Here is a 225,659-nt window from a genome sequence, read left to right on the forward strand (position 1 = left end):
CGCGGACGGAGCCATCGTGGCGGGAAATCCGGCCCGGCTGCGCGCTGGGTAGACCAGGATGAATTTTGGTTGAATCGGCTCGCCGCGATCTCGTTTCACCTCTCCCCGCCGGGGAGAGGTCGGCGCGTATCGCCGGGTGAGGGCTCTCGCCCTCTCGATAGACCGTAACCCCTCACCCGATTTGCTGCGCAAATCGACCTCTCCCAAGGGAGAGGTGTACCGAACCCGCGGTCAGACCGATTCAATCTGGCGTCATCCCGCTCCAGGGGTCGTCCCTCGGAACAGTCCGCCGGCAATCGGGGCTTTGCGATTTCCGCCTCCGGCTGCTATGGAAACCCCATGTTTTCGCGGCGCATCATACGGATTAGCGGCCCGGCTTCCGCCTGAGCTTGAAGGCTCGGCGCAAGACCGGGACTTCGTCGTTTCACCCGCGATTGATCGCGTATCCGCGCCCGCACCTGCCAAATCAGAGCCTTCATGTCCGACAAGCCGCAAAAGACCGCTACTGCCGACTATTCAAAGACCCTTTATCTGCCGCAGACGGATTTCCCGATGCGCGCCGGCCTGCCGCAGCGCGAGCCGGAAATCCTGAACTACTGGAACGAGATCGGCCTCTACGAAAAGCTGCGCCAGAGCGCCCAGGGCCGCGCCAAGTTCGTGCTGCATGACGGCCCGCCCTATGCCAACGGCAACATCCATATCGGGCACGCGCTGAACAAGATCCTCAAGGACGTCGTGACCAAGAGCCAGCAGATGCTCGGCTTCGACTCCAACTACGTGCCGGGCTGGGACTGCCACGGCCTGCCGATCGAATGGAAGATCGAGGAGGAGAACTACCGCTCCAAGGGCAAGCAGAAGCCGGACTTCCGCGATTCCACCGCAATGGTGGCATTCCGCAAGGAGTGCCGGGCCTATGCGACGCACTGGATCAACGTGCAGCGCGAGGAGTTCAAGCGGCTCGGCATCATCGGCGACTGGGACCACCCTTACGAGACGATGAGCTATCCGGCGGAAGCCCAGATCGCCCGCGAGCTGATGAAGTTCGCCGCCAACGGCACGCTCTATCGCGGCTCCAAGCCGGTGATGTGGAGCGTGGTCGAGAAGACTGCGCTCGCCGAGGCCGAGGTCGAGTACGAGGACCACACCTCGGATACGGTGTGGGTCAAGTTCCCAATCACCTCGCCGGCGCATGGCGCGCTGGCCAATGCCTCCGTCGTGATCTGGACCACCACGCCGTGGACGCTGCCCGGCAACCGCGCCATCTCGTTCTCGCCGAAGATCGCCTACGGCCTCTACAAGGTGACGGACGCGCCGGCGGACAATTGGGCGAAGACCGGCGATCTCCTGATCCTGGCCGACGCACTCGCCGCGGACGTGTTCAAGCAGGCGCGCGTCACGGCCTATGAGAAGGTGCGCGACATCCCCGGCGATACGCTGGATGCCGTGGAATGCGCTCATCCGCTGCGCGGATTTGGCGGCGGCTACGGGTTCACCGTGCCGCTGCTCGCCGGCGAGCATGTCACCGACGACACCGGTACCGGCTTCGTGCACACCGCGCCAAGCCACGGCCGTGAAGACTTCGACGTCTGGATGGCTCACACCCGCGACCTCGACGCCCGCGGCATCCCGACCGCGATCCCCTACACGGTCGACGAGAACGGCGCCTACACCGCGCAAGCTCCCGGCTTCACCGGCAAGCGCGTGCTCAACGACAAGGGCGAAAAGGGCGACGCCAACGACGCCGTGATCAAGGCCCTGATCGAGGCCGGCAAGCTGCTCGCGCGCGGCCGGCTGAAGCACCAGTATCCGCATTCCTGGCGCTCCAAGAAGCCGGTGATCTTCCGCAACACGCCGCAGTGGTTCATCGCGATGGACAAGGACATCGCCACGAACGGTCACGCCCGGAAGGGCGACACGCTGCGCGCCCGCGCGCTGCATGCGATCTCGGTGACCCAATGGGTGCCGCCGGCCGGCGAAAACCGCATCAACGGCATGATCGCCAACCGCCCGGACTGGGTGATCTCGCGCCAGCGCGCCTGGGGCGTGCCGATCGCCGTGTTCGTGCGCGAGAAGGCCGACGGCTCCGCCGAGATTCTGCAAGACGAAGTCGTGAACCAGCGCATCATCGAGGCCTTCATGCAGGAAGGCGCCGACGCCTGGTACATGGAAGGCGCCCGCGTGCGCTTCCTCGGGCCGCGCGCGAGCGAGGACTGGAAGAAGATCGACGACATCCTCGACGTCTGGTTCGATTCCGGCTCGACGCACGCCTTCGTGCTGGAGGACCGCCAGAACTTCCCGACGCTCGGCCACATCGCGCGCAAGGTCGATGGCGGCAACGACACCGTGATGTATCTGGAGGGAAGCGACCAGCATCGCGGCTGGTTCCACTCCTCGCTGCTGGAGAGCGCCGGCACCCGCGGCCGCGCACCCTACGACATCGTGCTCACCCACGGCTTCACGCTCGACGAGAACGGCCGCAAGATGTCGAAGTCGCTCGGCAACACCGTCGAGCCGCAGAAGGTCATCAAGGATTCCGGCGCCGATATTCTGCGTCTGTGGGTCTGCGCCACCGACTACGCCGACGACCAGCGCATCGGCCCCGAGATCCTGAAGAACACCATCGAGACCTATCGCAAGCTGCGCAACACGATCCGCTGGATGCTCGGCACGCTGCACCACTTCAAGCAAGCCGAGAGGGTCGCCGATGCCGACATGCCCGAGCTCGAGCGGCTGATGCTGCACGAGCTCGCCAGCCAGGCCGAGACCGTCCGCAAGGCCTATGCCGAATTCGACTACAAGACCGTGGTCGCAAGCCTCTCAGCCTTCATGAACGCCGAGTTGTCGGCCTTCTATTTCGATATCCGCAAGGACACGCTGTATTGCGATCCGCCGTCCTCAGTGGCGCGCAAGGCCGCGCTGACCACGATCGATACGCTGTGCGATGCGATCCTGAAGTGGCTGGCCCCGGTGCTGAGCTTCACGACCGACGAAGCCTGGCGGATGTATCGCCCGAAGGCCGAGCCGTCGGTGCACCTGACCCAGTTCCCGGACGGTCTCGAGCAGTTCCGCGACGACAAGCTCGCCGCGAAGTGGGAGGCGATCCGCAACGTGCGCCGCGTCGTCACCGGCGCGCTCGAGCTCGAACGCGCGGCCAAGAAGATCGGCTCGTCGCTAGAAGCGTCGCCGGTTATCTACGTCGCCGACAGGGACATGCTGGCAACGCTGTTCGACGTCGACCTGGCCGAAGTCTGCATCACCTCGAACTATGAGGTGCGCGAAGGCGAGGCGCCGACCAGCGCGTTCCGTCTCGATGGCGTGCCCGGCGTCGCCGTGGTGGTCGAGAAGGCAGTCGGCACCAAATGCGCGCGCTCGTGGAAGATCCTGCCCGATGTCGGCGCCGATCCTGAATATCCCGATGTCTCGCCGCGCGACGCGCAGGCGCTGCGCGAGTGGAAGGCCTTGGGGGTCAGCGTCTGATATCCATCCATCGTCGTCCCTGCGAAAGCAGGGACCCATAACCACCGGCCTTCGATGTGAACCGCTATCAATGACCCCGAGCCCTTCAAACAACATCCGCCGGTGGCTATGGATCCCCGCGTTCGCGGGGACGACAGGGTGTTACGTGGCGGCGGCCTGCCAATGACCTCTCCGCTCCGCGCCGGCGTGCTCGCGGCGATCGCAACCCTGATCGCCGATCAGGCCTCGAAGCTCTGGCTGCTGCACGGGCTCGACATCGCCCACAACGGCGCCGTGTCGGTGACGCCATTCTTCGACCTGGTGCTCGCCATGAATCCCGGGATCAGCTTCGGCTGGTTCCAGAGCGAGAGCCCCACGGCCCAGATCGTCCTGATGGCGGTGAAGGCGGCGGCGGTGATCGCGCTGGCGATCTGGATGGCGCGGTCGCGAACCTGGCTTGCCACTGTGGCGCTTGGCCTCATCATCGGCGGCGCCATCGGCAACGGGATCGACCGCCTCGCCTACGGCGCCGTGGTCGATTTTGCCCTGTTTCACGTCCAGATCGGCGCGAAAACCTTCAGTTGGTACGTCTTTAACCTCGCCGATGTAGCCATCGTTGTCGGCGTGGCAGCGCTATTGTATGATTCGCTGTTGGGGGTACCCGCCGCAAAAGCGCCCTGATCCCGGCCGATAGGAGCCGGTCGGCGATAGACCAGCAGCATGCGCGGAACTGTGCCTAAGCCAGTGAACGCTTTGCCGAATTTTTCAGATGGGAAGAGCGCGATGCGCAACATCAGAGCCCGCGATTACCTGATCCAGACGTCCCGGCCGGCGCTGCTGCGCGGCCTGCATCTGGCGCTCGTCGCAGCCGGGATCGGCCTTGTCATGATGACGGGCCCGGTGCGCGCCGGTGATGGTGACGATGACGGCGACGACGGGCTGACCTTCGAGGAGCGGATCATCGACAATTTGATGACCGGTCTGGGCGCCAAGAGTGCCGCCAGCAAGGGCATCGATTATCGCGAACGCTCTCCATTGGTGGTTCCGCCGAACCTTGACCTGCCACCGCCGGCCTCCGCCGCGCAGGCCAACGCGCCGAACTGGCCGAAGGACCCCGATATCGCCAAGCGCAAGGCCATGATCGAGGCGCGCAAGAAGGAGGTCAAGAAAGAGCCGTGGCAGGAGGCTGTGCCGCTGACCCAGGCCGAGATCGAGGCCGGCCGAAAGCAGCAGACGGCGACCGACAGCAGCAAGGAACCGATCGAGCCCGGCGTGACCAAGAATCCGTCGCTGATGCCGGACCAGCTCGGCTATACCGGCGGCCTGCTCGGCATGTTCAAGGGGAACAGCAGCGAGTCCAAACCGTTCAAGGGTGAGCCGACCCGCGAGTCCTTGACCGAGCCGCCTCCGGGTTACCAGACGCCATCATCGGGCTATGCCTATGGCACAGGGCCGCAGAAGCCGATGGCGAAAGAGGGCCAGTACGACGTTATGACCGGAAAGCCGGTCCAATAATTACGTGGCCTCGGCCACTGGGCCTCACATGAGCAAAGCTTAATGCGGCGTGGCGCTTGTCTCTCCGCTTCGTGACGGACGGCACGGGCAGTCCCGTGTACGATGCCGTGCTTTCGCGCCCCGACCATATGTCCGGGCTGCCATAAGGATCATGATGCCCTCACGTAGATCGATCGCGCTTCTCGCGGCCACGCTCATTTCCACCATCTCGCTGCCGGGCGGCGGCCTCCGCGCCCAGACCACCGTCACCTCGGAACGTCCGGCCAGCTTCACGCTCGGCAACGGCCTGCAGGTCGTGGTGATCCCTGATCACCGCACGCCCGTCGTCACGCAGATGATCTGGTACAAGGTCGGCTCCGCCGACGAGACGCCGGGCAAATCCGGACTCGCGCATTTCCTCGAACACCTGATGTTCAAGGGCACCGCCAAGCACCCGGCCGGGGAGTTTTCCCAGACCGTGCTGCGGGTTGGCGGCAATGAGAACGCGTTCACCTCGTTCGACTACACCGGCTACTTCCAGCGCGTGCCGCGCGACCAGCTTCCCACCATGATGGAGTTCGAGGCCGACCGCATGACCGGCCTGATCCTCAAGGACGAGAACGTGCTGCCCGAGCGCGATGTCGTGCTGGAGGAATACAACATGCGCGTCGCCAACAATCCCGATGCGCGGTTGACCGAGCAGATCATGGCCGCGCTCTATCTCAACCATCCCTATGGTCGCCCGGTGATCGGCTGGCACCAGGAGATCGAAAAGCTCGACCGCGAGGATGCGCTCGCCTTCTACAAGCGGTTCTACGCGCCGAACAACGCGATCCTGATCATCGCCGGCGACGTCGACGTCAAGGATGTCCGCCCGCTGGTGGAAAAGAACTTCGGCCCGATCCCGGCTCAGCGCGCCATCGCCGAGAAGCGCATCCGGCCGCAGGAGCCGATACCCGCGGCGCTGCGCACCGTCACGCTGTCCGATCCGCGCGTCGAGCAGCCGAGCCTGCGCCGCTACTATCTGGTGCCGTCGGCGACGACGGCAGCGGCCGGCGAAAGCCCCGCGCTCGATGTGCTCGCGCAGCTCATGGGCGGCGGCAACAACTCCTATCTCTACCGCTCGCTGGTGATCGACCAGGGACTGGCGATCAGCACCGGGGCGGGCTACCAGGGCACGGCACTCGATCCGTCCCAGTTCTCGATCTCGGTGACGCCGAAGTCCGGTGTCGAATTCGCGCAGATCGAGGAAGCGATCGACAACGTGATCGCCGATCTTGCGCGGAACACCGCGAAGGCCGAGGACCTCGAACGGGTCAAGACCCAGCTCATCGCGGAAGCGATCTACGCCCAGGACAATCAGGCGACGCTGGCGCGCTGGTACGGCGGGGCGCTGACCACGGGGCTGAGCATCGACGACATCAGGACCTGGCCGGACCGCATCCGCGCCGTCACCGCCGAGCAGGTGCGCGCCGCCGCGGCCAAGTGGCTCGACAAGAAGCGGTCGGTCACCGGCTATTTGATCAAGGATACTGCGCCGAAACGCGAGGAGAAGCGCTCGTGACATATTCCATCACCCGACGCGCCGCTCTGATCGGCAGCGCTTGCGCTGCGATGCTGGCGCTGTCGTCCGCGCCCTCGCAGGCTGCGGCCAAGATCCAGCGCGTGGTCTCGCCCGGCGGCATCGAAGCCTGGTTCGTGCAGGACGCCACGGTGCCCCTGGTGGCGATGGAATATGCCTTCAGCGGCGGTGCAAGCCAGGATCCGTCGGCCAAGCCCGGCGTCGCCAACCTGGTCGCGGACCTGCTCGATGAAGGCTCCGGCGATCTGGATTCCAAGACCTATCATGAGCGGCTCGACCGCCGTGCCATCGAGCTCAGCTTCCAGGCGACGCGCGATCACTTCCGCGGCTCGCTCCGCATGCTCAAGGACAACAAGGACGAGGCCTACGACCTGTTGCGGATGGCGCTGACCTCACCGCACTTCGAGCCGTCCGACGTCGAACGCATCCGCGCTCAGGTGATCTCGACGCTGCGCCGTGAATCGACCAATCCGTCCTCGCTGGCCGGCCGCAAGTTCCTCGAAGTCGCGTTCGGCGATCATCCCTACGGCAAGGTCGCCACCGGCACCCTCGAGAGCGTGCCGAAGATCGAGATATCGGACCTGAAGGATTACGCGCGCCGCGTCATCGCCAAGGATACGCTGCACGTCGCCGTGGTCGGCGACGTCGATCCCGACACGCTCGGCAAGCTGCTCGACAAGACCTTCGGCGGCCTGCCGGCCAAGGCCGAGCTGACCCCTGTTCCGGATGTCATGGCGACCAAGCCGCCGCAACGCGCCTTCGTCCCGCTCGACGTGCCGCAAACGGTCGTCACCTTCGGCGGGCCCGGCATCAACAGGCACGATCCGGACTTCATGGCGGCCTATGTGGTGAACCACATCCTCGGCGGCGGCGGCCTGTCGTCGCGGCTCTACAAGGAGGTGCGCGAAAAGCGCGGCCTCGCCTATTCGATCTATGAAGCGCTGATCTGGATGGATCACTCGGCGCTGTTCATCGGCAACACCGGCACCCGTGCCGACCGCGCCGGCGAGACCGTCGACGCGCTCGAGGCCGAGGTCCGCCGGATTGCCGAGGTAGGCCCGACGCAGCAGGAGCTGGACGAGGCGAAGTCCTATCTGAAGGGCTCACAGATGCTCGCGCTCGACACCTCCTCCAAGCTGGCACAGGCGATGTTGCAGTATCAGCTCGACAAGCTGCCGATCGACTACATCGAGAAGCGCAACGCCATCGTCGATGCAGTGACGCTCGAGGATACCAAGCGGGTCGCGAAGAAGCTTTGGGGCGACGGTCTGCTCACCGTGATCGTCGGCCGCGCCCCACAGGCCGCAGCCCAGCCGGCCGCCGCGACGCCGCCATTGAAAGCGAACTGAGGCGCTTCACGGCGCGCGTCGGTTTTTCCACGCGCACTTCCTTTGTGGCCACCCCTCTCCCCAACCCTCCCCCGCAAGGGGGGAGGGAGCCCATCTGCCAGTGCGTCCCTGACTGGTCCGAGTACGAGACGCCGACTGCTGGAGGCTGGGACGAGGGGAGTCGGTGACCCGACGTGAGGTGAGCACGCGTCTCAGGCTCCCTCCCCCCTTGTGGGGGAGGGTTGGGGAGAGGGGTAAGCCACACACTCGGTCCAAACGTCGCGAACGTCACATCCACGCAGGCCAAGCACGCGCGACCCAAACCCGCTATCCTGCGCGCGCCGATTCTTCCTCACCGGATGATGCCATGCTGCGGGTGTCCCGCGACCTCTCGATCGACGAGAACGACATCGAGATTGTCTTTGTCCGCGCCTCCGGTCCGGGCGGACAGAACGTCAACAAGGTCTCGACCGCAGCCCAGCTCCGCTTCGACACGCGCAAGATCGCGCTGCCGCCGGATGCCGCGCAGCGGCTGGCACGACTCGCCGGCAGCCGCATGACCAAGGACGGCGTGATCGTGATCCAGGCCTATCGCTTCCGGACCCAGGAGCGAAATCGAGCCGATGCGATCGAGCGGCTGATCGAGATGTTGAAGGAGGCGTTGGTGCGGCCGACGCCGCGGCGCCCGACCAAGCCGACGCTCGGCTCCAAGCAGCGCCGGCTCGAAGGCAAGAAGCGGCGCAGCGACATCAAGGCGCGTCGCGGCGTCCGCGGCTTCGACGATTGAACGGCGCGCGACCGGATGCAGCGCACGCGAGGCGCGCTGCATCCAATGATCGTGCGCCAAGACGTGATGCGACCCGGATCAATCGTCATCACGTTTCGGCTTCGTGCTCAGGCAAGATCTTTTCGAAAGACCGCTAAACACCCTTGGAGCATGCTTTAGTACTTCTTGGTTCCCGGCGCCGTAGCCCCGGAACCCGTCGCCTTGTGTCCAGTGCTGCCGGCACCCACGGTGCCGCGGGTGCCGCTCTTGGCGGTGGCACCGCCCTTCGCGGTCCCCGCACCCGCCTGCGCGTTGAGATCTTCGTCGGCAGCACCAGCGCCCGATGGTGCGCCCTGCATCGCGCCGGGGCTGCGCTGCATGCCGGCGCCGGTCTGGCTCTGGGTCGACATACCCTGTGCCAGTGCCGAGCCGGCAAAAAGTGCCGACACAGCAAACGCGACCGCGAATGTCTTCGCTGATTTCATCCATTGCTCCTGGATTTTGCTCGCGCGGAATGGTTCGGCGGGTCTCGGCGCCGTCTGCTGCGCCGCACCTATCCCTTGCGCGTATTGACGATATCGCAAACGACGCGTGCGCCATGCAAACTGCGTCGTGTGGAGATCGTGCAGGATTTTCGCGGCCATTTCGCGGAATTGCGCTTCACATATGCGGCGCGATCGGCGCCGTCGCCATCTTCTTGTCGTCTCGCCGACAAGCGGGCCGCGCTTTGTTCGCGTGAAACAGCCGGCTACTACCACCGCCCATTCGCTGCGCCCTACAGTCTGCACGACGCGTGGGAACGACGGCGATGCGGCATTCGGGGCGGATCATCGGATTGGGATTTTGCAGCGCGTTGCTTGCAGTGCAGATCGCGGCTGCGCAGATGCCCCTGCCCGTGGCCAAGCCACCCGATGGACCGACGCTGTTCAAGCAGCAATGCGCAACATGCCACACCACCAACACCACTGATCCCGTCCGGCAAGGGCCGTCGCTCTACAAGGTCATCGGCCGCCACGCCGGCAAGGCTGACGGCTTCAAATATTCCGCGGGCTTCGCGCAGGCCGACTTCGTCTGGGACGACACAAGGCTTGATGCCTGGCTGACCAATCCGCAAGCGGTGGTCCCCGGCGCCGTGATGGCCTACCGGCAGGCCAAGCCCGAGATCCGCGCCATGATCATCGCCTATCTGAAGGAGCTGAACTGAATGGCGAAACCCGTGCACTCGATGATCCGCGTGTTCGACGAGGCGAAATCGCTCGACTTCTACAAGCGCGCCTTCGGCCTCGCGATCGCAGACAATCTGAGGTTTCGCGATTTCGCACTGATCTATCTGCGCCATCCTTCCTCGCCCTTCGAGGTCGAGCTCACCGTAAATTTTGATCGCAAGGAACCCTACGCGCTCGGCGACGGCTACGGCCATCTCGCCGTCGTCGTCGACGACGTCGATGCCGAGCACGCGCGCTTCGAGAAGGAGAAACTGTCGCCCGGGCCGCTGCGCGACTTCAAGCATGACGGCAACACGCTGGCGCGGTTCTTCTTCGTCTCCGATCCCGACGGCTACAAGATCGAGGTGATCCAGCGCGGCGGACGGTTCGGTTAGTGCACGACAACCACACGATAAAAATCTACGGAGGAACGCATGAGAGAAATCGATCGACGCAGCAAGTACGACCGGCGAGTGTTTCTCAAGGGCGCGGCCGCAACCGCACCGGCGGTCGCGATCGCGACCTCGACGGGGCTTGGCGTCGCCGATGCGTGGGCCGGCGACGCATCGACGCTGACGCCGGCGACGATGAAGACCTTGCTCAGGATGGCGCGCGACATCTATCCGCACGACATCCTCGCCGACAGCTACTACATCACGGCGGTCAAGCCATGGGACGGCAAGGCGGCAAAGGACCCGGCCGTGAAGTCGCTGATCAATGACGGCGTCGCCAGGCTCGACCAGGAGGCCAACGAACGTCACAAGATGCCTTATGTGCAGGTCGCCTGGGAGAACGACCGGGTCGCGCTGCTGCAGCGGATCGAGCATAGCGACTTCTTCCAGAAGATCCGCGGCGACCTCATCGTCTCGCTCTACAACCAGAAGGAGGTTTGGCCGAAATTCGGTTACGAGGGCTCCTCCGCCGAGTATGGCGGCTACATCAAGCGCGGCTTCGCCGACATCGACTGGCTGCCCAAGGCCTAGGCGCCAGCAACGAAGGGGAGGAACATCATGGCAAAATTCGATTTGAACGACAGCGGCGTGGTCGTGATCGTCGGCTCCGGTGCCGGTGGCGGAACGCTCGGCAACGAATTGGCGCAGAAAGGCGTCAAGGTCGTGATCCTGGAAGCCGGCCCGCGCATCGAGAATCAGGATTTCATCAATGACGAATGGGACAGCTTCAGCCAGCTCGCCTGGTCGGACATGCGCACGACGTCCGGAAGCTGGCGCGTCCACAAGGACTTTCCGAACATTCCGGCCTGGATCGTCAAGGCGGTCGGCGGCTCGACCATCCACTGGGCGGGCGCCTCGCTGCGCTTCGACGAGCACGAATTCAGGATCAAGTCGGCCTACGGCAACATCCCCGGCGCCAACCTGCTGGATTGGCCGATCACGCTCGCCGAGATGGAGCCGTACTACGCCAAGGCCGAAGACAAGATGGGCGTGACGCGGACCAACGGCATCCCGGGATTGCCCGGCAACAATAATTTCAAGGTGCTGGAGGCCGGCGCGAAGAGGCTCGGCTACCAGGAAGTCCATACCGGACGGATGGCGATCAACAGCCAGCCGCGCGATGGCCGCGGATCCTGCCAGCAGATCGGCTTCTGCTTCCAGGGCTGCAAGTCCGGCGCCAAATGGTCGACGCTCTACACGGAGATTCCGAAGGGCGAGGCGACCGGCAATCTCGAGGTGCGCCCGAGCAGCATGGTGATCAAGATCGAGCACGATCAATCCGGCAAGGTGACCGGCGTGGTCTATGCCGATGCCAGCGGCGCGATGCAGCGGCAGAAGGCCCGCGTGGTCGCGGTCGCCGGCAATTCGATCGAGAGCCCGCGGCTGCTGCTCAACAGCGCCTCGAACATGTTCCCGGACGGTCTCGCCAACTCATCCGGCCAGGTCGGCCGCAACTACATGCGGCACATGACTGGAAGCGTGTATGCGACCTTCGAGAAGTCGGTGCACATGTATCGCGGCACCACGATGGCCGGCATCATCCGCGACGAGGCGAAGAACGACCCGAAGCGCGGCTTTGTCGGCGGCTACGAAATGGAGACACTGTCGCTCGGCCTGCCGTTCATGGCGGCGTTCCTCAATCCCGGCGCATGGGGGCGCAGCTTCACCAGCGCGATGGAAGGCTATCCACGGATGGCCGGCATGTGGCTCGTCGGCGAGGACATGCCGCAGGAGACCAATCGCGTCACGTTGGATCCGAAGATCAAGGACAAGTTCGGCATGCCGGTTGCGAGCGTGCATTTCGACGATCATCCGAACGACATCGCGATGCGTGAGCACGCCTACAAGCAGGGTGCCGCCGTCTACGAAGCGGTCGGAGCCACCGTGACCTATCCCACTCCGCCCTATCCCTCGACCCACAACATGGGCACCAACCGGATGAGCGAGAAACCGCGGGACGGCGTGGTCAACAAGTTCGGCCAGAGCCACGACATCAAGAACCTGTTCATCTCTGACGGCAGCCAGTTCACGAGCGGCGCGGCCTGCAATCCGACGCTGACGATCGTGTCGCTGGCGATCCGCCAGGCCGACACCATCGCCGGCGCGATGCAGCGCAAGGAAATCTAAAGCGGATGAGTTTGGGTTGAATCGGTTTGCCGCGGCTTCGGTCCACCTCTCCCCGTCGGGGAGAGGTCGGATTGCGAAGCAATCCGGGTGAGGGCTTGGGCTCTCGATAGACCTTAACCCCTCACCCGATTTGCTGCGCAAATCGACCTCTCCCAAGGGAGAGGTGACCTCCGACACTGTTTTAGATCAACCTAATCCATGCGTGAGTTCCCTCTGAACTCAAGCGGCCTTGTCTTCCCTGGACAGGGCCGTCCTTTTTTGCGGGATGCGTGCGAGAACCTATTCGGCGGCGTCGAGAATAGGCTGCCCCTGAAATTCAGGAACCGTCATTGCACCCTGCGAGCGATAGATGAGACAGCAGCAGCGCAACAGCGAGGCGAAATTATTGACCTCGCCATGGTGGTTGAGGACTTCGTCGTAGAGCGTGGTGAGGAATTTCGCCAGGCTCATTCTCTCCTTCGCGGCAATCTCCTCCAGCGTGTCCCAGAACGACATTTCGAGCCGGATCGAGGTGCAATGGCCGCCGATCCGCAGCGACCGGGTCTGCGACTCATAATTGCGTTGCGGCTGGTGCGAGAACAAATGGCACATGGCTATCCTCCCAGTCGGATTATAATTTTTCTAAACGATATACCTGCGCGCCTGCCCCCACAATCGCCACGTAGGACGTACCCAACGGGACGACGAAGATCAGTGTCTTCAAGACGATAGGCCGGCTCCATCCCCAGCTAAAGGCAGGCATTCGCGTCCCACCCCATGCATTTGACGGCGCGTCCCTCTAGAATGCGCCAAGGCTCGAATCTCCCGCTGAACCCGACATCCATGCCCGTCCGCCAGCTTCCCGAACAGGTCGTCAACCGCATCGCTGCCGGCGAAGTGGTCGAACGACCCGCGAGCGTGGTCAAGGAGTTGGTGGAGAACGCGATCGATGCGGGCGCCAGCCGGATCGATATCTTCACCGATGGCGGCGGGCGGCGCCGGATCGGCATCACCGACGACGGCAGCGGCATGACGCGCAGCGATCTTGCGCTCGCGGTCGATCGTCATGCGACCTCCAAACTCGACGACGAGGATCTGCTCCGCATCCGCACGCTCGGATTCCGCGGCGAGGCGCTGCCGTCCATCGGCGCGGTCGCAAAGCTCGGCATCACTACGCGCCATGCCGGCGAGCCGCACGCCTGGTCGCTGTCGGTCGAAGGCGGCGAGAAGTCGGAGATCATGCCGGCGGCGCTCGGCCAGGGCACCCGCGTCGAGGTCAACGATCTGTTCTACGCGACGCCGGCGCGGCTGAAATTCCTCAAGACCGACCGCACCGAAGCGGAAGCGATCCGCGAGGTGGTGCGGCGCCTCGCGATGGCGCGGCCCGACGTCGCCTTTACGCTCGCGGGCGAGGAGCGTGCGCCGGTCACCTGGGCCGCAGCACTGCCGGGCGCCGCGGGTCGGCTGACGCGGCTCGGCGACATCCTTGGCGCGGACTTCCGCGGCTCTGCCATCGAGGTGCGCGCCGAGCGCGAGGGTGTCGTGGTCGAGGGCTTCGCCGCCGCGCCTTCACTCACCCGCGCCAATGCGCTCGGGCAATACCTGTTCGTCAACGGTCGCCCGGTGCGCGACAAGCTGATCCTCGGCGCGGTGCGCGCGGCCTATTCCGATTATCTCCCGCGCGACCGCCATCCGGTGGTGGCGCTGTTCGTGACCTGCAATCCGCAGGAGGTTGACGCCAATGTGCATCCGGCCAAGACCGAGGTGCGCTTCCGCAACGCTGGCCTGGTCCGCGCGCTGATCGTGCACGCCTTGAAGGATGGTCTCGCCCGCGAGGGCAAGCGCACCGCAGCCAACACCGATGGCGCGGCGCTGTCAGCATTTCGCCCTGCGTTCGCGCCGCCGCCCCGCCCGGGCAATTGGGACTGGCGCAGTTCACCGTCATTCCCGGTCAATCCGGTGCGCGCGTTCGATGGCGCGGCGACCACCTTCGCCGAGCCGGGACAGGCCGCCTTCGACGTCGGCGCGCCGACCGCCGATGTGCGCTTCGAGGCAGCGCCCGCGCCCGATCTGCTCGACCGTCCGCTCGGCGCCGCGCGGACGCAAATCCACGAGACCTACATCGTCTCGCAAACCCGCGACGGCCTCATCGTGGTGGACCAGCATGCCGCCCATGAGCGCATCGTCTATGAAAAGCTGAAGGCCTCGCTCGCGAAGAACGGCGTGCAACGGCAGATCCTGTTGATCCCCGAGATCGTCGAGCTCGATGAAGCCACCGTCGAGAAGCTGCTCGATCGCGCCGAGGAGCTTGCCTCATTCGGGCTCGCGATCGAGTCGTTCGGGCCGGGCGCCGTCGCCGTGCGCGAGACGCCCTCGCTGCTCGGCAAGACCAATGCGGCCGGCCTGTTGCGCGATCTCGCCGAGCACATGGCGGAGTGGGACGAGGCGCTGCCGCTCGAGCGGCGCCTGATGCATGTCGCCGCCACCATGGCCTGCCACGGCTCGGTCCGCGCCGGCCGGCGGCTCAAGCCGGAAGAGATGAACGCGCTGCTGCGCGAGATGGAAGACACGCCGAACTCCGGCCAGTGCAACCATGGCCGCCCGACCTATGTCGAATTGAAGCTCAGCGATATCGAGAAGCTGTTCGGGCGGAGGTAGCCGCCATACATTCCGTCGTCCCGGGCAAGCCAACGGGTCGCGCGAACGCGCGCCCGATGACAGGCTCCGCGCGACCCGGGACCCATAACCACCGATCTCTCCTTCGAGAGAGGCTGGAGCCACAGCGCGCTTCCGCAATGCACATTCGTGGTTATGGGTCCCGGCTTTCGCAGGGACGACAGCGAGTGTGTTGCACGACCGGTGAGTCAAATATCCGCATTCTCGCGACACGATTGGCGTTAGGGACGCGCCGGCTTTCGCCTCAACGAGGCCAGCGTGCATCGCGGCGAGCGCGAGATCATCGCGCGGGATTAGCTTCATCGTTCATCACGCCGCGTCCGCCGCATAATCATCTGTCGTCCCTGCGAAAGCAGGGACCCATATGCCGTGGCTTGCGTTGTTAGCGGGACTTGTCGTTCCAGCATCGTGCAACAAACAGCGTTTGTGGTTATGGGTCCCTGCTTTCGCACTAGGGCATCTACATGTCTTCCGGAGTCTTCTCAACGACTTAGCTTAGCAACGCAGAGAAACGCCGCACTTTTGCTAAGCTCTGCTCGCGAAATGGCGTCATCAGTGGCAAGCAAGTCCTTGATCGAGAGTCACTTTTCGGTCCGGAAAAGATGTGTAGATGCCCTAGTGCTTTCGCAGGGACGACAGATCAAGGCGCGATGACAGCTCGCAAAAACACGAACTCCGTGTCGTCATAGGCACGCCGCTCGAGCTCCTCAAAACCTTCGGGCGCCGCGAACGCCGCGGCCTTCGCTTCCTCCACCACCAGGAGCGCGCCCGGCATCAGCCAGCCGCCGTCGCGCAACGAGGCGAGTGCTTTCTCCGCCAGCCCCTTGCCGTAGGGCGGATCAAGGAACACCAGCGAGAACGGTTCGACCGGATGCGCCGGGCCGAGATCGGTGGCATCGCGGCGGTAGACTTTCGTGACACCGCCAAGCCCCAGCGTCTCGACGTTGTTGCGCAACAGCGCGCGCGCCTCCGCACCGTTGTCGACGAACAGCGTGAACTTTGCCCCACGGGAGACCGCCTCGATGCCGAGCGCACCGGTGCCGGCGAACAGGTCGAGCACACGCGCGTCCAGAATCGGATTGTCGTAGGCGTGGATGAGGATGTTGAACACGGACTCGCGCAACCGGTCCGCAGTCGGGCGGATCTCTCGGCCCGACGGCGCGGCCAGATTGCGGCCCTTCAGTCGTCCGCCAACAACACGCATTAGACTGCCCCGACCTCAGCCACGCGCGCGGTAGGCTCCCCTCCCCACAAGGGGCAGGGCAATCGCATATGGCGTCTGCGGAGGTTGTCCGCGGGCTCCCTTCGCCTCTCCCGCTTGCGGGGGAGGCCGACGCGTGCGCAGCGCGCGGCGGGTGGGGGCTCCCTCCACGAGACGACTCGCGGAGAGAACCCCCACCCCAGCCCTCCCCCGCAAGCGGGAGAGGGAGCCGACTGCCGATGCCGTTGCGACTCGAATCTCATATGCGATTGCCTGCCCTTTCAGGGGGAGGGAACGCAGCCTTCGGTCTAAGACCGCAGAAAGAAATGCGACGCGCATCGGACTACTCGTCGCGCGGCGTCAGATCACGCTTGCCGTGATAGCCACGCTTCGGGCGACGTGGCGGACCGTAGCCGTTGGCCTCGTCCTCGTTGCGGGCGCGCGCCTCCTCGCTGCCGGTGCGCTGCACCAGCACGCGGCGGCCCTTGCGGTCATTGATCACGGCGCGCTTGCTTGCCGGTTTGGACGGCTTCCTGCCGGCCGGCGTGCCGTCGTCTGCGTCGCGTTGCTCCGGCCGCGCGAAATCGGCGCCGGCAAGTTTGGCCACCTTCTCGCCGAGCTGCTCGCGCAGCACCCGCGTCTTGACCTCCTCGACCTGGCCCTCCTCGATCTCGCCAAGCTGGAACGGGCCGTAGGACACCCGGATCAGCCGGTTCACTTCGAGGCCGAGATGCGCCATCACGTTGCGCACCTCGCGATTCTTGCCCTCGCGAATCGCGAACACCACCCAGACATTGGCGCCCTGATCGCGCTCCAGCGTCGCATCGATCGGCCCGTATTTGACGCCGTCGACCTCGACCCCCTTCTTCAGCTCGTCGAGCTGCGCCTGCGTCACCTCGCCGTGCGCGCGCACGCGATAGCGCCGCAGCCAGCCGGTGTCGGGCAATTCCAGCGTCCGCGCCAGGCCGCCGTCATTGGTGAGCAGCAACAATCCCTCGGTGTTGAAGTCGAGCCGGCCGATCGAGATCAGCCGGGGCAGGCCCTCCGGCAGATTGTCGAACACGGTCGGCCGTCCCTCGGGGTCGGCATGCGTCGTCATCAGCCCACGCGGCTTGTGATAGAGGAACAGCCGCGTCCGCTCGCGTGGCGGCAACGGCGTTCCATCCACGGCCACGACGTCGTTGGCGGTGACATCGAGCGCCGGCGAATTGATCACGCGCCCGTTCACGGTGACGCGGCCTTGCGTCACCATCTCCTCGGCGTCGCGGCGCGAGGCAAGGCCGGCACGCGCCAGCACCTTGGCGATGCGCTCACCGGATTTCTTCGGCTTCGGCTCGGGACGGCTGCGCCGGTCGTCGAAGGAGCGCTCGCGATAGGCGCCGCGGCCACCGAAGGCCGGGCGCTTCGCGAAGATCTTGCTGTCATCCTCATTGTCGCGGCGCGGACGGTCGGAGAAGCGGCCCTCGCTGCGCGGATGCTCCTGCCAGTCCGTGCGGCCTTCGGGCCGTTCGCGACGCCGGGCGTCGCGGCGGTCACCACCTTCATCATCGCGATCCCAGCGCGGCCGGTTGAACTTCGGCCGCTCGCGGAATGGACGGTCACCCTGCTCGCGATCCTCGCGAGACCTTGAAAAACGCGGCCGCTCATCGCCGCCGCGATCGTCGCGCGGCTTGCGGTCGCGCTTCTGCCAGGGCTTTTCGTCGCTGCGGTCGCGGCCCTCGAAGTCGCGGTCGCGCTTGAAGCGTGGCCGATCGCCGAAATCACGACGCGGTGCATCGCCATCCTCGCGGCGGCGGAACGGCCGCCCTTCGCCCTTGCCGCCGAATGGGCGCTTGTCGCGATCACCCCGCGAAAACTTTCTGTCATCGAATTTGCGTTCGGCGCGCTCACCACGTGGCGTGTAGGGACGCTTCTCGCGATCGCGGTCGCCATAGGGCCGCTTCTCGCCAAACTTCTTGTCGGCGAAGCGCCCGGCCGGACGCCCCGAGCGTTCGCCGCGCGGGGCCCGGTCATCGCGATCGAAGTCGCGGCGCTCGCCGCGCGGCTTGAACGCGCGCTTCTCGCCATCGTCGCGCCCACGATCGTCGCGCTTGAAGCGCGGACGGTCACCGTAGTCGCGGCGCGGCGCATCACCGTCCTCGCGGCGGCGGAACGGGCGGCCTTCGCCCTTGCCGCCGAACGGCCGCTTGTCGCGATCGCCCTTGCCGCCGAAGCTGCGTTTGCCGGACGGCCTGTCCGATCCGCGAGCACCGCCTGAGCGACCCTTTCCGGGAACTCCACGGTCACGCCGGCCGCGCTGGGAATCGTTGTGTTTGTCGCTGTCGCGGGGCATGAAAGTCTCACTTGGGTAAAGATCAAACGGCCACGCGCCCGCTGTCGGCGGCGCACCAAAAGCCGGTATCCACGTTGGCTGAAGGCGAAGCTAGTAGCAGGTTTCTTCCGATGATACGAGGCATGTCAGCCCCTTCTTTCATGGATTTGGCGCTGAAAACGGCCGAAAATGCCGGAAAATCGGGTGAAGTTCCGATCGGATGCGTGATCGTACGCGGTTACGACGTCATCGCCACCGCCAGCAACCGCACGCTGACCGACCGCGACCCGACCGCCCATGCCGAGATTTTGGCGATCCGCCAGGCCGCCGAGGCGATCGGCACCGAGCGGCTGGTCGATTGCGATCTCTACGTCACGCTGGAGCCCTGCACCATGTGCGCCGGCGCGATCTCGTTTGCCCGGATCCGCCGGCTGTATTACGGCGCTGCCGACCCCAAGGGCGGCGCGGTCGAATCGGGTGTCCGCTTCTTTGCCCAGCCCACCTGCCACCACGTGCCGGAAATCTATGGTGCGGTGGGAGAGACCGAGGCGGCACGTATGCTGCGGGAGTTCTTCAGGGAGCGGCGGTGAGAAATCCGTAACCCGGATGAAGCTCTCAGCGCGTAAAATGCTGATCCCGTCATCCTGAGGAGCGCGTAGCGCGTCTCGAAGGATCGACGGCCGCCAGCCGGGCCGTGCATCCTTCGAGACGCGCGCGATGCGCGCTCCTCAGGATGACGGTATTGAAGCAGCATTATGCCAGGAAAAACTCCCGCAGCAGCTTCGCGGTCGCCTGCGGGGCCTCCTCGGTGAGAAAATGCCCGGAGTCCACCGGCGCACCGCTCACATTGGTCGCCCATCTCTTCCAGGTGTCGAGCGGCGTCGTTGCCGCACTGGCGACACCGGCGTCGCCCCACAGCGCCAACATCGGGATCGTAATCTTGTTGCCGGCGTCGACGTCGGCCTTGTCGATCTCGTAGTCGGCATAGGCGCCGGCGCGATAGTCCTCGCACATCGCGTGAATGCGCGCGGGATCGCGGAACGGTGCAAGATAATGCTCGAGCGCACGCGGATCGATGGCATCGAGTGTCTTGCTCTTGGTCTGGCTCGCCATCTTCTCCTTGAGGAAGAATTCGCCCTGACCCGAGATCAATGTCTCCGGCAACGGATAAGGCTGGGCCAGAAACGCCCAATGGTAGATCTTCAGCGCGGACAGCCGGTTGATGTTCTGCCAGTAATCATAGGTCGGCGCGATATCGAGCACCGCGAGCTTCGATAGCCGGCCGGGATGATCGAGGGCCAGCCGGTATGAGACGCGGCCGCCGCGGTCGTGGCCGGCGAGCGCGAAGTGCACGTGGCCGAGTTGCTCCATCACCTCGACCATCGTCTTCGCCCAGGCCCGCTTGGTGTAGGGCGTATGGTTCTTGTCGCTGTCGGGCATGTCGGACCAGCCGTAGCCCGGCAGGTCGGCGATGATCAGTGTGAACTTGTCATCGAGATCAGGCACGACCTGGTGCCACATCACATGCGTCGAGGAGAAACCGTGCAGCAACAGCAATGGCGGGCCCTTGCCGCCGACGCGGGCAAAGATGCGCCCTTGCGAGGTGTTGATCCATTCGGAGGCATAGCCGGGAAAAAGATCGGCGAGATCAGACATCGGTAGCTCCTTCCCTTCGCGGCGCTGCTTCAAACTTTGTTTGGCGTTGCCGCTGGCTCAGGCGGGGTTTATGCCATCCCGGCGCCCAAGCAACAACAAGACGAAAGCGAGGAAGTGCCATGTCGATCGATTTCGAAATTCCGGCCGAAGCCAAGGCGATCCGCGAGAAGGTGCGCAAATTCGTGCACGATGAATGCATTCCCGCGGAAAAGGAGCTGGATACCAAGCCGCTCGCCGACGTGCTTGCCCCGCTGCGGAAGAAGGCCCGCGCGCAGGGCCTGTGGTGCCCGTTCGTACCGAAGGAATATGGCGGTATGGGGCTCGGCCCGCTGGCGAATGCGCTGGTGCAGATGGAGCTCGGCGAAAGCATGCTGGGCGCGCTGGCCTTGAACACGCAGGGCCCCGATGACGCCTCGATGATGACGATCCTGGCGCACGGCACGGAGTATCAGAAGGAGAAGTTCCTCAAGCCGCTCTTGAACGGTGAGAAGCGCATCTGCTTCTCGATGACCGAGAAGGCCGCCGGCGCCGATGCCACCGGCATGCAGACCACCGCCGTGAAAGACGGCAACGAGAACTACATCCTCAACGGCGAGAAATGGTTCTCCTCATCGGCGAGCGTCGCCGACCTGGCGCTGGTGATGGCGAAGACCGATCCGAACGCGCCGCGCCACAAGCAATATTCGACCTTCATCGTCGAGCTGCCAAACCCGGGCTACCGCATCAAGCGCAACGTGCCGAACATGGCAATCGAGGGACCGCATGACGACGTGATCCACGGCGGCCACTCCGAGATCGAGATCAAGAACCTCAAGGTGCCCGCGGACAACCTGCTCGGCGGCGAAGGCAACGGCTTCAACATGGGCCAGCACCGTCTCGCCTACGGCCGGCTGCGCCACGGCATGCACAACGTCGCCAAGGCGCAGCGCGCCCTCGACATGGCGGTCGCCCACGTCACCAAGCGCTCGACGTTCGGATCGCCATTGGCCGACCGGCAGGCGGTGCAGTTCATGCTCGCGGACTGCGCGAGCGAGCTCTATATCGGCCGGCTGATGCTGCTGCACATCGCCTACAAGGCCGAGAAGGGCCTCGATATCAGGCAGGAAAACTCGATCGCGAAGATCTTCCATGCCCACATGGTGCACAAGGTGATCGACACCGCGATCCAGCTCCACGGCGCGCTCGGCTACAGCCAGGATACGCCGCTCGCGAAATGGTATACGCAGGTGCGCTCGCAGCGGCTGGTCGACGGTCCCGACGAGGTGCACAAGTGGAAGATCGGCAAGAACGTCATCAAGGCGTTCCGCGAGCACGGCACCACGGCGTCCGCGGCGGGCGGGGATTTGCTTTAGCTGCGCCCCTGTGATCACTGCGTAGGGTGGGCATAAGGCGCGTTTGCGCCGTGCCCACCGTCCACTCCGCGCTCGTAATGGTGGGCACGCTTCGCTTTGCCCACCCTACGCGCTTCGCTCCTCGCAATGGCGAGGCGCCCTAACCCCTCGTCTTCTCCGCCTCGACCGCCTGCGAGGCGATGTCGCGCCGGCAGAAGCCGTCGGGCCACTTGATGCGATCGACGGCCTGATAGGCGCGGTCGCGCGCCTCGGTGACGGTCTTGCCCATCGCGCAGACGTTCAGCACGCGGCCGCCATTGGCGAGAACAGCGCCGTCCTTCGCAACCGTGCCGGCGTGGAAGATCTCGACGCCCTCGACTTTGGCGGCGTCATCGAGCCCGTCGATCCGCGTACCCTTGGCATAGTCGCCGGGATAGCCCTTCGCCGCCATCACCACGGTGAGCGCTGGCTCGGGATACCAGCGCAGGTCGAAATTCTTCAATTGCCCGTCGATTGCGGCGAGCAGCGCCGGAACGATGTCCGACATCATCCGCAGCATCAGCACCTGGCACTCGGGATCGCCGAAGCGGACATTGTATTCGAACAGCTTTGGGCCCTGCGCGGTCAGCATCACGCCGGCATAGAGCACGCCCTTGAACGGCGTGCCGCGGCTCTTCATCCCGGCTATCGTCGGCAGGATGATCCGCGCCATGATCTGGTCGTGGACCTCTGGCGTCACGAACGGCGTTGGCGAATAGGCGCCCATGCCGCCGGTGTTCGGCCCTTCGTCGTGATCGAAGGCCCGCTTGTGGTCTTGGGCCGAAGCCAGCGGGATCGCGGTCTCGCCGTCGCACAGCGCGAAAAAGCTGATCTCGCGGCCCGACAAGAACTCCTCGATCACCACCTCGGTGCCGGCCGCGCCGAACGCACCCTCAAACATCATGGCGATTGCAGCCTCGGCGTCAGCCAGCGTCTTCGCGACCACGACGCCCTTGCCGGCGGCAAGGCCGTCGGCCTTGACCACGATCGGCGCGCCCTGCGCTCGAACGTAGGCCAGCGCATCGTTCGCATTGTCGAAGCGGCGATAGGCACCGGTCGGAATGTTGAACTCGCTGCAGAGATCCTTGGTGAATCCCTTCGAGCCTTCGAGCTGGGCGGCCTGCTTGCGCGGCCCGAAGGCCTTGATCCCCACGGCCGCGAGATCGTCGACGATGCCGGCGGCGAGCGGCGTCTCCGGGCCGACCACGACCAGATCCACGGCGTTGCGTTTGCAGAATTCGATCACCGCCGCGTGGTCGGCAACATTGAGCGCGACGCATTCGGCCTCGCGCGCCATTCCGGCATTGCCCGGCGCACACCAGAGTTTCGTCACCAGCGGAGACGCTGCGATCTTCCACGCCAGCGCATGCTCGCGGCCGCCGGAACCGAGCAGGAGGATGTTCATATCTCTCGCCAATTGAGGGGTTGTAACGCCATTTTGTTCGGTTTAGCACGACCCTGGATCGCAGCAATGCACGGTTCGATCCGATGTGGATATGTGATTCGAAACTCGAAATAGGACGTTCGGACCTTGCGCACGAGGTCGAAAACCCCGATTCTATGCGCTAAATGACCGCTGCTCCGAATCTCCTCAACGCGCCTGAATTCACCGTCTCGGAACTCTCCTCCGCGCTGAAACGGACGGTGGAGGACCGATTCGGCCATGTCCGCGTCCGCGGCGAGATCTCCGGTTTCCGCGGCCCGCATTCCTCCGGGCACTGCTATTTCGCGCTGAAGGACGAGACCGCCAAGATCGAGGCGGTGATCTGGAAGTTCGCCCATGCCCGGATGCGCTTCAAGCCGCAGGAAGGGCTCGAGGTCATCGCGACCGGCAAGCTGACGACCTATCCGAACTCCTCGAAATACCAGATCGTCATCGAATCGCTGGAGCCGGCCGGCGTCGGCGCGCTGATGGCGCTGATGGAGGAACGCAAGAAGAAGCTCGCGGCCGAAGGTCTGTTCGACGAGGCGCGCAAGCAGCTCCTGCCCTGGCTGCCGGAGGTGATCGGCGTCGTCACCTCGCCGACCGGCGCCGTGATTCGCGACATCCTGCACCGGCTGGAGGACCGCTTTCCTCGCCGCGTGCTGGTCTGGCCGGTCAAAGTGCAGGGCGACGGCTCCGCCGAGCAGGTCGCCGCCGCGATCCGCGGCTTCAACGCGCTACCCGAGGGCGGCCGCCTGCCGCGACCCGACCTGCTGATCGTCGCGCGCGGCGGCGGATCGCTGGAGGACCTCTGGTCATTCAACGAGGAGATCGTGGTCCGCGCCGCGGCCGAGAGCCATATCCCGCTGATCTCGGCGGTCGGCCACGAGACCGATATCACGCTGATCGACTTCGTCGCCGACAAGCGCGCGCCGACGCCGACGGCGGCCGCCGAAATGGCGGTGCCGGTGCGGAGCGAGCTGTTCGTCGAGATCACCGCGCTCGCCCGCCGCGTCATGGTGTGCTGGCAGCGCGGCCAGGAGGCGCGCCGCAACGAGCTGCGTGCCGCGGCGCGTGCATTGCCGGCGGCGAGCGAATTGCTGGCGATTCCGAGGCAGCGGCTCGATCACCTCGGCGCGGCGCTGCCGCGCGGGCTGAAGGCCAACACCCATGCGCATTTCCGCCGCTTCGCCACCAGCAGCGCGCGGCTGACCATCGGCGTGCTGCGCGGCCAAGTCGCGCACGCACGGCAGCGGCTGACCGTCTGCGGCGAACGCATCGACCTGTCGGCGCGCTCGCTGCTGCGCAGCCGGCGCGAGCGGTTTGCCGGGCTCGAGATCCGGCTGAAGGCCTCGAAGCTCGCCAATGCGCAGGCCCAGCGCAACGCGATCGCGCGTGACCTCGAGCGCACCCACCGCCTCGCCGAGCGCGCCCGGCGTGCGCTGACAACCGTGATGCAGCGGCTCGAGGCGCGGGTTGTCCATAGCGGGCAGTTGCTGTCGGCGCTGTCCTATCGCGGCGTGCTGGAGCGCGGCTTTGCGCTGGTGCGCGACGAACGCGGCCATGCGGTTCACTCGGCCGCCGCCGTGGGCCCAGGCGCCAATCTCTCGATCGAGTTCGCCGACGGCCGCGTCGCCGCCACCGCCGATGCGGATCGGGCTCCGGCGACGGCGGTGCCCGCCAGCGAGCCGAAAGCGCCACGCGAGACCAAGCCCGCGGCACCCAAGCGCACCGCAAAGCCGGTCGATCAGGGCAGCCTCTTCTAGACGCGTTTTCTTCACGCGAGGCGGTGCCTACCTCGCTCGAAAACGCTCACGTCTAGCGCGATAGCCATTCGGCGACGCGCTTTTGCGCGTCCTCGCGCGCGCTCGCGTCGGTTCCGACGTGGCCGTGCTCGATGGTCGCCGCATCGGATGAGACGCCGATCGCGCGCAGCGGCACGTTGGCGCGATCGAAGCCGTGATAGGCCTCGGGATAGACCACGATCCTGGCAAGCGCGCTGCGCCCGCGCGCGCCGTCGACCATCTGATGGCAGGCCGACGCCGAGGAGACATCGTCGCGCCCGCCGATCAGGAGCAGCGTCGGCACCCGTGCGCTCCAGCCGAGGCCGGACGAGGTGCGGCAATCCGGATAGAAGGCGACCGCCGAACGGAAATCCGGATCGATGGTGCGCGACCACATTTGCGGCCGCACCGCCCACAGCAAGGCGCCGGCACCGTTGCCCCAGCCCACCAGGCTGATGCGGTTGCGAGCCACCCATTTCTGCTGCACCAGCCACTGCCGCGCTGCGTTGATGTCGGCGACCCGCTGGCGCCGGATCTGGACCTGATGTTCCTTGACGCGGCATTGCGGGCCGAGCTGGTGCGAGCCATAGCTGTCGGGCATCAGCACCGCGTGGCCGGTCGTCAGCAGTTGCTCGGCCCAGTCGCGGTAGCGCGGCAGCACCGGCTCGGTCCGGCTGGTGAGGCCGGCGCAGCCATGTAGCGCGATCACGGTCGGAAACGGTCCGTCCCCGGCGGGCCGGTAGAGCTGTGCATGCAGCGTGCCGCTGCCTTCCGGGATCTCGACCTGATGAGGGGCTGGAAGCGGCGTGGCGGCCGCGACCGGCGCGGCGATCATCGCCAGGAACATGAAAACCGACTTGAAGTGCATCCGATCCGGCCGGCCCGTTATAGTGCTGAAAACACAGCGAACCATACGCGCAAGGCTACCATGCGCGTCTGCCGCCAAATCATCACAAGTCGGTGGTTTAACGGACGGACGCGCCGCCCTATCTATGGTAGACGGTTTCATGACCATCCAGTAAGCCTCATGTGAGGCAAGGCGGAGAGCTCAATCGTGCTGAACAAGTTCGGTCCCTCGGGACACGGCGAAGCGCAGGTGCAATATCTGGACGGCGATTTCCGCGTGATCTCGCCCGGGACCTTTGTGCGCTGCGCGGTATCCGATGCGCGGATCCCGCTCGATGAGCTGAAGTACTGGAGCGTCGACTTGCAGGAAGCCTACGCCACTCCGAGCGCCGTGCTGCAGCGGCATTTTCCCGATGCGCTGAAACCGCAGGGCTAGGGCTCACCGGCTTACTCTCCTCTGTCTCGCCTTAAAGAGAAGATCGGTCACCAAGCGCCGCAGCGCTGATGCGTCCGCGAACCGCAGGGTCACCGCAAACGGCGTGATCGCCTGCGCCCAAGCCGGCATTCCGCCCGCGGTGCGCAAGCGCGCCAGATCCTTTTCCGTCGTCACCAGCGTCAGGCCATCACAGCGAGCATCCGCGACAAGCCCGTCGATCTCGCCCTTGGTAAAGGCGTGATGATCCGCGAAGGCGCGGCTCCGCACCACCTCGACACCGCTCGACCGCAGCGTGTTGAAGAAGCGCGCGGGATCGCCGATGCCGGCAAAGGCGAGCGCGCGTTTGCCGCGCAGCGCTGCGAGCGAAGCCTCATCCGGTTTCAGCTCCGCCTGCAGCAGAGGCTTGCCGCGCGACGAAATCTCGGCCGCGACCTTTTGCGCAGCACTCCCCTCGCCGACCACGATCAGCGCGTCGGTGCGCGCCAGTTGCGGCGGCAGCGGCGCGCGCAAGGGACCGGCCGGGAACACGCAACCATTGCCGAGCCCGCGATGGCCGTCGATGACGATGAATGAGGCATCCTTGACTACGGACGGATTCTGGAAGCCGTCGTCCATCAGGATCACGCTGGCGTCCTGCGCCCGCGCCAGCGCCAGGCCTTCGGCGCGCTCGCGCGAAACCACGACCGGCAAGGTCGCCGCCATCATCAGCGGCTCGTCGCCGACATCGGCCGCGATGTGACGGCCGGGATCGACCTTGACCGGACCACGCAGCCGGCCGCCATAGCCGCGGCTGAGCACCACCGGCCGCTCGTCGAGCTCGCGCAAGAGCTTCGCGAGCGCAAGCACGGTCGGCGTCTTGCCGGCGCCGCCGACGTGATAGTTGCCGATGCAAAAAACCGGAATGCCGGCATCGACGCCGCCGCGCTGCATGCGCCGGGCGGCCACCGCGCCGTAAAGCGCGGCGAGCGGTCTCAACAGATGCGATATCCAAGACGAAGGCCGGTACCAGAAGGCCGGCTCACGCATTGGCGGCTCCCATCTCGAGCCGCAACTGCAGCAGATAGGGCTCGAGCGCCGTCAGCGTGCGCTCCAGCGCGCCGCCAAGCTGCTCGACGACGCGCTCGGACGCCCCGAGCGAAGCGTCGCGCGCCGCGGGGTCGGCCAGGAACTGGCCGAGCTGCTTGACCAGCGCTTCCCGATCATCGGTGCGCCTTGCGCCGCCGGACCGATCGAGCGCCTCATAGACGTCGGTGAAGTTGAACACATGTGGACCATGCACGATCACTGCACCGAGCTTGATGGCCTCGATCGGATTCTGGCCGCCATGTGGAACCAGTGAGCCGCCCATGAATACGATCGGCGCCAGCCGATAGAACAGGCCGAGCTCGCCCATCGTATCGGCGACATAGATGTCGGTGGTGGCGACCGGCAGGTCCTCATGCGAGCGCAGGCCGGGGCGCAGGCCCGCGGCGTTGACGAGCTGCCCGACCACCTCGCCGCGATGGGCGTGGCGCGGCACGATCACCGTGAGCAACCCGGGGAAGAATCCCGACAGCGCCTTGTGCGTGTCGATCAGGATCTCTTCCTCGCCCGGATGGGTGGAGGCCGCCACCACGATCGGGCGGCCGCGCGTCACCGACATCAGCCGTTCCAGCTTGGCAGGATCGGCCGGCGGCGCCGGAACATCCAGCTTGAGATTGCCGGTGGTGACGACACGGCGACTGCCGAGCGCGGCGAAGCGTTCCGCATCGGTATCCGATTGGGCGAGGCAGATGTCGAACCGGCCGAGCAAAGCGGAGATGGTGTTGGAGAGCCGGCGCCAGCGCGGGAACGAGCGCTGCGACATCCGCCCGTTGATCAGCACCATCGGCAGCCGTCGGGCGGCGCTCGACAGGATCAGGTTCGGCCACAAATCCGATTCGATGAACAGCGCCAGCGACGGTCGCCAGTGATCGAGGAAACGCCCGACATAACGCGGCGAATCATACGGCACGTATTGGTGGATCACATCGGGCGGGAAACGTTTTGTCACGATCGCCGCCGACGTCACCGTGCCCGAGGTGAGGAGGATGCGCAGGTTGAAGGCGCGCAGTCGCTCGATCAGCGCCGCCGCCGCCAGCACCTCACCGACGCTTGCGCCGTGGATCCAGACCAGCGGGCCGTGCGGCCGGACGTCGTCACTCAGGCCGCGCCGCTCGCCGACCCGTGCGGGATCTTCCTTGCCGAGGCTCAGACGTCGTTTGATCAGAGCAGGCGCGAGCGGCACCATCGCAGACGACAGCTTGCGATACACACGCAACGTCATCGGGAGCGAGCTAGCCAAGCGCTGCCTCCGGCCGCCCGACCTCGGCATAGGCGCGTCGGGTCGCTTCGTTCAGAAGAAACTCCACGTGCTGCCGAAGCTTTTCCATGGTCGCGGCATCGGCATCGGGCGGCACGTAAACCGGCTCAATACCTACCACTGCGCCTCGCCCAAATGGCAAATTGATGGTGGTGGAATCCCAGTTTTTCAACCGGATGAAGCGGCTGGTCACCATCGCGAAGGCGAGGATCGGCCGGCCCGTCTCCCGAGCCAGCATGATGGGGCCGAGCCCGGCGACCCGCGCCCGCTTCGGCACATCCGCCGTGGTCGCGACGTTCCAGCCCTCTTCCAGCGTCCGTCCCATCTCCTTGAAGGCGCCGACCCCGCCCTTGCGATTGAAGGCGCCGGAATGATCGCCGGAACCGCGGATGGTGCCGATCCCGAGCCGTTCGACCGCAAGCGCGTTGAACTCGCCGTCAGGATGCCGGGAGATCAGCACCTTGGTGCGATAGCTCTCCTTGATCTTGATGAACGGCGTCATCAGGTGCTGGCCGTGCCAGAACACGAAGATTCCCGGCATCATCGGCTCGACCTGCTCATAGATGTCGGGCGGGTCGTAGCTGAAGCGGTTGGTAAGCCAGACCAGCCGCAAATATTCGGCCGCAAGCACACCCAGCGCGCGCTGCACGAAGGCGCTGCGCAGCAAATCGCGAAAAAGGCGTTTCAATGGGAGTGCTTTGCGTCCTGCTCAGGGTCGAGCAACCGGTGGAGGTGAACAACGAAATAGCGCATGTGGGCGTTGTCCACCGTCTGCTGCGCCTTCGCCTTCCAGGCGGCGTAAGCGGTCGCATAGTTCGGGTACACCCCGACGATGTCGACTTCGTCCAGGTTCTTGAAGGTGTTGTGTTCGAGATCAGTCAACTCGCCACCGATGACGAGGTGGAGCAGTTGCGGCTGGGCATTGTCTGACATGATGGCCTTTTTCCTAACGGGATGCCCGGCAAGCAAGTTGGGTCGTGGTCGTCACGGTTCTGGTCGTCACAGGACTGGTCGTGCTCATCGAATGCGCGGTGCTGACCGATGGAGCTTCAGGGCAATGGACGGTTGCGAAAATGCTCGACAATGCGTGCATGACGATCACGTCCGGCTGCTACCAGCACCCCATGCGATACCTCCGGGCGATTGTACTCAATCGCATCCCCCGAGAGCGCGGTCATCTTACCATCCGCTTCCTGCACGATCAAATTCGCCGCGGCAAGATCCCAGTCGCGGCTTTGCCCACCCGCGAAGGCCGCGTCAAGTCGACCTTGTGCTACACGGCACAGCCTCAGTGCCAGCGAACCGATCCGCGGATACAGCGTGATCTCGTCCGGCGTGGGACTGAGTCGCTGCACCAGCGGCTTCGGCCCCGCCATGCGCCGAAAGTCGAAATCGATGCCGGCGGTAGCATGCACGGCGCTGTCATTCAGTGTGGCACCCTGCCCGCGCGCGGCAAAAAAGGATTCATCGGTGGCCGGTGCATACACCGCAGCGAGCACCGGCGATGCATCTTCAACCAGCGCCACGCTGACGCACCAGTCCTCACGACCGGCGAGGTAGGCGCGGGTGCCGTCGATCGGGTCGACGATCCAGGTCAGACGCTTGCCGAGCCTCGTCTTGTCATCGGCGCTTTCCTCCGACAACCAGCCGTAATCCGGCGTTGCTGCGCGCAGCCGTTCCTCCAGCAGCTCGTTCACCGCAATGTCGGCTTCGGAGACCGGCGAGGAGGCGCCCTTGATCCAGTTCTTCAGCTCGGTCCGGAACAGCGACAGCGCGAGCCGCCCCGCCTCGTGCACCGTCCTGGTCAGCAGCGCCGCATCGCGGGCCTTGATCCAGTCGTCCGTATCAGCGTCCGCCAAGCGTCAGACCCTCGATGCGCAGCGTCGGCGAATTGACGCCATAGCGGAATTCCAAATCGTTGGCCGCAACCAGCGACTTGAACATCGGCAGCAGATGGCCTGCGATGGTCACCTCGCTGACCGGATAGGTGATCTCGCCGTTCTCGATCCAGAAGCCGGACGCGCCGCGGCTGTAGTCGCCCGTCACGCCGTTGACACCGGATCCGATCAGATCCGTCACATAGAAGCCCTGGCGGATGTCCGAGATCAGCTCCTGCGGCGTCACCGTGCCGGGCTCGAGATGCAAATTGTACGATCCCGGCGAGGGCGAGGACGATACCCCGCGATGGGCATGGCCGGTGGTGGCGAGGCCAAGCTCGCGCGCGGTGGCGGAGTCCAGGATCCATGTCGTCAGCACGCCGTCATCGATCAGCGCCGTTTTCTTCACCTTGACGCCCTCGGCATCGAAGGTCTGCGAGCGCAGGCCGCGCACCCGCAACGGATCGTCGATGATGCGGATGTTCTTCGAGAACAACTGCTCGCCGAGCCGGTCCTTCAGGAAGCTCGTCTTGCGCGCGATCGAGGCGCCGTTGATGGCGCCGACGAGATGACCGACCATCGAGCCCGCAACGCGCGGGTCATAGACCACCGGCACCTTGCAGGTTTCGACCTTGCGCGGATTGGACCGCGCCACCGCGCGCTCGCCGGCCTTGCGGCCGACCACAGCGGGCGCATCGAGATCGGATGCATGCAGCGCGCTGGTGAAATCGTAGTCGCGCTCCATGCCGGTGCCTTCACCCGAAATCGCCGTCGTCGAGATGCTCTGGCTGGAACGCAAATAGGAGCCGTGGAAGCCGGTCGACGTCACCAGCACCATGCCACCGATTCCGGTCGAGGCCGACGCACCGCCTGATTTGGTGACGCCCTTGACCGCGAGCGCCGCAGCCTCCGCCTCCATCGCGCGGCGCTCCAGCTCGGCGGTGGAAGGAACCTTGCGGTCGAGCAGATCAAGATCGGGAAAATCATGCGCAAGCAGCGCCGGATCGGCCAGCCCGACATATTTGTCGTCGGGCGCCACGCGTGCCATCGCGACCGCGCGCTCGGCGAGCTTCGCGATGCCGTCACCAGTGACGTCATTGGTCGACACCACCGCCTGGCGCTGGCCGACGAATACGCGCAATCCGACGTCGTCGCCTTCAGAGCGCTCGGTTTCCTCGACCCGGCCGTCGCGCACCTCGACGCCCTGCGAAATGCCGCGCACTGCGACCGCGTCGGCGGCATCGGCGCCGGCACGCCTGGCAGCGTCGACCAGACGCTGTGCGAGCTCGCTCAAGCCCGACTGGTCAAACAGATCGGAGGTATCACCGTGTCGCGACGATGCAGATGGTGAAGGGTTCACGAACAAATTCCTGCGGATTGGACGGGGTCGGAACGAGGTCGACGAACCCACCAGATGTGCCGGATTCACAGGGATTTCAAGCGCTTTACCCCGATAACGGCAAAGATTCTCAAGATCGCGGCAAGGCTTCGTCAATCATGCGGGCCAACCTCTTGTCAATCATGGTGGGAGAAGCAGCGCTGGTGACATCGGGTTAACCAGGCTTTTTAAGCTGAAACGGAAATCGCTCGGCTAAGGTCTCACGCATCGACCGGGAACATAATCCCGGCGGGGAGATAAAGCCGTGAGGCGTCAAACACCAACAGGCGGAATCAACTCCGCCGGGTCGAGCCGTGCACTGCGGCTCGACCCTCTTTCCCTTCCGCTCAGCTTCCACGCGCACGACGTGCGCGCGGACGGCGGCACGCGGCAGGTCGAGCTTCATCGCGAACACGTCGTGCTGCGCCGTGCCGTCAAAGGCATGCGGATGGCGGTCAACGTTCGCGTCAGTGATTTTCTCGGTGTCGCGGTGCGCGGCATCGACGACGCGCAGATGCTGGTGCTGGTTCATCGCGATCCTTCGCTCGCGATTCCACTCGGCACCAGTTCGGACGCCGACGAGATCGCCTCCGCCTGGCAGATGTGGAGCGAGATCTTCGGTCTTCCGCAACTGACCGAGCCGGCGCCACGCGATCCCGCTCCGCGCCGCCGTCGCCGCAATGCGATCCGCAGCCGCCGGCCGAAATTCCTGGTCCGCCGCCGCGCGGGGATTCGCTTCGACGAACCGCGCGTACATCGCGGCGAACGCGAGATCATCGCGCGGGATTAGCTTCATCGTTTCATCACGCCGCGTTCGCCGCATAGTCATCTGTCGTCCCCGCGAAAGCAGGGACCCATACGCCGTGGCTGGCGTTGTTGGCGGGACTCGTCGTTCCAGCATCGCGCAACAAACAGCGTCTGTGTGTTATGGGTCCCTGCTTTCGCACTAGGGCATCTACACATCTTTTCCGGACCGAAAAGTGACTCTCGATCAAGGACTTGCTTGCCACTCGATGACGCCATTTCGCGAGCAGAGCTTAGCAAAAGTGCGGCGTTTCTCTGCGTTGCTAAGCTAAGTCGTTGAGAAGACTCCGGAAGACATGTAGATGCCCTAGTGCTTTCGCAGGGACGACAGCGAGTGTGTTGCACGGCCGGTGAGTCAGATATCCGCATTCTCGCGACATGCTTGAGCGTTAGGGACGCACCGGCTTTCGCTTCAACGACGCCAGCGTGCATCGCGGCGAGCGTGAGATCATCGCACGGGATTAGCTGCACCGTTTCATCGCGCCGCGTTCGCCGCATAATCCGTGTCGTCCCTGCGAAAGCAGGGACCCATACGCCGTGGCTGGCGTTTTTGGCGGGACTCGTCGTTCCAGCATCGCGCAACAAACAGCGTTTGTGGCTATGGGTCCCTGCTTTCGCAGGGACGACAGCGAGTGTGTTGCACGGCCGGTGAGTCAGATATCCGCATTCTCCCGACATGATTGGCGTTAGGGACGCACCGGCTTTCGCTTCAACGACGCCAGCGTGCATCGCGGCGAGCGTGAGATCATCGCACGGGATTAGCTGCACCGTTTCATCGCGCCGCGTTCGCCGCACAATCATCTGTCGTCCCTGCGAAAGCAGGGACCCATGCGCCGCGGCTGGCGTTGTTGGCGGGACTCGTCATTCCAGCATCGCGCAACAAACAGCGTTTGTGTGTTATGGGTCCCTGCTTTCGCAGGGACGACAGCGAGCGTGTTGCTCGGCCGGTGAGTCAGATATCGCATTCTCGCGACATGATTGGCGTTAGGGACGCACCGGCTTTCGCTTCAACGACGCCAGCGTGCATCGCGGCGAACGCGAGATCATCGCGCGGGATTAGCATCATCGTTTCATCACGCCGCGTTCGCCGCATAGTCATCTGTCGTCCCTGCGAAAGCAGGGACCCATACGCCGCGGCTTGCGTTGCCGGCGGGACTCGTTGTTCCAGCATCGTGCAACAAACAGCGTTTGTGGTTATGGGTCCCTGCTTTCGCAGGACGACAGCGAGTGTGTTGCTCGGCCGGTGAGTCAGATATCAGCATTCTCGCGACATGAATGAGCGTTAGGGACGCACCGGCTCTCGCTTCAACGACGCCAGCGTGCATCGCGGCGAGCGTGAGATCATCGCAGGGGATTAGCTGCACCGTTTCATCGCGCCGCGTTCGCCGCATAATCCGTGTCGTCCCTGCGAAAGCAGGGACCCATACGCCGTGGCTTGCGTTGCCGGCGGGACTCGTCGTTCCAGCATCGTGCAACAAACAGCGTTTGTGGTTATGGGTCCCTGCTTTCGCAGGGACGACAGCGAGTGTGTGCTCGGCCGGTGAGTCAGATATCCGCATTCTCGCGACATGATTGAGCGTTAGGGACGCACCGGCAAACAGGTTCCCTCCCCCCTTGCGGGGGAGGGTTAGGGAGAGGGGTGCCACACGACGTGGTCTCTCCGCATCGCTACGCGCAAACGACGTTGCGGGCACATCGGCCACATCGAACATCTCGCCCGGGGCCACCCCTCTCCCCAGCCCTCCCCCGCAAGGGGGGAGGGAGCCTCAGTTGCGTGCTCACCTAACATATGAAGATGTCGCGTCACGCACATCAACAGGTCGCGCCAGGCGCGTCATACCGCGCGCAGCACTGCGTCGACGACGAGGCCGGCGAACAGCAGCAGGCCGGCGTCGCGGTTGGACTTGAAGATGCGCAGGCAGAGCGCGGGATTGCCGGTGTCGAGCCGGCTGATCTGCCAGGCGAGGTGAAGCGCAAAGGCGGCAAGCCCGGCCCACGCCGGCCAGTGCACGCCGGCGAGCCAGAGCGCGGCGCCGATCAAGATCACGGCAAGGCCGTAAAACAGCACGAGCGCGCGATGGGTGCGCGCGCCGAACAGCCGCGCGGTGGATTTGACGCCGATCAGCGCATCATCCTCGGCATCCTGATGAGCGTAGATGGTGTCGTAGGCAATCACCCAGGCGATCGATCCGGCATAGAGCGCGAGCGCGGCCGGATCGATCCGCGCAAACGTCACCGCGAATCCCATCAGCGCACCGTAAGAGAAGGCGAGGCCCAGCACGACCTGCGGCCACCAGGTGATGCGCTTCATGAATGGATAAATCGCAACGATCACGAGCGAGGCGATACCGGTCAACACCGCGAAGCGGTTGAATTGCAGCAGCACCGCGAGCCCGACCAGCGCCTGCAGGACCATGAAGACCGCGGCCTGGGTCACAGTCACCTGCCCGGCCGGGATCGGCCGCGACCGCGTGCGCTCGACCATTGCATCGAGATCGCGATCGGTGATGTCGTTCCAGGTGCAACCGGCGCCGCGCATCACGAAGGCACCGATGAAGAACAGGACGACCACGAGCGGCAACGACCTGACGTCATGCGCGACGCCGGCGGCAAGCGCCGCCGACCACCAGCACGGCATCAACAGCAGCCACGACCCGATTGGCCGGTCGTACCGGGCAAGCCGCAGATACGGCCGCGACCATGCCGGCGCATGCGTATCCACCCAGTTGCCTGTGGAGTCGGCAACGCGGGCGGAGACGTCGCTCATGTCAATTCGCTCGTGGGCGATCGGTCATCGGGTGAGAACATTGCCGTTCAGCGTATCGAAGGTGCTGCCGCCTCGCTTGGTCGGCGTCGCCTCCGGCACCGAGGCGGAGGAGCCCAGCACGTCGCTCAAGGTCGGGCCCGCGGGTCCGCGCGCCTGCGCCTGCTGCGCGGCGTTGCAGACCTTGGTCAGCAGGCCTTCGGTGTTCTTGTGGCCGGACTTGAGCTGATCGGCGATCTGCGGCGGAATTCCGCACTTGGCGGCGTTGGTCTCGACATATTTGATCATCTTGACCTCGGCCTGGCTGTAATTGCGGATCAGCTTGCAGGCCTCGTCGGGCCCGGCGTGCCGGTCGCTCGCCGCCTTGATCATCTTGCCGCGCTTTTCAGCTTCCTCGCGCAGCGGAACGAAGTTCTTCATGCAGGCGTCGCTCGGACCGCCCGCCGCGGCACCCGGCGGAGGCGGCGACGAGAGCCCGCCGCCGGCGATCGGCGCCGCGCCGTTGCTCGGAAACGCCGACGGTGCCGCGCCCACCCTGGCGGCCGGCGCGCCGTTGACCGGCGGAAACGCGGGATCGGAAGCGGTGCCGGCACGCCCGCCATTGACCGGCGGAAACGCCGGGTCGGAGGCGGTGCCAGCCTGGTTGGGCAAGGGAGCCGGAAAGGCGCCTTGGGCCGCGGCCTGGCCTGCGGACAGGGCGGTCGCGGCAACGGTCAGCACGATCAGGCGGCGGATCATCGAGGGTGTTTCTCCGGCAAGGTCCAGGCAACCCCAGCGCATCAAAATGAAGCAACGAAATTCGGGGGCGTTTTACGATTCCTGACTTGCCTTAACAACCCGTGGATTTGGGCGACAGCGCGGCGTAGGGCCGCGCCCGCTGCATTAAATTGTTCCCGGATTCTAAGCCTTTAGGCTACAAGCGCAGCCGGAGCGGACCATCAAATATGCCTGAACTCGATTTTCGCAGCCCGCGGCTGTTCGTCGACGCGCCATTGCGTGCCGGCCAGACGGTCGAACTGGATCGCAACCAGAGCAACTATCTCGGCAACGTGCTGCGGCTTGCCGCCGGCGATACCGTGCTGGTGTTCAACGGCCGCGACGGCGAATGGCGCGCCGCGATCTCCGGCCGCAAGCGGGCCGATACCTTGACCATCGACACCCAGACCCGCGCGCAGGACCGCCTGCCCGACATCGCCTGCGTATTCGCGCCGCTGAAGCATGCGCGGCTCGACTACATGGTGCAGAAGGCGGTCGAGATGGGCGCCGCGCGGCTGCAACCGGTGCTGACGCGCTTCACCCAGGTCTCGCGGGTCAATGGCGAACGGATGCGCGCCAATGTGGTCGAGGCCGCCGAGCAATGCGGGATCATCTCGCTCGCCGAAGTGGCCGATCCCGTTGCGCTCGATCGGTTCCTGGCCGAACGCGAGCAGGCCCGTCTGCTGGTGTTCTGCGACGAGGCCGCAGAGGTGGCCGATCCCGTGCGGGCGCTGCAAACGGTCACGGCCGCAAACGCCGGGATCGACGTCCTGATCGGGCCGGAGGGCGGATTTGCCGAGGAGGAGCGTGCCCTGCTGCTGCGCCAGCCCAGCATCCTCCGCCTGGCGCTCGGACCGCGCATCCTGCGTGCGGACACCGCCGCCGTGGCGGCGTTGACGCTGGTGCAGGCGGCGCTGGGGGATTGGCGGTCTTCCCCTTCCCCCTAAAAGGGGGAAGGTCGGGATGGGGGTCGGCCGCAGGCGACGCTGCGTGGAGAGACATGATCCCCACCCGCTTTGCCCTGACGGGCAAAGCGACCTCCCCTTTCCAAGGGGAGGTCGAGACCCCCGGGGCATAACCGCCTCTAGCCAAGCTGTCGTAAAATCGTTAACGCACCCAATCATTAAGCCGCTTGATCATTAAGCCACTTGGCCGATCCCAGTCGAAACCGTAACTGGGCCATGGTAAGGGCGGCACCAAAGCAACCCGGAACTGCGAGCTGGAACCCAGATTCTAGCCGTTTTGGATATTGAGATGACCGAAGCTGCTGCAACACGATCCGCTTCCGGATCCGCCGCGGGGTCCGCCTCCTGGGCGGATGCGCTGCTGGCCTCGTTTGCGCAAGCCGGCTATCTCAGGGCCGAGCCCGCGATCCTGCAACCAGCCGAGCCGTTCCTCGACCTGTCCGGCGAGGACATCCGCAAGAGCCTTTATCTGACCACTGACGCAACCGGCGAAGAGCTGTGTCTGCGCCCCGACCTCACCATCCCGGTGGCGCGCGACTACCTCGCCTCGCCGCGCGCCGGCCAGCCGGCGGGCTTCAGCTATCTCGGCGCCGTGTTCCGCTATCGCTGGGGCCGGCCCGGCGAGTTCCTGCAGGCCGGCATCGAATCGTTCGGCCGGCAGGACCGCGCCGCGGCCGACGCCGAGATGCTGGCGCTGGCGCTGGAAGCGACCACGGCGTTCGGGCTCACCGATGTCGAAATCCGCACCGGCGACGTCGCGCTGTTCAACGCGCTGCTCGAGGCGCTCGACCTTTACCCGGTGTGGCGGCGGCGGCTGATCAAGGACTTCAACCGCAAGGTCTCGCTGATCGACGACATCGAGCGGCTGACGCTCAAGACCACGCCCGGCCGCAATGAATATGAAGGCGTGCTCGCCGCGCTCGCCGGCTCCGACCGCAAGGCGGCGCTGGCGCTGGTCACCGATCTGATGTCGATCGCCGGCACCACCAATGTCGGCGGCCGCACGGTGGCCGAGATCGCCGACCGCTTCCTCGAGCAATCGACGCTGAAGGGCGGCGCGCTGCCGCGCGATGCGGTCGATATCATCAAGCGCTTCCTGTCGATCGCGGGCGATCCCGACGATGCCATCGCGCAGCTCCGCGCGCTCGCCAACGACGCCAGGCTCGATCTCGCCACGGCGATCGATCAGTTCGAGAGCCGCGTCGGATTCATGGCGGCGCGCGGTATCGACACCCACAACACGCGGTTCTCGACCTCGTTCGGCCGCGGCCTCGACTACTACACCGGCTTCGAGTTCGAGCTGCATGCCAAGGGCAACGGCGCCGAGCCGCTGATCGCCGGCGGCCGCTATGACGGGCTGATGACGCAGCTCGGTTCGGCGAACCCGATTCCCGCCGTCGGCTTCTCGGTCTGGATCGAGGCGATGACCAAGCACGGCAAGGCCGCCGCCCACGGAGGCGCCGCATGAGCACGCCCTTTGTCGTTGCCGTCCCCTCCAAGGGACGCTTGCAGGAAAACGCGGAGAACTTCTTCGCCCGTGCCGGGCTGAGCCTGTCGAAGCCCGGCGGCGCGCGCGATTATCGCGGCACCATCGCCGGCCTCGACAACGTCGAGATCGCCTACCTTTCGGCGAGCGAGATCGCGGCCAACCTGGCGCGCGGCACGGTGCATCTCGGCGTCACCGGCGAGGACCTGGTGCGCGAGAGCATCGCGGACGCCGACCGCCGCGTGCTCCTGATCGACGGCCTCGGCTTTGGCAGCGCCAATGTCGTGGTCGCGGTGCCGCAGGCCTGGATCGACGTCCGCACCATGGCCGACCTCGACGACGTCGCCTCGGGCTTCCGCGAGCAGCACAATCATCGGATGCGCGTGGCGACCAAATACATCAACCTGACGCGCGGCTTCTTCGCCAGGCACGGCGTCGGTGACTATCGCATCGTCGAAAGCGCCGGCGCGACCGAAGGTGCGCCGGTGGCGGGATCCGCCGAACTGATCGTCGACATCACCACGACAGGCGCGACGCTCGCCGCCAACGGACTGAAGGTGCTCGACGACGGCGTGATCCTGCGCAGCCAGGCCAATCTGGTGGCCTCGAAGGATGCCGACTGGTCGAACGGTGCGCGCGAGACCGCGCGCATCATCCTCGACCACATCGCCGCGCGCACCCGCGCCAACAGGTATCGCGAGGTCCGCACCCGCTTCGCCGGCTGCAACGACGCGCTGCTCTCCGAGGCGCACAACCGCTTCGGCGTGGTCGCCCCGTTCGGCGGGCCGACCTCGTCCGGCATGCTCACGCTGCACTGCCCACCCGGCAAGCTCTACGCGCTCGGCAGCTTCCTCCGCGACCACGGCGCCGACACGGTGTCGGTGGTGTCGCTGGATTATGTGTTCGACCGCGAGAACCCACTGTTCGCCAAGCTTGAGGCGTTCCTGCGACAATGAGCAGGCAAGGCTGTTCATGTTGGCGACAGCCGGGCGCCGGTACCATATTCTGTCAAAGGGAACTGTTGTTTTGACGCGTTTTCTTCGCGCGAACCGGACGTCCATTTCGCTCGAAAACGCCCTAGTTCTGGAACCTGATCGATGATGCTGGGCTCTGACGTTTCCAGCCTGACCACGACCGCCAAGACCGCCGCAGCGCAGGGATTGTCGATCGTCGTGCCGGCCTACAACGAGGCCGCGGGACTTTCCGCGCTGCATCAGCGGCTGGTCGCGCTCGCCAAGACGTTGCGGGCCCGCTACGGCCTCTCCTGCGAAGTGGTCTATGTCGACGACGGCAGCAAGGACTCGACGCTCGCGGTCGCGCGCGGCCTGCCGGCCGATTCGCTCGACGTGCAGGTGGTGTCGCTGTCGCGCAATTTCGGCAAGGAGGCGGCGCTGATGGCCGGCCTCGACCACGCCCGCCGCGGCGCGGTGCTGTTCATGGACGGCGACGGCCAGCATTCGCCTGATCTGGTGGAGCGACTGGTCGCACACTGGATCGATGACGGCTACGACGTCGTCTACACCGCGAAGGCCAATCGCGACAATGAATCGGCGGCGCGGCGGTTTGCCGTGCGCGGCTTCTATGCGCTGATCAACTGGGGCGCGCGGCAGAAGATCCCGGAGGATGCCGGCGACTTTCGCCTGCTGTCGCCGCGCGCGGCCGCGGCATTGCGGCAATTGCCGGAGCGCAACCGCTTCTTCAAGGGCCTGGCGAGCTGGATCGGCTTTCGGCAGATCCGCGTCGACTACGAACCGGCGCCGCGCGCGCATGGCGTCACCACATTTAACGCCGGCCGGCTGATCGGCCTCTCGATCGAGGGCCTGACCTCGTTCTCGGTGGCGCCGCTGCGCTTCGCGAGCCTGCTCGGCGCGCTGCTCGCCTTCGGCGCATTCCTGTTCGGCCTCTCGATCGTGTGGGAGGTGTGGACCACCGGCAAGCAGGTGCCCGGCTATCCCTCGCTCGTGGTCGGCCTGATGACGATCGGCGGCGTGCAGTTGATCATGATCGGCATCGTCGGCGAGTATATCGGCAAGATCCTGTCTGAATTGAAGGCGCGGCCGATCTACTTCGTCGCCGAGCACACCGAGAAGCTTGCCGACGGCACGGCGGCCCAAAGCACCACGACGCGGACCGCGGCCGAATGAGCGATGCTCTGCGTCGCATCTGGCTGTGTGCCGACGACTACGGACTGAGCGACGGCGTCAACCGCGCCATCCGCGAGCTGATCGAGCGCGGCCGCCTCAACGCAACATCGGTGATGACGGTGACGCCCGCGATCGGCCGCGAAGCGGCGGCTGCGCTGCAGGCATCCGTTGCAAAGAGTCCGCGCTGCGCGATCGGCCTGCATGTGACGCTGACCGCGCCGTTCCGGCCGCTGACGCTGCATTTTCGTCCGCTCGACGGCGACATGTTCCTGCCCTTTGCCAAGCTGCTGCGCGGCGGGCTGTTGCGGCGGCTGGACGCCGAGTTGATCCATGCCGAAGTGCTGGCGCAGCTCGATGCTTTCCACGAGCTGTTCGGCCGCGCGCCCGACTTCGTCGACGGCCATCAGCACGCGCAGCTCTTCCCGCAGGTGCGCGACGGATTCCTGAGCGCGGTGAAGGAGCGCGCCCCGGATGCCTGGGTGCGGCAGGGTGGACGCAACGCTCCGCTGGCGCAGCGACTCGCCGCGCCGAAAGCGCTGGTGCTGGATACGCTCAGCGCGCAGTTCCGGAAGAAAGCGGCAAAGCTCGGCCTGCGCTTCAACCCGGCCTTCGATGGCGCGTATGATTTCGCGCACGCCCCCGATTTCGGCACGCTGATGCGCGGCTTTCTCGACGGCCTGCCGGAGGGCGGCCTCGTGATGTGCCATCCCGGCTTCGTCGACGAGACGCTGAAAAGCCTCGATCCGCTGACCACGCAGCGCGAGAAGGAGCATGCCTATCTCGCCGGCGATGAATTCCCCGGCCTGCTCGCCCTGAATAAAGTTACACTGGCCTGACAAGGTTCAGGCCTTTTGTCGCATACGTAAATTTAATCCGGCCCCCTACTCCTTGCGCCACAAAACCCGCCTACATCTCGGGCGCGCTTCGAAGTCTTTCGACGCGATGGAGAACCGCCATGACACCGCAAGAACGCCAACTGATCGACGACCTCTTCGACCGGCTTGCCAAGCTGGAGAACGCCCCGCGCGACAACGAAGCCATGTCCGCGATCATGCAGGGCCTGCGCACCGCGCCGAACGCGGTCTACGCGCTGGTGCAGACGGCGCTGGTGCAGGACGAGGCGCTCAAGCGCGCCCACGACCGCATCCAGGAACTGGAGGCTGCGGTCGGTCAGCAGCAGGGCGGCCAGCCGCAATCCGGCGGCTTTCTCGATTCGATGCGTGACGCGATCTTCGGCCAGAACCAGCCGCACGGCTCGGTGCCGCCGGTGCGCGCGCCCGACATGGGTGGCCCGGATCCGGGCAGCCGCCCGGTCTGGAACTCGGGCCAGGCGATGCGCGAGGCGCAGGCCGGCGGCGGCTATGGTCAGCCTTACGGCCAGGGCCAGCCCTACGGCCAGCCGCAACCCTATGGCGCGCCGCAGCAGCCGCCGTTCGGCGGTGGCGGCTCGTTCCTCGGCACCGCGGCGGCAGCCGCGGCCGGCGTGGTCGGCGGCTCGCTGTTGATGAGCAGCATCCGCGGCTTGATGGGCGGCCACCAGGCCTTTGCCGACGCAGGCGGCCTCGGCAGCGGCGCGCGGCCGTGGGGCGGCGACCAGTCGTCGAGCGATCTCGCGCGCGACGCCGGCATCAACGACATCGGCGCGTCCGGCCGCGACAATGACAATTCGCGCGCCGGCCTGTTCGACCAAGCGTCGAACAACAACAATGACGACGACAACTACGCCGACAACGATCACGATTCCGACGACTACGATGACGACGGCGGATTCGACGATGGCGGCGACAACGGCAGCGACTACGCCTGATTGATTTCTTGAACAGAAAAACGGCCGCTCGCATCGAGCGGCCGTTTTGATTTGATCAATCGTAGCCCGGATGGAGCGAAGCGCAATCCGGGAAGATCGAGCCGCGAGTGAGGCGGCTCCCGGATTTCGCTTCGCTCCATCCGGGCTACTTTCTCACATCACCACGACCTTGGCGCCGACATTGACACGGCCGTAGAGGTCGATCACATCCTCGTTGCGCATCCGGATGCAACCGGAAGAGACGTTGGTGCCGATGGTCCAGGGCTCGTTGGAGCCGTGGATGCGATAGAGCGAGGAGCCGAGATACATCGCGCGCGCGCCGAGCGGATTCTCCGGCCCGCCCTCCATGTGCCGCGGCAGGTCGGGACGGCGCGCCAGCATTTCCGCCGGCGGAGTCCAGTCCGGCCATTCCCGCTTCGCCGAGATCGTCTTGACGCCAGCCCAGGTGAAGCCGGGACGGCCGACGCCGATGCCATAGCGCAGCGCCTTGCCGTCGCCCTGCACCAAATAGAGGAACTTGTTCGGGGTATCGACGACGATGGTGCCGGCGCGCTCGGTGCCGTGATAGTCGACCAGTTGCTTCTCGTATTTCGGATCGAACGGACGGAGCCTCGGATCGCCGGCCGCGTCCTGCTGCTGGTAGATCATCTGCTGCTGCGGATCCATCGGCGGCAGCGGCTCGCGGCTACCGTAATAGGCCGGCTGCTGCTGATAGACCTGCTCCTGGTAGGACTGCGCCGCCGGTCCGTCGCCGAACAGGAATTCGATGAAGCCCCCGCCCAGGTTGGAGCGTTGCGGCTGCACGTAGGCGGTGCGCATCTGCGGCTGCGGCGCCCGCCGACTGGCGTAGATCACCGAGGGCTCGGGAAGCGGCGCGGCATCGATCGCCATGGCCTGATGCGGAGCTGCAATAAGCGAAGAGGCGCCGGCGAGCAGCGCAAGACTGATTTTCTTCAACATCGACGTACTCTGTACTGTTTCGTCGTGACGCGTTGCAGGCTGGCGCCTGCACACCTGCGCCGCTGCACGTGGTCAATAAGCAATGAAAACCGCATCGGTCTGGTAAACGTCACGGGCGTTTGGATTCACCACGTCATCACGCGCACTGGGTTTTGTCCGGTAGCGTTTATTTTGCGTGAATGCGCGAGCCGCATGGTTAACCGGCGGTTTGAAACCGCGTCGCGGCACGCTCGGCAAATTGTTCCGGCGTGAACCTCACGTTAAATCGCCGCTGTCTAGAACGAGCGCAGTCATTGGGGCGGGAATGAAATCATGTCGGTGAAGCGCAAGCGTTTTCGTGTCGAGCAGGCCATGATCGGCGATGTGGCAATGCCGGAGCCGGAGGCTGCCGGCGGCGCCGATATCAGCCCGATGCATCGCGAGATCATGGACGAGCTTCGCTCGATCCGCGCGCAGATGGCCGCGCCGCGCGCCGCCGGCAACGAGACCGCCGAGGCGATCGTGGCGCGCGAAATCGCCGAAGCGCATGCGCTGCTCGAGACCTATCGCGCCCAGGTCGAACAGTGTGAGAAGCTCAAGGTCGAGCTCGATCTGATCCACGACGCGATCAGCCGCACCAAGCGCGAGATCGCCGTGCTGCACGGCAAGAGCTTCAACGGCGAGGAAATGGCCAAGGTCAATGGCGAGCTCGGCGCGGTCGTCGGCGGTACCGAGCAGGCCACCCAGCAGATCCTCGAGGCCACCGAAGCGATCGACCAGGCCGCGACCGCGCTGTCGAAGAATATCACGCCGGATCAGCAGAAGCTGCTCAGCGAAGATATCCAGGAGCGCGTGATCGCGATCTTCGAGGCCTGCAACTTCCAGGACCTCACCGGCCAGCGCATCAGCAAGGTGATGCAGACGATGAAGTTCATCGAGCAGCACATCAACGAGATGATGGACATCTGGGGCGGCGTCGACGCGATCAAGGCGCACGTGCCGCCGATCGTCGACACCCGCGAAGGCGATGCCCGCCTGCTCAACGGTCCGAAGCTCGACGGCGACGCCGGTCACGCCTCGCAGGACGACATCGACGCGCTGTTCGATTGAGAAGCGGTCAGATCAGAACAAAAAACGCCGGCCCAAAGGCCGGCGTTTTTATTTTCATTTGGACCGTCATTCCGGGTTCGACGCTTGGCGTCGCCCCGGAATGACGTGCGAGCGGCTTTACGCCCTCGGTGCGCAGCGGACATAGACCATGTTGCCGTAGCGGACGGCGGCGTCCTTGTCGACGAAGCGGGTGATCAACACGCGGCCGTCGAAAGAGATAATCTCGCGGTCCTGCTCGCCGGGCGTCGGACCGGGCGGGCCGATATAGTTCTTGCCGCTCGGAGACCCCTTCAGCCGCAATTCCTGCGGGGTGGCCTGGTCGGCCAGATGCATGATGACGCCGCCATTCTGACCGGCACCGATCACGTAGGGCTGCTTGCACTGGGCGCGCGCGGCGGCCTCGGTGCGGGCGCGGTCGGCGGGATTCTGGTACGAAGCGAGCCCCCAGCGGCCGACGATCTCGTCGGGCCTGATCGAGGCCGGCATTTCCGGAGCAAGGCCCGGCCCGGGCCCCGGCTCGGGGTTCGACGATAGTGACGGCAAGTTCGTGCTGCTGCATGCCCCCAGGGTTATCGTCAGCGCCGAGACAGCCGCGAACCGTGCGACCAATCGCGCGTTGAGTGACCTGATCATCTGTATCATCCCCCCGACAATGTCCCAGCCGCACCCATCCCGGCAGCCAAGCGTAAAACTTAAGACCGAGCAATGACGTCCGACGAAATTGCGGCATCGCTACGATTTGGTTTCCGTCTCACCATCCTATATTGGCCTCACCAAGGCCTTAACCCCGGTTTGCTTGACAGAAACAGCGCCAGGCCATATTTCCCGGCGCGCAATTAGCACTCTGGCACCACGATTGCTAAATGGTGGCCGGGCGTCCCGCCCGGCGCCGACCCGGGCCGGCATCCAACGCCGGGCTCGATGAACCAGACCTGAAACCAGCCTCCAAGAGGGAACGTCATGGCTAAATCCAAATTCCGCCCGCTGCACGACCGCGTCGTGGTCAAGCGTATCGATGCCGAGGAGAAATCCAAGGGCGGCATCATCATTCCGGACACGGCCAAGGAAAAGCCTTCCCAGGGCGAAATCGTCGCCGTCGGCCCCGGTGGCCGCGACGAGGCCGGCAAGCTGATCCCGATCGACCTCAAGACCGGTGACCGCGTGCTGTTCGGCAAGTGGTCGGGCACCGAGGTCAAGATCGACGGCGAAGAGCTCCTGATCATGAAGGAGTCCGACATCATGGGCGTGCTGGTCTGATCGTCATTCAACTGCGCGGCCGCTACACCCATTCGTCGTCATGCCCGGGCTTGACCCGGGCATCCATCGTTCTTCGAAAGATGGATCGCCGGGTCAAGCCCGGCGATGACAGGTGCGGGAGCAGCAAGCGCATCTCTCAAAGCTGACAGGAGTTCAAGATATGGCTGCCAAGGACGTAAAATTCGCCGGAGACGCCCGCGAGCGCATGCTGCGCGGCGTGGACGTGCTCGCCAATGCGGTGAAGGTGACGCTCGGGCCGAAGGGCCGCAACGTCGTGATCGAGAAGAGCGTCGGCGCACCGCGCATCACCAAGGACGGCGTCACCGTCGCCAAGGAGATCGAGCTCGAGGACAAGTTCGAGAACATGGGCGCGCAGATGCTGCGCGAGGTCGCCTCCAAGACCAACGACACCGCCGGTGACGGCACCACCACCGCGACCGTGCTGGCGCAGGCGATCGTCCGCGAAGGCGGCAAGTCGGTCGCCGCCGGCATGAACCCGATGGACCTCAAGCGCGGCATCGACATCGCGGTCGCAGCCGTGGTCAAGGACCTCGAGAAGCGCGCCAAGCCGGTTGCTGCCTCCTCCGAGGTTGCCCAGGTCGGCACCATCTCGGCCAATGGCGATGCCGCGATCGGCAAGATGATCGCGCAGGCGATGCAGAAGGTCGGCAATGAGGGCGTGATCACGGTCGAGGAGAACAAGTCGCTCGAGACCGAGGTCGACATCGTCGAGGGCATGAAGTTCGACCGCGGCTACCTCAGCCCCTACTTCATCACCAACGCCGAGAAGATGACCGCCGAGCTCGAGGACGCCTACATCCTCCTGCACGAGAAGAAGCTCTCCGGCCTGCAGGCGATGTTGCCGGTGCTGGAAGCCGTGGTGCAGTCCGGCCGTCCGCTGCTGATCATCGCCGAGGATGTCGAGGGCGAGGCGCTGGCGACGCTGGTGGTCAACCGCCTGCGCGGCGGACTGAAGGTCGCCGCCGTCAAGGCGCCGGGCTTCGGCGATCGCCGCAAGGCGATGCTGGAGGACATCGCGATCCTGACCGGCGGTCAGTTGATCTCCGATGAGCTCGGCATGAAGCTCGAAAGCGTCACGGTGAACATGCTCGGCCGTGCCGGCAAGGTCGTGATCGACAAGGAGAACACCACGATCGTCAAGGGCGCCGGCAAGAAGAAGGACATCGATTCCCGCGTCACGCAGATCAAGGCGCAGATCGAGGAGACCACTTCCGACTACGACCGCGAGAAGCTGCAGGAGCGTCTGGCCAAGCTCGCCGGCGGCGTCGCCGTCATCAAGGTCGGCGGTGCGACCGAGATCGAGGTCAAGGAGAAGAAGGACCGTGTCGAGGACGCGCTGAACGCGACCCGCGCCGCGGTGCAGGAAGGCATCGTGCCGGGCGGCGGCGTGGCGCTGCTGCGCGCCAAGAAGGCGGTCGGCCGGATCAACAACGACAATGCCGACGTGCAGGCCGGCATCAACATCGTGCTCAAGGCGCTGGAAGCTCCGATCCGCCAGATCTCGGAGAATGCCGGCGTCGAGGGCTCGATCGTTGTGGGCAAGATCCTCGAGAACAAGTCGGAGACCTTCGGCTTCGACGCCCAGACCGAGGACTATGTCGACATGGTCGACAAGGGCATCATCGACCCCGCCAAGGTGGTGCGCACCGCGCTGCAGGACGCCTCTTCCGTGGCCGGCCTGCTGGTGACCACCGAAGCCATGGTCGCCGAACTGCCCAAGGACGCGGCGCCGGCGATGCCGGGCGGCGGCATGGGTGGAATGGGCGGCATGGGCGGCTTCTAAGCCTCCCGCTCCCATCTGCATCGAGATCGAAGGCCGCCTCCGGGCGGCCTTCTTTTTTGCAAGAGCTGAAGCCTGATGAAGTTCGGTTGAGCTGGCGGCCGCGGAAGTTCACCTCTCCCGTTGGGAGAGGTCGGCGCGTAGCGCCGGGTGAGGGGTTACGGTCCTTCATGAGAGCCGCAGCCCCTCACCGATTTGCTGCGCAAATCGACCTCTCCCCGTCGTCGGGGAGAGGTAAACCGAATCCGTGGCCGGCCCGGCTTCGATCCGTATTCATCGCGCTACGCGACGCAGACGCCCGGGATCGCGACCTTCTGGAACAGATGCGGGGACGCCACGGCTGACGAGGGATACGCCGACAGCTTCGCCCTGAACTCGGGATTTGCGAAGGCGGCCCGGAAGGCGGCGGTCGATTCCCAGACCGCGTAATTCAGATAGGCCGGGCTGTCGCCGATCGCGCGGTGAAGCTGGGTCGAGATGAAGCCCGGTTGCCGCTTCATGATCGCGGCGTCGTCCTGCCAGGCCTTGAGGAAGCTATCCTCATCGGCCTTGTCGAGCGTGAAGAGGTTCACGAGCACGACGGACGTGGCATCGAGGGCGAGCTGACGCTCGATCGGGAATGCGGGATCCAAAGGACGCATCTGGGGCATGGCTGGCTCCATCCAATTTGGTGCTATGGTGTCATTCCGGTACAATAGATCAGACCATATTGACATTATGATGTCAATATACTCTTATGGTGACAAATGCCCCAGACCAAGCGAACCCCGGCCGGCGAAGGCCTGACCAATCTCATCCCCGACCTGTTCCGGCTCAACAGCCTGCTGTTCACGGCCGGCGACCGGATGGTGGCGCGGCTTGGACTGACCAGTGCCCGCTGGCAGATTCTCGGCGCGATCATCGCAGCCGAGCGTGCGCAGCCGGTGGCATGGCTCGCCCGCGATCTCGGTGCTGCCCGGCAGAACGTGCAGCGGATCGTCAACGACCTGGAACGGGATGGGCTGGTCACCTTCGAGACCAACCCGCATCACCGCCGGGCGCAACTCGTGGTTCTCACCGACAAAGGACGCCAGGCTTTCGACGCGGCCATGCGCTTGCAGCTTCCCTGGGTCAACGGCCTCGCCGACGGACTTTCGGTGAAGGACATCGAGACCACGAGTCGTGTCATGAGCACGTTGCGCGCGAAACTGACGAGCAATAACGACCGTGAAACGAGCGCCTGACGCCACGGAAGCGCTCCACATCATCAGGAATTCGAACCAGGGCCGCCTCCGGGCGGCCTTCTTTTTTGGCCAATGACACAGAGGTTTGCTAGTTACGGCGGAACCGATTCCGCCCTTCGAGGACTCATCGTATGCGCGCGCTCCCGCTCCTGCTGCTCGGTCTTGTCGCCGCCTCGGCACCCGCCGTTGCCCAGATGAAGCTGCAACCCAGGGCCGGGACCGGTGGGCCTGAGACGCGCTATTTTACCGCGCTCGACGGCCTGATGGAGGGCAATGCCGACGTGATCCTGAAGGAAACCCGTCAAGGCAAGACCGTCACCGCAGCCGTGCTCGACGTCTGCTATCCCGCCCAAAAGGGTTCCGATCGCAAGGACCGCTTCATCGCCAACCTCACCGTCAACGGCCAGACTCTTTCGGGCAGCACGCAGAGCGTCGCCGACAAGCAGCCGGTCGCCGTCAAGCTGACCCGCAAACAGACCGGCGACACGTTCGAGTTCCGCGGCCAGATCACCATCGGCCAAAACGTGACCGAGGTCGCCTCGTCGGACAATTCCGATCTCAGCGAAAGGGAATTCCAGGACAACCAGGCGACCGATGATGCCATCACGGCACAGCCGAAGGATTTCACCGACGTCTCGCCGGAATCGGTCGGCGTCCGCGTCAAGCTCGAATCCGCGGCGGATTTCCTCAAGAGCCTGAAGGGTGACGCCGTCGAGGTCAGCACCTCGAGCCTTGCGGTGACCTGCGACGCGATGCGCGCCGGCGAGCAGACCATCAACCTCACCGTCGATCCCGAACATGCTGCCACGCTGCTCACGAAGGCGAAATCCGCACCCGGCGTGACCGCAGCAGGTTGGACCAGCGGCGTGATCGAGATGGATCGCACCATTCGCTTCCCCGCCGCCGACTGGCGCGACGGCGACAAGATCAACCGGGACAAGATCGCGACCACAATCTCCAGCGTGCTGGCAAAAACCCTGTCGGCCAAGCCGGCGTCGGCGTCATGGAATGCCAACACCGGCAAGCTCAAGCTGATCCTGAAGCGTCCGAGCCCGATCTACCCGTCGCTCGGCCTCACCGAAAATCTCGAGATCACCGCGCTGGTGTCGCCGGAGAAGCCCGGCAGCTCCGACCGACTGATCCTGTGGGTCTCGAGCCCCGTGACCACGACCACGGATGACAGTGCCGGCGCGAAGCTGACCCTGACCGAAGACACCGGCAGCGACGAGGAAGGCGGCGAGCCGAAGGACGACAACGGCTCGATCGACGCGCTGATCAAGGAATTCAAGGGCCAGCGTTGGGACGCCGACAAGTCGCTGTGGCGGTAAAGCCGGCGCAGCCCCCGCGGGAAGCTCACGCCTGATCAGCGACACGACGTTCTCGCGTGCCTGCACGGCAGCGGCATCCGGACCGGACTGAAGCATCCCGCCGCCGCGCAGCGCGGCGACTGCATCGACGTTGCGCATGATGTGGTTCGAGGCACGACCAGGCGGCGCCGATCCACGGACCACCCGATTTCAGATCGCGCGACGGTGGCCACCACACTGCGCTAAGCGCAGCAGCGGCCACGCAAAATCTCATCCGCATCTCACGTTGCGCCTGGTCCGGAATCGGGTGGAGGGAAGCAGGTCTCCGAATGCCTACTGCGCGCATTGAAGCAACGCCGATCGCGATGATCGCGACACCGGCACAGCGCGAATGGAGACGATGCGATGTCAGAGAATAACAAGAGCGTAGTGGCCCGATGGTTCAAGGAGTTTTGGGGAAATCCCTGGAATCCGCAAGTCATCGACGAGCTCGCCACCGCCGACATTGTCGTGCACTACCCGATGCATGAGCCGAAACGAGGACGCGCGGAGGTCATGAACTTCATGACGGAATTTCGCGAAGCCTTTCCCGATCTCAACTTCTGGGGCGTCGGCGATCTCATCGCAGACGGCGACTACGTTGTCGGTCGCTGGGAAGGCGGCGGCACGCACACGGGCCCGGCATTCAGCGACTTTCGGCTGGGCTCGATCCCCGCGGCTTCGGGACGCAAGATGAGATTCGCCGGCACGACGGTGCTGCGTGTGCAGCAAGGACGGATCGCCGAGGAATTGGGACAGGAGGACGCACTGACCGCGATGCTTCAGCTCGGTCTCATTCGTTTACCTGGTCACGATGCCGCGATGCAGCGGTCGGCAGAGAGCGCCCGCTGAAGTCCGTGGAGGGGCGCAGCGCTGCCGCGGAGCTCAGCCGCCAGCGCTGCGCCGCCATGCCGGTATCGCCGGCGCAGCGGTCAGGACGGGAAGATCAGGCAGGTCGTGGTGCCGTGCGCGAGCAAGCGCCCCTTGCCGTCGGTCACCTTGCCTTCGGCGGTGCCGACGCGGCGGCCGCAATTGAGAACCTGCCCTTCCGCCCGGATCGGACCGGTGTCCGGCGTGATCGGGCGGACCAGCGAAATCTTGAATTCGAGCGTGGTCTGGCTGATCCCGGCGTCGAGCGTCGACTGCACTGCGAGCCCCATGCAACTGTCAAGCAACGTGGCGGTGAGGCCGCCATGCACCGTCCCCGCCGGATTGAGATGCGCCTCGCTCGGGACCAGCGTGACGACGACGCGGCCCTTCTCGGCTTCCGCAACGTCATAGCCCAGGGTACGTGCGATCGTGTTGAGCGGCAGCGCGCCGCTGGCGAGCCCCTGCACGAATTCGAGCCCGCTCATCTGCTTCTTTTGTTCCGCGCTGACAGTGCCGTAGGTCTTGGTCATTGACGATCTCTATCGGAGGTTACGGTTGGGTGAGGGTACGGAAAGCGGCTCCGTCGCAGCGCCGAGGGAGGCCGGCCGTAGAGCCTGGTGAAGGCGGCGTTCATGCGCCGGGCGCTGGAAAAGCCCGCGCGCTCGGCGACCACACGGATCGGAATGTCGCCGCCGTCGATCAGGCGCTTGGCGCGCTGCACGCGGAGCGACAGCGCGACTTGCAGCGGCGAGGCATCGAGATGCTCGGCGAACAGGCGCGACAGATGCCGTGCGCCGACGCCGAGCCGAGCCGCCAGCGCATCAACGCCGCCGTGGTCGAGTGCGCCCTGCTCGATCAGCGCCAGCGCGCGCTCCACGGTGGTCCTGGTGCCCTTCCAGGCCGGACAAAACGGCGCCGCCTCCGGGCGGCACCGCAGGCAGGGCCGGAAGCCGGCTCGCTCAGCCGACGCGGCGCTACGGTAGAACGTCACGTTACGTGCGAGCGGCGTGCGTGCGCGGCATACAGGGCGGCAGTACACGCCGGTCGTCTTGACCGCGACGAACACGATGCCGTCCCAGGCGGCATCGCGGCGTTGAAAGGCTTCATACTGTGCGGCGAAATCGAGCATGTCACCGCTATAGCGACCGGCCGCCATAGTGACGACCCGCTTCCCGGAGACGACGTCCGGAATCGACCACTGCGCGGCAGCCGTCACGGCGGCCTGCGATCAGGCCCCGAGGCGCTTGGTCATGAACAAGCTGAGCGGATCGGCCGAATAGCCGCCGAACGGCGGGCATTCGCGGTAGCCGAACGCGCGATAGAGCCCGATCGCCTCCGGCTGCCGGATCCCCGTCTCCAGGCTGATGCGGCCGATATGCCGCCGGCGGGCGGTGTCCTCTAGGGCTTCGAGCAGGCGCCGGCCGAGCCCGGCCCCCCTCGCCTCGACCCGCACGAACATCCGCTTCATCTCGGCATGACGGGGTGCGATGATGCGGAAGGCGATCGATCCGAGCACCTCCTTGCCGCCGCGCGCGACGAGGAAGACCGCGTCCGGCGCGGCCAGCGCATCGGCCTCGACGAGGTGATTGCTCTCGGCCGGATACAGCGCCTGCATGGTGGCGTCGGACAGGGCGATCAGCCGCCGGACCTCCGGCTGCCTTGGGTCTTCGGCTGCGATCGTAATCTCGGGTGTGCGCATCTCGGCGAAGTCCATACGCCGCATGATCAGGATCGGCCGCAACGGGACGACATGTCGCAACTGTCGGCGGTCACGATAGCCCCGTCAATCCAAGGGAGGCCGTGCATTCGCTCATCGTTTGCCGCAGTTCGGTCACCAAGCATTAAGGCTCGATTCAGTTTCGAGGATCATCATTGCGCAGCCGAACATAGGTCACGCCATGCAAGACCGCGCGCCGAGTCCTCTTGGAAGCATCTGGCCAGCAGATCTGGCTGACGGTCGGTTGCCGGAGCGGTCCGCCGACCTGTGGGACGTCTCCGGCGAGAATCACGATGCCGCCGTGCTGCTGCGCGAGCCCCTTCGCGATCGCATCCGCACCTTAACCGCGGCAGCGGTCGCACTGGCGGCGACCTTTGCACTCGGGTGGACCGGCGGCCTGAGCTGGCACCAGCTTGCAGGGACCTCCCACGTCGGCCCGACGGCCCAGCGGGACATTGCCGCGCCGCGTGTCGCCGAACTCAAGCCTCGAAGCGAAGGCCCGCGGCGATCCGCCGTGGCGTCCGAGCCATCAGTCACCGGCAGCATCCCCAAGACCAATGCACGCCTGCCGGCGCTTGCAGCGGCCACCACCCCCGTGAACACGCCGCCGGTGGCGCTGGCGATGAAGCAGCCGCTGGCGCCGGCGCCGGAAACGCGGCCGACCACCATTCCCGGATGGTCCGTGGTCGAGGTCCGTGACGGCACCGCGGTTCTCGAAGGGCCAGAAGGCGTGCGAATGGCCGCGCGCGGCGACATCATTCCCGGACTCGGGCGGGTCGACTCCATCGTGCGCTGGGGTAACCGCTGGATCGTCGCCACCGCAAGCGGATTGATCGCGACGCCGTAACCCGCCGACGCGACGTCTCAATTGGTGTTGATCTGGAAGCGCAGCGGCTTGCTGCCGATCAGCGTGACGAAGTCGCCCTGCCGTTGCCACGTCGTCGCTTCCTTGAGCGCTGCGAGCAGATCGCTGTCGGCCTGAGCCCGGTCCGGCGAGCAGGTGCGATTCTCCATCGCGCCGGGAACGAAGATGATGGTGTTGCCGGCGATCGAGAACTGGCCCTTGCCGCCATCGCACCAGAGCTCGAGCGACACTTCGCCGTTGTCGCCGACCTCGATCGAGGGAATTCGCTTCGAGCCCGGCATGCGTGCGGCGTCCAGCGTCATCACGAAGCCGAACGGAAATTCCTCCTGCGCCCTCGCCGGGATCGCGCTCAACACCGTGCCTGCCAGCGCGAGCAGCGCAACGCCCCGCAACCATCGTCCGACTGAAATCATGCCATTCCCTGTCATCGTGCGCTTATAGTGAGCCTTGTTCCGTCACGCCGGTTCCGACCGCGCCGTTCGGCCGACGTCATGGTCCGATGCGCGCCCTTGTATGGGACGCGCATGCGCTTGGCCAGCTTGCCCGCGATCGAAAAAATTACCCCGACAAACAAAAATCCCGCGGGCATTCGCCCGCGGGGTTTCGTGGTCAACGATGGCGGCTATTTCAGGACCAGCTCGGTGAAAGGATACACATAGGCCTGCAGGGTCACGAACAGGCCGACCAAGCAGGCCAGCACGATCGAGTGCAGGAAGACGTAGCGCAGGATCGAGCCTTCGTGGCCGTACCAGTTGGTCGCGGTGGAGGCGACCACGATCGATTGCGCGTCGATCATCTTGCCCATCACGCCGCCCGACGAGTTCGCCGCCGCCATCAGCACCGGCGACAGGCCGAGTTGCTGGGACGTGATCTTCTGCAGATTGCCGAACAGGATGTTGGAGGCGGTGTCCGATCCGGTCAGCGCCACGCCCAACCAGCCGAGCAGCGTGCCGAAGAAGGGATAGAGCACGCCGGTCGCCGCAAAGGCGAGGCCGAGGGTGGCGTCGACGCCGGAGAGCCGGGTCAGCGTGCCGATCGCCAGCATCGCCGAGATCGTGATCAGCGAGATCGCGCACAGCCTGATCGTGCGGCCATATTCCTTGACGAGACCGACCGGCGAGACGCCCATCAGAAGCCCGGAAATGACCCCGGCGATCAGCATGCCCGTGCCGGTGAACGACAGGTAGGTGAACGCGAAGACGGCGCTCTCGGGCGTCGGCTTCGCCGCCACCGGCGGCACCTTGTTGATCATGTTGTGCAGATCGGGAACGGCGTAGTTCCAGGTGAAGATGGAGTTCGCCCAAGTCTTGAACGCGCCGTTGCCCCAGATCAGCATCAGGATGCAGACGATGATCCACGGCAGCAAAGCACTCCACAGCTCGCCCTGCGTCAGTGGCGTCTTGTCGAGCGGTTTCGTTGCCTTCATCGTCGCGGCCGATTCATCGTGGCCGCGCAACGCCGGCGACAGCCAGAGTTCGCGCGGCTGCCAGACCTTGAGGAACAGGATCAGCGAGCCCATCGAGATCAGCGAGGCGCCGATGTCGACGATCCAGGGATTGATGTAGTTCGAGATCACATATTGCGGGACCGCAAACGACACGCCGGTGACGAGGATGGCCGGCCACACCTGCATCATGCCGCGCCAGCCGGCGAATGCGCACACCACCCAGAACGGCACGATCAGCGAGAACAGCGGCAACTGGCGGCCGACCATCGCGCCGAGGATGTAGGGATCGAGTCCGGTCACCGAGGCGAGGCCCTGGATCGGCGTGCCGAGCGCACCATAAGCAACCGGCGCGGTGTTGGCGATCAGCGACAGGCCGGAGGCCGCCAGCGGCGAGAAGCCGAGACCGATCAGCACCGCGCCGGTGATCGCGACCGGCGTGCCGAACCCCGAGGCGCCCTCGAAAAAGGCGCCGAAGGAGAACGCGATCAGCAGCAGTTGCAGGCGACGATCCTCGGTGACGCCGCCGATGGCGCGCTTGAGGAGCTCGAACTTCCCGCATCGCACGGTGACCTGATAGAGGAAGATGACGTTGAGCACGATCCAGCCGATCGGGAAGAAGCCCGAGACCACGCCGAGCAGCGAGGCGCGGATCGACATCCCGGCCGGCATCGTGAAGATGAAGATCGCGATCAGGTTGGTCACGATCACGGCGATGATGGCGGCGATGTGCGCCTTCACCCGGCCGCTGGCGATCAGGACCAGCAGCGTGACCACGGGAACAGCGGCCGCGATCGTCGACAGCGCCGCATTCCCCAGCGGATTGTAGATTTGATTCCAGGTGCCGTTCATCTCGGGATCCTCCCACCGTTCTTGTGCGCGCCGGTCTGCTCGAGGCAGGAAGCACCGGGCACGATCGCGGGAGGCCGTCTGAAATGCTCAAGCCCCGGCTCGCGAATGAACGATTGGTAAGGATCGCTCACATCCTCGCGAATAACTGAAGGTCCCCCGCCCCTCGCCGTTGTCAGGCATGCTAGAGTTGACTCCAACACCGGGACAAGCCAACGCTTGCATGCCAGTTCTACGACTTTCGTCTAGAAGCCTGCCGATTGTCCCGATTTTTCAAGCCGTTGCGGCCCATCTCCCGGAGACGATAATCTGTGAACAACATTCGCTCGACGCTCGCGTCCGTGTGGCGCATCGCTGCGCCCTATTTCAGTTCCGAGGACAAATGGGCCGGCCGGGTGCTTCTTGCCGCGGTCATCTCGATTGAGCTGCTGCTCGTCACAAACGACGTGCTGGTCAACCAGTGGCGCAATCGGTTCTACAACGCGTTGCAGAACAAGGACTGGGACACCTTCAAGCGCGAGATGCTGGTGTTCTGCGCGCTGGCCACCGTCTCGGTGGTTCTCGGGGTCTACCAGCTCTATCTCAACCAGTGGCTCCAGATCCGCTGGCGGAACTGGATGACCGGCAAATATCTCCGCGAGTGGGTGCATGGCGCCAATCACTACCGCATGCAGCTCGCCGGCGATGCGGCCGACAACCCCGACCAGCGCATCACCGACGACGTCAAGCTGTTCGTCGCCCAGACGCTGGCGATCGGCGTCGGACTCCTGAGTTCGATCGTCTCGCTCGCCTCCTTCGTGGTGATCCTGTGGGGCCTGTCGGAAGTGCTGCCGCTGTTGCTGTTCGGCAGCGACGTCTCGTTTCCGGGCTACCTGGTCTGGGGCGCCGTGGTCTACGCCATCTTCGGCACGCTGCTGACGCAGTGGATCGGCTCGCCGCTGGTCAATCTCGACTTCCACCAGCAGCGTCTGGAAGCGGATTTCCGCTTCAACCTGGTGCGCGTCCGCGAAAACTCCGAACAGATCGCACTGCTCAAGGGCGAGGGTGCCGAGCGTGAGCGACTGTCGGAACGGTTCAGCCGCGTCGTCTCCAACTGGTACGGCATCATGAGCCGGACCAAGCGGCTCACCGCCTTCACGCAAAGCTATGCACAGGCGTCGGTGGTGTTCCCCTTCGCGCTGGCCGGCCCGGCCTATTTCGTCAGCAAGTCGGTCCAGCTCGGCGCCTTGATCCAGATCGCCGAGGCCTTCGGCAAGGTGCAGGACGCGCTCTCGTTCTTCGTGTCGGCATATCGCACCATGGCCGAGTGGCGCGCGGTGGTTGCCCGTCTCGACGGCTTCGAGACCTCGATCGCGAGCGCCGAGAAGCTCGCCGCCGACCCCGCCTCGATTCACGCCAGGCCCGCCGCCGGCCGCGAGATCGCGCTGCCGCAGCTCCTGGTCAAACTGCCGAACGGCGCGCCGCTGGTTTCGGTCGATCATGTCAGCTTCCGTCCCGGCGAGCGCACGCTGGTCACCGGTCCGTCCGGCGCCGGCAAGTCGACGCTGTTCCGCGCGGTCGCCGGCATCTGGCCGTTCGGCAATGGCGCGATCGAGATTCCGGCCAATGCGACGCTGATGATGCTGCCGCAGCGCCCGTATCTGCCGATCGGATCGCTGCATGACGCGGTCGTCTATCCGGGCGAAGCCGCGCAGTTCGATGCGGCGCGGGTCCGCGACGTCCTCAGCGCGGTCGGGCTGCCGCAGCTCGCCGTGCGGCTGAACGAGGAGGCGCACTGGAACCGGATGCTGTCGCTTGGCGAGCAGCAGCGGCTCGGCATCGCGCGGGCGCTGCTGCACGCTCCGCAATTCCTGTTCCTGGACGAGGCGACGGCCTCGCTCGACGAGCCGTCGGAAGCCGCACTCTACAAGCTCATCGGCGAGAAGCTGCCGGCGACCACCGTCGTCTCGATCGGGCACCGCTCGACGCTGGACGAGCTCCATCAGCGCAATATCGCGCTGGTGCGCGACGGCGACCGCTTCACGCTGCGCGAGGCCGTCAAGGTCGCAGTGTCATAGGCCGGCCGACAAAAAAGGCGGCGGATTGCTCCGCCGCCCTTTCGTCTCCGCAACGCAGAGGTTTACTTCAGGTTGGTCGCCGCCGTCAGGTCGACCGAGAGCTTGGCGATGCCGGCCGCGCCGCACCAGTTGGAGCCGACGCCCGACGGGTTGATCGGGGTCACGTTGGTCGTGCCGCCCGCGGTGAAGTCGCTGGTGAAGGCGTTGCAATTACCCTTCGAGAGGTCGGTGTCGGAATAACGCAGGTCGAGCGTGAACACCTTGTAGGTGAAGCCGATGCCGATATTCCAGGTGTTGTAATCGGCATATTTGATGCCGTTCGGAAACGCCGGGACGCCGTAGAAGCTGTCGGAGGTGCCAAGCCACTGCCGGCCGAACTCACCCGACACATACATGCCGACGCCGCTCGAGCCGAAGACGGTGCTGGGCGCGGTGTACTTGCCGATGATCGAGGAGTAGTTGCCCCAGGCGCCGGTGTTGAGGAAGTTCGGCGAGTAGTACTCGTTCAGGGTGAACGCCCAGTTGTCGTTGATGGTGTAGGTCACCTTGCCGTAGACTTCGAAGAAGCTGACGTCCCGCTTCATCACGTTGCCGTTGGCCAGAAAGTTGGTGGCGCACTCGGCGCTGAGCGGATTGCCGGCGAGGTCAACCGGAGCACCGAACTGGCAGGTGCCGCCCGGATACAGATAACCCCAGACGCCGATGTCAAAGGCGAAAGCGCCGAAGGTCGGGCGGATACCACCGTAGACGTCGACCTCGGCCGCGGCGCGGTTGGCGAAGGAGATGCTCTCGCCGGACACGCCGACATAGAGCTGCAAGTCCTTGGTGACGTTGTAGCGCGGCTCGAAATAGGCAGAGACCGAAGGATTGTGGTTGGACTGGGTGACGCCGCGGAAGATGTAGTCGCTCGAGAGCGAGCTGCCGAAGGCGACGTCCCAGGGATCGAACGGGGCCGGCGGCGGTGCCTTGACGGCCTTCACGGCCATATCTGCTGCCATAGCCGAGCTCGAAATCATTGCTAGCGCCGTTGCTAGCAAAGCCAATTTCTTCATGACGATCCCCATAATACTTTCCAAAACAGCCCAGCTCAGATGGCCCCCCGGGGCGAGCGATAAGCGACTGCAACCAAATCGCGTGTGTTCAATCTGAAACGCGTGGTCATGCCGGAGAAGCAAAAAAGACATGCATGTGCCGCCTTTTTAGGCGTTCTGGCCACTCCAGCGAATCTTGCTCGACGCGTGTTGCATTTGCACCACAAGCCGAACCGCTTCCACCTCGGCTAAGCGACCGCGATGGGGACAACGGAATGCCAGGCTGGGACAGCGCCGGATGCATCGGCGACGGCATCGCGATCGCGACATGAAAAGAGCCGCAGCGGCAGACCGCTGCGGCTCTTCAATTCATTCGGCTGCGCGCTCTAGTGGTGCTCGCCTCCATCGGAGGTGCCGGCGACCCAGCCCGGCGCCGGTTCATGGCTCGGCGTGGCCCAGCTCGGGGCCGGCTGCGGTTCGGGTGTGGGGGCCGGCTGTGCAACGGGCGGAGCCGGCTTCGGTGCGGCGGCTTTCTTCGGCGCGCTCTTCTTGGCGGCTTTCTTTGGCGCGGCCTTCTTGGAGGCGGCCTTCTTGGGCGCTGCCTTCTTGGCAGCGGCTCTCTTGGACGACTTCTTGGCGGCTTTCTTTGCCGACTTCTTCGCAGCCTTCTTGGCGGCCTTCTTCACCGATTTCCTGGCGGACTTCTTCGCAGATTTCCGCTTCGCCGCTACCGCCTTCTTGGCCTTTTTGGCCTTTTTGCTTTTCTTCGCCTTCTTCGATTTCGCCATCGTGGTCCTCCTGTTGCCGCTGATGAGGAGCCGCCGCACGCAGTGAAGTGACCGCTTGCCGGGAACGGGACTGCGGCTGGCAAGAAGCACCAGCCCGTTCGCTTATCGGGCATGGTCCTGTCGGAGCGCCGGTCTTAATGCTGCGCCAACGCAGAGCTCCAGGTCCGGATCATGCTCGAGTGGCAGTCGATCAATTCAATCCTGGCCGGGGACCTCCTGTCGCCCAATCGAGAAGCTCAATCGTGTGCACCACAGGAACTGACGTACCGCCGGCAATCTGAACCATGCAGCCAATATTGCCCGCAGCGATCATGTCCGGTTTGACCATCGCAATATTGGCGACCTTGCGATCGCGCAATCTGATCGCAATGTCGGGCTGGAGAATGTTGTAGGTCCCCGCCGAACCGCAACACAAATGGCTCTCGGGCACATCTTTCACCACGAATCCATTCTTGGAAAGCAATTCTTTCGGAAGTTGAGTGATTTTCTGTCCATGCTGCAGCGAACAGGCTGAATGATAGGCGACGGTGACGTCGCCTTTTTGCGTCGAGGGCGTGAGCTCGATGCCGGCAAGATACTCGCTGATATCCTTTGCCAGCGCGGAGATTCGCGCGGCAGGACCCGCGAACGCGCGGTCTTCGCGCAGCAGATAGCCATAGTCCTTGATGACGGTGCCGCAGCCCGAGGTCGTGACCAGGATGGCGTCGAGCCCGCTCTGGTCCGCTTCCCTTTGCCACACCGTGATGTTGGCGCGCGCACGCGCCAGCGCGTCCTCGTCCTGCCCCATGTGATGGGTGAGCGCGCCGCAGCATTGCTCGTCCTTGACCAGCACCACCTCGATGCCGTGCCGGGTCAGCACGTTGATCGCGGCCTGGTTGATTCGCGGCGCCAGCACCTGCTGGGCGCAGCCCTGCAACAGCGCCACCCGGCCACGCCGCCGGCCGACCGGCGCGAACACGGTTCCCGCTGATGGTCCCGGCTGCGGCAGGCCGTGCGGCGCCAGCTCCAGCATTGCCTTGATTCGCCGCAGCAGGCCTGGAGACGACGCGCCGACCGCCGGCGTCGGCAACAGGGCGGTCAAGGGCCGGACGAGCCCGGCCAGGATCATGCTGACGCGGAATGCTCCCGGCCGCGGCAGCACGAAGGCCAGCACCGACCGCAACAGCCGCTCGGCGAGCGGTCGCCTATAGTCGCGCTCGATTCTGACGCGGGCCTGGTCGACGAGGTGCATGTAGTTCACCCCCGACGGGCAGGTGGTCATGCAGGCCAGACACGACAGGCAGCGGTCGATATGCTTGACCACATCCGACGTCGGCGGCTTGTCCTTCTCCAGCATCTCCTTGATCAGGTAGATGCGGCCGCGCGGGCTATCGAGCTCATCGCCAAGCAGCACATAGGTCGGGCAGGTCGCGGTGCAGAAGCCGCAATGCACACAGGCACGCAGGATCTTGTCGGCTTCCTTGATGTCGGGGTCGGCGAGTTGCGTCAGCGAGAATTCGGTCTTCATGCGGCGCCACCTCGCCTCATTCGGCCGCGGTTGAGGATGGATTTCGGATCAAAGCTTTTGCGCACCCGTTCACCGAGCGCGGCAAGCCCCACCGCCTGCGGCTGGAAGACATCGATGGTGCGACGCACCTCCTCGGGGGCGCGAATCAAAGTGGTGTGTCCGCCGGCGGCCTCGACCCGGCCGCGCACCAGCGCGGCCTGGGCGTCGGGCTTCGCATTTTCGCTGGGCGGCACCGCGAGCCAGATCAGCCCGCCGCCCCAATCGTAGATCACCTCGCCGCCGCTATCCTGCGCCAGCGCCTGGCCAAGCGCGCCACCCGAGGCGGGCGGACAAACGATGCGCCAGACCGGCCATACCCCGCGCGCGCCATTCGCCGCAAACGGGGCCACGTCGCGCAAGCCGGCCCAGATCGCAAGCGAGGCGTCGTCTGCGAGTTGCTCGACCGTTCCGTAGGGAGATAAGGCCTGGCTCAACGAGGTTGCCCGGTGCGCCGCCGACGCAGCGATACCCTCCAGGCGCACCAGCGTCGTCGCCTGCCCGGAGGCGCCGAGCGCTGCGAGCGGCCGCGTTCCGGCCTGGACCACCTGAGACGGCAGGTGCGCCGCGCCCGAAACGTCGAACGGTGACCCCAGCGCCGCCGTCATCGCCTTGTTGGCGGTGACGTCGTCGAGCCCGCGGAGCACCAGGGTGCGCTCGCTTTCCGGCTTCGGCATCACCTTCAGCGTCACCTCGGTCATCACCGCAAGGGTGCCCCAGGACCCGGTGAGCAGCTTGCAGAGGTCGTAGCCGGTGACGTTCTTCACCACCCGCCCGCCGGTCTTGAAGCTGTCCCCGAACCCGGACACGGCATGCGCGCCGAGCAGATGGTCCCGCGCGCCGCCGGCCTTGATGCGGCGCGGACCGGCCAGCCCGGCACCGATCATGCCGCCGATGGTGCCGGCCTCGGGCGTTCCGAGCAGCACCGACAGATCCATCGGCTCGAAGGCGAATTGCTGGTTCTTGGCGTCGATCAGCGATTGCACGTCGGCGAGCGGCGCGCCGGCCTGCACCGTGATGATCAGCTCGTTCGGTTCATAGGCGGTGACGGCGTTCAGCGCCGACAGATCGAGCACGGCATTGGTCGCCATCGGATGGCCGATGGCGCGCTTCGAGCCATGACCGATGATCTCGAGCGGCTGCTCGCTGGCGACAGCCGCGCGCACCGCGTCTTCGACGTCTTTGGCGTCTCTTACTTTGAGCGTATCCACGGCGTTAGCGGGTAGCCAAATTTGGCTCCGAAATCAAATGCGCGCTCCGAACAGCGTCCTGAACGCCGCAAGCCCGGTGGTGGTAATCTCGACCGACCGGCCCTGCGGCCGACGGCGGATCCAGTCCCGCTGGAACGCCAGCTCGGCGAGCGCGGCCCCTGCCCGTCCGGCGAGGTGCGGACGCCGCTCGCTCCAGTCGAGGCAGGGCCGGCACAGCACGCGCCGGCACCTGGGCTGCGACCGAAGGTCGATGCCGAGCCTGCCGAGAAAGGCCGTGCCCGCAGCGGTCAGTTCACCGGCCTCCCGGTCCAGCTCGAGATAGCCCCGTTCCAGCATCGCCTCGGTGACGGCGACGCCAAGCTCGCCGGCAAGGTGATCGTAGCAGGTCCGGGCGCGGCGCATCTGTGCGTCGATCCGAGGCTGCGGCCGGGACGGACCCGGATCGATCGCGGCGACCGTCATCATGCCCTCGAGCATCTGCGCGACCAGCGGGGTGGCGAGCCGGTAGAGCCGGCGCGGACCGCGCCGCTCGACCTTGAGCAGCGCGCGCTCGACCAGCCTCGCCAGATGCCAGCTCGCGGTTTGCGGCGTGACGCCGGCGACCCGCGCCAGCTCGCTCGCGGTCTGCGCGCGCCCATCCATCAGCCGGGTCAGGATGCCGGCCCGCCCGCGATCGGCGACCAATGCGGCGAGATCGGCAAGCTCCGGTGCAATGGTCTGCATGGCAGGCTCCTCCGCTTGGCAACCACGATGCTTATCGCACCGCTGCCTACCATAACGTTTCGATTGTGATCGAACTGTTCACGACATCGACAATTCGATCGTTGCCGAACTGAATACGCGCCCCGGTCGACTATCTCCAGCACTGCGGTTCGGCGCCGCAAGACAGTTGGAGACGATCATGAAGCGTTCGGAAATCGCAACCACCACGGCGAGGTTCTCCCGACGATCCGCCATCGGCGCGTTCGCGGCGACCATGGCGATCGCCAACATCTCGCCCTGGGCCGTTTCGCAAACTCGATCCGAGCAACCCAAAGGAGGAATGCAGATGAAGCACTATGCGATGAGCACCAGAACCATCAGCGATGCCATCAACACCGGCGGCCTGCTGGTCGTGGCGACGTGGGAAGCCAAACCCGGCGAAGCCGACAAGGTCGCCGCGATCCTCGACCAATTCCTGCCGGAGGCACAGCGCGAGGACGGCGTCAAGCTGTTCCTGATCTCGCGGGCCAAGGACGACCCGGCGCAATTCCTGTTCTACGAATTGTTCCGCGACGAAGCCGCCTTCAAGGCGCACCAGGACAGCGCGCATTTCAAGACCTACATCGCCGGGCAAGCACTGCCGCTGCTCGCCAAGCGCGAGCGGATGCAATACGAGCTGCTGTGACCGGGGCCGCCGCGGGGAGGATGTAAGTCCTTCCCGCGACTGCGGCTCAGAGTGATGCGCTGCTGTTGCCGAGCCTTGCTTGCAAGCTGGCCCGCTCTTGCGATCGGCGCCAGAAGCCGATGATCGACATCCGCGACAGCACCGCAGCCTCGAGCTGCTCGACCCGGCCTCGCAGCCCGAGCGCATGTTTCTCGACCAGATGCCAGGACGCGACGGCGACGCCGAAGGCAATCGGCAGGCTGATCGAAAGGTTCAGATACCAGTGCTGAACCGGCGCGCCGAACGTGGCGACGCATTGCTGGATGACGAAGCCATAGAGATAAAGCCCGTAGGAGTAATCGCCCGACGACACGATCCAGCTCCGCCGCGGGTTCATCAGGCCGAGATAGCACGCGACATAGGCGGCCGGTACGGGCGCCAGCGCGTCGCCGCGTCCGGTGGCCATGGCAGCGGCGCACAGCACCAGCGCCAGGAGGCAGGCGGTCCGATTGAACGGCACCCTGTCGCGCCAGAGATAGAAGCCGACGCCGGCGAGGAAGCAGAACACCAGAAGGTGCGGCCGAAGCTGGATCGGCACCTCGTCCCAGCGGTAGATGTCGTAACCGACCAGGCCGATCTGGGCGATCACCAGGAAGACAAGATACGCCACCCTGTTGAAGCAGATCGTGGTCACCGCGAGCAGCGCCAGGATGACGTAGCACCACAGCTCATACGGCACTGTCCAGAGCTGGGCGTTCACTAGGTCCGGCAGCGGATTGCGCAGGAATACGCCCGGCAACTCGTAATGGATGTCGCCGACGATATTGAGGAAATAGGCGTGGAATTTCGGATCGGCGACGTATTGCGCCAGCGGCAGCTCAGTGAAGAGCGAACCGATGATGACGGCCGATAGCGTCGTCTCGACCGCGAGCGCCGGGACGATCCGCAGCACGCGCTGGCCGAGGAAGGAGATCAGGCTCCCGCATCTCAGCAGGCTCGCGGTCACCAGGAAGCCGCTGAGGGCAAAGAACAGCGCCAGGATCATCGCGACGCCGATGCGCACCGTGCTCGAGATTTCCAGCGCCCGGCCAAGCCCAAGCGTCACGTTGAGGCTGTGCAGGCCGATGATCGACGCCGCCAGCGCAATCCGCATGTAGTCGAAACCTGCGGGCCGATTGCGCGAAAGAGCGAGCTGGTCAGCCAGGCTGAGCATGGGTTGCGTTTCCGGGGACACCTCTGTCATCCCGAAGCTATCGAGCAATCAGCTAAGGTCGTGTAAACGCTGGATGTTGTCGATCCGACTGCCGTGCGTGATCGACGCGATGCTTTTATCCGTGCCGGTTAGCGTTAGCAGCCGGCTAGCACAACCCATCGATTTGTATCGAACGTGCTAGAACCGCGGAATGTCCGGGAATGCCAGCTTGCCACCATGAACATGGACGCGGCCGAGCTCGGCGCAGCGATGCAAGGTGGGGAAGACCTTGCCGGGATTGAGCAGCCCCTCCGCGTCGAAGGCGCATTTCAGGCGTTGCTGCTGGTTGAGATCGATCTCGGAGAACATCTCGCCCATCAGATCGCGCTTCTCGATGCCGACGCCATGCTCGCCGGTGAGCACGCCGCCGAGCTCGACGCAACAGCGCAGGATGTCGGCGCCGAACGCTTCCGCCCGCTCGATCTCGCCGGCCTTGTTGGCGTCGTAGAGGATCAGCGGATGCAGATTGCCGTCACCGGCGTGAAACACGTTGGCGACGCCGAGCTGATACTTTTCCGAGAGCTCGCGGATCCGCGCCAGCGCCTTCGGCAGCGCGCCGCGCGGGATCGTACCGTCCATGCAGAGATAGTCCGGCGAGATGCGCCCGACCGCGGGGAACGCCGCCTTGCGGCCGGCCCAGAACAGATTGCGTTCGGCCTCGGAGGTCGAGATCTGGCAGGAGGTCGAGCCGCAGCCCTGGGCAATCGCCTCCACCCGCTTGATCAGTTCGTCGACCTCGATCGACGGACCGTCGAGCTCGATGATCAGGAGCGCCTCGACGTCGAGCGGGTAGCCGGCATGGACGAAGGCCTCCGCGGCGTGGATCGCCGGCTTGTCCATCATCTCCATGCCGCCCGGGATGATGCCGGCACCGATGATCCGCGCCACGCATTCGCCGGCCGCCTCGACCTCGGCGAAGCCGACCATCAGCGCACGCGCCGTCTCCGGCTTCTGCAGGATGCGCACCGTGATCTCGGTGATGACGCCGAGCAGCCCTTCCGAGCCTGTGATGATGCCCATCAGGTCGTAGCCGGAATTTTCCGCCGACTTGCCGCCGATGCGCAGGATCTCGCCGTTCATCAGCACGATCTCGCAGCCCAACACGTTGTTGGTGGTCATGCCGTATTTCAGGCAATGCACGCCGCCGGAATTCTCGGCGACATTGCCGCCGATCGAACAGGCGATCTGCGACGACGGATCTGGCGCGTAATAGAATCCGGCATGGGCGACTGCCTGGCTGATCGCGAGATTGGTAACGCCGGGCTCGGTGACGACCACGCGGTTGTCGAAATCGATTTCGCGGATGCGCTTGAACTTGCCCAAGCCCAGCAGCACGGCGTCAGCGAGCGGCAGCGCGCCGCCGGACAGCGACGTGCCGGAGCCGCGCGGCACCACCTTGATGCCCTGCGCGTGACAATATTTGAGGACGCGCGCGACCTGCTCGGTGGTATCGGGCAACACCACGACCATCGGCGGCTGCCGGTAGGCGGTCAGCCCGTCCGATTCGTAGACCAGCATTTCTGCAGCGTTGTCGATCACGCCCTCGCCCGGGACGATTGCGCGCAGCGCCGCCACGATTTCACCGCGGCGATCGAGGGTGGCCTGGTCGGCGGCCGGCATCATGATGGACATCGAGATTCCTCCGGGCATCGCCCTTTGCCGATTTGTTACGACAAATCAAGCATGTCTGCACCTGTTTCGAAGGCCCGGCCGAAGGTCGGATTGCCCTCCCCCGCAATCGCGAGTTCTCTCTGGGACAAGCGGACGGTCAGGAAACCTGTCAAAGTTTCGTGGCTTGTCCGACATCAGGCGGCCATGCCACAAACGATTCACTAGCCCCCCCGGGACGAAACGAAGAGCACCCCATGAAGATACTGACCTTGAGCGCGCTGGCGGTCGTCACATCGCTGGCTTTCGCATCCTCGGCGCTCGCGCAGGATGCCGCTGCTGGCAAGACCTCGTTCAATAAATGCCTGGCCTGCCACGCGATCGGCGAAGGCGCCAAGAACAAGGTCGGCCCCGAGCTCAACGGCCTGGACGGCCGCCATTCCGGCTCCGCGCCGGACTACAACTATTCGGACGCCAACAAGAATTCCGGCATCACCTGGAACAAGGAGCAGTTCCTCGAATACATCAAGGACCCGAAGGCCAAGATCCCCGGCACCAAGATGGCCTTCGCCGGCATCAAGAACGAGACCGAGGCGAACAACCTCTGGGCCTACATTTCGTCGTTCGACAAGGACGGCAAGCAGAAGAAATAATCGTCGCCATCGGTCGCGGTCCGCCCTGAGCAGTGCCAGGGCGGACGTCACCGCATCAATCAGCGCGGCAGCAGATTGGTCTTGGCGAGATCGACCACCTCGTCGCCGCGGCCGCTCATCACCGCGCGCAGAACCCACAGGCTGAAGCCCTTGACCTGCTCCAGCGTGATGGTCGGCGGCATCGACAATTCCTGCGTCGCGGTCACGACATCGAGCACTGCCGGACCATCGTGCGCCAGCATGTCGCGGATCGCCCCTTCGAGCTCGCCGGGATCCTGCACCCTGACACCGTGAATCCCCATGGCGCGGGCCATCGCCGCAAAATCCGGATTCTGCAAATCGACGCCGGTCTCGATGAAGCCGGCGGCCTTCATCTCCAGCGCCACGAAGCCGAGCACACTGTTGTTGAAGATCACGACTTTCACCGGCAGCTTCATCTGCGTCAGCGTGATGAGGTCGCCCATCAGCATCGCGAAGCCCCCATCGCCGGACATCGACACCACCTGCCGGCCGGGTTGCGCCGCCTGCGCGCCGATCGCCTGCGCCATCGCATTGGCCATCGAGCCATGCACCCAGGAGCCGATCAGGCGCCGGCGCCCGTTCATCTTGAGGTACCGCGCGGCCCAGATCGTCGGCGTGCCGACATCGGCGGTGAACACCGCGTCCTCGGCGGCCTGCTCACTGAGCAGGCGCGCGAGATACTGCGGGTGGATCGGGCTCGAGCCCGGCTTGCCACGAGCGAGATCGTCGAGCCCGGCGCGCGCGTCCTTGTAGTGCGCAAGGCAGGCGTCGAGATGCTTGCGGTCGGTCTTCACGTTGAGCTTCGGCAACAGCGCGGCGATGGTCTCGCCGACATCGCCGACGATGCCGAGATCGAGCTTGCAGCGACGGCCGAGGTTTTCGGGGCGGATATCGACCTGCGCGATGTTGATGCCGGTCGGGAAGAACTGCTTGTAGGGAAAATCGGTTCCCAGCATCAGCAGCACGTCGCAGGCATGCATGGCGGCATAGCCGGAGGAGAAGCCGATGAAGCCGGTCATGCCGACATCATAGGGATTGTCGTATTCGACGTGATCCTTGCCGCCGAGCGCATGGACGATCGGGCTCTTGAGCGTCTCCGCGAGCTTCAGCAGGCCGTCACGCGAGCCGGCGCAGCCGCGTCCGCAGAACAGCGTGACGCGCCGAGCACCGTTGAGCAGATCGGCCAGCGCCTTCAGCTCGGTGTCTGCGGGCCGCACGATCGGCGCCGACGGCAGCAGCCCGGCATTGGGCGAGACGTCGCGCTTCGGCGCGGAGCGCAACGCAACGTCGCCCGGCAACACCAGCACGGCGACGCCACGCTTGCCGACCGCGGCGCGGATCGCGTTTTCCAGCATGTAGGGAAGTTGCGCAGGATCGGACACCAATTCGCAATAGTGACTGCACTCGCGGAATAGATCCTGCGGATGGGTTTCCTGGAAATAGCCGCCGCCGATCTCGGCGGAGGGAATCTGCGCCGCCAGCGCCAGCACCGGCGTGCGGCTACGATGCGCGTCGAACAGGCCGTTGATCAAATGCAGATTGCCCGGGCCGCATGATCCGGCGCAGACCGCGAGCGTGCCGGTGATCTGGGCCTCAGCCGCGGCCGCGAAAGCGGCCACTTCCTCATGCCGCACATGCAGCCACTCGACCGAGCCGCGCCTGCGCAGCGCCTCGGTCAGACCATTGAGGCTGTCGCCGACGATGCCGTAAACGCGCTTCACGCCGGCCTGGGCGAGTGTTTCGGCGATGAGGTCGGCGACGTTGTCGATCCGCATGAGACGTGTCCTTTGATGAGATCCGAAACCGCGCAAGCAACATGATGTTCGGCGCCATGCGGACGTGCAAGCCTTGCCGGATCACATTCGCGCGGTGCGAAGGCGCGGCCGGCAGCGGCTATTGTGCCGCCACCGCATGCCGCACCATCCGGCCGGCGATTGCTTCGATCTCGGACGCGACGAGATCGGGCGCTGCATGCTGCACCATGTGGCCGATGCCGGGCAGCACGATCAGCCTCGCGTCGGCTACCGTCGCGGCGAGCGGGCGCGAGTGGATGTGCGTCCAGACCGTCTTGTCGGCATCGCCGGCGATGATGGTGAGTGGCGCAGTGATCTCCGCGTAGCGCGGCGCTTGCGCGACGACGGCCGCCTTCAGCGTCACGAGGTCCCACGCATTGGCGATGAATTCGCTCGGACGCAGCAACAACGGCGTCGCGCTGTCGCGGATGAAATGATCGGGCATGGCCTGCGGCGCGAACACCCCGCGCGCGCTGGCTTCGGTCACCAGCCAACCGAGCGGCATCGTGATCGTATGCGCGAGCAGCGGTCCGATCAGCGGCGTCGAGATCATTTTGTTGTAGCGCCCGACGCCGCCGCGCCAGGGATAGGCGACGGGGGCCAGCAGCACGAGACCCGCGATCCGGTCCGGGTCATCCAGCGCGATGCGCAGGCCGAGCGCGCCGGCCCAGGAATGCGCCACGATGATCGCCCGATCGACGCCCAGCTTCGCCAGCGCGTCCATGATCATCGGGCCCTGGATCGCGGGCGTCGAATCCGCGACGCGCTCGCGCGTGCTCCAGCCGTGGCCCGGCCGGTCGATCACGATCACCCGGCGGGTCCTGGCAAGCCTGTCGCCCAGCGGATGCTGCATCACGCAAAGGTTGGAGCTTGCGCCGTGCAGCATCACGACCGGCGGTCCAGGTGCATCACGCGGACCGAGCTCGACGACATGCAGCGCTGCGCCGGCAACCTCGATGATGCGGCCCCGCGGCGGAAAGGCGCGCTGGATCAGCAGCCGACCAGCCTCCGTCGCCAGCGCTAGGGCGAGCCCAGCCACCGCCAGCGCGACGACCACAGTCAACATTGAGATGATCCGGATGACCCGGCGCAGGGCGGATTTGTGGCGAGGCCGAGACCTCGTAGCGCGCAGCGACGGGTTCTAGTTTGGTCCGCACATGATCTTGTTCGGAAAGCCAATTGTCACTTTCTCATGACCTTGCCGCGCATGGTTTTCCACAACGCGCCCAGCCTGTGGATAGCGGGTTCATACCAGCGTCATTAGCAATTTCATAGATTGATGGTGGCAATTTCGCCATCAGACGCGAGGCTTCATCGAAAGCGGATGCTTCCTGGCTTGTGCACGACATTCACAGGAACTGGCGTCCACACAACAAGTTCAACGGGAATAATCGGAGGAGTACCATGATTTCCGACCCTAGCGATGCGGCCATCGACCAGATCGTGGCAAGCTGCAATGGCGACCTGCGCGGAGCCTTGAAGGCGTTACTGCTCGTCAATGAGCACCTGGAAGCTGAGCTGCAGCAATTCTATGCTGCCGCAGCCCAGGACAGCGCGCCCCGCGGCAAGTTCCTGCACTAGCGCCTCTGGGCGCGTCACGGTGCTCGCGAACCTGGTCGGGATCAGCGGACGACAAAGGTCGTCAATCGCGCGCCGTCAAATATCGCGGCCTTCGACCTTCTCGGAGAGCTGCTTGACCGCCTCCGGTATCTTCTCGAGATAGGGGTCGACCGCCAGCGCCTTGCGGAAGGCGTCGAGCGCACGCTTGTCGTCGCCGATATCCTGCATGATGGTGCCGAGACCGACCAGCGCGCCGAAATGGCGGGGCTCGCGGACCAGCACTTGCTGGAAGTCTTCCAGCGAACGGACGTAGTCGCTCTTCAGGTAATAGAGTGTCGCGCGCCGATTCCAGGCCTCGACGTAATCCGGCCTGATCTTGATGACGGCATCCAGAAGCTTCATCGCGACATCGATGTTCTGGGCATCGATCGCCGCCTTGGCCCGCACCATCAGCAGCGCGGCGGTGTCGCTCGGGGTTTGCAGCCACAGCGCCCAGATCCGCGCCTCGACGTGGCGGGCGCTGTCTTCATCGGGCGCGGCCTTCAACGCGCCGAACAGGAAATCCAACCCACGTGCGCGGTCGGCCGGCACTTTCGGCAGCTTGCTCGGGGCTTCGGGCAATTTCTTCTGGGCCTTGGGCGGCGGAATGACCCGGGGATCACCCTGCGCCGAGGCCGCGACGGGCACCGCCATCAGCGCTGCGAGCAGAAGCGCCAGCCGGCCATGATTGGACCCAAGAAGTCTTGATCGCATAGATCAAATGTAGACGCGCAAAACCGCGCCGCAAAGCAGCGCGGTGTCAAACAGCTGTGAAAGAGTCGGGTTCCGGGGTCGGGAACAGCCAGCCGCCGGCCGTAATTAACCCTGGCGTGCCTTGAAGCGGCGCTGGACCTTGTTGATCACGTAGACGCGACCCTTGCGGCGAACCAGGCGGTTGTTGCGGTGACGGCCGCGCAGCGACTTCAGCGAGTTACGGACCTTCATGGGACAATCCTGTTACTTCGAAAGGCCCGTGTTGGAGGCCGTACCTGATCAATGCCATAGACTGGCAAAATGGGATTTTTCCCGCAGAGCGGCCTTGCCGCCCGGGACGAGGCGGTTTCTAAGCCATCGGACCGCCGAATGTCAACCAAGCCGCGCCCCGATTTTCAACCGGTCCATCCGGCCGAGACGGGCTCCGGGCATTGAAATCGCTCATGAAACGGGCGGCCGCGAGGCCAACTCACCCTGCGTCTTCGCGCTGCCACGACCCGCTGCGACGTCGCGGCGGCGTCCGGAACGCCACGAATCGAGCGGACCTCGCCGGACATGGCGGGCCGCTTGCGAAAATTATTATGTTGTATAATCATTTTTTGAACCCAACAATGAAGGCCGCCGAGGAAGCCAGATGCCCAAGCTCAAACTGCCCGACATCGAGAAGGTCGTCGCAATCGACATCCACACCCATGCCGAGGAGCCGTGCGGCCTGCATGGCGACGACGGTTACGATGATTTCCAGGCGCAGATGGCTGACTATTTCAAGTCACCGCACAAGCATCCGCCGACGGTGCCGGAGACGGCGGCCTATTACCGCGCCAAGAACATTGCCGCGGTGATCTTCCCGGTCGACGCCGAGCGCGAGACCGGCTTTCGCCGCTACAACAATTACGAGATGCTGGAGGTCGCCTCCGATCATCTCGACGTCCTGATCCCGTTCGTCTCGATCGACCCGCACAAGGGCAAGCTCGGCGTGCGCGAGGCGCGGAAGCTGATCGAGGACTACGGCGTCCGCGGCTTCAAATTCCATCCGACCATGCAGGGCTTCTATGCCAACGATCGGCTGGCCTATCCGCTCTATGAAGCGATCAACGACGGCGGCGCGATCGCGCTATTCCACACCGGCCAGACCGGCGTCGGCAGCGGCATGCCGGGCGGCATGGGGATGCGGCTGAAATATTCCAACCCGATGTACATGGACGACGTCGCGGCGGACTTTCCCGACCTCAAGATCATCCTCGCGCACCCGTCCTTCCCCTGGCAGGAAGAGGCGCTGTCGGTCGCGACCCACAAGCCGAACGTCTATATCGACCTCTCCGGCTGGTCGCCGAAATATTTCCCGCCGATCCTGGTGCGCTACATCAACTCGATCCTGCAGGACAAGATGCTGTTCGGCTCCGACTGGCCGGTGATCACGCCGGACCGCTGGCTCGCCGATTTCGCCAAGCTCGACATCCGCGAGGAGATCCGGCCGAAAGTGTTGAAGTCTAACGCGCGGAAGATTTTGGGCGTCTGAAGGAGTAGTATCGGCGGCAAGCTTCCGAGGTGGTTCATGATGAACTCCGCCGGACCTGCCGCACTCCTCGCCGCGCTCCTGATCGGAAGCGCGGGGCCGGCCCGCGCCGCGGATACTGAGCAGCCGCCCGCCTTCGTCGAATTCGAGAGCCCGCTTGCGAGCGCGCAACCGCTGCAAGGCTACCTGCGATTGCCCGACGGGCCGGGCCCTGCGCCCGCCGTGGTGCTGCTGCACGGCTGCGCCGGCTACTTCAAGCAGCTCGACGAGCGCTGGGGGAAGCGGCTGGCGGCGTGGGGCTATGTCACGCTCACGGTCGACCGGTTCGGACCGCGTGGGATCACCAGCACCTGCGCCAGCGGCGTGCCGCCCGCAACCGTGCACGACGCCTATCGCGCATTGCATTTCCTCACGCGGCATCCGGCGGTCGATCCTGCCCGCGTCGCGGTGGTGGGCTTCTCGCAAGGCGCCTGGCTTGCGCTGTTTTCCGTCGAGCGCGGCGCGATCGAGCGCAACGCAAGCGAGAAATTCCGCGCCGCCGTCGCCTTCTATCCGCCCTGCCTGGGCATCCAGGGCAACATGACGGTGCCGACCCTGATCCTGATCGGCGAACTCGACGACTGGACGCCGGCCAGCGAATGCCGGAATCTCGCCGACGGCCGCGACGATTGGGGGATCTCGCGCGAGAAGGGCAAGGGCGACCGGATCGAATTGATCGTCTATCCTGGCGCCTATCACGATTTCGACGTGCCGCACTACAGCACGCCGGCGCGGCTGTTCGGTCATCACCTCGAATTCAACGCGGTAGCGCGGGATCAATCCGTCGACGCGCTGAGGAAATTCCTGTATGCGACGATCGGCGGGCAAGAGAGATCACAATGACCATCAAAGCCGTTGTCTTCGACGCCTATGGCACGCTCTACGATGTCCAGTCGGTGGCCGACGTCACCGAGGACGCCTTTCCGGGCTATGGCGACATCATCACCCAGGTCTGGCGCATCAAGCAGCTCGAATACTCCTGGCTGCGCACGCTGATGCAGCGCTATCAGGATTTCTCCGTCGCCACGCGTGACTCGCTTGCCTACACGCTGCGCTGCCTCGGCCTGCAACATGACGAAGCGATCTTCGCCCGCATCATCGACAAGTACCGCCACCTCGCGCTCTATCCGGACGCTGTTCCGGCGCTGGAGGCGATGAAAGACAGGAAGCTCGCGATCCTCTCCAACGGCAGCCCCGACATGCTGAACGCGCTGGTGCGCAATTCAGGGCTCGACCGCCTGCTCGATGCGACCGTCAGCGTCGATGCCCACAAGGTGTTCAAGCCGGCGCCCGAGGCCTACACGCTGATCGAGGAGGTTTTGAAGGTGCCGCCTGCGGAGGTGCTGTTCATCTCCTCCAATCCGTGGGACGCCTGCGGCGCCAAGGCGTTCGGCCTCAATGTCGCATGGATCGAGCGGGTGACGCCCGAAGCCATGGCGCTCGCCTGCGTCGAGAGCGAGACCGTCGCCCCATTGACGATGTTCAAGGCGCTGCGTACCCAGATGGACGAACTCGGCGTCGTGCCCGATCACCGGATCCACGGTCTGTCCGAGCTTCCCGCACTGGTGTCTGCAAGGTCCTGAACATTATGAGTCTCGCCTCCGTCCGCGCCTTCTTTGCCGAGAAGGCGCCCGAAATCTCCGTGATCGAATCCGACGTGAGCTCCGCGACTGTCGTGCTGGCGGCCGAGGCCTATGGCGTCGAACCGGCGCGCATCGCCAAGACGCTGAGTCTTCGCGTCGGCGACCGCGTGGTGCTGATCGTCGCTAGCGGCACGTCGCGGATGGACAACAAGAAGGTCAAGGCGGTGTTCGGCGGCAAGCCGAAGATGCTCGGCCTCGACGAGGTCGCCGAGATCACCGGCCATGAGGTGGGCGGCGTGTGCCCGTTCGGCCTGAAGTCGCCGCTGCCGATCTATTGCGACGTCTCGCTGAAGGCGTTCGACGTCGTGGTGCCCGCCGCGGGCTCGACCCACAGCGCGGTACGCATCACACCCGACAGGATGGCGGAGCTGACATCGGCCGAATGGGTCGACGTCTGCGAGGCTAGACCCTAGGCGCTAGTCATCGTCGTCGTATGACGGCCGCGGCGGCGCGACTGGAGCAGGTTGCGTGGCACGCGGCCGCTGCTGCATCTGCGGCTGTTGCAGCGTGCGCCCCTGCGTTTGCGGCTGTTGCGCCTTTGCATTTGATTCGAACACCGCACGACAACTGCTGGAGAGTTGCGGCGTGTTCTGTCGCAGGCAGGCCACGATGCGCTGGGTGTCAGGTATCTGGTCGCTACACAAACGCCACACATCCGGCGTGCACGCCATCTGCTGTTCCCAGGTTCCCCGATATTCCTGGGCAAACGCGGCAGTGGTGGCGGCAACTCCCCCGACCGCTATGGCAAGGCTCAGGACGATCCGCGGCGATCGCATGTCCGGCTCCCGTGATCTCAAATGTTGGCGGGCGCGCGCGGTTGTCCGCGGCGATGAGCGCCAGACTGGCCAATGAATGCGGCCAAGGATCGTTCGGGCGGACAACTAAATGTGAAGGCAACCGGCGAGTTCCCTACTCAACCGTTGGCAGCGAATTTGCAGAATTCGGGACTAATCCATGCGGGATTTGTAGGGTGGGCAAAGCGAAGCGTGCCCACCTTCATTCGCCGAACCTTCCTTGGATCTCCTTCATGTCACCGCCCCAATCCGCTTCAAGCAATCCGCGCTCGACAAATCGATGGAAGCTACTGTGTGGCCAATCTACGACGCGCGTGACATGGCCATGCTTGACGGGATTGAAATGGATGTAGTCGACGTGTCGCGCTAGATCTCTATCGTCGCGAATGGCGTGCTCCCAGAAACGCCGTCGCCAAATCCCTTTCTCTCGCTTGAGAATCTTGCTCGGAGAACGCGGTCTTTCCTCCAGGCCGCGCGAGAGCCCGCTTTTAATCAAGCTCCAGCGACTGGAAAAATCCGCATCCCCTTGAGGCAAGGCCCACATTGCGTGGATGTGGTCCGGCAGGACACAGATCGCGATGGTCTCGAAGGGACGGCGCTCGCGGACGATCCGATAGACCCTCCTCAAACGATCCACCTCCTCAACCAGCAACGTGCTCGATCGATCCGCAAGGACGACCGTAAAGAAGAAGATGCTGCCTTCGATCCTTACGCGTCGATATTGCGGCATGACGTCGGGTCTCTCTCAAGATTGGTGGGCACGCTTCGCTTTGCCCACCCTACGAGGGGCACTTCTTCTACCGCTTCTTTCCCTTCGCAAAATGCTTGGCGAGAAAATCCGCGAGCACCTCGACGCGGGCGGGGCGCGGGCCGCCGGGCGGGGTGACGAGATGCACTGCGCCCTCGGGCTGCTTCCAGCCCTTGAGGATCACCTCGACCTCGCCGCGCGCAATCGCGTCGCCGACGATGAAGTCGGGGAGATCGGCGATGCCGAGGCCGGCGAGCAGCGCCGGCATCACGGCTTCACCATTGTTGACGCGGAGCTGGCCCGCCGGGCGCACGCTCGCCTGCTCGCCTGACGCATTGGTGTAGTGCCAGACGCCCTGCGTCGAGAGGTAGGCGTAGCCGAAGCATTTGTGTTCGGCGAGGTGCATCGGATGTGTCGGCCGGCCGTAGCGCTTGAGATAGGACGGCGCCGCCACCGTGTAGCGCGGCATCGCGCAGAGTCGCCGCGCGATCAGCGAGGAGTCCGGCAGCCGCGCGATGCGCAACCCCGCATCAAACCCCTCGCCGATCAAGTCCACCGTCGCGTCGCTGAGGTGCAGGTCGATCGAGACCTCCGGATAGGCCTCCATGAATTCCGGCAGCAGCGGCGCCACCGTCTTGATGCCGAAGCTCATCGGGACGGCGAGACGCACCAGCCCGCGCGGCGTGGTCGATTGCGCCAACGCCTCGTTCTCGGCGGCCTCGCCGTCGGCGAGCAGCCGCGCCGCGCGCTCCGACAGTTTCTGGCCCGCATCGGTCAGAGCCAGCCGGCGCGACGTGCGATTGAACAGCCGTGCGCCGAGCCGCTCCTCGAGCCGGCTGACCGCCTTGGACACGGTGGCCTTGGACAGCGAAAGCTCGCTCGCGGCCGCCGCAAACGACCGCAATTCCACGACTTTTGCGAAAATCGCGAGCGCCTCGAAGTCCGGCAGTTTCGACATGGCGGGCGACTCCCAGTGACCTAAATTGGAAACAATGAGTTTCGATAGTTTCTATTTTCTATACCACAGCCGACGACATATCCAAGGGCCATCGGAATGCCTCAACGGAGAAATCCAATGACCAAGAAGCTCTCAGGCAAGGTTGCCCTCGTCACCGGCGGTTCGCGCGGCATCGGCGCGGCGAGCGCCCGTGCACTCGCCGAGCAAGGCGCCAACGTCGCGATCAGCTATGTCGCGTCGCCCGACAAGGCGGAAGCCGTGGTCGCCGAGTTGAAGGCCAAGGGCGTGAGTGCCCGCGCTTACAAGGCCGACCAGGCTTCATCCGCCGAGGTCGATGAGCTCGTGACGCGCGTCGCCAAGGATTTCGGCCGGCTCGACATCCTCGTCAACAACGCTGGCGTCGCGACCGGCGGCGCGGTCGACGATCCCAAGACCGATACTGCCACCCTCGCCCGCCAGGAAGCGATCAACATCGATGGCGTGATCACTGCGATCCGCGCCGCATCGAAGTTGATGGGTGACGGCGGTCGTATCGTCACCGTCGGCTCGATGCTTGCCGACCGCGCCTCGTTCCCGGGTCTTGCCGACTACGTCGCCACCAAGGCTGCCGTCGTCGGCTACACCAAGGGCGCGGCGCGCGACCTCGGGCCGCGCGGCATCACTGTCAATGTCGTGCAGCCGGGCTCGATCGATACCGATATGAACCCGAAAGACGGCGGTGCGTTTGCAGAAACGCAACGCTTGCAGCACGCGCTGCAGCGCTTCGGCAGACCGGAGGAAGTCGCGGCCGGCGTCGTGTTCCTGGCGAGCCCGGACGCCTCGTTCGTGACGGGCACGGTGCTGAGCGTCGATGGCGGATTCGGCGCCTGATTGAGATTTCGACCGGGGCCGGGTGCGCAACACCCGGCGCCCACCATTCAAATTAAGCGGAGTATTCCCATGATCGAACTGAGACCATTCGCAAAGCTCGGCGGCGCCGACCACGGTTGGCTGAAGGCGAAGCATCATTTCTCCTTCGCGAGCTACTACGATCCCAACAACGTCAGCCACGGCGCGTTGCGGGTGTGGAACGATGACGAGATCGCGCCGAACTCGGGCTTTCCCGCGCACCCCCACGCCAACATGGAGATCATCACCTATGTCCGCGAAGGCGCGATCACGCACCAGGACTCGCTTGGCAACAAGGGACGCACCGAAGCCGGCGATGTGCAGGTGATGAGTGCAGGCAGCGGCATCCGCCACTCCGAGTACAATCTGGAACCGTCGAAGACCAAGATCTTCCAGATCTGGATCGAACCGACGACGACGGGAGGTCACCCGACTTGGGGCTCGAAGCCGTTTCCCAAGGCCAACCGCTCCGGCAAGCTCGTCACCATCGCTTCGGGCATCGAGGGCGACGAGGATGCGCTGCCGATCCGCGCCGATGCGCGGGTGCTCGCCACCACGCTGAAGGCCGGCGAGAGCGCCGAGTACGCGGCCGACAAGACTCGTCACCTCTATCTGGTGCCGGCTGCCGGCAGCGTCGAGGTCAACGGTGTGCGCGTCAACGCGCGCGACGGCGCCGCGATCCGCGACGAGACCAAGCTGAAGATCACCGCGCTCGAAGATGCCGAGCTCGTGCTCGTCGACGCGGCCTGACACCCGCTCCAACACATGCGCGGACGAAGGTCCGCGCATGCTCTCCCCGAAACATCAACCTTCTGCAAACCCAAAGGAGGCCACCATGGCCAAGGTTCTCGTGCTCTATTATTCCGCTTACGGTCACATCGAAGCGATGGCGAATGCGGTCGCGCAAGGCGCACGCGAGGCCGGCGCCACCGTCGACATCAAGCGCGTGCCCGAATTGGTGCCGGCCGAGGTCGCAAAGGCCTCGCATTACAAGCTCGACCAGGTCGCGCCGATCGCGAAGATCGACGACCTCGCCAATTACGACGCAATCATCGTCGGCACCGGCACCCGCTTCGGCCGGATGTCGTCGCAGATGGCGAACTTCCTCGACCAGGCCGGCGGCCTGTGGGCCAAGGGCGCGCTGCACGGCAAGGTCGGCGGCGCCTTCACTTCGAGCGCGACCCAGCACGGCGGCCAAGAGACCACGCTGTTCTCGATCATCACCAACCTCCTGCATTTCGGCATGACCGTCGTCGGCCTCAACTACGGCTTCGCCGGCCAGATGAAGCTCGACGAGATCACCGGCGGCGCGCCCTACGGCGCGACCACGATCACCGGCGGCGACGGTAGCCGCCAGCCGAGCGAGAACGAGCTCGCCGGCGCGCGCTATCAGGGACGCGTGATCGCTGAAACGGCCAACAAGCTACATGGCTGATGCAAGACAAGCGGTAATTCTTCCCGCAATTGCCGCTCTAAAACGTGATGGGATGAGGTTGGCAACGGAGATTCACCTCTCCCTTGGGAGAGGTGGCGGACCGCCTTTGCGGTCGGGCTGAGTCCATCCTAACTCATCTTGCTCGAGAGCGCGATCAATGATCGCGCTCTCGGGTAGCGCGTGGTCGAGGGTTCGCTTAGAGCACCGATACGATTGCCTTGGCCAGGTCATCCAGCCGGTCCTCGGGCAGGCCAGCCACGTTGATGCGGCTGTCGCCGACCATGTAGACCGCGTGCTCGCTGCGCAGCCGATCAATCTGCTCCCCCGTCAAGCCGAGACGAGAGAACATGCCGCGATGCTCGGCAATGAAGTCGAAGCGATCGGAGTTGGATTGACGGCGGAGCGCGTCGGCAAAGGCGACGCGCAGCCGAAGCATGCGCTGACGCATCTCTTCGAGCTCGGCCTGCCAGTCGGAACGCAGCTCCGGATCCTCCAGCACAATGCGGACCGCCGCAGCGCCATGATCGGGCGGCATGGAATAGAGCGCGCGGGCGGCGGCGAGCATGTGACTCATGGCGATGTCGGCCTGCGCCGCATTCCTGGCCAGCACCATCGCGGCGCCGACCCGGTCGCGATAGACCGCGAAGTTCTTCGAGCAGCTCGACGCCGCGACCATCTCCGGTACGTTGGCGGCAACGATGCGAAGGCCTTCCGCGTCCGCCTCGAGCCCGTCGCCGAACCCTTGATAGGCGATATCGATGAAAGGCAGCAGGCCTCGTTCGGCCAGCAGCGCGGCAACCCGTTGCCACTGCGCAATCGTCAGGTTCGCGCCGGTCGGGTTATGGCAGCATCCATGCAGCAGAACGATGTCGCCTGCCTTGGCCTTGGCGAGATCGGCGAGCATGCCTTCGAAATTGACCGTTCCGCTTGCCGCATCGAAATACTCATACTCGGCGATTTGCAGTCCGGCGCCGCGCATGGTCGGCACATGGTTGGGCCAGGTCGGACGCGAGACCCAGATGGTGCCGTCCGGCCTGGTCCGGCGAAGCAGCTCGGCGAGCAGCCGCAGGGCGCCCGAGCCACCCGGCGCCTGCGCGACCCGAACCCGCGACGTCTCCACAGCGTTGCCGAACACCAGCCTGGACATCGCGCCGTTGAAAGCCACGTCGCCGGCCAGACCCAGATAAGTCTTGGTGTCCTGCGCGCGCAGCAAGCGCTCTTCCGCCTTCCGCACGGCGCGCATGACCGGCGTCTTGCCGTCGCGGTCCTTGTAGACGCCGACGCCGAGATCAACTTTGTTGGCGCGCGTGTCGGCCCGGTAGAGGTCGATCAGGGCGAGGATCTTGTCGGGCGGCGCAATGTCGAGCTGTTCGAACATCTCTTCAATTCCAAACATCTGAGATGCGGCAGTCATAGGCAAATGGCGCGGCCAACACCAGCGCTTTCAACCTCGACAACGCATTCCCTTCCACTCAGCGGAACCACCCCTGCGAGCAGCCGGAAGGATCGGTTTCGTGCTAGGCTTGAGCTACTGTCCGGCAGCTTGAGAGGTTTGGCATGAACCACGCTCCGAAGTCCCGTTGGCCGGAACTGCCGATCGCGGCATGGCGCGACACCGCCGCCACGCTTCAGCTCTGGACCCAGATCGTCGGCAAGATCCGGCTGGTGAAATCACCCTGGCTCAACCATTCCTGGCACGTCACGCTCTATGTCACGCCGCGCGGGCTGACGACCTCGCCGATCCCGGACGGCGACCGGACGTTCGAGATCGACTTCGACTTCATCGATCACGTCCTCCTGATGTCGACCAGCGACGGCCCCGCGCGACAATTCGCGCTGGCCGGGCAATCGGTCGCGAGCTTCTACACCACAATCATGGCCAACTTGCAGGACCTCGGCATCGACGTGACCATCGACGAGATGCCAAACGAACTGCCCGACCCTGTCAGGTTCTCGCAAGACACGCAGCATGCGTCCTACGACGCGGACGCCGTGCGCCGCTTTCACCAGATCCTTGTGAACTGCGATCGCGTGTTCAAGCAATTCCGCACGGCGTTTCTCGGCAAGGCAAGCCCGGTGCATTTCTTCTGGGGCAGCTTCGATCTCGCCGTCACGCGCTTCTCCGGCCGGGCGGCGCCGCAACATCCCGGCGGTGTGCCGCATTTGCCCGACGCGGTGGCGCACGAAGCCTATTCGCACGAAGTCAGCAGCGCCGGCTTCTGGCCGGGCGGCGGCGCGATCGACTATCCGGCGTTCTATTCCTACGCCTATCCGGAGCCCGCGGGATATCGCAGCACGCAGGTTCGCCCCGAGGCCGCGTTCTTCAGCGAGGCGCTCGGCGAGTTCGTGCTGCCCTACGATGCCGTGCGCGCCGCTTCCGACCCTGACAGGGCCTTGCTCGATTTCCTGCAATCGAGCTACGAGGCCGCGGCCATCAATGCCAACTGGAACCGCGACGCGCTCGAATGCGCGCCGGGCCAGCCGGGAGTGGTCAGAACGATCTAGTGCCGGCGCGGTCCACACCGGATATTTCAACCGCGGTCGTCATCCGATGTCCCGTTCCGGGATGACTGGCGGCACTCAATAAAGACCAGAACGGTGCCGCGCCCCAGATCGCATCCTGTCCGCGTAACCACGGGTTAACTATGAACATTTACGTTGGACTGGGCCGACACGTGCTGCTGGCCGGGTCAAGTTCAACGCGTATGACGAATCGTAACCAAGTAACCCGGTCGGCTACCGACCACGTGGGAGCCGCAACCTCATGGGAAGCGCCTCGCCATACGCCGTCGTCGCGACGTGGCGGCGAGCAGACTGAACTTCTCAGAGCCAGACTCACGCTTCCCGGCGTTATCGCATTCTTTCGCAGCAACGGGCTGCGCGTTGCGCTGCTGTCGCTTGCCCTGTTCGCGGCGGGCGTCGGCATCTTGATGATGCTCCCGCTGCACTATGCCGCAACTGCACTCGTTGTCGTCGATCCGCGTGAGCAACGTGTCACCAACGACCAGGACGTCCTGCCGGGCATTGGCCAGGATGCCGCTGCGCTGCAAAGCCTGATTGAGATCGCAAAGTCCGATGGCTTCCTGCGGCTCGTGATCGAGCAGCTCAATATCCGGAACGATCCCGAGATCGCAGGTTCGGAGACCGACCCAGCCCGCATCCTCGATCGGTTTCGCAAGCACCTCGACATCTCGCGCCGTGGCTTGACCTACGTCATCGCCATGACATTCGTTTCCGGCTCGCCGGAGAAGTCCGCGCGCTATGCCAACGCGATCGCCGAGGCGTTCGTCGCCAGTCAGGCCAAGGATCGCACGATCGCGACCGATGATGCCGCCGACTGGCTCGGCGATCGCCTCAAATCGCTGAGCGATCGCCTGCGTGCGTCCGAGGATGCGGTGGCGCAATTCAAGCGCGACCACGTGATCGTCGATGCCGGCAAGGAAGGCACGACCCAGCAACTCCGGATCGTCGAGCTGAACCAGCAGGTGTCCGCGGCACGACTGAAGACTGAGGAAGCGAAGACCCGCTACGAGCAGACGCAGCGCGATCTGAAGTCCAATGTCGAAGCCCCGGTCAAGCAGGACCTGCTCACCGCGCTCCGCGCCCAGCGTGCTGCGCTCAACGACCAGATCGCACAGAAGCGCGCGGTGCTGGGCGACAGACATCCCGAGCTCGTCATCGCGCTCGGCCAGCTCGCCGAACTGAACAAGCAGATCGAGATCGAGCGGCAACGCAACATCGCCACCGCGAAATCGGAATATGAGACGCTGCAGGAGCAGCAGAAAACGCTCGAAGGCCAGCTCAAAGCCGCGGAAGCGAAGGCCCTGACGGATGCGCAGTCCCAGGTCAAGCTGCAGGAGCTGCAACGGAGCGCCGACGCCAACAAGAACATCTACGAGCAGTTCCTGGCGCGCTACAAGACGACCAACGAGCAGCGGCTGCTGCAGAGCTCGCAGACCAAGATCGTCTCGGCTGCAAGCCCGCCGACCCGCCCGACCCGCCCGCCGCTCGCCCTCCTGCTCGTCGCAATCGGCGTCGCCTCGACACTGACAGCGACGGCTGCGGTTGCCATGCTGGACGCGCGGAAGACCTCGCCGCTGCAAAGAGCACCTGAGCCGCCAGCCGCGGAACCCACAGCAGCGGCACGCGTGGTGCCGCAGAACCTGCCGGTCTGGGCTCGCATTCCGGCCGCCGCGCCGCGGGACGGCCGAATGACGATCTGGCAGACGCCGATTAGTGGTCCCACTGAGGCCGACCTCCGCCCGCATATGCAGCAATTGCTCGAACGGGTTGCCGCGCTGCCCGGGCGGCATGGCAAGGTCGTCCTTGTGACCTCGCGCCAAGCGGGCACCGGTGCCGAAGTGATCGCACGCTCACTGAACCTGAATGCCGTCAACAACGGACTGTTGAGCGCGCTGATTCAGGTTCAGAGTGATACGGGTCTGACGCGTAGCGCCGACGTGACGGTGCAAAGCACCGCTCCGACCGGCGCACGTGCCGCGCGTGCAGCGCTGCACTCGGTCGGGTTGCTGCTTGGCGCCGGCCGCGACTCGATGCAGGAGGACGAGGATATCCGCACCGAGTTCGCCCTGATCGTGGTCGACGCGCCCTCGCTTGCCGAGCAGCCAGAGGTGGCCTCGCTGGCCGTCCATGCCGACTTGATCGTGCTGGTCGAGCGCGACGACATTAGCGACGGAGCGGCCGTCGATGGCGCCATCGCGTCGCTTTCGAAGCGAACATCGGCCGCGATCGGCGTGGTGATCAACCAGGCCGCCGCGCTTCGCGTTTCCGCAGCAGCCATTGCGAGCTGATCGCACGATGGCCCGGCGGTCGATCCTCGCCATCACGGCCGCCGCGGCCATGATCTTGTCCATCGCCGCGCAAGCGTGTCCTACCTTGCTCGAAGGCGTTCCCGCCGATCGGATCAGAGCGCTGTCACGTGGCGTCAGTGCCGACGGCTGGATCACTGATCCGCGATCGGCGCCGCCCCGCGGCCTGCTGCTCCAATTGCGCAAGGCTGGCATGACTCACATCCGCCTGCCGGTGCCCGCCGACGATGTCATGCCGCGGTTTGCCTCGAACGCGGATCGCGACCGGCGCCTGCGCACGGTCGATGCCGCGCTCAAGACCCTGCTCGCGCTCGGCTATGCGGTATCGGTCGACCTGCATTCCGGCGCGCAATTCAATGCGCTGCATAAGGCCGATCCTTCCGCTGCAATGACCGAGATGAAGGCCGCCTGGACCGGGCTCGCGCAAGTCATCCAGCGCTATCCGGCCGATCGGGTTTTCGCCGAGCTGCTGAACGAGCCAGAGGTCGACGCCGCGCAGTGGCAGAGTGAGGCCGAAGAGCTGGCCCGGTTCGTCCGGCGCCTGCTGCCGCGAACCACGCTGATCACCGGCCCGGTCAACTGGCAGCGCGCGGACGCGTTGCCGGACTTCAAGCCGCTCGACGATCCGAACGTCGTCTATGCCATTCACTTCTATGACCCGATGGTCTTCACCCATCAGGCCCATTGGGATCCGGCCGAGCCGCTTCACGACATCACCGGCCTGCCCTATCCGATGCGCGCCGACGATCCGCAGGTTCAGCAATTGCGCGAGCAACTCGCCGCTTTGAACCAGCACAAGGCGCTGGCGATGCTGGACAGAGCCATCCCCGACCGCGGCATCGACACATGGCTCGCGCCCGCTGCCGCCTGGCAGCAGCACTATTCACGCCCGCTCATCATCAACGAGTTCGGTGTGCTCAAGGCCGGAGCCCCGCGCGACAGCCGGCTGCGCTGGCTCGCCGGGGTCACGGCCTATGCCCGGCAGCACTGCTGGGGCTGGACTCACTGGGAAATGATGCAGGGCTTTGGCTTGGCCGATGCCATCTCGGGCAGGGCCGATCCCGATGTGCTGAAGGCGCTGTTCGGAGCGAACTAAAGCATGATGGGATTAGCTTGATCTGAAACTGCGGCGGAGGTCACCTCTCCCTTGGGAGAGGTCGACCGAAGCCGCCGCGAGTAGATTCAACCCAAACTCATCCCGCTTTAGGCTGCTTGGTTAACCGATTCTTACACAATCAGCGGATAGATCGACCACGCGGGTGTGGCGCGCCACATCTCGGATCATTTTAGGTCAGCGCTCGTGCGAGCAGACATAGCCCCGCGGCCGCTGATGGCCGGCGATCTCGTTCCGGCGCTCGGCATCGCCGTGGCATCGATCGCATTCGCCCCGATCCTGCAAGCGGCCAACGCCGGGATCGCGATCGTCGTCGAGAGCCTGATCGGCTGCGCGATCGTTCTCGTGGCCCCCGCCTACGCGCCTTCGATCGCGGTCTTCATCATCTTCTTCCAGAACCTCTTCGTCTCGATCCTGTCGTCCTACATGACGACGGAGTCGGAGATGGAATTCGTCAAGGGCTACAACTTCCTGGTTTGCGCGATGATGTGGCTGGTCACGCTGGCGCTGTATGCGCTGCGTGAGCGAAGCCGTTCTGCGGACGTCGACCGGATCATGAAATGGGGCCTGATCACGCTGGCGACGGTGATCGCCTATTTCCTGCTCGGCGCCGCGCAGGACTCGCGCGCGGCGCTGGTCTATCTGCGCAACATTGCGTTGCCGATATTTCTTTTCCAGCTATCGCTGCTGACCGCCGCAACGTTCGAAATCCGCGTCACGCCCTTCCTGGTCGCGGTTGCTGCGCTGTTGATCGTCTGCGGATATACGGAGCTTCTGTTCCGTGATTTCTGGCTCCACATCACCAACGGCTACACGTTCTGGGGCTTCGACGAGCTCAAGGCCTCCCGCACCGGCGCCTGGGAAGCGGAGATGCGGGCCACCGGCAATGTCCCGGTGGACCTGCTGGACCGCTTCCGCTTCAACTTCTTCAACACCCCGCTGCTGGAGGATCTCGGACTGTCGAAGCTGCTGCGCATCTTCGGACCGAACATGAGCCCGATCAGCTTCGCTTACGGCGTCGGCTTCTCGATCCTGTTCCTGTTCGCGGTCGGATACCGCTGGCTGGCCCTGGCCGCGGTGCCGCTGCTGATCTTCTGCAGCGTGAAGGGCGCGCTGATCGTGGTCGTCTTCGTGGCGCTGGCCTGGACCTCGACCTGGCTGCTCGGCCCTATCGTCACCCTCGCCGGCGCACTCGTTGCGCTGATGCTGTACGCCATCGTGGCCATCCATGTCGGGCTACAGATCGGCGACTTTCACGTGATCGGCTTCATGGGTGGCTGGAACGGCTTCTTGCAGAACCCGATCGGCCGCGGGCTCGGCGTCGGCGGCAATCTGTCCGAAGGTTACTTCTCGATCGACTGGAGCGCTGCGCAACAGGCCGGCAGTATCGAGGGCGCAGCGGAAAGCGCCGTCGGCGTGTTGCTCTATCAGATGGGCATCGCCTCCCTGGTGCCGCTCGGCTTCTTCATGGCGGTGGCGCTCAAGGCCTGGCGCCTCTACGCGTCCTCCGGAATTCTCATTCAGGGGCTCGCCGGCTTCGGCACGATGGTCGTGCTGGCCAACGGCATCTTTCAGGAGGAGGCCCTGTTCGCGCCGCCGGCGCTCGGGCTGTTGCTGTGCTTGACCGGGCTTGTGATCGGCCATCACCTGCGCACGGAAGGCGGCGGCCGGAACGCCTAGACCATGATGGGATGATCTGAAATAGCGGCGGAGGTCCCCTCTCCCTTGGGAGAGGTCGATTTGCGCAGCAAATCGGGTGAGGGGTTACGGTCCATCGAGAGCGCAGGGCCCTCACCCGGATTGCATCTGACGATGCAATCCGACCTCTCCCCGACGGGGAGGGGTAAACCGAAGCCGCCGCGAGTGGGTTCAACTCAAACTTATTCCGCTTAGGATCGATTGTGCCGCAACACGCGGCCGAAGGAGCACGGGCCCGGCCGGCAATCACGACCGGGCCAATACACTTCCAAGGACGAGCATCAGAGCGGCTTGATCTGCACCTTGCGGAACTTGACCACGCCCGAGCCGTACTGGAGCGCGACATAGCCGCTCGCATGCTTGGAGTCCTGCGCATCGACCGTCTTCTGGCCGTTGAGCGTCACCACGAAGTGCGGCCCCTGCGCCGTGATCTCATAGACATTCCATTTGCCCGCGGCCTTCGGCATCGGATCGACCTTGGCGACATCGACGATGGCACCGGTGCCATAGGTCGGATCCGGCCGCTTGTCGAAGATGTTGACCTCGTAGCAACTCTTGCCGTCGACGGCCTTGTTGGTCTGGCAGCGGATGAAGATGCCGCTGTTGGCGTCCTCATCGACCCAGAACTCCGCCCTGATCTGGAAATCCTTGTAAGGCGTCTTGGTGACGAGATAGGCGAGCTCCTTGCCATCGAGCTTGTCGGCCACCAGCGCGCCATCCTTCATCGTCCAGTTGGCCTTGCCGACCTCGTCCCAATCGCCCTTCTTGGAGCTGTCGAGCAGCGTGACCCAGCCGTCGCTCTGGCCCGACGCGGTGGTGGAGAATTGCAGCGCGGCGGCGGCGACCAAAAGACCGGTCGCAAGTGCAGGCAAATACTTCATCAGAGACGTCCTCCCGTTTGTTTTGGTTGGCGCGCAACCTAGCATCGCGGCGCGCGGCGTAAATGCTGTATCTCATGCTGCATCTGCGTTGTGCAATGGCTTGTTGTCGCAACCGGGGCAGGCGTGTGCCGCTGCGTTCACTGCCGCTGCACCGCCCGCCCTGGCTCTGCTTCGCCGTCGGTCATGGCCTCGCAGGCCAGCGCAGGTTGCAGCGGCGGCGAGTCCGGTACCGGCGAGGATTCCAGCAACTCGGCGAGATCGCGTGGCGACAGCGGCCTGGAGAACAGGAAGCCTTGCATCTCGTCGCAGGAATGCGCCCGCAGGAATTCCTGCTGTTCGGCGGTCTCGACCCCTTCGGCGACGATGGTCATGCCGAGCGCCTTGCCCATGCTGATGATGGCCTGCGCGATCGCCACGTCCTCGGAATCGTCCGGCAGGTCGCGCACGAAGGAGCGATCGATCTTGATGGTGTCGATCGGGAACTGCTTCATCAGCGACATCGACGAATAGCCGGTGCCGAAATCGTCGATCGCAAGGCGAATGCCGCGGCTCTGGATCGCGTCGAGCACGTGGATCGCCCGCGAGACGTTGCGCATCACCATGCTTTCGGTGACCTCGAGTTGCAGCAGCGCCGGCGGCATGCCGCTCGCAGCGAGCGCCTCGTCGATATCGTTGAGCAGATGCGGATCGGTGAACTGCCGCGGCGAGAGGTTGACCGCCATGGTCACCGGCCTGAGACCGTGGCGCTGCCACGCCATATTCTGTGCGCAAGCCTGCTTGAGCACCCAGCGGCCGATCGGCACGATCAGCCCGATCTCCTCGGCGAGCGGAATGAACTGCCCCGGCGCGACTCGGCCGAGTTCGGGATGCGCCCAGCGCAACAGCGCTTCCACGCCACTGATCTGCCCGCTCGCCATGTCGACCTTGGGCTGATAGTCCAACGAGAACTGATCGCGCTCCAGCGCGCGGCGCAGCGCGCTCTCCATCGTCAGGCGCTCGATCGACTGCGCCTTGATCTCGTTCGAGAAGAAGCGGAAGCCGTTCTTGCCGTCCTCCTTGGCGAGATACATCGCCATATCGGCATTCTTGGTCAGTGTCTGCACATCGTCGCCGTCGGCCGGGTACATCGCGATCCCGATCGAGGCCGTGGTGTGGCACTCATGTCCGCTGAGCTGCACCGGCTGGCTGAGCGCCGCCAGGAGGTCGCCGGCTATGCGCTCCACGTCGTGACGTTCGGCGGCTTCCTCGAGGATGACGACGAATTCGTCGCCGCCGAGCCGCGCTACCACGTCGCTCGCCCGCAGGGATCCGCGCAACCGCTCCGAGATTGCCACCAGCAGCGTATCGCCGGCGTCGTGACCGAGCGAGTCATTGATCACCTTGAAGCGGTCGAGGTCGATGAACAGGACCGCAAACTGCCGCCGGTGGCGGTCCGCCGCCAAGATCGCCTGATGCAGCAGCTCGTTGAACGTCTCGCGGTTGGGCAGGTTGGTGAGGCTGTCATGCGAAGCGAGATACTCGATGCGCTCGTCGGCCTTGTTCTTCTCGTCGGCGCGGTCAAAGCCTTCGAGCGCAAATGCCAGATTGTCGGCGAGCCGCTGCAGGAGCTCGGCGAATTCCGGCGTGAAGGTGTCCTTCTCGCTCGCGACGAAGATCATGACGCCGACCGCCTCGCCGTTGACGATCAGCGGAAACGAGGCGCTGGATTTCGTTCCGTCGAGACGGGCTCGTTCATGGAACGCAGCCGTGTCCGTCTCCGCGCAATAGTCGTTGATGATGCTGGGCTTGCGCGACCGGAAAGCCCTGCCACAGGTGCCGCGCCCTTCCGGATGCGCCTCGTTGGTCGAGAGCGTCACCTGTTGTGCGCCCTCGGCGGCCGGTCCCGCGGTCGCGACAATCTCGAGATAGTCGCTGCCCGGCCGCACCAGCGCGATGGTGGTGGAGGTGAACTTGCCGCCGGTCGCGGCCGCCTCGCACACCAGCCGATGCAGCTCGCCGCGGGACTTCGCCCGCATGATCGCCTCGTTGGTCGCGCTCAGCGCCGCGAACATGCGCGACAGCCGCTCCCGCTGCTCATCGGCCCGGGCCTTCTCGTCGACCCGGTCGAAATTGTCGAGCGCAAACGATACGTTCTCGGCCATTCGCTGCAACAGCGCCATCATCTCCGGGCTGAAGGTGCCGAGCTCGGCGGACAGAAACACCAGCGCGCCGATCGCCTCGCCGTCCTTGAGCAGCGGCAGGGCCGCGCCGGATTTGCTGCCGCTGTCGCGAATGACCTGGTAGAGATGCGACTCGGTTCCGAAGTCGCTGAGATAGTCGTTGCTGATGCACGGCCTGCGGGTGCGGATCGCAACACCGGTCAGGGTCTGTCCTTCCGGACGCGAAGCGTCGGCCGACAACTGAACCTGCCCGGCGCGCACGCGGTCGGGCCCCGAGGCCGCGACGCTTTCCAGGAAGGGCGCGCCCGGCCGCACCAGCCTGATCGTGGTCGAGACGAACTGGTCGCCGACCGCCGCCGCATCGCAGACCAGCTCGAACAATTCGCGGCGGGATTTCGCCCGCATGATCGCCTCGTTGGTTGCGCTCAGCGTGGCGAACATCCGCGTCAGTCGGGCCTTCTGCTCCTCGGTCCGCGCCTTCTCGTCGGCGCGATCGAAGCTGCCGAGCGCAAACGAAACATTGTCGGCGAGCCGCTGCAAGAGTTCGGCGAATTCCGGCGAGAATGTGTTGCGCTTGGCCGAGATGAACAGCATCACGCCGACCGGTTGCTCGTTGACGACAAGCGGAAATGCCGCCCCCGAGCGGGCGTCCTCGCGGTCGATGACCTCGCGGAATGCGCTGTTGGCCAAGTCGCCCAGGAAGTCGTTGTTGATGCAGGCCTGCCGCGTACGAAACGCGCGGCCGCAGACGCCGCGCCCTTCCGGCAGCGCTTCGTTGCGCGCGACGGTGAGGCGGCGCGCATTCTCGGCCGTAGGCCCTGCGACCGCCATCATCTCCAGGAAGTCGTCGCCGGGCTTCGCCATCAGGATGCTGGTCGAGTTGAAGCCGCCGCCATGCGCTGCCGCGGCACAGACCAACTCGAACATTTCGAGCCGCGATCTGGCGCGCATGATCGCCTCGTTGGTCGCGCTGAGCGCGGCGAACATTCGGGACAGTCGCTCCCGCTCGGCATCGGCCCTGGCCTTTTCGGTGGCACGGCCAAATGTATCCAGCGCAACCGACACGTTCTCCGCGATCCCTTCGAGCAGCGCGATGATCTCGTCGTCCGCCGCCCAGGAATTGCCGATGAAGAAGATCAGAACGCCGATGCTCGCGCCGAACCGGGTCAACGGCAGCGCGACGCAGGCCATCAGGCCGCTGCCGCGGACCTGAGCCTGCGACGGGTTTGCCGATTTCGGAATGTCGCGCTCGATGCAGGGCCGCTGGGTGCGGAATGCTTCGCCGCAGATGCCCTTGCCGTAGACATTGTACGGATCGGTCGAGAAGCGCGTCTGTGTGATCAGATCGAGGACCTCGCCGGTACCGGCCACGGGCTCGAGCCAATGCGTGTCGGGCTCGGCCAGCAGCACCACGGTGGCGAAGGATTTTCCGCTGAACACGGCGGCATCGCAAACCCGCTGGTAGAGGTCATGCTCGGTCTTGGCGCGGAGGATGGCCTCGTTGGTCGCGCTGATCGCCCCGAACATGCGGTTGAGCCGGCGCATCGCGCGCTCGCCGCTCTTGCGCGAGGCCTCATGGTTGAAATTGTCCAGCGCGAAGGACACGTTGGCCGCCATGCGCTCCAGCAGCGCCACGACCTCCTCGCCGAGCGAATGCGGCTCGCGCCGCGTCACCATGAAGACGCCGACGCTGGCGCCATTGCAGACCAGCGGCATCGCTGCCGCGGCACCAACGCCGCTTCTAGCCGCGCCGCTGCGCCAGGCCGCCGAACGGGGATCGTTGATGTAGTCGTTGCTGACACAGGCCGCCTGGTCGCGGAACGCGCGCCCGGCAACGCCTTCGCCTTCCGGCGTGTTGCTGATGATGGAAATATCGATGCTGCGCAGCCGAGCGACGTCGTCACCGAAGCCCGCCGCGAATTTCAAGCGGCCGGTATCGGGCTCCAGCAGAAACACGGTGACGGCAAGGAAGTCGCCACCGGAAAACGCGGCTTCGCAGACCTTTCCGTACAGCTCCTCGGGCGATTTCGCGTAAAGGATCGCTTCGTTGGTGGCACTCAACGCCGCGAATGTCCGTCCGATGGTCGACTGCACGATCCTTGAGGCCCCGGGGGCCGCCCCCTTCACTTTGGCTGGAAACACTGCACACCGGACACCTAAGTGATGGTTAGGGCCGCCGACATGTCGCGAGTCAGAGTAAACACCTGACCAACGAGACGAGCCGTGGTCCGGGGAATTACGGACGCTGCTGTGCCACGCTGAGGCGGTGCCGTCTCCCGCCGCATATCGCCCCCGCTTCGCGCCGGCACAACAGCCAAATTCCGCATCGCGACTGCGCCGTTCCGCGTTGTGAAATCGACGCGTCGAGCACCCAATTCCCGGTATAGCGGACCGGATTTTCTGCGCTTGCTTGCCCCCCGGCGCTTTGAGACCATGAGGGCAAGCAAGACCCGCGCAGGGCGGGCCGACCACGAGGAAATCCCATGCCGATCGTCCAGGCCGACCGTCTCACGCGCATCGGCGCGGCGCTCTTGAAAGCCGCCGGTGCATCGGATGAGGAGGCGAACGCCGTCGCCTCCGGCTGCGTCAACGCCAACCTCGCCGGCCACGATTCCCACGGCGTGATCGCAATCCCGACCTATATCGACCGCATCAAGGCGGGCCACATCGTCCCCGGCGCGAAGTGGACCATCGTGCAGGAAAGCCCGACCACGACCGTGATCGACGGCCACTGGGGGTTTGGCTTCCACGTCAACGCCAAGGCGATGGAGATGACCATCAACAAGGCGAAGACCGCCAATGTCGCGGCCTGCACCGTGTTCCGGCAGAGCCATGTCGGGCGTCTCGCGCACTACCCGATGATGGCGATGAGCGAGGGCATGATCGGGATTGCAGCCGCTGATTCCGGCCGGTCGCCGAAGCATGTCGCCCCGTTCGGCGGACGCGAGGCGCGGCTCGGCACCAACCCGATCTCGATCGCGGTGCCCTCCGATCTCGAGGCGCCGTTCTATCTGGACATGGCGACCTCCGCTGTCGCCGCCGGCAAGATCCAGCTCGCGGTGGCGCGCGGCGAGCAGATCCCCAAGGGTTGGATCATCGATTCCGAGGGGCGCGACACCACCGATCCGAAGGACTATCGCAAGGGCGGCGCGCTGCTGCCGCTCGGCGGCACCGAAGGCTACAAGGGATCCGGGCTTGCCGCGATGGTCGAGGTGCTGTGCGGATTGCTGACCGGCCTCGGCTTCGGCGTCGAGCCGACCGGCCGGCACAACGACGGCTGCTTCATGGCGGTGTTCAACGTCGCTGCCTTCCGCCCGCTCAAGGATTTCCGGAAGGAGGTCGGCGACTTCGCCCGCTACCTGAAATCGACGCCGCCCTCGGAAGGAAGCCGCGGCGTGTTCTATCCGGGCGAAGTCGAATATCTGCGCGAAGTCGAGCGGCGCAAGAACGGCATCGAGATCGAGGATGCGACCTGGGAGAAGCTGAAGGCACTCGCCGCCGACTACGAGCTGGCCCAGGACCTCGAGCTTCGCTGAAATAGCGCCGGACACAGGAGGACGACATGACACGGCAAATGGCGCTGGTTGGCTTTTTGCAGGCGCAGAACTGCACCAATCTGCCAAGCTCCTGGCGCCACCCGGAATCGCGCGACGATTCGATGTCGGCGGATTACTACCAGGAGATTGCGCGCATCCTGGAGCGCGGCAAGTTCCACATGGCGTTCTTCGACGACCGCCTGGCGATGCCCGACCGCTACGGCAACGATCATGCCCACACCGTCGAATACGGCATCCGCTGCGTGAAGATGGACCCTATCGTGGTGCTAACCACGATGGGCATGGTCACCGAGAAGCTCGGCCTCGCCTCGACCTGCTCGACCACCTATTTCGAGCCGTTCGACGTCGCCCGCCGCTTCGCCACGCTCGACCTGATGACCAATGGCCGCGCCGCCTGGAACGTGGTCACCTCGGTCAACGACGGCGAAGCGCTCAACATGGGGAAGGAACATCATCTCGAGCACGATCTGCGCTACGACCGCGCCGACGAATTCATGGAGGTGGTGCTCGGCCACTGGGATTCCTGGGAAGACGGTTCGCTGATCATCGACAGGACAAGCGGCCGCTTCGCCGATCCGACCAAGGTGAAGCGGCTCGACCACAAGGGCGCGTTCTTCACCTCACGCGGCCCGTTCACCGTGCCGCGTTCACCGCAGGGCCATCCAGTCGTGATCCAGGCTGGCGCGTCCGGCCGCGGCCAGCGCTTTGCCGGACGCTGGGGCGAGGTGATCTTCACCGCGTCGCGCAATCTCGCCAACGCCAAGCAGGGCTATGATGCGATCCGGGGCGAAGCCGCCAAGGCCGGCCGCGATCCCGACCAGATGTTTCTCTGCAACCTGATCACGCCGGTTACCGGCGCCACCAAGGCCGAGGCCGAGGACCGGATGGCCGTGATCCAGAAGCTGCCGCTCGAAATCGACGCACTGTCGCTGCTCGCCGAGGGTCTCAACTTCGATTTCGGCGCCAAGCCGATCGACGAGCCGCTGACGACCGAGGAACTGCAGGGCATGCAAGGCATGCTCGGCATCCGCGACGGCGTGCTGCGCACATCCGGCAAGACCAATCCCTCGACCCGCGACTTCATCACCTTCTCGGGCCGCGGCCAGGTGCAGGACGCAATCGTCGGCGGACCGAAGGAGATCGCCGACCGGCTGGAAGAGATGTTCGTTGGCCGCGGCTGCGACGGCTTCGTCGTCGCGGCGAGCTATGTGCCCGGCTCCTATGCCGATTTCGTCAATCATGTGGTGCCCGAACTGCAGAAGCGCGGCCTGTTTCACAAGGACTATGCCGGCAAGACTCTGCGCGAAAATCTCGGCCTCAAGCGTCCCGCCGCCGGCGCCTGGAAGACCCGCCCGCAGGTCGCCGCGGAATAGAAGGACACCATCATGCGCTGGCTCAAATTCACCGCCGCAGGCAAGACATCCTGGGGCCTCCTCGAGGGCGACAAGGTCGTCACCGTCAACGGCGATCCGCTCAGCGAGTGGAGCAGGACCTCGCAAACCCATGCACTGAAGGACGTGAAGATCGAGCTGCCGCTGATCCCGCGCACCTTCTACTGCGTCGGACTGAACTATTTGAAGCACCTCAAGGAAGCCGCCGACAAGGCCGGCACCGTGCCCAACATCCCCGACCGCCCCGAGATCGGCTATCGCGCGCAGAACGCGCTGATCGCCCATGACGAGGACGTCGTGATCCCGGCAAGTGCGACCGAGAAGATCCATTACGAGGGCGAACTCGTCGTCGTGATCGGCAAGAAGGCCAAGCATCTCACTGAAGCCAATGCGATGGATTGTGTGTTCGGCTACACCATCGGCAACGACGTCTCCGAGCGCACCTGGCAGAAGGCCGATCGCGGCCTGTGGCGCGCCAAGAACGCCGACACCTTCAAGCCGATGGGCCCGTGGATCGAGACCGATGTCGATCTCGACCGGATGGAGACCGCAATCCGGGTCAACGGCAAGGAGACCGGCCGCTTCCGCACCAACGAGATGATCTTCGGCATCGTGCCGTTTATTGTTGAGCTAACCAAATACTTCACGCTGTGGCCTGGAGACGTGATCTGGATGGGCACCGACGGCGCCTCGCCCGACTTGAAAGATGGCGACGTGGTCGAGATCGACATCACCGGCATCGGCACCCTGCGCAACAGGTTCGTGAAGGAGAGGGTGTGAGGCGCGGCACTGCGGTCTCCGCCACGGGATGAAGGTGCACATCTGTCGCCCCGGCGAAGGCCGGGACTGATGTCGCAACCTGTCCACCACCGTCGTCCCGGCGAAAGCCGGGACCCATAACCACCGCAGTTGCCGATGAACGGGATCGTGGCCGCAGCGCCGCGCGGCAACTGACATCTGGGGTAATGGGTCCCGGCCCCCGTGCGCAATTGCGCACTAGGCCGGGACGACGCGGAATAGCTCTGGCTCGATGTCTCCCGCCGTCATTGCTGTCGGCCAGAGGGGCGCGCCCCAAGAGGCAACGCATTCGGACTAGCGCGCTGCCTCCAGGCCGCCCTTCACGTGATCGATGAAGGCGCGCAGCTTCGGCATGATCTGCCGGTGGCTGGGATAGTAGAGGAACACGCCCGGCGTCATCGGCGCAAACTGCGCCAGCACCTGAACGAGCTTTCCCGCCTTCACGGCGCCGGCCGCCAGCGGTGCAGGCACTTGCGCAAGGCCAATGCCTTCCACCGCTGCGCCGAGCATGGTGGGAAAGTCGTAGGCGATGAAGGGTCCCGATACGGCAATCTCGATCGAACGACCGCCGTCGTTGAGCAGCCATGGCGCAAGCCCGCCGTTCGATCGTCGCAATCTCAAGCAGGCGTGCTGGCGCAGATCGTCGGGAGATTCGGGCCGGCCGCGGCGGTCGAGATAGGCCGGGCTGCCGACGATGGCGAAAGGCAGCGGCTTGGTCAGGCGCACCGCGATCATGTCGGGAGCAATGAACTGGCCCATTCTGATGCCGGCGTCGAAACCTTCGGCGGCGATGTCGACCAGCTCCTCGCTTGCGGCAAGTTCGAGCTCAATCTCCGGATAGGCCTTGCAGAACGAAGCGATCAACGGCTCCAGCAGGATCGGCACCACCGAGCGCGGGACGGTGAGACGCAACAGCCCGGCCGGTCGCTGCCCGAGTTCACGCGCCGCCCCGCTGGCGGCGATCAGCTCCTCGAACGCCGGCCGTGCGCGCGCCAGAAACCGTTCGCCGGCGTCGGTCAGGCCGACGCTGCGGGTGGTGCGGATGAAGAGCACGGCGCCGACCCGCGCCTCGAGCGCGCGCACCGCCTGGCTGATGGCCGATGGCGTGACCCCGAGTTCGGCAGCCGCGCGGCGAAAACTGCGATGCTGGGCGACACTGAGGAATGCCTCCACTCCGTCGAGCGCGCCCTGCCGGACTGTGAAGTTCTGCTTCATGGCCCGTCAACATTATCGCGAATAGTCGCTCGCGCAAAGCTGTCCTACATCCGAGCTGCAAATGGACCGTACCGCTTGGTGCGCTGCCATTTGCAACGACGACCGTCGTGAACGGAGGAGACCCATGAAAGCCATCCGTCACACCGTCTTGGCACTCACCCTCACCCTGACAGGCGCCATCTCCATGACCGCTTCATCCTTTGCCCAAACACAAGCCACGTCCCCGACAACCACCGGCGTGATGGTCATCCTGACCGTCAAGGCGGGGGTCACACGCGACCAGGTGATGGCGGTGATGCCGGACGAGATCCGGCAGACCGTGCAGCTCTATCTCAATGGCAAGCTTCGTGAATGGTATTCGCGTTCCGACGGGCGCGGCGCCGTCTTCCTGCTCGATGCCAAGGATGCCGCCGAGGCACACGCGATCATGGAAGACCTGCCGCTCGCCAAGCAAGACCTGATGGACCACGACTACATCGCGGTCGGTCCGCTGTTGCCGCTCCGCTTGCTCGTCGCGAGACCCTGAACGTCCGCCAAGGTCGAACCCGATCGACGGGTTCGACCTCCCCGACCGACAATCACAAGGACAGCCGACCGTGCCACCGACCTTCAATCTTCCATTCGTCCTCAGCGTCGCCGGCGCCTTCCTGACAAGTGCGGTGGTGGCCATCACCTATGTCTGGCCCGCGATCAGCGCGATGCCGTATTACGAGGCCCTGAGACTTCTTGCCGCTTTCCATGCATTCAGATTCCTCGGCATGAACTTCATGGTCGCCGGGTTTGTGTCGCCAAAATTGAGCTCGGATTTCGCCAGCAAGATCGGATGGGGAGACCTTATCGCGGCTGTGCTTGCGCTGCTTTCGATGGCGGCCCTGTCCTGGCGCTGGCCGATCGCCATTCCGCTGGTCTGGATCTTCAACGTCTGGGGCACGCTGGATCTTCTGAATGCCTACTACATGGGCGTGAAGCTCGGAGACCCCGGGCAGTTCGGCGCAGGCATCTACATTCCGGCACTCTACGTGCCGCTGCTGCTCGTCAGCCACGTCCTTATCTTCATGATCCTGTTGAAGCCCGGGCCATGAGCGTGGGACGGCTCGAGCGAAGCGATACTCGCCAATTCATATCCGCGGCACGATGATGGGTATCGCTTCGCTCCACCCATCCTACTGTCCCTCCGTCGTCCCGGCGAAAGCCGGGACCCATACGCCGCGGCGGATGTCGGCGAAGGGACTCGTCGCTCTTGCATCGGGCAACAATTAGCATTTGTGGTGATGGGTCCCGGTCCCGTGCGCAAGTGCGCACTAGGCCGGGACGACATCGTGCATGTCGCGACATCGCAACAGCCAATCTCATCAAAACGGCAGCGCTACGCCGGTCTTGATCTCCTTCAGGATCACGTTGGTGCGGACAGTGCGGATGCCGGGGATGCGGAACATGAATTCGTCGAGGAATTGGTTGTAGGCGTCCATGTCGCGCACGACGACACGGAGGTGATAGTCGGCATCACCGGTGGTCGCGAAACATTCCAGCACCTCGCGGCGCTTGGTGACGCGGGCGACGAATTCGTCGACGAATTTCACGTCGTGCCGCTCCAGCGAGACGTGCAGGATCGCCGAGGTCGCAAAGCCCGCCTGCTCGCGCTTAACCAGCGCCGCGTAGCCTTCGATCACGCCGGACTCTTCAAGTGCGCGCACGCGGCGCCAGCAGGCCGAGGTCGACATGCCGACGGTTTCGGCAAGCTGCTGATTGGTGGCACGGCCATCCTTTTGCAGTTCGGCGAGAATCTTCTCGTCCTGCTCTTCAACCATGACCAGGCTCCAATCTGGTAGATCTTGTCGAAATCTGGCGATTGTCGCAATCTTCTACCTGAATCGGCTTTAGATCGGAACAGATAGGTAAGACCTACCAGGCCCTCAGGCGTAGCGTGTCCGCTGAGATCACATCGCGATTCCCAAGGGGTCAGTCATGGGCCAGATGCCGCAGCTTGACGCCTATCAGCTCTCCGACCGCTACACCCGCCAGCAGGGCCGCGTCTTCCTCACCGGCACGCAGGCGATCGTTCGCATCGCGCTCGACCAGGCACGGCGCGATCGCGCCGCCGGCTTGAACACCGCTGGCTTCATTTCCGGCTATCGCGGCTCGCCGCTCGGCGGCGTTGATCTCGAGCTCTGGAAGATCACACAGCAGTTGAAGGACAACCGCATCGAATTCCTGCCCGCGGTCAACGAGGACCTCGCCGCGACCGCCGTGCTCGGCTCGCAGCAGGTGGAGACGCAGACAGACCGCGAAGTCGATGGCGTGTTCGGGCTCTGGTACGGCAAAGGGCCCGGCGTCGATCGTTCAGGCGATGCCCTGAAGCACGGCAATGCCTACGGCTCGTCGCCGCATGGCGGCGTGCTTGTCGTCGCCGGCGACGATCATGGCTGCGTATCGTCGTCGATGCCGCATCAGTCCGATGTCGCCTTCATGAGCTGGTTCATGCCGACACTGCATCCGGCCGATGTCGGCGAGTATCTCGCCTTCGGCGAGTACGGCTACGCGCTGAGCCGCTTCTCCGGGATGTGGGTCGGCTTCAAGGCGATCTCCGAGATCGTGGAATCCGGCGCTTCCGTCGAGCTGCGGCCGCCGCGCGTCTTTACGCCGCCGGAGTTCGTGCCGCCGCCCGGCGGCTTGCACTATCGCTGGCCGGATCTGCCGGGGCCGCAGATCGAGGAGCGGCTGGAGGCGAAGAAGCACGCGGTCTATGCCTTCGCCAAGACCAATCCGATCGACCGCCACATCTACGACATCAAGCACGCGACCTACGGCATCGTCACCACAGGCAAGGCGCATCTCGACCTGATGGAGGCGTTGCGGCTGGTCGGCCTCGATGAAGCCAGTTGCCGCCGCATCGGCATCGACATCTACAAAGTCGGCATGGTGTGGCCGCTGGCGCTGCACGACGCGATGGAGTTCGTGAAGGGCAAGCGCGAGATCCTCGTGGTCGAGGAGAAGCGCGGCATCATCGAAAGCCAGTTCAAGGAATATTTCTACGATTATCCCGGCGCCAAGCCGGAGCGGATGGTCGGCAAACACGACGAGCAAGGGGCCCGGCTGATCTCGTGGACCGGCGAATTGTCGCCGCGCATGCTGGCCGGCGTGCTGGCACGCCGGCTCGATCCGATGTTTCCGGAGTTGCAGCTCGCCCGCCGCGTTGCCGCACTGACGCCCGAGCAGGATCGCATCATCACTGTATCAGGCGCGACACGGACGCCGTATTTCTGCTCGGGCTGCCCGCACAACACCTCGACAAAGGTGCCCGAGGGCTCCAAGGCGCTGGCCGGGATCGGCTGCCACTTCATGGCGAGCTGGATGGACCGCGAGACTTCCTCGCTGATTCAGATGGGCGGCGAAGGCGTCAACTGGGCGGCGTCATCGAAATTCACCGGCAACCGACATGTCTTCCAGAATCTCGGCGAAGGCACCTACTATCACTCCGGCTCGATGGCGATCCGGCAGGCGATCGCGGCGAAGGCCAACATCACCTACAAGATCCTGTTCAACGATGCGGTGGCGATGACCGGCGGCCAGCCGGTCGACGGCCCGGTCAGCGTGCAGGCCATCGCCCACAGTGTCCGCGCCGAAGGCGTGTCGCGGATCGCGCTGGTGTCCGACGAGCCCGCGCATGTCTCGCCGGCCGATCTGCCCGCCGGCGTCACCATCCATTCCCGCGACGAGCTGGATGCCGTGCAACGCGAGCTGCGCGCAATTCCCGGCGTCACCGTGCTGATCTACCAGCAGGCCTGCGCCACCGAAAAGCGACGGCGGCGCAAGCGCGGCCAGATCGCCGATCCCCCGCGCTTCGCCTACATCAACGACCTCGTTTGCGAAGGCTGCGGCGACTGCTCGGTGGAATCGAACTGTCTCAGCGTCGAGCCGAAAGAGACGCCGTTCGGCCGCAAGCGCAAGATCAATCTCTCGACCTGCAACAAGGATTTCTCCTGCCTCAACGGCTTCTGCCCGAGCTTCGTCACCATCGAGGGCGGTAAGCGGCGGACAAAGACGGCAAGCACGATCGATCCGCTGCCGCGCGCGGCCGCGCTGCCCGTGCCGGAGCTTGCGGCGTTGGAGCGGCCCTATGACCTTCTCGTCACCGGCGTCGGCGGCACCGGCGTCATCACGGTCGGCGCACTCGTCGCGATGGCCGCGCATCTCGAAGGGTGCGGCATCTCGGTGCTCGACTTCACCGGCTTTGCGCAGAAGTTCGGCCCCGTGTTGAGCTATCTCAGGCTCGCGGCGACGCCGGACGCGCTGCATCAGGTCCGGATCGACCAGGGCGCAGCGGATGCGCTGATCGGCTGCGATCTCGTGGTGAGCTCCTCGGCCAAGGCCTCCGGCACCTATCGCAAGGGCATGCGCGCCGCCGTCAACATCGCGGAGATGCCGACCGGCGACGTGGTCCGTTTTCGTGATGCCGACCTCGCCTCGCCGGCGCGGCTGCGCGCCATAGGGCGGACGATCGGCTCGGGCAATCTCTCCACGTTCGACGCCAACGCATTGGCCGAGCGGCTGCTCGGCGACAGCGTCTATGCCAACATCATGATGCTGGGATTTGCCTGGCAGCAGGGGCTGGTGCCAGTGTCGCTTGCGGCGCTGACGCGTGCGATCGAGCTCAACGGCGTCACCGTCGAGCGCAACAAGATGGCGTTGGCCTGGGGCCGCATCGCCTTCGCCGATCCGGAGTTTCTGCCGAAGGCTGAGAATACCACCGGCGACGCGCCCGAGACGCTCGAGCAGGTCATCGCGCGGCGCGCCGATTTTCTCGTGAGCTATCAGGACGAGGCCTACGCCGCACGCTACCGCGCCACCGTCGACCGCGTCCGCCGCGCCGAGGCGGCGCTGGGCGTCTCACAGAGTTTTGAGGCAATCGCCAACCACGACGGCACTACGTCCCCTCTCCCGCTTGCGGGGGAGGGCTGGGGTGGGGGTATCTCCACGAGTCCCGTCGTGGAGAAAGCCCCCACCCGCATCGCATCTCTCGATGCGATGCGACCTCCGCCGCAAGCGGGAGAGGTGCAGCAAGCCCGTGGCGAGGCCGAGTCAATCAAGCAGGACCTCCCTCTCACCGAGGCCGTCGCCCGCGCTCTTTTCAAGCTGATGGCCTACAAGGATGAGTATGAGGTGGCGCGGCTGCATATGCAGACGGGCTTCCTCGAGGAGATCGGCCGCGAATTCGATGGCGACTTCACAGTGCGGTATCATCTCGCACCGCCCTTGCTGCCGGCGCGGCGCGATGCGCGGGGCCGGCCGCGCAAGCGCGCGTTCGGCCAATGGATCCAGACGCCGCTGCGATTGCTGGCAAAGCTCAAGGGACTGCGCGGCACCGCGTTCGACGTGTTCGGCTATGCGGCGGAGCGCCGCGCCGAGCGCGCGTTGATCACCTGGTACGAGACGCTGATCGACACCATGCTCGGCAAGCTCGACGTGATGCACTTGCCCGAACTCGTCGCGCTGGCAAAGGCGCCGCTCGAGATCAGAGGCTATGGCCCGGTGAAGGACGCCGCCATCGCCAGGACCAAGGCGGAGGTCGCGCGGCTGACCGCGCGGCTCGCCTCAGACCCGGCGCATCATGACGGCGGTTCAGGACTCGACCAGCGCGCCGCGGTTGGCGGGTGACAGCCAGCCGATCACGATGGTTGCGAGCACAGCCACGACGACGTTGAGCAGCAGCGCGCCGAGGCCGACATAGAAGGAGTAGCTGGCATCCCCGAGTGAGATGCTGGCGAGCGGTTTCAGTCCGTTGTGCCATGCCGTCCACGTGCCCCAGCCGATGCCGACTGCCCAGCCGAGCAGCAGCGCCAAGCCGCGGAACCAGGTGGTGAACAGGCCGAACACCAGGGCCGGCAGCGTCTGCACGATCCAGAGCCCGCCGAGCAGTTGCAGGTCGAGCGCGTATTGCGTCGGCAAGAACAGGATGAAGGCGAGCGCGCCGATCTTCACCACCAGCGAGGTGATCTTGGCGACGGCAGCCTCGCCGGCATCGGAAATGCGCGGATTGACGTAGGATTTCCAGACATTGCGGGTGAACAGGTTGGCGGCGCCGATGCTCATCACCGCCGCCGGCACCAGCGCGCCGATCGCGATCGCGGAGAAGGCGAAGCCGGCGAACCATTCCGGAAACAGCACCTTGAACAGCATCGGCACCACGTCGTTTGGCGAAGCCACCTTGATGTTGGCGGCGTAGGCCATGTAGCCGAGCAGCGCGATCAGGCCGAGCAGCAGCGTATAGGCCGGCAGCAGGATCGCGTTCTTGCGGATGGTGTCCGCCGACTTCGAGGCGAACACGCCGGTCAGCGTGTGCGGATACATGAAGGCGGCGAGCGCCGATCCCAGCGCCAGGGTCGCATACGGCAGATACTGCCCGGGCTTCAGCGTCAGCCCGGTGGTGCCGCCCTTCGCCGCGAAGGCGTCGTTGGCGGCCGAGAACACCGCGCCATAGCCACCGAGCTTCGCCGGCACCACGATCACGGCTGTCAGCACCACGATGTAGATCATGATGTCCTTGACGAAGGCGATCAGCGCGGGCGCGCGCAGGCCGGAGCTATAGGTGTAGAGCGCGAGGATCACGAAAGCGGCGATGATCGGCAGCTCGCCGGAGAGCCCCATCGCCTTGATCACGACCTCCATGCCGATCAGTTGCAACGCGATATAGGGCATGGTCGCGACCATTCCGGTCAGCGCCACCGCGAGCTCGAGGCCGCGCGAGCCATAGGCGGCATGGACGACATCGGCGGCAGTGACGTGGCCGCCGGCGTGCGCCTTCTTCCACAACAGCGGCATCACGGCGAAGACGAACGGATACACGATGATGGTGTAGGGCAGCGCGAAGAAACCGTAGGCGCCGACCGCATAGACCAGCGCGGGCACCGCGATCACAGTGTACGCGGTGTAGAAATCGCCGCCGACCAGGAACCAGGTGATCCAGGTGCCGAACTGGCGGCCGCCGAGCCCCCATTCGTCGAGATGCTCACTGATCGTGCCGGATTTCCAGCGCGCGGCGACAAAACCCATCACGGTGACGAGCGCGAAGAAGAAAGCGAAGACGGCGAGCGCGACCCACGCGATCTGATCGGTCATAGCATCCCTCACCGCGTCTCGTCAGGTGTGCGGCTGCGATAGACCAGCCAGATCAGCAGCGAGGTGATCGGTACCCAGGCGAACTGATACCAATAGAAGAAGGGGAAGCCGAACAGCGACGGCTCGGTGAAATTGTAGAACGGCACCCAGAGCAGGCCCGCGAACGGCAGCAGCAACAAGATCCACATGACGGACTCTTCGACGACGCACAGCATGATCCCTACAATCAACGATTCAGGAACCCGTTCGTTGCGTCCGGAATCAGCGTTCCAACGTTGCGACGCAAAAAATGTGATCGTCATTTTCGCGCATGCGGCCTAGCTCCCCTTGATGCCCGCATCCTCGATCACCTTGTGCCAGAGCGGCTCTCGCCGGCGGCGTGGCGACGCGCCATGCAAGGGATGCCGAGCCGGCATGACGCGGCATCCGCATGCGCACCATCGGACCATCGACTAGCATGCGCGGCGACGTAGCCGGATGTGGGAGGATCGCATGAGGCACTGGCTCGCCGGATTGATGCTGCTGCTCGCGCCGCAGGCGTTCGCACAGCAGGCCGTTCCCACCATCGCCTTCGAGTCGGTGCCTCATCCGCTGAAGCTGCCGCCGAACGTGTATTTCGGCGAGGCCTCGGGCGTCTCGGTCAATTCCAAGGGGCACGTCTTCGTGCTGTCGCGCGGCAACACCAGCGGCCCGGCCTACGCGGCCGCCGCGGCGCAACTGCTCGAATTCGACGCGCAGGGCAAGTACCTCAGGGAGATCGGCAAGAACCTCTACGCCTGGTCGTTTGCTCATGCCGTGAAGGTCGATCCCGAGGACAATGTCTGGGTGACCGACAAGGGCTCGGACATGGTGATCAAGTTCGACCCCGAAGGCCGCGTTGCCATGGTGTTCGGCCGCAAGCAGGAGGCATCCGACGAGGAAACCGGACCGCTGAAACACCCGAAGCCGCCGCTGCCGGCCGAGGATGGCCGCTTCCGTCAGGTCACCGATGTCACGTGGGACAACGCCGGCAACACCTTCATCAGCGACGGCTACATCAATTCGCGCGTCGCCAAGATCGACAAGGACGGCAACTGGCTGAAGTCATGGGGCGAGCGCGGCAAGGAGCCAGGCCAGTTCAACACGCCGCATTCGATTGCGACCGATGCCAACGGCAACGTCTACGTCGCCGACCGCGGCAACCACCGCATCCAGGTGTTCGACGGCGACGGCAAGTTCCTGCGCCAGATCGTGATCGACGTGCCGGTGCCATCCGACGCCAAGCCCGCGATCGGCAAGATACCCGACGAGGCGATGATGGCGGGCGGCACATTCGCGCCGGGTTCGCCCTGGGCGATCTGCATCACCCCGCCGCCGCATCAGGTGCTGTACAGCTCCGACCCGTGGCCGGGCCGCATCTACAAGCTCTCGCTCGACGGCAAGGTGCTCGGCATGCTCGGCCAGTCCGGCAAGCAGCTCAAGCAATTCGGTTGGGTCCACGAGATCGCCTGTCCATCCGAGAACGTGCTGTACGTTGCGGAGCTGTTGAACTGGCGAGTGCAGAAGCTGTTGCTGAAACCGTAGAGCCGCAGAGTGGGCAAAGCGCAGCGTGCCCACTCCCGCGAGCACGACACGTGATGGCGGGCACACTGCTAACGCGCCATTGCCCACCCGACTGCCGCCGGACCCGTCATCCTGAGGTGCGAGCCTTGCGGCGCGCTTGCGCCCTGGGCGAGCCTCGAAGGATGAATCGGCCACAGCGGGACCGTCGACCCTTCGAGACGCGCTCCTCAGGGTAACGGTGAGTGCGTTGTGCGCGCGGCTCTCCCTCCAATCCGTCACGAATACGGGTTGATCAGCTTCTGCTGCTCGGTGGCGTGGTGCACGAGGAGATCGATGAAGGTCCGCACCTTCGCCGACAGATGATGGCGATGCGGATAGACCGCGTTCATCGTGAACTCGACCGGCCGGTATTCCGGCAACAGACGAACGAGCTGTCCCGATTCGAGCTCGTCACGGACGAGAAAGCCCGCCGCGAGGAAAACGCCGACGCCGGCCAGCGCAGCCAGCTTCAGCGTCTCGCCGCTGTTGGCGACGAGATTGCCGGAGACCCGTACCGACGCCGGCGTGCCCTTGCGATCGACGAAGTGCCAGTCGTCGCCATAGGGATAATTGGCGTGGCGGATGCAGTTGCGCGCCGCCAGATCAGCGAGTTGCTCGGGCTTGCCGTGCTGCTCGATATAGCCGTGCGAGCAGCACAGAACGTGACGCCAGGTGGCGATGCTGCGCACGATCAGGCTGGAATCGGGCGGCGGGATCATGCGCACCGCGAGATCGTAGTTCTCGTCGATCAGGTCGACGTTGCGCTCGCCGATCGCCAGGTCGACCTTGACCTCCGGGTAGGTCGCCAGAAATTCGGCGACCGCGGGCGACAGGAACTGGACGACGTGGGTGTTGGTGTAGATGCGCAGCGTGCCGCGCGGCACCGATTGCAGCGCGCCCGCGATGTCGTCGGCCTGCTCGATGTCGGCGAGAATCTGGACACAGCGGTCGTAGTAGGCCTGGCCGACCTCGGTCAGGCTGACCTTGCGCGTGGTGCGGTTGAGCAACCGCACGCCGAGCCGGTCCTCCAGCGACTGGATGTGGTTGCTGACCATGGTCGTGGACATGTTGAGCTTGCGGCCGGCCGCGGAAAACCCGCCGGCGTCCACGACCCGGACAAAGGCGGTCAGACTGGTCAGGCGATCCATTCGGCAAGGCCCGAATTATTCGTGCTGGCTTGATAATGCTTCCAGTTTTATCGGGATTATCACAGCGGGGAGAACATTGCATCTAGAGGCTGGAATCGGCGCACTTAGGCAAGAGGACGCGCGCATCGATCCGGAGGATGCCATGTCAGCAACCAGCTATGTCTCTGACGACACTACAAAAATCGGCCTACGCCCGTCGCGGAGGGCGATCAAGCGCGCAGCGCTCGGACTAGCGGCGGCGCTGGGCGTCGCTGCCGCCGGCGATTTCGGCTACAGCTACATCACCACCGGCCGCTACCTCGAATCGACTGATGACGCCTATGTGAAGGCGGACTCCACGATCATCGCGCCGAAGGTGTCGGGCTACATCGCGCAGGTGCTGGTCACCGACAACCAGCCGGTGAAGGCCGGGCAGTTGCTGGCCCGGATCGACCACCGCGATTACCGCGCCGCGCTCAACCAGGCCAAGGCCGATGTTGCTGCGGCCGAAGCGTCGGTGCGCAACATCGATGCGCAACTCGCCTTGCAGCAACCGGTGATCGAGCAAGGCAAGGCCGACGTCACCGCCGCCGAAGCCAATCTGAAATTCGCCCAGGAAGAGCGTGCTCGCTACGACGACTTGATGAAGACGGGCTCTGGCACGGTGCAGCGCGCACAACAGACCGACGCCGCGCTACGCTCCAGCACCGCGCAACTGCAAGGTGCGAAGTCCGGCCTCGCGGCCGCCGAGCGCAAGGTCGACGTGTTGTCCACGCAGCGCGCCCAGGCCACGGCGCAGGTTGAGCGTGCCCGCGCAGTCGAGCAGCAGGCCGAATTGAACCTGTCATACACTGCGATCACCGCGCCGGTCGACGGCACGGTCGGCGCCCGCACGCTGCGCGTCGGCCAGTATGTGCAGGCCGGCACGCAGCTCATGGCGGTGGTGCCGCTCGATGCGGTCTATGTGGTTGCCAATTTCAAGGAGACCCAGCTCACCCATGTGCGCAACGGCCAGCCGGTCGAACTCACCATCGACAGCTTCCGCAACACCACGCTGAAGGGCCATGTCGACAGCCTGTCGCCGGCAAGCGGGCTGGAGTTCGCGCTGCTGCCGCCCGACAACGCCACCGGCAACTTCACCAAGATCGTGCAGCGCGTGCCGGTCAAGATCATGCTCGACGACAACAAGCTCGCCGGCCTGCTGCGCCCCGGCATGTCGGCGATCCCGACCGTCAACACCAAAGCAACCGTGCTCGCCGAGCGCGAGGCCCGCAAGCATCTTGCGGCGGATGCGGCGACAGGCCGTGGCAACGGTGGCAGCTAAGGCGCTGACGGATCAAGCGCTGTCAATCTTCATCGGTCGCCGATCCCGCAACGCATCCTTTCTTCGCGCCAAACAACCGGTGGCAGGGCTCCCTCCCCCCTTGCGGGGGAGGGTTGGGGAGAGGGGTGTTACTTGCGCTGACGTTCGACGGATCGCGAGAACGCGGCTGTCCGGCTGTGCAGAACTTGGAGCGATCGCGCTCCTCTGAGGTCAGCGCCCGCGGCGCACCCCTCTCCCCGCCCTCCCCCGCAAGGGGGGAGGGAGCCTGAAAGGTGTGCTCGCCTTACGCGCTCATTGAGACAGCGAGCGGCGCGACTGCCGAATTATCAATCTCGATCGGACAATGCTTCCAGCATTTCCTCGATTATCGAAACCAGCCGCCTAATGCATGCTTCGTCGTAAGCAACGGACGACCCCAATGACCGCGCTCCAGCCCACACTCAATGCAGCCAATGCCGCCGATCTCAATGGCCCGCAGGCAGCTCCTACGGCGCCCGCGATCCCCGCCAGGACCTGGATCGCCGTGGTCGGCGCCACCCTCGGCGCCTTCATGGCGGTGCTCAACATCCAGATCGTCAACGCCTCGCTTGCCGACGTGCAAGGCGCGATCGGCGCCGGCATCGATGACGGCGGCTGGATCTCGACCTCCTATCTGATCGCCGAGATCATCGTGATCCCCTTGAGCGGCTGGCTCGCGCAGGTGTTCTCGGTGCGCAAATATCTGCTGGTCAACGCGTTCCTGTTCCTGGTGTTCTCGGCGGCGTGCGCGCTGGCGCAGGACCTGCCGCAGATGATCGCGCTGCGCGCCGTGCAGGGCTTCACCGGCGGCGTGCTGATCCCGATGGCGTTCACCTTGATCATCACGCTGCTGCCGAAGGCGAAGCAGCCGATCGGGCTCGCGCTGTTCGCGCTGTCGGCGACGTTTGCGCCGGCGATCGGCCCGACCATCGGGGGTTACCTGACCGAGAACTGGGGCTGGCAGTACATCTTCTATGTCAACCTGGTGCCGGGCGCGATCATGATCGGCATGCTTTATGTCTCGCTCGACGCGAGCCCGATGAAGCTGTCGCTGCTCCGCCAAGGCGACTGGCTTGGCATCATCACCATGGCAATCGGCCTTGCCGCATTGCAGACCGTGCTCGAGGAAGGCAACAAGGACGACTGGTTCGGCTCGCCCTTCATCGTCCGCCTGTCGGTGATCGCAGCCGTCGCGCTGACCGCCTTTCTGGTGATCGAGCTCACCGTCGAGAAGCCGCTGCTCAATCTGCGCCTGCTCATCCGCCGCAATTTCGGCTTCGGCATGCTCGCGAATTTCCTGCTCGGCATCGCGCTGTACGGCTCGGTCTTCATCCTGCCGCAGTATCTGTCGCGCATCCAGGGCTACAACGCCGAGCAGATCGGCATGGTGCTGGCGTGGACCGGGTTGCCGCAGCTCGTGCTGATCCCGCTGGTGCCGCGGCTGATGCAGCGCTTCGACCCCCGCATCCTGATCACGATCGGCTTCGCGCTGTTCGCAGGCTCCAACTTCATGAACATTTATATGACGAACGACTACGCCACCGACCAACTATTCTGGCCCAACATCGTTCGCGCGGTCGGCCAGGCGCTGGTGATGGCTCCGTTATCGGCGGTGGCAACCGCAGGGATCGAGCCGGAGAACGCCGGCTCCGCCTCCGGCCTGTTCAACATGATGCGCAATCTCGGCGGCGCCGTCGGCATCGCGGTGTTGCAGACCGTGCTGACCAAGCGCGAGCAGTTTCATTCCAACGTGCTGAGCGAGTCGGTCTCGCTGTTCGAGCAGGCCACCCGCACACGGATCGCGCAGCTCACGCAGTACTTCATGAGCCACGGCATCGCCAACCAGGCGGATGCCACCAGCCGCGCGATCGTCGCCATCGGCAAGATCGTGCAGAAACAGTCGTTCATTCTCGCCTTCAGCGACACCTTCTATCTGCTCGGCGCCGCCCTGATCGTCGCGCTGATCGCGGCACTGTTCCTGAAGAAACCCGGCCATCTTGCCGGCGGCGGAGCCCACTAGACATCAACCCCCAACCGAAACGGAGAACGACCATGAAGCCCCGCATGAACTTCTACCAGGCCGCACCGGAGACCATCAAAGCGCTGGTCGCGGTAGAGAACCAGATCTGTGCAAGCGGACTCGAGCAGTCGCTGATCGAGCTGGTCAAGACCCGCGCGTCCCAGATCAACGGCTGCGCCTACTGCATCAACATGCACACCGAGGACGCGCGCAAGCATGGCGAGACCGAGCAGCGGCTCTATCTGCTCAACGCCTGGCGGGAGTCGCCGCTCTACAGCGAGCGCGAGCGCGCGGCCCTGGCCTGGACCGAAGCACTGACTTTGATCTCTGAAACGCACGCCCCCGACGCCGACTACGAGGCGGTGCGCGCCCAGTTCTCCGACGCCGAGCTGGTCAACCTGACCACGCTGATCGGCGCGATCAACGCCTGGAACCGGATCGCGATCGGCTTCCGTGCCGTGCATCCGGTAAAGGCGAAGGCGGCGTGAGGAGTAGCTTGCTTCGCTCCCTGACCGTCACCCTGAGGAGCGCGGAACGCGCGTCTCGAAGGGCGACGGCCCAACTCGGGCCGTGCATCCTTCGAGGCTCGCTCCGCTCGCGCCTCAGGATGACGGGTCTAATTTCGTCGAAGCGAGATGGATTCCCCGGTCAAGCCGGGCGATGACACCACATGTGGAAAGATCAAACCGCCGTCGCCCTGGCAAACTCGACGTAGATCTCGCGCAGGCGGTCGGTCATCGGGCCGACCTTGCCGCCGCCGACTTTCTTGCCGTCGATCGCGACCACGCCCTGCACGAACACCGACGCGCTGGTGATGAAGGCTTCCTTGGCGGCAAGTGCCTCCTCGACTGTGAAGGCGCGCTCCTCGATGCGAAGCTGGCGCTCCTCGGCGAGCTTGACCACCGCCTTGCGCGTGCAACCGGGCAGAATCTCGTTGCCGTTCTGCCGCGTCACGATGACGTCGTCCTTGGTGACGATGAAGGCGGACGACGAGCCGCCCTCGGTGACCTTGCCGTCCTCGATCATCCAGGCCTCGCCGGCGCCGGCTTCGGCCGCGGCCTGCTTGGCCAGCACCTGCGCCAGCAGTGCCACGCTCTTGATGTCGCGCCGCGTCCAGCGGATGTCGGGCACGGTGATGACGTTGATGCCGGTCTTCGCCGACGGCGCGTTGATGATGTCCTTCTCGGACGTAAACATGATCAGGGTCGGCTTGACGTCCGCCTTCGGGAAGGCGAAATCGCGGCCCTTGTCGGCCCCGCGGGTGACCTCGAGATAGACCATGCCGTTGACGAGGTTGTTGCGCGTGACCAGTTCCTTCTGGATCTCCTCGATCCGCGCCAGGCTCTCCGGCAGCGCCAGCTTGATCTCGCCGACCGAACGCTCCAGCCGCGCCAGGTGCGAGGCGTTGTCGATCAGCTTGCCCTCGAGCACCGCAGCCACCTCGTAGATGCCGTCGGCGAACAGGAATCCGCGGTCGAACACCGAGACCTTGGCCTCGGAATGCGGCACGAACGAGCCGTTGACGTAAGCGATCTTTTCCACGCGAGTTCTCCTGCGGACGAAGGGCGGTTTTCAGGCCTTCGTATACGCAAATTGTTAACGCGGATAAACCCCGTCGCCGATCATTCGTCATTGCGAGGAGCAGCAGCGACGAAGCAATCCATCCCTCCACGTCCGTGGACAGTTGGATGCTTCGCGGAGCCTGTCATCGGGCGCGCATTCGCGCGACCCGTTGGCTCGCAATGACGACAGGCAGGCCTCGCCGCAACCCTAGTGCGACAAGATCTTCGACAGGAATTTCTGTGCCCGGTCGCTGCGCGGCTTGCCGAAGAAATCGGTCTTCTTGGCATCTTCCACGATCTCGCCGCGATCCATGAAGATCACGCGATCGGCGACCTTGTTGGCAAAGCCCATCTCGTGGGTGACCACCATCATGGTCATGCCGTCGCGGGCGAGATCCACCATCACGTCGAGCACCTCGCTGATCATCTCGGGATCGAGCGCCGAGGTCGGCTCGTCGAACAGCATGGCGATCGGGTCCATCGCCAGCGCGCGGGCGATCGCGACGCGCTGCTGCTGGCCGCCCGAGAGCTGGGCCGGATACTTGGCCGCATGCTCCGTCAGCCCGACGCGATCGAGCAGCTTCTTGCCCTTGGCGACGGCATCGTCATGCTTGCGGCCCAGCACCTTCTCTTGCGCAAGGCAGAGATTGTCGATGATCCGCAGGTGCGGAAACAGCTCGAAATGCTGGAACACCATGCCGACCCGCGAGCGCAGCTTGGGCAGGTCGGTCTTGGGATCGTTGACCTTGACGCCGTCGAGGATGATCTCGCCGCCCTGGATCGGCTCCAGCGCGTTGACGCATTTGATCAGGGTCGACTTGCCCGAACCGGACGGGCCGCAGACCACCACCACCTCGCCCTTGGCGACGCTGGTGGTGCAGTCCTTCAGCGCCTGGAAGCTCGGCCCGTACCATTTGTTGACGTGCTTGATCTCGATCATGCCTGACTCAAGGTTGCAGCGAATACGGCTTTGACACCTCTCCCTTGGGGAGAGGTCGGATCGCGTCAGCGATCCGGGTGAGGGGTTTAGCTCCATCGATGGACCGGCTCCCCTCACCCGGCGCTACGCGCCGACCTCTCCAGGCGGGAGAGGTGAAGGAGTTCGTGCCTCGAATCAAAAGCAACATGGCGGAGCCTATCTGACGATAGCGATCCGCGCCTGCAGGCGGCGGACGGCGATGGATGCGACAGAGGAGATGACGAAGTAGACCAGCGCCGCGAACAGATACATCTCGACCAGGCGGCCGTCGCGCTGGGCGACCTTGCTGGCGGCGCCGAGGAAATCGGTGATCGACAGCACGTAGACCAGCGAGGTGTCCTGGAACAAGACGATCGTCTGCGTCAGCAGCACCGGCAACATGTTGCGGAAGGCCTGCGGCAGCACGACGTAGCGCATGGTCTGGCCGTAGGTCAGACCGAGCGCGCTGGCCGCGGCCGGCTGGCCCTTCGAGATCGACTGGATGCCGGCGCGCATGATCTCGGAGAAATACGCCGCCTCGAATACAATGAAGGTGATCAGCGAGGAGGCGAAGGCGCCGACCGTGATCGGCCGCGACGCGCCGGTCAGCCACTGCCCGATATACGGGACCAGGAAGTAGAACCAGAAGATCACCAGCACCAGCGGCAGCGAACGTATGAAGTCGACATAAAGGCCGGCGATGCGCCCGAGCAGCTTGTAGCCGGACAGCCGCATCAGGGCGATCAGCGTGCCGAACACAAGGCCGCCGAACGCGGCAAGCGCCGTTAAGGTCAGCGTGAACCGCATGCCCTCCAGGAACAGATAGGGCAGCGCGCGGCGGATGACGTCGAAATCGAAACTGCCGATCATCGTCATTTCCCCGCGATATAGCCAGGGATCGCCACGCGGCGCTCGAGAAAGCGCATCGCGGTCACCACGACGAAATTGAGCAGCAGGTAGAGCACGGTCGCCGCGGTGAACGCCTCGAACACCTGGAACGAGAACTCCTGCATCGAGCGGGCCTCGCCGGTCAGCTCCAACAGGCCGATGGTGATGGCGACCGCGCTGTTCTTGATGGTGTTGAGGAATTCGGAGGTCAGCGGCGGCAGGATGATGCGGAACGCCATCGGCAGCAGCACGTAGCGATAGGTCTGCACCGTGGTGAGGCCGAGCGCGGTCGAGGCCTGACTCTGTCCGCGCGGCAATGAGGCAATGCCGGCCTGCAACTGGACGGCGACGCGCGCCGACATGAACAGGCCGACACCGACCGCGGCGGTCCAGAACGGCGCGTTGGGCAGTTGCTTCAGCCACAGCCCGGCGGATTTCGGCAGCAACTCGGGCAGCACGAAGAACCACAGGAAGAGCTGCACGAGCAGCGGCATGTTGCGAAAGAATTCGACGTAAGCGAAGCCGATCGCCGAGGCCGTCCGCGACGGCAGCGTGCGCATCACCCCGATCACGGAGCCGGTGATCAGCGCGATGATCCAGGCGAGCAGCGACACCTCGACGGTGACCACCAATCCCGCCAGCAACAGGTCGAGATAGGTGCCGGTCCCCATCGGGTTCGGCTCAAGAAAGATATGCCAGTTCCAATTGTAGTTCACGGGTCCCCCGCGCAATCGCGCCGATCACGCATTACGTCAACTGCGAGCATGACGTCTATGCAAATGTCCGGCCATTCTCCTCCAAAAATGGCCGGACTTGCGCATCTCTTTCTCGTTGCCTCGCCCCGCTTGCGGGGAGAGGCAACGAAAGCAGCTCTTGTGCCTCGAAGCTTACACGATTCCTCTTCGTCAGCTTACTTGTACGAAGCTGGATCGGGCGAGTCGGACGGCTTGGCGAATTCGTGCTCCAGCTCCGGCCCCAGCGGCACGTTGAGGTTCAGGCCCTTCGGCGGAATCTTCTGGGTGAACCACTTGTCGTAGATCTTCTTGCCCTCGCCGCTGGTGTAGAGCGCCGCGGTCGCGGCGTCGACGACCTTCTTGAAGGGCGCGTCGTCCTTGCGCAGCATGATGCCGTAGGGCTCCGGCTTCGAGAACGCATCCTTGGAGATCACGTAGTCGCCGGGCGACTTCGAGCCGGCGACCAGGCTCGCCAGCAGGATGTCGTCCATCACGAACGCCGCCGCGCGGTCGGTCTCCACCATCAGGAAGGCTTCGGCGTGATCCTTGGCCGGGATGATATTGGCGCCGAGCTTGCGCTCGACATTGGCTTCGGTGAGCTGCTTGATGTTGGTGGTGCCGGCGGTCGAGACCACCGTCTTGCCCTTCAGGTCGTCAATCGAGTTGATCTTGCTTGCCTTCTTGGTGACGTAGCGGCTTGCGGTCAGGAAGTGGGTGTTGGTGAACCAAACCTGCTTCTGGCGCTCGGCATTGTTGGTGGTCGAGCCGCATTCGAGATCGACGGTGCCGTTGGCCATCAGCGGGATGCGCGTGGCCGAGGTCACCGGGGTGAGCTTGACCTCGAGCTTGTCGAGCTTCAGCTCTTTCTTCACGGCATCGACGATCTTGTAGCAGATGTCCATGGCGTAGCCGATGGGCTTCTGGTTGTCGTCGAGATAGGAGAAGGGAATCGAGGAATCGCGGTAGCCGAGCGTGATGGCACCGGTCTCCTTGATGTTCTTCAGCGTGCCGGTCAGCTCCTCGGCCTGCGCCTGGCCCGCGCAGAGCGCGGCGGCGAGCGCGAAGCCGAACAGGTAATTGCGTGTCATACGTTTACTCCTTGCATGGAAACGGTCGGTGAATGCGCGAGGATCTCGGCGAGGACGGGTGCGATATAGCGGCGAAACTGGTCGGGATTCTCGCTCATCGGGAAATGACCGAGCTTCTCCATGATCGTGACGTTGGCGCCCCCTATTGCCGCTGCCGTCCGCCTGGTGTCCTCAGGCGTGCAGGAGAAATCATACTCGCCCGTGAGCAGATAGAGCTTGCATACTTTAGTATCGATTGACCCGACCCGGCCCCGCAGGTCGCCGTCCACCCGATAGAAGTAGAGGTCGCCCTTGAACACGCCGGGACCACCCTGCTTGTAGGCCCACAGCGTCTCCATTCGCGCCGCCTCGGAGCTCTGCGGGGCGATCAGGCCCGACACCAGCGCGGCGCAAACTTCGCCGCCATGGACGTCGGGACGGTTCAGCCAGCTCGTGTCGTACCACGGCGCCTGGAAGTCGGCGGCCTCCAATCCGATCAGCGCCCGGAACTCGGCTGCATGTTCGATCGCAAGGTTGAGTACGATGCGGCCGCCGATCGAGCAGCCCATCACCACCGGCTTTTCCAGCTTGAGCGCGCGGCAGAAGGCGCGGATGGTCTCGGTGTAGCGAGCGGTGGTGAGCTGGTATTCATCGCCGGTCCAGCTTGTCGGCGGATTCGACTTGCCATGCCAGGGCATATCGAAGGCAATGATGCGGAAATTTTCGGCAAACTCGGCGTCAGCAAGCAGATGCCGCCACTGCCGCGCGTCGGAGCCTGCCGTGTGCAGGCAAACGAGCGGAATGCCCGAGCCGTTTTCCTCGAAATAGATGCGGTGCAGCTCGCCGCCGATCTCGACGTGAACGTAGCGGCCGACCATCGGCTCGATATCGCCGTTCATGATGCGGCCGCCTCGGCCTTGGCCCGCGGTAGCGCGAGCAGGTCCTTGAAATACTGCAGATGCGTCATGAAAGGATGCAGGTCGCCTTCCAGCACCGCCTCGCCGCGCTTGGTCAGCGCCAGCAAGTCGTGCCAGCCGGGCTTCGGCTCGGCCTGCCAATAGGCCATCCAGGCGACGGCCGTCGCGCGATAGGAGAAGCGCCAGGAGCGCATCAGGACGGGAGCCGGCGTGAGCTCGACGATGCGCCCGCCGCGGATCGTCGCGTAGCAAGGATGATCCATCGGGCCAAGGCGGCAGTCGCAATCGAGCAGCCGGCCGCGGGCGATCAGCGCCGGGGCCCGGTCGAGCAGCGCTGGCAAGCCGGCAAATGCACGGATCACCGCGTCGTCGGTGGCATCAGGCGATGGCGTCATCTGTCAAGCAGGGTTCCGGCGGCGGGCGGGCGCGCATGATGACCGGAAGCGCCGGATGTCGCAAGCCGCCGAGCCCCTTGAGTTCCCATCATTATCCACTTGACCAAACGCGGCGCGCGCGCATCGGCGCGGGCAGTCAAGCGTGCGGGGCTGCTGCCAAACGCCGCCAGTCTCGGCAAATCAGCGGCGAGCGAATTCCGCCTCTCGGCAGGTTGCGGCAGGCCAATTGTCGCATGCGGGACATTGGCTCTTCCGTTGCGTGCTCCGTTCTGTCCAATGCGGTTTCACGTCCCCGCCATGACGAGGACGATCGAAGTCAACGCAAGACTCGGCCACGAAATGCAACGCGGCCGCAAGGGAGAGAGATCGAGATGTCCCATTGCAATCGCTTGATGGTCCTGCTCGCCGCCGCCGGCATGCTCGTGTCGGCCGCAGCGCACGCCCAGGATTATCCGACCAAGCCGATCACGCTGATCGTGCCCTGGCCGGCGGGCGGCTCGACCGACATCTCGATGCGCGCGATCGCCGAGAGCGCCTCGAAGGTGCTGGGCCAGCCGATCGCGGTCGACAACAAGGCGGGCGGCGGCGGCACCGTGGGTCCGGCCACGATGGCCGCGACCGCCAAGCCCGACGGCTACACCATCGCGCAGGTCCCGATCACCGTGTTCCGGCTACCCCTGATGCAGGAAGTGTCCTGGGATCCGGCGAAGGACTTCTCCTACATCATCCATCTCACCGGCTATACCTTCGGCATCACCACCAATGCCGAGTCGCAGTTCAAGACCTGGCAGGACGTGGTCGACTTCGCCAAGAAAAATCCCGGCAAGGTGACCTATGCGACGCCGGGGACGGGGACCTCGCTGCATGTCGGCATGGAGCAGATCGCGGCCAAGGCCGGCATCAAGCTGACGCAGGTGCCGTTCAAGGGCGGCGCCGAGACCAACGCCGCGGTGCTCGGCCAGCACACCATGCTGCAGGCCGATTCCACCGGCTGGCGGCCGCTGGTCGATGCCGGCAAGCTCAGGCTGTTGATGGTGTGGACCGGCGCGCGTTCGCCGAACTATCCCGACGTGCCGACGCTGAACGAGCTCGGCTACTCGATGGTCTACGATTCGCCGTTCGGCATCGCCGGACCGAAGGGCATGGATCCGAAGATCGTGGCCAAGCTGCACGACGCCTTCAAGAAGGCGATCGAGGATCCCGCCGTGATCGCAACGCTCGCCAGATACGACATGGTGCCGAACTACAAGAACACCGAGGACTACAAGAAATTCGTGGTCGAGGTCACCGAGTCCGAGCGCAAGGTGATCGACACGCTCGGGCTGGGGAAGAAGTAGAGAAACGGATTCAAGGCCACCTCGCGCGCTGACGTCATCCTGAGGTGCGAGCCGCACTTGCGGCTCGCCTCGAAGGATAGCTCCGGGCACCGTCGCCCTTCGAGGGCTACGCTGCGCTTCGCCGCCTCAGGGTGACGGTGGTCCAAAGGTGCTTTCAAATGAACGACCAAACCAACGTCAAATTCCGCCTCGACAACTCCGAGCTCTGGGGCGGCCTGATCGGGCTTGCGCTCGGCGGCTTCGTGATCTGGTCGGGGCTGAAGCTGAAGCTCGGCACCATCAACGATCCCGGCTCCGGCTATGTGCTGTTCTACACCGGCATCCTGATGTGCGCGTTCGCGGTCTCGATCATCGTCGCGGCCATCACCGAAGGCGGCGCGACCTTCGCCTCGCGCTGGCAGAACGTGCGCTGGGGCAAGCCGGTTGTCGTCATCGTCTGCCTGACCGCGTTCGCCTTCGCGCTGGAGCCGCTCGGCTTCCTGCTCTCCGCGATCCCGCTGATGCTGTTGCTGCTGCGCCTGATCGATCCGGTGCGCTGGTCGCTGGCGATCCCGATCGCGATCCTTGCGCCACTCGGCATGTGGTGGGTGCTGAAGCATCTGCTCGCGATCCAGTTGCCGAGCGGCATGTTCGAGATCGGTTGAGGGCTGCCCATGGATACTCTGCTCAATGTCGCCCACGGTCTCGGCGTCGCGCTGCAGCCAGTCAACCTGATCTACTGCTTCATCGGCGTCTTCATCGGCACGCTGGTCGGCGTGCTGCCTGGCATCGGCCCGATCTCGGCGATGTCGCTGTTGCTGCCGGTCACGCTATCCGGCACGCCGGAGTCCGGCATCATCATGATGGCCGGCATCTATTACGGGTCGATGTATGGCGGCTCGACCACCTCGATCCTGGTCAACATCCCGGGCGAAGCCGCCTCGGTCGTCACCTGCATCGACGGCCACCAGATGGCCAAGCAGGGCCGCGCCGGGCCGGCGCTCGGCATTTCCGCGTTCGGCTCGTTCATCGCCGGTACCTTCGCGCTGATCGCCTTGATGCTGGTGGCGCCCTCGCTCGCCAGCGTCGCCGTGGCGTTCGGGCCGGCCGAGTATTTCAGCCTGATGGTGCTTGGCCTCGTCGTGCTCACCTTCCTGACCCAGGGCTCGATGGCCAAGGCGCTGCTGATGGCCTGCATCGGCGTGGTGCTCGGCCTCGTCGGGCTCGACAGCATCACGGCGCAGCCGCGGCTGACCTTCGGCCGCCTCGAGCTGATCGACGGCATCGGGCTGGTGCCGGTCGTGATGGGCCTGTTCGGCGTCGCCGAAGTGCTGCTCAACACCGAGCAGGCGATCAAGCGCGACATCATCAAGACCAAGATCAGCCAGTTGCTGCCGAGCAAGGAAGACTGGAAGGCCAGCGCCGGGCCGGTGTCGCGCGGCACCGTGCTCGGCTTCTTCCTGGGCATCCTGCCGGGCGGCGGCGCGGTGGTGGCATCGTTCGCCTCCTATGCGCTGGAGAAGCGGCTGTCGAAGCATCCGGAGCGCTTCGGCCATGGCGCGATCGAGGGCGTAGCGGGACCGGAATCGGCCAACAACTCCGCGGCCGGCGGCGCCTTCATTCCGCTGATGACGCTCGGCATTCCGCCGAACGTGGTGATGGCGCTACTGCTCGGCGCCTTCGTGATCCACGGCCTGCAGCCGGGACCGCTCCTGATCTCGCAGAACCCCACCCTGTTCTGGGGCATCGTCGCCAGCATGTATATCGGCAATCTGATGCTGCTCGTGCTCAACCTGCCGATGATCGGCATGTGGGTGCAATTGCTCAGGCTGCCCTACAACGTGCTGTTCCCGCTGATCATCCTGTTCACGATCATCGGCGTCTATTGCTCCAGCAACAACGTGTTCGACGTCTACGTGATGATCGCCTTCGGCGTGATCGGCTATTTCATGCGCAAGCTCGGCTACGAGCCAGCGCCGCTGGTGCTCGCCTTCGTGCTCGGACCGATGCTGGAGAACAACCTGCGCAAGTCGCTGATCCTGTCGCAGGGTGACCTGACGACGTTCGTGGAGCGGCCGATCTCGGCGGTCTGTCTTGCGCTCGCGGTGGTGTTGCTGGTCGGGCCGCTGCTGCCGTCGCTACGGCGGAAGCGCGAACTGGTGGCACTGGATGAAGGGGCGTAGCGGAGTCGCGTCGTAACCGCGTCAGAACTGCACTGCCTCTTCCACTTGCGGGAGAGGTGAAGGGAGACATCTAGCTAGCCTTCACGCCCCGCCCGTTCTTCGGCGCCTGGGCCATCGCGCGCGCCAGCACCTGGGCTTCCTTCTTCAGCATGTCGGCAAGCTCCGCCTCGCGACGGCGAATGCGGTCGGAGGCCGCGCCGATCGAGAGCGCGGCCACCACCTCGCCGGCATCGTCGCGGACGGGAACGCCGACGCCGCCCATGCCGGGAAACGCGGCGTCGATCAGCACGGTGTGACCAACCTTGCGCGCCTGCGCGATGCGCTCGCGCAGGAATTTTGGCGTGATGCGCGGCGACTTCGCCAGCCGCGGCACGATCACCTCGATGACGGCCTCGATCTCGGCGTCCGGCAGCCAGACCAGCAGCGCGAGCGCGCCGGCGCCGACGCCGAGCGGACGGCGGCTGCCGATCTGCAGGTAGTTCGGTTGCAGCGGATGGCTGCCGACCGAGCGCGCCAGATAAAGCGCCTCGACGCCGGAGCGAACCGACAGCAGCGCCGTGTCGGCGGAGCGCTCGGACAGCCGCAACAGGCTCGGTTGCGCCAGCTCGGCGATGTCGACCGAGCGCCGCGCGCCGACCGCCATCACCCGCGCCTCCTGGCCGAGCTCATAGGTCTTGGCGCCGGCGACGCGGCTGACGAAGCCCTCCTCGATCAGCGAGTTGAGGATGCGCAGCGCGGTCGCCTTGTTCAGCGAGGTGGTGTCGGCGATGTCGGTCAGCCGCAGCGGCGAGCGCTGCGCCAGCACGCGCAGGATCGCGCAGACCTTCTGAATCGCATTGAACTTGTCGGGCTGCCCCGGCTCCGGCCGCGGCCTCTTCCGGCCGGCCCGTGCGGTCGCAGTCGTGGAAGCGTTCATGCCCTGCCCTCAATCGCAAACAGTGATCCGGACACGACATCCGTGATGGGACGAGGCCTCCGCGCGGGCCGCATCCTAAATCGGATAACGCGCGCGGGACACCGTATACTTTCGTCAGGTGAAACTTCGATTTCGGCAATTTTACGCTGCTGTGCAGCAACGTAGGTCCGTTGAATTTCGTGATACGAAATCTAAGGATGGGGCTAGGCCAGCCGCATCCGGCGGATCGTGACCAGCGCGCAAAGGCTGAGGATGCAGACGGCAGTGAGATAATAGCCCGGCGCGAGTTCGCCGATCAGCGCGAAGCCGCCCATCCAGGTCATGATCGCAGGCCCCATGCCGCCGAACACGGTGACGCCGATATTGTAGCTGAGGCCAAGGCCGGTCGCGCGCGTCTGTGGCGGAAACAGCTCCGACATCAGCGCGGCGAGCGGCCCGTAATACAGCGACTTGAGAACACCAAGCCACAGCACGCCGAGCAGGATGATTCCCGGCGTCGGCCTGCCGGTGAGCAGCAGGAAGGCGGGAAAGATCGAGACCAGCAGCAGCAGCGCGAACAGGATCATGTGCGTGGTCCGTCCGATCCTGTCGGAGACCATCCCGGCGATCGGCGCCAACAGCGCGACAGCCGTCTGCGCGGCAAACGAGGCGATGAAGCCGACCGACGGCGCCAGGTTGAGCGTCTTCACCACATAGGTCGGCATGTACACGATCAGATAGTTCACCGCGGTCGAGACCGCGAGCGCGCCGATGGCGAGGATCGTGGCGAGCTTCTGCCGCGCGAACACTTCTTTGACCGGCGACTTGAGCTGAGCCGCCGGCGGCGGGGTCGCATCGTCGACATGATTGCGGATGTAGATGCCGACGGGACCGATCAGGACGCCAAACAGGAACGGCAGCCGCCAGCCCCAGGAGTGCAGGTCCTCCGGGCTCAGCAGCGAGGTCAGCAGCGCACCGAAGCCCGCTCCCAACAAGCCGCTGACGCCCTGGCTTGCGAACTGCCAGCTCGCAACGAAGCCGCGCCGCTCCGGCATGTGCTCGACCAGGAAGGCGGTCGAGGAGCCGAATTCGCCGCCTGCGGAAAACCCCTGCACCAGCCGCGCCAGAATCACCGCGACCGGCGCCACAATACCGATCGTCTGATAGGTCGGCATCAGCGCGAGCGCCAGCGTACCCAGTGTCATCAGCACGATCGACAGCATCAGCGAGGCCTTGCGGCCGTGACGGTCGGCATAGGCACCGAGCATGATGCCGCCGATCGGGCGGACCAGGAACGACAGTCCGAAGCTGCCGAAGGTCAGCAGCAGCGAGGTGGTCGGATCATTCGCCGGAAAGAATGCCTTCGACAGGTAAACCGCGAAATAGGCATAGACCGAGATGTCGTACCATTCGAGCGCATTGCCGACCGAGGTCGCGACAATCAGGCGGGTGATGTTCTTTTTCGCGGCAACGTCGATTTGGGTATTGAGGGGCGTTGTTAGGGTCATCTACCTTCCTTGGCCATCTCAGGCTTACAAATCGCTATGCCCAGCCATGTGCCGGCCACAGCGGAATACTGGTAATGACGAGTTACAAGCTCGACGTGTTCTCTCACCTCTCCCCGCAAGAGCGGGGCGAGGGAGCCATCCAGTCTTTGCTTTGCGCAACGGCGTGCATCACTTCCGCGGCGTCTCGCCGAGATCCCAGAACAGGCCGGCCATGATGGTGAGCGCCTCTTCGGTGACCGGCAGCAGGATGTGCTCGTCGGGCGCGTGCTGCGAGCAGCCGGGATAGGAATGCGGCACCCAGATCGTGGGCAGGCCGAGGCCTTCCGAGAACACGTCGTTCGGCAACGAGCCGCCGAAGTTTGGCAGCACCGCGGGTGCCTTGCCGGTGGTCTTGCGGATCGAATCCGCAGCCCAGTCGATCCATGGGCTGTCCATGTCGGTGCGCGACGCTGCGAAGCGCTGCGCGCCCGACACCTCCACCATCGGGAAGCCGTTCTTGTGCAGATGGTCCCGCACCGCGTCGATCACCTCGAGATATCGGGTGCCGACGACGAAGCGGAGCTGCAGCACGGCGCTGGCCTTGCCGGGAATCGCGTTGGCCGGCTTGTCGATATTGCCCGACGACATCGCCAGCACTTCGAGCGTGTTCCAGGCGTAGAGCCGCTCCGCCGGCGACAGCCCCTCCTCGCCCCAGTCCGGCGACAGCGCGGGCTCGTCCGCCGTCGGCTCGACCTTGACATCGGCAAGCGCGGCACGGACGCGATTGGAGATCGGCGGGGGTTTTAGGATCTCGAGCTTCATGCGGCCTTTGCCGTCGACAAGGCTGGCGATCGCATTGGCCAGGATCGTGGCGGGGTTGGCAAGCACGCCGCCCCAGTTGCCGGAATGATTGCCGCCCTCGCGCAGATTGACGTCGAGATGGATGCGGTTGCCGCCGCGGCAGCCGAGGAAGATGGTCGGCCGCTCCGCCGACAGCCGCGGCCCGTCGGAAGCCACGAACAGGTCAGCCTTCAACTCCTCGCGATGCGCCTCGCAGACCTCGCGCAGATCGGGCGAGCCGATCTCCTCGCCGGTCTCGATGATGAACTTCGCGTTGAAGCCGAGCTTGCCGCCGCGGGCCTGCCGCACGGCACGCAGCGCGGCCATGTTGATCGAATGCTGGCCCTTGTTGTCGGCGGTGCCGCGGCCATAGGCGCGCTCGCCCTTGACCGTGATCTGCCAGGGGTTGAGCCCGTCGCGCCACTCGCCGACCATGCCGTCGACGACGTCGCCATGGCCGTAGGTCAAGACGGTCGGCCGCGAGGCGTCCTCCTGATACGCGGCGATCAGGTATGGACCGCGACCGGTCGGCGACTCGATCAGCCGGGTCTTGAAATCAAGCTCGGCGAAGGCCGGTTGCAGGTTCTCGACCAGATAGGCGCGAAGGGCATCAGCCTTGTCGGCATTCAGGCTCTCGGTCTGGTAGCCGACCCTGCGGTCCAGTTCCTTCATAAACTGTCCCGATTGAAAATGCTCTCGCGCGATTGCGATTGCGTCGGCCCGTGTCGCCATCATTGTTCCTTCGTCCGCTCAGGTCTCAGCGAGATCGCATCGCAAAATCGCTTCGCAATGCTGGATCAGGCTCTGGATGCAGGCAACCTATCGGGATCGGAACGCGGGAGGAAGTGCCGCGATTGCGAATGGGCCTTGCCAAAACATGGGAAGTCGCAACAAGTTCGGACCGGCAACCCGGCCTCCGACCGGGCATGACTCGAAACGACCCAGGTTTCAACGATGACAAAGCAAATCCGGCTCAATGCCTTTGCCATGAATTGCGTGGCGCATCAGTCGCCGGGGCTGTGGACCCACCCGCGCGACCGCACCAAGGACTACAACAAGCTGGCCTACTGGATCGATCTCGCCAAGACGCTGGAGCGCGGCCGGTTCGATGGCCTGTTCCTCGCCGACGTGCTCGGCGTCTACGACGTCTATGCCAACGGTCCGGATGCGGCGCTGCGCAACGCGGCGCAGACCCCGGCCAACGAACCCTTGATGCTGATCCCGGCGATGGCCGCGGTGACCGAGAATCTCGGCTTCGGCGTCACCTCTAACCTCTCCTTCGAGCCGCCCTATCCGTTCGCGCGGCGGATGTCGACGCTCGATCATCTGACCAATGGCCGAGTGGGCTGGAACGTGGTGACAGGCTATCTGGACAGCGCAGCGCGCGGCGCCGGCAAGGACAAGCAGACCGCGCATGACGACCGCTATGAGCTCGCCGACGAATATATGGAGCTGGTCTACAAGCTCTGGGAAGGGAGTTGGGAAGACGGTGCCGCGATCCGCGACGTCGCGCGCGGCATCTTCACCGACCCAAACAAGGTGCACCCCGTGCATCACGAGGGCAAGAACTACCGGCTCAACGCGATCCATCTCTCGGAGCCGTCGCCGCAGCGCACGCCGGTGCTGTACCAGGCTGGGACCTCGCCGCGCGGGCGGCAGTTTGCGGCCGAGCACGCCGAATGCGTCTTCATGTCGGGCCCGTCATCCAAGGTGATTGGCCCGCGGGTGTCGGCGATCCGCGAGCTTGCCGCCGCGAAAGGCCGCAACCCCGCCGAGATCCTGATGTTCTCGATGATGTGTATCGTCGTCGCTCCCACCGAAGCGGAGGCGAAGGCGAAATACGCTGAGTACCGCAGCCACATCAGCCACGAGGGCGCGCTGGCACTGATGTCGGGCTGGACCGGTGTCGACTTCTCGACCTATGCGCTCGACCAGGAGGTGCGGCACGTGCAGAACGACGCCGGCCGCTCCGCGATGGACAATGTCACCCGCGCCGATCCGGATCGGGTCTGGACCGTGCGCGAGGTCGCCGAACATGTCGGCATCGGCGGCGCCGGTCCCGTCGTGGTCGGCTCGCCCGAGCAGGTCGCCGACAAGATCGAGCAATGGTTCGAGGAGACCGATGTCGACGGCCTCAACGTCGCGTTCGCGATCTCGCCCGGCGATTTCGAGGATATCGCCGACATGCTGGTGCCGGAACTAACCAGGCGCGGCCGCTACAAGCACGACTACGCCAAGGGCACGCTGCGGGAGAAGCTGTTCGGCGCGGGGCGCGCGAAGCTGAACGACACGCATCCGGCGAGCCGGTATCGGGTCAAGCCGCGCGCGGCGGCGGTCCCGTCATCCTGAGGAGCGCGGAACGCGCGTCTCGAAGGATCGACGGCCCACCGGCCGGCCGTCCATCTTTCGCGACGCGCGCAAGAGCGCGCCCCTCAGGATGACGGGAGAGATTGAGCACGCTGGCGCTCAATTCACCGCATTGCTCACCACCACCTCGATCAGCTTCGCGCCGGGGCGGCTGAATGCGGATGTCATCACGCCCTTCAGCTCCTGCGGATCTGATATCTTGATCGCCTCGAGCCCGAGCGAGCGCGCGACGCCGGTGAAATCGACCGGCGGGTCGATGAAATCCATGCCGACATAGTGATCGTCGCCGTGGAAGGCGAGCAGGCGCTGCTTGATGATGCGGTAGCCGCCATTGTTGACGATGACGAAGGTCAGCGGCAGCTTGTGGTTGGCCGCGGTCCACAACGACTGGATCGAATACATCGAAGAGCCGTCACCGGAATAGCAAACCACCGGACGCGTCGGATTGGCAAGGCTGACGCCGACCGCCGCCGGCAGGCCCCAGCCGATGCCGCCCGAGGCGAGCGCGTGATAGCCGTAGCGGTCGCGATGCGGTCTCAGCCCGATGATCTGGCGCGATGAGGTCAGGCCCTCGTCGACCAAGATCGCGTTGTCGGGCATCGCCTCGACGACTTGCAGCGCGAGCCAATCCGGGTCGATCGGCGAGGTGTGGCTGGCCTTCGAGATCTGCTCGACCAGCGCCTTGCGCTTCGCCGTCCAGTTCTTCGTCGCAAGTGCTGCAAGCCCCTGCTTGGCGCGCGCGTCAAGCGCGCCGCCGCCCGCCTGCTTCAACGCCGGCACTAGCGCGCGCAGCGTCTCCCTGACGTCGGCCTTGACCGCGATCTCGGCGCCGTAATTCCTGGCAAGATCGCCGTCGACCAGACCGACCTGCACGATCGACACGCCATCCGGCAACGGCTCGACTTCGCTATAGACAGACATCCGCAAGGGATCGCCGCCGAGCGCGATCAGGAGATCATGGGGCGCCAGCACGTCGCGGGCGACCTTCTGCAGCCGCGCGATCGCGCCCATGAAGCACGGACTTTCCGAGAGGAAATGCGCGCCGTAGGGCGTCGAGGATTGCCAGGCCGGGCAACCCAGCGTCTCCGCAAGGTCGGCGGCCTCGCGCAGCGCGTCGCTCTTGACGATCTCGTCACCGACGACGATCACCGGCCGCTCTGCTTTCAGGATGCGCGCGACCAGCGCCTTCAGCGAATCGTCCGACGGTCGCACGCGCGTATCGACGCGGGTAGAGCGGCCGAGCTCGATGCCGGCCTCGGAATTGAGGATGTCGCCGGGCAGCGAGATGAACACCGGCCCAGTCGGCGGCGTGGTTGCAATTTTGGCGGCGCGGCGCACGATTCGCGGCAGGTCTTCCAGACGCGTCACCTCGACCGCCCATTTGACGAGCGGCGCCGCCATCTGCACCAGCGGGCCATAGAGCACCGGCTCTGTCAGCCCATGGCCCTGCTCCTGCTGGCCGGCAGTGAGGATCAGCGGCGTGCCGGTGAAGCTCGCATTGTAGAGCGAGCCCATCGCGTTGCCGAGGCCCGGCGCGACATGGACGTTGCAGGCGACGAGCTTGCCGGAGGCACGGCTGAAGCCGTCGGCCATCGCCACCACCAGGCTCTCCTGCATCGCCATCACATAGGTGAGATCCGGATGGTCCTTCAGCGCGTGCATGATCGGCAGTTCGGTGGTGCCGGGATTGCCGAACAGATGCGTGACGCCCTCGTCCTTCAACAGCGCCAAAAATGCCGAGCGGCCGGTAATGCGATTTTTCATGTTCCCTCCAGGCCTGTCAGCGCGTTGGCCGACGGGATCCAAGGAGATGACCAAACTTGCGCGGCCGGAGCAATCGAGCGGCCGGTCATGGCTGCATTCCACAGGCGCGCGCCTTTTCACGCGAGGCGACGTCGACTTCGCTCGGACGCGCTTCAGAACATCCCTTCCCGATCGCTGCGCTTCTTCTTTTTCGAGCGCTGCCAGACCACGCCGGGATAGCCTTTCAATGGCACCAGCGGCTCGCCGGTGTAGGCCCATTCCTGCAGTTCCTCGATCGCGATGTGATAGAGCGGCTGGCGGCCGGTGCGCCCCGAGAACAGCGCACGCGGGATGTTGACCATGTGCGGAGCGCGCACCCGCTCGTAGATGATCGGCGTGCCGCAATTGGCGCAGAAAGAGCGCGCGGTCTTGGTCGCGGGATCCTCATAGCGGGAGAGCTCGCTTGCGCCTTGCGTGATGCGGAACCGCTTGCGCCAGCTTCCGACATAGGTCGCGTAGGCCGCACCATGCGCGCGGCGGCTGGCCTGCGTATGGTCATGCCACGCCCAGCGCGCCGGCACATCGATCTCGAAGCGCACCTTGCCGCACAGGCACTGGCCCGCGGCAGGCTTGGCCAGCGCCACCGGCTTCGGCTTTTTCGTCGGCGCGAATTCGTCGTCTTCCGGAAACATCGGGGTCTCCCCGGTTGGCTCGTAGTATCGTCATTGCGAGCGAAGCGAAATCCGGGAACGGTCGATCCGCAGATGCGAGACCCCGGATTGCGCTGCGCTCCATCCGGGCCACGAAGCTACAGGATCACGCCTGCGCCATCTCGTCATGAACGGGATAATCCGTGTAGCCCTTCTCCTCACCGCTATAGAAGGTGGCGCGGTTGTAGGGCGTCAGCGGATAACCGCGCTGCAGGCGGCGCGGCAGGTCCGGATTGGAGATGAAGTAGCGGCCAAACGCAATTGCATCGGCATGGCCTTCGGCGACCGCGCTCTGCGCGCTCTCGCCGCTGAAGTTGCCGGCCGTCATCAGCACGCCGCTCCACATCGGACGGTACAGCACCATCGCCGACGGCACGTTCTGCCGGTCGACCTCCGCACGCCCGGTGCCGGAGGCGCGGGGCTCGATGAAATGCAGATAAGCAAGCCCGAGCTTGTCCAGCGCCTTGATGGCGTGACTGTAGAGCGGCATCGGATCGGCCTCGCCGCTGCCGTTGGCGATGCCGTAGGGCGACAGCCGCACGCCGACGCGGTCGGCGCCCCAGACATCGATCGCGGCCTGCGTCACCTCGAGCAGGAAGCGCACGCGGTTCTCGATCGAGCCGCCATATTGATCGGTGCGGAGGTTGCTGCGCGACTGCAGGAACTGCTCGATCAGATAACCGTTGGCGCCGTGGATCTCGACGCCGTCGAAGCCGGCGACGAGCGCGTTCCTGGCCGCCTGGCGATAGGCCTCGACCATCAGCGGGATCTCGCGGGTCTCGAGTGCGCGCGGCGTCTCGTATTCGACCACCTTGCCATCAGCCGTCATCGTCTTGAGCTCGGCGATCGCCACCGCCGACGGCGCAACCGGCAGCGCTCCATCAGGCTGATATGAGGAGTGCGAGACGCGGCCGACGTGCCAGAGCTGCAGGAAGATGAACCCGCCCCTGGCATGCACGGCGTCCACCACCTTGCGCCAGCCCGCGATCTGCGCCTCGGTGTAGATGCCGGGGACGCCGGGATTGCCGAAGCCGGTCGCGGCCACCGGCGAGGCCTCGGCGATGATCAAGCCGCCGGGTGTGGCGCGCTGCGCGTAGTATTCGGCGTTGAGCGGTCGCGGCGCAAGGCTCGGCTTTGCCGCCCGCATCCGCGTCAGCGGCGCCATCACGACGCGGTGCTTGAGCTGATAGGGACCGATCTTGAGCGGAGAGAACAGCGACGGAGGATTCATGCCTGCCCCGAATATGTGGTTTTCCGTTATGTAACGGGTTCATCTTGTTCGCAAATGCCACTAGTGGCAATCTGGTTGCCAAGGCGAGAAAGCAGACACTCCATGCCGAAATCGAGCGCCACATCGCTGCCCTCCCTTAGCCTCCGCATCGATCTCGATGCCGAGGACCGGATCGGGCCGGGCAAGATTCAGCTCTTGGAAAACATCCGGGAGTGCGGCTCGATCTCCGCCGCCGGTCGCGCCATGGAGATGAGCTACAAGCGTGCCTGGGACCTCGTCGACGAGATCAACCGCATCTGCCGGCAAGCCGCGGTGGAACGGCAGACCGGCGGCAAGAATGGCGGCGGCGCGATGCTGACGCCATTCGGCCTCTCGCTGGTGGCACGCTACCGGAAGATCGAACGCGATGCGGCGCTCGCCGTGCGCAAGGACCTCGAGGCGCTGCGTAGCGACATCGGCAAGCCGAAGAAGGCCGCGGGACGGTAGACGCAAGAACGGCGGCCGTCGCAGGGGCGCGTTGTGAAAATATCGAAAACAACCCCATGCAAAGGAGCCGGCGGCGGCCGGCGTTCGACAGAGCAGCTTGACGCGTCGGGCAAATCAGCGATATATTTCTAATATTCCGAAACCATGCATTCATTGGCGTGACGGGCTTCCCTCCGCGAGCGCGCCGAACGTTCAGACCTATACCCCCTCACCCGGATTGCATCTTGCGATGCAATCCGACCTCTCCCCGCAAGCGGGGAGAGGTAAGAAGCACCGCCTAACCCGTCTTGATCCAGACCGCCTTGACGTTGAGATACTCCTCGACGTGCTGCTTGCCGGACTCGCGGCCGTAGCCGCTCATCTTGTAGCCGCCGAACGGCACCGCGGGGTCCATCGCCTGGTAGCAATTGACCCAGACCGAGCCGGCGCGCAGCGCTTTTGCGACCTGGTGCGCCTTGCTGACATTGGTGGTCCACACCCCCGAGCCGAGCCCGAAGGTCGTGGCATTGGCGCGCTTGATCAGTTCGTCCGGATCCTTGAACGAGATCGCCGAGATCACCGGCCCGAAGATCTCCTCCTGCGCAATGCGCATGTTGTCCTGCACATTGGCAAACACCGTCGGCTGCACGAAATAGCCCTTCGACAGCGCGCCCTCGGTGAGGCGACCGCCGCCAGCGACGGCCCGGGCACCTTCCTTCTGGCCGATCTCGAGATAGCCGGACACGCGCTCCATCTGCTGCTGCGACACCAGTGGACCGATCTGGGTGTTGGGATCGAGGCCATTGCCGACCTGAAGCTTCTTGCCGAACTCGGCGACGCGGCCGACGAATTCGTCATAGACCTTCTGCTCGACAAACAGCCGCGTGCCGGCGCTGCAGATCTGGCCGGAATTGGCGAACACGGCCATCGCCGCACCCGGCACTGCCGCATCGAGATCGGCATCCGCGAACACGATGTCCGGCGACTTGCCGCCGAGCTCGAGCGAGACGCGCTTGAGGTTGCCGGCCGACGCGCGGATGATCGACTGGCCCGTGAGGTGCGAGCCGGTGAAGGCGACCTTGTCGACATCGGGGTGCGATGCGAGCGCCGCGCCCGCAGTCTCGCCATAGCCCGGCACGACGTTGACGACGCCCGGCGGAATGCCGGCTTCCATGCAGAGCTCGGCGATGCGCAGCGAGGTCAGCGGCGATTCCTCGGCCGGCTTCAGCACCACGGTGCAGCCGGTCGCGATAGCAGGACCGATCTTCCAGATCGTCGCGGTCAACGGCCCGTTCCACGGGATGATTGCGCCGACCACGCCGATCGGCTCCTTCAGCGTGTAGGAGAAGATCTCGCCGGGCAGCGAGTTCTCGATGGTCTCACCGTGGATCGCGGTGGCCTGGCCCGCGTAATAGCGCAGCATGCCGAGCGCGCGCAGCTTGTTGCCGCGGGTGCGGCTGATCGGCGCGCCCATGTCGAGCGTATCGAGCTGGGACAATTCCTCGAAATTGGCCTCGACGAGATCGGCGAGCTTAAGCAGCAGGTTCTGCCGCTCATAGGGCTTGACCTTGCTCCATGGACCTTCGAAGGCGCGGCGCGCCGCGGCAACCGCGCGGTTGATGTCTTCGGCGTCGCCCTCGGCGACGGTCGCCAGCAATTCACCGGTGGCGGGGTTGTGCGTCTCGAACCGCTTGCCGGAGGCGGCGTCGATCCATTTGCCGTCGATCAGCATCTTCTTGTAGGAGCCATCGGCATATGGATGGCGCGTGATCGGAACAGCCTGCGAAACAGCCATGTTTGCACTCCCTGTCAATGTCGGCTGAGATCGTTTGAAAGCGTTATATCCTGCACTCTACAGCGCAGGCTGGAAACCGTAAAGCCGAGCCGGCGTTGAAGGGGACAGCGCGCATGAAAACCTCCCATGCGCCCACGCGCATCGTGCATGCGTTATGCTAGCGTTGCGAATGTCAGCCACATATGTGTCCGGAGACTGCCGATGCCCCATCCCGTGATATCGTCCAATCATGTTGCCGTGATCACCGGCGGCGCCTCCGGCATCGGGCTTGCGGCCGCGCTGCGCTTTGCGAAGGCCGGAGTGAAGGTGTGCATCGCCGATCTCGGCGACGACCGGCTGGCAGACGCTGCGACAAAACTGTCATCTGCGGCACCGGGCGGTACATCGAGCATCATGACGGCGGCAGTCGACGTCAGCCGCGCCGATGAGGTCGCGAACCTCGAGGCGACCGTGGCAAAGCGGTTCGGCGGCACCGACATTCTGATGAACAATGCCGGCATCCAGCCCGGCAGCACGATGTTCGGACCATCAGACCAATGGCAGCGCGTCCTCGCCGTCAATCTGTGGGGCGTGATCAACGGTACGCAGGCGTTTGCGCCCAACATGATCAAGCGCGGCAAGCCGGGGCTGATCATCAACACCGGCTCCAAGCAAGGCATCACCACGCCGCCCGGCGATCCCGCCTACAACGTCTCCAAGGCAGGGGTGAAGGCGTTCACCGAGGCGCTGCAGCACGAGCTGCGCAACACCGATGGCTGCAAGATATCAGCGCATCTGTTGATTCCGGGCTTCGTGTTCACCGGATTGACGGCGCGCGGCCGCGCCGAGAAGCCTGCCGGTGCCTGGACCGCCGAGCAGACCGTCGACTTCATGATCGAACGGCTCGAGGCCGGCGATTTCTACATCCTGTGCCCCGACAACGACGTGCCGCGCGCGCTCGACGAACGCCGCATCCTGTGGGCGGCCGGAGATATCGTCGAGAACCGTCCGGCGCTGTCGCGCTGGCATCCGGATTATGCGGATGCATTCGCTGCGTTCGTGAAGTCGAAGTAGGCAGTTTTGTAGGCCCTCGCATAGGATGGACAAAGCACAGCGTGCCCACTTTCACGAGTACGCCGGCAATGGTGGGCACGCTTCGCTTTGCCCACCCTACGCTCCTGCAAGGACAGGGGCAGTTCCAAGTTCACGTTTGCGCAGTGTCATCACTCGCGCATGCGGGTGGTCCAGTATTGAAGAAAGTGGATGAGTGCCAGGTCAAGTTCGGTCCAGTGCGCTCACCCACTTTCACTTTCGTTCAACGCGGGTCGGCGGCTTCACGCCGGTCCGAACTCGCAATGATGGCAGCCTACAATGTTTCCTGCTTGTGGCCGCACTGCTTGCAGGCGAATTTGACGCGGGACTGGCCTCTGTCCGCCTGCACGCGGTTCGGCGCGCCGCATTTGCCGCAGACGGCCTCGATCCGGGTCATGCCCTGCTTGACGACGAGGTTCCGCTTTTCCATGGTTTCGCGGATCAGGCGCTCGGCCTCCTCACGCATCGACTGCTTCGACATCAATCCACACCGGTCGTTGGTTCGCGCGCGGGGTCATAGCACGATCGCATGAAGCTTTGACAGCGGAGATGTCGCGCGAGGCGGCTCAGATTGTCAGCCGATCAATCGACCGCGGGATGCCAAGGCTGAGCCACTATGCAGAGCGATCCGGCGATGCCATCGCGGATCTCGCGTCACTTGGCCTCGGGCGTCAGCGCCAACAGCCGTCGCACCACGCCAGCGCTCCTCGCAGCGAAGGATGGATTCACAAGCGCCTCAGAGCAACCTGGTGACAATGGATTGCTTCGCAGAGCCCGTCATCGGGCGCGCATTCGCGCGACCCGGTGGACGCAATTCGATCGAGGTTGGCATCATCGCCGACCCGCCATCGCAAAAGCGGCGAATGAATCGCCCGCCGCTTCCGGCTCGCGGCACCTCGGATATCTCCCATCAGCAGGCGCCCGGGCATCGCGTCCTCGATAATGTTTACGAGCTTGCCGCTCTCCTCTGCTGCGGTGACGGCGCCGCAAATCAGCGCAAAACGGCTTTGAACATTTGGTCGCGTCCTGTTATGAGCATTGCTCATGTTGACGTTATACCAATCCTTGAACATTGCTCAAGATATATTGAGCAATGCTCATGCGCGATTAACGGCGAGCGGATCATGTCCAAGGCCATGGAAAGACGCGCTAAATTGCGCGAGGCCCTGATCGAGGCGGCGGAACGCGCGATCGCGGCGAAGGGTCTCGGCGGCCTGAAGACACGCGAGCTGGCGCAGGAAATCGGCATCGCCAATGGCGGCGTCTACAATCTGGTCGGGGACGTCGACGAGCTGATCCTGCGGGTAGGCTCGCGCACCCTGGCGCGCCTCGATGCCTCGCTATCGCTCGCCGAGATCGGCGGCGGTGCGGCGCCGCGCGAGATGCTGGTGCGGATTGCGGTCGCCTATTGCGATTTCGCCGCCGACAATCTCGAGCAGTGGCGTGCACTGTTCGAGCACCGCATGCAGCCCGGCAAGCCGGTGCCGGAATGGGCTGTGACCGAGCAGATGGATTTGTTCCGGCACATCTACAAGCCGCTTGCCGCGCTCTTCCCGCATCGCTCGCCAGCGCAGATCGGCGTCACCGCGCGCAGCCTGTTCTCCGCCGTGCACGGCATGGTCGCGCTCGGACTGGAGCAGAAGCTGGTCGCGCTGCCGACCGGCGCGCTGCGTAGCGAGATCGCGACGTTGACGCGCGCGATGATCGACGGCCTGATGACGAAGAAGTAATCGCGCCGGCGTTCGGCTTTTAGAGCGGGATGAGTTTGGGTTGAATCCACTCGCGGCGGCTTCCGTCGACCTCTCCCTGTCGAGGACAGGGCTATCGCATATGCCGCCTCGGGCGGCTGCGCACGTCCTCGGCCTCGTGGTTCGAGACGCGCCGCAAGCGGCGCTCCTCACCATGAGGGTTTACTAGTGTGCCGCAAAACAGGACCTCATCCTGAGGAGCCCGCCAAAGGCGGGCGTCTCGAAGGATAGGCCACAGGGCATTTTTCTCCCAAATGCAATTGCCCTACCGTCAGGGAGAGGTGGCGTCCGCCGCGATTTCAGATCAAGCTAATCCCATCATGCCTCGCGGCGCCTGGCCCTGCCCTCATGGCTCCAGGGTGTAGGAGCGCCCCGGTTCGAGCGCGTAGATGGTCAGAAAGCGCAGCGGGCGCTCCGGATCACAATTGCGAAAATGCGTGTGTGGAAGGTCGGCACGATCCTGCAAGGTCTCGCCGGCGCGATATTGTCGCGGAGCGTCGCTGCCATAGGCGGACTCGGCGACACCTTCGACGATGAAGACCACGCCTCCGACGGGATGCCGGTGAAGCGGAGCGACGCCACCGGGCGGATACGTCACCTCGGCCACGACAAGCTCGCGATCGTCGCCGGGCAATGCGAGGCGCTCGAGAATCTTGCGCGTGACACCCGCAAAACCGGATTGTTGGACGCGTGCCTGATCGTTGCTGTTTTCACCCATTGCCCATTTCCTCTCGTCTCCATGACCCCGCCGAACCTCGATCGGATCGCGGTGCTGCTGACTATGGCGACGCCTCATCGGGGCAACAAGATGCCACCTCGATGACCGCGCATGAAACACGAACCGTCTGCAATGTCGTTGCACGTGGGAGATGGCCGGCGCGGCGGCTGAAGCTCTTGCCTCCCGTGCATCCGCGTTGCAAGATTTCGCGCGGACTGCCCGCCGGATTGACATAGCTGCTATTGCCGCCGCCCAAACCCTGCTTCAGCGAGTTCTGCATGAGAATGAGGATGTCGACGACACGATTGCCGAAGCTTGCCTCGGTCGCACTCGTCATCGAAGCAGCAAGCGTCATGCCGGCGTCTCCGGCACCGGCCCCTTCCGAATGTTCGATGTCGGTCACGCTGGCAAATTGGGGTGAAAATTCGAGCGGCGACATCGACGTGACGTCGGGAGAAAGCTGCCTGTTTCCCATCGGGATTCGCGGCACGATCACCGCCTCGGCCATTTCGCAGAAGCCGTCGCACGGCAAGTTGAAGAAGCTCAACGCCTCGACGTTCGAATACAAGCCGAAGGCCAAGTACAAGGGAAGCGACACGTTTGCCATCAAGGCAACGGGCCAGGGGCCGACGGCTTCGGGCACATCGGTCATCACCGTGCGTGCGACGATCAAATAGCCGTCGCGATCCACTCGACAGCGCGCACTTCAGCTTCGCCAGTTCAGCGGCATTTGCTTTCGCGGAGCAGCCGCGCCTGCTTCCCGTGGCGCAGCAGGGCACGGATTCGAAATGGCTGAACACCGTCACAAACTTGACCGTTGGTCGGCGCAATCTTGCCAAACATCGTCGTCCGGGCCTCTCGCGAACGTGATGATTGGCCGACATCATGGAATTGAAACCTCGGCGCTTCGCCACCGTTTCCGATGGGACGGAGAGCGTCCGGGATGGAGACGAGGTGAGAGGTTATTGGCGCGCGACATTGGCTGGGTTCACCGCGATCATTGCGGTGCCGATGTGCGCGATCCATCCGGCGCACGCCCATGATCATCGGCACCCCGAATTGAATGGCTGGTATGAAAGCCTGCACAGCGGCAAGGGACCATGCTGCGACGGCAGCGATGCGAAACGCCTCGACGATGTCGATTGGGACGTCAAGGACGGGCATTACCGCGTGCGCATCGACGGCGAGTGGGTGGACGTTCCCGATGAGGCCGTCGTAGACGGACCAAACCGCGCCGGTCATACCATCGTCTGGCCCTATTACCTGAATGGTCATCCGAAGGCGCGCTGCTTCATGCCGGGAAGCATGGGCTGATCGCGCATGGCGATCGGCAAGATCCAGACCTCCAAGATCCAAAGCGTGATGAGATTAGCTTGAGCTGGAACGGCGGCGGTGCTTCACCTCTCCTTTGGGAGAGGTGAACCGAACGCGTGGCCAAAACCGATTCAATCTACATTCATCGCGCTTTAGACTTCGACGATGACGTAGTTGTCTTCGATGTGCACCGGAAACGTTTCGGCGACATACGGCCCCTTCTGCAATTCCTCTCCGCTCTCGACCGCCACCGGATAGGAGCGGATTCTGAAGCGGGCCGGATCGAACCAGGACTGGCCGTTGCGCATGTCGAATTCCCAGCCATGCCACGGGCAGCGCAACATCTCGCCGACGCGGTCGCGCTGGTAGATGCCGGGTTCAGGCGAGGTCAGGCGCGCGACGCAGGCCGCTTTCTGGAGCGGCGCGCCCTCATGCGGACAGCGATTGAGCAGCGCGAAGAATTCGCCATTGACGTGGAACACGACGATGTCGCGGCCTTCGAGGCCGAAGACCTTGTTGCCGCCTGCGGGGATATCGCTGGTACGGGCGACGATGTGACGGGCCATCTCGATCCTCAAAGCGTTTTCAAGCGAAGTGGATTCCGGTTCGCGTAAAGAAAACGCGTCAAAAAACTAGAACTTGTAAACGGCGCGGGCGTTGCTGTTGAAGATCTTGCGCCGCTCGGCTTCCGTGAGCGGCGTCTTGAACGCGTAGCGCGCGTCGTCATAGTCCCAGTGCGGATAGTCCGACGAGAACAGCAGGCGATCGATCCCGACCCATTCGATCAACTGGCGCAGGTGTTTTGCCTCATCGGGCTCGTCGATCGGTTGTGTCGTGAACCAGAAATGCTGCTTCACATAGTCGCTCGGCCGGCGCTTGAGATGCGGCACCTCGCTGCGGAAACGCTCGAAATGCTGATCCATCCGCCACATCGCCGACGGAATCCAGCCGAAGCCGCCCTCAATGAACACGATCTTCAGCTTGGGGAAGCGCTCGGGGATGCCCTCGAGCACGAGGCTCGTGAGCTGCGAGGCCACGGTATGTGCGTTCGATTGATGCTCCTCGCAGTAGTAGGACGGCCAGCCGCCGCCGGTCGGCGCATGCCCGCCATAGCCGCCGACATGGATGCCGAGCGGCAGGTCGAGCTCCTGCGCGCGGGCGTAGATCGGCCAGTAGCGGCGGCGTCCGAGCGGCTCGTTGGCGCGCGGCGAGACGTTGATCTGGATATATTCGCCTGATTTGGCGCAGCGGTCGATCTCGGCAATACCGAGATCGTCGCCGTCCTGCCCGACCAGGATCGAGGCCTTCAGCCGCGGATCGCGGTGCGACCAGAAGGCAAGCTGCCAGTCGTTGATGGCGCGCTGGATCGCGGCACCGAATTCCAGGTTCTGTTGCGAGAAGATGAAGAGGTCGAGCACCTGCAAAATGCCGAACTCGACGTCGAACGGATCGAGATGCTGCCTGCGCATGAAATCGAGATCGGAGCCCGGCACGCCACCGGTCGGCGGCCACGCATCGCGGCGCGCGATCAGCGGCGAGGAGCGCGGATAGGGCGTGGTGCCGATATAGGGCGTCCGCAGATGACTGCCGTAGTCCTTCAGATGCTGCTGCCAGCGCTTCGGCAGGAATTCGTTGAGGTCGCTGTGCGCGTGAATGCTCGGATGGATGTCGCAATCGATGATCTTCAGCCGTGTTGCGGCGGTCTTCTCTTCCTCGAGCATCGGGCGGTCGATGACGTCACTCATGCGATCCTCCTGTCATGTGAAATGGTGCAACCTTCACCTCTCCGCCGGGGAGAGGTGGAGCACACCACCGACGTCGCGAGCGTTCGTTCCACCATCATCATGGCTCTACGCATTCAGTTTCAGCCGCGGGAAGGTTTCCAGCGGATTGTCTTCGCACATCCGCGCAACGATGCTGGCAGGCAGATGCGGCGGGATCGGGTCGTCGCCGTCGAACTGCCAGTGCGGATAATCGGACGCGAACAGGAACATCTTGTCGGAGCCGATCTGGTCGATGACGTCGGCCACACCGGTCGCATCGGGCGGGCCGTCGAACGGCTGCATGGTGACGCGGAAATGGTCGCGGATGATCGAGGCGGGCTCGCGCTCGACCCAGGGCACCTCGACGCGCACGCCGCGCCAGGTCTTGTTGGCGCGCCACATGAACGCCGGCAGCCAGCTCACGCCCGACTCCATCAGCACGACCTTCAGCCCCGGAAACTTCCCGAACACGCCCTCATAGATCAGGCTCAGCGTCTGCGCCTGGAATGCCTGCGCTTCCGCCAGATAATATTCGTAGCGGTAGGACGGCCAGCCGATCGAGCTCGGGGCGGTGCGGTAGGCGCTGCCGGCGTGGATCGCGATCGGTAGCTGGTATTTCTCCGCGGCCTGATAGATCGGCCAGTAATGCCGCCGCCCGAGCAGCGTCTCGCCTTGCGACAGCACCAGCACGGACACGAAGCGGTGGTCGCCTGCCCTGCGCTCGATCTCCTCGACCGCGAGATCCGGTGCCTGGATCGGCACCACGATCGAGGCGCGCAGCCGCTTGTCCTTGGTAAGCCACTCGGCCGCGATCCAGTCATTGATCGCCTTGCAGAAGCCGGCCGCCATATAGGGATCGAACACCGCCTGCGCGCCATAGACGACGTTGCAGATCGCGTGGCTGGCTCCAAGCTGGTCGAACGCGCCGCGCTGCACCATAGCGAGGTCGCTGCCGGGCTTGCGGCCGTCCGTTGGCCGCCAATCGGCGCGACCGCTCAAGGGCATCGACGGCGGATAGGAGTTGAGGTCGAGCCCGTCGATCGCGCGGCTGACCACCTGTTCCTTCCAATGATCGTCGAGATAGGGCAGCAGCGTGGTGCGCGTTCCTCCCACCGCGGGATGGATGTCGCAGTCGATGCGCGTGGCCGCCATGGCGTTCCTCGAACCTTGATTTTCTTCCTCTTGATTGTTGGCGGCATCGCTGCCGCAGCCTGCGACTGTGGCCCCAATGGACCGATCCTGCAAGCCGATCGGCGCGGAGCCGGTCTGTGATATCCGCGCAGCCGCCGTCGCACGCGAAGTTTTCGGATCGTGTGAATGGCGTCACGATGTCGGCGCATGAACCATGGTAGCGGGTTCCGCGTCGCGGAAAGCGCATTTGTCACAGGAGACCAGGATGAAGTTTGGAAGACCGATGATCCTCGCATGCGCATTGTCGCTGGCCTCCGTCTCCGCCGCATCGGCGGCAAGCTCGGCCGCCTCGGGCTCGGTGGCGCTGGCGCTCGCCGGAGTGGTTGCGCCCTATTCCTCCTTGCCGATTGCGCAGAAGAAAGCGGTCGCCGCGCTCTTCAACGGCGACAGCAAGGTTGCCCATGCGAAGGCAATCACCGTGACCGCGGACAAGATCGCCTGCCGCGCCAGCAATGTCGACATCACCTCGCGCTCCTGCGAGCTGACCTTTGGTCCTCGCACGCGCAGCATAAAGGGCCGCGCGGCGAACGAGATCTTCGCCACCGAGGCGCTCGCCGGCGTGCCCTCCGACGGCGCCGCCGGTACGATCTACGAGAGCCTGACCAAGCTGTCCTGCGCGCTCGATCCAAAGGTGATCAAGCAAAACGGCGGCGGCGGCGCCGACTGCACGTTCCAGCCGGGGAACTAGCCGGCGGTCCGAGGCGCCTGGCGCTCGGCTATCCCTCGACCAGGCCCAGCCTGGCAGCGATGCGTCGCGCGGTATCCTCTCGCTGGGCCGTGATCGCCTGTACGGCCTGCCGGGCCTGCTGAAGGATTGCCGGCGGCGCCGTCTCAGGCGTGCCGCTGTCGAAGGGCGGCTCCGGCGCGTACGCCATGTAGAGCTGGATCGCCCGCGCGGCATCCTCGCCGCGCAATTCGGCCGCAAGCCGCAGAGCGCCGTCGATGCCGGCCGTCACTCCGGCGGCGAAGATATAGCCACCATCCACCACCACGCGTTCGTTGACCGGTATCGCGCCAAATAGCGGCAACAGGTGAAACGATGCCCAATGGGTCGTCGCCCTGCGTCCCCTCAACAAACCGGCGGCTCCGCACAGCAACGCGCCGGTACATACCGAAAAGATGCTGCATGCACCGGCAGCCTGCCGCCGGATCCAGTCGACCACCTCGGCATCCTCCATCAGCGCTTCCTGGCCGAACCCGCCCGGCACGTGCAACACATCGAGCGGCGGCGCTTCAGCGAGTGTGGCGTCAGGCGTCAGGCGCAACCCCTTGATATCGCGCACCGGCGCCATGGTCTTCGCGTAGATGCGATAGGTCGAATTCGGGATCCGCGACAGCACCTCGAACGGGCCCGTCAGGTCGATTTGATCGACCGCCTCGAACAGCAGCGAACCGATTTGCAGATGAACGTCATGAGGAATCATCGGGCCTCCCGCTCGGCTATGGACAAAGCGAGCCTATCGCGGCACGCTTCCGTGATGCCGCCAAACTCCCCTCGCTTCTCGCCAAACGGGAGCCGTCTGGTCGAAGTGCTCGCCTATCCGGCAGTGCAGTTGCTTGACGTCACCGGACCGCTGCAGGTGTTCGCGTCCGCCAATGCATTGCTGGCGAAGGCCGGCAACGCCGAGCCTTACACGGTGCGGGTTGTCGCCAAAGATGGTCCCACGATCGAGGCATCGGCCGGCGTCGGTCTTGCCGTGCACTCTCTTCCATCCAGCGATGTTGCCGTCGATACACTGATCGTTCCCGGTGGCGACGGCGTCGACGCCGCGGCCGCCGATCGCGTCCTGCTTGACTGGATCCGCAACCGCGCCGGACAGGCGCGCCGCACCGCGTCGGTCTGCACCGGCGCCTTCTTGCTCGCCGCATCAGGCGTGCTCGATGGACGGCGCGCCGTGACCCATTGGGGATTCTGCGCCGAGCTCGCCCGCCGGTTTCCCGCGGTCCGTGTCGAGCCCGATCCCATCTTCCTGCGCGACGGACCGTTCTGGACCTCGGCCGGCGTCACCTCGGGCATCGATCTGGCGCTGGCGCTGGTCGAAGAGGATCTCGGCCGCGACGCGGCGCTTGCCATCGCCCGTTATCTGGTGGTCTTTTTCAAGCGTCCGGGTGGCCAGGCGCAGTTCAGTGAAATCCTGTCGCTGCAAGCAACCGGCGACAAGTTCGGCGCATTGCACGACTGGATCAGCAACCATCTGGCCGACGACCTGTCGCTTCCGACGCTTGCGAAGCAGGCCGGCATGAGCGAACGCAGCTTCAGCCGGCGTTACGCCGAAACCACCGGGCTGACCCCCGCCCGCGCGATCGAGCGGCTGCGGGTGGAAGGGGCGCGGCATCTGCTGTCGGAAACGCGCCTGCCGATCAAGCGGATCTCGCAGCGCTGCGGCTTCGGCTCCGAGGAAACGATGCGCCGCAGCTTCCTGCGCTTGCTCGCGACCACGCCGCAGGACTACCGGGCAAGGTTCGCCGGTTAGTCGGAGCTCCCAATTCAGACATGAAAAAACACGCCGGCTCCGCAGCCGGCGCGTTTTCGCCCGCCGTCATGCATCAGCCGTTCCACGCATGCGGCTGCCACGCCGCCTCCAGCGGCGGATTGGTCACGCTGCCGGTGTAGTTGGTGATGGTCGACGCCGCCACGATGGTGATCACTTCGAGCAGCAGCTCCTTGCTGAAGCCGGCCGCGAGGAAACGCTCGATGTCCCCTTCGTTGAGCCGCCCGCGCTTTTCGATCAGCGTCCGCGCCAATGTCGAGAGCGCGCCGAGCCCTTTGTCGGCCGGCGAACGGCCGGCGCGCATCGCCGCGACGTCGGCCGGATCGAGGCCCGCCTGCAGCCCGAGCGCCGAATGCAGCGCGACCGCCCAGGCGCAGCCGTTGGTCACAGCGTCCGTGAGCAGCACGGTCTGGATTTGCGGCTCGCTGAAGCTGCCGGCATGAACCTTGTCGAAGATGCCGATGAAGCTTTGAAGGAGCACGGGCGACGTTGCCATGGCGCCGGCGAGATTGGGGATCATCCCGAATCTTGCCTCGACCTCGCGCAAGGACGCCTTGGAGGCTTGAGGGGCGGAGTCGAGCGTGTGCACGGGAAAACGTGTCATCGGAATGGCCTTTCGCTGATGCTGACCCGAAGCGCCGGATGCTGGGCACCGTGTTCGGTAGAGGCTATCTAGAGGCATCACGGCGCGAGCGTTCGCCAAAGTCCCCACATTCCGCGCCATCACGCGCCGGCCCGATCCTTCACGCGCCGCGCGACGATGCCGAGCAGGCGGCCCAGCGTCCCGCTCGGCGGTCCCTTCTTGCGCGCCAGCGCAAGCGGGGCGACGAGACCGGCGGCGCGGTCGAGACGCAGATAAGCAACACCCGCGGTCTCGAGCCGCGCCATCGATTCAGGGACGATCGAGAGCCCGAGCCCCGCCGCGACGAGGCTCAGCGTCGACACCATCCGCGTCGCCTCCTGCGCCACCTTCGGGCTGAACCCGGCGGCACGGCAGGCGGCGATGATGCTGTCATAGAGGCCCGGCCCGGTCGGCCGGCGATAGAGGATCAGCGGCTCGTCGGCGAGCGCGCACAGCGGAATCCGGCGGCGCGAAGCCTTGCGCGCCCGCGGATGATGGTCCGGCAGCGCCACCAGCATCTCTTCGTTCAGGAGGTGAGTGATGGTGAGGCCCTCCAGCCGCTCGATCGGCGAGCGCACAAATGCGGCATCGAGGCGGTCGGCCTCGACCGCTTCGATCAGCTCGGTGGTGCTGGCCTCTTCCAGCGAGAGCGTGATCGCCGGCGCGCGCTCGCGCATTTCGCGCATCACGCCGGTGACGAAGGGATTGAAGGCGGCAGAACTGGTGCAGCCGATGGCGAGCTGGCCTTCCTGGCCCCGGCTGGCGCGGCGCGCGGCCTCGACCGCAAGGTCGACGTCGCGCAGGATCAAGCGCGCCTTGTCCACGAATGCACGGCCAGCGGCGGTCGGCTCGACCCCGCGCGGCTGCCGGCGAAACAACGGCGTCCCGATCGCGGCCTCGAGCGCGCGGATCTGCTGGCTCAGCGGCGGCTGCTGGATGCCGAGCCTTGCGGCAGCGCGGGTGATATGGCCCTCCTCGGCCACGGCAACCGCATAGCGAAGATGGCGCAGCTCGATCGTTCGGTCCGTCATATCCAAAGCATATGTATTTTGCGCTTTCCATATATTGGAAATTTGGCGCGTCGCAAATTAGGGTCGATTCGCAATCGATCGAACCGGAGCCGATCTACCCATGGATGCCGCCCCCACCGCCGAGGCGATCAAGCACGACTCGCCCAGTGTCGCCGACCTGTTCACGGGCTTCTTCGTCCTCGGACTGACCGGCTTCGGCGGCGTGCTGCCGCTGGCGCGCCGCATGATGGTCGAGAAGCGCGGTTGGCTGACCGGCGCGGAGTTCACCGACCTGCTCGGCCTCTGCCAGTTCCTGCCCGGCGGCAACATCATCAACATGTCGGTCGCGGTGGGGCTGAAGTTCCGCGGCATCCCCGGCGCGTTTGCCGCGATCCTCGGCCTGATCGCCGTACCGACGGCCGTCGTGATCGCGCTTGGCGTGGTCTATGACCGCTTCGAGAACGAGCCGATGGTCCGTCACCTGTTCGGCGGGCTGGCGGCCGCTGCGGCCGGATTGCTGATCTCGATGGCGATCAAGATCGCCTGGCCGCTGCGACGGGACATCGTCGGCTGGCTGATCGGCGCGCTCTGCGTGCTGGCGATCGCGGTGTTCAGATTGCCGCTGCTGCCGACCCTGCTGACGCTGGCGCCGCTCAGCATCCTCCTGAAGTCGAGACAGTCGTGATGAGTGGCACCCTGATCGCGCTGGCGCTGATCTTCGCCGAACTCTCGCTGCTCGCCTTCGGCGGCGGCAACACCATTCTGCCGGAGATGCAGCGTCAGGTGGTCGATGTCCATCACTGGATGACGGCGACCGAGTTCAGCGCGCTGTTCGCGCTGGCTCAGGCGGCGCCGGGACCGAACATGATGGTCGTGCCGCTGGTCGGCTGGCATGTCGCCGGCTTCGCGGGCGTAGTGGTGACATCGCTTGCGAAGTTCGGGCCGTCGTCGCTGGTGACGGGCATCGCGCTGCAACTCTGGGAGCGCTTCAAGGACCGGCCGTGGCGGCGCAAGGTGCAGGCAGGTCTCGTACCCGTCACCGCCGGCCTGGTGATCGCCAGCGCCATCGTCATCACCCACGCCTCGACCTCGAGCTGGAGCCTCGTGCTGATCGCAGCCGGCGTCGCGATCGCCACCACCGCGACCCGCATCCATCCGCTGCTCGCGCTTGCCGCAGGTGCAGTGCTCGGCCTCACCGGCATCGGTCAGCCGTGATGGCGTCGGCTCGCGGCCGTCACCAAGGCGGCCAGTGCATGCGCGCTTTCGCCGCAATGGCCACGCGGCCGCCAGGGGCTATGTTGGCCTTGCCATGATCTACACGTTGAGCACCGACACACGCATCGCGCGCCTCGTCCTGCGCGCCGGACGTCTGCACGCAGGCAATTAGCCGGGCGGCCATCGCGCGCGCCGTCCGGAGTCTCAACGTCATCAAAAATCGTTCGGTTTGGAGCTTTTTGCGGCGCGGGACGTTGGTGTTCCGCCCGCGGCACACATGGATCCGCGGCGACCCGCCGCGGACGAGCGGCAGTTCCGACAATCTTTGATCACACCGGGTTCCGACGACGACGTTCGGAGCCTTCAATCACGTCATTGCAGGGGAACAGACATGACCCGAAGCTTCAACTTGCCCGCTGCTTCCTTGCCTCCGATCACGATCGCGGCGAGCGAAGCGCAGCGTCTCAGTGCACTGGCCGATACCAGCATGATGGTGTTTCCGCGCGTGGCCCAGTTCCTCGCGCGCGAGACCGAGCGCGCCAAGATCGTCGCCGACGATGCCGATCTGCACGACGTGGTCCGCATGGGCTCACGGGTGCGCTATCGCGACGACGACACCGGCGACGTCAGGGAAGTGGTGCTGGTGTATCCGCACGAAGCCGATATCGCCTTGAAGCGCGTCTCGGTCCTGACGCCGGTCGGCGCCGCCTTGATCGGATTGTCGGTCGGGCAGGCGATCGCGTTCGAGACGCCGAGCCACCAGACGCGGTCGGTGACGATTCTCGGCGTCACGGATCAGGGCTAGGCGGGACGAGATTAGATCGAACCGGAACGGCGTCGGAGGTTCACCTCACCCCGATGGCAGGGCAATCGCATTTGCCGCGTTGGGCGGCTGCGCACATACTCGGCCTCATGGTTCGAGACGCGCCGCAAGCGGCGCTCCTCACCATGACGGTCTACTATTGTGCCGCAAAAACGAGACCTCATCCTGAGGAGCCCGCCAAAGGCGGGCGTCTCGAAGGATGGCCGGAGGCGCTCTTCTCCCAAATGCGATTGCCCTGTCCCCGATGGGAGAGGTGAACCACGTTTGTAGCCGGCCGATCAGCCCGCGACCCGCAGGGCCGTCACCGCGACGCAGGCATTGCCGAACGGAATCAGCATCACCTGCGCGCCGTTCGGCAGCGCGATGGTGGCGAGATCGCCGAGCGCGCCGTTCTGGCCGTTGAGCCTGGCGAGCTCGGCGGCAACGGTCGGGCAGCTCTCGGCGCGCGGCGTCACCCGCACCAGATTGCCTTCGCAGGATGATCCGACCGGCGCGGCGAACACGATGCCGGCGGCGCGCTGCGGCGCGGTGTTCTGAGGATTTTCGGTCGGCGTGAGCGCCACCAGGGACTGCACCGAGTGCGAATTGCCCGCCTTCGGGTCCCACTGCGACTGCGCGGTGTAGTTCGAGTTTGTCGCAAGGCCGCGCCCGAGGGTCCCGAACACGTTTGCGCAGGTGACGATGTTGCCCTGCCTTGCATGCTCGTCGAACACCGTCGGCTGTGGCTGCGCGGCCTGTTGCGGCTGAGCCGCGGCTGCGGGAGCTTGCTGCGTCTGCGCTTTCTGATGCGGCTTTGCGGCCGGCTTCTTGGCCGGCGCCGTCGCGCCCTGCGGCTGCAATGGCACCGGCTGCGTCGCGGTCTGGGCATAGCCGACGACGCCGACGGCGCTGAGCGCGGCCATCGCGACCGCCGCAAATATCAATGTAAGAGTCCGAATCCGTCGCATCGGCCGTTCATCCTGTTCAAGTGGCGGCCTCGTCTCACGGATATCCGTGCGCTCGAGCCGGATATCGGAACTCCAGATCCGCATACTGCTCCTCGTTACTTCAGTTTCGACAACACGCCCGACAACCCCTCGAGCGGCGCTTCCAGCACGACCGACCCGGCCTGCGGGATCTGGTAGGACACCCGGCACGGCGTCGCCGCACGAATGTGCCGCTTGAGCACGTTGCCGATCGCGACCGTGGCGAAGCAGAAGCTGGCATCGCAATGATCGGTCTGCGCGACGATGCGATCGGGCGTGTTACCCATGGCAAGCTCGATCGGCTGCCCGGTGCCGGCGCCGGCGGGAATACGCATCACCATCAGCGGCTTGCCGTCGGCGGTGGCGATCAGCGACCAGTTGAAGGCGACCGCGCCCTGCGCGTTGACGATCGACTGCGTGACATTGCAGACGCGCCGCTTCGACTTGAGGCTCTCGTCGCAAATCAATGTCCAGTTTTTGAACGGCTGGATCATCCGCCTGAATTCGCCGAGCGTTTCGCCTTCCGGCACCACCACGTCCGACGGCTTCACGGCGTAGCCGGATGGCGGCGCGGGCTGTGCGCCCGCGCTCGCTAGTCCGGGCAGCCAGATCGCCAGAGCCAGGCATGCCAGCCGTCTCGTCGCCCGCAACGTCAATTGAGGGTCAGGCTCAGGCCGGCGCTGACGCCCCAGTCGCCGCCGGCGGTGGTGGCCGATGCGTTGCTGCGCAGGCGGCCGTTCTCGCTGGTGTAGCCGAGGCCGAAGGCGAGCGCGCCCTGGCTGCGCCAGACGCCGCCGCCGGCCGATGCGCTCAGCTTGCCCGGCCGGTCGTCATAGCGCAGCGATGCTGCCGCCATGCCGATCGCCGCGGCGCGCCAGGCATCCTGCCGCACCTCGCCGATCTGACCGTTGAGCTGCGCGAACGCACTGTTGAGCTGATTGACGTTGACCGCGTCGGTGCCGGCGACGCCGGGTGCCACGTTGCTGATGGTCACCGGCGCGCCGTTGCCGCTGTTCAGCGTGAGCTTGTTGGTGGTGCCGCCGGAGCCGTCGCTATCGTAGTGGATCGTGCTCGAGGCGAGCGTCTGGAGCTGGCTCACATTGACCGCATCGGTCGGCGCGGCGCCCGCGGCGACATTGGTGACGCGGCGCTCGGCGCCGGACGAGCCGACCGACACTTCGCCGGTCGCCACGCCCGCGACGCTCTTGCCGACAACCGGCGTATAGGCGGCATCGCTCAGATTGGCCGTCGTGGTGGCGTTGGCGCCGAGCGCCAGCGAATTGGCCTGCGTCGCCTTGGCGCCGGCGCCGATCGCGACCGAATTGTCGGCCGATGCGGCCGAGCCGTTGCCCATCGAAATCGCGTTGGCGCCGCTCGCGACCGACTGCGGTCCGATCGCGACGCTCTCCGCACCGGTCGCGATGGAATCCGCCGCGGTCGAATTGGCGTGGAAGTATTTCACGCCGCCACCGCCGGTCGAGATGTTGTTGACGGTGGTGTAGAGACTGTCGAGCGCCGTGTTGGTGGCCCAGAGCTGGGAGCCGTTGATCGCATCCGTCGAGGTCGATGTGATCTGGCCCGCGGCGAGGTTGGTGATGGTGCGCTCCGCACCGGCGCTGCCGACGCTGACGGTCGAGGTCGGCGCGATGCCGGCGAAGTCGTAGGTGGTGCCGCCGATCGTGGTGCTCTTGGTCGCGACCACCGTCTGCGTGGTCGAGTTGGCGCCGAGCGCCACGTCGCCGGCCTGCGCCGTCGCCTTGGCGTTCGGACCGAGCGCAACGCTGGTCGGGTTCGTCGTCTGAGACCCTGCGCCGATCGACACCGACTGAATGCCGCTGGCCTGCGCATTGGTTCCGAACGCGATCGAATCGGCAAAGTTGGAGACCGAATTCTGGCCGATGGCGATGCCGCCGGGCGCCGTCTGCTGCACGGTGGCGCCAAAGCCCATGCCGATGCCGTTATCGCCGTTGACCACAGTGGCCGGCCCGACCGCGACGGAGTTGTTGCCGATCGCCAGCGAGTCCGCCAGCGTCGAGTTGGCGTGGAAGTATTTCGTTGTCGTGGTCGCAAATGACGACAGCGCGCCGGTGAGCTGCCGGATGGTGACGGCGTCGCTTGCCTCGGTGCCGTCGGCGACATTGGTGATCTGGCGATAGCCGGTCGCGTTGCCGACCGACACCGCGCCGAGCAATGTAAGATCGGTGGTGTTGTAGTCGACGATGGAGCCGCCGACCTTGCCGGAGCCGGGCGCAAGCGTGCGGTTCGACACCGAGCCGGAGCCGAGCGCGACGCCATCGGCGACCGTCGCCTGGGTATTGTAGCCGAGCGCGGTGGCATTCGCCGCGGTCGCCGATGCGGCCACGCCGGCCGCCATCGAGTTCACGCCGGTCGCGCCGTTGTTGTTGTAATTGGCCCGCTGGGTGCCGCCGTCGTTGACAGCATAATAATGCGTCAGGCCGTTGCTGACGACGGTCGAGAGGCTGTCGATCGCCGAGGTGGCGGCGAACAGTTGCGAGCCGTTGACCGCGTCGGTCGAGCCGTTGCTGATGCGTCCCGCAGCAACGTTGGTAATGGTGCGCTCGTTGCCGACCGAGCCGACGCTGACCGTCGAGAGCGGGTTGGTGCCAGCGAAGGTATAGGCGTTACCGGCAATGGTGATGCCGCCTGTGCCGACCGCCGTCGTGGTCTGGCTGCCCGAGCCGAGCGCGATATCGTTGGCATTGGCGGCGGTCGCGCCGTTGCCGATCGACACCGAGCCGCTGCCGGTCGCGGTCGACACCGGCCCGATCGCAACCGAGTCCGTTCCCACCGCCGAGGAGTCGGCCAGCGTCGAATTGGCATGGAAATACTTGATGCCGCCGCCGGTGGTGATGTTGTTGACGGTGGTGCCAATGGCATCGACCGCCTGGTTGGTGGCCCAGAGCTGCGAGCCGTTGATCGCATCCGTCGAAGAGTTGCTGATCCGTCCCGCGGCGACATTGGTGATGGTGCGCTCGGCGCCGAGCGCGCCGACGCTGACCGTCGAGGTCGGCGTGCCGCCGGCGAACGTATAGGTGTTGCCGTTGACAACCCCGCTTCCCGTACCGACCGCCGTGGCGGTGACGCTGCCGGAGCCGAGCGCGACGGCGCCGGCATTGCCGACGCTCGCACCGGCACCGAGCGCAATGGCGTTCGCGGCCGAGGCGTTGGCCTGGCTGCCCATGGCGATCGCACTGGCACCATTGGCGACATTGCGGTCGCCGATCGCCACCGCGCCCTGGCCGGTGACCGTGTTCTGATAGCCGATGCCGACCGCACCCTGCGCCGGCGTGCCGGCGGCGCCGACCGCCTGACCGCCGCCGCCCACCATGTTGGTGTTGCCCATCGCAACCGTGCCGTCGCCGGTCGCGGTGTTGTTGAGGCCGCTGGCGATGGCACCGTTACCTGTCGCGGTGTTGGGATCGCCGATCGAGACCGCGCCGTTGCCGCTGGCAACGTTGCCTGTGCCGACGGCGACCGCCTGGCCGCCGGTTGCCAAAGTGTTGGTGCCGATCGCGACGGCGTTGGCGGAATTCGCGACGGCGGTGTTGCCGATCGCAATCGCGCTGGCGGCGCTCGCAGCCGACTGGAAGCCGACGGCAAGCGAGTTGGCGCCGCTCGCATTGGCACTCACGCCTGTGGCGACCGAATTGGCACCACCGGAGTTCGCATTGTTGCCGAGCGCGACACCACCGGTCGCCGCGTTGCCAACGATAGCGCCCGACCCGATCGCGACCGAGCCGCCGGTGCTCAGCGCCTGCGCCTGATTGCCCAGGGCTACAGCGAAATCCCCGGATGCGGCCGCGGAGCTGCCTCCGGCAAATGAGTTGATCCCCGACGCGACCGCCTGCTTGCCAAGCGCGGTCGCGCTGTCCGCCGAGGCAACTGACGACCAGCCTCCGGTCCAAGCATAAGGGCCACTGGCCGTCGAGCTGACGCCGACCGCGGTGGAGTTTCCTCCGTTGGCAACGGCAAAGGTACCCAGCGCACTATCGCCGGCCTTGATGGCATTGGCGTCGACGCCGAGCGCGACGGAATTGCTGCCGCTCGAGACCGTGCCGGCGCCCAGCGCCATCGCGCCGCCGGGGCCTGACGCGTTGGCTCTCAACCCGAGAGCCACCGAATACTGCGTCGCCGAAATCGATTGACGTCCAATCGCGATGGCATCGACCTGGGATGCGGTCACATCCGTGCCGATGCCGATGGCACTCTGCGCAAGAGCACCCGTTCCAGCAGCCGTGCGCGAGCCAAGATAAAGCGAGTTCAATTGGGACGCGATCGACCCGAAGCCGATCGCGACGGCGTTCTGGGCGCCCGCGTTCGCGCTGCTACCTTGGGCGATGGAATCGCTTCCGGACGCCGTTGCTGCACTTCCAATCGCGATACCGCGCACCCCGCTTGCAGATGAACTCGTGTCGATCGCCACGGAATCGGTGCCGGTGGCACTCCCACCGCCGAGCGCCACGCTCCCGGCGGTTGCGTTCGAGGCGGCGACGACGACGGCGGCGAAGGCGCCGAGCATCGTCGCGACGGCCGACCCGCCGATGCCTAGCGTCCCGAGCCCCAATCGCTCACGCTTCACGCCGAGCGCCCGATGCGCCTGGCGCAACACCGCCAGCAGCCGGCGTCGCAGCGAGCGGCTGTCTCCATCACCATGCGCGAGCCAGCTCCGGACGAAGCCGACGCGTTGTGGCTTCACTGGTGCGATTGAGGTCCGCGCGACGGCCATGGTGAGTCCCCTTTGTGAGATCTTGTCCGCACGTCGGGAACGCTGCGCCATGGACCGAATGCGGGCCCGCCGGCCGCGCATATGGAGAGATCAAGACGGCGCGACGCGCGCACGCCTTCCGGTCCTGGCCTACGATGTGTCGAATTCAGCGAGCGCATCTTGCCACCCAGCGCTCGCCCGACTGCCCCACCAAAGTGCCCCGAGTCGTCATGGCGGACAACGATAGACACAATTTCGCCGCCGTCACTCCGCACGCCGTCCAAATAGATGGCAAATCGTCTCACAACTTGAACGATCCGCACGGCACACGGCAGGGCATGACGCCAGAATACAACTTACAATTGATCAGCGGCGCGCGCGTTCGCGCGCCTCGCGCGGGCTGACGCCGAACTCGCGGCGGAATGCGCGGGTGAAATCAGAGGCCAGCTTGAAACCGTGCCGGTGGGCGATCTCCTGGATCCGCCGACCGGGACTGCCGACCAGCTCGGCCTGCGCGGCGTGCAGCCGCTTGCGCATGATGTAGCCGGCGACGCCGCCGACGCTCTCAAATGCCCGGTACAGGTTGGAGCGCGAGATCCGCAATTGCTGCGCGACGCGATCCGGCGTGAGATCGAACTCGCCGAGGTGACTCTCTATATATAGGCGCGCGCGCTCGAACAGGACCGACTCGACGGAGCTGCGCGCCTCGCCCGGCCGGTCGGCCGCCGGCTGGAGGCACGCAGCGATCATCTCCGCGGTCGCCCGCCCGGCCTGCCGCAGCTCGTCCGGCGACATCTCGACCAGACGTACCACGAGCGTGTCGAGATAATCGGCCAGCAGCTCGATCAGATTGCCGGAGAGAATGCGGTTGCAGGCGCGATCGAACTGCTCGGCGACGCTCGCGAACGCGCTGCGCGGCAGCGTGAGCAGCAGGCCATCATAATCGGTGATGCGGCCGCGAAGATCATTGTTGAGCGGGATCAGAAAGATCGCGCCCGGCTCGGCGTGAATCGTCTGCCCGCCGGTCTCCAGCCAGACTTCGCCGGAGCGCACGCGGAACAGCGCCCAGGCGTCCACTGGAGCGCGGCGCGAGGCTGCGCGCGTGCGCGTGAATGTTTGTGCGGCGAAGTGCCCTGATGACAGCACCAGGTTGCCCAGATTGCAGGCAATGTATTCAACCTCGAAGCCTTGCGCGGGGCTGCGGCCTTCCGGCAGCGCGACATCGAGCCACGGAGCCATCCGTGCCTTCCAGACATCGAACTGCTCCGCCGGCGGATAAGGCCGGGTCGAGACCAGTCGCGGCGGCGCCGGGGTTCGATCGCTTATGTCACGGGGCGCGCGCGGAAGCGGCACCTGTTGCAGGAGCTTCGCCGCGCGTGCGAGTCTGTCACCGTTACGTTGCATGCATTTTCAACCGCCGCTGTCGCAAACGACGAACGTTGGCGCAGCGGAAGCGCAGTCCTATAAATTGGCGTCGCCGGCCCCCGACAGCACGGCGAACGTCAGATCGACGAAGAGAGCAGTATGTGAGAATGCGGGCCATCGCCCCGACTATGCCGGCCGCTCCTGATAAGGCCGACGCAGGTTCCTGCGATAGTCGTGCTCGTGCATGACATTCTTCATTGTTGTTCTCATCGCCGCGCGCGGCTCAGGAGCTCTGTCGCAGAGCCCGCTGGTCTGATGTAGAGGACAATCTGTGCGAGAACCAGAGGGAGCGATGATGCGCGCGCGAAGAAATCCGAAGTGTGTTCCCGCTGCGTCTGATCGAACGATCTGTCACGGAGACTTTCAGAAAATTTTTTGGAAACGCACACTAGCGATTTGCAAGCACAATGTGTGAGCACGGCACATGACATATCAATCATCACACGTAGCCGATTCATCGCGCGCGCATGCTGCAACATTGATGCAGCGCGGATGTGACACATGGCCGCGCGCCGATCGCCCGTCCGCCGCGAGCTCACCGCATTGGTTTGCGACGTGCGTGACGCAAAGTTTTTTCGCGTAAGCCATTGTCGTGCAAATTGGTTCTAGAGCGATCTGTTCCCTGATCGGAACTCGCGGAGACTCCGACATCGAGATTGTTGCGAGATGAGCAAAGCAGAACTGATCGCATATCGATCAGTTTCCTCGCGGAGCTCGCGCTGATCGCCTCCGCCTTCCATGTGAGGAGGCACCGACGGACGAGCTCCCTCCCCATTGCGGCAATCGCATTTGAAAAAGCGCCCTGTGGCCCATCCTTCGAGACGCCCGCCTTTGGCGGGCTCCTCAGGATGACGTCTTGTTTTGCGGCACAATTGTAGACCCTCATGGTGAGGAGCGCCGCTTGCGGCGCGTCTCGAACCACGAGGCCGAGTACGTGCACAGCCGCTCAAGCCAGCATGCACGATCGCCCTGCTTTGCGGGGCACTGGGGAGAGGTAGCCACACGGCGTGCGTTCTTCGCATTCATCGCAACGACACGCGAACGCAAGTTGCGAGGACGATGCTCAGATCGATCATCTCGCCCGGGACCACCCCTCTCCCCAACCCTCCCCCGCAAGGGGGGAGGGAGCCTGAAGAGAGTGCTCACCTCACGTGCCGATGTCCGATCATCGCGCGCATTCGCTGCGGGATGACCCTGCCCTCGCGACGAACGCGCGCGTCGTCACTGCGCGCCGGAACCGCCTTGCACGATCTTCTCGTTGAGCTTCTGGTCGACGGTGTCGACCGTGCGGTCGATCTCCGCGTTCGGCGTGCCGAGCTGGTGCGAGATCAGCTTCACCAACAGATCGACGCGCTCGATGAACGGCGCGCCGGCGGCGACTGCGCGGGCCGCCGATGACGGCTTGAGCAGGCTTTCCGCCGCCTTGGCATATTTCGCGAACGGGACCTGGTCGGCAGGGTCGGCGCCGAGCTGCCGCGCGATGGCGTCGACGTGGTCATAGATCGCCTGCGAGCGCTTGAGATCGCCGTGCACCGCGTCGCGGATCGATTGCGGCTCGGTCGGCGTGATGCAGCGGTAGTTGCCGGTGAGCAGCATCGACCACTTCGCCAGCGGCACGAACAGCGACGAGAACACTTTCAGCTTCACCGGAACGTCGTGGCCGTCCAGCGTCACCGCGTCGATGTCGGCTTCCAGCTCGCGCAGCACCTTGTTGTGCTTGTCGTCGGCAAAGACCGCGGCCTTGAAGTTGGTCGGCAGGCCGACGTGCAGCACGTTGGCGGCTTCCTCCGGCGGACGGAAGGCCTGCGGATCCGGCGAGCACAGCGTGACCAGCCCCGGCTCGAAGCGCTCCCACACCTGCGCATTGGTGTAGGCCTCCTCCAGGTCCATGCCGGCGAGCGCGGGGATCCGCTTCAGATACGGCAACGGCGGCATGTTCATGATCGACAAGCACGGCAGCTTCGCCGCCGCGATCTTGATCATGAGAACGCGCACAGTGTGGTTGGTGTATTGCGGCTCCTGCATCGCAAGACCGACCATGTCGTAGCGCGACAGATCGACATCGGCGGGCGTCACCGCATCCAGCTTGCCCGGCAGATCGCGCGAGAGGATCGAGCGGTGGTTCGGCTCGTCGCGCAGCTTGATGCGCACGTCGGTGCCGTCGCGATTGATCAGCTCCGCCGTGTTCTTCCGGCACACCAGGGTCACGTTGTGACCCGCCATCAGAAGCTTGGTCCCCAGCAGGGAGCCATAAGAGGCTCCCAGGATCAGAATGTTGCGCGCCATGCTCTCTCTTTCAAAGCCGATGCCGTGTTGTCGTCAACGCCTGGGCCAGGCTTGGTCGGCAATGTCCGCGTCGGCGGACATCGGGCCCAGCTCTGGTATACCACGAGAGCAGCCCCATACCGCAAGGCCCGGCGGGTCCGGCGCGGAGCGACTGCCACGGCGCATGACCCGATTGGCGAAATCGTTGGGGAACAGCGGCTTACGTCAAACTTGTGGGCCGCCTGGCTGACGTGGCGCGGGCCTTATCCCGCGCCACGGGATGAGGCTATCCCGTGGCAAGCGTTTACCGAGCGCTTGCTCACTTTTGCCGCATGGTCGGGGACGAGCCATGCCCGAACCAGACTTGTCAATGACAGGTCCTTCGCAGTATCGACCCCTGATGTTGCGCTGCATGATCGGCGGGACACCTTACAACCAAAGTCAATCTTCAACGAGGAAACGACAAGACATGCGTTATCTTCCCTTCGCCATGGCTGCGGCCGTCCTGATGCTCGGTGGCGCGGCGTCCGCGCAGGAAACCTTGAAGATCGGCTACATCGATCCGCTCTCCGGCGGCGGCGCCAGCGTCGGCGAAGGCGGCCTGAAGACGTTCCAGTACCTCGCCGACGAGCTGAACGCGAAGGGCGGCATTCTCGGCCACAAGATCGAGATCGTCCCGCTCGACAACAAGACCAATCCGCAGGAAAGCCTGATCCAGGCGCAGAAGGCGGTCGATGCCGGCATCCATTACATCACCCAGGGCAACGGCTCCTCGGTCGGCGCAGCGCTCGAGGATTTCGTCACCAAGAACAACTCGCGCAACCCCGGCAAGGAAGTGCTCTACTTCAACTATGCCGCGGTCGATCCGAGCATGACCAACGAGAAGTGCAGCTACTGGCATTTCCGCTGGGACGCGAGCTCGGACATCAAGATGGAAGCGCTGACCAACTACATGAAGGATCAGCCGTCCATCAAGAAAGTCTACCTGATCAACCAGGACTATTCGTTCGGCCAGTCGGTGCGCACTGAGGCCCGCAAGATGCTCGCGGCCAAGCGGTCCGACGTGCAGATCGTCGGCGATGAGCTGCATCCGCTGCTCAAGATCACCGACTTCTCGCCCTATATCGCCAAGATCAAGGCCTCGGGCGCCGACAGCGTCGTCACCGGCAACTGGGGCCAGGACATCGCGCTGCTGTTGAAGGCCGCGGCCGACGCCGGCCTCAAGGTCAACTGGTACACCTACTACGCCGGCGGCGCCGGCGGGCCGACCGCGATCAAGCAGACCGGCCTCGATCACCAGGTGTTCCAGATCACCGAGGGCTTCGCCAACTCCGGCAACAAGGCGGCGATGGATTTCGAGAAGGATTTCCGCGCCAAGGCTAACATGTCGCTGTGGTATCCGCGCGCCGTCAACGAGATGCGGATGTTCAAGGCGGCGGCCGAGAAGGCCAACTCGATCGATCCGGTGAAGGTCGCGGCGGCCCTCGAGGACATGAAGTTCGAGGTGCTCGACGGCGGCGAAGGCATCATGCGCAAGGACGATCACCAGTTCTTCCAGCCGATCTACATCTCCTCGTTCGGTTCGCTGGCCGACAAGGCCAAGGAGCCGTTCGACGAGGAGAACACCGGCTGGGGCTGGCACCTCGTCTCCAAGATCGACACCGCGCATGCGATGGTCCCGACCACCTGCAAGATGAAGCGGCCCTGATCGGGGCCTGTCATTCCGGGATGGTCCGCAAGCACCAGACCCGGAATCTCGAGATTCTCAGGTGCGCAAATGCGCACCTTCGTTCGCGCGCTGAGGCGCGCGCCCCGGAATGACATGCAGTTCCTTTCGTTCGCACATCCCAATCGTTCTTTTCTTCCGCGAGTGTGCCTTGGCTGAGTTGATCGTCATTTCAACGCTCAACGGCGTCCTGTTCGGGATGCTGTTGTTCCTGTTGTCGAGCGGGCTCACCGTCATCTTCAGCATGATGGGCGTGCTCAACTTCGCGCATGCCAGCTTCTACATGCTGGGCGCGTTTTTCGGCTACCAGCTCACCCGCTGGATCGGCTTCTGGCCGGCGCTGGTGCTGGCGCCGCTGCTGGTCGGCGCGGTCGGCATGGCGGTCGAGCGCTACGGCTTGCGCAACACCCACAAGCACGGCCATGTCGCCGAATTGCTGCTGACCTTCGGTCTTGCCTTCGCGATCGAGGAAATCGTCTCGATGATCTGGGGCAAGAGCCCGATGGATTACCGGATTCCCGCGGCGCTCGACTTTCCCGCCTTCACCGTGTTCTCCACCAATTATCCGGCGTACAAGATCTTCATGCTCGTGGTCTCGGTCGTGATCTTCGTGGCGCTGCTGGTCACGCTGAAGCGGACCCGGGTCGGCCTCATCGTGCAGGCCGCGCTGACGCATCCGAGCATGGTCGGCCATCTCGGCCATAATGTCGGGCGCGTCTTCATGCTGGTGTTCGGGGTCGGCAGCGCGCTCGCCGGGCTTGCCGGCGTGATCGCCGGTCCGTCGCTGGTGACGCAGTCCGACATGGCGGCGCTGCTCGGACCGATCCTGTTCGTCGTCATCGTGTTCGGCGGCCTCGGCTCATTGCCCGGCGCCTTCATCGCATCGCTTCTGATCGGGCTGATCCAGACCTTCGCGGTCGCGCTCAACGGGTCGCTCGCCAGCGTGTTCGGTCCGCTCGATCCGAGCCTCGGCCCCTCGCCGCTCACCGACATCTGGAACGTCACGATCGCGCAAGTCGCGCCGATCCTGCCCTACGTGCTGCTGGTGCTGGTCCTGATCTTCCGCCCGATGGGCCTGTTGGGAACGCGCGAGTCATGACCAAACCCGTCACCCCCGCCAGCGCCGCGACCAAGCATGAGTCGGGCGGCGCCCTGAGCTTCTACGGCGTCTGGCTGATCGCGGCGATCGTGCTCGTCGTGCTGCCGCTCGTCTTCTCCTCCGGCGGCTCGCTGACCTCGTTCAGCCTGATCGGCATCGCGATCATCTTTGCGCTGTCCTACAACATCCTGCTCGGCCAGACCGGGCTGTTGTCGTTCGGCCACGCGGTTCAGTACGGGCTCGGCGGCTTCCTTTCGGTCCACGTCATGAACGCGGTGGCGAGCTACGACTGGCCGGTCCCGCTGCCCTTCATTCCGCTGATCGGCGGCATCGGTGGCCTTGCCTTCGCGACGCTGGTCGGCTGGGTGATGACCAAGCGCGCCGGCACCGTGTTTGCGATGATCTCGCTCGGCATCGGCGAACTCGTCGCCTCGTCGTCGCTGATCCTGCGCAGCGTGTTCGGCGGCGAATCCGGCATCACCACCGACCGCACCGCCCTGCCGCACATGTTCGGCTGGAGCTTCGGGCCGCAGCTTCAGGTCTATTACCTGATCGCCTTCTGGGTGATGATCTCGGCGATCGCGATGTACGCGCTGACCCGGACGCCGCTCGGCCGCATCTGCAACGCGGTGCGCGACAATCCCGAGCGCGTCCAGTTCATCGGCTATGATCCGCATGTGGTGCGCTATCTCGCCTACATGTTCGCCGGCTTCTTTGCCGGCATCGCCGGCGGCCTCACCGCGATCAATTTCGAGATCGCCAATTCCGCCTATCTCGGCGCGACGCAATCCGGCATCGTGCTGTTCGCCGCGTTCATCGGCGGCACCGCCTATTTCTTCGGCCCGATCCTCGGCGCCATCCTGGTGACCTATCTGCAACTCGGGCTGACCAACGTCACCACGGTCTGGCAGCTCTATTTCGGCATCATCTTCATCGGCATCGTGATGTTCGCGCCGGGCGGCATCGCCGGCATCCTGATGAAGCACCGTCCGTTGATCCGCGCGCGCACGCTGCACACCGTGATCCCCTCCTATCTCGTCGCCGCCGTCCCGACGCTCGCGTTCGCGCTCGGCATCATCCTCACAATCGAAACCGTCGCGCGCTACACGGCGAGCGAAGGCGAAGGCAACACCATCAATCTCGCCGGCATCCCGTTCGTCGCGACGGCGCCGACCACCTGGGCGGCCGCCGCGGTGCTGCTCGTCGGCGGCTTCCTGGTCGCCCGCATCACCTGGCGGCGCGTGGCGGAAGCCTGGGATCGCGCCGCGACGGTGGCCCGTGATCGGGGGTATCTCGCATGACCGCCGCCATTGAAGTCAAAGCCGTCGAGAAGCGCTTCGGCAATGTGGGCATCATCCGCGACCTCAATCTGAGCGTCGCGCAGGGCGAGCGCCATGCCGTGATCGGGCCGAACGGCGCCGGCAAGTCGACGACGTTCAACCTGATCAGCGGCCACATCAAGCCGACCTCGGGCGAGATTCGCCTCAACGGCGAGGTCATCTCCGGCCTGCGGCCGTTCGAGATCAACCGGCGCGGCCTGTCGCGCTCGTTCCAGGTCACCAACGTGTTCGCCCGCATGACGGTGTGGGAGAACGTCCGCTGCGCGGTGCTGTGGGCGACCGGGCACCGCTATGCGTTCTGGAAGAACGTCGACCATCTGCCCGAGGTGAAGCAGCGCACCGCGCAGATCCTCGACGACATCCATCTCAGCCACCGCCGCGACGTGCCGGCCGGGCTTCTGACCTATGCCGAGCAGCGCGAGCTCGAGATCGGCATCACGATCGCGAGCGGCGCCAGCGTCATCATGCTGGACGAGCCGACCGCGGGCATGAGCCACGCGGAGACCGAGCGCGCCGTCGCGCTGATCCGCCGCCTCACCGAGGGCCGCACGCTCGTGATCGTCGAGCACGACATGAGCGTGGTGTTCGGCCTCGCCGACCGCATCTCGGTGCTGGTGTACGGCAACATCATCGCCTCAGGCACGCCGGACGAGATCCGCGGCAATCCCAAGGTCAAGGAAGCCTATCTCGGCGAGGAGATCGACTGATGCTCGAGGTCAGGAATCTTCATGCCTATTACGGCAAGAGCCACATCCTGCAGGGCGTCGACCTCGACATCGCCGCCGGCGAGGTGGTGAGCCTCTTGGGACGCAACGGCGTCGGCCGCTCCACCACGGTCAAGGCGATCATGGGCGAGGTGCCGCCACAGGGCACCATCCGCTTCAAGGGCCAGGATATCGCCGGCCTGCCGAGCTACAAGATCGCGCGCCTCGGCCTCGGCTACGTGCCGGAACACCGCGACATTTTCCCGGGCCTGACGGTTCGCCAGAATCTCATCCTCGGCATCAAAGATCCGCGCCGCCCCGGCAAGTGGCGGCTCGAGGAGATGCTCGACATGTTCCCCAATCTCGCCCGCCGCGCCGACACGCCGGCCGGCGTGCTGTCGGGCGGCGAGAAGCAGATGCTGACCACCTGCCGCACGCTGCTCGGCGACCCCGAATTGATGATGATCGACGAGCCGACCGAAGGGCTGGCACCGCTGATCGTGCAGCAGGTCGGCGACCTCATCGCGCGGATCGCGAAGGCCGGCGTCGCCATTCTCCTGGTCGAGCAGAAGCTGTCGATCGCGATGAAGATCTCGAACCGGGTCTACATCATGGGCCACGGCCGCGTCGTGTTCGAAGGCACGCCCGATCAGCTCAAGTCCAACGCCGCGGTCCGCGAGGAGTGGCTGGAAGTGTGAGCCGCGCCGATCGGCTGCTTGCGTTCGCGCATTGAGCGAGAGATCGGCCGCACCGTCTCAAGAACAGAGCCCCAGAAAAAGAGAGCCCCGCTTTGCAGCGGGGCCCTTATTCAACAGCCTATTTCCGATTGGAGTTATGCTCCGGCATCTGCGCGCCCTGCCCTGAGCCTGACGACGGCGGAGAGCTGTTCTGGCTCGGCTGATTGGACGGCATGTTCTGATTCTGACTTCCGCCCGGCCGGCTGCCGCCCTGACCGACAGTGGACTCGTTCTGCGGAGCGGCTCCCGTCGTATTCTGCTGCGGGGCCTGGGTCCCGGTCTGGCCGGGTGCCGACCGGTTCTGTGGCGAGTTCGCCTGGCCAGTTGTTTGGCCCGGCTCGTTCTGCTGGGTGCCGCTCTGGCCGGTCGTATTCTGCCTTGCGCCACCCTGGCCGACCGTCGATGCCCCTTGTCCCGCGCCCTGACCGATCCTGTCCGACAGACCCAGCGCGGTGACCGTGCGCGTATCAACGCTGCCGCTCGTCGCGATGCCCTGCCGGCGCTGGAACGTGATCAGCGCCTCGCGGGTCCGGGACCCGAGCACGCCATCGGCCTCGCCGACCAGCAGGCCGCGATCGATCAGCACCTGCTGCACCTCGCGGATCTGCTGCGGGTTCAGGTCCATCGCCGCAACGTTACTCCTGCTGCTGCCGCCACGATGGCTGAACCGCGTCCGCGGTCCGACCGGCACCACGTCGACAACCCTGCGGTCCCTATCGACGAATACGACTTCATCCTCGACGATGAAGAAGCTGTCGTCCCGATAAAATGGGAACGCATCGATCAGCGCCGGGAAGGCGGCCACCGATACGGCGTTGAACCTCGAAGGCACCACCACGCCGCGATTGACCGAGAAGTTGATCGAGTTGACGTTCACGCGCGGCGCGTTACGTGCTGACAACACCGAACGCTGGATCGTGCTTTGCTGTTGCGCCGTCACGGTGCGCCCGGCCTCGGTCTGGACCGTTGCGTTCGATTGGGTCTGAGCGGCTGTGCCGGCTTGCCCGGTGGTCTGCCCGGCGTTCATCCGGCCTTGCGTCGTTCCAGGCTGCTGCGTGGCCGCGCCCGTCGTGCCCTGGCCGGCTCTCGTGCTCTGACCGGTCGTAGTCGTGCTCTGGTTTGTCGCCGCGCCCTTGCTCTGGCCCGTCGTGGTGCCCTGAGTTCGGTTCGTGCGGTTCTCCGGCTGCTGCTGGCTTTGCCGGGTTGCGCCGCTACCACGCTGGCGGGTTTCGGACTGGCCAGTCTGCTCGCGCTGGTTCCGGCCCTGTCCTGTGGTCTGTTGTTGCCGGCCCTGATTGCGCTGGCTTTGCGTTTCGCTTCGACCGCGCTCTTCTGCGCCGCGGGCTTGCCCGGTGGTCTGACCCTGCATGCGTCCGCCGCGCTCGGTTGCGCCACGGCCCATCTGGGTTTGACCTTCTGCTCGTCCGCCTTCTCTCATGCCCTGTCCGCTGCCCTGTCCGCGGCCTACGGTCATGCCTTCGCTATGCCCCGCGCCCGAAGGACTTCCCTGCATGGCGCCACCGGAGCGGCCGCCCGAAGGGCTCGCTGACATTCCGTGCCCGCCGCCGCCAGTTCCAGCGCCGACGCCGCCGCCCCCACTCATACCGCCACCGCCGCCTTCCCGCATGCCTTGCGCCGATGCGAGACTGACGCCGGCCAACAGCACGGCCGTCGTCAACAGAAACCTACTCTTCATCCTGTTCTGCATTGCCGATCCCTCCTGAAATTGGCGGCTGCTCCGTTTGCGAACGCTGACGCCAAAGACTGGCGCTGCCGTCGCTGCGCAGCCGCGCTCCAACAAGGCCCGACGAGATACGCGGCACAGGCGTGCACACGGCTCGCCGGTGAACTGCCTTGCTAGAAAACAGCGGTGCTATCGGCCTCGTTCCAAAACGGAGCCGTAGCGCGACATTTGGTGCACCCCCGGGGGGAACACCTGCGGGATCAATGGAGACGCGGCGTTGGCTCCGTCCCAGGAACCATTTGCTCGTTTTCCGTTTGGGGACCTGACGTCACAACGATCCCGCTCGACGCGTCCGCGCGTATCGTTTCCGACGCAGCCGAGGATGTCGGAACAAGTTGCGTTCCGATGCGAGCCGTTGTGCTCGCCACCGGGTACATCGTCAGCGGGTAGGCAGGTACGCCCAGTGCTCGCCTTGCAAGCGCGATCCGACGAGCGCGCGTCCTGTCTCCGCTATCGATGCGCTGCGATTCGCAACCAATGCCATTCCGCCTCGTTGAGGGGGTTGGGCAACCACGACTCAGGAGAAGCTTATGAAGAAGACAGCCCTTGTCCTTACAACTGTCGGCGGACTCGCCATGAGCACAATGGCGGCTCCGGCGCCCGCCGAAGCACGCGACGGGTGGGGAGCCGCGCTCGCAGGCGGACTGGTCGCCGGCGCTGTCGTCGGAGGGCTCGCCTCATCAGCCTATGGCTGGGGTCCGGGATATGGCTATTACGGCTACGATGGCTATGCGCCTGGGTACTACTCACCCGCTTATTACGGCAGCTACGGTTACGGCGGGTACGGTTACGGCGACTATGCGTACGACGATGTCGCGCCATATCGTTGGGGCGCAACCACCACGACATACTATTCCGGCGCAAGGCCGGCTTATTACGGCGGCTACGGCTATCGTCGGGCTTATTATGGCACCGGCTATCGTTCGTATGGCACCGGCTATCGTTCGGCGTCTTACGGCTACCGCTATCGTCACGCGGTCAGACCGGCATTCGCCTACTACAGGGGCAGCTACCCGGGCCGGTATCGTCACTGGTAAAGTCGAACGAGAAGCCCGCGTGCCTACGCGGGCTTCTCGCTTGAGGTTTTGGAATCGCGCTCTTCGCTCGTACGGGACGCTACGCTGGTGCCGCCGCAATGCTGCGTTCGGTTCCGATTGATCTTCGCTTGTCGGCACCCGCCAATCATCTCCGCGCTCAACCACGCTCACCCAAATGCGCCGGCGGCAGTCTCGGCGTCCGCTGTGAAAGACGGCCTCGCGCCGGCGACGCGCGGGCCAGGTCGGCAACGTTCCCCGGCGATGACGGTCGACACACTTGGCGAGGCCAGTGTCTGAGGGTGTGTGCCATCCGCCACCACCGAGGAATGTTCAACTTGAGACGAATTGGGTGAGCCGGCAACGCGCGTTGCTGTTTTGGTTGTGTATCAGTTGTGGTGCAATCGCGACGAGGATCGGCCGTTGGAGATTGCAACTCGGGTGTGCGATTGGCACGATCTGCACTTCCATCGCACATGGGTTGTGCTTTGATGGAACGCTACCTCGTCGGATCGGCACGGCCCCACAGCCGCGATCCCGGTCAATCCGACAAGCGGCAAAGGCGGCCCCGGCGCATTTCCCCTTTCCACACGTCGGGGCCGCCGCAAGCTTCGGACGGCACTAAGATGATGAAGGAACGAACAAGCACCGATTGGGTCATTATCGCCGCAAATTGCTGGCTCGCATTGCTGGCGGTGGCAATCTTGCTGGTCGCATTGCATCCGGAGGTGTAGGCCCAGAAAGCTGCCCGTTCGCTTTTGGCAGGATCTGCACTTGCGCCACGCACCGGCCGTGCTCTCCTAAACCACTACCTATCCGTTCCAACGGACTGATCATGGGTAGCAACTTCGGCCCCGACGACATCCTCTTTCGAACCTCCACGTCGGGGCCGTTCTTGTGACACCCGCGGGTGCGGCACGCGCAACGCTGTAAGAGTGTGCAGCGCTTTCCGAAAAGATCAGCTCGAGTCTGCCGCTTGGTACCCGAGCGCCATCGTCGAAAAGCAGATCACTGAGTTACCCGGTCGGCGCAGGCCCTCTCAGCCGTCATGCCCGCGAAGGCGGGCATCCAGTACGCTGCGGCCTCTCGCTTCAAGTCCTGACGTCTCTGGAATACTGGATCACCGGCATGCGCGCATGATGACGCCGCGCTGTTTGACAGGTTGAAGCCAGATTACCTTCAGCCGGCGTGGCTGCGCTACGCGAAGCATCTGGTGGATCGGGAAAATGTGGCTTGCCGAGCCGAAGCTCGCGGCAGCGGCCCGCCTGCGCCCAGCGTCATCGTCCGTCTTCGCTTTCACTGCGTTCAAGCTACGCCGGACACGCTTCGATGACGGTCTTCGGCGTGGCCGCGCCACGCGAAGCCCGTCAGGGCGAAGCGTGGTGGGTGCGACAGGGATCGAACCTGTGACCCCTACCATGTCAAGGTAGTGCTCTCCCGCTGAGCTACGCACCCCAAAGTCGTCTTCGTCGTCTTGGGTCGGGTCCCTATAACGGACCCCGGCGGGGCAGGCAAGGATACAAAATGCGAGATTTCGTCTGAATCAGGCCGCCAGCAACTTGTTCACCTCGCTGACCAATTCCCGCAGGTGAACAGGCTTGGCCAGGACCTTGGCGTTTTTCGGCGCTTCCGAATCGGAATTCAGGGCCACCGCGGCAAAGCCGGTGATGAACATGATCTTGATGTCGGGGTCGAGTTCCGAGGCGCGGCGCGCCAGCTCGATGCCGTCCATCTCCGGCATCACGATGTCGGTGAGCAGCATCTCGAACGGCTCCTCGCGCAGCCGCTGATAGGCCGACAAGCCGTTGTCGTGCGGCGAGACCTTGAATCCGGCGTTTTCCAGCGCCTTGACCAGGAAGCGGCGCATATCATTGTCGTCTTCGGCGAGAAGGATTTTCGGCATGGCGGGAAACGTCGAATCCGGCTGGAGGTTCAGTTCGAACACTAAGCCCGACAGACGGTAAATTTCGGGTGAAATTTGCGCCTGCCAGTCGGCGGAGACCACAGTCTATTTGTGGACCGATCCACGCATCGAATCAACCTGCTGCGGCATTTTCTGCGCTCAGATCCATTCCAACACGCGCCACACTCTTTTCACTTGGCAGAATGATCGTGATTACGGACAATATGCGCCCAGAAATCTCCGCTTTTCCGGCAGAATCGATTTGGCTCGGAGAGGCGGACGCAAGGGACGGCGCCAAGGGAATGACCGAGTCTGCTGGCGAGTTGTCGCCCCCGTTCGAGATCGTCGAGCCCGACGTCTGGCGCGCGCCGATCATCTTCAATTCCCCGCACTCCGGCTCGGTCTATCCGGCCGCATTCCTGGAGGCGTCGCGGATCGATCTCGCGTCGCTGCGCCGTTCCGAAGATTCTTTCATGGACGAATTGATCGCGGGCTTGAGCGAGCGCGGCTTCCCGACCGTGCGCGTCAACTTCCCGCGCTCCTACGTCGATGTGAACCGTGAGCCCTATGAGCTCGACCCGCGCATGTTCACCGGGCGACTGCCGAGCTTCGCCAATACGCGCTCGATGCGGGTGGCCGGCGGACTTGGCACCATCCCGCGCGTGGTCGGCGACGGCCAGGAGATCTACCGCGAGCGGCTCGACGTCGACGAGGCGCTGACCCGGATCGAGGTGCTCTACAAGCCCTATCACCGCGCGCTGCGCCGGCTCATCAACAAAGCCCACCAGGCGTTCGGCGCGGTGGTGGTGGTCGACTGCCATTCGATGCCGTCGATCGGAGTGTCGCGCGACGAACCACGGCGGCCCGACGTCGTGATCGGCGATCGCTACGGCACGAGTTGCGCATCGCTGCTGCCCGATCTCGTCGAGGAGATCATGAGTTCGCTCGGCTACTCGATCGGACGCAACAAACCCTATGCCGGCGGCTTCATCACCGAGCACTACGGCAACCCGGCGAGCGGACTGCACACCGTCCAGGTCGAGCTCAACCGCGCGGTCTATATGGATGAGCGGCGCCGCGAGCGCGGCTCGCGCTTCGCCCAGGTGGCGGCGGACTTCGCGACACTCGCCGACGCGCTCGCCAAGATCCCGTTCAGCGATCTCGGGCCGTTCCAGGCCGCCGCCGAGTAGGATGACATCATCCTTTCGTCACTCGCACGGCGAAGTCCTGAACCAAGAATCCATCTGCGGGCGGTCGCCTGCGGCGAAATGAATCTTCGCAGTGCTGGCCTGGGATCAGCGGAAAAGGCGCTGGATAAGAAAAAAGGGCCGCTTGAATGAACAAGCGGCCCAAGTCTAGGGAGGAAACGCCCAAGGAGGGCAGCGATAGCGCGAGGCGCTACCGCACCGCAACAATATGCGGCCGCGCTGCACAAAACGCAAGACTTTTCGAAACATTTCCTGCGCTATCTAGCGGAGGATGGCGAATATGCAACAGCCACCGTCCAGAGCATTTAGCTATTTGAAATCAATAGCTTGCGAAAGATCGATCTTTCTGTTCAGCGTTCCGCGCATAGCTTGTATACCAGAACTCGCAACTTCGTGATCGGCGCTCGGGCCGGATAGCTTTCGAAAGTGAAGCCGATTCGAAAGTCCGGAACCCGCGATCAGGATGGGAAAAACGCTCCGTTCATCGTGCGCGCCACGCTGGATTGAGCTAGGCAAGACCAGCATCGATTTCCACCCAGCGCCGTGCGCTTTGCCAAGGATCTGCCGTGACGGTCATCGACTTTACAGCCTTCATCGGGCGCCTCGCGACCGCATCCGGCGAAACCATCCTGCCGTTCTTCCGGACGTCGCTCTCGATCGACAACAAGAGCGCCAGCGATTTCGATCCCGTTACCGAAGCCGACCGCGCCGCGGAGGCCGTGATGCGGCGGCTGATCAAGTCCAATTTCCCCCAGCATGGCATCGTCGGCGAGGAGTTCGGCAACGAGCGCGAGGACGCCGATTACGTCTGGGTGCTCGACCCGATCGACGGCACCAAATCCTTCATCGCGGGCTTTCCGATCTGGGGCACGCTGATCGCGTTGCTACACAAAGGTATGCCGGTGTTCGGGATGATGCACCAGCCCTATATCGGCGAGCGCTTCTCCGGCGACAACGGCTCGGCGCACTATTCCGGCCCGTCGGGCGAAAGAAGGCTCTCGGTGCGGCGCTGCGCCTCGCTCAAGGAGGCGACCGCCTACACTACGAGCCCGCTGCTGATGAACGAGGCCGACCGCGCCCGCTTCGGCCGCATCGAGGCGATGGCGCGGCTGACGCGCTATGGCGGCGACTGCTACTCCTATTGCATGCTCGCTGCCGGCCATCTCGACCTCGTGGTCGAGACCGAGCTGAAGCCCTACGACATCGCCGGACTGATCCCGATCGTCACCGGCGCCGGCGGCATCGTCACCACCTGGGAAGGCAAGCCCGCGCAGGCCGGCGGCCGCATCATCGCTGCCGGCGACCCGCGCGTGCACGAAGCGGCGATGAAAGTGCTCAATGCCTGAGGTCTTGAGTTGCGACGCCACCGATCTGCGCCCATCCCGACCGAGTAGCTAATAGTCGAGCCGGCCGCGCAACTCCTCGAACGGAATCATGACGTGGGTGCGAAAGGCCGGACGCTGCTGCAGCCGGCGATACCACTGTTCGACCGCCGGCAGCGACGGCCGCGGAATCTCCAGCTCGAAGTAGCGGTAGAGCGACGTGCCGGCCGTGATGTCTGCGAGCGACAGCGCGTCGCCGAGCAGGAACGGCCGGTCCGCAACGAGGCGCTCGAGCTTGGCAAAGTGGCGTTCGCAGCGCGCCAGCGCGGCGCGGATCGCCGGCCAGTCGCGTTGATCCTCGGGCGTGCGGAAGAAACCCCAGAACACGCCGCCGAGAAAATCCGGCTGCAGCGCCGTCTGCGACCAGTCCATCCAGCCGTCGACCTGCGCGCGGTCCGCGGGATCCTCGGACCAGAAGCGCCCGGCACCGTGACGGGCGCCGAGGTAACGCAGGATGGCGTGGGATTCCCAGACGATCGCCTCGTTGTCCCTGATCACGGGCACGCGGCCGTGCGGGTTCATCGCGAGGAACGCCGGCGCATCGAGCCCGCCAAACGAGCCGCCGGCATCAATGTGCTCATGCGCCAGATCGAGCTCGCCGACCAGCCACATCACCTTCTGGACGTTGAACGAGCTGCGCCGTCCCCACACCTTGAGCATCACGATCTCCCCGCTCGGTCAGCGTTGCACTTCGGCCCGCAGATAGTCCACGAGCTGCTTGGCCGGTCGCGGCAACGCCCTGAAGCTGCGCGCGCAGATCGTCAGCCGGCGGTTGGCCCAGGCGTCGCGAATCCGGATGGTGACGATCGGCATCGCCGCCGCGCAGCGCCGCGCGGCGGTTTCCGGAACCACGGCGACGCCGACGTCGGCGGCCACCATCTGGCAGATGGCGTCGAAATCGCGCAGCCGGGCGCGGAAGCGCAGCCGCGCGCCAAGCTTGGCCGCATGCTTGGACACGTGCAGTTGCAGCGCGGTCGTTGCCGTCAGGCCGACGAAGTCGCGGTCGACCACCTCGTGGAAATCGATCTGGCGGCGGTTGCCGAGATCGCTGCGCCGCGCGGCCACCAGCATCAGCCGGTCCTCGCTGAACAAAAAGCGCTCGACGCTGTCGGGCAGGGCGTGTTCGGCGGCGAAGCCGAGATCGGCGGCGCCGCTCGCGATCGCGGTCGCGATATCGGTGCTCTCGCGCTCCTCGACATCGACATTGATGTCGGGATGTTCGTGCAGGAAGTGGGCCAGCGCCCGCGGCAGATGCTCCGACAGCCCCGAGGTGTTGGCGAGCAGTAGCACGCTGGCACGGACGCCGCTGGCATAGGCGGCGAGATCACCCTGCAACGCCTCGACATTGTGAATCACGATGCGGGCATGGTCGAGCAGGCTCTCGCCGGCCGCGGTCAGCTCGACGCCGCGGCGGCCGCGCTTGAGCAGCGCGACACCCAACGCTTGCTCCAGGCCCTTGATCCGTTCGCTGGCCGAGGCCAGCGCAAGGTTGGCCCGCGTCGCGCCCTGCGTGATGCTGCGCGCATCGGCCACGGCGATGAACAATTGCAAGTCGATCAGGTCGAAGCGCATGACGTTTCCCGCCCCGTCCTTCGGGTCATCCGAAGGCTAACTCCGTAACCTCCAGATTGTGCCGATCGTGCCCGTCGGTCAATGTCCCGCCATGCTCGACCATCTCCTGATCTTCATCGCCTTCGCCTTCCTGCTTGCGGGCTTCGTCAAGGGCACGCTCGGCCTCGGCCTGCCGACGGTTGCGATGGGGCTGCTCGCGGTGACGATGCCGCCGGGCCAGGCGATCGCGATCGTGATCGTGCCGGCAATCGTCACCAACATCTGGCAGACCTTTGTCGGTCCCTATCTCCGCGACATCCTCAAGCGGCTGTGGCCGCTGATGGTCGGCACGGTGGTCGGCATCTGGCTCAATGCCGGGCTCCTCACCGGACCTTACGCGGCCTATGGCACGGTCATCCTCGGATTGCTGCTGGTGATCTACGCGATCGTCGGCCTGAGCAAGTTCCGCTTCAAGGTTGCGCGGCGTGACGAGAAGTGGATCGGCGGCATTGTCGGCGTCATGACCGGATTGATCTCGGCCGCAACGGGCGTCCAGGTCATTCCCTCGATGCCGTTCATGCAGGCGATCGGGATGGAGAGAGACGAGTTGGTGCAGGCGCTCGGCGTTTTTTTCACCACCGCAACTGTTGCGTTGGCCTTCAACCTCACCGCCGCGGGCCTGTTGACCGCGGCCACCGCACTGCCCGGCGCGGTGGCCATGGCCGCATCCTTTGTCGGGATGTTCATCGGCCAGGCCGTCCGCTCGCGGATGGAGCCGGACGTATTCCGCCGCTGGTTCCTGATCTCGATGATCCTGCTCGGCATCTATCTCGCCGGCAGCGCGCTGCTGAAGCTGCACGGGTAACTGCGCCTTGCTCTTCGGACGAGCCGAACGCCGTGCTAGCGCGCTTCCAGCATGGCGACGCGGAAGCCCAGATAGATGAAAAGGCCGCCGAGCGAACGGTTGATCCAGGTAATGACGCCGGCGGATTGCCGGATACGACCGGCGGCTCGCGATGCAAACGCCGCGACGCCGAGGCACCACAGCGTGCCGTTGACGATGAAGATCAGCCCCAGCACCAGGAAGGCGAGCGGCTTGTGCTGCGAGTCCGTCGCCACGAATTGCGGCAGGAAGGCCAGGAAGAACAGCGCCACCTTGGGGTTGAGGATGTTGGTCAGCGCTCCCTGCCAGAACACCCGGGAGATCGAGGTCTCGCCGCCCGGCGTCGCGATCTCCGCGATCGGCTTGGCGCGGGACAGCAGCATCTGCAGGCCGGTCAACACCAGATAGGCCGCACCGACCAGCTTCACGACCAGGAACGCGGCCGACGACGCCATCAGCAGCGCCGATAGTCCGATCGCCGCGCCCAGCACGTGAACCAGGCAGCCGCAGCTAATGCCGATCGCGGCAGCGGCCCCGCCGCGCCATCCGAGTTGGATGCTGCGGCCGATAATGTAGGCGGTATCCGGCCCCGGGGTGATGTTGAGCACCAGGCCGGAGAAAATAAACAGCCAGAGTTCGTGAATTCCGAGCATCTCAGCGACACTAACCTATGGCGGTAAGAAAGCGGAAAGGATCGCGCCATCCGAACGACACACGAATCCGGTAGAGAACTGGACCATCGCGTCGGTTCGTAGCATGCCATTCCTGCTACAATGCATTATAGCTGCCTGTAAACCGAACTTCCGCCAGGCCCGGCATGTCTTGTAAGTATTGGATTCGGTCACGTCGGCTGAGTGGCCATCCAGGGCACAGGAGACATGGAGAGACGGCTCGCTGCCATTCTTTGCGCTGATATCGCCGGTTATTCCCGCATGATGGGTGCCGACGAGGCGGGCACGCACGCCTCCTTCAAGGCCCATCGCAGCGCGATCTATCCCATCATCCTCAACCATGGCGGCCGGATCGTCAAAAATACGGGCGACGGCTTCCTGCTGGAATTTCCGAGCATCATTGGCGCCATCGAGGCCGCGGTCGCGATGCAGACCCTGATGGCCGAACGCAACGAGCACCTGCCGGCCGATCGCGCCATGCATTTCCGGATGGGCGTCCACATGGGCGACGTCATGGCCGACGAGGACGAAGTGTTCGGCGACGACGTCAACATCGCTGTCCGCCTCGAGACGGTCGCGGCCCCCGGCGGCATCGCGGTGTCGGAGAAGGCCCGCACCGAGGCGGGGCGGCGGCTTGCCGTCACCCTGATCGACGCCGGCCCGCACCGCTTCAAGAACATCGTCGAGCCGATCAATGTCTGGACCTGGTCGCCGGCGGGATCGGACGTCCAGGAGATGCCTCCGCAGGAGGGGCCGCACCTGCCGGGCCAGTACCGGACCGCGATCGTCGGCGTGCTGCCATTCGACAATCTCAGCGGCAGCGCCGACGAATATTTCTCCGACGGCCTGACCGAGGATCTGATCCACGCGCTGTCGCTGCAATCCTTCTATCGCGTGCTGAGCCGGAACTCGACCTTCGCCTACAAGGGCAAGAACGTCAGCACCCGCCTGATCGCGCGCGAGATCGACGCGACCTATCTGATCCAGGGCTCGGTGCGGCGCGCCGGCAACAAGATCCGCGTCACCGCCGAATTGATCGCGCCGGAGAAGGGCGAGCAGCTATGGACCGGGCGCTACGACCGCGACATGGGCGACCTGTTCGCGATGCAGGACGAGATCACGGCCAACCTCTCCGCCGCGGTCGCGCAGGAAATCTATCGCGCCGAAGCCTCCGCGCCGGCACGCTCGCCGAATTCCGAGTTGACGGCGTGGGATCGCTTCCTCAAGGGCCTGTCGCACTATTATCACCAGACCAAGGATGATTTCGAAACCGCAATCGCCCTGTTCAGGGAAGCGATCGAGCTCGATCCCGGCCTTTCGATCGCGCGCGCCTATCTCGCGCTGATCCAGATCCAGGGCGTCCAGTTCGGCTGGATTCAAAGCACGCGCGAGCTGTGGGCATCATCGGTCAGCCTGGCCGAGAGCAGCGTCCGGCTCGACCCACGTTCGTCGTTTGCGTTTTCGCTGCTGGCCTATCTGCACGCCATGCAGGGCCATTACGAAGCTGCGATGGACGCGATCAAGCGGGCAATCGAGCTCAATCCCTACGACATGGGCGCGCGCGGCGTGCTCGGGATCTGCCACATGGTGATCGGTGACCATCGCAGGGCGGTCGAGTTGTTTTCGGCGGCAGTCCAGCGCGGCAACAGCGACCCGCGCTATCAATGGGCGGCGCTGAACGCGTTCAGCCATTACCTGCTCGGGCAATATGACGCATCGCTGTCGTGGTCGCGCGAGGCGCTCTATCTCAACCCGAACCACCTGCAGGGGCTCGCAATACGCGCCGCAGCGCTGGCTCAACTCGGACGTTCGAGCGAGGCCAAAGAGGCGGCCCAGGCGTTGCTGGACAATTATCCGAAGCTGACGGTCGAACGGCACTTGCGCAATTTCCACTGGAAGAACCCGGCGGATATCGCCCATTATCGCGAGGGGCTCTTGAAAGCCGGCGTCCCCTTCGGCAAGCTCGCCTTGGTTGCATCTGCGTCAAAATTCGCCGCAGATTCCTGAGCCAATTCATCGCTTGGCAACTGGTGGTTTTTGGCAACTGGTGGTTTTTGGACTGAAGACGTTTCAGGATGTGGTTTCATGCCCGATCTGGCCGCGCGCGAGGCGCCCGCCCCGCAGGTTTCACCCGATAATCCCTGCCCGTTTCTGCGCGCGCTGGTCGCCGGCAACCATGTCGGCAGCCATGTCGTGCCGCTGCCCGAGTTGACGCGGACGATCGACCGCACCACCGGCAAGACCGGGCTGCCGGCGCTGATCGCGGGTGTGCAGATCTTCCTGGTCGCGCAGATCGCAAACGGACTCGGTCCGTTGAGCCAACTGCGCAGCCTGATCAAGGGCGCCATCCTCGACGAGTTGCGCAACGGCCCGCTCGACAAGCACGGCGCCGGCTCGCGCATCCTCGACCAGCACGCCGTGGTGCATGAGGACGAGATCACGCGCCTCGCCACGTTCGGCAAGGACTACAAGAGCCCCGACGGAAGCGTCGAACGCGGGCTGTCGGCGTCCGACATCAAGGCCTTCATGGCCGCCAATTTCCAGCGCTCCAAGGATGAGCATTCCTGGACCTACGCAATCCGGCGCTGCTATTACCCGCTGCTGATGCTCGGCGAGTGGCCGGTGCTGCTCGACATCATGGGCAAGGGCGAAGGCCGTGATCGCTATCTCAGCGTCGCCGAGGTCAGGACGTTGTTTGTCGAGCGGCGCTTTCCCGACCGGATCGTCGCGCTGCTCAATCGCTGAGCCGTCGACTTCGCAAGATCGATCTTCTGGCCGTTCACTTGAACAGCGGCGTGCCCGGCACGAAGGCGTCGAACGCCGCCCAGAATTGCGCGCGGTAGCGATCCTGCTCCTGCAGGATCTCGTGCTTGCAGCCGGCGATCACGAGATGCGAGCCGGCGCGCAGATGATAGGCGAACTCCTCGATCGCCGGCGTCGAGACCACCTCGTCATTGCTCGCCGCGATCATCAGGATCGGCTGGCGGATGTCCGACGGATAGGACAGGCCGCGGAAGGTGCGCATCGCGGTGAATGCGGTGTCGGCCCAGGCGACCGTCGGCGCCGCGATGCCGAGCGTCGCGTCTTCCTCCAGGATCGCCGCGTTGCGGGCGTACCGCACGGGATCGCTGGTCAGGGGATTGCCGGCGAACTCGGACAGGCCGACGAGCTTGTCGCTGCCGCCCGGAACATAATTGCCGCCCTGCCCGGTCCATCGCATCAGCCGCAACAGCGCGCTCGGGAAGAAGGACACGCGGCGGCCCGGCAGATCGATCATCGGAGCCGAGAGCACCATGCGGTCGAACCAGCGCTTGCCCGCATGCGCGAGCCGCAACATCACCGCTCCGCCCATCGAATGCGCCAGCGCGAAATAGGGCGGCGGACAATCCGGCAGCACCACCTGCTGCACGAAGGCCTCGACGTCGATCTCGTAGTCGGCGAAGTCACGCACATAGCCCTTGCGCCGATCGCGCAGCCGCCGCGACGAGTGACCCTGCCCGCGCCAGTCGATCATCGCCACCGCAAAACCGCGGTCGCGCAAGTCGCGCACGGTTTCGAAGTACTTTTCGATCATCTCGCCGCGCCCGGTGAACACGCAGACCGTGCCCTTGCGGCCGGGCGGCGGCGCCCAGCGCGCGAAGCGCAACTCCGCTCCGTCCGGGGTCTTGATCATGCCGCTGACGACGTCTTCCGGAACCGGATTGGCGGGAATCGAGACCAGTGTCATGCAGGGAACCTGGAGAAGCGGGGATCAAGGGCGCCGGCGCCAAAAAGCGACGCGCTTTCCGCCTCTTGAATGCGACATAGCCCCTCCCATATCACTCAAGTGCAGGCCGCTACCAGTGTTTCGGAACCGGAACATCAGGCTGCACACATCTAAGCCCGGCCCGATGGCGGGCGGGTAACTGAAGCAGTCGCTCAATGGAGGACTACCCTATGCGTAGCTATGATCTCACCCCGTTCTATCGTTCCACCGTCGGCTTCGACCGCCTCTTCAACCTGCTCGACCAGGTGACCTCGGACGGCAGCCCCGGCTATCCCCCCTACAACATCGAGCGCACCGGCGAGAACGCCTACCGGATCAGCGTTGCGGTCTCCGGCTTCTCGCAGGCCGAGCTTTCGATCGTTGCGAAGGAAAACACGCTGACGATCAAGGGCGAGAAAACCGCCAACGAGAACTCCGGCAATGGCTCGGAAGTGCTCTATCGCGGCATCGCCTCGCGCGCCTTCGAGCGCGTCTTCCAGCTTGCCGACTTCGTGCAGGTGAAGAACGCTTCGCTCGAGAACGGCCTGCTCCACGTCGATCTCGTCCGCGAGATCCCCGAGGCCAAGAAGCCCCGCAGCATTCCGATCGGCGGCGGCGAGAAGGCCCCGCAGGTCGTCGACGGCTCGGCTGACAAGGTCGCCGCCTAATCAACCTCCAGCGTCGGCAGATATTGGCCGCACGCGAAAACGCCCCGGGACACCGGGGCGTTTTTTGTTGGCTGCATCCGGAGTACGCACGCTCTCTTCTCCTTCCCGGATGGGGGTCAGCCGCACGCGACGCTGGTCATGGAGAGAGTTGATCCCCACCCGCTTTGCTCTGGCGAGCAAGGCGACCTCCCCTTTTCAAGGGGAGGTTGAGATGCTGCCGGATTTCGCTTCCACGACCTCGTCAGCGCACAATACAGTTCTTGCCCAGTCTCTCCGCTCCATCCGGGCTTCGCATTCTATTCAAACCCTTGCACCTTCGGCATCTCCTGCGTCGGCAGGATCGCGGGCGCGGCCGCCGCTGCGGGAGGGGCGGACTGGCCGATCGTCGGTGCCGCGGCCTGCGCAGGCGCAGCCTCGGGTGCAGCAGCCTGGGCTTCCGCGGGCTTTGGCGCGGCGGCAACAGCCTGAGGGCTCGGCGCGGGTGCCGCCGCCTGCGGAGGAGCAGATGGCGCAACGGCGGCCTGGGCCGGAGCTGGCGCCGGCGCGGGCTTGGCTGCGAGCGGGCTCCGCTTCGGCACCGCGCGGCGCGCAACATGCGGGATCGGTAGCGGCGGCCGCGGCACCCGGGCCTGGATCGGGCGCAGCATCGGGCCGATCGGCCCGTAGGCGGCGGTCGGCTCGTTGTCGTAATCGTCGTCCACCCGATCGGCAGGCGTAAAGCTGACGATCCGGCCGTTGCGGGCATCGATCACCAGCCGTCCGTCGGCGCCGTCGCGGTCGATCACCGAGATGGTGTAGACGAAGCCGCGCTGCCGCGGAGCGCCGAGCGGCAGGTACCCGTTCTCGCGCAGCACCGTGTAGACCTCCATCGGCGGGAGCAGGGTCGGAACCCGGCCATAGCGGGGTGGCGGCGGGACGTCCGGCGGCGGCACGGCAGCATAGGGCCCGTCCAGATCGGACACCCTGACCAGGGACGGACTGCCAAACCGAGCGGGGGTCAGCAACTGCGCCTGCGCCGACACGGCGCTGAGCGCCAGACCGGCCGCCGCAATCCAACCTGTGTACAACTTCATCGCCGTAGCTCCTGTCTGCCCCCGCCTGTGGAGCGTTCGCGCTCTCTTGCCGGTTGCCCTGCCCGAAATTTCATGATGAATTCCGGCGGTCCTTGGTCGGTCCCTGGGCCACATCACGGCGCGTTTGCTTCAAATCAGGGGCGGTTCGCGCCTGCCGAGACGTCCGATTCGAGCATGCGGGCGAGGACTTTCGCGCGCTTGTGTGATAGACAAAAATTTGGCAAGGTCGGAGTTAGGACAGCAAAGCTGTCTCAATTTCGGGGCCATCCCGGCATAGGGATTGCTACGGAACCTCGGCGCCCCGGGCTCCGAGAATGCTGCAGGCAGGGCCGTTCCTCAGGGACGTTGAACGCCCCTCGCCTGAATTAAAGAAATTGCGGCTCGCGGCGGACGAGCGGTGGCCCCGGTGGGTGCCGCAACGCCCAAGGTGCGCCAATGACAGTGAGGCCCCTTTACGAAAGGGAGAGGACACATGAGCGGGTCGGAATTCGAGCGCGAAACCATCGTGGCAGGAACGCTGTCGGCGACCGCGGACTCGAAAGCCGCCGGGCCTGCCCGTGAACTCCACCCGCTTGAGCTCCATACCTGGCGCCCGAAAGCCGAAGGCCTGTTCGACCCGAGCCTGGAAAAGGACTCCTGCGGCGTCGGCTTCATCGCCAACATCAAGGGCCAGAAGTCGCACCAGATCGTCTCCGACGCGCTGAGCATCCTCTGCAATCTCGAGCACCGCGGCGCCGTCGGCGCCGACCCGCGCGCCGGTGATGGCGCCGGCATTCTGGTGCAGATCCCGCACGCTTTCTTCGCGCGCAAGGCCGCCGAGCTCGGCTTCAAGCTGCCGAAGCCCGGTGATTACGCCATCGGCGCGCTGTTCATGCCGCGCGATTCGGCGTGGCGCAACGTGATCAAGAGCATCATCGCCGACGAGATCAAGAACGAGGGCTTCAAGCTGCTCGGCTGGCGCGACGTGCCGTCAGACAATTCCTCGCTCGGCGTCACCGTGAAGCCGACCGAACCCTACCACATGCAGGTCTTCATCGGCCGCAACGGCGCCGCGAGCAGCGACGACGACTTCGAGCGCCGGCTCTACATCCTGCGCAAGTCGATCTCGCAGGCGATCTACCAGCGCCGCGACCGCGGCATGTCCGGCTACTACGTGTGCTCGATGTCGTGCCGCACCGTGATCTACAAGGGCATGTTCCTCGCCGACCAGCTCGGCAAGTACTATCCCGATCTGCACGAGGCGGACTTCGAGAGCGCGCTCGCGCTGGTGCATCAGCGCTTCTCGACCAACACCTTCCCGACCTGGTCGCTGGCGCATCCCTACCGGATGATCGCCCATAACGGCGAGATCAATACGCTGCGCGGCAACGTCAACTGGATGGCGGCGCGCCAGGCCTCCGTGCATTCGGAGCTCTACGGCAAGGATATCAGCCGTCTGTGGCCGATCTCCTACGAAGGCCAGAGCGACACCGCCTGCTTCGACAACGCGCTCGAATTCCTCGTGCAGGGCGGCTACTCGCTGCCGCACGCGGTGATGATGATGATTCCGGAAGCCTGGGCCGGCAATCCCCTGATGGATGAGCAGCGCCGCGCCTTCTACGAATATCACGCCGCGCTGATGGAGCCGTGGGACGGACCGGCCGCGATCGCCTTCACCGACGGCCGCAAGATCGGCGCCACACTCGACCGCAACGGCCTGCGCCCGGCGCGCTATCTCGTGACCAAGGACGACCGCATCGTGATGGCGTCCGAGATGGGCGTGCTGACCATTCCGGAGGAGCAGATCGTCACCAAGTGGCGGCTGCAACCCGGCAAGATGCTGCTCGTCGACCTCGAGCAGGGCCGCCTGATTCCGGACGACGAGATCAAGGCCGACCTCGCCAAGAGCCACCCCTACAGCGACTGGCTGCAGCGCACCCAGATGCAGCTCGAGGAGCTGCCGGATGCACGGACCAAGGGCGTGCGCTCGAATCTGCCACTGCTCGACCGGCAGCAGGCGTTCGGCTACAGCCAGGAAGACATCACCATCCTGATGACGCCGATGGCGGCCATTGGGGAGGAAGCCGCGGGCTCGATGGGCAACGACACGCCGATCTCGGCGCTGTCTGACAGGCCGAAGCAGCTCTTCACCTATTTCAAGCAGAACTTCGCGCAGGTCACCAACCCGCCGATCGATCCGATCCGCGAGGAGCTGGTGATGAGTCTCGTCTCGATCATCGGGCCGCGGCCGAACCTGTTCGACCTGCAAGGACTGGCCTCGACCAAGCGCCTCGAAGTGCGCCAGCCGATCCTCACCGACGCCGACCTCGAGAAGATCCGTTCGATCTCCGACGTCGCCGAGACCCACTTCAAGTCACGCACGCTCGACACCACCTTCCACGCCGGCTTCGGCGCGGCGGGCATGGAGCAGGTGCTCGACGAGCTCTGTGCGCGCGCCGAGGGCGCGGTGCGCGAGGGCATCAACATCATCATCCTGTCCGACCGCATGACCGGCACCGACCGGATTCCGATCCCGTCGCTGCTCGCCTGCGCCGCCGTGCATCATCATCTGATCCGCACCGGCTTGCGCACCTCGGTCGGCCTCGTGGTCGAATCCGGCGAGCCACGCGAGGTACATCACTTCGCCTGTCTCGCAGGCTACGGTGCCGAGGCGATCAATCCCTATCTCGCGTTCGAAACCATCCTCGCGATGAAGGACAAGCTGCCCGGCGGGCTCGACGACTACGAGATCGTCAAGCGCTACATCAAGTCGATCGGCAAGGGCTTGCTCAAGGTGATGTCCAAGATGGGCATCTCGACCTACCAGTCCTATTGCGGCGCGCAGATCTTCGACGCGGTCGGCCTGAAGGCCGATTTCGTCGCCAAGTACTTTGCCGGCACCCACACCCGTATCGAGGGCGTCGGCCTCGCCGAGATCGCCGAGGAGACCGTGCGGCGTCACACCGACGCGTTCGGTGACGCGCAGGTCTACAAGAGCGCGCTCGACGTCGGCGGCGAATATGCCTTCCGCACGCGCGGCGAGGACCACGCCTGGACCGCGGAATCGGTCTCGACGCTGCAGCATGCCGTCCGCGGCAACTCGCAGGAGCGCTACCGGGCCTTTGCCAAGATCCTCAACGAGCAGTCCGAGCGGCTGTTGACGTTGCGCGGCCTGTTCCGGATCAAGACCGCCGAGGACGACAAGCGCAAGCCGGTCAAGCTCGACGAGGTCGAACCGGCCAAGGAGATCGTCAAGCGCTTCTCGACCGGTGCGATGTCGTTCGGCTCGATCTCGCGCGAGGCGCACACCACGCTGGCGATCGCCATGAACCGGATCGGCGGCAAGTCGAACACCGGCGAAGGCGGCGAGGAAGCCGATCGCTTCAAGCCGCTGCCGAACGGGGATTCGATGCGCTCGGCGATCAAGCAGGTCGCCTCGGGCCGGTTCGGCGTAACCACGGAGTATCTCGTCAACTCCGACATGATGCAGATCAAGATGGCGCAGGGCGCTAAGCCCGGCGAAGGCGGCCAGTTGCCCGGCCACAAGGTCGACGCGACGATCGCCAAGGTCCGGCATTCGACGCCGGGCGTCGGCCTGATCTCGCCGCCGCCGCATCACGACATCTACTCGATCGAGGACCTCGCCCAACTGATCTACGACCTGAAGAACGTCAATCCGGACGGTCAGGTCTCGGTCAAGCTCGTCTCCGAGGTCGGCGTCGGCACGGTTGCCGCCGGCGTCGCCAAGGCGCGCGCCGACCATGTGACGATCGCGGGCTTCGAGGGCGGCACCGGCGCCTCGCCGCTGACCTCGATCAAGCATGCCGGCTCGCCGTGGGAGATCGGCCTTGCCGAAACCCACCAGACCCTGGTGCGCCAGCGGCTGCGCAGCCGCATCGCGGTGCAGGTCGACGGCGGCTTCCGCACCGGCCGTGACGTCGTGATCGGCGCGCTGCTCGGCGCCGACGAGTTCGGCTTCGCAACCGCACCGCTGATCGCGGCCGGCTGCATCATGATGCGCAAGTGCCATCTCAACACCTGCCCGGTCGGCGTCGCGACCCAGGATCCGGTACTGCGCAAGCGCTTCACCGGCCAACCCGAGCACGTCATCAACTACTTCTTCTTCGTCGCCGAGGAAGTGCGCGAGATCATGGCGCAGCTTGGCTACCGCAAGTTCGACGAGATGGTCGGCCAGGTCCAGATGCTGGATCAGACCGCGCTGGTCTCGCACTGGAAGGCCAAGGGTCTCGATTTCTCCAAGCTGTTCGTGCGGCAACCGGAGGAGAAGGGCCAGACCATCTATCACTCGGAAGTGCAGAACCATCATCTGGAAGCCGTGCTCGACCGCCGGCTGATCGAGAAGGCGCAGGCCGCGCTCGATCGCGGCGCGCCGGTCAGGATCGAGGAAGAGATCAACAACACCGACCGTTCCGCCGGCGCGATGCTGTCGGGCGCGGTGGCCAAGATCTACGGCCATGAGGGCCTTCCGCTCGACACCATCCATGTCGCTCTGAAGGGCACGGCGGGACAGGCGTTCGGCGCGTGGCTCGCCAAGGGCGTCACCTTCGAGCTCGAGGGTGAGGGCAACGACTATGTCGGCAAGGGCCTTTCCGGCGGCCGCATCATCATCAAGCCGCCGAAGGGCTCCGGCATCGTTCCGGAGGAGTCGATTATCGTCGGCAACACCGTGATGTATGGCGCGATCGAGGGCGAGTGCTACTTCCGCGGCATCGCCGGCGAACGCTTCGCGGTGCGCAACTCCGGCGCGGTCGCGGTGGTCGAAGGCTCCGGCGACCATTGCTGCGAATACATGACCGGCGGCATCGTGGTCGTGCTCGGCAAGACCGGACGCAACTTCGCGGCCGGCATGTCCGGCGGCATCGCCTATGTGCTGGACGAGGCCGGCGACTTCGCCAAGCTCTGCAATCTCGCGATGGTCGAGCTCGAGCCGGTGCTGTCGGAGGAGATGATCAACGCCGGCACCTACCATCACTCCGGCGATCTCGAGGCGCATGGCCGGGTCGACGTGTTCCAGAACCTGCTCGACTCCGACGTCGAGCGGCTGCACGTCCTGATCACGCGTCACGCCAAGCTGACCGGCTCGAAGAAGGCCGCCGAGATCCTCGCGAACTGGACGACGTGGCTGCCGAAATTCCGCAAGGTGATGCCGGTGGAGTACCGCCGCGCGCTGAAGGAAATGAAGGCGAACGCCGACGCCGAGCCGAAAATCGCGATCGGAGCGTAGGCCTTAGAGACCCTCATGGTGAGAAGGCGCGAAGCGCCGTCTCGAACCATGAGGCCGCGACACGGGCCTCCATCCTTCGAGACGCGGCGCACGCGCCGCTCCTCAGGATGAGGGTCGAAGGGAACAGACACATGATGCAGGGGCATCGGGTTTAATGGGCAAGATTACAGGTTTTCTCGAGATCGACCGTAACGAGCGCAAGTACACGCCGGTCGCCGAGCGATTGAAGAACTTCAGCGAGTTCGTCATTCCCCTGAGCGAGAAGGACACGCGCGACCAGGCCGCGCGCTGCATGAACTGCGGCATCCCCTATTGCCACGGCACCGGCTCGGCCGAGCCGGGCACCCCGGGCTGTCCGGTCAACAACCAGATCCCCGACTTCAACGACCTCGTCTATCAGGGCAACTGGGAAGAGGCCTCGCGCAACCTGCACTCGACCAACAACTTTCCGGAGTTCACCGGGCGCATCTGCCCGGCGCCGTGCGAGGCATCCTGCACGCTCAACATCGACGACAACCCGGTCACCATCAAGACCATCGAATGCGCGATCGTCGACCGCGCCTGGGACAATGGCTGGCTGAAGCCGGAGATCGCACCCGACAAGACCGGCAAGAAGGTCGCCGTGATCGGCTCCGGCCCCGCAGGCCTCGCTTGCGCGCAACAGCTCGCGCGCGCCGGCCACGAGGTGCATGTCTACGAGAAGTACGCCAAGGCCGGCGGCCTGCTGCGCTACGGCATCCCCGACTTCAAGATGGAAAAGAACATCATCGACCGCCGCGTGACGCAGATGGAAGCCGAGGGCGTCACCTTCCACTACGGCAATCCGGTCGGCGGCTCCGCTCCCGGCGCGATCGATCCGCAGGAGCTGGCCAGGCAATATGACGCCGTGGCGCTGACCGGCGGCGCGGAGGCCCCGCGCGACCTGCCGATTCCCGGCCGCGATCTCGCCGGCATCCACTTCGCGATGGACTTCCTGCCGCAGCAGAACCGCCGCGTCTCCGGCGAGCCGCTGAATGGCGTGGCCGAGATCCTCGCCGGCGGCAAGCATGTCGTCGTGATCGGCGGCGGCGACACCGGCTCCGACTGCATCGGCACCTCGTTCCGGCAAGGCGCCAAGTCGGTGACCCAGCTCGAGATCATGCCGGCGCCGCCCGAGCACGAGAACAAGGGCGTGACCTGGCCGAACTGGCCGCTGAAGATGCGCACGTCGTCGAGCCAGGCCGAGGGCGCGGTGCGCGAATTCGCGGTGCTGACCCAGAGGTTCGAGGGCACCGACGGCAAGGTCACCAAGCTGCATTGCATCAAGGTCGACGACAAGTTCAAGCCGCTGCCCGGCACCGAGTTCACGCTTCAAGCCGAGCTCGTGCTGCTGGCGATGGGCTTCGTGCATCCGGTGCACGAGGGCCTGCTCAAGACGCTCGGCGTCGATCTCGACCAGCGCGGCAACGTCCGTGCCAACCTGCAGGACTACAAGACCTCGCAGGCCAAGGTGTTCTCCGCCGGCGACATGCGCCGCGGCCAGTCGCTCGTGGTCTGGGCGATCCGCGAAGGCCGCCTCTGCGCGCGCTCGATCGACACGTTCCTGATGGGGAAGACGGACCTGCCCCGGTAACGCCGCGGCGGTTGCGCTGGACTGCTTTCCGCAAACTCAACTGTCATCGCCCGCGAAAGCGGGCGATGACAGTATTCCAGAGACGTCAGAGCGTAAACGAAAGGCCACGGCGTACTGGGTGCCCCGCCTTCGCGGGGCACGACATCTTAGTTGAATGCGTCTGACACACCTCGCCGCTAGTTCTGCACCCGCACGCCCAGCATCACCACCGTCGAGGCCGAGCTCTGTCCGGGCTGGTTGGAGTCCAGCCAGTCGCGACGCACGGTGCCCTTGACCCAGAGGCTGCGGGTCATCTTGTAGATCAGGTCGGTCGATACCGAGTAGATCGAGTCGGTGCGGTTGTCGCCCTTGTACTCGAGGGTGCCGTAGGTGAACTTGCCGATCGCGGTGAGCCAGCGGCGGAAGTCGTGATCGACCTCGACGGTGTAGGTGCGCGACAGCACGCCCGAGGTACCGGGCAGCGTGGTCTCGCCGAGCTGGGTGTCGGAATAGAATTTCGCTGTCGTCAGCGGCGTCGCGGTCCAGGTCAACGATGCCGTCGTGAGCAGGCCCTCGAGCCGGCCGAGCCGCGTGTCGGCATAGTCGCGCATCGCGTAGCCGATCGAGACCTCGCCGAACAAGAGCCGCGTGAACTCGAACGACGTGCCGGCCTTGGCGTAGCCACCGTTCGAATCGCGCGCGTAGCCGGCGCGGTCGAGATAGAGATCATGGACGCGGCTGTCGCCTTCCACCTCGAGGAACGGCTTGACGGCCGGCGTCAGCTCATAGCTGACGCGGCCGACGCCGCCATACTGGGTGAAGTTGCGATCGTCGTTCGACGAGGTGGTGCCGTCGGTGAGCTTGGACCACTGGTAATCGGTGCGGTCGATGGTGGCGCCGGCGGCGACATTCAAGCGGTTGAAATTCTGGTCGACGCCGAAGGTGCCGCCGACCGTGCTGTAGAGCGGATATCTGGCAAGACCGGCCTGGATGTTCGGGCTGCCCGGATTGTCGGTCGAGACCAGCAGGCGCGCCTGCGCGGTGAGGTGCGTGTCTCGCGAGACGTCGAAGCGGCCGTCGACATGGCCGACAAAATTGGGACGGTCGATGTCGAGCGGCGCCGACAGCGGCGTGCCGTCGGCGTTCGGCGTCAGGTCAGAGCCGTAGCCGGTGAAGGAGCCGCGCAGGTCCGCCACGACAGCATGCCGCTCCCAGTCGGACACCGCGAGGAATTCCGGCGAGACCATGTAGAACGCTCGTCCCTGCGGCGAATACAGCCGGCCCGGATTGGTATCGTAGCCGGCCATGACCTCGACGGCGGTCTTGATCAGGAACGAGCCGGCATAGTCGCCGACCGCACCGAACGGATCGTCGTCGAGCCTCAGCCGCCTGCGCGGCGGTTGGCCAGGAATGGTGCCGGCCATCGCCGGCGGGACCGGCGGCTTGTTGGCCGTGGCCGACGGCGGGATCGACAGCCGCAACTGCCCGGCGGCATCGAGCGGCGGCGATGGAGGCGGCGGCGTGCCGGGGCCGGGCGACGGCTTCGGCCTCGCCTGGCCTGGATAGTATTTCGGCCTCTGTCGCTTGCGGTTGAGCGAATCGTAGCCGGAGGTCGAGGCACCATTGGCAGCCGGCAGGCCGTAGATCGGGAGCTGGCCGGTGCCGAGTTGAGCAGTGCCGGCACGCGATGGCGTGCGTCGGTTGCGATCGCGGTCAGGCAAGCCTGAACCATTGAGCGGATCGCTCGCATCGGCCGTGATCGGGCGCAGCGGCGAGTTCGGATCGATGAACTGGCTCTGGCGCGTCGGGCTGAACAGATCGGGCGTGACGGTCTGAGCCTCCGCGAACCCCGCTGTCGCAGTCAGCGCAAGACACGGCAAGGCAATGCGAACGAGACGCCCGCGCCCAGCCCGGCCCCTTGCTGGCCCCCGCACCACGACAGAAATACCTCAACAAATCCATGCACTTGACGAACGCATTCCGGCTGCTGCCGGAAATCGTCGTTAATGGAGTTAAAACAATTATGGTTAATGAGCCGTTGAGGGCCGCGCGCCCCGCGTCGCGTCGCGGAATGGACCGTGCTAAGGGAGACGCCCGGGCGTAAAGCCCCTCCCTGGAATCCATTATGGCCAAACCGAAACCGCTGATGACCAAATCATCCGGCCCCGATGACGGCGCCGTTCAATCGGCGCTCCGCACCCTTGATGCCGAGGCGAGCGGCGTCGCCGCGATCGCGGCGGCGCTCAAGTCCGACCTCGGCGTGTGCTTCACCGCGGCGGCTGACCTGATCCGCAACGCGAAGGGGCGGCTGATCGTCACCGGGCTCGGCAAGTCGGGTCATATCGGACGCAAGATCGCGGCAACCTTCGCTTCGACAGGCACGCCGGCGTTCTTCGTGCACGCCGCCGAAGCGAGCCACGGCGACCTCGGCATGATTACCGCCGACGATGTGATCCTGGCGCTGTCATGGTCCGGCGAGCAGCCGGAGATGCGCAACCTGATCGCCTACGCCGCGCGCTTCGGCATTCCCTTGATCGCGATGACGGCGGACAAGGAATCAACCTTGAGCAAGGCCGCCGACGTCCAACTGACGCTGCCGAAGGCGCGCGAGGCCTGCCCGCACAATCTGGCACCGACCACGTCCTCGCTAATGATGCTGGCGCTCGGCGACGCGCTGGCGATCGCGCTGCTCGAAGGCCGCGGCTTCACCTCGACCGATTTCAGCGTGCTGCATCCCGGCGGCAAGCTCGGCGCGATGCTGAAATATGCGCGCGACCTGATGCATACCGGCGACGCGGTGCCGTTGAAGCCACAGGGCACCAAAATGTCGGATGCGCTGGTCGAAATGACCTCGAAAGGCTTCGGCTGCGTCGGCATCCTCGATGCGCAGGGTTACATCATCGGCATCGTGACCGACGGCGATCTCCGCCGCCACATGGGCCCCGATTTGATGACCGCGACTGTCGACGAGGTGATGACGAAGACTCCCAAGACGATCAGCCGCGACACGCTCGCCGGCGAGGCGCTGGAATTGCTCAACGCGTCGAAGATCACCACGCTGATCGTGACCGACGCGAAGAAGCCGGTCGGCATCATCCACCTGCACGACCTGTTGCGCGCCGGCGTGGCGTAGACCAACGCGGTCTCTCACCTCGTCATTGCGAGCGAAGGACGTGTAGGGTGGGCAAAGGCGCGCATGCGCCGTGCCCACCATCAGGTAGCGTGCCCGCGATGGTGGGCACGCCGTCGCTTTGCCCACCTTACGGTCGCGCAATGACGGCTACGTCGGAAACCGCGCCGCCGTCGCCTCCAGCGGCATCGCCAGCGCATTGGTGAGATAGGAGACCGTGCGGTAGAAGCCGCACAGCAGGATGATCTCCAGGATCTGATCGTCGTCGTAGTGCGCTTTCAGCGCGGCGAACTCGGCATCGCTCAAGGTCGCCCGCGCATGCAGCGCGTCGACCGCGACTAACATCGCCTGTTCGGCCGGCGACCAGCAATCCGCGTCGGCCGGGCCGTCCACGGTGGCGCGGACCTGCACCTCCGAAAGCTGGGCGGCGGCGCCGAACGCTGCGACGTGGACGCCCCACTCATATTCGCAGCCGTTCAGCGCGCAGGTGCGGTCGATCACGATCTCGCGTTGCCGCAAGGGCAGCGGCCCGCGGTCCAGCAGGCCGCCGCCGCGAAATTTCTCCCAGGCGCGCGGATGGCCGGCCATGACGCGGAACAGCACGAGCGGCGGCTTGCCGCGCATGATGCGGTCGAAATCCTGTTGAACGTCCGCCGGGTAAGGCGGATCGAGCGGCGCGATGCGTGACATGGCCCGATATCCTCGCTACATTTATTGTAGCACAACGCTACAATATCTGTAGCGACACGCAAGAGGGATTCGTGCTCATGACGAAGCAGGACAAGTCCGCCAAATCGGGCGTCCGCGGCTCGCGCAGCGGGCGTCCGATCATGGCGCTGCTCGACCTCTTGGGCCGCCGCTGGACGTTGCGGATCATCTGGGAGCTGCGGGAGAGCACGCTGACCTCGCGCGCGCTGCGCACCGCCTGCGATGAGGCCTCGCCCACCATCCTGCAGACGCGCCTGACCGAGTTGCGCGTCGCCGGCTTCGTCGAGCTGACCGATGACGGCTATCGCCTCACCGAGTTGGGCAGGGAATTGTTGGAGACCTTCGCGCCGCTCAACCGCTTCGCCGAGCGCTGGAGCAGGCAGCGCGGCGGCTAGGCCACAACCACCGTCAGGCTGGCACCGTCGGCGCGGATGACCTTCACCCGGCTGCCGGCGGGGGTGTCGGGGCCGGCGATGCGCCAGACCGTATCGTCGATCCGCACCGTGCCGGCGCCGTCGATGATCGGCTTCTCCAGGGTGAATTCGCGGCCGATCAGGGCCTGGTTGCGGCGGTTGAGGAACGGGTTGCTCTGGCTTGCCGCTGTCGCGCTCCTGGCGAAATGCCGCCACGCCGGCACGGCGGCGGCGGCGAACACCGCGAACATCAGGAGCTGCGTCTGCCAGGACGGAGTGATCGCGAACGACAGCAAGCCGACCAAGAGCGCCGCAAGCCCGAGCCAGAACAGGAACACGCCGGGCGCCGCCAGCTCCAGCGCCATCAGGATGAAGCCGAAGATCAGCCAGTTCCAGGTGCCCAACGTCGAAAACATCTCGGCCATTGTCACGACCTCTCTGATTGCGGGCGCGATGCCATCACGCCCTCACCTCTGCGGCGGCACCGGCGGCGGCGTCGGCCCGGCCTGTGGCACCGAACCGCGGCGCGCCGCCGCGGTGGCGGACGCGGCGCTCTCGCCGAACGTGGCGCGTGCGATCTCGCCGATGCCGGCAAGCGAGCCCAGCACGCTCGACGTCTCGATCGGCAGCATCAGCACCTTCTGGTTCGGCGATTCCGCAAGCAGACCGAACGCCTTGATGTACTTGTCGGCGATGAAATAGTTCAGTGCAGCGACGTCGCCCTTGGCAATCGAATCCGAGACCATCTGCGTCGCCTTGGCCTCGGCTTCAGCAAGACGCTCGCGCGCCTCGGCGTCGCGGAAGGCGGCTTCGCGGCGGCCCTCGGCCTGCAGGATCTGGCCCTGCTTGGCGCCCTCGGCGCGCAGAATTTCGGACTGCCGCTGGCCTTCCGCCTGCAGGATGTCGGCGCGCTTGACGCGCTCGGCCTTCATCTGCCGACCCATCGCCTCGACGAGGTCGGCCGGCGGCACGATGTCCTTGATCTCGATGCGGTTGACCTTGACGCCCCAGGGCGACACCGCGGCGTCGACCACGCGCAACAGCCGCTCGTTGATCTCGTCGCGATGCGACAGCACCTGGTCGAGATCCATCGAGCCCATCACCGAACGGATGTTGGTCATGGTCAGCACCGTAATCGCCTGCGTCAGGTTGGCGACCTCGTAGCTCGCCTTCGCCGCATCGAACACCTGGAAGAAGGCGACGCCGTCCACCGTCACGGTGGCGTTGTCCTTGGTGATCACCTCCTGCTCGGGGATGTCGATCACCTGCTCCATCATGTTGATCTTGCGGCCGACGCGATCGAAATACGGCACGATCAGATTGAGCCCCGGTGTCAACGTGCGGGTGTATTTGCCGAAACGTTCGATGGTCCAGTCGAAGCCTTGTGGGACGGTCTTGACCCCGGCGAACAACGTGACGATGACAAGAAGAACAAGCGCGATCGCGAAAACATCGAAACCAGTCATAAAGTCCTCCAGGGCCGGCCGGACTGCCCGCCGGGCGCGGTCGCCCATTGGTCGGCAGGACCGCTACGCCGGTTCAGCCGGCCGTTCTTTTGAGCATTACGTAGGGAGTGGTGTTGCGGGCTGCCAGATGCATGAAGGCTGAACCGACGCGGTGTGTCCAGCGTCATCGATCGTTAACGATCAGATCGAGTCGTTGACGATCAAATCCAACCCTGCAGCTCGCGCAGCACGAGCTGGCGGATCACGTTCATCCCGCCGTCGCTGTCGTTGAGGCAGGGGATCGCCGCGAACTGTTCGCCGCCATTGTGCCGGAAGATCTCGGCGTTCTCCTGTGCGATCTCCTCCAGCGTCTCCAGGCAGTCGGCCGAGAAGCCGGGCGTGACCACGGCGATCCGCCGCACGCCATCCTTCGCCAGCTTCTCGACCGTCTTGTCGGTATAGGGCTGCAGCCACTCGGCGTTGCCGAAACGCGACTGGAAGGTGAGGATCAGCCTCGACGCGTCGAGCCCGAGGCGTTTGCGCAAGGCGTCGGTCGTCGCGATGCACTGCGCCTGATAGGGATCGCCCTTCTCGACATACTCCTTCGGCATGCCGTGGAAGGACGCGAGGATGATCTCGGGCTGGAACGGCATGTCAGCCAGATGCGCAGTGATCGATTGCGCCAGCGCCTCGATATAGGCGGGGTCATCGTAGTAGGGCGGCGTCACCCGCAGGATCGGCTGCGCGCGCATCCCAGCCAGCACACGAAACGCCTCGTCGCAGACCGTGGCCGAGGTTGCGGCGGAATATTGCGGGTAGAGCGGCACGACCAGGAGCCGGCTGCAGCCACGGGCAGCGAGCGCCTCGATGCGTGACTGCATCGACGGGTTGCCGTAGCGCATCGCCCAGTCGACCGTGACATGTCCATGACCGGCGATATCGGCCGCGAGCTTGTCGGCCTGCGAGCGCGTGATCGTCTTCAGCGGCGACTCGTTCTTTTCGACATTCCAGATCTTCAGGTAGTCGCGCGCCTTGCTGCGCGGACGCACGCGCAGGATGATGCCGTTGAGAATCAGCTTCCAGAGCAGGCCCTGATCCTCGATCACCCGCGGATCGGACAGGAATTCCTTCAGATACACCCGCACGCCCGCGGCGTCCGCCGTATCCGGCGTGCCGAGATTGACCAGCAGCACGCCGACGCGCTCAGCCGTCGCGTCCGCGGCCCGCTTCGCAGTTTCGAACGGAATGACCGTGCTCATGATGACCTTGGGCTTCGCGCGTTGCTCCAACCTTGTCAAGCCGAGCGCGGGTTGGCTACCTTCCGCTCCGAAATGGGGGAGGAACCATGACGGTCGCCGAATGGTGCGTCTTCGGGACGCTGATGCTCTCGCTCCTGACGATCGCATCCGTGAAATGGATCGGCTTCCGCGGTTTCGACAATTCCCGGCCGCGCGATCCGCACTTCTACGACGACCCGATCCGGTCGCGGGCGCTCGGCGCCCACCAGAACGGCCTCGAGGCCTTTCCGTTCTTCGCCGTCGCGGTGCTGCTCGCCGAGTTTCGGCTCGGCCCTTTGCGGCTGATCGACGAGCTGGCGGTGCTGTTCCTGATCGTACGCATCGCCTACGTCTTCACCTATATCGGCAACCGGCCGACACTACGCTCGATCCTGTGGAGCATCGGTTTCGCGATCAACATCGCGATCTTCTTCCTGCCGGCGATCAGAGGGTATTTGACGAGCTGATGCGGATTCTTCCCACTCTCCCCGTTCTTACGGGGAGAGGGCTGGGGGGTGAGGGGCCGTCTCCGCAAAGCGACGGTCCGCAACTCGTGGAGAGTCCCCCTCACCCGGATCGCTTCGCGATCCGACCTCTCCCCGCAAGCGGGGCGAGGTGACTTAGAGGCACGTCACACGTTCGGCGGCGACGTAGCCGAACAGCAGGCCCAGGCCGAACAGCAGCACGAACGCGGCGGCGACGAATTCCAGGCCGCGCATGATCAACATGCCGCCGCCGTCGCGCGCGGCGCTGAGCTTCTCGGCCACCCCGCGCGCCGAGACCGCCACGATGGCGATCGCCGCTACCGTGATCGCGGTGCCGAGCCCCATCACGAAGGTCGCCGCGATGCCGGCCCAGAACAGCCCCTGCGCCAGCGCGAACACCAGCACCAGGATTGCGCCCGAGCACGGCCGGATCCCAACCGCGACAATCGCGCTCAGGCCGCGCTGCCAGCCGCCGGGACCGGCGAGCTCGGCCGGCGTCGGTCCGTGCGAATGGCCGCAATGCTCGTCATGGACGTGGTGCGGATCATCGCCGGGCTGATGACCGTGGTCATGTCCGTGCCCGTGATGATAATCGTGATGCGCGTGGGCGTGGTGATGCTCGTGGCCGCCAGAACCATGTTGCTGGGCGCCAGCTACCGCCAGCGCCGGGCGCGGCATCTGTAGCCCCCGGATCAGGCCCCTGCCCTTGACCCACAGCAGCCGGGCGCCGAAAGCGGCGATCAACGCGTAGCTCGCGATCTCGATTGCCTTCTCCGCCCCGCACATGGTCTTGGCCGTCGCATTGAGCAGCCAGGCGCAGATCCCGACAATGACGACGGCGACCAGCGACTGCAGCAGCGCGGAGGCAAACGACAGCACAATGCCGCGGCGCGCGGTCTCGCGATTGGCGACCAGATAGGACGAGATCACCGCCTTGCCGTGGCCGGGCCCCGCGGCGTGGAAGATCCCGTAGGCAAAGGAGATCGCCAGCAGCGTCCACATCGCAGAGCCGTCGGATTTGGCGGCGCGGATGGTGGCAGACATCTCGCGGTAGAACTCCGACTGCTTTGCCAACAGCCAGCCAACGAGGCCACCCTGCGGCTCCGCCGCGCGCGGCGCGCCGAACGGATTTTGCGCCAGCAAGGCGTGGCTCGCGCCATCGAGCACGGCCATCACGCCCAGCACCGCGCCGGAAATGGCGAGGCCGCGCATCATGCGGAACGCCATCGTCGTCATGGACAATCCACCAGGATCTTGTTGGCGAACATCATGCCGAAATTGCTGTTGCTGCCATCCAGGAAGTTCTGCTCGCCGAGCTTCTGCGCGGCGGCAGAGCCGTCATTCGGCCGCTCGAACTGCATCTTGCACCCGGCCGAAGCGCCGGTCAGCTTGACCGGCTCCTGGTCGGCATATTGGAAATCGATGAAGTAGGTGGGATCGAACACCTCGAGCGCGAGCTGCCGAGCCTTGAACGGCGTCTTCACCGGCAGCGTGAAGTGCAGGGTCAGTGCCATGTCCTTGTATTCGAGGAAATAGTCCACCGGCTCGGTGAACTTCTGCTTCTTGCCGTCGGCCTTGGCGAAGGTGAAATAGGCGTATTCCTTCAGCGACTCGACATTGGTCTGGGCCAGCGGCGCCAGCTCCTCGCGGCTGTAGCTGCCCTTGGTCTTGGCCTCGATGCCCTGCAGCGCATAGGTCGAGAACATGTCGTCGAAGGTCCAGGCGTGGCGGACCCCGGTGATGGTGCCGTCGGGGGCATAGATCAGCTCGCTCCTCGCGGTGATCCAGACGTGCGGATGAGCAGACGCGGCGGCCGTGCCGAGCAGGACGGCGCCGACGAGCACGAGCCAGCCGGCAAGGCGGCGCAGGACCGGTGCCATCTCAGGCCGCCTCCGGCGTCTCGAGCAGGCCGCGCCGGCGCAGCAGTGCGTCCGGCTCCGGCTCGCGGCCGCGGAAGGCGACATAGGCTTCCTCCGGATCGCGCGAGCCGCCCGACGAATAGATGTCGTCATGCAGCCGCTTGGCGGTGGCGGGATCGAAGATGTCGCCGGCTTCCTCGAAGGCGCCGAACGCGTCGGCGTCCATCACCTCCGACCACATGTAGCTGTAATAGCCCGAGGCATAGTGGTCGCCGGAGAAGATGTGGCCGAACTGGGTCGGCCGGTGCCGCAGCGAGATTTCGGCGGGCATGCCGATCTTCTCCAGCTCCTGCTTCTCGAATGCCCGGACGTCGCGGCTCGCCGCGGCCGGCTGGGTGTGGAATTCGAGGTCGACCAGCGCCGAGGAGACGAACTCCACGGTGGCAAAGCCCTGGTTGAACCTGCGTGCGGCGAGGAAGCGCTGCAACAGGTCGTCGGGCAGCGATTCGCCGGTCTGGTAGTGCCGGGCGAAGCGCTGCAGCACCTCGGGCCGCTCCTGCCAGTGCTCGTAGAGTTGCGAGGGCAGCTCGACGAAATCGGTGAATACGGAGGTTCCCGACAGCGAGGGATAAGTCACGTCCGAGAGCATGCCGTGCAGGGCGTGGCCGAACTCGTGGAACAGGGTCCGCGCGTCGTCCGGCGACAGCAGCGACGGCGCGCCGTCCGCCCCCTTCGCGAAGTTGCAGACGTTGATGACCAGCGGGGCGACGTCGCCGTCGAGCCGCTGCTGGTCGCGCAGCGAGGTCATCCAGGCGCCGGAGCGCTTCGAGGACCGGGCGAAGTAGTCGCCGTAGAACAGCGCCTTGTGCTGGCCGTTGCGATCCTTGACCTCCCAGACCCGCACATCGGGGTGCCAAACCGGGATATCCTTGCGCTCCTCGAAGGTGATGCCGAACAGGCGGGTGGCGCAGTCGAAGGCAGCCTCGATCATGTGGCCGAGCACCAGATAGGGCTTGATCGCGGCATCGTCGAAATTGGCCCGCCGCTGCCGGAGCTTCTCGGCGTAATAGCGCCAGTCCCACGGCGCGAGGGCGAAATTGCCGCCCTCCTCCGCAATCAGCTCCTGCAGCGCGTCGCGGTCAGCAAGCGCCCGCTCCCGCGCCGGCTTCCACACCCGCTCCAGCAGGCCCCGGACGGCCTCCGGCGTCTTGGCCATGGAATCCTCGAGCCGGTAGGCGGCGTAGGTCGGGTAGCCCAGAATCCCGGCGCTCTCCTCACGGAGCTTCAGGATCTCGACGATGGTTTCGTTGTTGTCGTTGGCGTTGCCGTTGTCGCCGCGGGCGACGAAGGCCTTGTAGACCTTCTCGCGCAGGTCGCGGCGAGCGGAGCTCTGCAGGAACGGCTCGACCGAGGAACGCGACAGCGTCACGATCGCCTTGCCGGGCTTGCCGCGCTCTGCTGCCGCGGCCCTGGCGGCCGCCACAAATGTGTCGGAGAGGCCGGCGAGGTCGCCGTCGCCGAGCTCCAGCGTCCACTCCTGCTCGTCGCCGAGCAGATGGTGACTGAAGGAGGTGCCGAGATGGGCGACACGCTCGTTGATCTCGGCCATCCGCGCCTTGGCGGCGTCGTCGAGGCCGGCGCCGGCGCGGCGGAAGCGGGTGTAGGTGCGTTCCAGCAGCCGCATCTGCTCGCCGGTCAGGCCGAGCGAGGCGCGCTTCTCGTGCAGCATGGCGATGCGGCCAAACAGCACAGCGTTCATCATGATCGGATTCCAGTGCCGCGCCATCCGCAGCGAGACCTCCTTGTCGATCTCGAGGATCGCGGGGTTCGAATGCGCCGAGACCAGATCGTAGAACACGGCCGAAACCTTCGACAGCAGCTTGCCGGAGCGTTCCAGCGCAGTGATGGTGTTGGCAAAGTCGGGCAGCGCCGGATCATGGGTGATCGCGGCGATTTCCGCCGAATGATCGGCAAAGGCCTGCTCGAAGGCAGGCAGGAAATGCTCTGGCTGGATCTCGGCGAAGGGCGGCGTTTCGAACGGCGTCTGCCACGCCTTCAGGAGCGGATTGGCGAAATTCCGAGCCTCGGCCTGCGCGCTGGTTTCTGACATCGAATGTTCCGTTTTTCGTCTTGAAAATGCGGCGAGTCTATATCACGTGATACGGCGATTTTGGGCCTTTTGCGCTTGATAGATGGGCACTTTTCGGAGAGATTGCGCCCCCTGAACAGGACCTATTCCATGACCATGCAGCCCTCTACCTCAGGCAACCGCACCATCGTCTGGCCGAGCGTCGTCACCGTGATCTCGGCGGCGATCCTGATCGGCGCAGAAGTGTTCGGCGCGGCGTTCGCCGGCGGATGGGCGCTCGCGATCCTGTTCGGGCTCAACGATGTCGGCGCACACATCCTGCAAGCCGTGCTGTTCGGCATCGGCGTCCTGATCATGATCGCCTTCATCCGCGCCGCTCAGCGCGTCGAGCCGTTCACGCGTCGCGCGTGACATCGGCGATTCAAGAAAGCACTGCGGCACAAGGCTGAAACGCACACGCTTGGTTAGTCATTCTTAACAGCCGTTCATCTTCCACACGCTGAAGCGAACACCACGCGCGCGATTGCAAGCGCGCGTTAGGGAAATTTGTCGCTGTCGCAAAAAAAATCTTGCGCGACAAAGTCAAAAGACTTATTTCCTCGCTTGCCCAATTTCGCACGTGCCTGTGGTCGTGTGTCAGTCGGTAGGTATCCGGACAAGAGGCCGGACAGCCGCCAAGGGGTGGAAGAACCGAGGGTCGCTTACGTCCATCAGGACACGAGGCGGCCAGCATCTCTCTCCAGGGATGCCGTTGAAGGTCTCGCCACTTTTTGCAACCGTGACTGGCAGCCGGAGGCGAACCGGCGCACCCCGCTCTCCACGGGGGACGCGACTTAAAGCAACGACGGATCGGGCTTTTTTGGTCTCTACCGGCAGTCCAACGCCGGCGCGGGCTACTGAAAAGGCTTGTCCTTCATTGCCAGGTGAGCGGGCGGGAGACTCTCCCAACCAATCCACGGCAGCACAGTCTGGTTTGAGTTTTTTGGCTTCGTTGCGCCTCCATCGCGCAATGTGGCCAGAGCGCTCTTATCCGACGTCACGTTGAGCGGATCCCCGTCGCTGGGGCCGTTGGAGAGTGCCATGACTGAACGCATCCAGGAATTCCTGCGCAACCGCCGCAGCGAGGGCCTCGACACCGAGCCATGCCTCGTCGTCGACCTCGAAGTCGTGCGCGACAACTACCAGACCTTCGCGAAGGCGCTGCCGGACAGCCGCGTGTTCTACGCGGTGAAGGCGAATCCGGCGCCCGAGGTGCTGTCGCTGCTCGCCTCGCTCGGCTCCTGCTTCGACACCGCGACGGTGGCGGAGATCGAGATGGCGCTGGCCGCCGGCGCGACGCCGGACCGCATCTCCTTTGGCAACACCATCAAGAAGGAGCGCGACATCGCGCGCGCCTTCGCGCTCGGCATTCGGCTGTTCGCGGTCGACTGCGTCGCCGAGGTCGAGAAGATCGCCCGCGCCGCTCCCGGCGCCCGAGTGTTTTGCCGCATCCTCTATGATTGCGCCGGCGCCGAGTGGCCGCTGTCGCGCAAGTTCGGCTGCGACCCGGAGATGGCGGTCGAGGTGCTCGACCTCGCCAAGCGCCTGGGGCTGGAGCCGTGCGGCATTTCGTTCCATGTCGGCTCACAGCAGCGCAAGGTGAAGGCGTGGGACCGCGCGCTCGCGATGGCGTCGACCGTGTTCCGCGATTGCGCCGAGCGCGGCATCAACCTGACCATGGTCAACATGGGCGGCGGCTTCCCGACCAAGTACCTCAAGGACGTCCCGCCGGTCGTGCAGTATGGCCGGTCGATCTTCCGCGCGCTGCGCAAGCACTTCGGCAACCAGATTCCGGAGACGATCATCGAACCTGGTCGCGGCATGGTCGGCAATGCGGGCATCATCGAGACCGAGGTGGTGCTGATCTCGCGGAAGAGTGACGAGGACGAGGTGCGCTGGGTCTATCTCGACATCGGCAAGTTCGGCGGTCTCGCCGAGACCATGGACGAGTCGATCCGCTACGCCATCCGCACCCCGCATGACGGAGCGGAGATGACGCCGTGCGTGCTCGCAGGTCCGACCTGCGATAGCGCCGACGTGCTGTACGAGAAGCTGCCGTATCCGCTCCCGGTGACGCTCGAGATCGGCGACAAGCTGCTGATCGAAGGCACCGGCGCCTATACGTCGACCTACTCGTCGGTGGCGTTCAACGGCATTCCGCCGCTGAAGACCTACCACATCTGATCCGCCTCCTGTTCGAGGCCTGACGAACCGGGAGCCGGCCCGCCGGCTCCCTCCCTGACCATTTTCGAAGCTTGAACGACGCTTGCCGCGGCGTGCCACATGCCGTTGCGAGCGGGGACTGACGTGCCATGACTGCAAGACGGAACACCCCCGTTGCCCTCATCCGGAATGCCGCTCCGTTCGCGATCCGTGCGGAGCGGGCATCGGACGTCGTCGCGCGCGAAGCGCTGCTGGATGCCTGCTTTGGCGGCGACCGCCATGCGCGCACCTGCCAGCGCCTGCGCGACGGACGCGCGCCCGCCGCAGGCCTCAGCCTGTCGGCGGTGCGCCAGGACGGCCGGCTGGCTGGAACCGTGCGGCTGTGGCACGTCAGCGCGGGGGGCCGCAGCGCGCTGATGCTGGGGCCGCTGGTAGTCGATGACGACTGCCGCGGCCTCGGCGTCGGCGCCGCGCTGATGCAGCGCGCGCTCACGGTCGCCAAAGCGCGCGGCCATGGCGCGGTGATCCTGCTCGGCGATGCGCCCTATTACGCCCGTTTCGGCTTCTCCGCCGCCAAGACCGGCGCGCTCTCCCTGCCCGGCGCTTTCGAGCGCGAGCGGCTGCTCGCTGTCGAGCTCGTCGAGGGTGCTCTCGACGACGCCTCCGGCATGATCACGCCGACCGGCGCATGGCTGCCCAAAGCGAAGGCATCCCGCGCCCGCAACCGAAAGGCACCGCTCGCCGTGCCGCACGCGGCATAAGGAGCGCGGTCGCCATGGCAGACAACCTTCCCGCAACCGATGTCGCGCGCCCGCGCCTGCGCGGCTTCGTCACCACGGTCATGCTGGCCCTGATTTCAGTCATGATCGTCAGGGACATCCTGGTGCGGCGCTGGGCCGCCACGCCGCCGTCGCCGCCCGACACCACGCAGCAATCCCGCTGAGCCCACCGGCGGGGTTGCGCGGGCGCGCAAATTGCCCGTAAACCCCGCGCCAAGCCCCCTTCAGTCGAGGTCCGAACATGCCCCGTCGCCTGATTTCCACCGGCTCGCCCTTTGAGAAGACCGCCGGCTACAGCCGCGCCGTGATCGACGGCGACTTCGCCTTCGTCGCCGGAACCACCGGCTACGACTACACCACGATGACCATGCCCGATGATGTCACGAGCCAGTCACGCAACTGCTTCAAGACCATCGAGGCCGCCCTCAAGGAGGGCGGCTTCGCGATGGCCGACATCGTCCGCGCGACCTACTACCTGACCGACGCCAACGATGCGGACGCCCATTTCGCGGTCTGCGGCGAGGTTCTCGGCGAGATCCGCCCGGCGGCGACGCTGCTGATCGTCGCGGGGCTTTACCGGCCCGAGATGAAAGTCGAGATCGAAGTCACCGCGAAGCGACGCAACCCCTGATCCACTCCTGACGATTTGTCTGCCAGCACTTTCCGGAGAAACCATCCCATGAGCCCCGCCTCGCAGATCTACGCGAAGATTACCGGTCCTATCGTCATGGTCGGCTTCGGCTCCATCGGCAAAGGCACGTTGCCGTTGATCGAGCGCCATTTCGACTATGACAAGTCGCGCGTCACCGTGATCGATCCCAAGGACGAGGGCCGCAAGGCACATTGCGAGAAGCACAATGTAAGGTTCATCCAGCGTGCCGTGACCAAGGACAATTATCGCGACTTGCTGACCCCGCTTCTCACTGAAGGCGGCGGCCAGGGCTTTTGCGTCAATCTCTCGGTCGATACCGGCTCCACCGACATCATGGAGCTCTGCAACGAACTTGGCGCGCTTTACATCGACACCGTCAACGAGCCCTGGCTCGGCTTCTATTTCGATTCCTCGAAGGGCCCGGAAGCCCGCTCCAACTACGCTCTTCGCGAAGTGACGCTGGCCGCCAAGAAGGCGCGCCCCGCGGGCTCGACGACGGCCGTCTCCTGCTGTGGTGCCAATCCCGGCATGGTCTCTTTTTTCGTCAAGCAGGCGCTGCTCAATGTCGCCGCGGATCTGAAGCTCAATGCCCCCAAGCCGAAGACCAAGGCCGAATGGGCGGACTTGATGCGGCAGGCCGGCGTCAAGGGCATCCACATCGCCGAACGCGACACCCAGCGCTCCAAGTCGCCGAAAGAGCCGGACGTCTTTGTCAACACCTGGTCGGTGGAGGGTTTCCTGTCGGAAGGCGTGCAGCCGTCCGAACTCGGTTGGGGCACCCATGAAAAGTGGATGCCCGAGAATGCGCGTACCCACGAAGCTGGCTGCGGCGCAGCCATCTATCTGATGCAGCCCGGCGCCAACACGCGCGTGCGCACCTGGTGCCCGACCCGCGGCGCGCAGTATGGCTTCCTCGTCACCCACAACGAGTCGATTTCGATCGCCGACTACTTCACGGTGCGTGACGCATCGGGCACGGCGATCTATCGGCCGACCTGCCACTATGCCTATCATCCGGCTGATGATGCCGTGCTGTCATTGCATGAAATGTTCGGCCGCGCCGCGAAGATGCAGGAAAAGCACCACATCCTCGACGAGAACGAAATCGTCGATGGGATCGACGAACTCGGCGTGCTGCTGTTCGGCCATGACCACAATGCCTACTGGTACGGCTCGCAGCTCTCCATCGAAGAGACCCGCAAACTCGCGCCCTATCAGAACGCCACCGGCCTGCAAGTGACCTCCGCCGTGCTCGCCGGCATGGTATGGGCGCTGGAAAACCCGAACGAAGGCATCGTCGAAGCCGACGAGATGGATTTCGATCGTCTGCTGGAAATCCAGATGCCCTATCTCGGGCCGGTCAAGGGTTACTATACCGACTGGACCCCGCTGACGGATCGTCCGGGTCTGTTTCCGGAAGATATCGATACGAGCGATCCCTGGCAGTTCCGCAACGTTCTGGTGCGCTGACCGCCGGCTGTCGTTACCCGCGAAGGCGGGTGACCCAGTAACCATAGGCCTGTCGATCCCAATATCTGTCTCGGCTATCTGTCTCGGCGTACTGTCATGCCCCGCCTGCGCGGGGCATGACAGTTCGGGGATCACCGCGCCATGTAGTCGAACGCCACCGTCCCCAGCCCCAGCGTCAGATCCGCCTTGTAGTGCAGCGCCGAGACCACCTCGCGCACCGGCAGGCGGGCGACGTCGCAGAGCGCGTGCGGAAACAGGCCGAGCGCGGCGGGACCGGTCCAGGCCTCCTTCAGCGTGATGTCTTCGAGGTGGAAGCGCACCAGTTCGCAGATCCGCGGACTGCCGTCGACATGCGGGATGATCTTCAGGATGAAGTTCGGGACCTTCATCGCGTTCAGCAACGTGTCGTGGTCGATCTTGCGATGCTTGTAGCCCATGGTCGCCGAAGCGCACAGCACCGAACCGTAGTGCAGCGAGCCGACCAGCACGTCGCTCTCGACCTCGATCTTGGGCTTCGCGAGCTTCTTCGGGAATCCCCACAGCTCACGCCCGCCGGCGATCGGGCCTTCGTCGTCGAGATACATCGCGTGGGTATACGCGCCCTCTTCGCCCCTGAAGCGGACCGGAATGACCTGCCCGGTTTCGGTGTAGTCGCCGAAGCCGGTCGAATCGGGCATGCGGATGAATTCGTACTTCACCACCGGCTCGGCGACCTCGAGCGGCTCGGGCACGATGGCCGCGAGCGCTTCCGGATCGGTCTTATAGGTGATGATGAAGTATTCGCGGTCGAAGAACCGATAGGGCCCTGGTGGGAACGACGGATTGGTGAGCGGCATCGAATAGGCGTTGCGCCTGACGTCCTCGATCTTCATGGCATGCCCCATCTGGCGTTGCAGTGAGGTCCGATTATGGGGCGGGCGCGCGGCCGAGGCGAGACTGGATAATCGGCATCGATCGTCAAATGCGCGTCACAATGCGCAGGGCTTACGGCCGGCTATTTCTGCTTGATCGGCGGCGCGGTCTTCTCGGCGGGCGCCGGTGGCAGCACCGGTTTGGCACCCTCCTTCTGCGCGTTGGTGTCCGGATGCGCCGGCTCCGGTGCCGGCGTGGTCGGACGATCGCCACCGGGCTTGGACTCCGCCGGCGGCGCGGTCTTCTCCGGCTCCGGCGTTGGCTTCAGCGGCTGTGTCGCCTGCGCCATCTGCTCGGGAGCGGTCGCGTAGATGTCGCGCAGCGAAAGGCCCGCAATCGCGACGCCGGCCGCCACCAGCGCAGCGGCGATCAGCATGTGTTTGCGATACGTTTGCTTGGTATGATCCGCAGCCATTTCGTCCCACTCGCGACGTTTCCGCGACGTCAACGATTCCGCTCCGGCATGGTTCCTTGCCGCGAAGCCACTGGAACTCAGTCCGCGGTGTTGCTTTCCCAGGTCGCATGACGCACGCCGGGCTGCCGTTTGAGGTCGGCGACGACGGCATTCAGCTCGGTGGGATCAATCGCGGTCGAGACCAGCGTCGCCACGATCTCCGGTAGTCCGTCGCCGACCTCAACCACGGCGACATCGGCGACCGGATAGCTCGCCGCTTCGAGCTTCTCCACCAGGCGGTCGCGCATCGCGGGCAGGCCATCTGCGGTCACCGCGAGCTTGACGTAGTAGGTCGCCTCCGAGGCTTTCTCGTCGAACGGAATGCGGTTGATGGCGTTGACCAGCGGACGCAGCAGCGTGTTGCCGGCGATCACGAACACGGTCAGCGCCACCGCCTGCGCCACCAGGTCGGCGCCGGCGCAGGAGCCGACCGCGGCCGAGGCCCACAGCGTTGCCGCGGTGTTGAGACCGCGCACGTCCATGCCCTGCTTCATGATGACGCCGGCGCCGAGGAAGCCGATGCCGGACACGACATAGGCGATCACGCGCACCGCGCCGTCTGCGCCTGCCAGATGCATCGCGAGGTCGACGAAGGCGGCCGCGCCGACAGCGACCAGCACGTTGGTGCGCAAGCCCGCGGTGCGCTGCCGGTACTGCCGCTCGGCGCCGATCAAGGTGCCGAGCACGAAGGCAGAAGTCAGACTGATCAGCGTGTCGATGAAGTCGGCGGTCTGAAACGTCGCAAGAAATCGCATGGCACCTGCCCGGCTGGATGCCGCGATCTCTTACATTTCCAGAATGCCCGCGTCACCATCTTCCGCGCCGAAGGCGAGCAGCGTGCCCTTGGCATTCCACGCCAGTCCCGAGACCGCTGCGCCGCCGTTCCGCCGCACCAGGATCTCGGCGCCGTCCTCGAGCCGCACCATCAGCACCGCGCCGTCGCTGTAGCCGACCGCCATGATGTCGTTCTTCGGATGGCATGCGACCACGGCAACCCGCGCCGGCATCGGCGCCAGCATCGCCGGCTCCTTGCCCATCGGACCGTCCTTGCTCGCAAACGGCCAGACGATCACGCTATCGGCGCCCGAGGTCGCGAGCCCCTTGCCGCCGGCCGTCCATGACATCGAGCGCACCCGGCCGGGATAGCCGCTCATCCGCATATGCCTGTTGTCGGCGAGCCGCCAGCCATGCATCGCGGGCTCATGCATCGCGGTGACAAGAAATTTGTTGTCCGGGCTGAAGGTGACGGCGAGATGCGAGCCGGCCCATTCCAGGAATTCCGGATTGGCCGCCATGTTGGGAAACCACAATGTCACGCCGCCGTAATGCGCGATCGCAAGCCGCAGCCCTTTGGGGGCGAAGGCGAGCCCGCCGACGGTCGACGGCACTTCAAAGCTCTTGTCCTCGCCCTTCGAGCTGCGGACGAAAGCGGTCTTGCCCGCCGACCACGCCACTGTGCCGTCGCTGTGCAGCGCCACGTTGTCGATCCAGCGCCGCTTGCCGTCGGTCGCGAGCGTCGAGCTCTCGCCCTTCGCGTCCGTTGCGATCAGCTTGCCGTCGTCACCGCCGGTGACGAGCCGCTTGCCGTCGGAGGCCGCGCACAGGATGGCGCCGAAATGCGTCGGCACGCGGCTGATCTCGCCATCGGCGGTCGCGATCGCCACGCTCTCTTCCGCGCCGACGAAGAAGGCGCGGTCGCCGAGGAAATGCACCGAACCTATGGCCGCGCCGAGCGCGAGCTGCTTGACGCGGTCGGTGATCGAAACGATGGAGGGCCCGTCGGGCGCGTCGAAATCGCTCATCACGTGGTGATGCACTGCTCGAAGCCGTCGCGGATCGCCTGCTCGGGCAGATCGCGACCGATGAACACGACCCGGCTTTCGCGCTTCTCGCCGTCCTTCCACTTCCGCTGGTGATCGCCCTCCAGCATCATATGGACGCCCTGGAAGACGTAGCGATCGTCGTCGCCGGTGAAGGCAAGGATGCCCTTGGAGCGCAGGATCTTCTGGCCCTCGGTGGCGACGAGCTGCTGCAGCCACGGCATGAACTTGGTCGGGTCGAGCGGCTTCTCGGAGCGCAACGACAGCGACTGCATATCCTCGTCGTGATAGTGCTTCAGGCCGTGATCGTGATCATGGTGGTGATGATCATGGTCATGGTGATGATCGTGGTCATGATCGTGATCGTCGCCGGCCTCGAGGAAATCCGGCTCGATCTCCAGGATGCGGTCGAGATCGAACGCGCCGCGCTCCAGCACGTCGGTCAGCCCCACCTGGCAACGCTCGGTGCGATGCAGCTTGGCATAGGGGTTGATGCCGCGGATGCGGGCCTCGACCTCGGCAAGCTCGGGCTTCGAGACCAGGTCGGTCTTGTTCAGCACGATGACGTCGGCGAAGGCGATCTGGTTCTTCGCCTCGGGCGCGTCCTTGAGGCGGTCGCTCAGCCACTTGGCGTCGGCCACCGTCACGACGGCATCGAGCCGGGCATTCTTCTGCACATCCTCGTCGACGAAGAAGGTCTGCGCGACCGGCGCCGGATCGGCGAGGCCGGTGGTCTCGACGATGATGGCGTCGAACTTACCCTTGCGCTTCATCAACCCGTCCATGATGCGGACGAGGTCGCCGCGCACGGTGCAGCAGACGCAGCCATTGTTCATCTCGAACACTTCTTCGTCGGCGCCGATGATCAGGTCGTTGTCGATGCCGATCTCGCCGAATTCGTTGACGATCACGGCGTATTTCTTGCCGTGGTTCTCCGACAGGATACGGTTCAAAAGCGTGGTCTTGCCGGCGCCGAGATAGCCCGTCAGCACGGTCACAGGAATCTTTTGCGATGCTTCAGCCATAACAACTCCGAGGAACTTGAAAGGCGCTCAACCGGGCAGGGAGGCCCCTGCCCTAATCGGCGAGCGCGCTGGTCAGGGCCTTTATATTGTGCCTGACCATATCAATGTAAGTGGGCGCATCGCCGTTTTCGCCTGTCAGACTGTCGGAGTAAAGGGTCCCGCCGACCCTCGCGCCGGTCTCGGACGCAATCTGCCGGATCAGGCGCGGATCGCTGATATTTTCGAGAAAAACTGCCGGAATTTTCGCAACCTTGATCTGGGCGATGATGGCGGCGATGTCGCGTGCGCTGGGCTCGGCATCCGTGGAGACGCTGAGCGGCGAGAAAAAGGTGACGCCGTAGGTGTCGGCGAAATAGCCGAAGGCGCCGTGAGTGGAGATCACCTTGCGTCGCACCTCGGGTATCTTCGCCACCGCCTCGCGCACCTCGCGGTCGAGTGCCTCCAGCTTGGCCAGATAGGCGTCGGCATTGGCCTTGAAGACGTCGGCATGGTCGGGGGCCACGGCAATCAGCCCGTCACGGATATTGATGACGTAGATCTTTGCATTAGCCACCGATTGCCAGGCATGCGGATCGTCATGGCCGCCCATCTTCCGCGGCATGATGCCCTTGGTCGCCACCGTGACCGGGGCCTTGTTGCCGGAAGCCTGCAGCAGCCGCGGCAGCCAGCCCTCGAAGCCGAGACCGTTGACGACCACAAGGCGGGCGGCGGCGACCTTCTTCGCGTCCGCGGGCGTCGGCGCATAGACATGCGGGTCGCCATCCGGACCGACGAGCGCAATCACGTTGACGCGGTCGCCGCCGACGTTCCGCACCATATCGGCAAGGATCGAGAAGCTCGCGACGACGTTGACGCGTCCCTCGGCGCGCGCCGCGCCACTCGCCAATATCAGCGCCAGACCGATCAGCCCGATCAATTTGCGCATCGCCGTCACGCCTCGAGATGCCGGCCCGGGAAGAGCTGCCGCAGTAGCCCACTGACATTGCCGAGCAGCAGCGAGGCGACATAGACCCCCGCCGCCACCAGGATGATCGCCGGGCCGGACGGAATCCGGGTCTGATACGATAGCACGAGGCCCGCATAGCCTGAGAGCATCGCGCTTGCGACCGCGATGCAGATCATCGTGGTGATGTCGCGCGACCAGAACCGTGCAATGCCGGCGGGCAGGATCATCAGCCCGACGCCGAGCAACGTGCCGAGCGCGTGAAAGCCGTTGACGAGATTGATCACGACCAGCGCGAGGAAGGCCAGATGCGCCGGCGCCCCGGCCGTGCTCACCGTGCGCAGGAATACCGGATCGACGCATTCGATCACCAGCGGACGGTAGATCACCGCGAGCACCAGCAGCGTGAGGGTGGCGTTGAAGGCGATCACCAGCAGCGTCTGGTCGTCCATCGCCAGGATGTTGCCGAACAGCACGTGCAGCAGGTCGATATTGGTGCCCTTGATCGAGACAATGGTGACGCCGAGCGCGAGCGAGACCAGATAGAAGGTCGCAAGCGAAGCGTCTTCCTTCAGCTCGGTGGTGCGGGCGACGAGGCCAGCGAGCAGCGCAACCGTAAAGCCCGCGATCAGGCCGCCGGTCGTCATCGCGAACAGATTGAGCCCGGACAGCAGGAAGCCGATCGCCGCCCCGGGCAGGATCGCATGCGCCATGGCGTCGCCGACCAGGCTCATCCGCCGCAGCATCAGGAACACGCCGATCGGCGCACCGCCGAGCGACAGCGCGATCACCGCCGCGAGCGCGCGGCGCATGAACTCGAATTCGGTGAACGGGCCAATCAGCGCATCGTAGATCATGGCGATCAGGCGGCCCTCGATCGCGGATCGGCCGCGCAGGCGGCGGCAGAGTCGTCGAAGGCCTCGCACATCCGCATCGCGACTGTCAGGTTGTCCGGCGTCAGCGCTTGCGCAGTCGGGCCCCATTCCACCGGGCCACGCGCCAGCAGCAGCGTTTCCGGAAAGTTGTTGCGCACCATGTCGAGGTCGTGCAGCGCCGCCAGCACCGTGCGCCCTTCGGCGTTCCAGCGCTTGACCAGCGCCAGCAGGTCGGCGGTGGTCTTGGCATCGATCGCGTTGAACGGCTCGTCGAGCACGATCAGTCGCGCATCCTGCAACAGCACGCGCGCAAACAGCATGCGCTGCATCTGCCCGCCAGAGAGCGTGCCGATCGGACGGTTCTCGAAGCCGTTGAGACCGACAGCGGCAATCGCGATGAGGATTTTTTCGCGCGCAGCCTTGCTGATCCCGCCGAAGAAGCCGGTGGCGCGCCACAGACCGGTGCCGACGAAGTCGAACACCGAGATCGGGAAGCTGCGGTCGATGTCGGCGGTCTGCGGCAGATAGGCGATATCCCTATGCCCGAGCCCGTCGAGATCGATCACGCCGGAGAGCGGCTTGAGCACGCCGGCGATGCCGCGCAACAGCGTCGACTTGCCGGCTCCGTTCGGACCGATCACGGCGAGCAACGCACCAGGCGCGATCTCGCCGCTGAGGTGATGCACCGCCGGGTGACGGTCATAGCCCAGTGTGACGTCGCGGAATGTAACGAGCGGAGCCACGGATCACCTCATCGCCAGCCAGACCACGGCCCACAGACAGGCACTGACGGCAATTGCCGCGGACAGCCGGGCCGGCACGGTCATCCGCAGGATCGACCAATGCATGCCCTGCGCCGGATGCGGTGATGCCGGGCCGTGGCTGTGCCCATGGGAATGGGCGTGGCCGTGGTGGGCGTGATCGTGGGAATGCGCGTGCGTCATGACAAACTGTTATATTATAACATAACGCGAGTCCACAAAGCGGGAACCATCATGGCTGGCAGGCAAAATCGCAGGAGATTCGAGCTGCGGCGCCGGGGCGACGACGTGGTCTACACGTTCGTGCGGTAGGTCCGGCCGGATGGAACTGTTGGATACCAACGCCAGGATCAGGACCTTTGGATCGCGCACCGGCCGGACTGGGGCTGGGTGGCCTGCGACGCGGTGATCCAGTATTCCAGAGACGCCAGATGCCGAACCGAGGGGGCCCGCGGCGTACTGGATCGCCCGCCTTCGCGGGCGATGACAGATGATGAGGATACAACTTCCCATTCTCGCGACATGATTTGTCCGAGTTCTGCATCTCGTTTCACCTCTCCTTGATCGGAGGGCTCAGGAAAAGCCGGGTGCCGATCGCACCTGGGCCCGGTGCAACAGCACCGGGGTATTTGCAGTTCTGATAAATCGAAATATTCGCCATGAAGGCCTTGCGCCGTCGGACAACTCAGCGATTGAGCGTCAGGGACGCACGGACAGACAGGTTCCCTCCCCCCTTGCGGGGGAGGGCTAGGGAGAGGGGTGCCACACGACGTGGTCTCTCCGTATGCTACGCGACACGCGACGGACGATTGAAAGGACACCGCGCCCATCGATCATCTCGCCCGCGGCTTACCCCTCTCCCCAACCCTCCCCCGCAAGGGGGGAGGGAGCCTGAACCGCGTGCTCACCTCACCGTCATTTCCGGGCTTGTGCTTCGCATCCCTGCATGACGGTGAGTTCCGCTCACGCCTCGCGCGCGTAGCTCTTCAATCTTGATTCGAGCACGCCGAGTACGCGATCGCGGATTGGATCGCGCGAGCCTTTCAACCACGCGGCGGCGAGCGGGAGACGGCCGGTGCTGCTGCGGCGCTTCAGCCTGAGCGGCACAAAGCGGACCCCTGATATCGCCATCCGCGAGGTCCAGCGCGGCACGATGGCGACGCCGAGCCGGGCCGCGACCATGTTGACGATGGTCTGCTTCTCGTCAGCGATCTGGTGGATGCGCGGCGTCAATCCGGCCTCGTCGAACAGCTTGACGGTGAGATCGTGACTGTGCGGACGCGAGCGCCGCGCCGGCACGATCAGGGGCTGGTCCGCGATATCGGCCAGCGAAATCACGCTGCGCCGCGCCAGCGGATGCTTTCGCGACACCGCGACCACCGCGGTCTCCCGCAACAGCGACACGAACTCGATGCGGCTATCGGGGCGTTCCGGCGGACGGACGAAGGCGAGATCGAGCGCGCCGGAGAGCAGCTTCGGCAGCAGCCGGATGGTCTTCTCCTCGAGAAGCTGCACGGCGATGTCGGAATGCGCGCGGCGGATATCGCGCAAGAGCGGCGGCAGCAGACCGGCGGCGGCGCTGTCGATCGCCCCGATCCGGAACCGTCGCGTCGACGGCTTGCGCAGGCCCGTGCGGAAGCCGTCCTCGATCGCTTCCGCGCGGTTCAACAGCGCCCGCCCCTCGCGCAGCAGTACGGCGCCGTCCTCGGTCAGCGACACCGCGCGCGTGGTCCGCGCGAACAGGCGCGTGCCGAGATCTTCCTCCAGCAGCTTGATGTGACGGCCGAGCGCCGAGGGCAGCATCTGCAGGCGCTGCGCGGCACGGCCGAAATGCAGCTCCTCGGCGGCGGCCACGAAGCAGCGGAGCTGATGCAGTTCCAAGACGCGTTCCTTCAATCCGTTGCCATCGCAGACGAGGAGGGATGGATGCTTCGTCGCGGAGCCTGTCATTGAGCGCGCGTTCGCGCGACCCGATGGCTCCTCGCAATGGCGGCTCCGCGATTATATCGTTTTTTTGTATAAACTCGCGCGGATTGAATGGGAAGGGCGCGCCCTTCTAGGCTTCCTGCTGGCGCGGCGAGAGCGCGCTGTCCCAACAAGAACACCAACCCGAGGGAGGCTCATGGCCGGCGAGCTTCAGACGCGCGTGTTGCGCAAGATTTCACTGCGCATCGTTCCATTCATCATGCTGCTGTACTTCGTGGCCTTCATCGACCGCGTCAACATCGGCTTCGCGTCGCTGACCATGAACAAGGACATCGGCCTGTCGCCGACGGTGTATGGATTCGGCGCCGGTATCTTCTTCTGGGGCTACTTCCTGTTCGAGGTGCCTTCCAACATCATCCTGCACAGGATCGGCGCGCGGATCTGGATCGCGCGGGTGATGATCACCTGGGGCCTCGTCTCCGCCGCGATGGCGTTGGTGCAGGGCGCGACCAGCTTCTACGTGCTGCGCTTTCTGCTCGGCGCCGCGGAGGCCGGCTTCTTCCCCGGCATCATCCTGTATCTGTCCTACTGGTTTCCGGCGCGCCAGCGCGCGGCCGTCACTGCGCTATTCATGGCAGCGGCGCCGCTATCGACCGTGCTTGGCTCGCCGGTATCTGGCGCGCTGCTCGAGATGGACGGCCTGCTCGGCTTCAAGGGCTGGCAGTGGCTGTTCGTGCTGGAAGCGGTGCCGGCCATCGTGCTCGGCTTCGTCGTGCTCGGCTTCCTGACTGATCGGCCGGAGCAGGCCAAGTGGCTTGCCGACGACGAGCGCGACTGGCTGGTCAAGACCATGAAGGCGGAGAACGACGGCAAGGCCGCGGCCGCAAGCCACAGCATCTGGCGCGGGCTCGCCGATCCGCGCGTGCTCGCGCTGGCGCTGGTCTATTTCGGCACTTCGGCCGGGCTCTATACCCTCGGCGTCTGGGCGCCGCAGATCATCAAGCAGTTCGGCCTGTCGTCGCTTGCGGTCGGCTTCCTCAACGCGGTGCCCGCGACCATTGCCGTGATCGCCATGATCCTGTGGGCGCGGCATTCGGACCGCACCGGCGAGCGCACCTGGCACGTGGTGATCGCCTGCCTGATCGCCGCTGCCGGGCTCGCGCTTGCGGGGCTATGGACTGGGCTCGCCGCCGTGATCGCGGCGCTGACGCTGGTCAATATCGGCATCTCCTCGTCGAAGCCGCCGCTGTGGAGCATGCCGACCATGTTCCTGTCGGGCTCGGCCGCCGCGGCCGGCATCGCCACCATCAACTCGATCGGCAATCTCGGGGGCTTTGTCGGGCCGGCCATGATCGGCTGGATCAAGGAGCGGACCGGCAGCTTCGACGGCGGTCTCTACTTCGTCGCCGGCCTGCTGGTGCTCTCGGCCGTGCTCACGCTGCTGCTGTCGCGGGCGAACCCCAAAGCGAACACCGCTCCTCAACCCTCACCAGCCCGGTCCCACTGATCCCACCCTCATTCAGGAGATTGTCATGCGCACCCATTCCATCGCCGCCATTCCCGCCGACGGCATCGGCCCCGAAGTGATCTCGGCCGGCGTCCGCGTGCTGGAGGCTCTGGCCAATCGCACCGGCGACATCAGCTTCAACGTCAAGACGTTCGATTGGGGCTCGGACTATTACAAGAAGCACGGCGTGATGATGCCGGCCGACGGCCTCACCGAGCTGAAAAAGTTCGACGCGATCTATTTCGGCGCGGTCGGCGCGCCCGACGTGCCCGATCACATCACGCTGTGGGGCCTGCGCCTGCCGATCTGCCAGGGCTTCGACCAATACGCCAATGTGCGGCCGACCAAGATCCTGCCCGGCGTCGCCTCGCCGCTGCGCAATGCCGGCGTCGGCGATCTCGACTGGGTGATCGTGCGCGAGAATTCCGAAGGCGAGTATGCCGGCATGGGCGGCCGCGCGCACAAGGGCCTGCCGGAAGAGGTCGGCACTGAAGTCGCCGTGTTCACCCGCGTCGGCGTGACGCGGATCATGCGCTACGCATTCCAACTCGCGCAGTCGCGGCCGCGCAAGCTGCTTACCGTGGTGACCAAATCGAACGCACAGCGCCACGGCATGGTGATGTGGGACGAGATCGCGGCGGAGGTCGCCGGCGAATTCCCCGACGTGACGTGGGACAAGATGCTGGTCGACGCCATGACGGTGCGCATGACGCTCAATCCGAAGACCCTCGACACCATCGTCGCCACCAACCTGCACGCCGATATCCTGTCCGATCTCGCCGGCGCGCTGGCCGGCAGCCTCGGCGTCGCGCCGACCGGCAACATCGATCCACAGCGCCGCTTTCCCTCGATGTTCGAGCCGATCCACGGCTCGGCCTTCGACATCACCGGCAAGGGCATCGCCAATCCGGTCGCCACCTTCTGGACCGGCGCGCAGATGCTCGAGCATCTCGGTGAGAAGGACGCCGCCGCGCGGCTGATGGCCGCAGTCGAGAAAGTATGCGCAGCCGGCGTGCTGACGCCCGACGTCGGCGGCAAGGCCACGACGAAGGACGTGACGGACGCGGTGATCGACGCGATCCATGGATCGAATGTGTAGGGTACACTCCGTCCTACTTACGTTAAGGACGATGACTCTCTCTGTCCCCTCCCCCCTTGCGGGGGAGGGTTAGGGAGAGGGGTACCGCTTGCTCCGCTGCAGCTTTTAGTGCGGGATCAATACTCTCAGAACTGCCGCGCGTGATGCTGGTTGTTGCAGCACCCAAACCTCTCAGATCACGCCCGCGGCCACCCCTCTCCCCAGCCCTCCCCCCGCAAGGGGGGAGGGAGCCTGACCAGACTGCTCACCTAACAGCACGACCATCTCCCACAACGCAAACCGCCCGCTTGCGTGGGGGCAAGCGGGCGGCTCGCGGCCGTTCAGGTGCTATGGGGGCACATCGCCTGAAGGCTCAGCTCCTTCGCGTGACGCTCAACCCTGCGGCGGCTGCGGCGGTTGATCGTTCGGCGGAGTCGGACGGGTGCGGTGCTGCGCCATGAAGGCGTCGAACTCTTCCTTGTCCTTGGCGTGACGCAGACGGCTCAGGAAATCCTTGAACTCCTTCTGCTCCTCTTCCAGGCGGCGCAGCGTCTCGGCGCGATATTCGTCGAAGGCGCGATTGCCGCTGGTGGGCGGACCGAAGCCCCAGCCGAAGCCACGGCGCTCCATGCGGTCGCGCATGCGGTCCATCTTGTACTGCATCCGCTCCATCTTGTTCTGCCAGCGATCCTGGTCGTAGTGACTCCAACAGGCCATTTTTCTGCTCCCGAGTGTGAAAAAGAGAAGGGCGAGACCGATCGGCCACCAGATCATGAAGCCGAGAATGATCAGGGCGATCTTCAGGGGATGCCACGGCGCCCAATGCATATGCATGTGCGGGGGATACGATTCATCGACGGGGCCGCGCCAGCGATTGACATCAGCGGTGTAGGCCATTGACCTTCTCCATCACGGCATCACGCCGTTGTGAATGTAAATAACATTTACATAGGTAGCCGATCCCTTCGGAAAGTCAAGCAGCGCGGGTGACGCACCCTTCAGATTATTTTTGGAACTTTATTTCGGCTTACCCCAGGGCCCCGACGACTTTTGTTCGCTCGCCGCGGCATCAGGCCTGCGATCGGTCGGGAAGCCGAGGCCGCGCAGATAGATCAGCACTTCAGCTTCCAGCAGTTCCTCCGGCGACATCGGCAGCTTGCGCCGCGCCGCATCGCCGCGACCGAACAGCGAGGCGACGCCGTGGGACATCGCCCAGATGTGCAGCGCCATCATCATCGCCGGCGGCCGCGGCATGCCGGGCGGCGCCAGCGCGGCAAGCCGCTCGGCGGCGGCGCGGATGATCGCGAAGGCGCGCTCGCTTGCAGCCATCAGCGTTGGATTCGCATCGGGCGGCAGACCGGATTCGAACATCGCCGAGTAGAACGCGGGCTCCTCGCGCGCAAAGGTGAGATAGGCCCTGCCGACGCGCTCGAACGCCGTGACGGTGTCGGGCCGCCCGTCGTCCCAGGCCGCCGTCAGCACCGCCTCGAACTGCTCGAAGCCGCGCTGCGCGATGCTGGCGAGCAATTCCTCACGGTCGCGGAAATGCCGATAGGGCGCCGCGGGGCTGACGCCGGCCATGCGCGCGGCATCGGCGAAGGTGAAGCCGGCCGGCCCCTTCTTCGAGATCAGGTCGAGCGCGGCCTGCAGCAACGCTTCCTTGAGGTTGCCGTGATGATAGCCGCGCTCGCTGCGGCTTTGGTCCTTGCTCCAGCTCATGTGAATAACTTTTACATGAGCCGGCCGCAAAGGTCACTAGCGGCGGACGCGGGGCTGCATCGGGATTAACCGACAGCCCCACCCTCCGACGTCGAATTAACGGCCCGGAATCGGCAGCACCGGCATGATCTCGACTGCTTCGCCGGGGAAGATCGTGAAGTGCGGGTGGTGCTCGAACAGCTTTGCGGCGGCCTCGTGCGAGGCGGCGCGCACCACGGTAAAGCCCGTCATCGTGTTGGTGATGTCGGCGATCGCGTTGGCGTCGACCTTCTTGGTCTTGCCGAGCGGACCGCCCATCTCGACGATCACATCGTGATGCTTCTCGACCCAGGCGCCCCAGGCCGCCATGCCCTGCTGCTCCTTGGCCCGCCGCTCGGCCTCCGGCATCTTGTTCCAGGCCTCCATGCGCGGACCGCCCTTGCTGCCGAGATAGACGGCGAGGAACGTGTTGGTCGTGCTCATCTGCTGCTCCGTTGCTGTTGGTTGGATTGACGATCAGTGATTCAGCGCAGTGCCTTGCCCCAGCCGCCCTGCGGATGCTCGAAGGTGGCGGCGGCCTGTTGCACCTCCTCGGAGAAATCCGCCATCTCCTGCACCTGGCGAATCTCGATGATCTCGTTGCCGGTGGCCGGGCACTGCTTGGCCCATTCGATCGCCTCGGCGCGCGAGGCGACCTCGATCATCCAGAAGCCGCCGATCACCTCCTTGGACTCGGTGAACGGACCGTCGGTGACCACGGGCTTGCCGGTCGCGAACGAGACGCGCGCCCCAGTGGCGGGCGGATGCAGGCCTTCGAGCGTGATCAGCACGCCGGCATCCTTCAGCGCCTGATTGTATTTCATCATCGCGGCGACGCGCTCGGGGTCGAGGTCGAGCTCCGCCGGAGCGCTCTCATAGCCGAGCGGGATCATCAACATCATGAAACGCATTTGAATGGCATCCTTTGATTTGCGGCCGGTCCGGTTCAGACCTGGACCGGCTCTCGGATGTAAGACGGCCGGGGTTTTGCACAACCGACACGTGGCGGGAAATAATTTCAGAGGTCATTGACTTTGGCCTGCACGGTCGGCACTGCGCGCCGCTTTCAGCGCTCCTGTCTGACGAGCGCACCGTCCTGGTGCGACGAGCCAAAATAGACGTCGATGCGCTTGACCTTGTCGCCGTCGAACACCAAGAACTCGGTGTTGCGAAAACTCTTGCCGTCCTTGGCGACGCAGCGATAGGTGACGAAGGCCTCACTCCCCTCGACCATGATCCGCTCGATCTCGTGGCGGCCGATCCAGTCGCTGCTGCGCCAGCACTCGGCGAAATAGGTCGGCTTGTCGATGTTTTCGCCGTAGGGAGTATTGAAGCGGAAGTCGTCCGCGAACGCCGCTTCGACCGTCCGGCGGTCGTCGGCCAAATAGGCGGCGAAGATCGCGCGGACGATCTCCGCTCTGTTGCCATCTGCAGCCATGTCACCTCCACATGCTCGGGCGTCACGTGGAAGACGAGCGGAACCGGCAGATCGAGACATCGCAGCCGCAATTATTTTCGGGCCGGATAAGAGCTCAGCTCACACGACCTCAGGTCTCCTTGGGGAACATGCCGAAATAGGGCTCGGCCTCGCGGAGGACGCGTGCGAAGGACGGCCGCGCTGTCAGCCGTTCCAGATAGGCGGCCAGATGCCGGTGACCATCCGCGAACGGCTCGACCTTGTTGCCGTAGAACAGGGTCGGCGCGGCCGAGCAGTCGGCCAGGGTGAAGCCGTCGCCCATCATCCAGCCGCCGTGGGCGAGCTGGTCGTTCAGCATCGCATAAGAGGCGCGGATCTGCGCCCGCGCTTCGGCCACGCCATGCGGGTCCTTCTTGTCGGCCGGACGGAGCCGGTCGCCGACGACCTTCTGCATCGGCAGATGGACGTAGAGATCGAGGACGCGGTCGCGCAGCCGGGTGTTGAGCGCGAGGTCGGGATCCTGCGGGATCAATCGCGTGGCAGCGGGGTAATGCCGGTCGAGATATTCGATGATGATGGTGGATTCTGGTACCGTCTCGCCCCTCGCCTCGTCGCTCAGCACGGGGAAGCGGCCGATCGGCGAGATCCGCAGCAGCGCCGCGCGCTGCTCGGGATCACCGAGATTGAGCAGGTTCGGTGTGAACGGGACCCCGTTCTCGTAAAGCGCGATCAGCGCCTTCCAGCAGAACGAGGACAGCGGGTGGTAATGCAGTGTCAGCGACATCGGAACTCCATCATCTGATTTACGGCCACAGGACGAACGCGAGGCCGCCGCGCCGACATCTCGGATAATTATTTTGCGGCGGAATACCGGGCGAGAGAGCAAATCGGCCGCTGATTGGAGACGGTATCGTACGGTTGACACCGCGCGCTAAAGGTCGCAGACGCTGCCCTAGTTGCGCGCAGACGCCGCTCGCCCGAACAATGTGGACCGCATCATGACCTCGTCTCCTTCCAAAGTCGCACTCGTCACCGGCGCCGCGCGCGGCATTGGGCTCGCCGCGGCCAAGCGCTTTCTCGCCGAGGGCTGGCGCGTCGCGCTGCTCGACATCGAGGGCGCGTTGCTGGACGGCGCGGTCGCGGCACTGAACAGGACCGCGGATACGCTGGCACTGACGTGTGATGTTTCCGACGCCGACGGCGTGGCAGCGGCGATCGCTGCGATCAACCGCCGCTTCGGCCGGCTCGACGCGCTCGTGAACAACGCGGGCGTTGCCGTGTTCGCGCCGGTGCTGGAAACCTCCGACGCCGACTGGAGCCGGATCATGGCGGTCAACCTCACCGGCCCGTTCCTCTGCACCAAGGCCGCCGCGCCGCTGATGCGCGAGCACGGCGGCGGCGCGATCGTCAACATCACCTCGATCTCGGCGGTGCGCGCCTCGACCCTGCGCTCGGCCTACGGCACCAGCAAGGCGGGGCTTGCACATCTCACCAAGCAGCTCGCGGTCGAACTCGCCTCGCTCGGCATCCGCGTCAATGGCGTAGCGCCGGGCCCGGTCGAGACCGCGATGGCCAAGGCCGTGCACACGCCGGAGATCCGCGCCGACTATCACGACGCGATCCCGCTCAACCGCTACGGCCTGGAAGAGGAGCTCGCGGACGCGATCTTCTTCCTGTGCTCGGATCGCGCCAGCTACATCACCGGGCAGATCCTCGCCGTCGACGGCGGCTTCGACGCCGCCGGCATCGGCCTGCCGACGCTGCGTGGCCAGCGGCGGAACGGATAGCACTTCGGCTTTGATCGCTCCGCTCGCGCCTCAGGATGATGGGTTGACAGCAGCGGAATTGGCTAGCGCCCATTCACCGCGACCACACGCCACGCATCTGCCAGCCGATCGATCCGCGTCAATGACAGCGGATCGATCACGAAGCGCAGCGCAGTCTCGGGCGCAAGGTCGAGCGCGATCGCAAGGATCGCGCGGATGGTCCCGGAATGCACGACGAGCACAGCGTCGCCTGCGGGAAGGCGCGCAAGCCCTGCCCGCGCGCGCGTGATCTGATCGGCAAAGCTTTCGCCGCCCGGCGGCCGGTTGCTGCCCGGCGCATTCCAGAACCCGCGATAGGCAGCACCAAGCTCGGCCTCGAGCTCGCTGTGCCGCCGTCCGGTCCAGTCGCCGAAATCCTGCTCGCGGAAGGCCTCGTCCTCGACCGCGTCAAGGCCGAGCCGCGCCGCGGTCTCGCGGGTGCGCCGCGCCGGGCTGCAAACAGCGAAGGCGCCGGCCGGCAGCCGCGCCCGCAGCGCCGCGAATGCCGCGGCGTCGCCGAGATCGGCCGGCGCATCGGCTGCATGGATCACACCGCGCGGCCCCTCGACCGGCGCGTGGCGGATCAGCCAGAGCTGCGTTTCGGCCTGCATGCGCTCACCCGAGCCGCGCCGCGAGCAGCACCAGGATCGCGGTCTCCGCAACCTGCTCCGCTGCGCCGAGCACGTCGCCAGTCTGACCGCCGATCTGCCGCATTGCCAGCAGCGCGATGAGACATGCACCGGCGCCTGCCACGATCGCCGCCAGCAGCGCATCGGAGAAGCGCAACGACAGCAGCGCGATCGCGAGTGCAATACCGGCCGCGACCACCGCCATCACACCATCAGGCCGGCCGGCATTGGCCGCGAGCCCATCCTTGCGCGCGTAAGGCAGGCTGATCGACAGCCATGGCAGCACGCCGCGGCTGAGCGCGTGCGCCACGATCAGGCTCTGCACGACGGCACCATCCGGGATCGCCGCCACCGCTGTGAGCTTGGCGGCAAAACTCACCAGCAGCGCCAGCGCGCCATACGTGCCGAGCCGGCTGTCGCGCATGATCTCGAGCTTCGCGGCGGCGTCGCGGCCGCCGCCAAAACCGTCTGCGACATCGGCGAGCCCGTCCTCGTGCAGTGCGCCGGTCAAGAGCGCGCCGCCGCCGAGCGCCAGCGCCGCGGCCGCCAGATCCGGCACGCCGATCGCACGCAGGAGCAGGCAGGCGAGCCCGATAGCCGCCCCGATGAAGGCGCCGACCAGCGAAAAGACCCGTTGCGCCCGCGCGAAATTCTGCGGCCGCGCGCCGTCGGGATGTGGCATCGGCAGGCGGGTCAGAAAGCCGGTGGCTATCCTGAGATCCTCGAGCCATTGATTCATGGTAGCGGCCTGCAAATTGAACTAGCTTGCGGCCCCGCTTAACGAGGGAATCGCATGCAGTTCAATACTCTAGACGACATCCGCAGCTTTTGTCGCGATCTCCCGGGAGGCGACGATGAATGCGCGGAGGCGGCCGCACGGCGCCAGCAGAACCTGACCAAGCCGCCGGGCAGCCTCGGGCGTCTGGAGGATCTCGCGATCTGGCTTGCGCGCTGGCAGCGGCGGGAGCTGCCGCGGCTCGACCGCGTTACCATTGCCGTGTTCGCCGGCAATCACGGCATCGCCGAACGCGGCGTCTCCGCCTATCCGTCGGAGGTCACCGCGCAGATGGTTGCGAATTTCGCGGGCGGCGGTGCCGCGATCAACCAGATCGCCAAGCTTGCCGGCGCCGAGCTGCGCGTCGAGCCGATCGAGCTCGGGCGGCCGACGCGCGATTTCACGATAGCGCCGGCGATGGACGCGGCGGATTTCCTCATGGCGCTCGACACCGGCTGGCGCACTGTGCCCGAGGCATGCGACCTGCTCGTGCTGGGCGAGATGGGCATCGCCAACACGACGGTCGCCGCGACACTCTGCGCGGCGTTGATGGGCGGGCGCGGCGCGCGCTGGGCCGGCCGCGGCACCGGCGTCGATGATGCAGGCTTATTGCGCAAGCGCGTCGCGATCGACGCGGCGCTGAAATTCCATCGCGGCCTGCTCGACGATCCGCTGGCGGTTGCGATGTCGCTCGGCGGCCGCGAGCTCGCGGCAATCGCGGGCGCCGTGCTGGCGGCGCGAGCTAGATGCATTCCGGTGCTGCTCGACGGCTTCGTGGCGACTTCGGCAACGTTGCCACTGGCGCGGCTTGCGCCGGATATGCTTGCGCATTGCCGTGCGGGACATGTCTCGGCCGAGCTTGGTCACCGCGAATTGCTGCGCGAGCTCCAACTTGTCCCCCTGCTCGATCTCGACATGCGGCTCGGCGAGGCTTCCGGCGCCGCCGTTGCGGTTCTGGTCCTGCGCGCCGCGCTGGCCTGTCATGGCGGCATGGCGACGTTTGCCGAAGCCGGCGTCTCCGGCGCCAATTGAGGGTCCCGCCGGCCATTTTCCCGGTGCATAGCGGCCATATTCGCGCGCAATCTTCGCGTGTGCAGCATGACCTTTACGCCCGAACAGCCTAACCTTCGGGGGTGGGCGCCAGCGCGGCGCCACACCGTGCTGAAACCAGGGACCGGGGAGAATCACGTCATGTCGGGAGTTCTCATCAATCTGATCATCCAGATCATCAGCGGAGCGATCGGCGGCAATGTCGCGGCGGGGGCGGCCAAGAACATCGATCTCGGCACGCTCGGAAACACCATTGCAGGCGCCATCGGCGGCGGCGCCGGCGGGCAGCTTCTCGGCATGCTGATCCCGCTGCTCGCCAACTCCGGTGCGACGCCGGACATCGGCAGCATCGTTGGCCAGGTCGCCGGTGGTGGCGTGGCCGGCGCCATCCTCACCGCGATCGTCGGCGCGATCAAGAACCGGTCGGTGGCCTGATCGATTTTTGACCGGGACGGGGCATCGGTCTTGATGATGCCCCGATCCGCGCGCATGTCTTCCTGCAACGGATGCGGTGCGACCCCGATCGCACCGGCGGGGAGGATTGCGCCGATGAAGATGCTTCTCGCTGCGGCCAGCCTCTGTGCAACCATTGCCTCCGCGCAAGCCGAGGTGCGGATCCTCGAGAGCCCCGGCGGACAGGTCGGGCCCTTCATCGAATTGTTCGACAAGGTTCGCGAATCCGGCGAGCGCGTGGTGATCGACGGCCCGTGTCTGTCGGCCTGCACGCTGGTGCTCTCGATGGTGCCGCACGACCGCATCTGCGTGACGCGACGCGCAGTGCTCGGCTTCCACGCCGCGCGCTCGATCGACGGACGCGGCCGGATCTATGCGGAGCCGGAAGCCTCCGAGGCGGTGCTGGAGGCCTACCCCGCGCCGGTGCGCGTCTGGATCATCCGCCGCGGCGGACTGAACTCGCGACTGCTCCTGCTACGCGGGCGCGAGTTGGCGGCAATCTATCCGCGGTGCAGGTAAGGCTATTGATCCGTCATCAGCCCTGTAGGGTGGGCAAAGCGAAGCGTGCCCACCAATTCATCCAGGAGCGGATGGTGGGCACGGCGCATGTGCGCCTTTGCCCACCCTACGGTTTTATTCACCTCGAAGGATGCACGGCCACCGGCCGGGCCGTCGCCTTCGAGACGGCCGCGTTGCGGCCTCCTCACGGTGACGGGGCGCACTGCTCCACCCCGTCATAGCGAGCGAAGCGAAGCAATCCATCGTACGGCATACGCGGATGCATGGATTGCTTCGTCGCTATCGCTCCTCGCAATGACGACCACGTAGATTCACAGAGTGACGGTGAGTGTGCCCCAACACTCGCTAGCCTACATCTGCGCCGGGCAGTTCACCATCCAGGGAATGCCGAACTGATCGACGCACATGCCAAAGCCGTTGGAGAAAAAGGTCTTGCCGAACGGCATGGTGACGGTGCCGCCCTCGGCAAGGGCCTTGAACCGGCGTTCGGCGTCAGCGGGATCCTCGACCTGCAGCGCGACATGAAACCCCTGCGGCTTCTGGAAATGCCCGGGAGGTGCGTCGGACGCCATGATGATCTCGCCATCGATGCTGACTCGGGCGTGCATGATCTTGTCCTTCCAGCCGGGCGGCGTCTGCATCTCCGCATTGCCCTCTCCGTAGGGGAAGGATTCCTCGATCCGCGCACCCAGCACCTTCTGGTAATGCTTCAACGCGGCATCGCAATTGCCGTCGAAGGAAAGATAGGGATTGACCTGCATCGCGTGCTCCTTGGCGTGGTTATTTTTCGGCGAGCGTCTTCAGATTGGCGAGACCGACCTCGAAATCCTTGCCGATCATGTGATCCAGGTTCATGAACACCTGCATCAGCTTCGACATGAAGGCCGCCGGACCATACATGGTCCATGTGACGTTGGTCGCATCACCCTGCGGCAGCATTGTGAACTCGGCGGTGTTGTGGCCCTCGAACGGCGTGAAGAAGTCGAGCTTGATCACGAGCTTGGACGGCGCCTGCGCATCGAGGATCTCCATCCGGCCGGAGCCGACATTCTTGTTGCCGTTCCAGGCGTAGACCGCGCCCTTGCCGTTCGCGGCGCCGTCATAGGTTCGCTTCATCGCGGGGTCCCTGGTCTCGTAGGGCGACCACGTCGTCCACCGGTGGAAGTCGTTGATCAGCGGAAAGATGCGCTCCGCCGGCGCCTCGATGCTGGCCGCACGCGTGACCCGGAACGTATCCGGCTTGGTCGCCGCCAGGATGAGGACGACCGCAATCGCGATCGCCAGGATGACGGCAACGATGATAATGACTTCGAGCATGACGGTCTCCGCAAGGATGGATTGAAGAACAGCTTAGCGACGAAACGGAAGCAGCGCGCGCAGATTGCCATCGCGCAGATACAGCCCGCCCCACACCATCAGACCGAGATAAAGTCCGAACAGCGTGTGCGTGAACAGCGGGCTGCCGATCCGCACATGGGATGCGATCGCGCCGCCGAGATAGCCGGTGAGGAGGATTGCGCCGAGGATCGAGGTCGGCGGCACGGAATAGAGCAGCGTGCAGATGATGGTGATGAGGCCGAGGCTGCGCGCCAGCGTCTCGCTCGCGCCAAAGCCCATCTTGTCCATCGAGTCGGTGACGACCGGCCACGGCACCAGCTTGATCGCGCCGTCGAACAGCAGGAAGACGATGACAAGACCGCTCATGATGCGGCCGGTGATGCGCGCAGGCCTTGAGATTTCGATCTCCGCATTCGTCGGCATGGCTGGCTCCGCAGGGATTGGTGATGCTCTGCCTCTATGACGAACGGAGGAATGCGCGGCCGACAGGGTCGGCGAAGATTTTTCCGGGGCCGCGACGGGGCAGCGCCCGCTCTCCCGCTCGCACGGTTGAACGGCATACGACTGGCGTTGCGGGAGTGATGCACATGTCGATCACCTCGCCCGGGGCTTACCCCTCTCCCCCGCCCTCCCCCGCAAGGGGGGAGGGAGCCCAACCGCCGTGCTCACCTGACGTGATCGGTTACCGATGACTGCTCGGTAGTGCGCACACGCCATCTGCATCACGTGAGGGAGGCATCGGCAGTCGGCTCCCTCTCCCGCTTGCGGGGGAGGGTTGGGGTGGGGGTTCTCTCCGCGAGTCGTCTCGTGAAAAGAGCCCCCACCCGCCGCGCGCTGCGCACGCGTCGGCCTCCCCCGCAAGCGGGAGAGGCGAAGGGAGCTCGCGGACTCCTTCGCAGACGTCATGTGCGATTGTCCCCCCTTGCGATGGTTAGGGAGAGGGGTGCCACGTGGGAAGCATCTCACCTTGCACGCGAACAACGCACAGTCGACCCTACTTCGCCTTGGCGTTGCGCGGCTGGCTGTCGCGCATCAGGCGATCGATATGCATGCGGATGTGGGCGGCTTCCGCGGTGGTATTGGCGAGCGCGATGGCGCGGTCGAAGGCGACACGTGCCTCGTCGTTGCGGCCGAGCTGCATCAGGAAGGCGCCGCGCACGCCGAAATAGTGGAAGTAGTTGGAGAGCCGCGGCGCCAACGGCTCGATCATCTCGAGCGCCGCTTCGGCTCCCCTGACCTTGGAGACCGCCACCGCGCGATTGAGCGTCACCACCGGAGAGGGCTGCATGACCTCGAGCGCGCCGTAAAGCAGATCGATCTGCGCCCAGTCGGTCTCCTCGGGCGTGCTTGCGCGGGCGTGAAGTGCCGCGATCGCCGCCTGCACCTGATACGGCCCACTCCGGCGGTGCCGCATCGCCTTGTCGATCAGCGCCAACCCTTCGGCGATCAGTTCCCGATTCCACAGGCTGCGGTCCTGATCGTCGAGCAGGATCACCTGGCCGTCGGCATCGAAACGCGCCGCCGCGCGGGCATGCTGCAACAGCAACAACGCCGTCAGCCCCATGATTTCAGGCTCGCTCTGGAACAGGCGAAGCAGCAGGCGGGCGAGCCGGATCGCCTCCTCGCACAGCGGCGCGCGGATGTCGGCCGTGTCGCCGCCGGCGGAATAACCCTCGTTGAAGATCAGGTAGATCATTGCGGCCACGGAGGCGAGCCGCTCGCTGCGCTCGACCGCACCAGGGGTCTCGAACGGCACCTTGGCATCCGCGACGCGGGCCTTCGCTCGCGTGATGCGCTGCTCCATCGCGGCCTCACTGACCAGGAAGGCACGCGCGATCTGCTTCACGGTGAGACCGGACACGATGCGCAAAGCGAGTGCGATCTGCTGCGTCGCCGGCAGGTCCTTGTGGCAACAGATGAACAGCAGCCGCAGGATATCGTCGCGATAATGCGAGCCGTCGAGCCGCTCGGCGATCTCGTCCTCGGCATCGTCGAGGTCGGAGATCGCCTGGTCATCCTCGGGCAGCGGCTCCTGCTTCCGGTTGCGCCTGACTTCGTCGATCGCGACGTTACGGCCGACCATGATCAGCCACGCCGCGGGATCGCGCGGCGGGCCGTTCTGCGGCCAGCTCTTCAGCGCCCGCAGGCAGGCGTTCTGATAGGCCTCCTCGGCGGTGTCGAGATTGCGAAAATAGCGCAGCAGCGCGCCGACCGCCTGGGGACGCGCAGACGTCAGCGCGGCATCGATCCAGGCGGTATCGGTCACGACTTGACACTCCCCGGCTTGAACACGCCGACCGGGCGGATCTCATAGGTGCCGCCGGGATTGGCCGCGCCGAGATCTCGGGCGACGTCGAGCGCCTCGTCGAGGTTCTTGCAGTCGACGACGTAGAAGCCGAGCAACTGCTCCTTGGTCTCGGCGAACGGGCCATCCAGCACCAACGGCGGATCGTCCTTACGCAGCGTGGTCGCGGCCGTGGTCGGCAGCAGGCGCGCCACCGGGCCGAGCCGACCCTGCTTGGCGAGCTTGTCCTGCACCACGGACAGTTTCTGCATGACGGCGGCGTCGTGCTCCTTGCTCCAGGAACCGACCATGTCCTCGTCGTGATAGCAGAGGATGGCATACAGCATCGAAAGGCATCTCCGTTCATTCCAAGAACGAACGATTATGCCCGCGCCCGACAGGGACGCGAAAGAAATTTTGCTTGCGGGTTCCGATGGCTACGGCCCGACATTGACCGATACAAAGCCGACCTCAGGAATTGCTTGGGCATGGATGTTCTCCCCTATTGATGGCAGGACACCGGGGGCGGGCCCGACCCGTCCCGCGCGAGAGAGGTTGGAGGTATCTGGATGAGCAAGGGCGCACTCGCGCTGCTGGTCAACGGCGGCACGGAAAACTGGTCGCCGGCGCGCTGGGAGGCGCGGTTCGAGGCAGTCTGTCCCGACCGCCGGGTCGTGTTGCTGCCGGATCCGGCGCTCGATCCGGCCGAGGTGCACTATGCCGCCGTGTGGAAGCCAAAGCCCGGTGAGCTGGCCGCCTTCAGCAATCTGCGCGTCATCTTCAATCTCGGCGCCGGCGTCGATGCGCTGATGGCCGACCGTTCGCTGCCAGACGTTCCGCTGGTGCGGGTCGCGGTCGGCGACCTCACCGACCGCATGACCGAGTACGTCGTGCTGCACGTGCTGATGCACCACCGGCAGGAGCCGTACCTGCGCGAGTCACAGCGGCTGAAGCGCTGGGCGCCGAAGTACCAGTGGGCGGCGGGTGCGCTCACCGTCGGCGTCATGGGGTTGGGCACGCTGGGCGCCGCCTCGGCGCGCGCGCTCCGCGCCCTGGGCTTCCGCGTGGTCGGCTGGAGCCGCAGCGAGAAGCGGATCGACGGCATCCCCTGTTTCCACGGCACTGACGGCCTCGATGCATTCCTGCGCCAGACCAACATCCTGGTCTGCCTGCTGCCGCTGACACCGGCGACACGGCACGTGCTCGACCGCGAGGTGTTCGCGAAGCTGAACCGGGATAGCCCGCTCGGTGCGCCCGTGATCATCAATGCCGGCCGCGGCAGCCTGCAGAACGAGGCCGACATCCTGCGTTCGCTCGACGACGGCACGCTCGGTGCAGCCTCGCTCGACGTCTACGAGACCGAGCCGTTGCCCGAGGCGAGCCCGTTCTGGAGCCATCCGAAGGTGGTGCTGACGCCGCACAATGCCGCCGACACTGACGCCGACGAGATCTCGAAATATGTCGCCCAGCAGATCGCGCGGTTCGAGACCGGCCAGACGCTGGAAAACGTGGTCGATCGCAAGCGGGGGTATTGAGGCCCACCGGCGCAGCGCAGGTCGCCGACCTAGGCCGACCTACGCGCGATGGTGACGTGCGTGGCGTGCGGGCTCGCGACATGCCCGACGACGGCATAGCCGAGCGCAGGCAGATCGATGCCCGCGAACAGGCTCTCGCCGGCGCCGAGCAGCACCGGCGGCAGCGCCAGTTGCAGCTCGTCGAGCAGACGCGCTTGCAGGAATTGCCGCACGACCGACACGCCGCCGCCGACGCGGATGTCCTTGTCCCCGGCAACCGCGCGCGCCTGCTCCAGCGCCGCGGCAATTCCATCGGTCACGAAATGGAAGGTGGTTCCGCCTTCCATTTCGATGTCGGGCCGCGCGTGATGGGTCAGCACGAACGTCGGCGTGTGATATGGCGGATTGTCGCCCCACCAGCCTTTCCAGGAATGATCCGGCCACGGCCCACGGATCGGGCCGAACATGTTTCGCCCGAGGATCCAACCGCCGATATTGTCCATCGCCTTGCGCGCGATCTCGTCGTCGAGATCGGTCGTCCCGCCATCCTGGCCGATCATCTGGCGGAAGGTCCGGGTCTGGAAGTACCAGCTAGCCGGCAGCGCCAGGCCGCCCTCGCCGAATGGATTGTCGAGGCTCTGACGCGGCGCGGCTCCAAAGCCGTCGATCGAGACCATGAACACTGACGTCCTGACTTTTCCCATGATGTTCCGCTTCCATGAATGAGAGCACCTTACGGAAGACGGTCAGGAAGGCCAGCACCCGACATTAGCCGCGCGCGAATTTTCGCGGCGGCTATTTGGCCGCGCACATCACGTCGATGG

214 protein-coding genes and 1 tRNA gene (2 of these 215 only partly in view) are annotated in these 225,659 nt (G+C 65.1%); 99 read left to right on the forward strand and 116 right to left on the reverse strand.

Annotated elements, in window-relative coordinates:
- The 7 genes from P6U30_RS31735 to arfB all read left to right on the forward strand — a co-directional run.
- A protein-coding gene (locus P6U30_RS31735; protein ID WP_407166689.1) for a sugar O-acetyltransferase crosses the window boundary here: on the forward strand, positions 1 to 52 show its end. 500 nt of this gene lie to the left of the window's left edge; only the last 52 of its 552 coding nucleotides appear in the window; the start codon falls outside the window, past its left edge; its stop codon occupies positions 50 to 52.
- Between the two features lie 425 nt (positions 53 to 477).
- Entirely contained in the window at positions 478 to 3,477 is a 3,000-nt protein-coding gene (gene ileS, locus P6U30_RS31740) for an isoleucine--tRNA ligase (RefSeq protein WP_407166690.1), read from the forward strand.
- Between the two features lie 162 nt (positions 3,478 to 3,639).
- The gene (lspA, locus tag P6U30_RS31745) at positions 3,640 to 4,137 is read left to right on the forward strand and encodes a signal peptidase II (protein ID WP_407166691.1); all 498 of its coding nucleotides are present in this window, start codon (positions 3,640 to 3,642) and stop codon (positions 4,135 to 4,137) included.
- A gap of 102 nt (positions 4,138 to 4,239) precedes the next feature.
- Complete coding sequence (locus P6U30_RS31750; protein ID WP_407166692.1) at positions 4,240 to 4,971, forward strand: hypothetical protein; 732 nt, start codon at positions 4,240 to 4,242, stop codon at positions 4,969 to 4,971.
- Positions 4,972 to 5,122: 151 nt separating this feature from the next.
- Positions 5,123 to 6,514 (forward strand): M16 family metallopeptidase, encoded by a 1,392-nt coding sequence (locus P6U30_RS31755; RefSeq protein WP_407166693.1) that lies wholly within the window; start codon positions 5,123 to 5,125, stop codon positions 6,512 to 6,514.
- Positions 6,511 to 7,881, forward strand: a complete 1,371-nt coding sequence (locus P6U30_RS31760) for a M16 family metallopeptidase (RefSeq protein ID WP_407166694.1) — start codon at positions 6,511 to 6,513, stop codon at positions 7,879 to 7,881. The genes P6U30_RS31755 and P6U30_RS31760 overlap by 4 nt, the downstream gene beginning before the upstream one ends.
- Before the next feature lie 346 nt (positions 7,882 to 8,227).
- A complete protein-coding gene (gene arfB, locus P6U30_RS31765) occupies positions 8,228 to 8,647 on the forward strand; it encodes an alternative ribosome rescue aminoacyl-tRNA hydrolase ArfB (protein WP_407166695.1) in 420 nt (139 codons plus the stop codon).
- 155 nt (positions 8,648 to 8,802) lie between these two features.
- On the opposite strand, the gene P6U30_RS31770 is transcribed toward arfB, so the two are convergent.
- Positions 8,803 to 9,111 carry a hypothetical protein gene (locus P6U30_RS31770; protein ID WP_407166696.1) on the reverse strand — a complete coding sequence of 103 codons (309 nt, stop codon included), beginning with the start codon at positions 9,109 to 9,111 and terminating at the stop codon, positions 8,803 to 8,805.
- Between the two features lie 398 nt (positions 9,112 to 9,509).
- Here P6U30_RS31770 and P6U30_RS31775 point away from each other — a divergent pair, with 398 nt between their 5' ends.
- From P6U30_RS31775 to P6U30_RS31790, 4 genes are read left to right on the forward strand one after another with little or no spacing between them, the layout of a single operon-like run.
- Complete coding sequence (locus P6U30_RS31775; RefSeq protein ID WP_407170588.1) at positions 9,510 to 9,830, forward strand: c-type cytochrome; 321 nt, start codon at positions 9,510 to 9,512, stop codon at positions 9,828 to 9,830.
- Complete coding sequence (locus tag P6U30_RS31780; RefSeq protein WP_407166697.1) at positions 9,831 to 10,226, forward strand: VOC family protein; 396 nt, start codon at positions 9,831 to 9,833, stop codon at positions 10,224 to 10,226.
- A 39-nt stretch (positions 10,227 to 10,265) separates the two neighbouring features.
- Positions 10,266 to 10,814, forward strand: coding sequence for a gluconate 2-dehydrogenase subunit 3 family protein (locus tag P6U30_RS31785; RefSeq protein WP_407166698.1), 549 nt, complete (start codon positions 10,266 to 10,268; stop codon positions 10,812 to 10,814).
- Between the two features lie 27 nt (positions 10,815 to 10,841).
- Complete coding sequence (locus P6U30_RS31790) at positions 10,842 to 12,410, forward strand: GMC family oxidoreductase (protein WP_407166699.1); 1,569 nt, start codon at positions 10,842 to 10,844, stop codon at positions 12,408 to 12,410.
- Positions 12,411 to 12,689: 279 nt separating this feature from the next.
- Here the strand turns inward: P6U30_RS31790 and P6U30_RS31795 are convergent, their stop codons facing one another.
- The gene (locus P6U30_RS31795; RefSeq protein WP_407166700.1) at positions 12,690 to 13,001 is read right to left on the reverse strand and encodes a ribbon-helix-helix domain-containing protein; all 312 of its coding nucleotides are present in this window, start codon (positions 12,999 to 13,001) and stop codon (positions 12,690 to 12,692) included.
- Positions 13,002 to 13,232: 231 nt separating this feature from the next.
- Between P6U30_RS31795 and mutL the strand changes: the two genes are divergently transcribed.
- Positions 13,233 to 15,047, forward strand: coding sequence for a DNA mismatch repair endonuclease MutL (gene mutL, locus P6U30_RS31800; protein WP_407170589.1), 1,815 nt, complete (start codon positions 13,233 to 13,235; stop codon positions 15,045 to 15,047).
- Positions 15,048 to 15,705: 658 nt separating this feature from the next.
- Here mutL and rsmD read toward each other — a convergent pair.
- On the reverse strand, positions 15,706 to 16,269 hold the full coding sequence (gene rsmD / locus P6U30_RS31805; RefSeq protein WP_407166701.1) for a 16S rRNA (guanine(966)-N(2))-methyltransferase RsmD: 564 nt from the start codon (positions 16,267 to 16,269) through the stop codon (positions 15,706 to 15,708).
- A 340-nt stretch (positions 16,270 to 16,609) separates the two neighbouring features.
- Positions 16,610 to 18,598 (reverse strand): pseudouridine synthase, encoded by a 1,989-nt coding sequence (locus P6U30_RS31810; RefSeq protein ID WP_407166702.1) that lies wholly within the window; start codon positions 18,596 to 18,598, stop codon positions 16,610 to 16,612.
- Between the two features lie 110 nt (positions 18,599 to 18,708).
- On the opposite strand from P6U30_RS31810, the gene P6U30_RS31815 reads away from it, so the two are divergent.
- A complete protein-coding gene (locus P6U30_RS31815; RefSeq protein WP_407170590.1) occupies positions 18,709 to 19,167 on the forward strand; it encodes a nucleoside deaminase in 459 nt (152 codons plus the stop codon).
- Between the two features lie 163 nt (positions 19,168 to 19,330).
- Here P6U30_RS31815 and P6U30_RS31820 read toward each other — a convergent pair whose 3' ends face one another.
- Positions 19,331 to 20,233, reverse strand: coding sequence for an alpha/beta fold hydrolase (locus P6U30_RS31820; RefSeq protein ID WP_407166703.1), 903 nt, complete (start codon positions 20,231 to 20,233; stop codon positions 19,331 to 19,333).
- Between the two features lie 119 nt (positions 20,234 to 20,352).
- Between P6U30_RS31820 and P6U30_RS31825 the strand changes: the two genes are divergently transcribed.
- Positions 20,353 to 21,585 carry an acyl-CoA dehydrogenase family protein gene (locus tag P6U30_RS31825; RefSeq protein WP_407166704.1) on the forward strand — a complete coding sequence of 411 codons (1,233 nt, stop codon included), beginning with the start codon at positions 20,353 to 20,355 and terminating at the stop codon, positions 21,583 to 21,585.
- A 139-nt stretch (positions 21,586 to 21,724) separates the two neighbouring features.
- Here P6U30_RS31825 and purD read toward each other — a convergent pair whose 3' ends face one another.
- On the reverse strand, positions 21,725 to 23,008 hold the full coding sequence (gene purD / locus P6U30_RS31830) for a phosphoribosylamine--glycine ligase (protein ID WP_407166705.1): 1,284 nt from the start codon (positions 23,006 to 23,008) through the stop codon (positions 21,725 to 21,727).
- A gap of 164 nt (positions 23,009 to 23,172) precedes the next feature.
- Here purD and xseA point away from each other — a divergent pair, with 164 nt between their 5' ends.
- Entirely contained in the window at positions 23,173 to 24,792 is a 1,620-nt protein-coding gene (gene xseA / locus P6U30_RS31835; RefSeq protein ID WP_407166706.1) for an exodeoxyribonuclease VII large subunit, read from the forward strand.
- 52 nt (positions 24,793 to 24,844) lie between these two features.
- On the opposite strand, the gene P6U30_RS31840 is transcribed toward xseA, so the two are convergent.
- A complete protein-coding gene (locus tag P6U30_RS31840) occupies positions 24,845 to 25,678 on the reverse strand; it encodes a dienelactone hydrolase family protein (protein ID WP_407166707.1) in 834 nt (277 codons plus the stop codon).
- A gap of 186 nt (positions 25,679 to 25,864) precedes the next feature.
- Here P6U30_RS31840 and P6U30_RS31845 point away from each other — a divergent pair, with 186 nt between their 5' ends.
- A complete protein-coding gene (locus P6U30_RS31845; protein ID WP_407166708.1) occupies positions 25,865 to 26,092 on the forward strand; it encodes a DUF2093 domain-containing protein in 228 nt (75 codons plus the stop codon).
- Between the two features lie 3 nt (positions 26,093 to 26,095).
- Here the strand turns inward: P6U30_RS31845 and lpxK are convergent, their stop codons facing one another.
- The 6 genes from lpxK to P6U30_RS31875 form a co-directional block, all read right to left on the reverse strand.
- Positions 26,096 to 27,118 (reverse strand): tetraacyldisaccharide 4'-kinase, encoded by a 1,023-nt coding sequence (gene lpxK / locus P6U30_RS31850; protein WP_407166709.1) that lies wholly within the window; start codon positions 27,116 to 27,118, stop codon positions 26,096 to 26,098.
- Positions 27,111 to 28,445, reverse strand: coding sequence for a 3-deoxy-D-manno-octulosonic acid transferase (locus P6U30_RS31855; RefSeq protein ID WP_407166710.1), 1,335 nt, complete (start codon positions 28,443 to 28,445; stop codon positions 27,111 to 27,113). The genes lpxK and P6U30_RS31855 overlap by 8 nt, the downstream gene beginning before the upstream one ends.
- On the reverse strand, positions 28,408 to 29,121 hold the full coding sequence (locus tag P6U30_RS31860) for a lysophospholipid acyltransferase family protein (RefSeq protein WP_407166711.1): 714 nt from the start codon (positions 29,119 to 29,121) through the stop codon (positions 28,408 to 28,410). Before P6U30_RS31860 ends, P6U30_RS31855 begins: the two co-directional genes overlap by 38 nt.
- Positions 29,118 to 29,366: a DUF4170 domain-containing protein gene (locus P6U30_RS31865; protein WP_407148450.1), complete on the reverse strand. Its 249-nt coding sequence runs from the start codon at positions 29,364 to 29,366 to the stop codon at positions 29,118 to 29,120. Before P6U30_RS31865 ends, P6U30_RS31860 begins: the two co-directional genes overlap by 4 nt.
- 116 nt (positions 29,367 to 29,482) lie before the next feature.
- A complete protein-coding gene (locus P6U30_RS31870; protein WP_407166712.1) occupies positions 29,483 to 30,292 on the reverse strand; it encodes a 3'(2'),5'-bisphosphate nucleotidase CysQ in 810 nt (269 codons plus the stop codon).
- A complete protein-coding gene (locus tag P6U30_RS31875) occupies positions 30,279 to 31,670 on the reverse strand; it encodes a TldD/PmbA family protein (protein ID WP_407166713.1) in 1,392 nt (463 codons plus the stop codon). Before P6U30_RS31875 ends, P6U30_RS31870 begins: the two co-directional genes overlap by 14 nt.
- Positions 31,671 to 31,953: 283 nt before the next feature.
- On the opposite strand from P6U30_RS31875, the gene P6U30_RS31880 reads away from it, so the two are divergent.
- A complete protein-coding gene (locus P6U30_RS31880; RefSeq protein ID WP_407166714.1) occupies positions 31,954 to 32,478 on the forward strand; it encodes a DUF6101 family protein in 525 nt (174 codons plus the stop codon).
- Between the two features lie 1,848 nt (positions 32,479 to 34,326).
- On the opposite strand, the gene ubiA is transcribed toward P6U30_RS31880, so the two are convergent.
- Together ubiA and P6U30_RS31890 are read right to left on the reverse strand one after the other, a co-directional pair.
- Complete coding sequence (gene ubiA, locus P6U30_RS31885; protein ID WP_407166715.1) at positions 34,327 to 35,259, reverse strand: 4-hydroxybenzoate octaprenyltransferase; 933 nt, start codon at positions 35,257 to 35,259, stop codon at positions 34,327 to 34,329.
- A 24-nt stretch (positions 35,260 to 35,283) separates the two neighbouring features.
- Positions 35,284 to 35,994, reverse strand: a complete 711-nt coding sequence (locus P6U30_RS31890; RefSeq protein WP_407166716.1) for a hypothetical protein — start codon at positions 35,992 to 35,994, stop codon at positions 35,284 to 35,286.
- A 206-nt stretch (positions 35,995 to 36,200) separates the two neighbouring features.
- Between P6U30_RS31890 and P6U30_RS31895 the strand changes: the two genes are divergently transcribed.
- From P6U30_RS31895 to P6U30_RS31920, 6 genes are all read left to right on the forward strand, one after another.
- Positions 36,201 to 36,959 carry a 16S rRNA (uracil(1498)-N(3))-methyltransferase gene (locus P6U30_RS31895; protein ID WP_407166717.1) on the forward strand — a complete coding sequence of 253 codons (759 nt, stop codon included), beginning with the start codon at positions 36,201 to 36,203 and terminating at the stop codon, positions 36,957 to 36,959.
- Between the two features lie 307 nt (positions 36,960 to 37,266).
- Positions 37,267 to 38,445 (forward strand): ATP phosphoribosyltransferase regulatory subunit, encoded by a 1,179-nt coding sequence (locus P6U30_RS31900; RefSeq protein WP_407166718.1) that lies wholly within the window; start codon positions 37,267 to 37,269, stop codon positions 38,443 to 38,445.
- Positions 38,442 to 39,419, forward strand: a complete 978-nt coding sequence (gene hisG, locus P6U30_RS31905) for an ATP phosphoribosyltransferase (RefSeq protein WP_407166719.1) — start codon at positions 38,442 to 38,444, stop codon at positions 39,417 to 39,419. Before P6U30_RS31900 ends, hisG begins: the two co-directional genes overlap by 4 nt.
- A 141-nt stretch (positions 39,420 to 39,560) precedes the next feature.
- Complete coding sequence (locus P6U30_RS31910) at positions 39,561 to 40,607, forward strand: glycosyltransferase family 2 protein (protein WP_407166720.1); 1,047 nt, start codon at positions 39,561 to 39,563, stop codon at positions 40,605 to 40,607.
- A complete protein-coding gene (locus P6U30_RS31915) occupies positions 40,604 to 41,443 on the forward strand; it encodes a ChbG/HpnK family deacetylase (protein WP_407166721.1) in 840 nt (279 codons plus the stop codon). Before P6U30_RS31910 ends, P6U30_RS31915 begins: the two co-directional genes overlap by 4 nt.
- Positions 41,444 to 41,562: 119 nt before the next feature.
- A complete protein-coding gene (locus P6U30_RS31920) occupies positions 41,563 to 42,414 on the forward strand; it encodes a DUF2076 domain-containing protein (RefSeq protein ID WP_407166722.1) in 852 nt (283 codons plus the stop codon).
- A gap of 153 nt (positions 42,415 to 42,567) precedes the next feature.
- On the opposite strand, the gene P6U30_RS31925 is transcribed toward P6U30_RS31920, so the two are convergent.
- Positions 42,568 to 43,374 carry a L,D-transpeptidase gene (locus P6U30_RS31925; RefSeq protein ID WP_407166723.1) on the reverse strand — a complete coding sequence of 269 codons (807 nt, stop codon included), beginning with the start codon at positions 43,372 to 43,374 and terminating at the stop codon, positions 42,568 to 42,570.
- Positions 43,375 to 43,686: 312 nt separating this feature from the next.
- Between P6U30_RS31925 and P6U30_RS31930 the strand changes: the two genes are divergently transcribed.
- Positions 43,687 to 44,463: a protein phosphatase CheZ gene (locus P6U30_RS31930; RefSeq protein WP_407166724.1), complete on the forward strand. Its 777-nt coding sequence runs from the start codon at positions 43,687 to 43,689 to the stop codon at positions 44,461 to 44,463.
- 117 nt (positions 44,464 to 44,580) lie between these two features.
- Here the strand turns inward: P6U30_RS31930 and P6U30_RS31935 are convergent, their stop codons facing one another.
- Positions 44,581 to 45,096 carry a hypothetical protein gene (locus tag P6U30_RS31935; protein WP_407166725.1) on the reverse strand — a complete coding sequence of 172 codons (516 nt, stop codon included), beginning with the start codon at positions 45,094 to 45,096 and terminating at the stop codon, positions 44,581 to 44,583.
- Between the two features lie 327 nt (positions 45,097 to 45,423).
- Here P6U30_RS31935 and groES point away from each other — a divergent pair, with 327 nt between their 5' ends.
- Complete coding sequence (gene groES, locus P6U30_RS31940) at positions 45,424 to 45,720, forward strand: co-chaperone GroES (protein WP_407148465.1); 297 nt, start codon at positions 45,424 to 45,426, stop codon at positions 45,718 to 45,720.
- Between the two features lie 160 nt (positions 45,721 to 45,880).
- Positions 45,881 to 47,524 carry a chaperonin GroEL gene (gene groL / locus P6U30_RS31945; RefSeq protein ID WP_407166726.1) on the forward strand — a complete coding sequence of 548 codons (1,644 nt, stop codon included), beginning with the start codon at positions 45,881 to 45,883 and terminating at the stop codon, positions 47,522 to 47,524.
- Between the two features lie 278 nt (positions 47,525 to 47,802).
- On the opposite strand, the gene P6U30_RS31950 is transcribed toward groL, so the two are convergent.
- Positions 47,803 to 48,171 carry an antibiotic biosynthesis monooxygenase family protein gene (locus P6U30_RS31950; protein WP_407166727.1) on the reverse strand — a complete coding sequence of 123 codons (369 nt, stop codon included), beginning with the start codon at positions 48,169 to 48,171 and terminating at the stop codon, positions 47,803 to 47,805.
- 96 nt (positions 48,172 to 48,267) lie between these two features.
- Between P6U30_RS31950 and P6U30_RS31955 the strand changes: the two genes are divergently transcribed.
- The 3 genes from P6U30_RS31955 to P6U30_RS31965 all read left to right on the forward strand — a co-directional run bounded on the left by P6U30_RS31955 (position 48,268) and on the right by P6U30_RS31965 (position 50,942).
- A complete protein-coding gene (locus P6U30_RS31955) occupies positions 48,268 to 48,744 on the forward strand; it encodes a MarR family winged helix-turn-helix transcriptional regulator (protein WP_407166728.1) in 477 nt (158 codons plus the stop codon).
- A 131-nt stretch (positions 48,745 to 48,875) separates the two neighbouring features.
- Positions 48,876 to 50,072, forward strand: coding sequence for a hypothetical protein (locus tag P6U30_RS31960; protein WP_407166729.1), 1,197 nt, complete (start codon positions 48,876 to 48,878; stop codon positions 50,070 to 50,072).
- 384 nt (positions 50,073 to 50,456) lie between these two features.
- Complete coding sequence (locus P6U30_RS31965) at positions 50,457 to 50,942, forward strand: ester cyclase (protein ID WP_407166730.1); 486 nt, start codon at positions 50,457 to 50,459, stop codon at positions 50,940 to 50,942.
- A gap of 80 nt (positions 50,943 to 51,022) precedes the next feature.
- Here the strand turns inward: P6U30_RS31965 and P6U30_RS31970 are convergent, their stop codons facing one another.
- From P6U30_RS31970 to P6U30_RS31980, 3 genes are all read right to left on the reverse strand, one after another.
- On the reverse strand, positions 51,023 to 51,490 hold the full coding sequence (locus P6U30_RS31970; protein WP_407166731.1) for a PaaI family thioesterase: 468 nt from the start codon (positions 51,488 to 51,490) through the stop codon (positions 51,023 to 51,025).
- A complete protein-coding gene (locus tag P6U30_RS31975; RefSeq protein WP_407170591.1) occupies positions 51,487 to 52,089 on the reverse strand; it encodes a bifunctional transcriptional activator/DNA repair enzyme AdaA in 603 nt (200 codons plus the stop codon). The genes P6U30_RS31970 and P6U30_RS31975 overlap by 4 nt, the downstream gene beginning before the upstream one ends.
- A 99-nt stretch (positions 52,090 to 52,188) precedes the next feature.
- Entirely contained in the window at positions 52,189 to 52,683 is a 495-nt protein-coding gene (locus P6U30_RS31980) for a GNAT family N-acetyltransferase (protein ID WP_407166732.1), read from the reverse strand.
- Positions 52,684 to 52,921: 238 nt separating this feature from the next.
- On the opposite strand from P6U30_RS31980, the gene P6U30_RS31985 reads away from it, so the two are divergent.
- Positions 52,922 to 53,524: a hypothetical protein gene (locus P6U30_RS31985; RefSeq protein WP_407166733.1), complete on the forward strand. Its 603-nt coding sequence runs from the start codon at positions 52,922 to 52,924 to the stop codon at positions 53,522 to 53,524.
- Positions 53,525 to 53,541: 17 nt separating this feature from the next.
- On the opposite strand, the gene P6U30_RS31990 is transcribed toward P6U30_RS31985, so the two are convergent.
- Together P6U30_RS31990 and P6U30_RS31995 are read right to left on the reverse strand one after the other, a co-directional pair.
- Positions 53,542 to 53,955 (reverse strand): META domain-containing protein, encoded by a 414-nt coding sequence (locus tag P6U30_RS31990; protein ID WP_407166734.1) that lies wholly within the window; start codon positions 53,953 to 53,955, stop codon positions 53,542 to 53,544.
- 209 nt (positions 53,956 to 54,164) lie between these two features.
- Positions 54,165 to 55,838: an L-lactate permease gene (locus tag P6U30_RS31995; protein ID WP_407148476.1), complete on the reverse strand. Its 1,674-nt coding sequence runs from the start codon at positions 55,836 to 55,838 to the stop codon at positions 54,165 to 54,167.
- A gap of 308 nt (positions 55,839 to 56,146) precedes the next feature.
- Here P6U30_RS31995 and P6U30_RS32000 point away from each other — a divergent pair, with 308 nt between their 5' ends.
- Positions 56,147 to 57,892, forward strand: coding sequence for an ABC transporter ATP-binding protein/permease (locus P6U30_RS32000; RefSeq protein WP_407166735.1), 1,746 nt, complete (start codon positions 56,147 to 56,149; stop codon positions 57,890 to 57,892).
- Between the two features lie 62 nt (positions 57,893 to 57,954).
- Here P6U30_RS32000 and P6U30_RS32005 read toward each other — a convergent pair whose 3' ends face one another.
- The 6 genes from P6U30_RS32005 to P6U30_RS32030 all read right to left on the reverse strand — a co-directional run bounded on the left by P6U30_RS32005 (position 57,955) and on the right by P6U30_RS32030 (position 63,455).
- Positions 57,955 to 58,944, reverse strand: coding sequence for a TorF family putative porin (locus P6U30_RS32005; RefSeq protein ID WP_407148478.1), 990 nt, complete (start codon positions 58,942 to 58,944; stop codon positions 57,955 to 57,957).
- A 365-nt stretch (positions 58,945 to 59,309) separates the two neighbouring features.
- Positions 59,310 to 59,711 (reverse strand): histone, encoded by a 402-nt coding sequence (locus P6U30_RS32010; protein ID WP_407166736.1) that lies wholly within the window; start codon positions 59,709 to 59,711, stop codon positions 59,310 to 59,312.
- A 190-nt stretch (positions 59,712 to 59,901) separates the two neighbouring features.
- A complete protein-coding gene (gene glcF, locus P6U30_RS32015) occupies positions 59,902 to 61,218 on the reverse strand; it encodes a glycolate oxidase subunit GlcF (RefSeq protein WP_407166737.1) in 1,317 nt (438 codons plus the stop codon).
- Entirely contained in the window at positions 61,215 to 62,465 is a 1,251-nt protein-coding gene (locus P6U30_RS32020) for an FAD-binding protein (protein ID WP_407166738.1), read from the reverse strand. The genes glcF and P6U30_RS32020 overlap by 4 nt, the downstream gene beginning before the upstream one ends.
- A gap of 33 nt (positions 62,466 to 62,498) precedes the next feature.
- Positions 62,499 to 63,188: an ArsR/SmtB family transcription factor gene (locus P6U30_RS32025; protein WP_407166739.1), complete on the reverse strand. Its 690-nt coding sequence runs from the start codon at positions 63,186 to 63,188 to the stop codon at positions 62,499 to 62,501.
- A gap of 78 nt (positions 63,189 to 63,266) precedes the next feature.
- The gene (locus P6U30_RS32030; protein ID WP_407166740.1) at positions 63,267 to 63,455 is read right to left on the reverse strand and encodes a hypothetical protein; all 189 of its coding nucleotides are present in this window, start codon (positions 63,453 to 63,455) and stop codon (positions 63,267 to 63,269) included.
- A 58-nt stretch (positions 63,456 to 63,513) separates the two neighbouring features.
- Here P6U30_RS32030 and P6U30_RS32035 point away from each other — a divergent pair, with 58 nt between their 5' ends.
- A complete protein-coding gene (locus P6U30_RS32035) occupies positions 63,514 to 63,852 on the forward strand; it encodes a putative quinol monooxygenase (RefSeq protein WP_407148484.1) in 339 nt (112 codons plus the stop codon).
- A gap of 46 nt (positions 63,853 to 63,898) precedes the next feature.
- On the opposite strand, the gene P6U30_RS32040 is transcribed toward P6U30_RS32035, so the two are convergent.
- Together P6U30_RS32040 and P6U30_RS32045 are read right to left on the reverse strand one after the other, a co-directional pair.
- The gene (locus P6U30_RS32040; protein ID WP_407166741.1) at positions 63,899 to 65,044 is read right to left on the reverse strand and encodes an acyltransferase family protein; all 1,146 of its coding nucleotides are present in this window, start codon (positions 65,042 to 65,044) and stop codon (positions 63,899 to 63,901) included.
- Positions 65,045 to 65,221: 177 nt separating this feature from the next.
- Positions 65,222 to 66,715 carry an FAD-linked oxidase C-terminal domain-containing protein gene (locus P6U30_RS32045; protein WP_407148486.1) on the reverse strand — a complete coding sequence of 498 codons (1,494 nt, stop codon included), beginning with the start codon at positions 66,713 to 66,715 and terminating at the stop codon, positions 65,222 to 65,224.
- Positions 66,716 to 66,948: 233 nt separating this feature from the next.
- Here P6U30_RS32045 and cycA point away from each other — a divergent pair, with 233 nt between their 5' ends.
- A complete protein-coding gene (gene cycA / locus P6U30_RS32050) occupies positions 66,949 to 67,344 on the forward strand; it encodes a cytochrome c-550 CycA (RefSeq protein ID WP_407166742.1) in 396 nt (131 codons plus the stop codon).
- A 59-nt stretch (positions 67,345 to 67,403) separates the two neighbouring features.
- On the opposite strand, the gene poxB is transcribed toward cycA, so the two are convergent.
- A complete protein-coding gene (poxB, locus tag P6U30_RS32055; protein WP_407166743.1) occupies positions 67,404 to 69,140 on the reverse strand; it encodes a ubiquinone-dependent pyruvate dehydrogenase in 1,737 nt (578 codons plus the stop codon).
- A gap of 118 nt (positions 69,141 to 69,258) precedes the next feature.
- Positions 69,259 to 70,224: an alpha/beta fold hydrolase gene (locus P6U30_RS32060; protein ID WP_407166744.1), complete on the reverse strand. Its 966-nt coding sequence runs from the start codon at positions 70,222 to 70,224 to the stop codon at positions 69,259 to 69,261.
- 338 nt (positions 70,225 to 70,562) lie between these two features.
- Here P6U30_RS32060 and P6U30_RS32065 point away from each other — a divergent pair, with 338 nt between their 5' ends.
- Positions 70,563 to 70,739, forward strand: coding sequence for a hypothetical protein (locus P6U30_RS32065; protein WP_172626676.1), 177 nt, complete (start codon positions 70,563 to 70,565; stop codon positions 70,737 to 70,739).
- A 75-nt stretch (positions 70,740 to 70,814) separates the two neighbouring features.
- Here P6U30_RS32065 and P6U30_RS32070 read toward each other — a convergent pair whose 3' ends face one another.
- Positions 70,815 to 71,411 (reverse strand): tetratricopeptide repeat protein, encoded by a 597-nt coding sequence (locus P6U30_RS32070; RefSeq protein ID WP_407166745.1) that lies wholly within the window; start codon positions 71,409 to 71,411, stop codon positions 70,815 to 70,817.
- Between the two features lie 165 nt (positions 71,412 to 71,576).
- Positions 71,577 to 71,702 carry a type B 50S ribosomal protein L36 gene (ykgO, locus tag P6U30_RS32075; RefSeq protein WP_002718645.1) on the reverse strand — a complete coding sequence of 42 codons (126 nt, stop codon included), beginning with the start codon at positions 71,700 to 71,702 and terminating at the stop codon, positions 71,577 to 71,579.
- A gap of 403 nt (positions 71,703 to 72,105) precedes the next feature.
- Between ykgO and P6U30_RS32080 the strand changes: the two genes are divergently transcribed.
- Genes P6U30_RS32080 through P6U30_RS32095 form a run of 4 tightly spaced genes read left to right on the forward strand, consistent with a single transcriptional unit; the run spans position 72,106 to position 75,082 of the window.
- Positions 72,106 to 72,990 carry an amidohydrolase family protein gene (locus P6U30_RS32080; RefSeq protein WP_407166746.1) on the forward strand — a complete coding sequence of 295 codons (885 nt, stop codon included), beginning with the start codon at positions 72,106 to 72,108 and terminating at the stop codon, positions 72,988 to 72,990.
- Positions 72,991 to 73,026: 36 nt separating this feature from the next.
- Positions 73,027 to 73,869, forward strand: a complete 843-nt coding sequence (locus P6U30_RS32085; protein ID WP_407166747.1) for a dienelactone hydrolase family protein — start codon at positions 73,027 to 73,029, stop codon at positions 73,867 to 73,869.
- The gene (locus tag P6U30_RS32090; RefSeq protein WP_407166748.1) at positions 73,866 to 74,609 is read left to right on the forward strand and encodes a haloacid dehalogenase type II; all 744 of its coding nucleotides are present in this window, start codon (positions 73,866 to 73,868) and stop codon (positions 74,607 to 74,609) included. The genes P6U30_RS32085 and P6U30_RS32090 overlap by 4 nt, the downstream gene beginning before the upstream one ends.
- A gap of 5 nt (positions 74,610 to 74,614) precedes the next feature.
- Positions 74,615 to 75,082 (forward strand): YbaK/EbsC family protein, encoded by a 468-nt coding sequence (locus P6U30_RS32095; RefSeq protein ID WP_407166749.1) that lies wholly within the window; start codon positions 74,615 to 74,617, stop codon positions 75,080 to 75,082.
- A 3-nt stretch (positions 75,083 to 75,085) separates the two neighbouring features.
- On the opposite strand, the gene P6U30_RS32100 is transcribed toward P6U30_RS32095, so the two are convergent.
- From P6U30_RS32100 to P6U30_RS32110, 3 genes are all read right to left on the reverse strand, one after another.
- Entirely contained in the window at positions 75,086 to 75,445 is a 360-nt protein-coding gene (locus P6U30_RS32100; RefSeq protein ID WP_407166750.1) for a hypothetical protein, read from the reverse strand.
- Positions 75,446 to 75,665: 220 nt separating this feature from the next.
- Entirely contained in the window at positions 75,666 to 76,193 is a 528-nt protein-coding gene (locus tag P6U30_RS32105) for an REP-associated tyrosine transposase (protein WP_407166751.1), read from the reverse strand.
- Between the two features lie 67 nt (positions 76,194 to 76,260).
- Positions 76,261 to 77,169 carry a LysR family transcriptional regulator gene (locus P6U30_RS32110; protein ID WP_407166752.1) on the reverse strand — a complete coding sequence of 303 codons (909 nt, stop codon included), beginning with the start codon at positions 77,167 to 77,169 and terminating at the stop codon, positions 76,261 to 76,263.
- Between the two features lie 117 nt (positions 77,170 to 77,286).
- On the opposite strand from P6U30_RS32110, the gene P6U30_RS32115 reads away from it, so the two are divergent.
- The 3 genes from P6U30_RS32115 (at position 77,287) to wrbA (ending at position 79,492) form a co-directional block, all read left to right on the forward strand.
- Positions 77,287 to 78,039 carry an SDR family NAD(P)-dependent oxidoreductase gene (locus P6U30_RS32115; protein WP_407166753.1) on the forward strand — a complete coding sequence of 251 codons (753 nt, stop codon included), beginning with the start codon at positions 77,287 to 77,289 and terminating at the stop codon, positions 78,037 to 78,039.
- Between the two features lie 69 nt (positions 78,040 to 78,108).
- The gene (locus tag P6U30_RS32120; RefSeq protein ID WP_407166754.1) at positions 78,109 to 78,807 is read left to right on the forward strand and encodes a pirin family protein; all 699 of its coding nucleotides are present in this window, start codon (positions 78,109 to 78,111) and stop codon (positions 78,805 to 78,807) included.
- 85 nt (positions 78,808 to 78,892) lie between these two features.
- The gene (gene wrbA / locus P6U30_RS32125) at positions 78,893 to 79,492 is read left to right on the forward strand and encodes an NAD(P)H:quinone oxidoreductase (RefSeq protein ID WP_407148499.1); all 600 of its coding nucleotides are present in this window, start codon (positions 78,893 to 78,895) and stop codon (positions 79,490 to 79,492) included.
- 196 nt (positions 79,493 to 79,688) lie between these two features.
- On the opposite strand, the gene P6U30_RS32130 is transcribed toward wrbA, so the two are convergent.
- On the reverse strand, positions 79,689 to 80,870 hold the full coding sequence (locus P6U30_RS32130) for an aromatic amino acid transaminase (RefSeq protein ID WP_407166755.1): 1,182 nt from the start codon (positions 80,868 to 80,870) through the stop codon (positions 79,689 to 79,691).
- Between the two features lie 179 nt (positions 80,871 to 81,049).
- On the opposite strand from P6U30_RS32130, the gene P6U30_RS32135 reads away from it, so the two are divergent.
- From P6U30_RS32135 to P6U30_RS32150, 4 genes are all read left to right on the forward strand, one after another.
- Positions 81,050 to 81,997, forward strand: coding sequence for a DUF5996 family protein (locus tag P6U30_RS32135; protein ID WP_407166756.1), 948 nt, complete (start codon positions 81,050 to 81,052; stop codon positions 81,995 to 81,997).
- A gap of 200 nt (positions 81,998 to 82,197) precedes the next feature.
- Positions 82,198 to 84,303: a GumC family protein gene (locus P6U30_RS32140; protein ID WP_407166757.1), complete on the forward strand. Its 2,106-nt coding sequence runs from the start codon at positions 82,198 to 82,200 to the stop codon at positions 84,301 to 84,303.
- A gap of 49 nt (positions 84,304 to 84,352) precedes the next feature.
- Positions 84,353 to 85,417 carry a glycoside hydrolase family 5 protein gene (locus P6U30_RS32145; protein WP_407170592.1) on the forward strand — a complete coding sequence of 355 codons (1,065 nt, stop codon included), beginning with the start codon at positions 84,353 to 84,355 and terminating at the stop codon, positions 85,415 to 85,417.
- A gap of 234 nt (positions 85,418 to 85,651) precedes the next feature.
- On the forward strand, positions 85,652 to 87,115 hold the full coding sequence (locus tag P6U30_RS32150; RefSeq protein ID WP_407166758.1) for a hypothetical protein: 1,464 nt from the start codon (positions 85,652 to 85,654) through the stop codon (positions 87,113 to 87,115).
- Positions 87,116 to 87,414: 299 nt separating this feature from the next.
- Here the strand turns inward: P6U30_RS32150 and P6U30_RS32155 are convergent, their stop codons facing one another.
- Together P6U30_RS32155 and P6U30_RS32160 are read right to left on the reverse strand one after the other, a co-directional pair.
- Positions 87,415 to 88,014: a DUF1080 domain-containing protein gene (locus tag P6U30_RS32155; RefSeq protein ID WP_407166759.1), complete on the reverse strand. Its 600-nt coding sequence runs from the start codon at positions 88,012 to 88,014 to the stop codon at positions 87,415 to 87,417.
- Between the two features lie 137 nt (positions 88,015 to 88,151).
- Entirely contained in the window at positions 88,152 to 92,267 is a 4,116-nt protein-coding gene (locus P6U30_RS32160) for a GAF domain-containing protein (protein WP_407166760.1), read from the reverse strand.
- Positions 92,268 to 92,656: 389 nt separating this feature from the next.
- Here P6U30_RS32160 and P6U30_RS32165 point away from each other — a divergent pair, with 389 nt between their 5' ends.
- From P6U30_RS32165 to P6U30_RS32175, 3 genes are read left to right on the forward strand one after another with little or no spacing between them, the layout of a single operon-like run.
- Positions 92,657 to 93,709, forward strand: coding sequence for an Ldh family oxidoreductase (locus P6U30_RS32165; protein ID WP_407166761.1), 1,053 nt, complete (start codon positions 92,657 to 92,659; stop codon positions 93,707 to 93,709).
- A gap of 26 nt (positions 93,710 to 93,735) precedes the next feature.
- Entirely contained in the window at positions 93,736 to 95,103 is a 1,368-nt protein-coding gene (locus P6U30_RS32170; RefSeq protein WP_407166762.1) for an LLM class flavin-dependent oxidoreductase, read from the forward strand.
- A gap of 12 nt (positions 95,104 to 95,115) precedes the next feature.
- On the forward strand, positions 95,116 to 95,901 hold the full coding sequence (locus P6U30_RS32175) for a fumarylacetoacetate hydrolase family protein (protein WP_407166763.1): 786 nt from the start codon (positions 95,116 to 95,118) through the stop codon (positions 95,899 to 95,901).
- Positions 95,902 to 96,213: 312 nt separating this feature from the next.
- On the opposite strand, the gene P6U30_RS32180 is transcribed toward P6U30_RS32175, so the two are convergent.
- Positions 96,214 to 97,134, reverse strand: a complete 921-nt coding sequence (locus tag P6U30_RS32180; protein ID WP_407166764.1) for a LysR family transcriptional regulator — start codon at positions 97,132 to 97,134, stop codon at positions 96,214 to 96,216.
- A 61-nt stretch (positions 97,135 to 97,195) separates the two neighbouring features.
- On the opposite strand from P6U30_RS32180, the gene P6U30_RS32185 reads away from it, so the two are divergent.
- The gene (locus P6U30_RS32185) at positions 97,196 to 97,660 is read left to right on the forward strand and encodes a hypothetical protein (RefSeq protein ID WP_407166765.1); all 465 of its coding nucleotides are present in this window, start codon (positions 97,196 to 97,198) and stop codon (positions 97,658 to 97,660) included.
- 70 nt (positions 97,661 to 97,730) lie between these two features.
- Positions 97,731 to 98,216, forward strand: coding sequence for a hypothetical protein (locus P6U30_RS32190; protein WP_407166766.1), 486 nt, complete (start codon positions 97,731 to 97,733; stop codon positions 98,214 to 98,216).
- Positions 98,217 to 98,486: 270 nt separating this feature from the next.
- On the opposite strand, the gene P6U30_RS32195 is transcribed toward P6U30_RS32190, so the two are convergent.
- Positions 98,487 to 98,942: an Lrp/AsnC family transcriptional regulator gene (locus P6U30_RS32195; RefSeq protein ID WP_407166767.1), complete on the reverse strand. Its 456-nt coding sequence runs from the start codon at positions 98,940 to 98,942 to the stop codon at positions 98,487 to 98,489.
- A 157-nt stretch (positions 98,943 to 99,099) separates the two neighbouring features.
- Between P6U30_RS32195 and P6U30_RS32200 the strand changes: the two genes are divergently transcribed.
- Entirely contained in the window at positions 99,100 to 102,789 is a 3,690-nt protein-coding gene (locus P6U30_RS32200) for an indolepyruvate ferredoxin oxidoreductase family protein (protein WP_407166768.1), read from the forward strand.
- On the opposite strand, the gene mctP is transcribed toward P6U30_RS32200, so the two are convergent.
- Positions 102,754 to 104,250 carry a monocarboxylate uptake permease MctP gene (gene mctP / locus P6U30_RS32205; RefSeq protein ID WP_407166769.1) on the reverse strand — a complete coding sequence of 499 codons (1,497 nt, stop codon included), beginning with the start codon at positions 104,248 to 104,250 and terminating at the stop codon, positions 102,754 to 102,756. The two genes, P6U30_RS32200 and mctP, sit on opposite strands and share 36 nt — an antisense overlap.
- A gap of 8 nt (positions 104,251 to 104,258) precedes the next feature.
- Positions 104,259 to 104,438, reverse strand: a complete 180-nt coding sequence (locus P6U30_RS32210) for a DUF3311 domain-containing protein (RefSeq protein ID WP_407148516.1) — start codon at positions 104,436 to 104,438, stop codon at positions 104,259 to 104,261.
- Between the two features lie 304 nt (positions 104,439 to 104,742).
- Here P6U30_RS32210 and P6U30_RS32215 point away from each other — a divergent pair, with 304 nt between their 5' ends.
- The gene (locus tag P6U30_RS32215) at positions 104,743 to 105,813 is read left to right on the forward strand and encodes a peptidyl-alpha-hydroxyglycine alpha-amidating lyase family protein (protein ID WP_407166770.1); all 1,071 of its coding nucleotides are present in this window, start codon (positions 104,743 to 104,745) and stop codon (positions 105,811 to 105,813) included.
- Between the two features lie 254 nt (positions 105,814 to 106,067).
- Here P6U30_RS32215 and P6U30_RS32220 read toward each other — a convergent pair whose 3' ends face one another.
- Positions 106,068 to 106,979, reverse strand: a complete 912-nt coding sequence (locus tag P6U30_RS32220; protein WP_407166771.1) for a LysR family transcriptional regulator — start codon at positions 106,977 to 106,979, stop codon at positions 106,068 to 106,070.
- A 142-nt stretch (positions 106,980 to 107,121) separates the two neighbouring features.
- Here P6U30_RS32220 and P6U30_RS32225 point away from each other — a divergent pair, with 142 nt between their 5' ends.
- From P6U30_RS32225 to P6U30_RS32235, 3 genes are all read left to right on the forward strand, one after another.
- Positions 107,122 to 108,282 carry an HlyD family secretion protein gene (locus P6U30_RS32225; RefSeq protein ID WP_407166772.1) on the forward strand — a complete coding sequence of 387 codons (1,161 nt, stop codon included), beginning with the start codon at positions 107,122 to 107,124 and terminating at the stop codon, positions 108,280 to 108,282.
- 418 nt (positions 108,283 to 108,700) lie between these two features.
- Positions 108,701 to 110,320, forward strand: a complete 1,620-nt coding sequence (locus P6U30_RS32230) for an MDR family MFS transporter (protein WP_407166773.1) — start codon at positions 108,701 to 108,703, stop codon at positions 110,318 to 110,320.
- A 32-nt stretch (positions 110,321 to 110,352) separates the two neighbouring features.
- Positions 110,353 to 110,808: a carboxymuconolactone decarboxylase family protein gene (locus tag P6U30_RS32235; protein WP_407166774.1), complete on the forward strand. Its 456-nt coding sequence runs from the start codon at positions 110,353 to 110,355 to the stop codon at positions 110,806 to 110,808.
- A 193-nt stretch (positions 110,809 to 111,001) separates the two neighbouring features.
- On the opposite strand, the gene P6U30_RS32240 is transcribed toward P6U30_RS32235, so the two are convergent.
- The 7 genes from P6U30_RS32240 to P6U30_RS32270 all read right to left on the reverse strand — a co-directional run bounded on the left by P6U30_RS32240 (position 111,002) and on the right by P6U30_RS32270 (position 116,841).
- Complete coding sequence (locus P6U30_RS32240; RefSeq protein WP_407166775.1) at positions 111,002 to 111,862, reverse strand: D-amino-acid transaminase; 861 nt, start codon at positions 111,860 to 111,862, stop codon at positions 111,002 to 111,004.
- A 228-nt stretch (positions 111,863 to 112,090) separates the two neighbouring features.
- Complete coding sequence (locus P6U30_RS32245) at positions 112,091 to 112,822, reverse strand: amino acid ABC transporter ATP-binding protein (RefSeq protein ID WP_407166776.1); 732 nt, start codon at positions 112,820 to 112,822, stop codon at positions 112,091 to 112,093.
- A gap of 195 nt (positions 112,823 to 113,017) precedes the next feature.
- Positions 113,018 to 113,710, reverse strand: a complete 693-nt coding sequence (locus P6U30_RS32250; protein ID WP_407166777.1) for an amino acid ABC transporter permease — start codon at positions 113,708 to 113,710, stop codon at positions 113,018 to 113,020.
- A 2-nt stretch (positions 113,711 to 113,712) separates the two neighbouring features.
- Positions 113,713 to 114,444, reverse strand: a complete 732-nt coding sequence (locus tag P6U30_RS32255) for an amino acid ABC transporter permease (RefSeq protein ID WP_407166778.1) — start codon at positions 114,442 to 114,444, stop codon at positions 113,713 to 113,715.
- Positions 114,445 to 114,638: 194 nt separating this feature from the next.
- On the reverse strand, positions 114,639 to 115,550 hold the full coding sequence (locus P6U30_RS32260) for an amino acid ABC transporter substrate-binding protein (RefSeq protein WP_407166779.1): 912 nt from the start codon (positions 115,548 to 115,550) through the stop codon (positions 114,639 to 114,641).
- Positions 115,547 to 116,428, reverse strand: a complete 882-nt coding sequence (locus P6U30_RS32265; protein ID WP_407166780.1) for an alpha/beta fold hydrolase — start codon at positions 116,426 to 116,428, stop codon at positions 115,547 to 115,549. The genes P6U30_RS32260 and P6U30_RS32265 overlap by 4 nt, the downstream gene beginning before the upstream one ends.
- Positions 116,425 to 116,841 (reverse strand): hypothetical protein, encoded by a 417-nt coding sequence (locus P6U30_RS32270; protein WP_407166781.1) that lies wholly within the window; start codon positions 116,839 to 116,841, stop codon positions 116,425 to 116,427. The genes P6U30_RS32265 and P6U30_RS32270 overlap by 4 nt, the downstream gene beginning before the upstream one ends.
- A gap of 371 nt (positions 116,842 to 117,212) precedes the next feature.
- On the opposite strand from P6U30_RS32270, the gene P6U30_RS32275 reads away from it, so the two are divergent.
- The 3 genes from P6U30_RS32275 (at position 117,213) to P6U30_RS32285 (ending at position 120,340) form a co-directional block, all read left to right on the forward strand.
- Positions 117,213 to 118,178, forward strand: coding sequence for a Bug family tripartite tricarboxylate transporter substrate binding protein (locus tag P6U30_RS32275; protein ID WP_407166782.1), 966 nt, complete (start codon positions 117,213 to 117,215; stop codon positions 118,176 to 118,178).
- A gap of 158 nt (positions 118,179 to 118,336) precedes the next feature.
- A complete protein-coding gene (locus P6U30_RS32280) occupies positions 118,337 to 118,822 on the forward strand; it encodes a tripartite tricarboxylate transporter TctB family protein (protein WP_407166783.1) in 486 nt (161 codons plus the stop codon).
- A gap of 9 nt (positions 118,823 to 118,831) precedes the next feature.
- Complete coding sequence (locus P6U30_RS32285) at positions 118,832 to 120,340, forward strand: tripartite tricarboxylate transporter permease (RefSeq protein WP_407166784.1); 1,509 nt, start codon at positions 118,832 to 118,834, stop codon at positions 120,338 to 120,340.
- 70 nt (positions 120,341 to 120,410) lie between these two features.
- On the opposite strand, the gene P6U30_RS32290 is transcribed toward P6U30_RS32285, so the two are convergent.
- The 3 genes from P6U30_RS32290 to P6U30_RS32300 all read right to left on the reverse strand — a co-directional run bounded on the left by P6U30_RS32290 (position 120,411) and on the right by P6U30_RS32300 (position 124,294).
- Positions 120,411 to 121,256: an IclR family transcriptional regulator gene (locus tag P6U30_RS32290; protein WP_407166785.1), complete on the reverse strand. Its 846-nt coding sequence runs from the start codon at positions 121,254 to 121,256 to the stop codon at positions 120,411 to 120,413.
- A gap of 203 nt (positions 121,257 to 121,459) precedes the next feature.
- On the reverse strand, positions 121,460 to 122,743 hold the full coding sequence (locus tag P6U30_RS32295) for an MFS transporter (protein ID WP_407166786.1): 1,284 nt from the start codon (positions 122,741 to 122,743) through the stop codon (positions 121,460 to 121,462).
- A 168-nt stretch (positions 122,744 to 122,911) separates the two neighbouring features.
- Positions 122,912 to 124,294, reverse strand: coding sequence for a M20 family metallopeptidase (locus tag P6U30_RS32300; RefSeq protein WP_407170593.1), 1,383 nt, complete (start codon positions 124,292 to 124,294; stop codon positions 122,912 to 122,914).
- A 222-nt stretch (positions 124,295 to 124,516) separates the two neighbouring features.
- Here P6U30_RS32300 and P6U30_RS32305 point away from each other — a divergent pair, with 222 nt between their 5' ends.
- On the forward strand, positions 124,517 to 125,911 hold the full coding sequence (locus P6U30_RS32305) for an LLM class flavin-dependent oxidoreductase (protein ID WP_407166787.1): 1,395 nt from the start codon (positions 124,517 to 124,519) through the stop codon (positions 125,909 to 125,911).
- A 117-nt stretch (positions 125,912 to 126,028) separates the two neighbouring features.
- On the opposite strand, the gene P6U30_RS32310 is transcribed toward P6U30_RS32305, so the two are convergent.
- The 3 genes from P6U30_RS32310 to P6U30_RS32320 form a co-directional block, all read right to left on the reverse strand.
- The gene (locus tag P6U30_RS32310; RefSeq protein WP_407166788.1) at positions 126,029 to 127,693 is read right to left on the reverse strand and encodes a thiamine pyrophosphate-binding protein; all 1,665 of its coding nucleotides are present in this window, start codon (positions 127,691 to 127,693) and stop codon (positions 126,029 to 126,031) included.
- Between the two features lie 152 nt (positions 127,694 to 127,845).
- Positions 127,846 to 128,364, reverse strand: a complete 519-nt coding sequence (locus tag P6U30_RS32315; protein ID WP_407166789.1) for a GFA family protein — start codon at positions 128,362 to 128,364, stop codon at positions 127,846 to 127,848.
- A gap of 124 nt (positions 128,365 to 128,488) precedes the next feature.
- Positions 128,489 to 129,613 carry an alkene reductase gene (locus P6U30_RS32320; protein WP_407166790.1) on the reverse strand — a complete coding sequence of 375 codons (1,125 nt, stop codon included), beginning with the start codon at positions 129,611 to 129,613 and terminating at the stop codon, positions 128,489 to 128,491.
- A 102-nt stretch (positions 129,614 to 129,715) separates the two neighbouring features.
- On the opposite strand from P6U30_RS32320, the gene P6U30_RS32325 reads away from it, so the two are divergent.
- Positions 129,716 to 130,099: a winged helix-turn-helix domain-containing protein gene (locus P6U30_RS32325; RefSeq protein WP_407148536.1), complete on the forward strand. Its 384-nt coding sequence runs from the start codon at positions 129,716 to 129,718 to the stop codon at positions 130,097 to 130,099.
- A gap of 277 nt (positions 130,100 to 130,376) precedes the next feature.
- Here the strand turns inward: P6U30_RS32325 and P6U30_RS32330 are convergent, their stop codons facing one another.
- Positions 130,377 to 131,873 (reverse strand): aldehyde dehydrogenase family protein, encoded by a 1,497-nt coding sequence (locus P6U30_RS32330; protein WP_407166791.1) that lies wholly within the window; start codon positions 131,871 to 131,873, stop codon positions 130,377 to 130,379.
- Between the two features lie 201 nt (positions 131,874 to 132,074).
- Between P6U30_RS32330 and P6U30_RS32335 the strand changes: the two genes are divergently transcribed.
- Positions 132,075 to 132,926, forward strand: a complete 852-nt coding sequence (locus P6U30_RS32335) for an SDR family NAD(P)-dependent oxidoreductase (protein WP_407166792.1) — start codon at positions 132,075 to 132,077, stop codon at positions 132,924 to 132,926.
- A gap of 292 nt (positions 132,927 to 133,218) precedes the next feature.
- Here the strand turns inward: P6U30_RS32335 and P6U30_RS32340 are convergent, their stop codons facing one another.
- Both P6U30_RS32340 and P6U30_RS32345 read right to left on the reverse strand, forming a co-directional pair.
- The gene (locus P6U30_RS32340) at positions 133,219 to 133,425 is read right to left on the reverse strand and encodes a hypothetical protein (protein ID WP_407166793.1); all 207 of its coding nucleotides are present in this window, start codon (positions 133,423 to 133,425) and stop codon (positions 133,219 to 133,221) included.
- A gap of 244 nt (positions 133,426 to 133,669) precedes the next feature.
- A complete protein-coding gene (locus P6U30_RS32345) occupies positions 133,670 to 134,017 on the reverse strand; it encodes a hypothetical protein (RefSeq protein ID WP_407166794.1) in 348 nt (115 codons plus the stop codon).
- 51 nt (positions 134,018 to 134,068) lie between these two features.
- Here P6U30_RS32345 and P6U30_RS32350 point away from each other — a divergent pair, with 51 nt between their 5' ends.
- Positions 134,069 to 134,674: a TetR/AcrR family transcriptional regulator gene (locus P6U30_RS32350; RefSeq protein ID WP_407166795.1), complete on the forward strand. Its 606-nt coding sequence runs from the start codon at positions 134,069 to 134,071 to the stop codon at positions 134,672 to 134,674.
- A 364-nt stretch (positions 134,675 to 135,038) separates the two neighbouring features.
- On the opposite strand, the gene P6U30_RS32355 is transcribed toward P6U30_RS32350, so the two are convergent.
- Positions 135,039 to 135,410 (reverse strand): cupin domain-containing protein, encoded by a 372-nt coding sequence (locus P6U30_RS32355; RefSeq protein WP_407166796.1) that lies wholly within the window; start codon positions 135,408 to 135,410, stop codon positions 135,039 to 135,041.
- A 61-nt stretch (positions 135,411 to 135,471) separates the two neighbouring features.
- The gene (locus tag P6U30_RS32360; RefSeq protein ID WP_407166797.1) at positions 135,472 to 136,101 is read right to left on the reverse strand and encodes a hypothetical protein; all 630 of its coding nucleotides are present in this window, start codon (positions 136,099 to 136,101) and stop codon (positions 135,472 to 135,474) included.
- A gap of 182 nt (positions 136,102 to 136,283) precedes the next feature.
- Here P6U30_RS32360 and P6U30_RS32365 point away from each other — a divergent pair, with 182 nt between their 5' ends.
- Positions 136,284 to 136,724 (forward strand): hypothetical protein, encoded by a 441-nt coding sequence (locus P6U30_RS32365; protein WP_407166798.1) that lies wholly within the window; start codon positions 136,284 to 136,286, stop codon positions 136,722 to 136,724.
- 152 nt (positions 136,725 to 136,876) lie between these two features.
- Here P6U30_RS32365 and P6U30_RS32370 read toward each other — a convergent pair whose 3' ends face one another.
- From P6U30_RS32370 to P6U30_RS32380, 3 genes are all read right to left on the reverse strand, one after another.
- Positions 136,877 to 137,290: a Rieske (2Fe-2S) protein gene (locus P6U30_RS32370; RefSeq protein ID WP_407166799.1), complete on the reverse strand. Its 414-nt coding sequence runs from the start codon at positions 137,288 to 137,290 to the stop codon at positions 136,877 to 136,879.
- Between the two features lie 66 nt (positions 137,291 to 137,356).
- Positions 137,357 to 138,469, reverse strand: coding sequence for an amidohydrolase family protein (locus P6U30_RS32375; protein ID WP_407166800.1), 1,113 nt, complete (start codon positions 138,467 to 138,469; stop codon positions 137,357 to 137,359).
- 105 nt (positions 138,470 to 138,574) lie between these two features.
- A complete protein-coding gene (locus P6U30_RS32380; RefSeq protein WP_407166801.1) occupies positions 138,575 to 139,639 on the reverse strand; it encodes an amidohydrolase family protein in 1,065 nt (354 codons plus the stop codon).
- Positions 139,640 to 139,883: 244 nt separating this feature from the next.
- Between P6U30_RS32380 and P6U30_RS32385 the strand changes: the two genes are divergently transcribed.
- Positions 139,884 to 140,366 carry a hypothetical protein gene (locus P6U30_RS32385; protein WP_407166802.1) on the forward strand — a complete coding sequence of 161 codons (483 nt, stop codon included), beginning with the start codon at positions 139,884 to 139,886 and terminating at the stop codon, positions 140,364 to 140,366.
- A gap of 28 nt (positions 140,367 to 140,394) precedes the next feature.
- On the opposite strand, the gene P6U30_RS32390 is transcribed toward P6U30_RS32385, so the two are convergent.
- The gene (locus tag P6U30_RS32390) at positions 140,395 to 141,102 is read right to left on the reverse strand and encodes a DJ-1/PfpI family protein (protein WP_407166803.1); all 708 of its coding nucleotides are present in this window, start codon (positions 141,100 to 141,102) and stop codon (positions 140,395 to 140,397) included.
- A gap of 54 nt (positions 141,103 to 141,156) precedes the next feature.
- Here P6U30_RS32390 and P6U30_RS32395 point away from each other — a divergent pair, with 54 nt between their 5' ends.
- Positions 141,157 to 142,152 carry a GlxA family transcriptional regulator gene (locus tag P6U30_RS32395; RefSeq protein WP_407166804.1) on the forward strand — a complete coding sequence of 332 codons (996 nt, stop codon included), beginning with the start codon at positions 141,157 to 141,159 and terminating at the stop codon, positions 142,150 to 142,152.
- Positions 142,153 to 142,225: 73 nt separating this feature from the next.
- On the opposite strand, the gene P6U30_RS32400 is transcribed toward P6U30_RS32395, so the two are convergent.
- A complete protein-coding gene (locus P6U30_RS32400) occupies positions 142,226 to 142,774 on the reverse strand; it encodes a carboxymuconolactone decarboxylase family protein (RefSeq protein WP_407166805.1) in 549 nt (182 codons plus the stop codon).
- 119 nt (positions 142,775 to 142,893) lie between these two features.
- Entirely contained in the window at positions 142,894 to 143,808 is a 915-nt protein-coding gene (locus P6U30_RS32405; protein ID WP_407170594.1) for a LysR family transcriptional regulator, read from the reverse strand.
- Between the two features lie 115 nt (positions 143,809 to 143,923).
- On the opposite strand from P6U30_RS32405, the gene P6U30_RS32410 reads away from it, so the two are divergent.
- The 3 genes from P6U30_RS32410 to rnk all read left to right on the forward strand — a co-directional run bounded on the left by P6U30_RS32410 (position 143,924) and on the right by rnk (position 145,822).
- Complete coding sequence (locus tag P6U30_RS32410) at positions 143,924 to 144,487, forward strand: chromate transporter (RefSeq protein ID WP_407166806.1); 564 nt, start codon at positions 143,924 to 143,926, stop codon at positions 144,485 to 144,487.
- Positions 144,487 to 145,017, forward strand: a complete 531-nt coding sequence (locus P6U30_RS32415; protein ID WP_407166807.1) for a chromate transporter — start codon at positions 144,487 to 144,489, stop codon at positions 145,015 to 145,017. The genes P6U30_RS32410 and P6U30_RS32415 overlap by 1 nt, the downstream gene beginning before the upstream one ends.
- Positions 145,018 to 145,408: 391 nt before the next feature.
- Entirely contained in the window at positions 145,409 to 145,822 is a 414-nt protein-coding gene (rnk, locus tag P6U30_RS32420; protein WP_407166808.1) for a nucleoside diphosphate kinase regulator, read from the forward strand.
- A gap of 296 nt (positions 145,823 to 146,118) precedes the next feature.
- On the opposite strand, the gene P6U30_RS32425 is transcribed toward rnk, so the two are convergent.
- The 5 genes from P6U30_RS32425 to P6U30_RS32445 all read right to left on the reverse strand — a co-directional run bounded on the left by P6U30_RS32425 (position 146,119) and on the right by P6U30_RS32445 (position 155,242).
- Positions 146,119 to 146,787, reverse strand: coding sequence for a hypothetical protein (locus tag P6U30_RS32425; RefSeq protein ID WP_407166809.1), 669 nt, complete (start codon positions 146,785 to 146,787; stop codon positions 146,119 to 146,121).
- Positions 146,788 to 146,882: 95 nt separating this feature from the next.
- Positions 146,883 to 147,461 carry an invasion associated locus B family protein gene (locus P6U30_RS32430; protein WP_407166810.1) on the reverse strand — a complete coding sequence of 193 codons (579 nt, stop codon included), beginning with the start codon at positions 147,459 to 147,461 and terminating at the stop codon, positions 146,883 to 146,885.
- Positions 147,458 to 151,552: a beta strand repeat-containing protein gene (locus tag P6U30_RS32435; protein WP_407166811.1), complete on the reverse strand. Its 4,095-nt coding sequence runs from the start codon at positions 151,550 to 151,552 to the stop codon at positions 147,458 to 147,460. The genes P6U30_RS32430 and P6U30_RS32435 overlap by 4 nt, the downstream gene beginning before the upstream one ends.
- Before the next feature lie 345 nt (positions 151,553 to 151,897).
- Positions 151,898 to 152,770 carry a helix-turn-helix domain-containing protein gene (locus P6U30_RS32440; protein ID WP_407166812.1) on the reverse strand — a complete coding sequence of 291 codons (873 nt, stop codon included), beginning with the start codon at positions 152,768 to 152,770 and terminating at the stop codon, positions 151,898 to 151,900.
- A gap of 1,407 nt (positions 152,771 to 154,177) precedes the next feature.
- Complete coding sequence (locus P6U30_RS32445) at positions 154,178 to 155,242, reverse strand: ketopantoate reductase family protein (RefSeq protein WP_407166813.1); 1,065 nt, start codon at positions 155,240 to 155,242, stop codon at positions 154,178 to 154,180.
- 448 nt (positions 155,243 to 155,690) lie between these two features.
- Between P6U30_RS32445 and P6U30_RS32450 the strand changes: the two genes are divergently transcribed.
- The 5 genes from P6U30_RS32450 (at position 155,691) to P6U30_RS32470 (ending at position 160,788) form a co-directional block, all read left to right on the forward strand.
- Positions 155,691 to 156,929: a branched-chain amino acid ABC transporter substrate-binding protein gene (locus P6U30_RS32450; RefSeq protein WP_407166814.1), complete on the forward strand. Its 1,239-nt coding sequence runs from the start codon at positions 155,691 to 155,693 to the stop codon at positions 156,927 to 156,929.
- Between the two features lie 169 nt (positions 156,930 to 157,098).
- Entirely contained in the window at positions 157,099 to 158,046 is a 948-nt protein-coding gene (locus P6U30_RS32455) for a branched-chain amino acid ABC transporter permease (protein ID WP_407166815.1), read from the forward strand.
- On the forward strand, positions 158,043 to 159,347 hold the full coding sequence (locus tag P6U30_RS32460; RefSeq protein ID WP_407166816.1) for a branched-chain amino acid ABC transporter permease: 1,305 nt from the start codon (positions 158,043 to 158,045) through the stop codon (positions 159,345 to 159,347). Before P6U30_RS32455 ends, P6U30_RS32460 begins: the two co-directional genes overlap by 4 nt.
- Entirely contained in the window at positions 159,344 to 160,093 is a 750-nt protein-coding gene (locus P6U30_RS32465) for an ABC transporter ATP-binding protein (protein ID WP_407148562.1), read from the forward strand. Before P6U30_RS32460 ends, P6U30_RS32465 begins: the two co-directional genes overlap by 4 nt.
- Positions 160,093 to 160,788: an ABC transporter ATP-binding protein gene (locus P6U30_RS32470; RefSeq protein WP_280975728.1), complete on the forward strand. Its 696-nt coding sequence runs from the start codon at positions 160,093 to 160,095 to the stop codon at positions 160,786 to 160,788. Before P6U30_RS32465 ends, P6U30_RS32470 begins: the two co-directional genes overlap by 1 nt.
- A gap of 118 nt (positions 160,789 to 160,906) precedes the next feature.
- Here P6U30_RS32470 and P6U30_RS32475 read toward each other — a convergent pair whose 3' ends face one another.
- Positions 160,907 to 162,535 (reverse strand): peptidoglycan-binding protein, encoded by a 1,629-nt coding sequence (locus tag P6U30_RS32475; RefSeq protein WP_407166817.1) that lies wholly within the window; start codon positions 162,533 to 162,535, stop codon positions 160,907 to 160,909.
- Between the two features lie 566 nt (positions 162,536 to 163,101).
- Here P6U30_RS32475 and P6U30_RS32480 point away from each other — a divergent pair.
- Both P6U30_RS32480 and P6U30_RS32485 read left to right on the forward strand, forming a co-directional pair.
- Positions 163,102 to 163,608, forward strand: a complete 507-nt coding sequence (locus P6U30_RS32480; protein ID WP_407166818.1) for a hypothetical protein — start codon at positions 163,102 to 163,104, stop codon at positions 163,606 to 163,608.
- Positions 163,609 to 164,096: 488 nt separating this feature from the next.
- Positions 164,097 to 164,339: a hypothetical protein gene (locus P6U30_RS32485; protein ID WP_407166819.1), complete on the forward strand. Its 243-nt coding sequence runs from the start codon at positions 164,097 to 164,099 to the stop codon at positions 164,337 to 164,339.
- A 646-nt stretch (positions 164,340 to 164,985) separates the two neighbouring features.
- Here P6U30_RS32485 and P6U30_RS32490 read toward each other — a convergent pair.
- Positions 164,986 to 165,060: transfer RNA gene (locus P6U30_RS32490), tRNA-Val, on the reverse strand.
- 88 nt (positions 165,061 to 165,148) lie between these two features.
- Positions 165,149 to 165,508 carry a cell cycle two-component system response regulator CpdR gene (gene cpdR / locus P6U30_RS32495; protein ID WP_280977984.1) on the reverse strand — a complete coding sequence of 120 codons (360 nt, stop codon included), beginning with the start codon at positions 165,506 to 165,508 and terminating at the stop codon, positions 165,149 to 165,151.
- A gap of 302 nt (positions 165,509 to 165,810) precedes the next feature.
- Between cpdR and P6U30_RS32500 the strand changes: the two genes are divergently transcribed.
- Positions 165,811 to 166,698, forward strand: coding sequence for an N-formylglutamate amidohydrolase (locus tag P6U30_RS32500; RefSeq protein WP_407166820.1), 888 nt, complete (start codon positions 165,811 to 165,813; stop codon positions 166,696 to 166,698).
- A 584-nt stretch (positions 166,699 to 167,282) separates the two neighbouring features.
- Positions 167,283 to 168,062, forward strand: a complete 780-nt coding sequence (gene hisN / locus P6U30_RS32505; RefSeq protein ID WP_407166821.1) for a histidinol-phosphatase — start codon at positions 167,283 to 167,285, stop codon at positions 168,060 to 168,062.
- 48 nt (positions 168,063 to 168,110) lie between these two features.
- On the opposite strand, the gene P6U30_RS32510 is transcribed toward hisN, so the two are convergent.
- Both P6U30_RS32510 and P6U30_RS32515 read right to left on the reverse strand, forming a co-directional pair.
- Entirely contained in the window at positions 168,111 to 168,758 is a 648-nt protein-coding gene (locus P6U30_RS32510) for a glutathione S-transferase family protein (RefSeq protein ID WP_407166822.1), read from the reverse strand.
- An 18-nt stretch (positions 168,759 to 168,776) separates the two neighbouring features.
- Positions 168,777 to 169,670, reverse strand: coding sequence for a LysR family transcriptional regulator (locus P6U30_RS32515; protein ID WP_407166823.1), 894 nt, complete (start codon positions 169,668 to 169,670; stop codon positions 168,777 to 168,779).
- Positions 169,671 to 169,761: 91 nt separating this feature from the next.
- On the opposite strand from P6U30_RS32515, the gene P6U30_RS32520 reads away from it, so the two are divergent.
- On the forward strand, positions 169,762 to 170,514 hold the full coding sequence (locus P6U30_RS32520) for a sulfite exporter TauE/SafE family protein (RefSeq protein WP_407148569.1): 753 nt from the start codon (positions 169,762 to 169,764) through the stop codon (positions 170,512 to 170,514).
- A 35-nt stretch (positions 170,515 to 170,549) separates the two neighbouring features.
- Here the strand turns inward: P6U30_RS32520 and P6U30_RS32525 are convergent, their stop codons facing one another.
- Positions 170,550 to 171,185 (reverse strand): LysE family translocator, encoded by a 636-nt coding sequence (locus P6U30_RS32525; RefSeq protein WP_407166824.1) that lies wholly within the window; start codon positions 171,183 to 171,185, stop codon positions 170,550 to 170,552.
- A gap of 225 nt (positions 171,186 to 171,410) precedes the next feature.
- Between P6U30_RS32525 and P6U30_RS32530 the strand changes: the two genes are divergently transcribed.
- A complete protein-coding gene (locus P6U30_RS32530) occupies positions 171,411 to 173,210 on the forward strand; it encodes an adenylate/guanylate cyclase domain-containing protein (RefSeq protein ID WP_407166825.1) in 1,800 nt (599 codons plus the stop codon).
- 78 nt (positions 173,211 to 173,288) lie between these two features.
- Complete coding sequence (locus tag P6U30_RS32535; RefSeq protein ID WP_407166826.1) at positions 173,289 to 173,948, forward strand: hypothetical protein; 660 nt, start codon at positions 173,289 to 173,291, stop codon at positions 173,946 to 173,948.
- 34 nt (positions 173,949 to 173,982) lie between these two features.
- Here the strand turns inward: P6U30_RS32535 and P6U30_RS32540 are convergent, their stop codons facing one another.
- A complete protein-coding gene (locus P6U30_RS32540) occupies positions 173,983 to 174,930 on the reverse strand; it encodes an alpha/beta hydrolase (protein ID WP_407148573.1) in 948 nt (315 codons plus the stop codon).
- 209 nt (positions 174,931 to 175,139) lie between these two features.
- Between P6U30_RS32540 and P6U30_RS32545 the strand changes: the two genes are divergently transcribed.
- On the forward strand, positions 175,140 to 175,616 hold the full coding sequence (locus P6U30_RS32545; RefSeq protein WP_407166827.1) for an Hsp20 family protein: 477 nt from the start codon (positions 175,140 to 175,142) through the stop codon (positions 175,614 to 175,616).
- Positions 175,617 to 175,912: 296 nt separating this feature from the next.
- Here P6U30_RS32545 and P6U30_RS32550 read toward each other — a convergent pair whose 3' ends face one another.
- The gene (locus tag P6U30_RS32550; RefSeq protein WP_407166828.1) at positions 175,913 to 176,689 is read right to left on the reverse strand and encodes a hypothetical protein; all 777 of its coding nucleotides are present in this window, start codon (positions 176,687 to 176,689) and stop codon (positions 175,913 to 175,915) included.
- A gap of 472 nt (positions 176,690 to 177,161) precedes the next feature.
- Here P6U30_RS32550 and gltB point away from each other — a divergent pair, with 472 nt between their 5' ends.
- Positions 177,162 to 181,913 (forward strand): glutamate synthase large subunit, encoded by a 4,752-nt coding sequence (gltB, locus tag P6U30_RS32555; RefSeq protein ID WP_407166829.1) that lies wholly within the window; start codon positions 177,162 to 177,164, stop codon positions 181,911 to 181,913.
- 154 nt (positions 181,914 to 182,067) lie between these two features.
- Positions 182,068 to 183,525 (forward strand): glutamate synthase subunit beta, encoded by a 1,458-nt coding sequence (locus P6U30_RS32560; protein WP_407166830.1) that lies wholly within the window; start codon positions 182,068 to 182,070, stop codon positions 183,523 to 183,525.
- Between the two features lie 176 nt (positions 183,526 to 183,701).
- On the opposite strand, the gene P6U30_RS32565 is transcribed toward P6U30_RS32560, so the two are convergent.
- Positions 183,702 to 185,384, reverse strand: a complete 1,683-nt coding sequence (locus P6U30_RS32565; RefSeq protein ID WP_407166831.1) for an outer membrane beta-barrel protein — start codon at positions 185,382 to 185,384, stop codon at positions 183,702 to 183,704.
- A gap of 245 nt (positions 185,385 to 185,629) precedes the next feature.
- Here P6U30_RS32565 and P6U30_RS32570 point away from each other — a divergent pair, with 245 nt between their 5' ends.
- Positions 185,630 to 186,637 (forward strand): SIS domain-containing protein, encoded by a 1,008-nt coding sequence (locus P6U30_RS32570; RefSeq protein WP_407148579.1) that lies wholly within the window; start codon positions 185,630 to 185,632, stop codon positions 186,635 to 186,637.
- A 147-nt stretch (positions 186,638 to 186,784) separates the two neighbouring features.
- On the opposite strand, the gene P6U30_RS32575 is transcribed toward P6U30_RS32570, so the two are convergent.
- Positions 186,785 to 187,324 carry a carboxymuconolactone decarboxylase family protein gene (locus tag P6U30_RS32575; RefSeq protein ID WP_407166832.1) on the reverse strand — a complete coding sequence of 180 codons (540 nt, stop codon included), beginning with the start codon at positions 187,322 to 187,324 and terminating at the stop codon, positions 186,785 to 186,787.
- Positions 187,325 to 187,401: 77 nt separating this feature from the next.
- Between P6U30_RS32575 and P6U30_RS32580 the strand changes: the two genes are divergently transcribed.
- Positions 187,402 to 187,737: a winged helix-turn-helix transcriptional regulator gene (locus P6U30_RS32580; RefSeq protein ID WP_407166833.1), complete on the forward strand. Its 336-nt coding sequence runs from the start codon at positions 187,402 to 187,404 to the stop codon at positions 187,735 to 187,737.
- Here the strand turns inward: P6U30_RS32580 and P6U30_RS32585 are convergent.
- From P6U30_RS32585 to hemH, 3 genes are all read right to left on the reverse strand, one after another.
- Positions 187,734 to 188,180, reverse strand: coding sequence for an NfeD family protein (locus P6U30_RS32585; RefSeq protein ID WP_407166834.1), 447 nt, complete (start codon positions 188,178 to 188,180; stop codon positions 187,734 to 187,736). The genes P6U30_RS32580 and P6U30_RS32585 overlap by 4 nt on opposite strands.
- A 42-nt stretch (positions 188,181 to 188,222) precedes the next feature.
- Entirely contained in the window at positions 188,223 to 189,221 is a 999-nt protein-coding gene (locus P6U30_RS32590) for an SPFH domain-containing protein (protein ID WP_407166835.1), read from the reverse strand.
- Positions 189,222 to 189,421: 200 nt separating this feature from the next.
- The gene (gene hemH, locus P6U30_RS32595) at positions 189,422 to 190,459 is read right to left on the reverse strand and encodes a ferrochelatase (RefSeq protein WP_407166836.1); all 1,038 of its coding nucleotides are present in this window, start codon (positions 190,457 to 190,459) and stop codon (positions 189,422 to 189,424) included.
- An 86-nt stretch (positions 190,460 to 190,545) separates the two neighbouring features.
- On the opposite strand from hemH, the gene P6U30_RS32600 reads away from it, so the two are divergent.
- Positions 190,546 to 190,944, forward strand: a complete 399-nt coding sequence (locus P6U30_RS32600) for an MAPEG family protein (protein ID WP_407148585.1) — start codon at positions 190,546 to 190,548, stop codon at positions 190,942 to 190,944.
- A 153-nt stretch (positions 190,945 to 191,097) separates the two neighbouring features.
- Here the strand turns inward: P6U30_RS32600 and P6U30_RS32605 are convergent, their stop codons facing one another.
- The 3 genes from P6U30_RS32605 to P6U30_RS32615 are packed head-to-tail and all read right to left on the reverse strand — an operon-like array spanning position 191,098 to position 194,931.
- On the reverse strand, positions 191,098 to 192,198 hold the full coding sequence (locus P6U30_RS32605) for a nickel/cobalt transporter (protein ID WP_407166837.1): 1,101 nt from the start codon (positions 192,196 to 192,198) through the stop codon (positions 191,098 to 191,100).
- On the reverse strand, positions 192,195 to 192,842 hold the full coding sequence (locus tag P6U30_RS32610; protein ID WP_407166838.1) for a DUF1007 family protein: 648 nt from the start codon (positions 192,840 to 192,842) through the stop codon (positions 192,195 to 192,197). Before P6U30_RS32610 ends, P6U30_RS32605 begins: the two co-directional genes overlap by 4 nt.
- 1 nt (position 192,843) lies before the next feature.
- Entirely contained in the window at positions 192,844 to 194,931 is a 2,088-nt protein-coding gene (locus P6U30_RS32615; protein ID WP_407166839.1) for a M3 family metallopeptidase, read from the reverse strand.
- 129 nt (positions 194,932 to 195,060) lie between these two features.
- On the opposite strand from P6U30_RS32615, the gene P6U30_RS32620 reads away from it, so the two are divergent.
- The 6 genes from P6U30_RS32620 to P6U30_RS32645 all read left to right on the forward strand — a co-directional run bounded on the left by P6U30_RS32620 (position 195,061) and on the right by P6U30_RS32645 (position 200,013).
- Positions 195,061 to 195,321: a hypothetical protein gene (locus P6U30_RS32620; RefSeq protein ID WP_407166840.1), complete on the forward strand. Its 261-nt coding sequence runs from the start codon at positions 195,061 to 195,063 to the stop codon at positions 195,319 to 195,321.
- 669 nt (positions 195,322 to 195,990) lie between these two features.
- On the forward strand, positions 195,991 to 197,133 hold the full coding sequence (locus P6U30_RS32625) for a type III PLP-dependent enzyme (RefSeq protein WP_407166841.1): 1,143 nt from the start codon (positions 195,991 to 195,993) through the stop codon (positions 197,131 to 197,133).
- Between the two features lie 128 nt (positions 197,134 to 197,261).
- Entirely contained in the window at positions 197,262 to 197,873 is a 612-nt protein-coding gene (locus P6U30_RS32630) for a GNAT family N-acetyltransferase (protein WP_407166842.1), read from the forward strand.
- Positions 197,874 to 197,887: 14 nt separating this feature from the next.
- Positions 197,888 to 198,055 (forward strand): hypothetical protein, encoded by a 168-nt coding sequence (locus P6U30_RS32635; RefSeq protein WP_407166843.1) that lies wholly within the window; start codon positions 197,888 to 197,890, stop codon positions 198,053 to 198,055.
- 77 nt (positions 198,056 to 198,132) lie between these two features.
- A complete protein-coding gene (locus P6U30_RS32640; protein WP_407148593.1) occupies positions 198,133 to 198,522 on the forward strand; it encodes a RidA family protein in 390 nt (129 codons plus the stop codon).
- Positions 198,523 to 198,570: 48 nt separating this feature from the next.
- Positions 198,571 to 200,013: a homospermidine synthase gene (locus P6U30_RS32645; RefSeq protein WP_407166844.1), complete on the forward strand. Its 1,443-nt coding sequence runs from the start codon at positions 198,571 to 198,573 to the stop codon at positions 200,011 to 200,013.
- Positions 200,014 to 200,144: 131 nt separating this feature from the next.
- On the opposite strand, the gene P6U30_RS32650 is transcribed toward P6U30_RS32645, so the two are convergent.
- The 10 genes from P6U30_RS32650 to P6U30_RS32695 all read right to left on the reverse strand — a co-directional run bounded on the left by P6U30_RS32650 (position 200,145) and on the right by P6U30_RS32695 (position 208,684).
- Positions 200,145 to 200,885: an acetoacetate decarboxylase gene (locus tag P6U30_RS32650; RefSeq protein WP_407166845.1), complete on the reverse strand. Its 741-nt coding sequence runs from the start codon at positions 200,883 to 200,885 to the stop codon at positions 200,145 to 200,147.
- 122 nt (positions 200,886 to 201,007) lie between these two features.
- Positions 201,008 to 201,340: a hypothetical protein gene (locus P6U30_RS32655; RefSeq protein ID WP_407166846.1), complete on the reverse strand. Its 333-nt coding sequence runs from the start codon at positions 201,338 to 201,340 to the stop codon at positions 201,008 to 201,010.
- A gap of 77 nt (positions 201,341 to 201,417) precedes the next feature.
- Positions 201,418 to 202,134, reverse strand: a complete 717-nt coding sequence (locus tag P6U30_RS32660) for an MgtC/SapB family protein (RefSeq protein WP_407166847.1) — start codon at positions 202,132 to 202,134, stop codon at positions 201,418 to 201,420.
- Between the two features lie 30 nt (positions 202,135 to 202,164).
- Complete coding sequence (locus tag P6U30_RS32665; RefSeq protein WP_407166848.1) at positions 202,165 to 203,181, reverse strand: WD40 repeat domain-containing protein; 1,017 nt, start codon at positions 203,179 to 203,181, stop codon at positions 202,165 to 202,167.
- A complete protein-coding gene (locus P6U30_RS32670; RefSeq protein ID WP_407166849.1) occupies positions 203,181 to 204,224 on the reverse strand; it encodes a CobW family GTP-binding protein in 1,044 nt (347 codons plus the stop codon). Before P6U30_RS32670 ends, P6U30_RS32665 begins: the two co-directional genes overlap by 1 nt.
- 52 nt (positions 204,225 to 204,276) lie before the next feature.
- Positions 204,277 to 205,149, reverse strand: coding sequence for a metal ABC transporter substrate-binding protein (locus tag P6U30_RS32675; RefSeq protein WP_407166850.1), 873 nt, complete (start codon positions 205,147 to 205,149; stop codon positions 204,277 to 204,279).
- 5 nt (positions 205,150 to 205,154) lie between these two features.
- A complete protein-coding gene (locus P6U30_RS32680; RefSeq protein WP_407170595.1) occupies positions 205,155 to 206,024 on the reverse strand; it encodes a metal ABC transporter permease in 870 nt (289 codons plus the stop codon).
- Between the two features lie 5 nt (positions 206,025 to 206,029).
- On the reverse strand, positions 206,030 to 206,785 hold the full coding sequence (locus P6U30_RS32685) for a metal ABC transporter ATP-binding protein (protein WP_407166851.1): 756 nt from the start codon (positions 206,783 to 206,785) through the stop codon (positions 206,030 to 206,032).
- 3 nt (positions 206,786 to 206,788) lie between these two features.
- Entirely contained in the window at positions 206,789 to 206,986 is a 198-nt protein-coding gene (locus tag P6U30_RS32690) for a hypothetical protein (RefSeq protein WP_407166852.1), read from the reverse strand.
- A gap of 780 nt (positions 206,987 to 207,766) precedes the next feature.
- Positions 207,767 to 208,684 (reverse strand): LysR family transcriptional regulator, encoded by a 918-nt coding sequence (locus P6U30_RS32695; RefSeq protein ID WP_407166853.1) that lies wholly within the window; start codon positions 208,682 to 208,684, stop codon positions 207,767 to 207,769.
- Positions 208,685 to 208,925: 241 nt separating this feature from the next.
- Here P6U30_RS32695 and P6U30_RS32700 point away from each other — a divergent pair, with 241 nt between their 5' ends.
- On the forward strand, positions 208,926 to 210,236 hold the full coding sequence (locus tag P6U30_RS32700) for an MFS transporter (protein WP_407166854.1): 1,311 nt from the start codon (positions 208,926 to 208,928) through the stop codon (positions 210,234 to 210,236).
- 25 nt (positions 210,237 to 210,261) lie between these two features.
- Positions 210,262 to 211,335 carry a tartrate dehydrogenase gene (locus P6U30_RS32705; RefSeq protein ID WP_407166855.1) on the forward strand — a complete coding sequence of 358 codons (1,074 nt, stop codon included), beginning with the start codon at positions 210,262 to 210,264 and terminating at the stop codon, positions 211,333 to 211,335.
- 372 nt (positions 211,336 to 211,707) lie between these two features.
- Here the strand turns inward: P6U30_RS32705 and P6U30_RS32710 are convergent, their stop codons facing one another.
- From P6U30_RS32710 to P6U30_RS32735, 6 genes are all read right to left on the reverse strand, one after another.
- The gene (locus tag P6U30_RS32710) at positions 211,708 to 212,211 is read right to left on the reverse strand and encodes a DUF2852 domain-containing protein (protein ID WP_407148608.1); all 504 of its coding nucleotides are present in this window, start codon (positions 212,209 to 212,211) and stop codon (positions 211,708 to 211,710) included.
- A 120-nt stretch (positions 212,212 to 212,331) separates the two neighbouring features.
- Positions 212,332 to 213,033: a TetR/AcrR family transcriptional regulator gene (locus tag P6U30_RS32715; protein ID WP_407148609.1), complete on the reverse strand. Its 702-nt coding sequence runs from the start codon at positions 213,031 to 213,033 to the stop codon at positions 212,332 to 212,334.
- Between the two features lie 96 nt (positions 213,034 to 213,129).
- Entirely contained in the window at positions 213,130 to 213,495 is a 366-nt protein-coding gene (locus P6U30_RS32720) for a hypothetical protein (protein WP_407148610.1), read from the reverse strand.
- 41 nt (positions 213,496 to 213,536) lie between these two features.
- A complete protein-coding gene (locus P6U30_RS32725) occupies positions 213,537 to 213,962 on the reverse strand; it encodes a YciI family protein (protein ID WP_407148611.1) in 426 nt (141 codons plus the stop codon).
- Between the two features lie 155 nt (positions 213,963 to 214,117).
- Positions 214,118 to 214,489 carry a nuclear transport factor 2 family protein gene (locus P6U30_RS32730; RefSeq protein WP_407166856.1) on the reverse strand — a complete coding sequence of 124 codons (372 nt, stop codon included), beginning with the start codon at positions 214,487 to 214,489 and terminating at the stop codon, positions 214,118 to 214,120.
- Positions 214,490 to 214,598: 109 nt separating this feature from the next.
- Positions 214,599 to 215,252 carry a glutathione S-transferase family protein gene (locus tag P6U30_RS32735; RefSeq protein WP_407166857.1) on the reverse strand — a complete coding sequence of 218 codons (654 nt, stop codon included), beginning with the start codon at positions 215,250 to 215,252 and terminating at the stop codon, positions 214,599 to 214,601.
- 214 nt (positions 215,253 to 215,466) lie between these two features.
- Here P6U30_RS32735 and P6U30_RS32740 point away from each other — a divergent pair, with 214 nt between their 5' ends.
- Positions 215,467 to 216,255 (forward strand): SDR family NAD(P)-dependent oxidoreductase, encoded by a 789-nt coding sequence (locus P6U30_RS32740; protein WP_407166858.1) that lies wholly within the window; start codon positions 215,467 to 215,469, stop codon positions 216,253 to 216,255.
- Positions 216,256 to 216,317: 62 nt separating this feature from the next.
- Here P6U30_RS32740 and P6U30_RS32745 read toward each other — a convergent pair whose 3' ends face one another.
- Together P6U30_RS32745 and cobS are read right to left on the reverse strand one after the other, a co-directional pair.
- Complete coding sequence (locus P6U30_RS32745; protein WP_407166859.1) at positions 216,318 to 216,884, reverse strand: histidine phosphatase family protein; 567 nt, start codon at positions 216,882 to 216,884, stop codon at positions 216,318 to 216,320.
- A 4-nt stretch (positions 216,885 to 216,888) separates the two neighbouring features.
- The gene (gene cobS / locus P6U30_RS32750; protein WP_407166860.1) at positions 216,889 to 217,641 is read right to left on the reverse strand and encodes an adenosylcobinamide-GDP ribazoletransferase; all 753 of its coding nucleotides are present in this window, start codon (positions 217,639 to 217,641) and stop codon (positions 216,889 to 216,891) included.
- A gap of 54 nt (positions 217,642 to 217,695) precedes the next feature.
- Between cobS and cobT the strand changes: the two genes are divergently transcribed.
- From cobT to P6U30_RS32765, 3 genes are all read left to right on the forward strand, one after another.
- Positions 217,696 to 218,709 carry a nicotinate-nucleotide--dimethylbenzimidazole phosphoribosyltransferase gene (gene cobT / locus P6U30_RS32755; RefSeq protein ID WP_407166861.1) on the forward strand — a complete coding sequence of 338 codons (1,014 nt, stop codon included), beginning with the start codon at positions 217,696 to 217,698 and terminating at the stop codon, positions 218,707 to 218,709.
- Between the two features lie 159 nt (positions 218,710 to 218,868).
- Positions 218,869 to 219,162 carry a hypothetical protein gene (locus P6U30_RS32760; protein ID WP_407166862.1) on the forward strand — a complete coding sequence of 98 codons (294 nt, stop codon included), beginning with the start codon at positions 218,869 to 218,871 and terminating at the stop codon, positions 219,160 to 219,162.
- Between the two features lie 114 nt (positions 219,163 to 219,276).
- The gene (locus tag P6U30_RS32765) at positions 219,277 to 219,699 is read left to right on the forward strand and encodes a hypothetical protein (protein WP_407166863.1); all 423 of its coding nucleotides are present in this window, start codon (positions 219,277 to 219,279) and stop codon (positions 219,697 to 219,699) included.
- A gap of 350 nt (positions 219,700 to 220,049) precedes the next feature.
- On the opposite strand, the gene P6U30_RS32770 is transcribed toward P6U30_RS32765, so the two are convergent.
- The 5 genes from P6U30_RS32770 to P6U30_RS32790 form a co-directional block, all read right to left on the reverse strand.
- Positions 220,050 to 220,460: a VOC family protein gene (locus tag P6U30_RS32770; RefSeq protein ID WP_407166864.1), complete on the reverse strand. Its 411-nt coding sequence runs from the start codon at positions 220,458 to 220,460 to the stop codon at positions 220,050 to 220,052.
- Positions 220,461 to 220,479: 19 nt separating this feature from the next.
- A complete protein-coding gene (locus P6U30_RS32775; RefSeq protein ID WP_407166865.1) occupies positions 220,480 to 221,016 on the reverse strand; it encodes an SRPBCC family protein in 537 nt (178 codons plus the stop codon).
- Between the two features lie 33 nt (positions 221,017 to 221,049).
- Positions 221,050 to 221,460, reverse strand: a complete 411-nt coding sequence (locus tag P6U30_RS32780; protein ID WP_407166866.1) for a DoxX family protein — start codon at positions 221,458 to 221,460, stop codon at positions 221,050 to 221,052.
- Positions 221,461 to 222,031: 571 nt separating this feature from the next.
- The gene (locus P6U30_RS32785) at positions 222,032 to 223,303 is read right to left on the reverse strand and encodes an RNA polymerase sigma factor (protein WP_407166867.1); all 1,272 of its coding nucleotides are present in this window, start codon (positions 223,301 to 223,303) and stop codon (positions 222,032 to 222,034) included.
- Positions 223,300 to 223,668, reverse strand: a complete 369-nt coding sequence (locus tag P6U30_RS32790) for a YciI family protein (RefSeq protein ID WP_280981171.1) — start codon at positions 223,666 to 223,668, stop codon at positions 223,300 to 223,302. Before P6U30_RS32790 ends, P6U30_RS32785 begins: the two co-directional genes overlap by 4 nt.
- A gap of 222 nt (positions 223,669 to 223,890) precedes the next feature.
- Here P6U30_RS32790 and P6U30_RS32795 point away from each other — a divergent pair, with 222 nt between their 5' ends.
- The gene (locus P6U30_RS32795; protein ID WP_407166868.1) at positions 223,891 to 224,856 is read left to right on the forward strand and encodes a 2-hydroxyacid dehydrogenase; all 966 of its coding nucleotides are present in this window, start codon (positions 223,891 to 223,893) and stop codon (positions 224,854 to 224,856) included.
- Positions 224,857 to 224,885: 29 nt separating this feature from the next.
- Here the strand turns inward: P6U30_RS32795 and P6U30_RS32800 are convergent, their stop codons facing one another.
- Entirely contained in the window at positions 224,886 to 225,539 is a 654-nt protein-coding gene (locus tag P6U30_RS32800) for a dihydrofolate reductase family protein (protein WP_407166869.1), read from the reverse strand.
- 91 nt (positions 225,540 to 225,630) lie between these two features.
- Positions 225,631 to 225,659, reverse strand: the end of a protein-coding gene (locus tag P6U30_RS32805; RefSeq protein ID WP_407166870.1) for a TetR/AcrR family transcriptional regulator. It continues 628 nt past the right edge of the window; the window shows 29 of its 657 coding nt (coding positions 629-657); its start codon lies off the right edge, out of view; the stop codon is at positions 225,631 to 225,633.

The organism is Bradyrhizobium sp. ORS 111 (assembly GCF_045571485.1).
Lineage (GTDB): Bacteria > Pseudomonadota > Alphaproteobacteria > Rhizobiales > Xanthobacteraceae > Bradyrhizobium.

Bases quoted from the DNA above. Each gene is read 5' to 3' on its own strand.
- ileS (WP_407166690.1), top strand. From the start codon at position 478: ATGTCCGACAAGCCGCAAAAGACCGCTACTGCCGACTATTCAAAGACC.
- lspA (WP_407166691.1), top strand. From the start codon at position 3,640: ATGACCTCTCCGCTCCGCGCCGGCGTGCTCGCGGCGATCGCAACCCTG.
- P6U30_RS31750 (WP_407166692.1), top strand. From the start codon at position 4,240: ATGCGCAACATCAGAGCCCGCGATTACCTGATCCAGACGTCCCGGCCG.
- P6U30_RS31755 (WP_407166693.1), top strand. From the start codon at position 5,123: ATGATGCCCTCACGTAGATCGATCGCGCTTCTCGCGGCCACGCTCATT.
- arfB (WP_407166695.1), top strand. From the start codon at position 8,228: ATGCTGCGGGTGTCCCGCGACCTCTCGATCGACGAGAACGACATCGAG.
- P6U30_RS31770 (WP_407166696.1), bottom strand. From the start codon at position 9,111: ATGAAATCAGCGAAGACATTCGCGGTCGCGTTTGCTGTGTCGGCACTT.
- P6U30_RS31775 (WP_407170588.1), top strand. From the start codon at position 9,510: ATGCCCCTGCCCGTGGCCAAGCCACCCGATGGACCGACGCTGTTCAAG.
- P6U30_RS31780 (WP_407166697.1), top strand. From the start codon at position 9,831: ATGGCGAAACCCGTGCACTCGATGATCCGCGTGTTCGACGAGGCGAAA.
- P6U30_RS31785 (WP_407166698.1), top strand. From the start codon at position 10,266: ATGAGAGAAATCGATCGACGCAGCAAGTACGACCGGCGAGTGTTTCTC.
- P6U30_RS31790 (WP_407166699.1), top strand. From the start codon at position 10,842: ATGGCAAAATTCGATTTGAACGACAGCGGCGTGGTCGTGATCGTCGGC.
- P6U30_RS31795 (WP_407166700.1), bottom strand. From the start codon at position 13,001: ATGTGCCATTTGTTCTCGCACCAGCCGCAACGCAATTATGAGTCGCAG.
- mutL (WP_407170589.1), top strand. From the start codon at position 13,233: ATGCCCGTCCGCCAGCTTCCCGAACAGGTCGTCAACCGCATCGCTGCC.
- rsmD (WP_407166701.1), bottom strand. From the start codon at position 16,269: ATGCGTGTTGTTGGCGGACGACTGAAGGGCCGCAATCTGGCCGCGCCG.
- P6U30_RS31810 (WP_407166702.1), bottom strand. From the start codon at position 18,598: ATGCCCCGCGACAGCGACAAACACAACGATTCCCAGCGCGGCCGGCGT.
- P6U30_RS31815 (WP_407170590.1), top strand. From the start codon at position 18,709: ATGATACGAGGCATGTCAGCCCCTTCTTTCATGGATTTGGCGCTGAAA.
- P6U30_RS31820 (WP_407166703.1), bottom strand. From the start codon at position 20,233: ATGTCTGATCTCGCCGATCTTTTTCCCGGCTATGCCTCCGAATGGATC.
- P6U30_RS31825 (WP_407166704.1), top strand. From the start codon at position 20,353: ATGTCGATCGATTTCGAAATTCCGGCCGAAGCCAAGGCGATCCGCGAG.
- purD (WP_407166705.1), bottom strand. From the start codon at position 23,008: ATGAACATCCTCCTGCTCGGTTCCGGCGGCCGCGAGCATGCGCTGGCG.
- xseA (WP_407166706.1), top strand. From the start codon at position 23,173: ATGACCGCTGCTCCGAATCTCCTCAACGCGCCTGAATTCACCGTCTCG.
- P6U30_RS31840 (WP_407166707.1), bottom strand. From the start codon at position 25,678: ATGCACTTCAAGTCGGTTTTCATGTTCCTGGCGATGATCGCCGCGCCG.
- lpxK (WP_407166709.1), bottom strand. From the start codon at position 27,118: ATGCGTGAGCCGGCCTTCTGGTACCGGCCTTCGTCTTGGATATCGCAT.
- P6U30_RS31855 (WP_407166710.1), bottom strand. From the start codon at position 28,445: ATGCCGAGGTCGGGCGGCCGGAGGCAGCGCTTGGCTAGCTCGCTCCCG.
- P6U30_RS31865 (WP_407148450.1), bottom strand. From the start codon at position 29,366: ATGTCAGACAATGCCCAGCCGCAACTGCTCCACCTCGTCATCGGTGGC.
- ubiA (WP_407166715.1), bottom strand. From the start codon at position 35,259: ATGAGCGACGTCTCCGCCCGCGTTGCCGACTCCACAGGCAACTGGGTG.
- P6U30_RS31890 (WP_407166716.1), bottom strand. From the start codon at position 35,994: ATGATCCGCCGCCTGATCGTGCTGACCGTTGCCGCGACCGCCCTGTCC.
- P6U30_RS31895 (WP_407166717.1), top strand. From the start codon at position 36,201: ATGCCTGAACTCGATTTTCGCAGCCCGCGGCTGTTCGTCGACGCGCCA.
- P6U30_RS31900 (WP_407166718.1), top strand. From the start codon at position 37,267: ATGACCGAAGCTGCTGCAACACGATCCGCTTCCGGATCCGCCGCGGGG.
- hisG (WP_407166719.1), top strand. From the start codon at position 38,442: ATGAGCACGCCCTTTGTCGTTGCCGTCCCCTCCAAGGGACGCTTGCAG.
- P6U30_RS31910 (WP_407166720.1), top strand. From the start codon at position 39,561: ATGATGCTGGGCTCTGACGTTTCCAGCCTGACCACGACCGCCAAGACC.
- P6U30_RS31915 (WP_407166721.1), top strand. From the start codon at position 40,604: ATGAGCGATGCTCTGCGTCGCATCTGGCTGTGTGCCGACGACTACGGA.
- P6U30_RS31920 (WP_407166722.1), top strand. From the start codon at position 41,563: ATGACACCGCAAGAACGCCAACTGATCGACGACCTCTTCGACCGGCTT.
- P6U30_RS31925 (WP_407166723.1), bottom strand. From the start codon at position 43,374: ATGTTGAAGAAAATCAGTCTTGCGCTGCTCGCCGGCGCCTCTTCGCTT.
- P6U30_RS31930 (WP_407166724.1), top strand. From the start codon at position 43,687: ATGTCGGTGAAGCGCAAGCGTTTTCGTGTCGAGCAGGCCATGATCGGC.
- P6U30_RS31935 (WP_407166725.1), bottom strand. From the start codon at position 45,096: ATGATCAGGTCACTCAACGCGCGATTGGTCGCACGGTTCGCGGCTGTC.
- groES (WP_407148465.1), top strand. From the start codon at position 45,424: ATGGCTAAATCCAAATTCCGCCCGCTGCACGACCGCGTCGTGGTCAAG.
- groL (WP_407166726.1), top strand. From the start codon at position 45,881: ATGGCTGCCAAGGACGTAAAATTCGCCGGAGACGCCCGCGAGCGCATG.
- P6U30_RS31950 (WP_407166727.1), bottom strand. From the start codon at position 48,171: ATGCCCCAGATGCGTCCTTTGGATCCCGCATTCCCGATCGAGCGTCAG.
- P6U30_RS31955 (WP_407166728.1), top strand. From the start codon at position 48,268: ATGCCCCAGACCAAGCGAACCCCGGCCGGCGAAGGCCTGACCAATCTC.
- P6U30_RS31960 (WP_407166729.1), top strand. From the start codon at position 48,876: ATGCGCGCGCTCCCGCTCCTGCTGCTCGGTCTTGTCGCCGCCTCGGCA.
- P6U30_RS31965 (WP_407166730.1), top strand. From the start codon at position 50,457: ATGTCAGAGAATAACAAGAGCGTAGTGGCCCGATGGTTCAAGGAGTTT.
- P6U30_RS31970 (WP_407166731.1), bottom strand. From the start codon at position 51,490: ATGACCAAGACCTACGGCACTGTCAGCGCGGAACAAAAGAAGCAGATG.
- P6U30_RS31975 (WP_407170591.1), bottom strand. From the start codon at position 52,089: ATGCTCGATTTCGCCGCACAGTATGAAGCCTTTCAACGCCGCGATGCC.
- P6U30_RS31980 (WP_407166732.1), bottom strand. From the start codon at position 52,683: ATGCGGCGTATGGACTTCGCCGAGATGCGCACACCCGAGATTACGATC.
- P6U30_RS31990 (WP_407166734.1), bottom strand. From the start codon at position 53,955: ATGATTTCAGTCGGACGATGGTTGCGGGGCGTTGCGCTGCTCGCGCTG.
- P6U30_RS31995 (WP_407148476.1), bottom strand. From the start codon at position 55,838: ATGAACGGCACCTGGAATCAAATCTACAATCCGCTGGGGAATGCGGCG.
- P6U30_RS32005 (WP_407148478.1), bottom strand. From the start codon at position 58,944: ATGAAGAAATTGGCTTTGCTAGCAACGGCGCTAGCAATGATTTCGAGC.
- P6U30_RS32010 (WP_407166736.1), bottom strand. From the start codon at position 59,711: ATGGCGAAATCGAAGAAGGCGAAGAAAAGCAAAAAGGCCAAAAAGGCC.
- glcF (WP_407166737.1), bottom strand. From the start codon at position 61,218: ATGAAGACCGAATTCTCGCTGACGCAACTCGCCGACCCCGACATCAAG.
- P6U30_RS32025 (WP_407166739.1), bottom strand. From the start codon at position 63,188: ATGCAGACCATTGCACCGGAGCTTGCCGATCTCGCCGCATTGGTCGCC.
- P6U30_RS32035 (WP_407148484.1), top strand. From the start codon at position 63,514: ATGAAGCACTATGCGATGAGCACCAGAACCATCAGCGATGCCATCAAC.
- P6U30_RS32040 (WP_407166741.1), bottom strand. From the start codon at position 65,044: ATGCTCAGCCTGGCTGACCAGCTCGCTCTTTCGCGCAATCGGCCCGCA.
- P6U30_RS32045 (WP_407148486.1), bottom strand. From the start codon at position 66,715: ATGTCCATCATGATGCCGGCCGCCGACCAGGCCACCCTCGATCGCCGC.
- cycA (WP_407166742.1), top strand. From the start codon at position 66,949: ATGAAGATACTGACCTTGAGCGCGCTGGCGGTCGTCACATCGCTGGCT.
- poxB (WP_407166743.1), bottom strand. From the start codon at position 69,140: ATGCGGATCGACAACGTCGCCGACCTCATCGCCGAAACACTCGCCCAG.
- P6U30_RS32060 (WP_407166744.1), bottom strand. From the start codon at position 70,224: ATGTTGACTGTGGTCGTCGCGCTGGCGGTGGCTGGGCTCGCCCTAGCG.
- P6U30_RS32065 (WP_172626676.1), top strand. From the start codon at position 70,563: ATGATTTCCGACCCTAGCGATGCGGCCATCGACCAGATCGTGGCAAGC.
- P6U30_RS32070 (WP_407166745.1), bottom strand. From the start codon at position 71,411: ATGGCGGTGCCCGTCGCGGCCTCGGCGCAGGGTGATCCCCGGGTCATT.
- ykgO (WP_002718645.1), bottom strand. From the start codon at position 71,702: ATGAAGGTCCGTAACTCGCTGAAGTCGCTGCGCGGCCGTCACCGCAAC.
- P6U30_RS32080 (WP_407166746.1), top strand. From the start codon at position 72,106: ATGCCCAAGCTCAAACTGCCCGACATCGAGAAGGTCGTCGCAATCGAC.
- P6U30_RS32085 (WP_407166747.1), top strand. From the start codon at position 73,027: ATGATGAACTCCGCCGGACCTGCCGCACTCCTCGCCGCGCTCCTGATC.
- P6U30_RS32090 (WP_407166748.1), top strand. From the start codon at position 73,866: ATGACCATCAAAGCCGTTGTCTTCGACGCCTATGGCACGCTCTACGAT.
- P6U30_RS32095 (WP_407166749.1), top strand. From the start codon at position 74,615: ATGAGTCTCGCCTCCGTCCGCGCCTTCTTTGCCGAGAAGGCGCCCGAA.
- P6U30_RS32100 (WP_407166750.1), bottom strand. From the start codon at position 75,445: ATGCGATCGCCGCGGATCGTCCTGAGCCTTGCCATAGCGGTCGGGGGA.
- P6U30_RS32105 (WP_407166751.1), bottom strand. From the start codon at position 76,193: ATGCCGCAATATCGACGCGTAAGGATCGAAGGCAGCATCTTCTTCTTT.
- P6U30_RS32110 (WP_407166752.1), bottom strand. From the start codon at position 77,169: ATGTCGAAACTGCCGGACTTCGAGGCGCTCGCGATTTTCGCAAAAGTC.
- P6U30_RS32115 (WP_407166753.1), top strand. From the start codon at position 77,287: ATGACCAAGAAGCTCTCAGGCAAGGTTGCCCTCGTCACCGGCGGTTCG.
- P6U30_RS32120 (WP_407166754.1), top strand. From the start codon at position 78,109: ATGATCGAACTGAGACCATTCGCAAAGCTCGGCGGCGCCGACCACGGT.
- wrbA (WP_407148499.1), top strand. From the start codon at position 78,893: ATGGCCAAGGTTCTCGTGCTCTATTATTCCGCTTACGGTCACATCGAA.
- P6U30_RS32130 (WP_407166755.1), bottom strand. From the start codon at position 80,870: ATGTTCGAACAGCTCGACATTGCGCCGCCCGACAAGATCCTCGCCCTG.
- P6U30_RS32135 (WP_407166756.1), top strand. From the start codon at position 81,050: ATGAACCACGCTCCGAAGTCCCGTTGGCCGGAACTGCCGATCGCGGCA.
- P6U30_RS32140 (WP_407166757.1), top strand. From the start codon at position 82,198: ATGACGAATCGTAACCAAGTAACCCGGTCGGCTACCGACCACGTGGGA.
- P6U30_RS32145 (WP_407170592.1), top strand. From the start codon at position 84,353: ATGATCTTGTCCATCGCCGCGCAAGCGTGTCCTACCTTGCTCGAAGGC.
- P6U30_RS32150 (WP_407166758.1), top strand. From the start codon at position 85,652: ATGGCCGGCGATCTCGTTCCGGCGCTCGGCATCGCCGTGGCATCGATC.
- P6U30_RS32155 (WP_407166759.1), bottom strand. From the start codon at position 88,014: ATGAAGTATTTGCCTGCACTTGCGACCGGTCTTTTGGTCGCCGCCGCC.
- P6U30_RS32165 (WP_407166761.1), top strand. From the start codon at position 92,657: ATGCCGATCGTCCAGGCCGACCGTCTCACGCGCATCGGCGCGGCGCTC.
- P6U30_RS32170 (WP_407166762.1), top strand. From the start codon at position 93,736: ATGACACGGCAAATGGCGCTGGTTGGCTTTTTGCAGGCGCAGAACTGC.
- P6U30_RS32175 (WP_407166763.1), top strand. From the start codon at position 95,116: ATGCGCTGGCTCAAATTCACCGCCGCAGGCAAGACATCCTGGGGCCTC.
- P6U30_RS32180 (WP_407166764.1), bottom strand. From the start codon at position 97,134: ATGAAGCAGAACTTCACAGTCCGGCAGGGCGCGCTCGACGGAGTGGAG.
- P6U30_RS32185 (WP_407166765.1), top strand. From the start codon at position 97,196: ATGGACCGTACCGCTTGGTGCGCTGCCATTTGCAACGACGACCGTCGT.
- P6U30_RS32195 (WP_407166767.1), bottom strand. From the start codon at position 98,942: ATGGTTGAAGAGCAGGACGAGAAGATTCTCGCCGAACTGCAAAAGGAT.
- P6U30_RS32200 (WP_407166768.1), top strand. From the start codon at position 99,100: ATGGGCCAGATGCCGCAGCTTGACGCCTATCAGCTCTCCGACCGCTAC.
- mctP (WP_407166769.1), bottom strand. From the start codon at position 104,250: ATGACCGATCAGATCGCGTGGGTCGCGCTCGCCGTCTTCGCTTTCTTC.
- P6U30_RS32210 (WP_407148516.1), bottom strand. From the start codon at position 104,438: ATGTGGATCTTGTTGCTGCTGCCGTTCGCGGGCCTGCTCTGGGTGCCG.
- P6U30_RS32215 (WP_407166770.1), top strand. From the start codon at position 104,743: ATGAGGCACTGGCTCGCCGGATTGATGCTGCTGCTCGCGCCGCAGGCG.
- P6U30_RS32220 (WP_407166771.1), bottom strand. From the start codon at position 106,979: ATGGATCGCCTGACCAGTCTGACCGCCTTTGTCCGGGTCGTGGACGCC.
- P6U30_RS32225 (WP_407166772.1), top strand. From the start codon at position 107,122: ATGTCAGCAACCAGCTATGTCTCTGACGACACTACAAAAATCGGCCTA.
- P6U30_RS32230 (WP_407166773.1), top strand. From the start codon at position 108,701: ATGACCGCGCTCCAGCCCACACTCAATGCAGCCAATGCCGCCGATCTC.
- P6U30_RS32235 (WP_407166774.1), top strand. From the start codon at position 110,353: ATGAAGCCCCGCATGAACTTCTACCAGGCCGCACCGGAGACCATCAAA.
- P6U30_RS32245 (WP_407166776.1), bottom strand. From the start codon at position 112,822: ATGATCGAGATCAAGCACGTCAACAAATGGTACGGGCCGAGCTTCCAG.
- P6U30_RS32250 (WP_407166777.1), bottom strand. From the start codon at position 113,710: ATGATCGGCAGTTTCGATTTCGACGTCATCCGCCGCGCGCTGCCCTAT.
- P6U30_RS32260 (WP_407166779.1), bottom strand. From the start codon at position 115,550: ATGACACGCAATTACCTGTTCGGCTTCGCGCTCGCCGCCGCGCTCTGC.
- P6U30_RS32265 (WP_407166780.1), bottom strand. From the start codon at position 116,428: ATGAACGGCGATATCGAGCCGATGGTCGGCCGCTACGTTCACGTCGAG.
- P6U30_RS32270 (WP_407166781.1), bottom strand. From the start codon at position 116,841: ATGACGCCATCGCCTGATGCCACCGACGACGCGGTGATCCGTGCATTT.
- P6U30_RS32275 (WP_407166782.1), top strand. From the start codon at position 117,213: ATGTCCCATTGCAATCGCTTGATGGTCCTGCTCGCCGCCGCCGGCATG.
- P6U30_RS32280 (WP_407166783.1), top strand. From the start codon at position 118,337: ATGAACGACCAAACCAACGTCAAATTCCGCCTCGACAACTCCGAGCTC.
- P6U30_RS32285 (WP_407166784.1), top strand. From the start codon at position 118,832: ATGGATACTCTGCTCAATGTCGCCCACGGTCTCGGCGTCGCGCTGCAG.
- P6U30_RS32290 (WP_407166785.1), bottom strand. From the start codon at position 121,256: ATGAACGCTTCCACGACTGCGACCGCACGGGCCGGCCGGAAGAGGCCG.
- P6U30_RS32295 (WP_407166786.1), bottom strand. From the start codon at position 122,743: ATGACCCTAACAACGCCCCTCAATACCCAAATCGACGTTGCCGCGAAA.
- P6U30_RS32300 (WP_407170593.1), bottom strand. From the start codon at position 124,294: ATGGCGACACGGGCCGACGCAATCGCAATCGCGCGAGAGCATTTTCAA.
- P6U30_RS32305 (WP_407166787.1), top strand. From the start codon at position 124,517: ATGACAAAGCAAATCCGGCTCAATGCCTTTGCCATGAATTGCGTGGCG.
- P6U30_RS32310 (WP_407166788.1), bottom strand. From the start codon at position 127,693: ATGAAAAATCGCATTACCGGCCGCTCGGCATTTTTGGCGCTGTTGAAG.
- P6U30_RS32315 (WP_407166789.1), bottom strand. From the start codon at position 128,364: ATGTTTCCGGAAGACGACGAATTCGCGCCGACGAAAAAGCCGAAGCCG.
- P6U30_RS32320 (WP_407166790.1), bottom strand. From the start codon at position 129,613: ATGAATCCTCCGTCGCTGTTCTCTCCGCTCAAGATCGGTCCCTATCAG.
- P6U30_RS32325 (WP_407148536.1), top strand. From the start codon at position 129,716: ATGCCGAAATCGAGCGCCACATCGCTGCCCTCCCTTAGCCTCCGCATC.
- P6U30_RS32330 (WP_407166791.1), bottom strand. From the start codon at position 131,873: ATGGCTGTTTCGCAGGCTGTTCCGATCACGCGCCATCCATATGCCGAT.
- P6U30_RS32335 (WP_407166792.1), top strand. From the start codon at position 132,075: ATGCCCCATCCCGTGATATCGTCCAATCATGTTGCCGTGATCACCGGC.
- P6U30_RS32340 (WP_407166793.1), bottom strand. From the start codon at position 133,425: ATGTCGAAGCAGTCGATGCGTGAGGAGGCCGAGCGCCTGATCCGCGAA.
- P6U30_RS32345 (WP_407166794.1), bottom strand. From the start codon at position 134,017: ATGTTCAAGGATTGGTATAACGTCAACATGAGCAATGCTCATAACAGG.
- P6U30_RS32350 (WP_407166795.1), top strand. From the start codon at position 134,069: ATGTCCAAGGCCATGGAAAGACGCGCTAAATTGCGCGAGGCCCTGATC.
- P6U30_RS32355 (WP_407166796.1), bottom strand. From the start codon at position 135,410: ATGGGTGAAAACAGCAACGATCAGGCACGCGTCCAACAATCCGGTTTT.
- P6U30_RS32370 (WP_407166799.1), bottom strand. From the start codon at position 137,290: ATGGCCCGTCACATCGTCGCCCGTACCAGCGATATCCCCGCAGGCGGC.
- P6U30_RS32375 (WP_407166800.1), bottom strand. From the start codon at position 138,469: ATGAGTGACGTCATCGACCGCCCGATGCTCGAGGAAGAGAAGACCGCC.
- P6U30_RS32380 (WP_407166801.1), bottom strand. From the start codon at position 139,639: ATGGCGGCCACGCGCATCGACTGCGACATCCATCCCGCGGTGGGAGGA.
- P6U30_RS32385 (WP_407166802.1), top strand. From the start codon at position 139,884: ATGAAGTTTGGAAGACCGATGATCCTCGCATGCGCATTGTCGCTGGCC.
- P6U30_RS32390 (WP_407166803.1), bottom strand. From the start codon at position 141,102: ATGATTCCTCATGACGTTCATCTGCAAATCGGTTCGCTGCTGTTCGAG.
- P6U30_RS32395 (WP_407166804.1), top strand. From the start codon at position 141,157: ATGCCGCCAAACTCCCCTCGCTTCTCGCCAAACGGGAGCCGTCTGGTC.
- P6U30_RS32400 (WP_407166805.1), bottom strand. From the start codon at position 142,774: ATGACACGTTTTCCCGTGCACACGCTCGACTCCGCCCCTCAAGCCTCC.
- P6U30_RS32410 (WP_407166806.1), top strand. From the start codon at position 143,924: ATGGATGCCGCCCCCACCGCCGAGGCGATCAAGCACGACTCGCCCAGT.
- P6U30_RS32415 (WP_407166807.1), top strand. From the start codon at position 144,487: ATGAGTGGCACCCTGATCGCGCTGGCGCTGATCTTCGCCGAACTCTCG.
- rnk (WP_407166808.1), top strand. From the start codon at position 145,409: ATGACCCGAAGCTTCAACTTGCCCGCTGCTTCCTTGCCTCCGATCACG.
- P6U30_RS32425 (WP_407166809.1), bottom strand. From the start codon at position 146,787: ATGCGACGGATTCGGACTCTTACATTGATATTTGCGGCGGTCGCGATG.
- P6U30_RS32435 (WP_407166811.1), bottom strand. From the start codon at position 151,552: ATGGCCGTCGCGCGGACCTCAATCGCACCAGTGAAGCCACAACGCGTC.
- P6U30_RS32440 (WP_407166812.1), bottom strand. From the start codon at position 152,770: ATGGCTCCGTGGCTCGATGTCGCGCTGCCGGAAGGCCGCAGCCCCGCG.
- P6U30_RS32445 (WP_407166813.1), bottom strand. From the start codon at position 155,242: ATGGCGCGCAACATTCTGATCCTGGGAGCCTCTTATGGCTCCCTGCTG.
- P6U30_RS32450 (WP_407166814.1), top strand. From the start codon at position 155,691: ATGCGTTATCTTCCCTTCGCCATGGCTGCGGCCGTCCTGATGCTCGGT.
- P6U30_RS32460 (WP_407166816.1), top strand. From the start codon at position 158,043: ATGACCAAACCCGTCACCCCCGCCAGCGCCGCGACCAAGCATGAGTCG.
- P6U30_RS32465 (WP_407148562.1), top strand. From the start codon at position 159,344: ATGACCGCCGCCATTGAAGTCAAAGCCGTCGAGAAGCGCTTCGGCAAT.
- P6U30_RS32470 (WP_280975728.1), top strand. From the start codon at position 160,093: ATGCTCGAGGTCAGGAATCTTCATGCCTATTACGGCAAGAGCCACATC.
- P6U30_RS32475 (WP_407166817.1), bottom strand. From the start codon at position 162,535: ATGCAGAACAGGATGAAGAGTAGGTTTCTGTTGACGACGGCCGTGCTG.
- P6U30_RS32480 (WP_407166818.1), top strand. From the start codon at position 163,102: ATGAAGAAGACAGCCCTTGTCCTTACAACTGTCGGCGGACTCGCCATG.
- P6U30_RS32485 (WP_407166819.1), top strand. From the start codon at position 164,097: ATGGAACGCTACCTCGTCGGATCGGCACGGCCCCACAGCCGCGATCCC.
- cpdR (WP_280977984.1), bottom strand. From the start codon at position 165,508: ATGCCGAAAATCCTTCTCGCCGAAGACGACAATGATATGCGCCGCTTC.
- P6U30_RS32500 (WP_407166820.1), top strand. From the start codon at position 165,811: ATGACCGAGTCTGCTGGCGAGTTGTCGCCCCCGTTCGAGATCGTCGAG.
- P6U30_RS32510 (WP_407166822.1), bottom strand. From the start codon at position 168,758: ATGCTCAAGGTGTGGGGACGGCGCAGCTCGTTCAACGTCCAGAAGGTG.
- P6U30_RS32515 (WP_407166823.1), bottom strand. From the start codon at position 169,670: ATGCGCTTCGACCTGATCGACTTGCAATTGTTCATCGCCGTGGCCGAT.
- P6U30_RS32520 (WP_407148569.1), top strand. From the start codon at position 169,762: ATGCTCGACCATCTCCTGATCTTCATCGCCTTCGCCTTCCTGCTTGCG.
- P6U30_RS32525 (WP_407166824.1), bottom strand. From the start codon at position 171,185: ATGCTCGGAATTCACGAACTCTGGCTGTTTATTTTCTCCGGCCTGGTG.
- P6U30_RS32530 (WP_407166825.1), top strand. From the start codon at position 171,411: ATGGAGAGACGGCTCGCTGCCATTCTTTGCGCTGATATCGCCGGTTAT.
- P6U30_RS32535 (WP_407166826.1), top strand. From the start codon at position 173,289: ATGCCCGATCTGGCCGCGCGCGAGGCGCCCGCCCCGCAGGTTTCACCC.
- P6U30_RS32540 (WP_407148573.1), bottom strand. From the start codon at position 174,930: ATGACACTGGTCTCGATTCCCGCCAATCCGGTTCCGGAAGACGTCGTC.
- P6U30_RS32545 (WP_407166827.1), top strand. From the start codon at position 175,140: ATGCGTAGCTATGATCTCACCCCGTTCTATCGTTCCACCGTCGGCTTC.
- P6U30_RS32550 (WP_407166828.1), bottom strand. From the start codon at position 176,689: ATGAAGTTGTACACAGGTTGGATTGCGGCGGCCGGTCTGGCGCTCAGC.
- gltB (WP_407166829.1), top strand. From the start codon at position 177,162: ATGAGCGGGTCGGAATTCGAGCGCGAAACCATCGTGGCAGGAACGCTG.
- P6U30_RS32560 (WP_407166830.1), top strand. From the start codon at position 182,068: ATGGGCAAGATTACAGGTTTTCTCGAGATCGACCGTAACGAGCGCAAG.
- P6U30_RS32570 (WP_407148579.1), top strand. From the start codon at position 185,630: ATGGCCAAACCGAAACCGCTGATGACCAAATCATCCGGCCCCGATGAC.
- P6U30_RS32575 (WP_407166832.1), bottom strand. From the start codon at position 187,324: ATGTCACGCATCGCGCCGCTCGATCCGCCTTACCCGGCGGACGTTCAA.
- P6U30_RS32580 (WP_407166833.1), top strand. From the start codon at position 187,402: ATGACGAAGCAGGACAAGTCCGCCAAATCGGGCGTCCGCGGCTCGCGC.
- P6U30_RS32585 (WP_407166834.1), bottom strand. From the start codon at position 188,180: ATGGCCGAGATGTTTTCGACGTTGGGCACCTGGAACTGGCTGATCTTC.
- P6U30_RS32590 (WP_407166835.1), bottom strand. From the start codon at position 189,221: ATGACTGGTTTCGATGTTTTCGCGATCGCGCTTGTTCTTCTTGTCATC.
- hemH (WP_407166836.1), bottom strand. From the start codon at position 190,459: ATGAGCACGGTCATTCCGTTCGAAACTGCGAAGCGGGCCGCGGACGCG.
- P6U30_RS32600 (WP_407148585.1), top strand. From the start codon at position 190,546: ATGACGGTCGCCGAATGGTGCGTCTTCGGGACGCTGATGCTCTCGCTC.
- P6U30_RS32605 (WP_407166837.1), bottom strand. From the start codon at position 192,198: ATGACGACGATGGCGTTCCGCATGATGCGCGGCCTCGCCATTTCCGGC.
- P6U30_RS32610 (WP_407166838.1), bottom strand. From the start codon at position 192,842: ATGGCACCGGTCCTGCGCCGCCTTGCCGGCTGGCTCGTGCTCGTCGGC.
- P6U30_RS32615 (WP_407166839.1), bottom strand. From the start codon at position 194,931: ATGTCAGAAACCAGCGCGCAGGCCGAGGCTCGGAATTTCGCCAATCCG.
- P6U30_RS32620 (WP_407166840.1), top strand. From the start codon at position 195,061: ATGACCATGCAGCCCTCTACCTCAGGCAACCGCACCATCGTCTGGCCG.
- P6U30_RS32625 (WP_407166841.1), top strand. From the start codon at position 195,991: ATGACTGAACGCATCCAGGAATTCCTGCGCAACCGCCGCAGCGAGGGC.
- P6U30_RS32630 (WP_407166842.1), top strand. From the start codon at position 197,262: ATGACTGCAAGACGGAACACCCCCGTTGCCCTCATCCGGAATGCCGCT.
- P6U30_RS32635 (WP_407166843.1), top strand. From the start codon at position 197,888: ATGGCAGACAACCTTCCCGCAACCGATGTCGCGCGCCCGCGCCTGCGC.
- P6U30_RS32640 (WP_407148593.1), top strand. From the start codon at position 198,133: ATGCCCCGTCGCCTGATTTCCACCGGCTCGCCCTTTGAGAAGACCGCC.
- P6U30_RS32645 (WP_407166844.1), top strand. From the start codon at position 198,571: ATGAGCCCCGCCTCGCAGATCTACGCGAAGATTACCGGTCCTATCGTC.
- P6U30_RS32650 (WP_407166845.1), bottom strand. From the start codon at position 200,885: ATGAAGATCGAGGACGTCAGGCGCAACGCCTATTCGATGCCGCTCACC.
- P6U30_RS32655 (WP_407166846.1), bottom strand. From the start codon at position 201,340: ATGGCTGCGGATCATACCAAGCAAACGTATCGCAAACACATGCTGATC.
- P6U30_RS32660 (WP_407166847.1), bottom strand. From the start codon at position 202,134: ATGCGATTTCTTGCGACGTTTCAGACCGCCGACTTCATCGACACGCTG.
- P6U30_RS32665 (WP_407166848.1), bottom strand. From the start codon at position 203,181: ATGAGCGATTTCGACGCGCCCGACGGGCCCTCCATCGTTTCGATCACC.
- P6U30_RS32670 (WP_407166849.1), bottom strand. From the start codon at position 204,224: ATGGCTGAAGCATCGCAAAAGATTCCTGTGACCGTGCTGACGGGCTAT.
- P6U30_RS32675 (WP_407166850.1), bottom strand. From the start codon at position 205,149: ATGCGCAAATTGATCGGGCTGATCGGTCTGGCGCTGATATTGGCGAGT.
- P6U30_RS32680 (WP_407170595.1), bottom strand. From the start codon at position 206,024: ATGATCTACGATGCGCTGATTGGCCCGTTCACCGAATTCGAGTTCATG.
- P6U30_RS32690 (WP_407166852.1), bottom strand. From the start codon at position 206,986: ATGACGCACGCGCATTCCCACGATCACGCCCACCACGGCCACGCCCAT.
- P6U30_RS32700 (WP_407166854.1), top strand. From the start codon at position 208,926: ATGGCCGGCGAGCTTCAGACGCGCGTGTTGCGCAAGATTTCACTGCGC.
- P6U30_RS32705 (WP_407166855.1), top strand. From the start codon at position 210,262: ATGCGCACCCATTCCATCGCCGCCATTCCCGCCGACGGCATCGGCCCC.
- P6U30_RS32710 (WP_407148608.1), bottom strand. From the start codon at position 212,211: ATGGCCTACACCGCTGATGTCAATCGCTGGCGCGGCCCCGTCGATGAA.
- P6U30_RS32715 (WP_407148609.1), bottom strand. From the start codon at position 213,033: ATGAGCTGGAGCAAGGACCAAAGCCGCAGCGAGCGCGGCTATCATCAC.
- P6U30_RS32720 (WP_407148610.1), bottom strand. From the start codon at position 213,495: ATGAGCACGACCAACACGTTCCTCGCCGTCTATCTCGGCAGCAAGGGC.
- P6U30_RS32725 (WP_407148611.1), bottom strand. From the start codon at position 213,962: ATGCGTTTCATGATGTTGATGATCCCGCTCGGCTATGAGAGCGCTCCG.
- P6U30_RS32730 (WP_407166856.1), bottom strand. From the start codon at position 214,489: ATGGCTGCAGATGGCAACAGAGCGGAGATCGTCCGCGCGATCTTCGCC.
- P6U30_RS32735 (WP_407166857.1), bottom strand. From the start codon at position 215,252: ATGTCGCTGACACTGCATTACCACCCGCTGTCCTCGTTCTGCTGGAAG.
- P6U30_RS32740 (WP_407166858.1), top strand. From the start codon at position 215,467: ATGACCTCGTCTCCTTCCAAAGTCGCACTCGTCACCGGCGCCGCGCGC.
- P6U30_RS32745 (WP_407166859.1), bottom strand. From the start codon at position 216,884: ATGCAGGCCGAAACGCAGCTCTGGCTGATCCGCCACGCGCCGGTCGAG.
- cobS (WP_407166860.1), bottom strand. From the start codon at position 217,641: ATGAATCAATGGCTCGAGGATCTCAGGATAGCCACCGGCTTTCTGACC.
- cobT (WP_407166861.1), top strand. From the start codon at position 217,696: ATGCAGTTCAATACTCTAGACGACATCCGCAGCTTTTGTCGCGATCTC.
- P6U30_RS32760 (WP_407166862.1), top strand. From the start codon at position 218,869: ATGTCGGGAGTTCTCATCAATCTGATCATCCAGATCATCAGCGGAGCG.
- P6U30_RS32765 (WP_407166863.1), top strand. From the start codon at position 219,277: ATGAAGATGCTTCTCGCTGCGGCCAGCCTCTGTGCAACCATTGCCTCC.
- P6U30_RS32770 (WP_407166864.1), bottom strand. From the start codon at position 220,460: ATGCAGGTCAATCCCTATCTTTCCTTCGACGGCAATTGCGATGCCGCG.
- P6U30_RS32775 (WP_407166865.1), bottom strand. From the start codon at position 221,016: ATGCTCGAAGTCATTATCATCGTTGCCGTCATCCTGGCGATCGCGATT.
- P6U30_RS32780 (WP_407166866.1), bottom strand. From the start codon at position 221,460: ATGCCGACGAATGCGGAGATCGAAATCTCAAGGCCTGCGCGCATCACC.
- P6U30_RS32790 (WP_280981171.1), bottom strand. From the start codon at position 223,668: ATGCTGTATGCCATCCTCTGCTATCACGACGAGGACATGGTCGGTTCC.
- P6U30_RS32795 (WP_407166868.1), top strand. From the start codon at position 223,891: ATGAGCAAGGGCGCACTCGCGCTGCTGGTCAACGGCGGCACGGAAAAC.
- P6U30_RS32800 (WP_407166869.1), bottom strand. From the start codon at position 225,539: ATGGGAAAAGTCAGGACGTCAGTGTTCATGGTCTCGATCGACGGCTTT.